We start from the raw sequence: 204889 nt of genomic DNA, 5'->3' as shown, positions 1-204889 counted from the left end.
GCTGCTTCGCATGGAACAAGCTCGTCGATCAGCCATGGCGGATCATGTCCATCGGGATGCGCCAATGGGCAAATGGGTTCTGATCATTGCACCTTAGTATAAATCGCCGGACACATCGGTTGACCGCCGGCTGGTGCTGCGCCCGCCTCACAAGCCGGTGATGCAACGCGCCGGTCGCCTGCATCCTCTCGCCCTGGGCGGCCGGCCATTGCTGGAAGAGAGTGGCTCGATCGTCCAAAGACATGTGTTCGATCGGCGAGCAGGTCATTACTCAGGATACGACCGCAACGAGCGGTCGATCACGGATGATTGTACCGAGAAGCCAGGACGGCATCCGGGAAATAATCGCGCCGGACAGGATATCCTGGAGGGCGAGGTCGTCCGAGGTCACCTGGTCTATCTGCGTGGACCAGGTCACGAAGCCTTGTTCATCGCATGTCTCGACGGTGACCCTCGTCCGGTCCCCGACCGATCGGCATGTGCCGTACAGCATCGCCCGGGCTCCCATATCCCGAACCGCTTCAGGCACGGTGTATGGCCGGTCCTTATACTGAAAGACCATCATTCGCGGCGCGAGTTTGAGCCTCGAACGCTTGCTCAGCGCGAATATGAGCTGGTCTGTCAGGCCATCGGCGAACCTGTCCTGACGTTCGCACCCAGACAAGGCGCGGAACGGCATGACCGCAAGATCGACCGTCCGGCCCTTCACTACCTCATCGACTTCATTGGCAGCTTCGGGTCGTGCGAACGCGGAAAGGATTTCGAAGGAGGGGACATAGCCGCCGGTCGGAAGGGTCACCCGCACGGCATCCCGCTTGCCGGGGCCCTGATAATGTTCGTTCAGCTTTCGCCTGAGCCGGCGGGCTTCCACGCGTACAGCCGAGTCGATCTTGGGATCGTAGGGGGAAGATCGGCCGTAGAGGGCATCCCCGATCACAAGCTCTTTGAGAGTGTCGCCGCGTCCGGATAAGGTCTCGTTGACGACATATTCCAGCAACAAATACAAGCCGTTGCTCTTCGCGAACGCGGCACTGGTGCGCAGGTCGTGGAGATGGCCCTTTATAAGGGATTTGTACTTTTCGCTCATCGCCGCCTCCAAGGTCTGGAGCCATGCGTTCACGCTAAGCGAGGGCGATCGTCTCCGACGATTTAATTGTTCCAAAAACTTCCAAATCGGGCCTGTTACCATCGTACGGCAATATCCTGCGCAACAAGCTCCGACGATACCAGTCTCTCGAGATCATCTCGCGCCTGGCGGGCCTCCGACGTCCGTTGACGCCCCTCGTAGAACGCAGCCAGATCCGAGCCGGCCCTGAGATGCCAAAGTTGTGCGCCTTGCCGCACCGCCTCCTCCCGCGCGGCGCGAAGTTCTGCCTCCGCCGCGGCCGGATTGCCCGACAGCACACTCAGCAGGGCCTTGCGGCGGCTATATTCGGGGCCGCAGAAGCCGTTATGCGTCACACGTCGCTGCTCGAACTCGGACACGCTGTCGCGAGCCTCGGTGATCCTGCCTAGCGTCATAAGACTGGTCGCCACCACGCCGACAAAGAAGGGGTCGAAGGGGCCGTAATGCGCACTCTCAAGCTGTGAGAGCCCAGCCTTCAGACGGTCCACCGCGCTCTCATGTCGGCCCGACGCGGCCGCCAGGCAGCCCTTGAGGCACAAAGCGACGCCGTAATGGCTGAACAGCGAATGGTTCTTCGCGGTGTTCATCATCTCATCGACCAGCGGCGTCACTACCGCCACCGGCTGATTCATAAGCAGCATGGTGAAACAGGACCATTGGAGTGCCTCACAGATGGGTAAAGCTTTCTTGGTCGATCGCGCCTCCGTGATGGCGGTCTCCGCGTCGGCCAGTCCCTCGGCGACGTCGCCCTGAAGGCATTTGGCGATCGACAGCAACCCGTAGACATCGGATCGCCGATCAAATCCGGTGATCGTCATGAAGAATGCCCGCATCGCCGGCGTTTCCTCGACCAGGAATTTCTGCAGATAGTCGCGCGCCGCGGCGAGATCGCCGATGTGATGTACGGTCGTGCCTCGCGCCCATGATGCTGTCGCTCCCAGATGTGCGCGATCGACCAGAAAGGCGAGGGGCACATCATCCGGATTGGCGATGTCGGTCAGCAGGGCCAGGCTTTCCAGCTCACGGGCCTGTTGATCGGCCAACGCATAATCTGGCATCCGGATATTGTAGGTCCAGCGGCCCAGGAGAAGGCGGACGCGCTCGAGCAACTGGTCGCGATCCATCGCGCTTTGCTGACGCTCGGTCCAATCCTGATAACTTGTGTCGCGCGCGCCTACCGTGAAGATCTCGGTGGCCTGGATCGCGATGTCGATTGCCGCGCCATAAGGTGACTCCCGCAGGGCGGGATCGAGCCCCTCCATCAGCGCATTCATCCGCGTACCGCATTCGGTCAGGAGCGAGAGACCGAACCAGATGGGAAGTGCACCGGCGCCGATCGCGAGCGCCACGGCGATATCGCCCTCCGGTGACGTTGCCCAGCGCAAGGCTGCGCGGATGTTATCGAGTTCGAGCACAAACGGGACATGGTTCTCGCTCGCCGGAGCAAACTCGCCCGCTCCATGCAGTGCGCGCGCGAAATATTCGGCGTGGCGCCGGTTCGCCTCTAATGTGTCGCCGGCTCGATCGAGCGCTCCGATCGCGAATGCTCGTGTCGTTTCCAGAAGCCGGAACCGCAGGCGGGAATTGCGCAGATCGGGAGTGACCAGCGACTTGCGAACCAGGCGCGCGATGATCTCCGCTACCACGGTATCCTCGCCGACGCCCGCGACGGCAGCGGCTGCCTCGATCGTGAAACCTCCGCTGAAGACCGCGAGCTGGCGGAATATACGCTGATCCTGCTGATCGAGAAGCTGGTAGCTCCAATCCAGGGCTGCGGTCAGGGTGCGGTGCCTGGGCAGGACGTTACGATGGCCGTCCGACAAGAGCCGAAGACGATCATCCAGGCGTGTCGAGAGCCCTTTAAGCCCGAATATAGGCACGAGCGCGGAAGCGAATTCGATGGCCAGCGGAACACCGCCAAGCTTGCGACAGATGAGCGATGCGGCGAGCGCATCGTCGTCGGCGAGCGTGAATTCGCCATCGACAGACCTTGCGCGCTCGCACAAGAGCTGAATCGCGGAATAATGCAGTGCCTCCCGCGCTCCCACCAACTCGTGTTCAGGCGGCACGCCAAGCGGTTCGAGCCGAAGCACTGTCTCGATTGGGATCGTCATCGGCTCCCGGCTGGTGGCCAGGATCGACACCGAGCGGGCGGATTGCAGGATGCCGTAGGCGATCGTCGCGACGGCCTCGATTACATGCTCGCAATTGTCGAAGAGGAGGAGCATCTGCTTCTCCGACAGCGCGCTAATGATCGCGGGCATGGGGTTGCTGGACCGCACCTCGAGCCCCAGCACGGTCGCGACGGCCGAGGGAACGAGCGTGGCATCCGTGAGCGCTGCAAAATCCACGATCCATACGCCGTCCTGCCACCGGCTCAATTCCTGCTCGGCCACATTCAGCGCGAGCGCGGTCTTGCCCACGCCTCCGGTCCCCACAATGGTGGTAAGCCTTTGGGTCGGGAGCTTCGACCGCAGCGAGTCGATGATATCGGACCGGCCGATGAGCCGGGTCATGAGCAATGGTAGATTGCTCGGCCGATCGCTGTCCGTTCCGGCATGGGGAGCGCTGTTGCTCTCGACAATCACGGGAGCCACGAAACGATAGCCGCGGCCCGGCACAGTCACGATATAGGGTGTTGAGACGCTGTCATCGTCGAGGGCGCGGCGCAGGGCGCTCATATGGACCGAGAGGTTTGCCTCCACGACAATGGTGTCGGGCCAGATTTTGTCGATGATGTCGGCCTTGGTGACGAGATCGCCCGCATTACTGACCAACAGGACCAGGATCTCGGCCGCCCGGCTTCCGAGCCGCACCGGTTCGTCATGTCGAAGAAGTAACCCGCTATCGGGTAACAGGCAGAACGGCCCAAATCGCATCTGGTAACTCATCGGCGCTCCCGTGTTGGGCGGATATGGCGACTCGTGCCTCTCGCACTTGGGGTGCGTTCACCCACAGGAGCTATTGAACCACGCGTACGCTCATGGTCGCCACTGATTATTGCTTCCTTGTGGCGCTCCGGCTCCAATCTGAACCTCCCTAGCCGGGGCGAAGCTGGGCGCCAGACCCCGTCCGTGAGTGGAAGTCGCTAACAGGCAGGTCACCTCGGCGCGCTTCGGCCGATCTGTTCTTGCTCCTAAACGTCACTCTGCTCGGCACCCAACTCCGAGGCTCCATCGTCCCATGGAGGGCAGACGTGACGCAGAACAGCCAATATCGCCTCGCAGGCGAGATGATAGCCAAGATCCATGCCGTGCTGGGAAAGCATGAGGGCTATCGAACGCTGCACGCGGACGGACGCTTTTACCGGGGCACCTTCCAGGCATTTCCCGCTGCCACGACCTATACACGCGCCATCCATCTGCAGGGCGACGAAATCCCGATTACAGTCCGCTTCTCCAAGGGTGGAGGCGACCCCCTGGCCCATTTCAGCGCGACCGTCGGCATGGCGACCCGCTTCTATCTCCCGGACGGTCGCGTGACCAACCTCGTCATGCTCAGCCAGAAACTCTTCATCGCCCGCTCGATCGACCAGTTCATCACGCTCGTCGATGCGGCTGCTCCCCTGTCGCCCGGCGGACCACCGAACTTCGATGGCCTGAAGGCGATCCTGCCCGACCACCCCAATGCGGCAGCCGTCCTGAAAATGCGGGCCGAGTCCCCGGCACCGGTAAGCTTCGCGCACACGGCATTCCACGCGGTCCACGCTTTCAATCTCGTCAGTGCCGAGGGCAAGGTTACGCCAGCGCGCTTCCATTGGAAGCCCGTCGCCGGGGTACGGGGACAGTCCACCGAGAACCTTGCGGCAGCTGACATTTCGATTCTGTTCGACGAGTTGGACGAACGCCTCGCAGCAGGTACGGTCGCCTTCGATCTCGTGATCGAGCTCGCTCAACCCGGCGACATCCTCGACGACGCGACCCACCTGTGGCCTGAGGGCCGAACCAGGGTCCCGATCGGTCGGCTGACGGTCGAACGCCAGACCTCGGAAGACGAGATCGGCGATCGGGTCATGAACCACGACCCCAGCATGCTGGTCGATGGCATCGAGGCGACCGGCGACCCGATCCTGCAAATTCGCCGCGGTGTCTACGAAGTCTCGGCCGCACTCCGCAGCGGAGGATGGCGGCGTGGATCCGCCATGGCGGCAGCGAATGAACCAGCCAACCCGTGACCCTCAGGAGCCCGCTATGAACGGTACATTCTCCCCCAATGAACGCACTCAGGACAACCCTGAGGTTCGCCAGCAGCCCGACGGCCCCGGCCTTCGCTACGGAAAGCGCGCCGAGGTCACCGCCGTTGCGCCGATCATTCCTGGCACGATCGACCTGTTCCAGGAACGCATCGCCCAATTCCAGGCGGAATCGCGCTATTATGAAGGGCGCATCGGCACCGTTCATGAGCTGCGTATCGTCCTCATCAACGACAACACGCAGGCACTCGTCACCGTTACATATGACGGCGACTTCAAGCCCTATCTCGAGGACATCCTTCGCGAAGGCGGGCCGTGGTTCGATGCGCTGTTTCAAGGTGTCTGGGAAGGCTACGGCAAATCCAGTGAACCCGAAACGCGAGCGCTGATCCTTGACTCGCTCGTCACGGCATCGATGTTCTACGTCAATCACTACGAGCTGTCGGTGAAAGACGTCGCTCGGTTGAAGCGCCAAAGCGCGGCGCTCACCGAACTGCTCGACTCCGTTAACTGACGATGACGGTCGCGCTCGACCTTGCGGAGATTCAGGGCACGGTTCTGCGGAACCGTCCCATGCCCTATTACGGGGCCTATCTGCTGTTCCGCGTCGATCATGCCGTTTCCGCGCGGGAGGGCGTGAAGCGCCTGTTGCCGCACGTTACCTCCGCGAAAGACTGGGATGCGCCTGCGGATCAGGCCTGGATCAACATCGTGTTCACAGCCGAGGGTTTACGCCGCATTGGCGTTCCCTCCGAAATTGTCGATGGCTTCCCGGTTCCATTCGTTCAGGGGATGGCTGCGCGACGCGTCTTCCTCGGCGACGTCGGCGATGCAGACCCCTCCAATTGGGACTGGCCGCACGGCGGCAACGGCTTCCATCTCGGTCTATTCCTCATGGGACAGAGCGAGGAGGCGCGCGCCGCAAAGCTGGCCTTGGGCCATGAAGCGATGCGCGGCCTTCCGGGCCTTCGTCTGCTCGCTCATCTCGATGTCGGGATTCCCCCGACGATGCGGGAACATTTCGGTTATGTCGATGGCCTGAGCCGTCCCTTCATAGAAGGGGAGGGTGGGGAACCGCTGCCGGGACAGGATGTCACCAAGGCGGGTGAGTTCGTCCTTGGTTACGAAAACGAGCTCGGCCATATCGCAACGGGCCCTGGGCCTGAGATTTTCTGGCGCAACGGCACCTTCCTCTCGATCCGCAAGATCCGCCAGAATGTTGCCGCCTTCCGGCGCTTCCTGCGGGAGAATGCCGAAACCCCGGACGGTGAGGAACTGGTCGCCGCCAAGATGATGGGCCGCTGGCGCAGCGGCTGTCCGCTCGCGCTATCCCCGGACAAAGACGATCCCAGCATAGTCGTGGATCCGCTCCGCCGCAACGATTTCAAATATACCCAGGACGATCCCGACGGTCGTAAGACCCCCGTCGGCTGCCACATCCGCCGGATCAATCCGCGCGACGCGCTCGACGGGACTATCTCGGATGCGCGAACGCACAGGCTTTTGCGACGGGGTGCCGCCTACGGTCCCGTGCTGCCAGAAGGCGCAATGGAGGAGGATGGCGAAGATCGCGGCATCGTGCTTGCGCTCATCAACGCCGACCCGGCCCGCCAGTTCGAGTTCGTCCAGTCGCAATGGATCAATGATGGCGATTTCGTCGGCGAGGGATCGCGTTCCGATCCCATCGTAGGGCGCAGGGATCTGGCCGACGATTACGCCTACCCTGCCAAACCTGTCCGGAAACGCCTCAAGGGCCTGCCGGACTTCACAGTGGTGCGCGGCGGTGAGCACGTTTTCGTTCCCAGCATTTCCAGCCTGCAATGGATCAGCGGCCTCTCGGGCGGGATCGGCAATTCCCCATGACCGAGGGCCACGCCTTTCGTCCTGAAGAGAGGCCCATGTTCGCGGGCTCGCCCTTCTCCCCGTCGCACCCGCTGGGACGACGGCTGGCCTATTTCGCGTTTGGGCTCTTTCTTGGTGTGACTTCGACTTTCGGGAACGCACTCACGACGGTCAACACCGGGGTTATCGCGGGTCCGCTCGGCCTCTATGCTGCGGAAGCTGCCGCGCTGCCGGCGATCTATGTCGCGATGAATGCGACCGCCAATCTGACACTCGTCAAAGCCCGCGCCCAGTTCGGCATTCCCGAAACCACTTGCGCGATGCTGGCGCTCTATGCGCTCGTCGGCGCCCTCCAGTTTTTCAATTCGAGCTTCGTCAGTGCGGCCATGCTTCGTGCGTGCAGCGGCCTTGCCGCCGGTGCGATGATCACTCTCGGCGTCTACTATCTGATGCAGGCGTTTCCGCCCAAGGCAAAGCCGCTGGGCGCCGTGATCGGCATCGGCCTGCCCCAGATCGGAACCCCGCTCGCCCGCATGGTTCCGGTGGACGTGCTCACGCAACACGGCCTCTGGGGTCTTCATGCCATCGAGGTTGCGCTGGCATTGTTCACGATCGCGGCGATCCTGCTCCTGCCGCTGCCTCCGAGCGAGAGAAGCAAGGCGTTCGTCCCCCTCGACGCGCTGACGATCCTCCTGTCCGTCACCGGCCTTTTGCTCCTGTGCCAGGTGCTGGGGCAGGGGCGCACGCTCTGGTGGACCGATACTCCTTGGTTAGGCGTAGCACTGGCGCTCGCGATCCCGCTGCTCGCGGCCGCCTTCCTGATCGAAACCCACCGCAGGAATCCCCTCGTCCATTTCGAGTGGCTCGGCACATGGGGCATATTACGCTTTGCCGCCGTCGCACTAGTTATGCGTCTGGCTCTCGCCGAGCAGACCTATGGCGCGGTCGGGCTGCTCACGTTGGGAGGCATCAACAACGACCAACTGCGGCTCCTGTTCTTCATCGTCGCGATCGCCATGTTCGCGGGCATCATCACTGCCGCGCTCACCCTCTCCCAGCGCAGACTCCCCTGGCAGGTCCTTGTCGCGGCGCTGATCATCGCGGGTGGGGCGTGGATCGACAGCGACGCGACCAACCTGACACGCCCCGACCAACTCATTCTCAGCCAGGCCATGATCGGCTTCGGCACCACGCTCTTCGTAGGTCCCGCGCTGCTCTACGGCTTCCTGCGGATGATCCAACGGGGCGGCGACCATCTGGTGAGCTTCGTCGTCACCTTCAGCATCACCCAGAATGTCGGCGGGCTGATGGGATCCGCTCTGCTCGGCACGCTTCAAAACATTTGGGCGCGCACTGCCACCAACGTCCTGGCGGCCGATATGGTGGCGGGCGACCCGCAGACCGCTGCCCGGATTTCCGGCGGGGCTTTGTCGCTGGCCGGCGCGCTCGTCGACCCCGCGCAGCGCTCGATCCAGGGCGCCGGGCTCCTCGCGCAGGCAATGGCGCGCGAAGCGGCGATCATCGCCTTCACCGATACCTTCCGGTTCGTCGCGGTGCTCGCGCTCGCCACCGCCGTCTTCATCATGGTGAACATCTGGATGTCACGCCACCGCAAGGGAGATCCCGCTTGACCGCCGCTGCCCAACCCTCGCAGCAGACCGAGGAGGCGCCTGCTTCCGGCCACTGGCAGCCCGCGCGCCGCCGTCCGCTGGCGATCTTCGTGACCTGTGTCCTTGTTGTCGTCGCCCTGCTGCTCGTCCTCGCAGCCTGGGGCCTGCCGCCCTTTTCGGCCAGAAGCGAGAGCACCGACAACGCCTATGTCCGAGGGCGGACGACCGTCATCGCGCCGCAGGTCAGCGGTTATGTGATGCAGGTCCTGGTTCGTGACTATGAGACGGTGAAGCCCGGCCAGATTCTCGTGAAGATCGATGATCGCATCTATCGCGCGCGGGTCGAGCAGGCCCGCGCCAATCTGGCCGCTGCCGAGGCCGCGCTCGCCAATTCGACGCAGGCGCGCGCCGCGCGGACTGCGGGGCTTGAAGGTCAGGTTGCCGGTGTTGCCAGCGCGCAGGCGCAACTCGTTCGCGCCCGTGCCGATATGGACCGTGCCAATGACCTCGCGCGCGATGGCTCGATTTCATTGCGCGAACGCGATCAGACCCTTGCGGCTCTCGCCCTTGCACAGGCTCAGGTCCGTCAATCCAGGGCTTCGACTGAAATCGGCCGTCAGGACATCCGCACGGTCGATGTCGGGCGCGGCGGTCTCGAGGCGCAGGTCCAGGCCGCGCGTGCGCAGCTTCACGCCGCCGAGATCGATCTCGACCATACGGTGATCCGCGCACCAGAAGGCGGGACGCTCGGCGAGGTCGCTATCCGGGTAGGGGCCTATGTGACCAATGGCACACAGCTTCTCGCGGTCGTGCCGCCCGAGCGCTGGATCATCGCGAATATGAAGGAAGCCCAGACCGGACATATCCGGCCCGGCCAGTCCGTGAGGTTTACCGTCGATGCCCTGGCGGGCGAGAAATTCGTCGGTCGTGTCGAGCGCCTTGCGCCAGCCGCAGGCTCGGAGTTCGCCGTGCTCAAGCAGGACAATGCGACCGGCAATTTCGTGAAGGTCCCGCAGCGGATCGGCGTGCGGATCGCGGTGGATCCCCGCCAGCATGATGTCGGCCGGCTGCTTCCTGGCATGTCGGTCGAGATCAGGATCGATACGGGCTCCTCGTCATGATTCGTCACTCGGCCGCAGTCGCCGGCTTCCTGATCCTCGCCGCCTGTGCCGGCCCACGGCCCGCGATTCCGCCGCGCGCTGCCGTTACCCTGCCGCAGGCATGGCGCAGCAGTGGGGAAGGCATAAACGCGTCGATCGATCAGGCTTGGTGGTCACAATTCGGCGATCCGGAGCTGACGGGCCTCGTGCGAGACGCGCTTCGCGATAATGATGACCTGGAGATAGCGGCGGCACGGGTTGAAGAAGCCCGGGCACAGCTTGCCGCCGCGCGGGGAGCGCAACTTCCAGTGCTGCAGGCTGCCATGTCGGGTGGTCGAACGCGAAGCGTCAACCCGTTCGGCATCGACGTGAAGCAATGGGCCGGGCAGGGGGAACTCCAATCCTCCTTCGATCTCGATCTGTTCGGCCGGCTGAAGAACAGCACTGCCGCCGCCCGCGCCAACCTGCTCGCGACCGGCTATAGTCACGACACGGTGCGGCTTGCTGTGGTGACGGCCGTCGCCAGCACGTACGTCCAGCTCCGGACGGCAGATGCACGTCTCGACCTGCTCAGGCGGACGCTCGATGCGCGCGGCGGCACTCTCAAGCTCATCCGCCGGCGAGCCGAGGCGGGCTACGGGTCGCAGCTTGATCTCGCCCAGGCGGAAGCGGAATATGAAGCCACCGCGCAGGCCATTCCGCCGGTCGAACTGGCGATCGCGAAACTGGAAAACGGGCTTAGCATCGTTCTCGGCCGCGCGCCGGCGCCGGTCGTGCGCGGGAAGAGCCTGGATGAGATCGCGCTGCCTACCGTGCCGGTGCAGTTGCCGGCAGCTATCCTGCGCCGACGGCCCGATCTGGCGGTGTCCGAGCAGCAGATTGTTGCTGCCGATCGGTCTCTGGATGCCGCGCGCGCCGCTTTCATGCCCAACATCAGCCTCTCCGCATCGGGCGGTTTCGTCTCCTCCTCGCTCCTGCCCAATGACCCGCTGTCCATCTATTCGCTCGGAAGCAGTATCCTCGCGCCCATCTTCAACGGGGGCCGGATCAAGGCACAGGCGGACAGCGCTGCCGCGCGGCGCGATCAGGCAGCCTTCGCCTATCGTCGGGCGGCCCTGACCGCTTTCCGTGAGGTCGAGGACGGCATGGCCTCGGTTCGGCGATTGGGTGAGCAGGCAAGCGCACTGACCCGTCAGCGCGATGCTCTCGCCCGCACCCAGAACCTGGCTTTCCGTCGCTACAAGGAGGGATATTCGCCCTATCTCGAGGAGCTCGATGCCGAACGAAGCCTGCTGTCCGCGGATCTGGCTCTGGTCCAGAATCGCAGCGATCGGCTGATTGCGGCGATCTCGCTTTTCCAGGCGCTGGGCGGCGGGTGGCAACCGGCACCGGCAAGCGAGTGACGCGTCATGGCGCGCCTCCTCATGTTCCTTCTGTTTCTGGCCCTCGTCATAACCGGCGGGATGGCGGTGAAGTCCTGTTCGAACCCGCCTCCGTCGCCTCCCACCAGGGTTGATGGATCCGCGCTGGTCGCCCTGCGCGATGGGTCCACGCTGATGGCGGAGCGTGGAACGGTCGGGCGCGAACTCGCCGATTGGCTGGCGGCCGAAGGACCGGCCGCGAGATCATTCGAACTCGGCGGGCGGGAGTTTGAGGGGCGGACGGCCACGCCGACACCCGAATCTCTCGGTCGCGTCTCGCGGCTTGTCGCCATGCTCCGCGCCAACCCCAGGGTGAAAGTCACGATCATCGGGCATACCGATCCTTCTGGCGATGCGGATGCCGACCGCGCGCTTGGACTTGACCGAGCCGAGGCCCTGGCCATCCTGTTACGAGACGGTGGTGTTTCCACGTCGCGGATCACTACACAGAGCAAAGGCTCCAGCGAGCCGATCGCGTCCAATGACAGTGCGGCAGGCCGCGCCAGGAATCAGCGCGTAACCTTGATCCTCAGCCGAAAGGACTGAGGTGGACGGATCGGGCTCCATTCTCACGGCGATGGTGGGCCTTGCCGGCGCCGCGGTCGGCGGCTTCGGCTCGTTCATGACATCCTGGCTCACGGTTCGCGCACAGATTTCACAGAAGGTCAGATCGGAAGCGCGCAGCCGGCGCGAAACAATCTATTCTGAATTCATCAAGGAAGCGACGCGCCTCTTCGGCGATGCCCTGGGTCACGAACGCGAGGATATCTCCGATCTCGTCACGCTCTACTCGCTCGTCGCCACAATGCGTCTGGTCGCCCACAACGAAGTCATCGAGCGCGCCGAGCGCGTCCTCGATGCCATCGTCAAAGCCTATCTCGGGCCAAATCATACCCTCCACGAACTGCGGCAGTTCGCGAGCGAGGGCGGGATGGATCCGCTCCGTCAGTTCAGCGAAGCTTGTCGTGCGGAACTCCAGCGCTTTGGCGATGCCTGACACGTCATGCGGTACGATAGCAGCGCATCGACCGCCAGGAGCGAGACCGCCAACACACAATTATCGCCACTGGAGTTGACGATCATCATGATCGCCGCGCACCCAAAGGAGTGGCCGCTTCCAACCGCTCGCGTTGCCCGGCTGTTATGGCAAGCGCGCTATGGGGCCAGGGTGAGGCCTCTCGCGAACGCGCGCCTGGAAGCACTTCGCCGTTATGCCGCCGGTCTCCATTCCGGCCGCTACTTTGATTCGCCGACCAACGCCGAAGCGCTCTTCATCGACGCGGGGTGGCATCCCGACGACATTTCGATAGTCCGGGCGGCCGTCCGACATTTTGGGACGACCCCGTGCCGCGCCTTTTGGTCGCTTGTTACCGATATGCCGCAGCGCGGAAGCGAGGGCGCAGATTCAGCTGCCTGGCACCCGGATTGCCACGAAAGGCGCGAGGCAAGCGCAGGCGTCCGACGAGCGTGACGACAAGGAATGACCGTGTAATCCCGGCCCGGGATCGATATTATGTCCAGGTTGCCCTCATTGCGGCGGATCTTGCGCCCAGGCGATGGATGGCCGCCGGCGCTGCTGTTGACATGCTGAACTGCCACAGAGTGGCGACGTGGCCTGCGCCGCTAACTGCTACTCACTCCCGCGCTGGCGCTCGCCGCGCTAGCGCTAAGAATCTCTGAGCCGGGGGGGCACATGGCAGGCTTCAAGAGCACGACATTTCTGATGAGTATCTGCCTCCCTGCAGTTGCCGCCAGCGCCAGTGCGGACGGCACTGGCGGCGTTTGGCGCAATCCTGAGGACAGCGTTCACGTCGAGGTCCAGCACTGCGGGACCGGCATGTGTGGGACCGTCATCTGGGCCAACGAGAAGGCGATCGCAGACGCGAAGCGAGGAGGCACGGACAATCTGATCGGGCTTCAGTTGTTCAGGGATTTTACCCGGGATCGTAAGGGAATTTGGCACGGGCGGGTGTTCGTTCCGGATATAAATAAGACGTTCTCCGGAACTATTGAGATATTGGACGAGAACACACGGCGCGGCTCAGGCTGCTTGCTCGGGCGATTTGCATGCAAATCTCAGACCTGGGTCCGGGTAAAATAGCTTTTTACCGACCTTTTCACGAGCCATCGACGCTGACGGCCTCTGAATTCGGCCGGTCATGCGGCATCGCGACGAGGAGATGAATTTTCCCATGAGTTGCCAGGTCTGCCCTGTTCGGGATCGGGCGTTATGCTCGAGTTTGGCGGACGATGAGCTGTGCGAACTCAAATATATCGCTCGTGAGCGGCTGGTCTGCCGAGAGCAGACCATCTGCTGGGCAGGCGAGGAAGGGCTGATTTGCGCCAACGTAGTGACAGGACTCTTTAAGGTCACCGCCGCCTTGGGCGATGGGCATGATCAGACCGTGGGAATCCTCTATCCGGGCGACTTTATCGGCAGCCCAACGCCTTCAACGAACAAGTTTTCGATAACGGCGCTCACGGATTCCTCGATCTGCGTTTTCCCGCGTCACCTCCTTGAAAAATTCTTGTCCGCGCACAGCCATATGGAACGGGTATTGCTCCAACGGACACAGGCATCGCTCGATGAGGCCCGCGAGAGGATCATGTTACTCGCTCATCGATCCGCTGAAGTGCGCGTGGCCACCTTCCTTGTCGACATGGCGCGGAGATCGCCGGTCAAAACCCGCGTCCCCGATCGAACCGAAAACTTGCCCAGCATCGAACTGTCGCTCTCCAGAGCCCAGATGGGCGAGATACTTGGTCTTAGCAACGAAACGGTGAGCCGGGTGCTGTCACGCCTAAGCAGGCGCGGGCTCGTTGACTTCCCTAACGGCCGGAGGGTCGCAATTCTGAATAGAAGCGCACTGTCCGAAATCGCGATACCATAGTTCGCGATCAATCGCTGCGTCGCCCTCGCGATGTAGAGGTGTCCGATCAGGTGATCGGGGAGGTGGCGTGGATGGCGTCTTGTCAGAACCGGACTGGCGCCGTTTGACGCCGATCTGCCCTCATGCGTCACACTTCACCCGAACATCGAGAACGATCTTCCTGATGCGGGCAGAGCTATCACCCGCCGCACTTGGGCATGCGATCGTCGCCGGTAATGCACACCAACGCCCGTTGCACGAGGCAGGTGGTCACACGGACACGGGAGGGAATCTCAACGAGCTATCATAGGCTCCTCGCAGGCGCCGGTTATCAGCCTCACTCACATCTCCAAGCAATCTTCCCGTCATCAAGACGCGTCAACGCGCCAGCGAGGTCCAGCTGAGCGGTCTCATCATGCGTCAGGCGAGCGAGGGTGTACACCATTCTCGAAGCGCGACCGATCGCTTGCGATGTCCCAACGAGCGGCCGGAACCGACCGATCCAAATTGATCGGGAACGTCAGGCTTCGCAATACCCTGGCGGTGCTGGCCAGCGCATTGGCGCGCAATCACGAGATGCGTCGCGCCTTCGCTGCCAACCTCACCCGGTCGCGCGGGAATTCCCGCTCCGTGACGTGAATCAGGAGCCTGCCTGATCTCGGTCAGCCAACACCATGCGCGCAGGCAATGAAATTGCTCGGACTTCCGACCACAACATGCAGCGTGTGCCCGCCGGCGCGGACAAATTCCAAGGCGCGGGCGCTACTCGCTTTTGCCGAGCATGAGGAGATTGCATGACACGCACTGTAGCCATGCGGAAAACGGACCGCGCCAACCTCAGGTCGATCGCAGTCGCGGGGCTCGCCGCGTTATCGATCTTGTTCTTCGCCTTCGGCCTTGCCTGTCCATCTTTCGCCAGCACGGCACCCAACGCATCGGCGGTTCCCGGCGGGTATGAAAGGTGGCTGGGGTCCGTGGAAGGAAAGGAGGGAACCCCATCCGGAGGCGCCATACTCTACGATCTACGATTCCGCCCCGACGGAACCGTCTCGATTGAAAAGTCGGAGGGCGTCCATCTCGTAAAGGATCGGGCCAATTGGACGGCCGGCGGCGACGGCTCTCTGCGCATTGAGGGCGGGGAGGGAGCAATCCCCGAGATCGACGGGGCGCTCTTTGCGCACCCCGACCATCGTCATCTTACAACGAAGCTCGCTCGCGGCCCCACCCTCAGCCTGCGGCCCTCGATCGGCTGGATAACCTGGCTTCATTACGCCTTCTTTTGTGTCGTCGTCATTTTCCTGGGCAACGAACTGGCGCGTCGATCGAAGATCGCGGCCTACACGCTGTTTTTGGTCTTCCCCGTGGCGCTGCTGCCACTTTGGCTCCAATCGGACTTTGATACGCTATTCCGATGGGCCAAGCTCTACTCGGCCATAATCGGTGCGGCTCTTTTCACGCTGTTCCGCTTCAACGGCCTACATCGCTATAATTGGGTCAAAATCTTGGTTGCCGCAGTATTGGCGGTCAACATCGCCGAGGCTGTCAGCCAGGATATTGCCTCGGGCGCGCTGGCGAATCTCCTCAATGCCGCAGCGGGCGTTCTCAATATCCTCACGATCCATCGTTGGTTGGGTATCCGCCGCGATGATGATGCTCCTCACGACATGCTCTGGCCAGGGATGACGGTAGGCTGGATCATCGCCTATGATCTATGGAACATCACGTTCGTTTATCTGAATTTCCCGAACACGGTGTTTTTTACGGCTGCGATCGTCATTGCCCCGACCATTGCAGCGCTTTTCGTGAAGAAGGGCACGTGGTTGCAGGCACGGGCCTACACCCTCGCGATCTACATGATGTACATCTTCAGCTTCGAGCTCCTGCTAAACAGGGGCATTGGCCTCGATCTATCGGTTCCATTCCCTCGCAGCGAAGGGATCGCGCTCGGAGCGGCCATCGTCAGCTTTGGCTGCAACCTCGGATATGCGCTGCTGCACTATCGTTGGCGCATGACCGGTCGGGCCCCCGCTCACCTGCAGATCGGTCAAAGCGAGAGCGTCATCTGACCTCGCGGTCGACCACGTTCAACATATTCTCGAAGGATGAACTCATGATCCGATCTTCGCGCTTACGTCTCGCCGGCCTTCTAATAGGCACCATGATGAGCATTTCCGCCAAGGCCCAGGTCGCTCCATCGCCCGAGGCACAGGCGGCAAACGACGCGAACAGCCCGCTGACGCCGACCATCATGCTCAGCGCCCATAACTATTACATACCGTCGCTCAATGGCGTTCCGGATCGGGATGCCGACGTCACGCTTTTCCGCGGGCTTCTGCCTCATCTGACCTTTGGAAAGCCTCAGCTGTTCCGATTTACCCTTCCCGTCTCCACGACGCCCACTTTCCCGACGGGGAGCAAGACTGGCGTGGGGGATTTGCTGCTTATGGACCTGGTGATGTTCCCTGGGAAGAAGGTCTCCTTTGGCGTGGGCCCGGTCGTCGTGGCTCCGACCGCCAGCAGCCAAAGGTTCGGCAATGGCAAATGGCAAGTCGGGGCATCAGGGGCGGTCGTCGCCCCGCAGTCCTGGGGGCTCCTCGGAGGTCTCGCAATCTATCAGCACTCGGTCGCAGGTGATAACGATCGAAGCGACGTCCGGCTGCTTACCGTTCAGCCCATCGCATTCTACAACTTGCCCAAGGGCTTCTATCTCAGGTCGAGCGGAATATGGAACTTCGACCTGAAGACGGGTAACCATTACGTGCCGGTGGGGGCCGGCGTAGGCAAAATTTGGGCCATAACCAAAAAGGTGCGGCTCAACACCTTCGCTGAGCCTCAGTATTCGGTCATTCAAAAGGGCATAGGGGCGCCAAAATGGCAGATCTATGCCGGTGTGAACGTCCAGATCGCCGCTCGATGAACGACGTGGCAAGTGCTACGGGTCTGCGGCGACTGCGGCTTTATCCCGCTCAAGCGATCTCCGGTTGAATGCCACCGCGCCGGGGCTCTTCTTTGGCTCCTTTCAGCCAGGCTCAATATAACAAGGCTGCAGTAGCGCCCCCGCGCCGTCGGCCATTGGAGCGGGTGAAATGTTGGTAAGCAAGGTAACCCACCGGCTCCACAGGTGGGTGGTGCCGATGGTCTCGAATCCAACCATCTGAGCCGCAGTGGCGATGGCGGCGAAGCCGAAGCCCGCTCGGGCGTCGGGCCTTCGGCTTGCCAACCAGATTGCCAGCAATAGTGTGACTGACTCGGCGAGTTGAAAGGACAGCCGGAAACCGCCGAAGCCGGCCCACCCTCCATGCGGAAAACTGGGTATCGTCGGAAACAGGCGTCCGATGATCGGCGGCAGGACGAGAAGCGCAGTTGCCAGCATAGCCGCGGCATGCGCTTCTATCCGACGCCGATTAGCGAAGGCGTAGACAACCATGGCGACGACGGATGGACCGGCCACCATATCGGCGATCACGGGCCGGGCGCCGTAGGCCGCATGAAAGGGGTCGGCGCTCGAGAATCCTGGCAGCACTTCGAAACATGGCACCGAAAAGGAAGCGGACGGGCCGAGTCGCATCTTGAGTCCCGACAGTCCTGGCGTCGATCTTTGGCGCCACCCGTCATGATTGTCGTCTCGTCTGGATGATCCACATCGGTCAACGCGTGATATTCGATCCTCCGGTTCTACCAAAATCCGGTAGCGGTTACGCCGGAAGTGGGGCTTCTGCCCCCCGGAAGAGGCGTGCCGTATTGACCAGCGCTCCTGCGCGTCAAATCGCCGGACGCGATTTCGCCTGATCCATCTTCGCAAGGTGTCGCTCCGATCAAGCCTTATCGGAAATCGCGCGCCTTGACCTTGATGCCCTCGGTCGTCTGGCCAGGAACGATGCCGGACCCGAGCCGGAGATCTGGATCTTATGCCGATGGCGAAACTATGCCGACCCGGCTCGGTAAATCTCGGGATTTCCGCTGATTTTGCGCCATCCGCGCGGCATAAACGTAACTCCTCTGCAACGACAGCAGTGGAGAGGCAGTATGGAACACGGCACCTGGGCGAGCGCGACCATGCAATCGGAGTTTCCCGGTTGGCCACATGGAGCGCATATCCCCCAATATGCAGAGCGGCTGAGGATAGCCGGCTTCACCACCGATCTTATCAGGCGCTCCGTTTGGACGATTGGTCATTTCTGGGCGTGGGCCCGGGATCGGGACCACACCGGCGGATCCATTGATGAGGCTACGATCACCGCGTTTTTGGCCTGGCGCCGTGAGAACGGACGCTACCGACACGGCCCCCGGCGCGCCCTCGGGCGCTTTCTGGTACTCCTGCGAGAATTGGGAGAAGCTCCTCCGGCGCCTCAGCCAGAGGATGAACCGTCCAGAGCTTTAATAGAGCGCTACCGATGCTATCTGATAAATCGTGGGTATAGTGCGGCGACCATTCGTCACCGTGCATGGTTTGCCGCTGAGGCTGCCGATGCCCTCCTGTTTGGCCGAGGCCTCACGCCTGGCAACCTGACTCCTGGGGATATCGTGCATTATGTCGAAGCCCAGGCACACCGTCGGGGCGCAGGCACTGCACAAACCATGTGCAGCTCTTTACGTTCATTCCTAGGATTTCTCAGGCAATCAGGGGCAATTTCGACTGATCTTGCCGCCGCTGTTCCGTCGGTCAAATCGTGGAAGCGAACTACCCTGCCAACATTTCTTTTGCGGGACCAACTGGAACAGGTGCTGGCTGAATGCGACCGCACCACTTCAGCCGGACGCCGTGACTATGCGATCTTGCTGATGATGGGTCGCCTGGGAATGCGCGCAACCGAGGTTGCGACGCTCGTTTTGACCGACATCGATTGGTCTGAAGGCACTATTCAGATTACGAGCAAAGGAGGGCGTCGGGCCAAGCTGCCGCTGCCGGATGACCTGGGTGCGGCCCTAGCAGACTATTTGGAGCATGGTCGGCCTCGATGCGGCTATCGAGAGGTTTTCCTGCGGGTCGAGACGCCGCACGGTCCATTTCCATCTTATAGTGCGGTCAGCTTCATCGCTCGGCGTGCCTTGGCGCGAGCCGGCATCACGGGTCTCGCCCACTGTCATGCCCATGTGTTCCGGCACACGGCAGCTACCGAACTCCTCAGGGCGGGAGCCACACTCGGTGAGATCGGACAACTTTTGCGGCACCAGGATCACGATACGACCCGGATCTATGCGAAAGTGGATTTGGCAAGCCTTCGGCGGCTTGCGCGGGCATGGCCGGGAGCCGTGCAATGAACGGCCTCGATGAAGCCTTGACGGGCTACCTCACACTGCGGCGAGGTTTCGGCTTTAAACTGACCTCGCAGGAAGCTCGGTTACGCAGCTTCACTCGCTTCCTGGCAGAACGGAACGCGACGGTGGTTACTGCAAAGCTAGCAGTCGAATGGGCCGGAGGGGGCTGCGGCTCGCCAACATGGGCATCTCGATTGTCGACTGTCCGCTCATTTTGCCGTCATCTTGCCAACCTCGATGCCCGCACGGAGATACCGCCACAGAAGGTTTTTCCCCCGCAGCGACGGCCTACGCCATACATCTTTTCCGAAGCTGAGGTCTTGGACCTTGTCGCCACTGCACGCGCATGGCCGACCCAGTATCCTTTCCAAAGCCACAGCCTCCACTGCGCGTTCGGCCTGCTGGCCGCGACGGGCATGCGCTCAGGCGAGGTTTTCAATCTCCAGCGGAATGACGTGGACTTACGCGAAGGCCTGCTGCAGGTTCGCCAGAGCAAATTCGGGAAGTCCCGCATCGTGCCGATCGACGGCACGACGGCTGAGGCCCTCGAAAGATATGCCACGCGTCGCGACAATCGTGTCGTGACATGCAGCAGCCCATTCTTCATCGTAGGCGATCGCGGCGCAGCGCTCCGTCATGATAGCGTGCATCGGGTATTCATGGGCTGGGCATACCAGACTGGTTTGCGGACGAAGAAAAAGCGGGGTGGGCCGCGCCTTCACGACCTACGTCACACCTTTGCGGTTCGGACCCTGACCGAGTGGTATCGCGCGGGCGAGGATATAGATCGGTTGCTACCCGTTCTTTCGACCTACCTGGGGCACACCCACACGCGTGACACCTACTGGTATCTCACTGCGACCCCCGAGTTGCTAGGGCACGCCGCCGCCAAGCTGGATCAGCATTGGGAGGCTCGGTTATGAACATCCTCCCTGGCCTGATCGAACGCTTCTTCAACAAGCGTTTGATCCAGCAACGCGACGTGAGCCAGCACACCGTCGCGTCCTATCGTGACGCTTTTCGGCTGTTGCTCGGCTTTGCCTATCAAGCGATCCGCAAGGCCCCGTCCCATTTGACATTGGGCGATCTAACCCCCGCCTTGATCGTCGCGTTTCTCGATGACCTCGAGCGAGAAAGGGGAATCAGCGCCGCAACCCGCAACTTGCGCCTCACCGCAATCAAAGCGTTCTTCAATTTCGTGGCATTTGAGGAACCCGCCTTTGCTAGCCAAGCCCAGCAGATTGGGGCAATTCCGAGCAAAATTGCCCGTAAACGTGAACTGCAATTCCTCGACCGTGCCGAGATCGAAGCGGTGCTGGCTGCACCTGACCGGACAACCTGGATCGGGAGGCGGGACCACCTTCTAATGTTACTCGCCGCGCAGACTGGGCTGCGACTATCAGAGTTGATAGGGCTTGAGCGTGACGTGGTATCCCTCGGCGTTGGCGCTCATGTCCGATGTCTAGGCAAAGGCCGCAAAGGCCGATCGACGCCACTGACCCGTGTCACGCGCGATGCGCTTGCTCGATGGTTGGAGGAACCATCGATGTCCCGTGAGACAAGGCTTTTCCCGAACATCCACGGCGGCCCCCTTAGCCCAGACGCAGTACAGAGGTTGCTGTCAAAGCATGTCGCTGTCGCGTCCCGAGGTTGTCCGTCCTTGATCGCAAAACGGGTGTCGCCTCACGTGTTGCGCCACAGCGCCGCAATGGCATTGCTCAGCTCGGGCGTCGATAGCGCGGTTATCTCGCTTTGGCTGGGGCATGAGTCCAGTTCATCAACCCAAGCGTATCTCCACGCCCACCTCGGGATGAAAGAAGCGGCACTCGCAAAGGTCCGTCCTCTCGGCGACCACACGCCTGGCAGGTTCAAGCCTGACGACCGCCTCCTTAGATTTCTGAATAGTCTATAGCGCTGGCCGGCGGTTTGGCTTGCCAACCGCCGGTTCATGCTCCGAGGCGGGACATCGGATTTCGCAGGCTGACTGCGCTGAACTCGATTGACGTCCCGCGACCATCTCTATATTTCGACCTTTATCGAATCATGGAGATTGAGATGAACGCCAACGCCGTCATCAAAGCCCTTGGCGCACTCGCGCAGGAACATCGCCTCGCCGCCTATCGCCTGCTCGTACAGGCGGGCGAGAAAGGTCTGCCCGCAGGCGTGATTGGCGAGAAGCTGGGCGTCGTGTCGTCGTCCATGAGCTTCCATCTCGCAGCGCTGGCCAATGCGGGTCTGGTGACCCAGCGCCGCCAAAGCCGCCTTATCATCTACACTGCCAACTATCCGGCAATGAACGGGCTGATGGCCTATCTCACCGAGAATTGCTGCGGCGGTGTGCCCTGCACGGATGACGTGCTCTGCTGCCCAAACCCTTCCACAACCACACAATCCGCACCCGAGAAGGATGTCGCATGACCGACCGTATCTTCAACGTGCTGTTCCTCTGCACTGGCAACTCTGCCCGCTCGATCATTGGCGAGGTGCTTACCAACCATTACGGCGCCGGGCGCTTTCGTGCCTACAGCGCCGGCAGCAATCCTAAGGGTGATGTCCACCCGATGGCCATCGAAACGCTCGGCGGTCTTGGCTACGACACCTCTGGCCTGAGGTCCAAAAGCTGGAACGAGTTCACCGGGCCTAACGCTCCCCAGTTCGATTTCATTTTCACGGTGTGCGACAATGCTGCCGGTGAGTCCTGCCCCGTATGGTTGGGCCATCCCATGACCGCGCACTGGGGCATCGAAGATCCAGCTGCCGTTGAGGGCGATGGGCAACGCCAGGCCTTCATCAATGCGATCTCCTATTTGCGGCGGCGCATTGAGCTATTCCTGTCGCTCAAGCTCAGCGTGCTCGATGGCATGGCCACCGAGCGCAAGCTCAAGGAAATCGGCCAGACAGAAGGCGCCAGCTTCAAAGCGGAGAACGCTCAGTGACCACCGACATCATCATCTATCATAACCCCGAATGCGGCACCTCGCGCAACGCGCTGGCCATGATCCGCAACGCCGAGATCGAGCCGCATGTGGTGGAATATCTCAAGACGCCGCCCTCGCGCCCGCTTCTCGAGAGCCTGATCGAACGCGCCGGGATGACCCCGCGCGCTCTGCTGCGCGAGAAGGGCACCCCCTTTGCCGAGCTGGGTCTGGGCAACACCGATCTCACCGATGAGCAGCTTGTCGATGCCATGATGGAGCATCCGATCCTCATCAACCGCCCGCTGGTGGTCTCGCCGCTTGGCGTGAAGCTGTGCCGTCCCTCCGAAGAGGTGCTGGACTTGATCCCCGCCGAGCAACGCGGTGCCTTCGCCAAGGAAGACGGCGAACAGGTCATCGATGCCGAGGGCAAGCGGGTCACGGCGGGCTGAATGGCCTCGGCGGTCTACATCAGGCAGGCCAAGGTGCAGGATGGCGGCGCAATCGCCGCCATCTATGCCCACCATGTCATGCATGGCACCGCGACCTTCGACACCGCCCCGCGCTCGGAAGCCGATACGCAAGCCAAAATCCTGGAATGCGTGGCGCGCGACTGGCCATTCCTCGCGGCGATCGGTGACGGCGTCGTCGTGGGCTACGCCTATGCGACGCAGTTCCGCGACCGCCCAGCTTATGTCTCGGCCTGTGAGAATTCGATCTACATCCATCCCGAACATCTGGGACAGGGTGTGGGCAAGGCACTGCTGGCGGCGCTGATCTCCTCTGCCGAGTCCAGCGGGTTTCGCCAGATGATCGCGGTGATCGGCGGCGGCGAGCCCGCCTCGGTCGCCCTCCATACCAGCCTGGGCTTCGAGCATGCCGGACGGATGCGTTCGGTGGGTCGCAAGTTCGGACGCTGGCTCGACACAGTCTATATGCAGATTGCGCTGGGGGCCGGTGACAGCGCCCCGCCGCCCAAGGAGCCGACATGACTCAGGCAAAGCGACCACGCCTGTCCTTCCTCGACAGGTATCTCACCTTGTGGATCTTCCTTGCCATGGCGCTGGGCGTCGGGCTCGGCTCGGTCTTCACAGGCCTGCCGCACCTGATCGGCAGCATGTCGGTCGGCACCACCAACATCCCGATCGCCATCGGTTTGCTGCTGATGATGTATCCGCCTCTCGCGCGCGTGCGCTATGAGGAGCTGCCGCAGGTCTTCAAGGACCGGCGCATCCTTGGCATCTCGCTGCTCCAGAACTGGATCATCGGCCCGGTGCTGATGTTCGCGCTGGCCGTGCTGTTCCTCTCGGACAAGCCGGAATATATGACCGGCCTCATCCTCATCGGTCTGGCGCGCTGCATCGCCATGGTCATCGTGTGGAACCAGCTGGCCAAGGGCGACAATCAGTATGTCGCGGCACTGGTGGCCTTCAACTCGATCTTCCAGCTGCTGTTCTTCAGCGTCTACGCCTGGTTCTTCCTCGCCTTCCTGCCGCCGCTGCTGGGGCTCAAGGGCCATGTGATCGATGTGAGCTTCGGCACCATCGCCCAGGCCGTGTTGATCTATCTGGGCGTGCCGTTCCTTGGAGGTTTCCTGACGCGCCGGGTGCTGGTCGCCGCGAAGGGCGAGGCCTGGTACGAAGGGCAGTTCCTGCCCCATATCGGCCCGGTGACGCTGGCGGCGCTGCTCTTCACCATCGTTGCCATGTTCAGCCTGAAGGGCGGCGAGATCGTGACGCTTCCGGGCGATACGCTGCGCATCGCCGTACCCCTGGCGATCTATTTCGCGGTGCAGTTCACCATCAGCTTCCTCCTCGGCAAGTGGATCGAGGCCGATTATCCGCGCACCACTGCCGTGGCCTTCACGGCTGCGGGCAACAATTTCGAGCTGGCGATCGCTGTCGCCATCGCCGCCTTCGGCCTGGCGTCGCCCGTCGCCTTTGCGGCAGTCATCGGCCCGCTGGTCGAGGTGCCCGTCCTGATCCTGCTGGTGAATGTGGCGTTCTGGTTCGGGCGCCGCTGGTTCTCCGACACCGTTCCCCTTGAGGCCTGAGTATGAGCGACTTTACCTTTACGCGCCTGCGCGACCTGCCCGATCCCGACCACCTGCCAGCCCTCAAGCCTGAATATGCCCATCTGCGCCCGGCGCTGGGGCTTGGGCCCATGGACCCGCCGCCGCGTATCCTGCTGCTCTATGGTTCGCTGCGCGAGCGTTCCTATTCCCGCCTGGTGATCGAGGAATCGGCTCGCCTGCTGCGCTATTTCGGTTGCGAGACGCGGATCTTCGATCCTTCCGATCTCCCTCTGCCCGATCAGGTAGCGGGCGACGATCATCCGGCGGTGGCGGAGCTGCGCGAACTCTCGCTCTGGTCCGAAGGGCAGGTCTGGTGCAGCCCAGAGCGGCATGGCCAGATCACCGGGGTCATGAAAGCGCAGATCGACCATCTGCCCCTCGCCATGAAGGGGATGCGTCCGACGCAGGGCCGCACGCTGGCGGTGATGCAGGTCAGCGCCGGATCGCAGTCCTTCAACTCGATCAACACGCTGCGGGTGCTGGGCCGCTGGATGCGGATGTTCACTATCCCCAACCAGTCCTCGGTGGCGAAAGCCTATGAGGAATTCGACGAGGCCGGGCGGATGAAGCCCTCGGCTTATTACGACCGGATCGTCGATGTGATCGAGGAGCTGGTGCGCTTCACCGTGCTGTTGCGCCCGCATGTTGATCAGCTCGTGGATCGCTATTCGGAGCGGGTCGAGAAGGATCGCCCGGTCGAGACCCATGTCGAGAAAGCAGATCTGGCTGGCGCCTGATGGTGTGACTTCGGTCAAATATGCGACTGTTTCCCAGTGACTGGCACGATTGCAAACCAATCGTGCCAGCCCCGGCGCATTATCGCTTGTGGATCGCCGTCACCTCGCCGGCGCTGCCCTTGATCGTGATATCGAAATCGACCTTGTCCCCCACCGCAACCGCATCGGTGACACCCGGAGCCGCCTTGAAGCCCATGGTCATGGCCGGCCATTTCGCCTCGGGGATGGCGTCATGCGAGAGCGTGATCATACTGGCGGTCTTGTCGATCGCGGTCACGATCCCGTGGCCTTTGGCTTCAATGGCTGCCGCTGCCGAGGGCTCCATCGCCATGGTGCCCGGCATGCTGCTGCTGGTGGCGGAGATAGGCTGGCTGCTGTCCTTAGATGCCGGTGCCTCCGCTTTCTTGTCGCAGGCAGCGGTCAGCGCGGCGAGGCCGAGCGCAAAGGTCAGTCGAAGGTAGGTCATGGTTTTCTCCTTGCTTTAAACGGGTTGGGTTCTGGAGTTTGCCCGCCGTTGCCGAAGCAGCAGATAGGCGGCGGGCAGGACGAACATCGACAGCAGCGGCGCTGTCAGCATGCCGCCGATCATCGGGGCGGCGATCCGGCTCATCACCTCCGACCCTGCCCCTGATCCCAGCAGGATCGGCAGCAGACCGGCCAGGATCACAGCGACCGTCATGGCTTTAGGGCGCACGCGCAGCAGCGAGCCGTCCCGCACGGCGGCCTGAACCTCGCCCTGGGCAGGATCGCCGTCGCGCTCCTCCAGCGCATTCTTCAGGTAGATCAGCATCACGACGCCGAATTCGGCCGAGACACCGGCCAGCGCGATAAAGCCGACACCGGTCGCAACCGACTGGTTGAAGCCAAGCAGATAGAGGGCCCAGATGCCGCCGGTCAGGGCAAAGGGCAGTGTTCCCATGATCAGCGCGGCCTCATCGAAGCGACCGAAGATCATATAGAGCAGCACGAAAATGATCAGCAGCGTGGCAGGCACGACCAGCTTCAGCCTGTCGGTAGCCCGCTGGAGATATTCGAACTGTCCCGAATAGGCGATGCTGACGCCGGGCGAGAGCCTGACATCCTTCGCCACCGCATGCTGCAGGTCACCGACCACCGAGGCAAGATCGCGCCCGCGCACATCGATATAGACCCAGGTGGAAGGCCGGGCGTTTTCGGTCTTGAGCATGGGAGGGCCGTCGGTGATCGCAATGTTCGCGACGGTGCCAAGCGTGATCTGCTGCCCCGAGGGCGTCAGGACCGGCAAGGCCCGCAGGCCTTCAAGGCTGTCGCGCAATTCGCGCGGATAGCGCACACTGATCGGGTAGCGGGCCAGCCCCTCGACCGTCTCGCCGATCGTCTCGCCACCCACCGCGCCGGAGACGATGGCCTGCACATCCGCGATGTTGAGACCGAAGCGGGCCGCCGCCGCACGGTCAATGTTGACATCGACATAGCGCCCGCCGGTCAGTCGTTCGGCCAGCGCCGAGCTGACGCCGGGAATGCGCTTGGCCACGGTTTCGACATCATGGGCGATGCGATCGAGCTCGGCGGGATCGGCGCCAGATACCTTGACCCCGATCGGGCTCTTGATGCCGGTGGCGAGCATGTCGATCCGGTTGCGGATCGGTGGCACCCAGACATTGGCCAAGCCGGGCAGCCTGACCGTCCGGTCCAGCTCCTCGACGAGTTTGTCAGGCGTCATGCCCGGTCGCCATTGGTCGCGCGGCTTGAACTGGATGGTGGTCTCGAACATCTCGAGTGGAGCCGGATCGGTGGCGGTTTCCGCGCGGCCGGCCTTGCCGGAGACGCTCTGCACCTCGGGCACGGTCTTGATCAGGCGGTCGGTCTGCTGAAGAAGCGCGGAGGCCTTGGCCGCCGAGAGGCCCGGCAAGGCCGAGGGCATGTAGAGCAGGTCACCCTCATCGAGATTGGGCAGGAATTCGCCGCCAAGCCGGGCGAGCGGCCATGCCGTGGTGGCGAAGATCAGCACGGCGATCAGCAGCACCTGCTTGGGGTTCTGCAAGGTCCAATCGATGGCTGGACGGTACAGGCCGGTCAGCCAGCGGTTGAGCGGATTGGCCTGTTCTGCGGGTATCTTGCCCCGGATCAGCCAGCCCATCAGGATTGGCACCAGCGTCACCGACAGGATGGCCGCCCCCGCCATGGCATAGGTCTTGGTGAAAGCCAGCGGAGCGAACAGCCGGCCTTCCTGCGCTTCCAGAGTAAAGACGGGAATGAAGGACAGGGTGATGATCAGCAGGCTGAAAAACAGCGCGGGGCCGACCTCGGCGGCGGCCTCGGTGACGACGCGCCAGCGGGTTTCGCCCGTGAGAGGCTGGTCCGGGTGGTCGTGCTCCCACCGCTCGATCTTCTTATGGGCGTTCTCGATCATGACCACGGCTGCATCGACCATGGCGCCGATCGCGATGGCGATACCGCCAAGCGACATGATGTTGGCGTTCACGCCCTGGATATGCATGACGATGAAGGCTGCGAGCACGCCCAGCGGCAGGGTGATGATCGCCACGAGGGCCGAGCGGACATGCCAGAGGAACAGGCCGCAGACCAAAGCGACGACGATGAACTCCTCGACCAGCTTGTGGGTCAGGTTCTCGACCGCGCGATCGATCAGTTGCGAGCGGTCATAGACCGGCACAAGCTCGACGCCGGCAGGCAGGCTCTTCTTCAAGGTGGCAAGCTTGTCCTTCACCGCCGCGATAGTTTCGCGCGCGTTCTTGCCCGAGCGCAGGATCACCACGCCACCCGCGACCTCGCCCTCGCCGTTCAATTCGGCAATGCCGCGCCGCATCTCCGGGCCGGTCTGGATCGTTGCCACATCGCCAAGGCGGATCGGCACGCCGCCTGATCCGGTTCTCAGCGGAATGGCGCGAAAATCATCGAGTGTCTGCAGATAGCCCGAGGCGCGGACCATATATTCGGCCTCGGCCATCTCCAGCACCGAGCCGCCCGCCTCCTGATTGGCCTGCCGGATCGCCTGCACCGCCTGGCTATGCGTCACCCCATAGGCGGCCAGCTTCACCGGATCGAGCAGCACCTGATACTGCTTGACCATGCCGCCGATGCTGGCGACCTCGGCCACGCCCGGCACGGTCTTAAGCTCATAGCGCAGGAACCAGTCCTGAAGGCTGCGCAGTTGCGACAGATCGTGGCGGCCTGATCGGTCGACCAGCGCATATTCATAGACCCAGCCCACACCGGTGGCGTCCGGCCCCAAAGCGCTGCGCGCGCCCGGCGGAAGGCGTCCCTGCACCTGATTCAGATATTCGAGCACGCGGCTGCGCGCCCAGTACAGATCGGTTCCATCCTCGAAGATCACATAGACGAAGCTGTCCCCGAAGAAGGAGTAGCCGCGCACCGTCTTGGCGCCGGGCACGGACAGCATGGTGGTGGTGAGTGGATAGGTGACCTGGTTCTCGACAATGCGGGGCGCCTGTCCGGGATAGGAGGTGCGGATCACCACCTGAACATCGGAGAGATCGGGCAGGGCATCGATGGCGGTGGAGCGTACCGCCCAGACCCCGACGCCGACCAGTGCGAGCATGCCGATGAGAACGAAGAAGCGGTTCCGGACCGACCAGCGGATGAGATGCGCGATCATTGGCCCGTCATCCCGCTCATAGCCGGCAAGGTTGAGGAGATCGGGCGCGCCTGCATGCCGGACAGGCTGGCTTCGGAATCGAGAAGGAACTGTCCCGATGCGACGACCATTTCACCTTCCGACAGGCCGGCGAGAATTTGGGTTTCGTCACCGGCTTCTCGGCCCGTCTGAACTTCCGCCGGGCGATAGCGGCCCTGATCGAGGGCCAGCATCACCAGCGTTCGTTTGCCGGTTCGGATGAGCGCCTCCGTTGGCACCAGCAAGGCCGGTTGGCGGTTGCCCTGAAGAGACACCGTCGCGAACATGCCGGGGCGAAGACGCCCGCCCCGATTGGGCAGTTCGATGCGCACGGTCAGCGTTCGGCTGTCGGCCTGGGTTTCGGGCAGGATGGCGGCGATCCGGCCCGACAGGGTCTCGCCAGGGAAGGCTGCCAGCGTGGCTTGCACCGGTTGCCCAGGCCTAAGGGGCGCCGAGATGGCTTCGGGAACGGCAGCGTTGAGCCAGACGGTGCCAAGGCCGTTGATCTCGGCAAGGGTCTGACCTGTCGCCATGGTCATGCCTGCGCGGACATTGAGAGTTTTGATCACGCCGCCGGTCGGGGTGGAGATGGTGATGGTGTTATGAGGCCGCCCGCTTCGTTCGACCTCTGCGATCATGCCCGATGGGATGCCCAGCAACATGAGGCGTTGCCGCGCGGCATCGATGAGTGCCTTGTTGCCCGTGCGACGAACAGCGAGGAATTCAGCCTGTGCGCCGCCCCATTCCGGCACCAGAAGGTCGGCCAGCGGAGCACCGGCGCCGATTACATCACCGGGCGCGCGGGTATAGACCCGCTGGACGAAACCGGCAGCCCGCGTCTGAACGACCGCGACATCGCGCTGGTTGAAATCGATCGTTCCGGTGGCGGTCAGATCGCTCGCCATCTCTCCGCGCCGGACAGCGACAGTGCGCAGCCCCAGCCTCTGGGAGGCATCCGGATCGATCCGGATGCCGGGCGCATCGTCGCCGCCCGCTTCGGCATATTTGGGGACCAGTTGCATGTCCATGAAGGGGGATTTGCCGGGCTTGTCGAAGTGCTGGTCCGGCTTCATCGGGTCGTACCAGTAAAGCGGCTTGTGGTCCGAAGCGGGGGCCTGAGCCGGGGCGGGCATGGCCGCGTCGTGGTTCGTCCAGCGTGCAAGGCCGTAGCCGCCGCTGCCTGCGATCACCGTGATGGCGAGGCCCGCATAGACGAGGCGAGGGCGCGGCGGAGAGGTGTCTTTGGTCATCGCTCGTCGCTCCGATAGGTCAGGGTCAGCCGGGCGCCATCGGCGGCGACCAGGGCTTCGCGGTCGAGGGTGGTGAGGGTTGTGTCGGCAAGGGCAGCATAGGCATCGGCGATATCGACGAGGCTCGCGCGCCCGGCAGCATAGCTTGCCGTCTGCAGCTTGACCCGCTGCTGTGCGAGCGGCTGAAGCGTGTCACGCGCGCGCATCCATTGCTCATGATGCATCAGGTGATCGGCCAGATCGGCGTCGAGATCGGCTTCGAGAGCGCGCCTCGCTGCCTCGCGTTCGGCAATGACCTTTCCGGCAGTGGCCTGAGCTGCGGCAATGCTCGCGTTCTGGCGGTGACGGGTGAAGAAGGGCAGGCTGACCGTGACGCCCGCCGAAACATAGTCGCCAAAGCGGGGATCACGGCGTTGATAGGCCAGATTGACGCCGAAGTCCGAGCGTCGGCCTGCGTCAGCCAGGCGAACATCGGCATCGGCCTGCCCTGCCTGGGCATCGATCATGCGGATGGCAGGATGGCGATCGAGACCGGCACGCAGCGCTGATGGGGTGATCTCGAAATCCGGGACTGTGCCTGCAATCTCGGGCGCCGGATCGCCGGTCCAGCGTGTCAGCATCGCGCGTGCCCTGGCCTCATTTGCAACAAGCTCGCTGCGGCGATCCGCCAGGGCGGCGATGGCCTGCTGTCCGGCAAGGGTTTGTGCCGGGCGTGTGCCTCCCGAAGCAACCGCTCCCTGAGTTGTGCCGACCACGCGTTCTAGGGCGGAGAGAAGATCGTCGAGCGCGGCTACGCGGCGCTGGGCATAGGCCAGATTGATCCACGCCAGTGCCGTGCCAACCTCGACAGAGCGGGCTTCCACGGCGGTGTCAGCTTCGGCGGCCTTGATGTCGCTGTCGGCTCGCGCCTGTTGGGCATGGCGTTTGGCGAGATTGGGAATGTCTTGGGAAACCCCGACACGCGCCATCGTGAAATCATCACGCTGGGGCTCGAACGCGAGCGGGCCCGAGATCGGAAAACTCTCGACGCTGGCGCCCAGTGTTGGATCGGGCAGCGCGCCGGCAGCACCTCGCGCCGAACGCGCGGCTTCGACGCCGAGAGTTTTGGCGTGAATGGACGGAGCCTCAGTCTCGGCCTTGCGCAGCGCGGCCTCGAAGGTGAGCGGCCCGGCGAATGCAGCCGGGGGCATTGCCGCGATGAGCGGCAAGCAAAGATACCATCGCATGGAAATCTCCTGATCGCAGGATCAGGCCGCCAGAGCGCGAACGTGGAGGTAGGGTCAGTGACGGCAGGCAAAGCCCGCCGTCACTGATGCCCCGGTCCTCAATCCGAATTTAAGCGGCCGAAGCCGTGGCCTAGCCGGCCCGGTGGCCCGAGACAGGCGATGCCGTGGCCTGTATCCGCGTCATGCAATCGGCAGCCTTGGCGCTGCTCATCTTCATCATGTCGCAGTCACAGCTCGCCATTTGCGTCGCATCGGCCACCCAGACCTGCTGGCGTGCCGGGCCTGAGGCTCGCGGGCCAAATTGCGGGATCGAGCGCCATTCATAATGGCCGGCTTGCTGATTGTGGTCGGCGGGCGCCGCGAAAGCAACGGCGGGGGCAGCGAGAGCCACGCCCAGAAGGGCGCGCAGAACAAACTTCTTCATGACTGTAATCCTTTGGCAAATCTTGATAAAAGCCGCAGGCGAACGGAACTGATCACAGCGCTACAGGCGCCTGTCATGCCGTCAGCCTTGCAGGCTGGTTCAATCAGCCAAGGAGAGTCGGAGGTTCGGGCTCAGGCGCGAGAGCGCTGCCATCCAGGATCGGCGTGATGGGCCAGAAACCCAACACGGGATTGATCTGGCGCGTCAGCAGCATGGGCGCATCATTGTGGAGCGCCATGGGCGCGATGCAGCCCATCCCGGCCATGCAAGCCAGCGTCATGCTCTTGCAGGGCTTTTGCGCGGGCTGCTGCTGGGCCATCATCGTCATGCAGTCATCGGACATGCCGGCACCACTCGATGCGGACATGGTCGTGGATGCGGAAACCGCAGGCACGATGGTCGCAAAAGCAACCCCCTGGCCAGACAGCCCGATCAGTGCTCCGATGAGGAGAAGAAGGTGAAAGACTCTTTTCACAGCGCCGCAAATAACACGCTCGATGCGGCCAAGGCAATGCTCATTCATGGTCCGACGAGACTGCAAAATAGGCCGCATAAGCAGTCCTGACGTCCGCCTATCGACGTTTCGTGGAAAGATGCCCTTGACCCTGTAGCAACTACAGGCCGTAGGAGCGGCTCCCAAGGGGCATCGGGGCTGGTCCGGTGCAGATCCTGGAGGGATGTCTTGCACGTCAAGTTTGATCAGAAACGCAGGGGACTGGCGGCAGTTCTGCTCTTGGCGGCATCCATGCCCACGCCAGCCTTCGCGCAAACTTCGGCGGATGCAGAGGGCAAGGGCGAAGAGTCCGAAGGCAAGGACATCGTCGTGCAGGCAACGCGCAGTGGGCACGGACTGCGGGACCAACCGATCCGCGTTGAGGTGATTGATCGCGAGGAGGTTGAGGAAAAGCAGCTGATGACGCCGGGCAACATCGCGATGCTCGTCAGCGAGACGCCCGGGTTGCATGTGCAGGTCACCTCTCCGGCGCTGGGCGCCTCCAATGTCCGGGTGCAGGGTTTGAAAGGCCGATACACTCAAATTCTGGCCGATGGCTTGCCGCTCTACGGCGGTCAGGCTCCCGCAATCGGCCTGCTCCAGATCCCCCCGACCGATCTGGGTCAGGTCGAGATCATCAAGGGTGCAGCCTCGGCGCTTTATGGGCCCTCCGCGTTGGGTGGTGTCATCAACCTCGTCTCGCGCCGGCCTGGACCAGAGCAGCAGGGCGAGGCTGTCATCAATGCCACCAGTCGAGGCGGTCAGGATTTCACGGCCTATCAATCAGGACCGCTGGCCGGCGCATTCTCCTACTCGCTGACGGGCGGATACAGCCGCCAGGATCGACAGGATGTGGATGGTGATGGCTGGGCCGATATTGCCGGCTATCACCGGTGGAGCCTGCGTCCCCGACTGTTCTGGAATGGCGCCGATGGGGCAAAACTGTTCATCACCGCCGGCACCATGACCGAACAGCGTGATGGCGGAACGATGCCTGGGCGAACCACACCCGACGGCGCGCCCTATGCCCAGACCCTGCATAGCCAGCGCTATGATGCAGGGCTGAATGCTCAAATCCCCGTTGAAAGTGTGGGGACGCTCTACCTTCGTGCCTCCGGGGTGACACAGGCCCATCGCCATGTTTTTGGGACCGTGACCGAAGACGATCGCCATCAGACTTTTCTGACCGAGGTCTCGCTTGGTGGCAGCGCCGGAGGAACCAGTTGGCTGGGCGGGGCCGCCTATCAAAGCGACAGCTATCGCTCGCGGACCTTTCCCGGCTTCGATTACACCTACAGCGTTCCCGCACTCTTCGGGCAGGTCGAGCAGAAGTTGCTGCCGGACCTGACGCTGGCGGGCAGCGCCCGCTGGGACGATCACAATGTCTACGGCTCACGGGTCAGCCCACGTCTGTCGATGCTGTTCAAGCCGGGGCCCTGGACCTTGCGGGCCTCGCTGGGGCAAGGGTTCTATGCGCCAACGCCCTTCGTCGAGCAGACCGAGGCCAATGGTCTGTCGCGGCTCGCGCCCTTGCAGGGCTTGCGGGCCGAAACGGCGGATACGGCCTCCATCGATCTGGGCTATGCGCAAGGTCCGTTCGAGGCCAATCTGACCCTGTTCGGGTCGAACATCGACCACGCCGTGCAGGTGAAGGACATCGCTGTTGATCGCGTGGCTCTGGTCAATGCAGATGGTTTGACCCGCACGCGCGGCGCCGAGTTGCTGCTACGCTATCGCTGGCAGGCGATCACCGTCACCGGCAGCTATGTTCACACCGATGCGAGTGAACCTGATCCAGATGGTCCTGGGCGGCGCACTGTCCCCTTGACGCCGCGCGACACCGCCGGCCTTACGGCGGCATGGGAGAAAAGCGGGCGCGGAAAGATAGGTCTGGAGGCTTATTACACTGGCCTGCAGTCACTTGATGAGAACCCCTACCGTACCCGCAGCAGCCCCTATGTCGAATTGGGTGCGATGGGTGAGCTGATCCTCGGGCGCTTCAGCTTGTTCCTCAATGCAGAGAACCTGCTCAATGTGCGCCAGAGCCATTACAATCCCATCTTGCTGCCCCAGCGCGCGCCGGATGGCGCCTGGACGGTGGATGCATGGGCGCCGCTGGAAGGCCGCACAATCAACGGCGGCGTGCGGTTTCATTGGGGGGCAAAGTGACCCTCATTCAGTTCGGCACGGGCATGGCGTATGATTTGCGTCCCGCCCCAGAGGCCAAGACCACCAAGGACCGCTGCCACGATCAGGTCTGGCCAACCCGTCCCCGTGCCGAAGACCCCCAGAGCCGCCGCCACGACGGCCAGATTGCCGATCGCGTCATTGCGCGAGCAGATCCACACGGAGCGGCGATTGGCGTCGCCTTCGCGGTGGCGCCAGAGCAACAAAGCGCAGGCCATGTTGGCGAGCAGCGCGGCGAAGCCGACCGCGCCCATCGTTCCGGCTGCAGGCAGCGCGTGGGCCATCATCATCCAGATGGTGCTACCCAGAACCCAGCACGCGAGAAGAACCAGAGATATGCCCTTGGCCAGCGCTGCCCGTGCTCGCCATTGCAGGGCCAGCCCTGCAACGCTCAGGCTGATCGCGTAATTGGCGGTGTCACCCAGAAAATCGAGCGCATCGGCGCGCAACGAGGCCGATTGCGCCGAAAGACCTGCACCGATCTCAAGGACGAACATGGCTCCGTTGATTGTCAGTGCGATCCACAACGCGCGACGCCAGGCCTTGTCCCGCGTTTTGTCTTCCGGCGCTTCGCAACCGCCGCAGCAGCCTCCGGCCATTTCCGTCACCTTGCCTTCGCCTCAGGGACTCACGATATAGTCCCTGTAGTAACTACAGGGTCAAGAGCATGGCGCTGACGATCGGCGATTTGAGCAGGGCGACGGCCACCAAGGTGGAGACGGTGCGCTATTATGAGCGCATCGGACTCTTGCCCAAACCCGCGCGGACGCAAGGCAATTACCGTGCCTATGGTCAAGCTGAATTGGGGAGACTGTCCTTCATCCGGCGGGCTCGGGACCTTGGTTTCTCGCTCGATCAGGTTCGCGCCATGCTAGGCCTTTCCGATGATCTGGCCTGCGATTGCGCCGGGATCGACCGCATCGCGAGGGAGCATCTGCAGGAGGTGGAGCGCAAGATTGCCGACCTGACGGCCCTCCGGCGCGAACTGACGGCAGTGATTCAGTCCTGTGATGGCGGAACGATTGCGGATTGCCGTATCATTGAGGCGCTTGGGCCAGTCGCAGCAGGGTAGCTGGAGACACGTTCATTTGGGCGAGACATCACATAAATTATGCCGCGCGGATGGCGCAAAATCAGCGGAAATCCCGAGATTTACCGAACCGGGTCGGCATAGTCTCGCCCTCGGCATAAGAGCCGTTATGCCGCGCGCGGCATAACGGATCGAACATGTCACGCAGTCGCTGGCCAAGCGGCCGAAAGGCGGGATTCCGCGGGTCGGGCCGCATCCCATGCTTGACGATATCGGCGCGGCTGACCTGATACACGCCTGCGGTGACCGATCGATTGCCGACGCTCGCGAGCAGCGAGGAAAGATCGTCGCGACGTTGCGCAATGACGTGGATCACGTCACCCTCTCGGTGAACCTGGCCGCGCACGCCCATCATCGAAGCACCTAGCACCACGCGCAGGTGCTTCCCGAAGACGTTCGTCCAGACGACGAGATTGGCGATCTCCGCCTCATCCTCAAGAGTGATGAACATCACGCCCTTGGCGCTCCCAGGCTTCTGGTGGACCAGCACCAGTCCGACGAGATTGATCCAGCGGCCGTCCTTCATGTTGCGAAGCGCGCAGCAGGGCACTGGGGTAAACATCAAAACGCCATGAGCTCGTTGGCACTTTCGGTTCATCAGGCATAAGGGGTGATGCGGCTCTATTTGTTGCCCGCGAATCGGCTAAACATGGCAAGATCAATGTCCTGAGCTGCAGGCGATCATCATGGGCGAGCGAAGTGAAGATTATGTCGGGAAGCTCCGGCTCGCCCTTGTCAAAGCCATTTGCGAGGCGTCAGTGCCAGAGCCGGACCCCACATCGGGCGAGCGAGGCGATACGCTGTACGTTGGAAGTGCCGAGGTATGCGATGCGCTGATCATTGTACTCGCCGAGTTTCTGGAGGGCGTACCGGGCCTCGATACACCAAAGGACATTCGCGCGATGTCCGACACCGTCGCAAAGAAAGTGCAAAGACTGATCCCGGAAATCCGGAAGATCCGAGCTCGAACCGGTGGGGCACCGCCGCCCTCGATCATCATCCGGTCGCACTGAGCACTGCTCCCGCGCTCCGCCGGGTCGAGCCTATGGTCGTCGCCCAAGCTAATTGCGATTGAGGCCCATCTCTCGGCTCTGCAGCTTCCGCTTCCACATTTGTCCGATGCCCAGGATGTCATCCGTCGAGGCGCTGGAGGCGCTGACCTCCAATGTGCTTACCTGATAGTCCCAGGGATCGCGACTTTTCAGCGCCAGATTTCCGCCGTTGCCATCACGGGCATAGCCTAGCCAATGGCCGAGGAAACCACCCTCGCCAGTCGCCGAGTCCACATATTGTTCACGCGTCTGCGGGCAGGAGAGGAGATAGACCCCGCGCGGGGCGCGCAGCGCTGCCCGCCAGCTGCTCGGCTGCAGGGATGAGGAAGAGGGGGCTGGCTGCGGGCTATGCGGGGCGCAGCGAGCGCACGGCGGCCGAGGCGTGCAGGTAGCCCTTAATGAGGTTGACGACGCCGTAAACGGTGAAGCCGATGCCTCCGAGCCCTACGAGGAGGCCCAACACGCCGCTGATCCCGGCCACGATCAGCCCGAGGATGATGGACACGATCGGGTAGAGGAACAGCGACATGATCGTGTTCGCGATGATCGCCATCATCGGCACCATGAAACCCCGGCCATCCTGCGGATAGGCAACGCCGAGGATCGTCGGCTTCTTGAAATTGTTGAAGTGGACGTAGAGGATCGCATCCTTGCCGACATCGAGCAGGTCGTAGATGTCGCGCGTGCAGCCGACATCGCGCAGCACCGTGTCGCCAATCTCGATCACCGAGACCTTGCCGGACACGCGGACATTGCCGACCGAACTGTTGGTGCGCGTGTTCACGATCATGTCGCCTTCCTTCGCGCCAACGCGCTTCAGGATACCCCTGAGCTTCTTCATGGTTTTCCCCGATTTTTCCAATGCGATTAGATGCTGCTGACCCTGATGATGGTCACCGCCCCGAACATCCGCCGGGACTCTCCGCATATTGAGCGACCGCCTGATAGCCTTTGCCGTCATTGCGATAGCGATCGTGGCAGAAGCCCGGCCCACCATTATAGAAATCAAGCCAACCCACGCGGCTCCGAGTGGTGAGGTAGGTAGGCGTGTCGACTATGTCGGTGGCAACCTTTTTCCAGCCTCCCGGTACGGGCGAGAGGATGGTGGAGCTGCCGTTGTTGTTGCCGCCGTCGCAATTGCCCTCATGCACAACCACTTCGGGATTGCCGTCGCCGTTGAGGTCCATGATCGATGAGCCACCGCCGATCTCGTTATCGCCCGGGATATCAGGGCCGTCGCCGCAGCCTTCCCAACCTTTGGCCCCGTGCCGGAAGCCCGCTGCGACGAAGATCTGCGCGATCTGCCCCGGCGTGAGATTGCCCCTGTCCCAAGGCTTGGCCCAGGTAGCGGTAGGCAACTGGCCGGGAGAAACCTTGTCGGGCGAACGGGCGAGCGCTACGGCCTCACGATATTGAATGGTCGAAAGTGGCAGATAGCGATTGTCGCTCGCCACGAAGCGGAAGTTGGTGACCTTGTCGCCGTCTGACACATCGATCACAGGCCAGACGGTACCGCTCTGCGCGCCGATCCGGGGTTGGCCGTCGACGTCCAACATATTCTGATAGAGTCTGGTCTTAGGATCGAAGAACACGATGCTGGCGTGCAGCTTGCCGTTACCGCCGGGGCAAACGTTCTGGCTTAGGACGAAGAATTCATCCTTGCCGTCATGATTGATGTCTCGCCGGCCGATTCCGACTTTCGCGATCACCTGTTTATCATCGCAATAGCGTGTCGCGCTACGCAGATCGGCGCTGAGGTCGAAGCCGGCCGCCTGGAGGATCTGCTTGCGATCCGCGACCGACATGCCGGCAGGGAAGCCGGTATCGCCTGCCGGCCTTGGGGGCATTTGCGTCAAGGCGCTGGTGGCGATACTCGCGCCCAGGACCGACAGGATGAGGGCTGAACCATAGCGCATGGTGGGGTTCCCCTTCAGCTAGCCGCGAGCGGATTGCGAATCTTGCCAAGGCCCGAGAGGCCCAGCGCGACGCTGGCGAGCAGGATGATCCAGGCGCCGAAGCCCAGGGTCAGCATCGAGATGCCGTCGCCGACGGTCGCCAGCGCGGTCAGGTTCCACAGCAGGGCGAAGGCGATGACGCCGAGGATGCCGGCCGCAAGCGACGCGGTACGCACCGACCGCCCGGTCCAGCTCAAGCCAATCAGGGCCAGCGCCAGCAGCGGCACGGCATAGACCAGCCACATGAAGCTCAGCAGGAACGCGCCCAGACGGCTTTTCTGCGAGGCTGCGACCCTGGTGCGCTCTTCCTGCAGTTCCTTGAGCGCATCGCCGGCGGATCCGCCGCTGCCGAACATGCCGATCGGCGTGCCGGGGCCCGTCGAAGCGATCACCCTCTGAAGCTGCTGTTCACGCTCGTCGAGATCCTTTGTTTGGCCTTCGGCCATCGCCCGCTCGGCTTTGGCTTCCTGAGACAATTCGGTGACGACGGGACCGAGGCCGAGCAGCGACAGGCTTTGTCCGCCACGCGCAAGACTGTTGATGGCGGGCATGATGCTGGCAATCAGCAGCAGGATCGCGACTGGAAAGGCCAGCGTTCCGGTCGCAAGCGAGCGTGCCTTTGCTACTGCGGGTGATGACGACAGTGCGGCAACGTCTATACCAGGCGCGACCGGATAGATGCCAATGGCTTCGCTGCCGCGCAGCTCGAAATCGACGGAACTGCCGGCCGTGATCGGCTTGTCGCTCCGCCACTCCGCCTGGCTGAAGCCATAGCGACTGCCATCCTCCCCGGTGATGGTGCCGGTGCCCGATGAGGGCGTGAACCCTAGAATCTTCCCCTTCACGGTGACCTCCGCATGGCGCGAGCCACATGGAAGGATCGCATCCCCGCCATGCCGCCGCATTGTTGCCTTGCGACGATCTGGAACGGTGGCGTAAGGATTGTCCTCACGAAGATCTCAAGGATTTCTCAAGAACGGGTGAGAACCCCTATGGCCTCTGCCTCGTCGACATCCAATTCCGCCTTCAGGCGTCTGTGGACGTTCGGAAAATGCACCTTCAATGAGGCGCAGTGGATCTTCACGGTTGGCGACGATGCAGTGGATCTGGAAGGCAAGCCACTGGAAATACTTCTGGAACTTCTCCACCACGCCGGGGAGGTGGTCACCAAGGAAGAACTGCTCGATGCCGTCTGGCCGGGCGTCGTCGTGGTCGAAGGTTCGTTGACCACGGCGATTTCGAAGCTTCGCAAGGCCATGGGCGCCGAAGCCGTGCTGATCGAAACCGTCCCCCGCATCGGGTATCGTCTCGCCGGGCCGGTATCATCCCGGTTGATACGTTCCGAGGCGCCGAAGGCGCTTCCGATCGAGGCGGGCGCGCCGGTCCACGATCGTCCAAACTGGCGCTTCGCCGAACGGCTCGATCTCTCCTCCGGAAGCGAAGTGTGGCGGATCGAGCATATGAAGACGCGCGAGATGCACGTCCTCAAGTTTGCGACGGACCCAAGCCGGTTGCGCGAACTGAAGCGGGAGAGCGCGATCTCGCGGCTGCTGGTGCAATCGCTCGGCGAGCGCCCCGACTTTGTTCCTGTCCTCGACTGGAACTTCGCGTCCGCGCCCTATTGGCTGGAAAGCGCCTATGGCGGCCCCGATCTCGGCCATTGGGCGACGGAGCAGGGCGGCCTTTCCACCATTCCGCTGGCGGTCAGGCTGGAACTTGTCGCCAGTGTCGCCTCCACCGTCGCGGCGGCACACAGCATCGGAATTCTTCACAAGGACATCAAGCCAGGCAACATTCTCGTTGCCGTCGATCGCAACGGGCACTGGCAGGCCAAGGTCGTCGACTTCGGAAGCGCGGTACTGTCCGACCCCGGCCGGCTCGCCGTGCTGGACATAACACAGAGCGGTTTCGAGCAGCCCGACGACACCGCGCAGGAAGCGACGGGAACGCCATTCTGGATGGCGCCCGAACTGCTCGCCGGTGCCTCTGCCAGTGTCGCCTCGGACGTCTTCGCGCTCGGCATTATGCTGTACCAGATCGTCGTCGGGGATTTCCGCAGGCCGCTCGCGCCGGGCTGGGAAGCGGAAATCGCGGATCCGTTGCTACGCGAGGATATCGCGCTGGCCGCAGCGGGTGATTCCTCGCGGCGACTGGACAGCGCGGCCGAGCTGGGCCGCCGCCTGCGTTCGCTGCCCGCACGGCGTGCGGAGCGGGATGCGCTGACAGAGACGGAAACGCGCGCGCGTCTCGCTGAAGAGCGCCTCGCACGCGTCCGCGCCCGCCGCCCCTGGGTGATCGCCGCGGCGGGAGCCCTGTCTCTCGGGGTGATCGCGACGTCCCTGTTATACGTTCGGGCCTTGCATGAACGCGATATCGCGGAGCACCAGACGGCGATTGCCGAGAAGGTCAACCGCTTCCTTGCGACGGATCTGCTCGCCCGCAGCAGCCCGTTTCGCGGAAGCTCGCCGGACGAGAGCCTCGTCGGGGCCGTCAAGCAGGCATCGCCGCTGATCGATATTCGCTTCCGGGGGGAGCCGAGCGTCGCCGCGCGGTTGCACCAGACGATCGCCAACGCGCTCGACAAGCGCAGCGACTGGCCTGGCGCACGTCCGGAATATGACAGGGCAGCCGCGCTCTGGACGCAAGCGCAAGGCGCCGCGTCGGTCGACGCCGTCGTGACCCGGCTGCAACGGGCGATGATGGAGGCGCGCTCCTATGAGGAGGGTAGCCTGCCGCGAGCCAAGGCGATGATCGCCTCGGCGGAAACGGATATCCGGCGACAGCGTCTCTCCCGTCCCGATCTTGCGGTGTGGATGGCCTCCGCCCGAGGGATGGTGGCGCTGATCGGCAACGACGCACGTGCCGCCGAAACGGAGTTTGGCAGGGCATCGCAGGCGGCCGACGCTTTGCCCGATTTCGATCCTGCCGCGCGCCTGACCTTCCGGCAGCGGCTTGCGTTCGCGAAGATCAGGCTGGGGGACGGTGCCGGCGCGGAGCGGCTGTTCCGCCAGCTCATCCGCGAATTCACCGCGATCGAGGGGCCGGACGGTCCCAACGTGCTGATGGTCGGCATGAATCTGGCGCAGGCATTGATGGTCGAGGGCAAACATGCCGCGGCCGTCGCCCAGGCAAATGCCGTCTATCCGCGGATGCTGGCGCGTCTGGGCGCGGGCCACGAGATGACGCTTCAGCTTCTCACCACGCGGGCTCAGTCCGAGGGTATCCTGGAACGCTGGAGCGAGGCCATCCGCGACGATCTTCAGGTCCATGACATCGCGGTGCGAAAGCAAGGGCCCAAATCCTTCTTCGCGGTCGCGACACTCTCGGATGCTGCCACGGCACAATGTCGTGGCGGGCAACTGACGCAAGGGCTTCAAAACGCCGAAGCGGCACACCGCCTCGCCCTCGAAGGATTTGGAAAGGCTGCCCTCACGGATGGGACCGCCTATACCCTGGCTGCCTGCCAGATCGCGGCAGGACGCTACTCGGAAGCGCTCGGGAACCTTCAAGGCATCGACCGCGCAGCAGTGGCACAGCTTGCCGCCGATCCGAATTGGGGCGCGAATGTCGACCTCGCACTGGCCCAGATCGCCCTCGCTCAGGGGCGAACCGCCGACGCGCGCAAGTACATCGACGCAGCAGGGCCTGCGTTCTCCGCCGTCAGCGCTGAACCCTATCAGGTCAGACTATGGAAGCGCCTCGACGGGAGAATTCCAAACGGATCGGTTCACACGCTGAACTAGCACAGAGTAGCGACGTAGCCTGCACCGCTAACTGCTACTCACTCCCGCGCTTGCGTTAGTTGCGCTAGCGCTAAGAATCCCCGAGCGGGGTGGCATATGGCAGGCTTCAAGAGCACGACATTTTAAAATGAGTATCTGCCTCCCTGCAGTTGCCGCCAGCGCCAGTGCGGACGGCAATGTCGACGTTAGCGCAATCCGCAGGACGGCGTTCACGTCGAGGCCCGGCACTGCGGGATCAGAATGTGTGGTACCGTCATCTGGGCCAACGAAAAGGCGATCGCCGACGCGAGACGAGGAGGCATGGACAACCTGATCGGGCTTCGATTGTTCAGTGATTTCATGCGGGATCGTAACGGGATTCGGCGCGAGCGGGTATTCGTTTCGAATGTTAAAGAGGCGCCCTCTGTAATCATAGAGATATTGGACCGAAATATACAGCGAGTCTAGGGACTTTGGTAGGAATTATTGCATATAACCATTCGAATTTTTGGTAAAAGCAAAATAGTTTTTTAATGGTTTGAGATAAACGCACTGAAGGAGTTTTACTTTGACCTGTTCCGTCCTGCATTGCGCCCAGGAAACGAATTCTAGGACGGGTTGTCGTGCCTGCCCTGTTCGGGATCGGGGCTCTGCGTGAGATTGGCGGACGACGTGCTGAGCTTACTCCGAAATACCGCTCGTGAGCGGCTGGTCTGTCGAGAGCAGACCATATGCTGGGCAGGAGAGGAAGGGCTGATGTGCGACAACGTAGGGATAGGACTTCTTAAGGTCACCGCCGGCTCGGCCGGGGGGCATCATCAGAGGTTGCGAATCCTTTATCCGGATGATTTTATCGGCAGCCCAACGCCTTCAACGAACAAGTCTTCTGAGCAACCTTTCGGTCGCCCGGTAGGGTGGCCCCATTCAAGGGTGACGGATTTGGCCCGTCGTCGAGACAACGCTCGCAAGGATCCCTGACACGGCAGGGTGAGACGAGCATAATGACCAAAAAATCATGCGACCGCCACGAAGCGAACTCAAAAGATGAGGGTGCGATAGCCGGGGTTGGCTCATCCGATTTTGCTGCAGACCTTCTTGCATCCCTTGAGCAGAATTACACCACGTTGCTAATCAAGCTTTCGGCCTACCTTCGTTCGCCCGACGCCGCTGCGGACGCGCTCCATGACACATATGTAAAACTGCGATCACAGCATCCAATCACCGATCTGCGACAGCCGAGAGCCTATCTCTATCGCATGGCGATAAACCTGGCGCTGAACAGTCGGCGCAAGGACATCCGGATGGTCCCCAAAGTGATGTCCGAATTCGAGGGCTTTCCGGACGGTGCGCCGGATCCGGAGCGATCGGCCCTTGCCATCAGGGAAATGGAGCAGATGTTTGCCGCGCTCCATGCGCTCTCGCCGAAGAGCCGCGCGATATTCCTGGCCCGTTGGCGCGACGAGAAAACCAACGAAGAGATCGCGACCACGCTCGGCATCCACAAACGCTCGGTCCAAAAGGATCTTGCCCGGACGGAACTACACCTTCGTGCGATGCTCGGGCGGCTGAAAAATGGCTGAAACTGGCTGCTTGGACATCTGCGCCGGATGCCGAGCCGAGCTTGCTGGAAACGGGCGCGAAAATTTCTTTCGAGACGGGGCGTCCCTGCGCCCTCCCATGTGTCTCTCTCTTGGGAATAGAAGGACCTCCTCTTGATGTGGGGCGCTGGCAAACGCTCGCGTCGGCATTCGGGTGGTGGTCGATGAGGCAGAGCGCTTGACTCCCACGGCGCGGACCCTGCCTCCCAAACAAGGGGGGTCGCCATGGCGACAGAGTATGTATGACTGCGACCGCAGTTGCGCTTTGCTTTCCGTCAATTCTGCCGGCGCCAGACGGAACGGCGGACGGGGATAGACCGAGGCGAGCACGCTCGGACCATCGGCCAATGCTGGCCGCATGGCAGGTCGGCCTCGCGAAAAGCTTTATGCTCGAGCATCTCTCCGAACCCCTGTATGTCCCCGAACTCGCCCGTATGTGCCGGCTTTCCCCGACCTATTTCGTCCGAGCCTTCGCCAACACGGTCGGCATGGCTCCGTATGCATGGTTTCTGGGGCAACGTATCGCCAAGGCGGAAATCCTGCTCGCCCAAACTGGCTTGCCGTTGGCCCAGATTGCCCTTGATTGCGGCTTTTCCGACCAAGCTCATTTCACCAATGCTTTCGGCAGGGCGACCGGCACCACGCCTGCGCGATGGCGAAAGGAGCGCGCCGAACCACCGGACAAGTGGAGGCAATCTGCCTGAAGATCAAAGCTGCCCAGTGCGGCGCTGCGTCAGCCAGTTGTCTGACCGCACCCGATGCAGGCTTTTAATAGTAAGTCCTTCGTCAGATATGGAGTTTTTTCTTCCGATCAGATCGCCCAGCCATGATATATTCCGACACCAAAGGGGGTGAATCATGCCGCTGGTCTTCGTTCACGGAGTCGCAAATCGTCCCAGTGCAGAGAATGCTGCGCTGAAGAAGCAACGCGACGCGCTGTTTCGTTCGCTTGTGTTTGGAAGGGACGACACCGTCGTTCTCAACCCAGACTGGGGCAGCTTTGCGGTCACCTTCGGTGAAGACCTCCCTTGGCTGCCCGGCCCTAAAGGGAATGAGGCTTTCGATGCCGGAGGCGATGGCGCAGGCGCAATCGAGCCTGCAGCTCTCGACGGCGTGCTGGATCTTGGCACCATAGCCGCAAGCGACGCCGAGCAAGCGATTGACCTCGTTGCGATGGCGGCGCTCGACGCGGCGATCGTCGAGGCGGCGATGCTGGGGGTGCCGGAGGCCGCCGCGACCGGCGAGGCAATGGCGTTCGCCGAGGCGAGTGCGGCCTATCTTGAGGCCAAGGGTCTGGTGGCAACCGACAAGCCCGCTGGCGTTGGCGTGCTCGCAACCGCCGGCAACAGTGATTTTGCCGAAGCGCTCGAGGCGGAGATCGATGCGGCGCCGGCCGGTGTTGAGGCGTTTGGGCTGGGAGACCGGATCCGGGACGCGTTTGATCACCTCGCGAGAATGGTCGGAAACGGCGCCAGCGATGCGGTGCTGAAAGCCAAGCGACGCGATCTCAGTCGTGGTGTGTCGCTCTTTCTCGGCGACATTTTCGTTTATCTGCGCGGGCGGGACGATGCGAGTGCCCAGGGAACCCGAGCGCGGATCTTCAAGCCCATCCTTACCGCCCTCGCAGAGGCTGCAAAGGCGCCGCGCGTCGCCGGTGAACCTCTTGTCGTTGTCGGGCATAGCCTGGGCGGGGTCATCCTCTACGACATGCTGACCGACCCCGCCACACGCACCGAACTCGAAACAGCGATCGGCGGGCCGATCAAGATCGATGCGCTCTTCACGGTCGGTTCGCAACCGGGCTTCTTCGCCGATCTCGGCATGTATCCCGGCGGCAGACCGGCGCCGGGCACGAAGCTGCCGATGCCGGTCGGCGTCGACAGTTGGATGAATGTGTTCGATTTCACCGATGTGTTCTCGTTCAAATGCGATCACATCTTCGAGGGGGTGCGAGATTTCGGCTACGACACCGTCACCGACCTTCTACATGCCCACAGTGCCTATTTCCTGCGACCAAGCTTCTACAAGCGGATGCGGGTGCGTCTGTCGGAACTCGGTCTCGCGTGACGCGGGTCCTCGACGAGCCTCAGGCCGGCGGCGGCGTGCGGTTGCTCGTGCTCGGCGCCGGGCATTACCCTAACGCTCAACAGGCAAAGGCCAAGGTCCCGAAGCTCGCTGATATCGGCAGCGCAGCCCAGAGCGCGATCGATTTCGCGACAAATGCGCTCACCGATTGGCATGCCTTGTTCGAGAAGCCGGTGGCGTCGGTCGACGTGCTGATCAACGACGCCGCCAACCCCGACGGCATCACCTTCGCATGCCCTGGCGTCGATGCCGTCAAGCTCGAGGCACCGACGCTCGCCAACATCATCGCTGCCCGCTCCCGGTGGCTCGAGAATGCGACCAGGGACGACATTCTCATTTTTTACTGCTGTGGACACGGCATCTGGTTGCCCTCGGTCACCCGGACCTTCCTCGCCAGCGACTTTGGGGCCGACCCTGAGAGCGTCTGGCCCAATGCGATCTCGATCGATCTGTTCATCGAGGGCATGGGCGACAAGGCGCCGCGCCAGCAATGGCTGATCTTCGATTGCTGCGCCAACCAAGCGCCGCCGGCGCTGCGCAATGCGCGTCCGGCCGCCAACGCGCTTGTCGAAGCGGTCGACGGTCTCCGTCTCACGATGATGAATGCGCATGGACCGCTGGCCCAGGCGGTGATCGCGTCATCCTCTGTCGGAGCGCGTGCATTTGGCCGAACCGGCGGGCGGTCGCGCTTCATGGACGTGTTCATCGATGCCTGCGCCGACGCCGGCTTTTCGGGACAGGGCGATGACGGTCGCTGGCAGGTCAGCGTCCAGGGGCTCGAGGCTGCCATGTCGACCTACCGCTTCCGTGTCGCGGCGCTCGAGGATCGCGCATATTATACGTTCGCGCGGCTGACGACGAGCGATGCCGAGGAGCCGCCTGTGTTGATGGTGCGCGACAACCCACCCACCTGCACGTTGCTGGTCACCAGCGAGCCTCCGATCAGGCTGCGGCAATGCGTGCTTGATATCATGCGCGGCGGCATCCGCATCGACGGCCAGCAACCAGGTCCGGCCGCGGAAGAGCGGTTCCGGCGGTTGGTCGAGGCCTATGACGAATATGAGGTCAATGCCGCCTGGCCGGCCGAACTCGGCTTTCCAGCTCAGAACAGGAAGCGGCGTGCGCTGCCCCCGCTCGCCGAGGTGAAATTGTGAGGTCGCCATGGCCAATCTGAGGATATCGACCGAAGCGGCGCTCGGCCCCTTGAGCGTGGAAGTCATCGGGCCGCGCGGTGAGCGCGTCGGCGCGCCGATCAGCCTGACATCTCTGCGGCAGGCGGCTGTGCTCGATGCGGTGTCGCCCGGCGACTATACGGTCGTCGCCACCCGCCCGTCAGGGGAACAGTTGATCTCGTCGGCAAAGGTCGGGGCCGATGGCGGCGACGCGCTCATCGTGATGGCGGGACGTTCACCTCGGGAATTCATGACCGAAGCCGCGCGACTGGGCCTCACCTATGCGCCTTCGAGCGCCGATGGCGGCGATTTCCGGCTCACGTCGATTGCATCGCCGCGCGCTGCCAACACAGCGTCGCGCTCGATGAGCGTGCTCCTCGGCAAGGAACTTGGGGTTGAGAATTTCCAACTGTCGTTGACCGAGGGGCTGAAGAGCGCCGAGAGCAGTTCGCGCTCGTCAGACCTTACGCTTCGCTGCTGGCGGTTCGATGGCCAATGGCGCCCATGTGACCCCCCACACGCCCTGCCATCCGAGGACTATCTCCAGGTCGGCATTTTCGACAATCGACCGCAGGCCATCGGTCTGATGAGCGACGATGGTTTTGGCCCGATCGTGATTGCGCCGCCGTTGGCCGGTGGGCTCGATGTGACCTTCCTCGCGGCGGGGGTCGCGATGGACGCCAATGCCGACCGCGAAGCCAATCCCTCGGCGGTGCGCGTGCCCATAGCGATGGCAGTGCCCCGCAAGCCCGGGCATGCAGACCTCCTCGTCGGACTGAATGCCGCGCTCCTGCCCAAGGCGAGCGCGCTCCTCGAAGAAGGCCGCGGCATGAATCCGGAGATGGCGCTGCTCCAACTCGCCGACAAGTTCGACGACTCCGCCGCTGCGGTGCTCGGCGCAGTGTTCCTTGCACGCTTCGCCCCGGGCCGCCTGCCGCTGCGATGGCTGCGTAACCTCAATCAGCTTCTACCCGACGTGGCTGACAGCTGGGTGCTGCTTGCTTGGGCGCGATCGGTTCAGGGCGACGGCGACCTCCGATGGGATATGACGATCGCCGAGCAGCTCCGGAAGGCGGCGGCCTGCAGGTGTACCTATTTCAGCCGCACGCGCTTTCAACTGAGCAAGCTCTCACTGCGCTATGGCCCATTTCCGCGGGCTCGCGAGGAAGAGGTGCTTACACCGCGCCGGGCCCGAACCGGCGACTATCTCGATTTTGCTGCAGATGCCGGCGGCCTTGAAGCCTTCTGGGGAACCTCGCCGACTCGGCCTGGCCATGACGTAAGTCGCGGCACGAGCCGGCCGACAGGCGTTCGCGTCGCGCTGCGGCAAGGCCGGTTCATCGGGATCGGCTGAGCGGGGTCAGCCCGGTAGCGGCGCCTGCATCCACGCCGGCTCAGCCGCCGGCTTGTCCTCATTTGAGCGCGTCAGCCATTCCGTGAACTCGAGGAAAGCGGTCTCCTCGACGGCGAAGCGATCGAGATCCATCAGCAGCGTGTGCTCGCCGTGCCAGCGACCTTCGGGGAAGCCCAGTGCTTCGGCGATCACCGAGGCTGCGCCCCAGGCCTCCTCCTCGTAAAACTGCTTATGCTCGTCGTCCCAGCCGAACTCCGCCGCATAGGAGCGCGCAAAGGTCGAGATGGCGTGGATCGCGCGGTGTACTGGGGCTGGATGGGAGCCTTGATACTGGTCGAGCACCGGCCTGTGCTCGATGTCGAGCGCAAGAAACAGGGTCGCGATCGCAACCAGCCACTGGAAGCCCTGCGCTTCAGTCTTGTCGAGCGACCAGCCCTCGCGCTTTGCCTCCTGCGTCTCGGCGATGAGGATCATGTCGATCGCGTCGGTGTCGGCGTCGAACTCAAGCATCCGCAGCAGGCGCCGATCTGGACCGTCAGCCTCGGCAGCGCGCAGCTCGTCGATCGAATCGAGGCCGAGGCGGTCCTGGACGAGATCGATATGGCCACGCGCATGGTGCCCGAGTTCATGGCAGAGGAAGAACATGATCGCGCGGCGGAATAGGTCCCACAGCGCGGAGCGGCGATCCTCGGGCCAGTCGGCCGACGGCAGCCGGCTTAGAAATTCCGGCTCGAGCATCGATGCCGGATCTCCATCACCAAGCACGATCGGCGGGCTGTCGAATGCATCTTCCAGAAAGTCCGCGCGTGATAATCCGAGCTGAAAGGCCGCCCACAAGCGGCGCAGCAAGCCGATATAGACGCCGACCGCGCGGTGTCCGTTGCGCTCGATCGCGATTGCGTTCGCGGCGGTGTTGTTAATGTAGAGCAACGACAGTCGGTCGAACCGGTCCGCGAAATCGCTTTGCCGGTGCCGGTCGCGCGTCTCGGTGTAGAGCTCTGCAACGATCTCCCAGGCCCGCTCCTCGAAGCGGCCGGCCTGGGCAGGGTCGGCAAGCCCGCCGTTAGCGACGATCGCACGGTCGCGGCTCCATCGCGTCCAGTTTCCGGTCCGCTTCGCAGGCATGGTTGCGTGCCCTAGCTTTCCGGGGGCGGCGATACCCGCGTCCAGTCGCGGTCCGGCTGTGCGAACGCATCGTTGAAGGTCGGGATCTTCCGCAGGCTTGAGGCCAGCTTTGTCGCATCGTCCTTTCCCATCGCGTCTCCCACAGTGATAGCGAAGCTGTTGCTGATCTTCGTGCGGTAGATGCGGATAGCCCGGCCGTTCAGCAGGTCGCCCGGGATCAGCCGTGCGACCTGGCTCGCAAGCGCGTCGGCCGCTGCCTTCTGATCGATAGGAACGGTGCCGACCACGGCGAACCACTGGTCCTTGCCCGCAGTGACCACCGTTTCGGCGGCGGCAACGAGGCTGCTCTGGTTCGTCGCCTGGGGGCTCGCCAGATAGCGACCGGCGTCGCGATCGCGCGCGAGCCGTTCTGCCACGGCTGCGGTGTCTCTGCTGACCGCCTGGACGGTGGCGCCGCCGACCGGCGGGAGCGCTTTGCAAAGCTCCTCGGCACCGTCGTCATGAACGCGCAGAAGGTAGCTGTAACAAACCTTCTTCAGAAACCCGACCTTCTGGATCTGCGCCGAGGTCACCACTTCCGGCGGGGTATCGGCAAGGAAGGTGTAGAGCTCCTTCCGCCGATTACCCTCGTCGATCGAGTTGTTGAGGAGGAAAACCGCGAACGCGATCGCGATGGTGCAGAAGCCAAAAACGATCTTATTGATGAGGTCCGCGACCTCGTTGACCGATTTGGGTCCGGCAAGGCGCGTTTGCGTCACCTCCGCCGGCTGGCGGCTGAGATCGGCCGGAGCTTCCTTTTCCGGCTCTGCGGCCGCCTGTTCGGTCACGCCAGCAAGGCCATGACCTGGTCGACTGTCTCGGTGACGTGCTGGTATTGACCCGCGACGACTATCTCCGTGCCGGGACCGTTGATCGGCAAGGCCTCGCGGACCCGCGTGATTGTGGCGGCGTTCAGGTGGACGACGGTGCCCGACCGCGTGGTAAGCGCGATCAGCTTGATCTCCCCGGTCAGTCGCGCGAGCAGATGATTGATGGGTTCGAGCGTGAAGATGTAGCCTCCACCATACTCGACCTTGGTCGCGTCATCGCCTTCAGAGGGTGTGGTAGGACGAATGCGGAAGATGCTCTTTGCCGCGACGAGTATCTTGGCGCCGTTCAGACCTGTTAGTTCGATCATGGTGTCCCCCTCGATACATATCTACAGCAAAGTTTGCGTTCGATCGAGGATTCTTCGGATTCCTCGTCGCCGATAGAGGTGCCTGCGAAGGACGCATGACGACGAGATCGGGCGTGTGAAGTTAAGACTTGGCGCCGGAATTGCCGAACATCACAATACCGGGGGTGTGGGCTTTGCCGCTGTCTCCGGGCGGAAGTTTGAGGGGCGGCCTTTATTCGGAATTGTCATTCAGCATTTGTCCGAAGGGTGTACAGAATCATGGTAAAATGGATCGATTTTCGCGGAAGCGACGCTTTCGAGCTATTGAACGATTTCGCAGATGGCAACGCAAGGACGCACCGGCCTTCTCGGCAGCCATTCGGAAAAGGCCCGCTGGCTCGACTGATGGACCTTAGGAGCAAATTCCAATTTACGTGATGGTGTCGTCGGGATGGGCATGCTACCCATCCGGATATGTTAGTTCAGGCCTCAGAAGCTGTTCGCCTTTCAGGCCTGACAGCCCATCAACTACGCGAGTGGTGTGGGCGTCGGGCGCTCGTCGAAGCCGACGTTCCTCCCGCCGGGCGCGGGCATCTGGCCTTATTCTCCTGGCAGACGATCCTGGCGCTACGGGTGCTGAACGAGGTGCATCTTCGCTATGCGGTCGAGGTCAGTGGTTGGCGCGAGGCGATCGCGCAACTCCAGGCACTGTTGCGCAAACGCGCCTTTCCGTCGCTCTGGGGGCATACCGCGATTTTTGCGAACGCGCGGGAGGCCTCGCTGCGCGTATCGAGCGACCCTATCCGGAATTTCTCCTGCCTGGTCGTCGAGCTTGACGCGCATCTGGAAATCCTCGCGACTCCTAACGATTTGCGGGTCGAGAGTCAGCTGCAGCTTTTCCCGGCGATGGCGGTGCGATGACTGAGTTGCAGCCTATCGCCCATGACTGGAGTCGACGCTTCGGTCTGGCGCTCGCGCCGCTCTTTGAGGCACAGGACACCACCGCGGTCCCGGGCGATCACCACGTTTTGCTCGACGGGGGATTTGGGACCTTCGCACTTTCGACTTCGTGTGATGATCTCTGGCGCACCGGTGAGACCGCCGGCTGGGCATGGTCGAGCGATATTCCCCATCACGTGACGGTGACGGACAGCAAGGTGGCCGTCGTGCGGTGGGATATGCCCGGCGACGCGCGCGTCTACGAGCGGGGCGGCGTCGAACGTAGCCTCGATCGGTTCTACACCTATCTGAACGAAGACCGCCTGCGTTCGAACCGCGGCATTGTCGAGCATCTCCTGAATTTTTTCCGCCGTGTGCGTTCGCTCGCCCATCATGCGAAGGTGCCAGATGGGCGGGCGATCGACGTGTATCTGGCGACCCTGGCCGGGCTCATCGCTCCGAATGCGATCGAACAGGACCTGTCCGTGCTCGGCTTGGCCGAAGACGTCGCCGAGCTGCGTGCGCGCATTCCGGCAAACGCGCTTGATGCCGCGAGTAGCGAGGCAGCAGCGGCCCCCGGGGCGCTCTCTAGGCTCCGCCTCCATCCGGCGCTCGCGATCCGCCACGCTGGTGGTCAGCTGTTCCAGGAGGCGCACTTCGAGTTGCTCCGGGTGTCGCCGGATTTCGATCTTTTCGGACTGGTCGATGCCCCGGAAACGCGTGTTACGCACCGCGGCGGGACCCATTTCACGCCGCCCGCGCTAGCGCGTAGCATCGTCGAACAGGTTCTTGCCCATGTTCCCGATCTCCCGACCCGCCCAGAGCTGGTTCTGTGCGATCCAGCCTGCGGATCCGGCGCGTTTCTTCATGAGGCACTGCGGGCGCTTAGGCGCGCGCGCTTCGCCGGCAAGCTGACGATTATCGGCTTGGATATCTCCCCAGCGGCGATCGCCATGGCACGCTTCGTTATCAGTCTATCGCTGCGCGACTGGACGCCGGTGGGCGGCGTCAAACTCGAGATCGTTCAGCGCGACGCGCTCGGTGAAGCGGGTTTCCCGCGTGCAGACGTCATCGTAATGAATCCACCATTCATCGGATTCGGCGCGCAGACACCCGAGCAGCGCCAGCAACTGCGTGACGCGACCGACGGTAGCGCCGCGCGCGGCGACTATAGCATGGCCTTTGTGTCGCGCGCGCTCGACGCCCTCAACGAGGGGGGCGCGCTCGGATCGCTCTTTCCCGCAAGCTTATTGTCGCTCAAAGCCGCAGAGACCTGGCGCGAAAAGCTCGCGGATCGCGGCGACATTCGCATGCTCGCGTCCATTGGTGATTTTGGTCTGTTCTCCCACGCCCTCGTTCAGGTGGCCTGCGCAGTAATCCGCAAGGGGCAGCCCGCCGAGTCCAAACCGCTGATGGCGTTGTTGACGGAAAACGACCCCGCAGCCACCGGCGAAGCGCTTCGTCAGGTCCGAAAGCTCGATGGCGCGGCCCCGTCGGCCCCGATCATAGAACCGCAGTGGAGCCTATTCCCGGTCAAGGCGAGTTCTCTCGTTGGACGCGGAACATGGCGATTGCCGACGCCAACGACGGAGCGTCTGCTCGCAGAAATGGCGGAACTGGGCCTGCCGACCGTCTCGGACCTGTTCGAAGTCTCACAAGGTATCCAGACCGGCTATAATGACGTCCTGCTGCTGACACAGGACGAGTGGCAGTCGCTGCCGCCACGGGAGCGGCGTTACTTCCGCCTGGCGACGATGACGGACTCGATCCAGAATGGGCGAATCGTCAAACCCTATCATGTATTTTTTCCACATAGCGCCGACGGGCCGCTGTTCGCGGACGAAGAGGCGGTTACGCGTGCGGTTCCGACCTATTTCAAAACCTATCTCTCGCCGTCGCGCGACCGCCTTTCGGGCCGCGCGTCGATCGTCCAATCGAACCGGAAGGACTGGTGGGGTCTGATGCGCTCACGGTCCTGGGCCTACCGAAGCGAACCGAGGATCATCAGCAAATTCTTCTCGGCAGAAGGTGGCTTCGTGCTCGATCTGGAGGCGGCCTACGTCCCGGTCATGGGCCATGTCTGGGCGCCGAAGCCGATCCTCGTTGATCCGGATGACGACGCGCTGCCCTCAGGCGACATTCTGGCCGCTTATGCCGCACTGTTCAATTCGGCACCGTTTGCTCGGTTGCTCGGCCTCTACGCTCCGCATGTCGCTGGCGGACAGTTCGACCTGAGCGCACGTCATGCCAACCCAATGCCGTTGCCCGACTTGCGCGCCCTCAGTGTCGACCTTCGGGCGGGACGCCGCGTGAGCGAGCTTGCGCACCTCGGGCGCGCGATCGACGTCACCGACCGGTCGTGGCGCGCGAGTGTCAGCCAGATCGTGGTAGAAATGTATGGCGCGCCCGGCCTCGCCGCAGCCTGACCGGCTGCCGGAGGAGCTCCGGGCAACGAAGGGTATGCTCGACCAGCGATGGATCGAGCTCAGCAAAGCCTTTGCGATGACACTGGCCTTACCGATGGATGGTCGCGCCTTGCGTGTCGAAGTTGACTATCAGTCCAGCCAGGCCTGGGCGGGGCTGATAGGGACGGAATGCGAACGGGTGACGCGGAACCGCGGCGGCACAACCCTAGTCGCACCTTTGTGCGAGATCTCCGGCGGCCTCACTTCCTGGCTTGGCTGGCAGGAGGTCTGGGAGGTCACGGTCGGTCCGAAACCCTACCGCTTTCGCAACGCCGGTCTGACGGTCTATCTGGGGAAACGGTACGAGGCGACCAAGCCGCAAATCCTACGACTGGAATGGCCAGGGATCAGCACCTGGTCGGGCGGAGAGCTTTCCTTTCAGAGTCCGGGCGCGGGCCATCCTCACTGGCAATTCGATCTGCTCGAAGCGCTGGGGGAAACGGCGACCGAAGCAAACTTCATTCCCGACGCGGAGGAGGTCGTCGAAGATTTCGACGCCGCGCCGCCTGAGCGAAGCACGACTGAATTGCTTTCAAAATTCTCTATCGAGCGCATGCATTTCGCAAGCGCGGCTCCTTGGTGGCTCTCCCCAAAACCGGGTGGATCGGCTCTTCATATGAACGCTCCGCCCGATCTCCCCTCGCTGACAAGGTGGCTTGAGCAGAGCGTCTTGTACCTCAGGCAGGAACTGCAACGCTGTGTCATAACCACTTAGGCGCGAATGTGCATCGCAGCGATACAGCCAAAGCTCGGCGCGGGAAGGCACGTCTGTGGCTGTGTCAGCTTCCGACAAGAGCGGCTGATCATCGTCATTTCTACGAATGACCGGACTTGGATCGGCTGCTGCCGGAGCAGAACGCCGCATTGTGCCGATTGCCTCCACTAGTAAGCAAGGCTCGATCGACTGCTTTGTCTCAACCTGAGGAGTAAACGTCAGAGCAGAATTACCTGTCGAGGCTCGGTGCTTTGAACCAGTGACTTCCAGTAACGCACGCATGAATCGCTCGCCCGCGGATTGAAGGTGGTCGCGTATCAAGCGCAGAATATCGACACCTACGTATCCGGTTCCAGCGCCGCCTTCAGCTCTGCGAGCCTCTCCTGGCAAAGCTCGTTGACGACGTTCCCCAGTTCCTCGACGCGTTCGGACAAGTAGGCAAATTCCTCATCCGTCATCTTGAACTGGTTGGAGTGCCGGGCCTTCACATAGGCGTCCTTCAACTTGAGGAAGCGCGCCTCCAGCTTGCGGGTATCGCGCGGCCAGACATCCACAAGGCGCTGGGAGAGTCGATCGGCATGCCCGCGCAGGAATTTGAGATTATGGCTGTACGGCGTATAAAAAGTGTAGACGAGAAGGACGCAATAATAGAGCCGTTCGGCCGCCTGTTGCAGATTGTAGGCCGCATCGGGATATTGCTTGTTTTGATAGCAGAACTGAAAGATCACACGCGACGAGACGGCTAGTTCGATCCATTGGTCATAATATTCCTTGGCCATGTCATAGGCCTGCTGGGGCGTCTTGGGCCTGGGCGTCGCCAGTTCGCTGTCGTCGGACTGATAAAGCGCAACCCCATCACGGGCGATGTCCATGAAAAAGTAGCGGCCATGGGCAAGTCCATCGTTCACCTCTTGCAGTGTGTGAACGATGAAATTGACCGGCGTGCGCAGCCGGTTGAGGATCATGGTCTCGACGTTCAGGCGATCTTCGGCCTTGTCCCAATATTTGAGCCAGTCCGTCAGCTCTTTCTGGTTTACGATGATGAGCAGGTCGAAATCCGAGCGATAGCCGCGCTCGGTGTGCGGCTCGTGGACCCAGCGGCCGGTCGCGTAGGATCCATAAAGAATGACCTTGAGGATACGACCCAGCTTGCGGGGCCCCGTCGGCTCGCCATGGGCGTCCTGGAATTCCTCGAACAAGATCTGGATGACCCGATCGAGTTCGCGTCGTTTGCCTGCCGGGAGATGGTCGAGATCGGTCTTCATTGTGTCGATGTCGCTTGATCAGGTCAGAGGAAACTGGGACGGATCATCTTCCCAGGGGTTGAAGATTGCCGCCCCGCTATGGCGCGTGTCCTTCACGTTTCGGGTCACGAGGCAGAGATCATGTTCTATCGCGGTGGCAGCGAGCAGCGTGTCGATGACCGGTGGCGCTTGTCCCGTCCTGCGTTTGACGTCGCCGGATATGCTGCCCCACCGATAAACGACTTTATCGTCGACCGAGAGGAGCCGGACGCTGAAACGATCCGCGAGCGCGTCCCGTGCCGCCATATAGCGCGAGCGATCGGGGTGGTCCGGCTCCAGGTTGTGGATGCCCTTGTCAAATTCCGCGAGCGTCAGGACGCTGAGGAAAATCCGATGCTCAGGCTGCCCGCTCGCCCACGTCTTGACGCTTGGCGCGCCATTGGGGCTCGCCAGTGCCGAGACGATGTGGGTGTCAAGCAGCCAACCCTTCACAGGGCAACATCCCGGCCCAGATCGACCTCTCGCTCAACGTTGAGGCCGTCCAGCCCCAGCCCCTCCAGGAAGGGGAGGAAGGCGGGTTTGCCTGGATCCGGGGGGAGAAGTCGATCGAGTTCGGCGACGCTAATAACGACCACCGCATCGCGGCCGCGAACGGTCACACGTTGCGGTCCCTCGCTCTGCGCACGCCTCACGACTTCGCTGAAACGCGCCTTCGCGTCCTCCAGCTTCCACGCTGCAGGCAGGCCGGATTTATCCTTGCTTCCTTTGTGAACAGCGCGTCCCACTTGACTTCTCCTGACTAGCTAGTCAGATATAGCGATGTGTAGAAGCTTCGGCAAGCGTTTTGAACACACTCAGAGAGGGAATCTCCGGCGGTTCGAAGTGAAAGCCCGTGCCAGCGTAAAGTATAGGGCAAGGCACATATCGTCGCCTGAAAAGAGTTACTTCATCGTGTTTCCGGATGCTCGACGGACGAATTTGTGCTATGGCGCATCTGAAAGGATCTCCCGATGGACGCCGCCATCGATCACCAAGATCAGGAAGACACGGGGGCACGCCCGCAGCTGTCTGCTTGGCTTTGGAAGCCTTGGTACGCAAAGCTCTGGTGGGCAACTATTCCCGTCTGGTGGGCGGGAATGGCGATATCAACGCAAGTAGATGTTTTGGCATCATTCTATCGCGGAGGGTTCGCCGGGTACCTGAATATTCTCTTTTCCCCGATGACCGCGCTCATGGTGCTCGGCGTCGGCTATATTCGCGAGCGCCTCGATAGCTTCGTCGGGCAAGGCGCCGGCGTGGCACTCTCTGATGACGAAGCAGAGGTTTTCTTCGCCGATCACAGCAGGCGTGAACTCGCGCGGACGATGGAGAGGTGGCGCGCGCAGTCCAATCCTATGGACCCGCGATCTGGCTCCCTGTGGATCGGCAACCCGATGAACCCGAACAATCCCGGGTGCATCAACCCCAATGGCAGGAAGCGTCACTAGCGCTTTTTGAAGCTGCTATCTCCGTCGCCGAGACTTCCCTTGAGGTCTGTCGAGAAGCTCCCCTTTGAAAGGACAGAGTTCTGCTCCAGCGAAGTGAGCGGCCCTGTAATGTCAAAGGTGGCGCGTCCGTCGTCCGCGTTCTGCAGATAACGATTGCGCATGCCCTCGGGCCCGAGGATGCGGTCGGAGAGCGTACGGGAGAATGTCGCCGCGGGATTATCTGATCGAGTTGCTGCTCGCTCTGCAGCGGCAATGGACTCCCGGACGTCGTAATTGACGATATCAATTGTCGATTGAGCATGTTCGGTAGTGCTGCCCATATCCTGGCTGTTGAAGCCGATACCGGCAGAAGCTTGATCGGCTCCCGTCCGGCCTTTCCGTGGGCCTGCGGAGGTGGAATTTTGCCTTCTTCCCCCCGACACTGGAGCGCCCCCGCCGGACCTGTTGCCATCAGAAAATTCGACCGAGCGTCCCACCCCGAGGTCGATGGTTGTGCCCATTGTGGTTTGATCCTGCGCTGAGCGGGATAGCGTCCTTTGCCATCCCGTCTGGGCCATGATCGCCTGCACATCGCGCTGGAGCGTGTCCGCAACCTGAGGCTTCAGCCTCCAATCGCCCTTGCGGTCCATTTCAAACCCGCCGCGAAGCCAGTTCGCGAGCATGGCCTGGCCTTCGGCACCGCCGCCCATGAAATGCTCGATAGTGTCGGGACCAGCCTGCTTGCCGGCTTCGAACCGCGTGCTGGTGTCGCTGCGCGCCGACCGGCTGAAGTCCGTGCCGCTGGAGACCAGCAGGTCGTTATGCGCGAAGCTGAAGCGGGCATGCCCGCCATTGGCTATCGCGCCAAGCTGGCTCTCGTTGATGAGGCCGGCCTTCCACATGGCGGCGGCGGTCGCAGGGGTAAGGTTGAGACCAAGATCGCCATTCTGATCCATGGCGAGCTGACGCTTCGATAATTTGATTCCGTGCTCCGCGAGCAAGCCCTGCATGCGAGTGAGACGCTCCCGGTCGACAATCGAAGTCAGACGCTCGTTGCGCGCGCGATCGGCGACACCTGCTGCACCGCCCTCGGCCATATCGACCTGATTGCCGGCCGTGCGGCTGAGCGCCTGGATGAAGCTGTTGAGCCGCGCAGCCTTACGCGTCGAGACACCGGCCGCAGCCGCGCCCTCGGCAAACCCGAAATTCTCGGACTGCCGGCGCTGCTCGCCGATCCGCGCCGAGCTGCGAGTACCGGCAGTGCCAACCTCACGCTGCGCGTCGAGTTTGCCCGAGCGCTCGGCGAAGTCATAGCCGGCAGCCTCGCGGCTGCGGCCATAGATGCTCGTTCCTTCGCGGCCGGCTTCGGCGGCCGCGCCATCTGCCGTGCCCAGCTGCGTCGCGGCGCTGTAGCGTTCAACGGCTGCCACCACCTGGGCTTCGTTCCTGCCGGTGGCGCGGGCAAGCTGGCTGACCGCGGTGCTGCGCGCTTCGCCCGAGAGTGCGTTGATGAACCCGACCCGGCGTCCGGTCTCATCGACCGAAAGCCCGAGCATTGACGCCGCTTCGCGCTGGCCCTGGTTGCTGCCGCTGCGCCAGCCTTGTTCGGTCGCGACATTGGCGCGCTCGACGCCGGTGACATTGTCGCCGGCATAGTCGCGGCGCCCCTCCATCGCACCAACCTGGACCTGCGCGGAGGTGAGGTCGTTGCGCAGCAGCTGTTCCTGATCGTAGGTGTTGGCGATCAGCTTGGCGAAGGTAGGGTCGGCCTGGGCCTCGCCGATTACGCCCGAGGCCTTCAGCTGAGCATCGGCCGGTGAATATCCGGCCCGCTCAAAGTGGCGCGTCGCTCCCTGCAACATCATGTCATAGGCTCGGCTATCGCCAAAGGCGCGCCACTGGACGAGGTTTTGGCTGAAGGCGGCGAACGCCTTTTCGCCAGCTTCGCCCTGGCCGAAATAACCAGTACCCAGACCTCTGAGTGCATCCTTCTCGGCAAACTGATGGATGGCCGTCGTGGCCGCGTTAGCCTGAACGGCGCGCGCGACTGCCGGATCGGCCAGATCGCGGCCTCCCAGCGCAGGGGCGAGGCTTCCCAGTTGGCGTGAGCCCTCGATCCCGCCTAGCGCGAAGGCGGTTCCGCCCGGCGTCCCAGGGCGCTCGCCAAGAATGTGACCGGCCTCGCCATAGGTGCGATTGGCATTGAAGCTCGAACGCTCGCCGAAGTCCCCAAAGCTCGAAGCCGCTGCCGCGCGGGAGCGGGTGCCCATCGCAGACGCCTGCGCCTCGAGCGCGGAGGACCGCCCCTCGGCGGTGCCCATCGGCGCGGCGGCCGCAGTACCCTGGCCCGCGATGCCAAGCGATCCGGAAGTGAGCGACGAGAACACATTGCCGCTGAAGCGGAAGACCGTGAAGACGAAGGCGCCAGCGAGGCCCGCCGCGGCGGTGCGGAAGCTGCCGAAGATCGCGAGCGCCTTCATGGCGGCGGAGGGCGCCAGCAGCCAGGCATTGGCTGCTAACGCGTTGGAGCGGAGTTCGGCCAGCGTCGCGGTCGCGCGTCCGAGGGTCAGCTGGTAGATGCCTGCGTCGATCACGCCCCAAAGTGCCACGAACACGAACATGCCCAGCGCGAAGCTCGCGACCCGCAGGTTGATCGGCGTCAGGATGAACAGCAGCGCGATCGGGATCATGAAGAGCATGATCCCGAACACCGTCGCGCGGATCGTCGGCATCCACTCGTTCGCGACCGACATGGTGGCGAGGCCGTTGGAGATGACCGCACGGTTCGCCATGACCCTGGCCGCGCTTGCCGGAGAGTCCTCGAACAATACGTCTCCAACGGTGTTGCCCAGAAGTATGTGGGTCAGGAAGGCCTGCGCGCTCAGCGGCCGTCCGAGCATCATCTGGCCCATCTCGCCAAGCTGTTGCCGGCAGCGCTGCATCTGCTGGGCATTGCCGGTGTCATAGCCCGTCCGCGCGCAGATCTGATTGGTGTACGTGTCGAACAGCGCGGGGTCGGACAGGCGATCCGAGATATGCGTCCAGGTATCTGTGCAGCTCACCGTTGTGCCGCCCTTGTCGGTTTCGGTATAGACGGTTGAGAAGGTGGCGGGGCCGGCCATCGCCGCGAAGGAGGCCGGCAGATCGGTCGAGGTCCGGAACAGCTGATCGTCATCGACGCCGTAAGCGGCCGATACACGCGCGACCGGATAACATTGGCGGACATAATCCTTGATCGTTGCGTCGAGGAAAACGTCCGTCATGGGGCCGCGCGGTGAGACGGCGTTGAGGAACAGGTCGAAGCTGTGGCCGCCGGCGCCGAACTCGATCTTGGCGTTGGGATCGAGCGTGTTGTCGTCGATCGTCTCGACCATCGCGCGCTCGATCATGTTGGTGGCGCCGGCAACCAGGACGAGCAGGTTCGGGACGCCGCCGACCGGCTGATAGGCGTTGCGCACCCGGTCATAGACATGGACGGTGCCGGTCGTGGCGATCAGCCCGATGAAAAGTCCCACGCCGACGAGAATTTGGAAGCCGAAGGCGACGAGCCCCATGCCGGTCCCGCGGACGCTCGCGATGATCGCGCCAAGGCCGATCCCGACGGTCGCGACGATCATCACCAGGGTCTCGTAGCGTGGATCGCCGAAGATCATCGAGACGAGGCGGAAGGCGCCGACCGTCTCGGCAAAGCCGTCATAGGTGTGGAAGCTGGTCTCGACCGCCAGCGCGGGCGAGGCGAGCATCAGGGCGGGAAGGGCAGCAAACAGCCTCAGGAGCCTGCGCATGGGCGTTCGATCCTACTGGTTGCGGGCGGCAGCGCCGGCAGCGTCGCGTGCATCGCGATCGCGCTCGCGCAGGAGGCCGGCGTAGCTGGTCGAGAGGTTGGCCTGATTGAGGGCGGCCATGTAGCTCTGGCGCATCTGTGCGCGCTGTCGCAGCACCTCGTCCCTCAAGTCGCGTAGCTGCTCGATCCCTTTGGAGAGGATCCGGGTCTGGCAGACGTTCTTGTTGTTTCCGTCGGCCGAGCCCGCGACGGTCGCGCCGCGCTCGGCATTGGTGACCGTAAAATCGATCGTCCGCGTAAGGTCGTTCAGCATCTGATAGGCGAGGGTAAGGGCCACCAGTTCGTCGGTGTCGGCGATGACGGAGTCGACGACACCCTGGCGCACGCCCCATTCGAGCATGCGATAGACCGGCAGGGTACGGACATTGGCGACGAACTGCTTTTCGTCGGCCGACAGCGCCGCCCGCGTCCGGATCTTGGTTGCGATCGACTGCATGCGCTCGCGGGCGAGGACGAGGGCGCCGCGCCCTGATCCGTCCTTGCCGCAGTCGGCGGGGGTCGGCGGGAAATTGAGCGTCCGGCGCTGGACCCGGCCGGTCAGGAAGTCCTGCGCGCTTTCCGTATCCTGAGCAGGGCATTGCGGGACCGCCGTGAACAGGGGAACGCGGTCGCCATCGTCCCAGCGCATATAGACGTCTCCCACCCGGGCCCGCATGACGCTCGCCCAGTCGCCCGCGCCGACGCGGGAGGCCGCGTGCGACAGCAGCGAGCCGGTGCGGAAGATCTCGGTCACTTCCGCCGGGCAGTTGGCGAGCGCGTCCTTGAGATCCTCGGTCGGATTGTTGTTGTTTGCCTCGATCTTCTCGCGGCTCTGCTGGTAGCTCTTGGCGAAGCCCTGCTTGACCGAGCGGTAGCCGGTCATCTCCTCGATGATCCCGGACATATTGTCGTCGCCCTTGGCGATCTGGACCATGCGATTGGCGAGGCGGCAGTCGTTCACTTGGATCGAGTTCAGGAAGTTGGTCGCCGCTTCCATCTTCGAAATGATGTTTCCCATCTTTTCGTCAAGTGTTTCAATGAGATACTGAAACGCGACTGCGGGCGCCGCCTGTAGAATGCTCTCGAGTTTTTGGACGAGATAGTCGGGATCGAGAAAGCTCATTCCGCCTAAGAACATGTCGATGCCGCCGCAGCCAGCACGCACCTTGGGCAGGCTCACCGACATCAGATAGTCGTTGTGGACATCCACGCGGCCCGACATGCCGCCCGCCGTCACATAGCCACGGGTCTGGTCCTCGAAGCTACCGGGCGAGGTATAGGTGACATTGTCGAACCAGCTTTCCGCCCAGCTCTGCGCATGGGCGGGCGCAGCGGAGAACAGCGTGGCGACAAAGAGGGCGATCAGCGCGCGGAGCGCTGCACGAGGCCTGACAGACATGGCGGACTCCGGACAATCGAGGGTGAGGGGGGAAAGGCTGAGGCCGCCATCGCTCAGCGCCTTCCGGTTCGGGTCGCCGGCAGCCCCACGATGCCGGTGAACTTGGACATGGCCCGGACGCCGACGGCGGGTCTCACCCCCGTCAGCATCTTCGCGGCCAGATAGAGGTTGCGCGCGAGATTGGGCGCATGATCGGTGCCTATCGCCACGGGTATGACGCGGCTGTCGTCCGAGACCGGCCGCACCCATGCAACGGGATGCCCGACCCACGGAAGACCGAGGCGCCCCGAGCGGATCATGGCTTCCTGTGCGCTGATCGTGCGAACCTGCCAGCCGTAGCGCACGCCGAGCGCCGTCAGCTTGGTCCAGAGATCGCCACATGGCACGCAGCCGGGCGTTGTCGTCATTTCGATGACGAGCGCTGCGCCCTGGCCTCTCAACGTTGCGGTAAAGTCATCCGGAAATTCGCGGGTCACCGGAACGCGCGAAAGCCAGGCCTGCATCGTCTTTGCGTCGCCGACCGGATGGATCGCCGCTCGCATCGCGTCCTCTCGGCTGACGGTCTGAGCAGATGCGGAGCCCATGCCGATGACCAGACCGGGGATGCCAAGGAGAATGAGGGCGCGCATCACGGTCTGCCTCCCATTGAAGCGTCGACCAGGTCGCCGCCGAGGGCACGGGGGTCGGTCGCGGACACCGGGCCATTGCCCAGCGCATCGAAGAAGCCGGCATCTTCGCCCGGCCCGGTCATGAACTGCTCGGGCCGGATGTCGCCCCGCAGCAGGCGCACCGCCTGATAGGCCATTTGCGCGAGGTTAGGGTACGCTTCGACCCCCGAGGCTATGATCATCCGCTGCTGGCTGCCGCGCCGGATCAGCATCGTCGTGGGGGTGATCTCCACCCCGAAGCGCGCGCTGAGGTCCGGCCGCTTGTCCAGATCGAGAAGCGTGACCTGCCAGCCCATCTCTTCCTGGAACCGCTGGATGATCGGCCACTGAACCCGGCAATAGCCACAGGACGAACGCGAGAACATGACGAGCGCAAAGTCGCCCGCCTGCGCACGGAGATAGGACCGGCGGATCGCATCCTTCTCCGCCGACATTTCGGATCGGGCATCGCCGACCATCGGGTTGGCGGATTTCGAGTTGAGCTCGGGATGCTGCAGCATCGCGATCTGCGTTACGCCCGCGAATGCGCGTGCCTTGCGCCGCGCGAAATCCTGGAGCCGCCAGAAATCGGCAACCGCATCGACCGTCAGTACGGTCGCCGCATAGTCGCGCTGCGCCTCGATGAGTTTGCGGATCTTCGGCGGAGTCCAAGTGGCCAGCTCAGCCATCGGCGGGATGACGGGCTTTGCCAGTTCGTCCGGTTCGGCTTTCTCTTCGGCCTTTGGCTTGGGTACCTCGTACCACCAATAGCCCTGGCGCTGCCCTTGGCTCTGGTTGCCCGTCTGAGCACTGAGCGGAGCCGAGGCCGCTACGATGCACGTCGCTGCCGCGACGATCAGCCGCCGCGCGCTCACAGGATGCGCTCCATCCGCACGAGGCTCGCGATCGGCAGCAGACCGAAATAGCGACTGTCGAACCCGCGCGGGTGGGTCGAGCCGACATAGGCCATGCCGTCGGGAATGATCCCGCTCCACGTCATATGGGCGAGCTTCAGCCCATTATGGGCTTGAGGCAGGCTCACGCCGAGCAGCTTTCCGTTACAGTAATAGTGGCCGTCCCAGCTGTTCGAGACGAGCGGCGAGGGGGTCTCGAACATGGTCAGCCGGTCGCCGGGCAGGCACAGCGCATGCTTGGTGACGGAGACCGGCTTTGGCCCGGCGATCGGGTGATGCAAGGTGAACATCACATAGTCGCCGCGGGCAATCGGTCCCGGGCTCTTGCGCACGGCGAAGGCCTCGATCGACGGGGACATGACCAGCGTCACCTGCGGCATCACCAGCGCCGCGAGCAGCGCCAGTGGCACCACCACCAGCATGGCGCGCCACAGGCGGTCCGGCCGAGCAGGCTGATCCGCCCCGGGCGCGCCGAGCGCCACCGCTGCCTTGCGCGGCAGACCGCGCAGACGCGGCCAGAGACCGGCAATCCACCTAACGAGCAACCAGAAGAGCCTGAGCATGACTGACCTCCTCTTTCCCGCCGAGGCGGGCATATTCTTCGAGCATTCCGGAAAGCGCGCTGTCGCCGAACACGACATGGGCGGCGCGGGGGCTGTCGTCGTCGCGCTCGCAATAGGCCTGGGTGGGATCGCCCGGGATCATCGCGAGCGCGGGAACCTGGGCGATACCGTGCTGGCGGAAGACGATCGGATCGACGATCAGCTGGACGTCGCGCATCACGCAGTTCGGGCCCTCGCAACCTGGATCGAGCCGGAGGATTTGCGCGGTCAGCTTCGCCATGGGCCCCATCCTCTTGAGACCGCCCGGCACGCCGCGAAAGGCCATGACCCCGTGCGCCCGCTCGAGCTGGGCCGCATAGCTGCGCAGCGTCGAGATCGGCATGGACGAGGAAACGAAGAGCACCGGCACCCAGCCTTTTCCCGCAACGGCCGGCGCGGCCTTGGCAAGCGCCTGTTCCTCGGCGGGTTCGAGCCCGAGAGCCTGGCGGAGCGCTTTGGCCTGTCGCTCGCGCTCGGCGGCAAGGCTGGCCTCGCCCTTGGCCTGTGCGGCACGGGCCCGTGCCTCCATCTCCGGCATCGACGTCCGGCCCCTCAAGGCTTCGAAGGCGCGCCGACGATCGGCGGGGTTGTCGGTGCGCGGCAGTCGCGGATCCGGCGCGCGTCCAGCGGCGTCCTTGCCGCTCTTTACCGCGCGTCCGAGCCGGTCCATGACCGTCTGGCCCTGATCGGCGGTGGATTGCCGGGCGTTGCCGGAAGGGGCATCACGCGTGGCATCCTGTGCAAGCGCGGCGGTTGCCGCACCCACAGCCAAGATGAGCGCCGCGTTACGGATTGATGGCATTGAGATACGCATTGACGCGCTCCCCCATGTCTATCTGGATGTCGGATTGGGCGCGGGCCTCGATGTCGGCGTAATATTCCGAGAGATCGATCTTGCTGAAGTCGAGCGCCTGGAACTCTTCCGGCGTGAACCCCCGGCACATCGGTTTCTTGGCCGTGCCCCAGAGATTGCCATTGAAGGCCTTGAGCTGCGGTCGGCCCTGTTCCTGGATGATCCGGCCGAGCTTCGTGTTGAAGCAGCAGTTGCCGCGGGCCTTCTGCAGGCAAATGCCGAGGAAGCTCGAGGTGCAGTAGCTGCCGATCTCATGGCACATGCCCGACGAGCGGAGCATGGCGGCTTCCATGTCCTGCTGGTCGCAGCCGGCGAACAGGAACTCCATCATGAAATTGATGGCGAGGCTGACCGCGATCGAGGTCGGATCGAGCCCCACGATCAGCGCGTGGGCGCCGGCACTCGCCGCCTCGCTTGCCGTGGCGCCCGCCTTGAACGCGACATAGGCCGCCTTCATTCCGGTGAATACGCCCTTGGCGACCGCAATCTTGGTGCCGATCGAGCCGATAGACGAGCCCATGCCGTCCTTGACGATTTTGCCCTTATCCTTGCAGCAATTGGAAAAGGTGGTCGAAAGCCCGGGAGGCCGGCAGCGCATGCCACGCCCTGAGAAGATCTCGATCTGCCCGAGGCAGTTGCCGTCAGCGTCGATGCCGCCATTGGGCTCGGTACCCGGATCATCCATCGGCGGCTCTTCGACGATCGGGTTGGTCGCAAGGTCGGCGCACTGATTGGGCGAGCAGGCGGGTGGGCCGCCGGTGCTCTTCACGACGCACGCATACTGGGCGCCGACCGGGCAGCTATATTGCCCAACAGCATCCGCCACGCAGTCGACCTGCTGGATCGGGCAGAGCCAGGCGCCGCTGGTCGTCGAGAGGCAGCTTGCCTGCTCGCCTTCGTCGGCCGCATCGCCATTGTTGTTGAGATCGGCCGCGCAGATTTGCTGCGCGCTGGCGATGCTCGGGCAGGCGACTGTCAGCCCCATGCCGAGCACCAGTCCAAGCGCGGTGCGGCGAAGACCCAGGCGCCGGTGCCACTTTGTGGTGAAGCCGATCATTGCACACTCCCCGTGCAGACCATGTCTGCACCGGCGAGCCGGACCGTCTGCATCATCACGACAGCTTCGGGAAAATCATCAAGGCAGCCGCAGGCCGAGACGACCTCTTCGCCCGGGCCTGCCGGGCATTGGTTGTTGGCGGTGCAGGCGTGGAAGAAGGTGTCGTAACCGGTGGGCACGTTCTGCTTGGCGCCGACCACGCCATCGGGTGCGGCGTCGCTGTTCGCCTTGGGCGCCCGCGTCTTGCACACCGGTTCGCACGCCGGCACCGAGCCGCGATCGGGCAGGCTGAAGGGGCGCGTGGTGCTCGCAAAGCTGCCGTCGCTCTGTCGCGACCGGTCGGCCAGCATCGTCTCGGTCGAGTGATCGATGATGTAGGTGCCGCGGCTCGTGTCGGGCCTGGCGACATCATCGACCGAGCAGCGATAGGTGCGATCCTTCAGGAAGAAGTCGCGGGTGAGGTCGGTAGGGCAGGCGGGGCCGCCGAGAATGCGCGTCTGCGGCAGGGGCCTAAGACCGGTGGCGACGCCATTGATCCAGGTCTGCACGCCGTCGACCATCTCGGTGTCGAGCTTGCATTGCGGATCGGATGCGATCGAACCGCATCCGTCGACCAACTGCTCCAGCGTCTTGCAGCTATTGTCGACGTCGACATGAACCTGCGCAAAGCCTTCGCCGCCTTCCGCAACCGCGACGCGAAGCCAGACCTCGTGATCCCCTGCGGTGAGCCAGGGCTTCAGATCGAGATTGGGAAAGGCATAGAAGGTCTTCTTGAGTTCGCATTTCGAGGGCGGCAGACCCATCGACGTCCAGGGCGAGGGCCCCGATCCGACCAACTGCCCATCGATGCGGACCTGTCCCCAGTCATCGGCAAAGAATTCGGTGAGGCGCGCGTCAACGATCCGATCGGGATCGGTAACATGCAACGTCATCCGGAAATCGATGAGCGTGCAGCTCCCGCCGGCCAGGCTGTTGTCCGCGGGCGAGCCCATCAGAAAATCGAACGAGGATCCGTTCTGAATCGTCGAATAGCCGCCCGAGGTCCGGCTGATGATATCTTCGGCTGCAGGCTTGAGCACCGTCACCCGCCGCTCGATCGTGCAGTGCCGGTATTGGAGCGATGTGCCCGTTCCGATCGCGGACCCTTTGAGCGCCTGGAACACGCCACTGCCCGTCGAGGCCGCGTAGGCGTCGGAGGCGATGGTCGCGGGATTGGAGCGATAGGCGGTCTGGGGCAGGCTGGGATTGGATGAGCAGGCGGTCGACTGCGCGCCGACATAGCGGATCGCGGGGCCATCGATCACCGCTTCCGCTACGCCGTAACGCGGATCGGCGGTCGTCAGCGCGCCGATCATGCCGCCGCCCAGATCGCGCAGGACCGAGGGCATATTACCCCAGGCGAGATTGGCGCCGCAGCTGTTGTTGATGCAGTAGCATCCCGCGAGCTTGGGCATGTCCACCGCCGTCAGCTTTAGAGCCTTCGCGGCATCGACATCCCAGCGGTAGAAGCTGCAGCCATTCCAGCTGCCGGGCTGGCAGGACACCACGCCATTGGCGCAGATCCCCGACACCGGAACCGGGAGCTTGGAGGTGCTGTCGACCGTCCCGTCGAGATCGGTATCGCGGGCGATGGTGACCGTGCCGAGATCACCCGTGCCGGAAGGCTGGACCAGCACCTCGAGCATCGTCGCCGTCTTCTGGCACGCGATATTCGGCGCAAAGGTTCGGCTGTTGTCGACGGTTGAGATCGACTGGCCCGCGAGCCCCGGCGTCACATAATTCTGCTGGAGCGCATCGCTGTCGCTTGTCTTGGCGCGAGAGGCGTCTGCCGCTGCCCGCGCTCGGTCCTCCATCGTCTGGGCCGAGGCGGACGATGCCAAAGGAAGGGCCAGCGCGACCGCTACGACAGAACAGGCGGAGAGGATACGCCGGTCCCGTCGCGGGGGCATTGCGGCCGCGCTGGCCGGGGGTGGAGCGACGCTGCCAGGGGGGCTTGGCAGCGCCGCTCCGGTCCCGCGCAGCAGCCCTCGACCGTAGGGGCCTTGGCGGACAGACCTCCGGAATGGACGGCCGTCTTGCGCGGGAACAGGGGGAAGTGCGTCTGTCATGGCACCGGTATCCCGGCGCAGCAGATCACCTTCTCGAAGAGCATGAACTGGGCATTGTCCTTGCCCGGGGCATGTTTGGCCGAGGACCAGAGCGAGCCTGGCCTCCCGATATTGACGCACTTGCCGCCCTTCACGGGCTCCATGATCTGGAGCTTGTAGCGCGACTTGGTCCAGACGGGCTGGGGGACGAAAGAGCAGCCATCGGCCGAGCTGATGGTGAGCGCGCCCAGGCGACCCATCATGAAGACACCGCGTGCGGCAAGCCCCGCCCAGGCCTCGACACTGTCGTCGAAATGGATGTCGCCGGCGATCGGATATGTCGCGCCCCAGCTCCCCATGCACCAGAAAAGCGGGTCGATGACCTTGCCGGCGGCCGCCGCCGCGCTGTCGCCCATGCAGGCGAGGCCAGCGGCGGGGTTGCCGAACAATATGCCTTCGGGTTGGATGATCGCGCCCAGCGTACCCGACTGCCAGGTTGGCAGCACCTCGGTCATCATGGCGACATCGAAGCCGTCATTTTCGAGGCATGGCAGGTCCGTGAACATGTCGAGCATCGCCCAGACCGGCGAGATGTAATAGTGCATCTGCGCGAACATCTTGCGCGTATTGGTGCCGTCCGAGATCGACGACTGGCTGCCCTGCAGCTTGCCGCCGGTCGGCATGAGATCGGCGCCGAGCGCCATCATGCACCCCGGTTCGGTCACGACATCGACCATGCGGTTCGGCGACCAGTAGGACACCTTGACCCCGAACCAGAACTGGATGCCCTTGCGGCAGGCGCAAAGCGGCTTGGACGCGGATTGCGCGTCGAGCGCCTTGTCGAGCTTGTCGAAGCTCCCCACCCGGATGCCGCCGATCGTGATCGGGAAGATGCAGGTCCAGCGCACCTTGGTGATGGGGTTGAAGACGGTGCCCGCCTCGCACTTGGAGGCGTGTGCCTGGCTTGGAAGGGCAAGCGTCATCACAAGACCGATCAGCAGTCCGACGACGAAGACAGGGAGGCGGCCGATCATCGCGCGGCTCCTTTCGATGCGGTGGTGATCGCCCGGCTCCTGGGCCCATATTCGGTCAGCACGAGGCGCGTGCCCGACTGCTCGACGATGACCGGCGCCACCGTCAGCCCGAGCCGCTGCTTGACCCGCTCCTCGAGGATGTAGATCGGCCGCCCGGTCTTTTCGGACAGGTCGATCGCATCGCCATTCTGACTGCCCAGCGCCGAGAGCAGGATGAAGTCGCTGGACCGTGCGTTGCGGAGCGCCCAGCCGAGATCGCGCGGATGCACGACGACGAGGCGCTGCGGCAGCTTCACATAGGTCAGCGGATTGAAGGTGAAGCCCTTGGGGTAGAGTGTCTTCCCGTCGGGTAGCGTGATGTCGAAGTCGAGCGTGTAGAAGGGGACGACGCTGCGGACACGGTCCGCGCTGGCGATCCCGAGCGGTGCGGCCTTGAGTGCGCTCCAGGTGTTTCGCGGGCCGAACGCCTTGCTCATGTCGCTGGGCATCGTCGCAACCTTGGCCTCGATCTCCGCCAACGCGTCCGGCTCGGCGATCGGCCAGGTCCGGCCGATTGTGCTGCGAGAGGCGATCGAGCCGGTCGGAGCGGCGAGCGCTATCGTGCCAGCCGCTGCCAAGGCACTGCCACCGGCCAGAATGGCGAGGATGGCCACGATGGGGCCGCGGCGAATCCCGCCGACAAGATCACCGCCCATGACGCTGCCTCCAATGCGCTTCAGGCGGCTCGGGAATGCCGATCAGGGCGGCGAGGAAGGCCGCGGCAGCCAGGGGCGTGAGGATCCAGATCAGCAGGCCATTCTCGGAGCCGAGCGAGGGCGACATCAGCAGGAGCCCGCTCTGGACGAGCAGCAGCAGGAAGCCGCTTACCGTGAGCCGGATCGCCGAGGGCGACGGGGTTGACGAGGTTAGCCCGTTCATCGCCGCCTCCACCGCCGCAGGCGGCTCATCAGCTTCGCGGTGCCGGCCGAAAGGCTGAGCAGCAGAAGACCGGTCGCAAGGCAGGAGCCAGCGACCAGCAGAGAGGCGCGCAGCACCATCATCGTGGGCTGCTTGAGCAGGAGCCCTGCGACGAGCACCAGCATGCCCATCATCACGGTTTCGATCATCACCAGTCGGAAGCGCCACTGGAAGGACTCCGCCTCGAAGCGCTCGGCGAGCCGTTGCTCGACGGTCACTTCGATCGCTTCATTGTCGGACCAATTGAGCGGCAGCTGATCGGGGTGAGGGGTGAAGCGCGCCATGCGATTACGCTCCCACCAGGCCGGGCGCAGCGGGCGCACCCAGGATCTCGGATGGGTCGACGCCGGCGAGGCGGCAGATCGCTTCGAGCGGCGAGAGGCCCTGGCGCATGAGTGCCTCGAAAGCCGCTACCTCATCGGGGGCCGACGTGTTGATCCAGTAGGAGAAGGGATCGACGACCAGCCGCGCGATGCCGAGGCCCAGCGGCGAGTCGATGAACACCTCGCTATAGTTGGGCTTTGAATTGCGGACCGACTTCAGCAGGTCGAGGACAAACCCCGAATAATCGAGGATCTTGTTGTCGACGGCGCGGTCATAGGTCGAGCCCTGCAGCAGGAAGCGGGTCGCGGCATTTTCGAGAATGACCTGGCCGGTACCGCCGAACAGCATGAGGTCGTTCATCGACTGCAGCACGATGCCGAATGAGCCGCGATATTTGCGGGCGCGCCGGTAGCCCTGGCCGAATGCCTCGGCGAGACGCGAGAGGTCCTGCCCGTCGGTCCTGGTCATGAACTGCGCGGCTTCGTCGCAGAGCACGAAGCGGGGCTTGTCGCGCGCCGAGAGATAGAGCTCCTGCGTGACCGCATTCACGACCACCATGACGATGACGTTGAACAGGTCCGGCATCGCTTTCAGACGCTCGAGCTCGAGCACCACAAATTCGTCGTGACGGATGTCGAGCGTCGAGGGGCCGTTGAAGTAATGGCCATAAGCGCCGCCGGAGGCGAAATCGCGCAGGTTGAAGGCGAGCTCGCGGGAAACGGGGATGAGATGGTCCACGCTGTCGAGTGCGGTCTCGACCTGGGAGGGGTAGGTGCCGAGCCATTCCCGCACGGCGTCGATCCCGTGATCGGCGCGGCCCGTGTCGATCGTCCACTGGACCGCCGACTTGAGCAGGTTCCACTCCGAGGTGGTGACGCCCTTGCGGGTCGAGGCGTTCGCCATCTCCGCGACGATCGCGACCGCCATGGTAATGGCCGACTGCTTGTCGTCGCCGTCGAGCGCGAGGCCCATGTCGAACGGATTGAGGACGAGATGCTCCTCGCCGATGTCGATGTAACGGCCAGAGCAGAGCGTGCAGAGCTTCCGGTAGCTGCCGCCGATATCGATGATGCGGATCAGCGAGCCTTGCGCATAATATTGCTGGCACAGGTTGTTGAGCAGGAAGCTCTTGCCAGCGCCGCTCTCGGCCGAGACGATGAAATTGTAATTGTTGATTCGCGGATCGAACACGTCGAGCGTGACGAGCTGGCCCTTGCGTCCGGTGTAGAGCAGCGCCGGCCGTCCGCCGCCGCGAAAGTCGGTCTGGATCGGCGCCATCAGCACCGCCGCTTTCACCGGCATGCGAAAGTCGCGCTCGAGCAGGCGCAGCGTCGTGCGATCGGGATAGAGCCCGAAGGGCAGGCTCATCACCAGAAGCGTGGGGTTGAGATAGCTTTCCTCCTGCATCGAGAAGGGCAGGGGTTCGCCCTCCCAAAGCCGCTTGGCGCGCGCGGCCAGGTCGCGGGCGTGCGCCCGGTCTCGCCCGAACACCCAGATGGTCGGGATGACGCGGACGAACTTGCTGTTACCCGCCTCGTCGAGGATCCAGCCGATCTCCTCGATCTGCTTGCCGACCTCGACCGCGAAACTGCCCGCGGCCTTTTGCGCTGACAGGATCTGTGCGCGCTTGTGGATCTCGAACTGCGAATGATCGAAGAGGATGTTGAGCGTGTAGAGGAACGGCCCGCCAATCTGATCGCTGTCCTCGGACGCGCCGCGCATGCCGCCCATGAAGCGATTGGCCCGCTCGGCCGTGATCCGGCGCGCCGGTGCCTTTGGCGTCAGGCAGCGCGCGACCTGGTTGCCGAGGAAGACCTCGGCGCCCTCGAACACGAGATCGGGGCCGGCATCGATGATCTGCTTTGCGATTGGCGGCGCGCCGACGGTGGTGCCGTCGGCAAATACGCCGGGTGCGGAATCCGCTACGCCGTTGAAGATGCGGCGGTAGAAGGCGACCATTTCCTCCGAGGGCAGGCGGCGGATGCCGAGTTTCGACAATTGCTCCTCGACCTGCCGGCGCAGATCCTCTCCCAGCGGCCGCCGCGTCTTGATCGACAGCAGCGTCCGGAAGTTGCGGACCGGGATGCCGTGCAGAGCCTTGAGGCCATGACGCCCCTTGCTCAGATAGGCGTGGGTATGGCGCGCCGAAGCCTGGATCAGCGGATCGTCGCGGGTCTTGAGATCGAGGAAGGCGTCGAGCGCGCCATCGATCAGCGGGTCCGCGAAGGTGTGAAGCTGAAGGACCGTCCCGTCGGGGAAATGGATGTTGAGCAGACCCTGCAGCGCACCCTGGACATGGGCGAACATATAGGCGGTCGGCACCAGCTCCCAGGCGTGACCCCAGGTGTCGTCGATGCACAGGAACGCTTCGCTATCCTCGTCCCAGGCAACGAGCGGGAGATGATCCGAGAAGCTGTCGCGCCGGACCGCGCTGCGCAACCGCGCATAGCTGAGCGCCCTCATGGCTGCGGCTCCGGTGTGGGCGGGACGATCGCCGGGGACGCGGGAACGGTCGCACTCTCCGGTGTCGACGCCGGCTCACCGTCAGAGGTTACCGGATCGCGTACCTGGCCAAGGATGGGTGCCTGCGACGCGCGGTCGGGCGCGGCGACGAACGCACCGCCCACAACCCAGACCGGCTTGTCGATCACCGAATAGACGTAGCGCGGCATGTAGAGGCGGTCGGGCCGCTGCCGATCGGCATAGGGCAGGATCAGCGTGCGCACCGTCCGTGCCGGCTTCAGCATCGGGGTGACGGGTGCCTCGATCAGGCCCTTGAGCTCCTGGTAGACGCTATCGCGATAACTGCCATAGGCGGTGCTCGCGCCATTGCTGCCCGGTTTACCCTTAGCCACGGCCTTCCCCTGGTCCTGACCGCGCAGCATCGCACGATCGTTGGTGACCCTGGGGTCGGACTTCGACGCGACACCGGCGACCGCGTCCCCATATGCCCGGTCCGGATGGATGCACTGTCCGTGATCGCTGTTCTTGCAGTCGAACTTCTCGGAATAGGGCGACATCATCGAACCGACCGTGGCGCATCCGCTCAGTGCGGCGAGCAGGCCCAGCGACAGGAACGTGCGATTGAAAAGCTGACGGGATGCCGGCTGCATGGCGGGACCTCCTTTGGGGTGGGGCGCGGGGAGCATCAGAATTTGCTCCCGACCGACGGCTTGATCTCGAGGGCGAGGCCCTCCTGGATGACGACCACGACATCCTTGGCGGCGCCGACTTCGACGACCGGACCAGCCTGACGGGCAAGATCGAGGTAGAAGTCCGTGAGCTTGTCCGACGACTTGGAGAGGCCGCCCGCGACGCCGGACTTGACGGCATCGCCTGCATCGAGGCTGCGGACGCTGCCCAGCGCCGAGGTCGAGAGGCTGCCGAACGATCCTTCGACGGTCTGCGAGATGCCGGCGATCGTGCCGGCGATGAACGAGCGGGCGAGCGTCGCTCCGGCACGGGTTACGACCTTGCCCGACAGGCCCTTCTTGCCATCGGCATCGACGAAGAATCCCTTGATCGCCTGATCGACGACGGCATGGCTCTCGAAGTCCACGCAGGAAATCGACACCAGCTGGATCTCGACCCGCTCCTTCGCCAGACTCCCTGTGGCGTTGCCGATGACGAAGCAGCCGGCGAGGTTGGCCTTGACCTCGTTGGGAAGCACGGCGGGCGCCTGGACCCTGGCGATGATCGGCTCGGGGTTACTGGTCGCGTCCCGGCTCGCCAGCGCGTCGATGCCGGTCAGCAGCCGTGCCTTCATGAAACCAGGTGGCAAATAGATCGTCCGCTTCCCTTTTTTTGACGAGGGCGAGCTGCCGGCACCTCCTTCCGGGGCCTGGGCGGCTGTGGCCGCGCCAATCGCGCCGACCTGACGCTGCGTGGGTGGGGCCGGGGGTGCCGGCGGTGCGGACGGAGCAACGGGCGGCGCCGGGATCTCATCGGCCGCGCTCCTCGCTTCGGGCGGGGCAGGCGGATACTTGGGCGCGTCGCCAGGAATCGCGGGCGGTAGATCACCACCGTCGCCGGACGTGGTCGGGTGGGCGCCGGTCCCCGGAACGACCTTGCCTTCCTCGATGGCGGTGACCCGGTCGCCGAGCAGGGTCTGCCCGTCGAGGATCTTCTGTAGGTCGCCGCGCAGCTTTACTTCGAGGCTGTCGCCGCGAAGTCCCGCACCCATGTCCAGATTGCTGGCCTGAGGCGCCTTGGGCGCTTCCTTCTTGCCGCTCGAACTTGCGGTGTAGAGAGCAAGGCCGAGGAGCGCGATTGTCGAGACCACGCCCAGCTGCTTGGCGCGCAGCTTCTGGTCCGAGGTCAGCTTCGACCACTGCGCCCTCAGATCGAGCAAAGCGGGGCGAGCTGCCGCGTCGATCGTGGCATCGTCCGCGTCGGCACGAGGCGCAGCGGACGGTGCGACCTGCGGGCTGTCCTCTGGTGTGATCATGACTGAACGCTCCGACGGACGACGATCAGCCGGGCGGTCTCGTTGGGCCCTACCGTCAGGCGATCGATCGTGATGGCAAAGATGTCGGCTCCGAGCGCGCTATCGAGAAAGTTGCGCTCATCGAGCGTGACGGCGGCGCTGGCGCGGACGAGATATTCGCTGACCGAAAGGCCGGCGCCCTCGACTTCAAGACGGCGTCGCTCGGTCAGCGTCGCCGTCGGGAGGTCCGCGAGGATCACGCGATCACGCGACGGCGCCACTTCGGAGAAGGAGGCGGGCACGCGGTCCTGCAGGATCGCAAGGGCGATGCCCACGGCCCGCTCTTCCTCGACCAGCGGCCCGAGCAGGGCATCGTTGGCCCGGGCGCGCTGGACGCTGCCGGGAGCCAGCGTGACCGTTTGTGCCGGAATGTCGGCGGGCTCGGCGTAGAGCGGGTAGATTGCGCCATTGCACAAGACGAAGAATTCCGAAGGCGCCGTCACATAGGTGCGCGTCTTGCCGGCTCCTCCCGGGACATTGGGATCCTCGGTTTCCAGCACGAGGAACTTGATCCAGGCGTCCGAGCCGCCGCGTTCGACGGCGAGACCCTTCTCGGCCGAGAATTTGACGTCCTCGATGTCGCCACCGACGCAGACGATATGATTGACGTCGCGATTGGACAGCCGGATCCGGCTCGTCTGGTCGGGCAGCGCCGTGATCGCCTGGGCGAGGGCGGGCGTGGCGGCGAGGACGGACGCAATGAGCGTCCCGGCGAGGCAGGCAAGCCTCGCGCGATTACCGGATATCGGCACTGAAGTTCTCCTCCTGGAGGGCGGTCAGCCAGAAGCGGCCGTTCTCGAGGGCGTAGCGGATGCGCAGATTGCCCCGGAATTTGCGGATCACCCCGCCGATCACGCGCACCTTCTCGACGGGGACGAGGATCTCGCTCCCCGTCCAGGTAACGGGCTGGTCGCCGCGGATGTAAGTTGCGATCGAGAGCGTGGGGTTGTTGCCGAGCTCATCGAGCAGACGGTTCAGGCTGTCGCGCAGGCCGTTATAGGCGCTGGGATGCGCGATGCGCAGCAGTTCCTGGAATTGCCGATCGGCCGAGTAGGCGGAATAGGTGCTGGCAAGGCCAACGATGTTGAAGGCGATCGCGCGCAGGTAGGTCTCGGACGGCTTGTTGCCCGTCACATAGAGGTCGCCGTCCGCGCCGAACGGCACGACCACGGTGCGCGTGTTCTGGTGCGAGGTGTAGATGACGGTCCCGAGCACGGCCGTGATGCCAAAGAGGCCGGCGATCGCCACCTTGAGCAGCCGGTTCTCCTCGAAGAGATTGGCTGATCCCTGCAGATAGCGGTGCAGGTGCCAGCTCGGCCGCGTATCGCCGATCATGTCGGCCTGGGGCTTGCGCCTGAAGGGATTTGCCATCGCGCTTACTCGAAGAAGCGGGTCTGGGTCGGACCCGGATAATGGCGGAAGCGGGCGAGGCCCCAGCGCCAGGCCAGATGCGGGATGAACCCGCGCGGCTTGGTCCGCTTCCAGGGGATGAAAAGGAGAAGGGCGCCAATGAGCAGCCAGCCGATGATCCCGCCCACGATGACCGCGACGAAGATCGTGGACATCACCACGATGAACTCCTGGCTGTCGAACCAGAGGATCTGGGTCGGCTTATGCAGGAACTGCGGCAGACGCTCGTCCACGCCCTTCTCCCTTGCTTCACCACGCCGCGGGGCGTGGGGTCCGAAAGGCGCCAATCGCCTTCCGTCTCGTAAGGGCGGCCGACCAGGCCGGCGCGCCCGGTCCCGATCTCAGATCACCATGCCGAAGGTCTGGAGGATCGAATCCGCCTTGATGAGGCAGACCGCCGCCACGATCGTCGGGATGCCGATCATGATGTTCGAGAAGAGCCGCGAGACGCCGAACAGGAAGGCAGCAACGCCGCCCACGAAGCCGAGCGGTCCCTTGACGCCCTGGTTCACGACGATGTCGTAGATGTCGTAACCAAGGTCGCCGGCGGCCGGCGCCTGGAAGGCGTAGGCGACACTCGTGCCGGCGATCGCGGCCAGGAGGAAAAGGACCGCCGCGTCGATCGTGCGGAACGTCCTTCCTCGAAGCAGAGTCAACATAGTCAGTCTCCTTGCAGTCGGAGCCGTCCGGATCATGCTTGCCGGTACCGATCGGTGGTCGAGTCCGGCCGACGGCTGCGCTGGACGGCCCCTGGAGGCGCGCTCCCGCCGGCATTCCGGTCCCGGGCGGCGTGGCGCGCGCGCGCAGGGTCCGCCAAAATCGCTTCGGGTAGCCCCTCAGGGGCTGGGCCGTGGCTTGTGGGCCTGGGTGTCGAGGAAGGCTTGGAGTTCGGCCTGCTGGAAGCCGGACACCAGCTTTCCATCGACGAACAGCGTCGGCGTGCCCGACACCCCCATCTTGCGGACCGTATCCGCGTCGTCGGCAACCTTCTCCGCGCCGGCCCGGCACTTGAGAAGGGCCGTGGGCTGCGCTCCGGCATAGATGGCCTTGAACGTCGCCTGTGGGTCAGGAGAGCACAGGATATGCTCGGCCTTCGCGGCCGCCTGCGGGTGAATGCCACTGACGAAATAGACGAGACGTTGGACAGGCTTCCCTTCGGCTTCCTTCGCTAGCCAGAAGCGCTCGAGCGCCTGGCAATAGGGGCAGTCGGGATCGGTGAACTCGATCACCTTCGGCGCGCCGGCCGGTCCGATCATCAGCGCCCTAGCGGGATCGATGGCACCAATGCGCTTCCTTGCGCTCGCGTCCTGGGCAAGTGCCGTCAGATTGACGCCGTTCTTGTCGTAGATCGCCGCGAAGAGGAGATGCTGGCTTTCGGGCGCGTAATAGATGACTCGTCCGCCGGCGATTGCCTGATATATTGGGCCCTTGATAGGCGCCGGACCGAAGTCCTCGAACGTCAGGTTCGTGAAGGTCTGGTGCAACTGGCGCTGGGCCTCCTCCGCTGCGGCAGTGAGCGGCTCCGTGCCGCTGTCCTGAGCGAAGGCCGGCGCTGTTGCGCAGAGCAGCGCTGCTGCAATCAGCTTAGCGCTGCGTGACATGGGTGGACTCCGATTGAGCGAGGGAGGTGTGCGCGAAAAGACGGCTGTCGAGGGTGAGCGAATTGCCGATCTTGATTGCGGTGGAAGTGACGGGCGCCACGGGGCGGGCAACCTTCTGCCGGATCGAAAAGCCGAGGTCGTCCTGGACGATGGCAAGCTCGCCGTGGCGAGCGCAGGGATAGCCTTCAGCGTCTGGACGATAGGTCTGAGCGCTGGCCGGCGTCGCACCCACGCAGAGCACCAGCGCTCCGGCAAGCATCGGCAACGAGCATGGAAAGTCCATGGCACATGTCTCCTCGTGGCGCCGCGCGGCGCTCGGGTTCGGGGTTTGGATGCGCCGGGCAGAAGGCCTGGACTTGAAATCCTGGGAGGCCGCCGATCCGGTACGCCTCGAGGCATGGCGATCGGGGATGACCGCCGCAATAGGGAGGGCACTGAAGTGCCGAATCGGTGAAACAAAGCTTCTAGAGGACGGAAGTGACCAAATGATCCCCGCAAGCGTTCAAAAGAACAGGTTTGAGCAAAAGCGGCACTATAATGCCGCTTTTGCCTCGGTTGGTCGTGTAAAAGCACCCGCTCGGCCAACCGGGCGGCTCAAACGCCAGTAGTTCTGGCAGGAGAAGGAGCGATGGCCCGAGCTCGACGCAGCTTCAAGCTCCGGCTTTCGCCGGCAGGTCTCGACGTTCTTATCGACTCGCACTGTCACTTGATTCGCGTCACCCGTTCACTGATAGCGTGGGGCACGACCTTACATGTAGCAGTCGAATACCTTAGCACATTGCCGACCAGCGAAATCATCGAGCAGATGCAAGTTCACGAGCTGGATTGTCTGGGCGGCGCCGAGGAGCACCATGTGGGGGCGTCCAACCGGCTATGGGATATTGCGACCAGCATTACCGAACGGGTGCAGGAGATATCGCAAGACGGGCGGCAGCCGCATCTCGGCACCATTTATCTGCTGGCGCTGATCCAGGTGCCGAAAGCGGGAAAATCAGACCTGATGAGCGCATTTGACCGCGCTTTGCAGTCGGGAGCACGAACACCGGCTGCCGGCGAGGTTCATGATCTTGCTGGGTAAATTGCGACAACTTGGCTGAGGTTGTGTCTTGACGATGGTGGTAAGTACACCATAACATTCGACTTACGGAATTGCCTTGGCGGGCGGTATCTCCCGTAAGGAGACGCGGACATGTCGCAATGTTTAGCGACTTCCGTTGCCGAAAGCCCAATCCTGTACGTCAAAGTGCAGTCGGGACGACAAATTGAAGAGGCACGGAAGAAAAGGCGCCTGACGCAACGCGATCTGGCGCGCGAGCTTGGTATGGGCGTTCGCTGGCTTCGCGAAATCGAAGGCGGCAATCCCCGCTCGCGCCTCGATGACCATCTCGCCTGCGCCTATCGCCTGGGTCTTTCGACGGGGCACATCCTGATCCCCCTTCTGTTCGCCGGCCAGAAGATGTGCTTTCCGCGCCAACTGGCGATGGGCGATCTCAGCGATCTTGAGCGGATGTGCATCGAGCTCATCGCTCAGCGCAACCTCGACCATCTAACCCAGGCTCTGACCCCCGCATGGCAAACCACGGCTGTTGCAGAGGCTGCAGGTCTATGATGTCCGCGATGGATCCCCCGCTCCACGAACGCGTGTACGAAGGCCTCAAGGAGGATTATCTCGCCGGCCATTTCGTGCCAGGGAGGCGTATCGATATTCAAGAGCTTGCAACCCGTCATCGCTCGAGCAAGACACCGGTGCGCGAGGCGGCGTTCATCATGGTCGGCGAGGGGCTTCTCACCCATCACGGTGACGGTGGATTTCTCGTGCCCGTCCTCAGGCCCGATCAGGTTATTCTGCTCTTAGATTTGCATAAGCGGCTTCTAATCGCGTTGTTGACGACAGTGAAAGAGTCGGTTGTTCGCCAAGCGTTGCAGCCGTTCGTCCCCCTTGGCATAGGGACATCGGCACTGGACATCGCGCGTCGAACAACAGAAATATTCTCATCGATAGCTGCAACAGCGGGGAATGACGTCGCTTCTTCCCACGTGCGCAGGTTAAATGAGCGTCTCCACTATAGTCGGATCTTGGATGCTGCAGGCCGGCTGAGCGCGGCCAGAGAGTTGGCTCTATTTTTGAATATGGAGGTCGAGAGCCTACATAAAGCAACGCGGCGACGGGTTGAGGCGTACCACGCGAGGAAAATCGATCATCAACGTCGGATCATGCAAGGCGAAAACCCGGCGCTATAAGGCCGGATTCTCAATAGCTTACTCAGTACTTCGGCGACGGAAGGCGCGCTCAACGGCGGGCCGTAAAATACTGCGCCAAGTTGTCGCGATATATCTCCACCACCATCCTATTCGGCCAAGCTAGATTTGTCCCGCCGCGACTTCTCGCGGTTGATGAACTGGAGAACTGTCATGGAGCGTGATCACGATCGCATTGTCGACAAGCTGGTCGACCTTGGCTCGGTGCTTGCCGAGACGAAGGGTGGCGCGAACAGCGGCGACGACACCTTCCTTCAGCGCCAGCCCAATGGGATCGGTCTGGAAGACGATTGAGTCGATGGCGCGCGCCGCGAGCGGCGCGCGCCATCACCAAAGGGGCGGACCCATGCGTTACCGACTGAAAGAAGGGCTCTATTATTGCATCGTAGGACAGGAAGTGATCTTTCTCGACCTACCTGAGAACCGATACTTCGCGCTGCCCTCGCGCGGTACGGCCACCTTCAGAAGACTTGTGGCCCAGAATGGCGAGGCTTTCGTCGGGGCTGAGGCAGCTTTGGCTTCACTTATCAACGCCGGGTATTTGTTAGAGGCGCTCGACAATAATCATAGGTTTGGCGCCGAAGATTTCGAGCCTCCGATGCGCGACTCCGGTGGCCGCAATCGCGCCCCCTTTAAGTTGTGGCCGCTTCTGGTCGCCGTTTCTTCCGAAGTGGTTTCCTTACTGAGGCTAAGGATTTTTCCGCTCCATTCGGTGCTCGCGCGAGCATCGATACGGAAGCGGAACAAGCAAAATGATGGTTACGGGACGGACCTTGAGCTCGATCGCTGGGTGGCGGCGTTTGGTCGTTCAGCGCTGATCCTAGGCCGAACAAACCGATGCTTAATCCGGTCTCTGGCAATGTTCTCGGTCCTCCGTGCACGCGGATTCCTCGCGGATTTGTATATTGGAGTTAGATCAGAACCTTTCTCCGCACATGCGTGGGTACAGTATAAGGGCACCGTACTGAACGACTCTTGCGGTCAGATCGATAACTACTCACCGATTCTGGTGGTGCGGTGAGCCTAGCTTTCCTAGCGAGATTGAGCTGCGACACGCAACCTGCTCGTTCCCTCGATGGAGTGCCTTCTACGACGCTCCAACGGTATCAGATCGCGGCTCATTCAATGCTTGCCGTCGACGACCCGGCAGCGCTGATCGCATTTCCAGATGGTGCCGGATTCGTCGTTGGTTCATTGTTCCACCGCCATGGGGCCCCCGAGCCCATCTCCCGCTTCGAGCCTAATGACATCGAGGCAATCGAGCGTACGCTCGGCCAGCACATATTCGATCGGTTTTGGGGCTGCTACATCGCCGTCATTCGATCGCCGCGAGGGCTCGTGGTGCTCCGAGATCCTTCCGGTGCTCTGCCCTGCTATTACACGGCATCGCGAGATGAGCTCGTATTAGCTTCCGATCCATCGATGATCTTCGCCGCGACTGGCAGAGCGGTGGAGATCGATCGACCACAGCTCGCTCGGGTGCTCGGCCTTGGCGGTTTGCCGGAGGAACGCACGGCGCTCGAAGGAGTACGGCAAGTCTTGCCGGGATCCAGCTTGAGGGTTCTTGATCGACAGATATCGGCGCAATCGCGCTGGAACCCGTGGCACTTTGTGCAACAGCAGGGAGATTGCTCGGTCGAGGAGTACACCGAAAGGCTCCACCGCTCGACGCAGCTCTGCGTTAGCGCATGGTCCAAAGTTGGCGGCCGGTCTATCCTAGGGGTTTCTGGGGGCCTCGACTCGTCGATCGTGGCATCCTGTCTCCAATCGTCTGGTAGCGACTTTGCTTGCGTAACGATGGTGACCGAAGATCCACTAGGGGACGAGCGACCATATTCACGCGCGCTCGCGTCCCATCTGGGTCATCCGCTTCTCGAGGAGAGATATAGTCTTGAAGATGTCGATCTAGACCTGTCGTCGGTCCGGCACCTCGCAGTGCCGTTTGGTCGACCAGATTCACGCGCATATGATGCGGCCATGCTGCGCGCCGCGAAGCAGGTCGGCGCACAATCAATCTTCACAGGCAACGGAGGCGACAACGTCTTTTACATGAGCCATTCGGCGCGCCCGTTGGCGGATCGCTTTCGGTGCAGCGGCTGGTCGTACGGGCTCTTAAAGACGGTTAGCGATATCTCGACGTTAACAGGTGAGAACGGCGGCAAGGTTATTCTGCACGGAATTCGTGCGATTCAGCGATCAGCCGAAGGATACGTCTGGAGGCCCGAGCTTGATTTCTTAAGCGAGGAGATCACAGAGGAGTTAGCTTTAAATCCAGCGAATCATCCTTGGCTTGAAGCCACGGGAAAATACAGGCTTCCGGGCAAAGCTGCTCACATCGCAATGCTCATTCGCATGCATCACTCGCTTGATGCATACCGCGAGCGTGACGGTATTCCGGTTTTTCATCCGCTTGCGTCGCAGCCATTATTGGAGACGTGCCTACAGATCCCTGTTTGGCTGCAATGCCACCAAGGTTTTGATAGGTCCATCGCGAGGAGCGCTTTCCGTGCGGCACTTCCGGAGATCTTGATAAACCGCAGGACTAAGGGCGGGCCACAAGGCTTCAGCTTTCAGATATTTCGGCATTTTCGAGAAGAGATCAAGGATAGGCTGATGGACGGGCTTCTCGCCAATGAGCGGATCGTTGATCGACGGGCAATCGAAGCGGCGTTTGAGGCGGAACCCCAGACACGCGCCTATACTGTAGCGAGGCTACTGACGCTGGTCGACGCAGAAGCCTGGGCACGGCATTGGCGGTCTACGCATGGCGAGTTAGTCTGACCGCGTTTGCCGTTAGTTGTCAGATTTCCATTCGCGTCCATTGCCGATTCCCTTCAGCCAATAATCGAACCATCGAAGGTTTCGCTCATAGGCTGCTAGCCTATGTGCCGGTTGCCATTTTACGTGATGCTCGTTTGGAAAGACATACAATGCCACCGGATGTTTCGCCTGCTTTAGAGCCATGTAACTTGGAAGCGCCCCTCTAAACTCATCGTCGGATTGCTGTATCAATAAGGGAGCCGCGATGCTGCGGGCGTTTCCAACGAGGGACATATGCGACCAGAAATCAGAGTCGTAATCGATCAAAGTCGGCCAGCCGCTCTCGTGGTACGCCTCGGCAGCTCCGGGCCCGACGAGCGCATCCTGATACGGATCCCAGCAACACCCACTTACAGACGCCGCCTTGAACATTGAACTGTTAATCAGCGCGAACTGAACAGTAGACGATCCATCGCTCAAACCCGTAATGCCAATTTTTCGTGGATCCGCGATGCCCCGTTGGACAAGGTCCCAAACGGCCGTTTCAATAGATGAAAGTACATTTCTGCGATCCATCAATTTAAGATCAGACTTTCCAAGCGCTATGGAGTCATCGTTTGATCCGGGGCGAAGCCTCGTAACTGGCCGCTGAACGCTCAGAACTGCGTAGCCTCTATTAGCGAAAGCCTGGATTGGAAACTCGTCTCCCACACCACCTCTCAGAAAGCCTCTCGAGATATATTGGACAACGATCAGTGGGTAGGTTCGGCCACGGACGTATCCGACCGGGTATATGAGATCGCCAAACGTCTCTATCCCAAATTCATTGCGCCAGTTGAGGCGCTCGATTCTGCCAAGTGCCAATCGATGAAATTCCGGGTTGGGATCATAAACAACTTTGGTCCGGCCGCTTTTTGGATCTAGGATGATAATGTGCCGCGGATCGGCCGAACGCTCACGAGCACACACGAGTTGTTCGTCGACCGGCTGGCAGTCGATGAGTAAATCTGATGTGACATACAGGCGCGTCGCACGCTCGGCCCCTGGTCGCCACTCAAAGATGGCCATCTCGCCGTCGCCCCAGCCATACCGTCGGATGAACCGGATACGGCTGCTATCGCTCGTCCACCAGAGACTCAATGCCCCTGAACATTCCGGAGAACTGCAAACTTGGACCGATCCGCCCGCTCGCCTTATGGCGACTCTATCTTCACTTGTGGCTTGCTGAGGGCTAGCGTCGATAACGAAAGCGATTTCGCCCGTTCCCGATGTTGCCTCGGGACGCCGCCGTCCAACCTTGGAGTTTCTTGCGAGAGAGGCCGCTTCGAGTGGTGTGGCGTCTCGAGCAGTGCCATTCGGAAGGTCGATCGCTCTCGTAACGGTGTCCGTGACCCGCTGCTGTGGCCCGTTATCAAAGAGGGGAATGAAGCGGGAATCGTAGCGAAATCCTTGCAGCGACTCTGACTGGAACGCGGCTGCGAGTGACGGATCACGTCGACGAGAAGAGTAGATCAGCTGCCGTCCATCTGACGAAAGAAGAACATCGCCAACGCCTTCTGGTTCATGTGTGAGAGCTTCGCTATGCCCACCCCGCACGGAGGCACGCCAAACCTGGCTTATGGTGCCCAACGTTTTGAGAAAATAGAGCCACTTCCCGTCGCTGGACCAGATGAGCGGCGTGGCAGCCGGATATCCGGTACTGACCGTCCGGCCACCGATGCCGTCGACGAATTGCAGCGAAATATCGCCGCCATCGTCAACCGTTCGAGGCGGCGCGGCCGAGGTTAGGTCAACGACCACAATTTGGATTTGATATCGATTGCCAGAGGGGTCCGCGGTTCTAATTTGAACCGCAGCCGATCTCCGGTCTGGAGATAGAGCTATGATATGTTCGCCCGAGCCCGGAGATGAAGGACCTAGATCAGTCAATCGGGCAAGGTCGATCGCTTTCAGACTTGGTTTTGGATTGCTCACAATGAGCGTGGAACTCGCTGCGGAGTTGGCCAAGAAGATGGAAGCAGAGAGGGCAATACACCATCCCGACCGGAGATCTGCGAGCCGCAGACGGGGGCTTCGCATCAGAAGCTCTTGCTAATCGTCGCAGCGAAGAACCGACCTATGATAGGGTAGTTGCTTGCGTCGTAATGGTAGGCTCCGACGCTTGTTGTCCGAACATATGCTGGCTTTGCGTTGAACAAATTCAAAGCCGAAATGGAGATCTTCATGTTCGACAGAACCCCGACGTGAGGTGCGATCTCATATCCAGCAACCAAGTCGAAAGACTTATAATCACCCACGCGTACGTATGGTGCAACGCGATTGTCGAGTGTGCCGCCAATATAGGAAAGAGTGCCAGTAATTGAAAGGTTCGAGTGCTGCCATTCCATTGACGATGATGCGCGCCAATGTGGGGGGCGATATAAAATACCGGCAAGTTGTACAAGCGGTTGACCCGCGCTTAGTTGCTGGTCGCTCTTCAGGTAGCTCGCAGCGGCGTGCAGGTTGAAATGATCGCGGGTGCCGGCAGAAAAGCTGTAATCGAGGGCGCTATCGACGCCGCTAATTTTCTGAATTGCGGCATTTTGTAGGTAGTTTGTCACTAGCGCTACAACGTTTGAAGTCCTTGGATCGCCCCCTCCCTGATCAAAGAGCGTCGATATGCCGGAGAGTGCGGCCAGTACCTGGTCTCGACTTGGGTTCAAGGTTACATATGCACTATAAATAGGCGAAAAGGCGAGTGAGTTTTGCGGTATTGGAGAGACTGCGCGCGAGCGGTAATCGATTCGAAAATAACTCGCATCGACTCGCAGGCCCTCTGCGAACGATGGGGTTATGGACGCCGTGGCCGTCCAATTTGTGGCGCGCTCTGGTTTAAGATCTGGATTGCCGCCGGACACGTACAGCACAGTTCCTGCAACGGGGCTGGGGGGGAAGAATGCTGTCGTGCCAATCTGCGAATAGCCATTTCGTGGGCGGATAGACTGGTATTGAGTGGGGGCCTTGAAAGATTTGCCCCAGCTAAACTTAAATGCGATGTCGCGCGAAGGTGCAAATATAGCGCCGAGCTTCGGTGTCGCCACATCACCAACGTGAGTGATGTTCTCATATCGGACCGCGGCGGTGAAGCTCAAGCGGTTTACGAGTGGCACGTCATTCAGAGGCGCTATGACCGGAAGCGATATCTCGGCGTAACCGAAGGAAGTTGTTCTTCCGTTCACGAGATACTGGGAGGGGACGACCTGTCCACCGTCGATGGAAGCGATATCGAGGATAAACTTTGATCTTCGCGCGCCGCCGCCTAATGCGAGACGTGCGCTGCCTCCCGGTAATGGAAAAAGTGCCCCTTCCGCGCTCGCCTCGATAGATTGCACTCGGTTTGTGTAAATGCCTCTCTGCGTCAGATAGGGCACTCCCCCCAGAGCTACGTTCGCCAGCTGCATAGCTCGGCTTTGACCGATGACCGAACTGAGCCTCAGGTCCCAATGGTTGGGCAGGGAAAGTTTAAGGCTTGGTGCGGCGGTCCAGGATCGGGTGTTGATACGTATGTCGGCACCCGTACCGAGGCAGCCATCCATCACGGTATAATTGACACAAAGCCTGCTGCTTCGGTCATTCAGTTGGCCGTCAAACTCAAGCGAGAGCCGATCTGTTATTCTCTGATGCCCAGCAATGACGCCGCTGTTCTGTCGTTCACCACTCTGCAGTGTATCAGTCGGATCATTGGTTTGTGAATAGGACCTCTGTTTGGCTGTAATTGGTGTTACGTGCCGGAAGTCGTAAGCAACCATGATGCCACCGTCGGACCAGCGTTTGCCGGTCACAATGTTATATTGCTGTTCGACGTCGCCGCCGTCCGTTGAACCTCCAAACCGTGCGGACACAGTCGCGCCATCATAATCTCTGCGAAGAATGACATTGGCGACGCCGCCGACGGCGTCCGATCCATAGAGAGCCGACGACCCGTCGGTGACGACTTCGACGCGATCTAATGCCGCGAGAGGGATGGCGGAGATATCTACGCCCTGGCTCATCGCATCGTATGCCACGCGATGGCCATTGAAGAGCGTGAGTGTCGCGTCGGGACCCAGTCCACGGAAGTTCAGGGTCGAGGATGAGCTGACATTTTCTGAAGTGCCCTGACCTCCGCCTGGAATGCTTGGGTTTTGCCCACCTGAGTAATTCTGTACTATAGAGCGCGCGAATGTACCCAGATCGCTTATGCCGCGTTTCTCGATGTCGCTCCGAGTGACAACGGCTACCGGCGAGACTGGCTCGCTTCCTCGGATTCTTGAACCAGTGACGAGAATCTCGGTTCCGTCGGCCGAGCGACCTTCAAGATCGGCCGACAGCTTCGCTCGCCCGCGTATAATGATGACATCGCGTCTGTAGTGGGCAACAAGGCCCGAACCTTCGATCAGCACCCGTACCGCTTCGTCGGCGCTGTAGGTCCCGCGCAGAGATGGCGCCTTATGGCCGAGCACAGCCTCGGAGGTGAAAATGATCTCCTTGCCAGATTGGCGGCTTACGGTTTTGAGGGCTTCGCCGAGGTCGCCGGCTTCGATCTTGTATTCGACCCGACGCTGTTCCTGCGCGAGCGCAGCTGCGGGTGGGGTAAGCGTGCCGACCGCCACCGCCGCCAAAAGCGCACAACGAAAACGAGACCGAGACCGCATCTGAACCATTCTTGCCCCCTTGGAAATTCCCGACAAAATGGCGGGAGTTTCAGGGAGCATCGCAACAAAACTGCAATCTACGGGGTAGGGGGTAAAAGAATCTCCGGCTATTTTTTGTAGAGGGTGATTTCATCCGATTTGGTTCGTTCGACCTCGAGGTCGAACAGCACCGCAAGGCGATCAGCAACTTGATCGGCATTGTCGACGCGAAAACGGCCGCTGACTCTCAGCGTGCCGATCCCGGGGTCTCCAAGGCGGATTGAGGTGGCAGAATCCTTGTTCGCTTCGGCAACGACGGCGGACAATGGGGTCCGCTCATATTCCCGGATCAACGGCTGTGGCGGGGTAAGTGTCGCAGGTCCGATGCCGCTCTTCAACGACATCCCTGGAAGCGACACTGGGGTGATGGCCGCGAAGCTCAGCACCTCTCCTGGCTCCAGCCTGGCAATTGCAGGAGCGCCTCGGCCATCCTTTGCCCCCTGCGGCCGCTCAACGTCGACAGCGCCTCGCAGCAGTCGAACGGTCACCCGCTTGTCCCTGCCGAGAATGACGTCGAACACCGTACCCCGCGCCGTAACGCTTCCCCCGCCGGCACGCACGATGAATGGGCGCCCTTCATGCGCAACCTGGAAGCGCGCGCGCCCCCGCTCGAGCTTCAATTCGCGCCTGTCGTTTGTGAAGTTGGTCGCCAGTTCGCTCCCTTCGTCGAGATCGACAACTGATCCGTCAGCGAGGTGAATGGCGCGGCGTCCTCCGACCACCGTATCGTAGACCTGCCGTTCGGTGGTTGAAGTGCGGTCCAGCTGCGCGACCTGCACTGGCCGATTGGCCGAACCGCGCATCTCAATGTTCGCGAACCAGCTGCCAGCACCGACAACAAGAAGGACGCTCGCTGCCAGGCCGACCCATCTCCATTTTCGTCCGACAGGCTCATTGTCATTGGCCTCGTTCTCGATCTCTGTCTTCTGTGCGGCCAGAAATCGCCCAAGCGCGAAGATTTCGCCTGCGCGGTCGTAGGCATCACGGTGCGAAGCGCCAAGCGACAGCCAATGTTCGAACTCGGGCCGATAACTGTCCGCGTCCGGGCCACGCATGCGGGCGAACCAGAGCGCTCCTTCGCGCGTCAACTGATCCATTCGAGGGAAGCCGTCCGGCTGTTCGTTGTCAGCCATTGGAATTTCCGATGTTCTTGCCGATCCGCACGATGGCCTCCGCCACATGCCACTCCACAGTTCGGATGCTGATGCTCAGTTGCTCCGCAATCTGCCTGTAGCCCAACTCTTCTACCCTATGCAGCAAATACACCTCTTTTGTCCTGGGCGGCAGGCCGTCGATAGCGACACGATAGCGCTCCCGCATCTGGTTCAGCTCCGCAGCTTCATCGGGGCCGGCAACGTTCTGAGGAATTGGGCAGGACGCAGGGTCGAGAGACTGGCTTTTGGCCCAGCTTCGCACCCGGTCCGCCAGAAGGTGCCGCACAATCCCCTGGAGATAGGCGCCTGGATTGCTCCACGCGCTGGCCGACCGCGAAGCTGCCAGCCTCGTGAAGGCCTCCTGCACCAGGTCGTCCCGATCGTCTTCGAGCCATATGCGCCTTCGCAGGAAGGACCGTAGCTTGGGTGCCTCCTCATGATACAGGGCGACGAACTGACGTTCCTCGTAAATGGCGGTTGCCGGCGCGCAGGCGCCTTCGCTTTGCTGCGCCTGATACATGGGTTCAGGCGCACCTGACGGGATTCGACGGCGCCGACGCGCATCTGCAGCTTTGAGCGATAGACAGCATGATAGGACCACCCAGAGGTGGCGGGCAAAATCGTCCAACGCCTGCGCTCAACCGCGATGGATGAGCCCATCATCATGCCTGGAAGGATAAACCTACAGCCGGGCCCCAGCCTTCTCCCGCACTGCACCGAAAATGTGCCTTGATTTCTCACATGTGACAAGTGGTCAAACGCCGGTGCTTTCACGCTGCGATGCAGTAGAGAAATCGTCACTTGGGATCGCATTGGCGTGCCGACGGGGTTGCGGCCATTTCGACCATCCGATCAAAGAAGCGATCGAGCATCTTGCTCGTCTCTTCTCTGAGCTCGACGATGATCCGGCGCCCGTCCGATGGGTCACGGTGAAGATCCACAAACCCCCGTTCCGCTAGGCGATGGACGATCCGCTGGGAATTTCGCTCGGACGCACTGGACGTGCCGGTGAGCGATGTCAGTGAGCGCGGATGGACGCTTCTGTGGGTATAGAGGTCGAGCAGCATCTCGAATGCTGGAATCGTAAAAAGCTCCTTCCCGAACTCGTCGGCACGCAGCCGCTGAAGCTGCTCTGTCATTTCGATCATGCTGCAGCGCGTGAGCATTGCCGCTACCTGCCGCCCTTCCATCATTGGTGTGAGCTCCCCTCAGCCGATTGTCCCACAGGCCGTGGCGGACTGGCTTTCGATCTCGTTCGAGTGGGCATGACGGGCTCCTTTCTCATGCGACAGGGAAACCCATGGGGGCGTCGTTCATCTTGTAAGTTCTTGCGTGTAAATCGCCCGATCCGACTTTGCTCCATTTTGGATGGTAATGGACGAAGCCACTATAGGGTGTGATCCGGCAGGCCGGATGCGCTGGATGTAAGGCTTAGCCGTAGAACCGTGTTCGCAACTCCAATTTGGAGTGTTGATAATCCATCCAGAAGTGCAGGCGCCGAAGGTGGCATGGGCCGAAGTTGTGGGGATTTTACTTCGTCATTCATTGGCTGACTGAGGGCCCGTCAATTGTCGTCTAAATGGCGCGCTTGCGTGAAGATGTCCGTTAGTCGGCGGCATAAACTTGCTGGGAGGCGGCCGTCACCAGTCGAGGGAGGGGAGTGGGCGGAACCTGGTTGGGCAATCAGCGGATCGCCCTCGCAATGCTTGCCTCCTTCGTGGTTGGGCGCTTCTCGCGCCAATAACGCGACGTGCGGGCAAAGCAGGTTTTGGAGCACTTCCATGGCCAAACTCGCCAGCAGATATAATCCGGAGCTCGAGGCGATCGGCTCGGGTATCGTCAAGCGCCTGGGAGGCGTCTGGAAGCCGGGTGGCGCCATGTGCCTTTGCCCAGCTCATCCGGATCGAAGCCCGAGCCTTTCGGTTCGCGTCGGCGACCACGCACTGGTCTTCAAATGCTTTGCTGGCTGCGACAACCGCGACGTCATCCACGAGATCCTCCGTTTCGACGAGAAAGCGCTGCAGAGCGTCGAGCAAGCGTCCGTGCCGTCCTGCGGGGTGCCGACCGACAGTTGGCGCCGCCAACAGGCCTTGCGCATCTGGGATGAGGCGAAGCCGATCACCGGTACACCCGCCGAGATCTATCTGCGGCGTCGGCGTATCGCTGTGCTTCCGCGCGTTCTGCGCTTTCATCCCAGGACACCGCTCGGCAGCGGCGACGACGTCGACTTCAGACCGGCCATGATCGCGGCGCTTCACGATGGAGGCATGCATGATGAGGGGCGCTTCATAGCGATACAGCGCACCTTCTTCGATCGGGACGATGCGCGGCGCGCCCGGGATCTCGCCGATCCACGAATGACGCTTGGCCGACCCGACCGCGCCGCCGTCATGCTTGCGGCGGCAACGTCCGTCCTGGGCCTCGCCGAGGGCGTCGAGACTGCACTCTCGGCGATGATCCTCTTCGGCATTCCCGTCTGGGCGACGCTTGGGAGCGAGCGTCTGCACCAGATCGCGCTTCCCCGTCGCGTGAGCCGGCTCGTCCTCTTCCCCGACAACGACGTCGCCGGCGAGATCGGCGTGGCCCATGCGATGGACGCCTATGCGATCGCCGGTCGGACCATCGATGTCGAATTTCCGCCACCGGGATTCAAGGACTGGAACGACGTGCTCCGGCTTGGAGGGGAGGGAGTGGGGGAGTGGTGGCGGCAAGTGGCCTGATGGTCAGGCTGTTCCCGCCAGGAGACTATCCCCATGACCCAACTTCCTATCCTCGTGCCCGCGGCGAACCTCGCCAAGTCGCCGAGCAACGTGCGCACCACCAGCGATCCCGTTGCTGACGCCCAGCTCGAGGCGAACATCGCCGTCAAGGGCGTGCATCAGAATCTGATCGGCGTGCCGGTTTCGCGCAAGAAAGGGCATTACCGCATTATCGCGGGCGGCCGCCGGCTCGATGCTGTCCACCGTCTGATCGAGAAAGGCGTCTTCGCCGCTGACTATCAGCTCGCGGTGCTGGTTCTCGGCAACGCCAAGGACGCGATCGAAACCAGTTTTGCGGAGAATTTTTTCCACCTTGCGATGAACCCGGCCGACACTTGCCGGGCTTTTCAGGACATCATCGACAGCGAAGGCAAGACGCCCGAGGACGTGGCCAAGCGCTTCGGTCTCACCGAGCGTTTCGTTCGCAGCCGGCTTCGCCTCGCTGACCTCGCCGATCCGATCTTCGAGGCGCTGCGCAACGGCGAGATCACGCTGAACGTGGCCGTGGCCTATGCCAGCAACAGCGACCGGACCCGGCAGGCGGAGGTCTTCGAACTGCTTAAGGACGGCTATTATCGGACCAACGTCAACGAGATCAAACGGCAGCTCGCCGAGGACACCTATGTCGGCAGCGATCCCAAGGCGCTGCTGGTCGGACGCGACGCTTATATCGAGGCTGGCGGCCGGGTCGATCTCGATCTCTTCTCCGACTCGGCCACCGAGCGCTGGATCGACGGTCACCTCCTCAATCGTCTTGTCGCCGACAAGCTCGCTGTCGCGTGATCCTGCTCGATGAGTCCCATGCGCTCGGCAACGCCGCGGGCACCGAGACCGAATTCGGCGTGGCAAAAGGCTCCGAGCAGGGACTGGCCGGTGTCCGCCTGCAGAACGCATTGCCGCGCGCCCGGGTGATCTATGTCTCGGCAACGGGCGCCACCAAGCCCGAAAACCTGAGCTATACGGCGCGGCTAGGCCTGTGGGGTCCGGGCACCGCGTTTCAGGACCGCGACGCATTCCTCGCCGCAATGGAGGAAGGCGGCATCGCCGCGATGGAGATCGTGGCGCGCGATACCAAGGCGATGGGCCTCTATACCGCTCGCGCCCTCAGCTTCGCCGGCGTCGAATATGACCCGCTCGAGCATAAGCTCACTCCCGACCAGATAGCGATCTACGATGCCTATGCCGATGCATGGGCCGTGATCCATGCGGGCGTCGCCGCCGCGCTTGAGGCCGCCAATATCGTCGATCCCGCATCCGGCCGCACGCTCAATGCCATGGCCAAGGGCTCGGCGCTCAGCCGGTTCGAGAGCTCCAAGCAGCGCTTCTGGTCCGCCCTCCTGATCTCGATGAAGATGCCGACCTTCTTCCAGGCCATCGAGACCGAAATCGCCGCCGGCAATGTCGCGGTGGTGCAGCTCGTCAGCACATCCGAAGCGATCCTCGATCGGCGCCTCGCCGAACTTTCGCCCGAAGAACGGGCGCATCTGGATTTGGAGCTTTCTCCCCGCGCCACGATGATCGATTACCTCAAGAGCGCCTTCCCGACCCAGCAGATGCGTGTGTTCGCGACCAGCGACGGATCCCTTCGGTCGGAGCCCATGCGCGACGAGGACGGAAACATGGTCCAGTGCGCCGAAGCCATCGCCAGGCGCGACGCTTTGATCGAGGAGCTCTGCGCGATGCCGCCGGTTCCTGCTGCCCTCGATGCGCTGATCGCTCATTTCGGCACGGCAAAGGTCGCCGAAGTGACCGGGCGCTCGCGCCGCATCGTCATCGGCAATGATGGTTGCCAGAAGCTCGAACATCGTGGGGCACGCGCCAACCTCGCCGAGACACAGGCCTTCATGGATGGGCAAAAGCCGATCCTGGTCTTCTCGGACGCGGGCGGCACCGGACGATCCTATCACGCCGACCTCGGGTGTCGGACGGCTGACAAGCGACGCATCCACTTCCTGCTGGAGCCGGGCTGGCGCGCCGATGTCGCGATCCAGGGCCTGGGGCGCACGCATCGCACCAACCAGAGCGCGCCGCCGGTGTTCCGCCCCGTGACAACGGACTGCAAGGGCGAGCGCCGCTTCATCTCGACGATCGCCCGCCGGCTCGACAGCCTCGGCGCCTTGACGCGCGGCCAGCGCCAGACCGGCGGCCAGAACATGTTCGATCCGGCGGACAATCTGGAGAGCGACTATGCGCGCGAGGCGCTGACGCAATGGTACCACCTGTTGCATGGTAAGAAGCTTGCGAGCGTCACGCTGGCCGACTTCCAGTCGATGACCGGGCTCAAGCTCATCGACGACGACGGCACGCTGCTCGACAAGCTCCCGCCGATCCAGCGTTGGCTCAATCGGATTCTGGCGCTGCGGATCGCCACGCAGAACGCGATCTTCGACGAATATATGGGTCTCATCCAGGCACGCGTCGACGCCGCGCGCGAAGCCGGAACGCTCGATGTGGGCGTGGAGACGATCCGCGCCGAACAGGTTATCGTACGATCCGAACAGACGCTTCGCACCGACCCGGTGACTGGCGCCGAGACGAAACTGCTCAGGCTCGAACTCCATCTGCGTCCTCGCGTCATGCACTGGAAGCGGCTGATGCAGATCTGGGAGGGCACGAGCGAGATCGCCTATCTCTACGACAGCCGGTCGAAGCGCGTGGCGCTCAAGGTACCGTCCTGGTCGATCACCGACGAGGAAGGCCGGATCATCTCGATGTGCCAGCTTGTGCGCCCCACCGGCGCAACCCGCATGCAGGAGATCGCGATGTGGGCGAGCCTTTGGAAGGACATCGACCGCGATCAATTTCAAAAGCTCTGGGAAACAGAGGCGAGCGAGGCCGAAGCGAAGGTCGAGATCGAGATCGTCAATGTCGCGACCGGCCTTCTGCTGCCCGTCTGGCACCGGCTTCCGCAGGACGACGTTCGCGTCTGGCGGATCGATGACGGCGAGGGTACCTCGATCCTCGGCCGGTTGATCCCGGCAGAGGCCATGGCGGACTTGCAGTCGGCGTTCGGTCTCGATGGGACGGTCGACCTTACGGCCACTGAAATGATAGCGGCCGCACAGACGGGATCCGGCATCGCCATACCCGGCCTTGGTGGCGCGATGCTGGCGACGGCGCTGGTCAACGGCACCCGTCGTCTCGAAATCCGCAACTATCGGCCTGAAGATCGCGAGCGACTGAAGGCACGCGGCGTGTTCAGCGAGGTCATTCAGTATAGGACCCGGCTATTCGTGCCACTGGACCGCTCGAACGAGGTGGTCGACGCAATTGTCGCGATGACGCGGATTTGATCCGCGCAGCCCCTTGGCGCGACAGAAATGGAGAGCGGTCCGGGGCTTTCGGAGCCCCGGGCCACCTCATCATTCGGCAGGCGCTCCCGCTTCCGACGCAACCTCGGCTGGAGCCGAGGTCTGGGCGGCACCTTTCGGTGCTCTGCTCCGCTTGGGCTTCGCGGTAGCATCGGCACTCGCCGCGGGAGCTTTTCCGACAGCGGCCTTCGGTGCTTTGGCCGGCTTCGCAGTCTTGGTGGTCTTGGTCGCTTTCGCAGCCTTGGGAGTCGTGCTCTTCGATGCCTTGGCTGCGGGCTTCGGCTCGGCGATCACTGCTTTCGTGCGAGAACGACGGGCCGGCGCGGGCTTGATCGGTGTTGCTGTAGCATCAACCGGCTTGGCCGTCTCGGTGATCGGTGTCGCCGGTACTTCCTCAGCCACCGGCGCCGGAGCGCTCTTGCGCTTGCCACCGAGGCCGAACTTCTGCGCAACCTCGCGGCGTGCCGCTGAATAGCTTGGCGCCACCAGAGGATAATCGGCCGGCAGACCGTATCGGGCGCGATAATCGGCGGGAGTCAGCCCGTGCGTCGAGAGATGTCGCTTGAGAGCCTTGTAGGGCTTGCCATCGATCAAGCTCAGGATCTGATCGGGCGATGCCAGACTTTCCTCAATCGAAACCGCCGGCTTATATTCCTGCGCCGCTGCCGGCGTTTCAGGAGCGACGGGCTCGGCCTCTGGTGCCGGCGCGGTCGAAGAAGGTTCTGCGGCCGAAACTCCCGCCGCCGGCGTCGGCGCATCGCCGAGCAGAGCCCGCCGCGTTCCCTCGACGAGGGCCGGCAACTCGCTGCTCGGTACGGTATTGTTCGCGAAATAGGCACTGAGCAACGTCACGGTCAATGACATGACGCCCGCATCTTCGGACTCGGCCATGCAATATCCTTCTTCTGGCTGGAACTTCTGGTCTTGGAGCAGGCTCACTTGCGTAAGCGTAAATGAACTCGTGCCTTCATTTCAGGTCCGAGTCAAAAAGGAGGGGAGGGGGGCTTCCAAGGATGCCGCGGCAATCGTGCCACGCGCTATTCCTTGGAGGAAATCCATGACCGATTATTCCGCACCGGGCGCGTCTGCGCGCTTGTACAGCCAGACCAACCATGACGAACGCGGTAACTTTCACTATCAGGGTGATCTCTATCGTGCCGGCGACAACCTCGCCACGCTGGCGGCCCGCATCGAAGGTCATCTGAAAGCGAAGTTTCCCGCGACGAGCTTTGCGATCAGGACTGAAAAGTTTGCCGGCGGCCGAAAGATCACCGCCGAGATCCTCGATACACCAACCGATCTCACCCCACGCGACGCGCAAAATAGCTTCTTCGTGGAGGTGCGCGACCAGATGGAACGTTTCGGCTTCACGCGGTCCAATCTGCTGCAGGACTTCCACACCTGTTCGTTCTACTGCGAAGCATGCATCAGCCAGGCCTATTGGGCGGCGCAGGCCGCCCGCTGCGGCGCGAAAAACCCGGTCCAGGCGAAGGTGACGCTCGCGGCCTTCAAGAAGCAGGTCAGGGCGGGTGACAGGCTGAAGCTGATCGACGCGCCCGCAGGACATCGTGCGCTCGGGACGACAAGGGCGATCGCGCAGGTCCGTTCTGGTGACATGATCCTTGAGGGGCGCTCCTATCTCACCTTCCCGCGCGCCTCCGCCTTCGCCTGTGACGGAAAGTTCGTCCGCATATCCATCGGTTCCGAATATGATCCTGGCGCGCATCTGCTCTATGAATGGTTGCGGCATCAGGCAGTCTGATCGATGGCATACATCCTCGCGGGCGCGCCGTGTGCAACAAGCCACCATACGATCGAAAGCGGTCACGCGCTGCGTCTCCGCGCCCCACCCACCCATTGGTGACTTCAACGGGGGTACATAACCGAGCAATCTTCAGGCCGTCAGCTCTCTCGGATGGGCAACTTTGATGTCACCAACTACGGATGAAATTATCCTGTCGATACACTGGCGGTACAATTTTCATCGTGGCATACAGCAAAGCACAATCCATCGAAGTATTAGCGACCGCGACCCCTCTGCCAAGAGACAACCGGCATGGCGACAAGCAACTCGCAGAATACTATACCTTTCCCGGGTCGTCGCCCGCTGAAGGTCTATGCCTTCGATCCGAGCTTGGGCCGCATGCTCGGCAATCATCTGACGCTCGATGTACGCTATGAGCCGTTGAAGCCGGGGCCGGTCGGGGCACGGTTCGCGGTTGTCGATTATGATGGCAACGCCAAGATGTTTTATGAGGCGGTCGATCTCGATCATCCCGCAATCCTGCTTCGCGGCGGCCTCGATCCAACGGAATCCGACCCGCGCTTTCACCAGCAGATGGTCTATGCGGTCGCCTCCGAAACGCTCGAACGCTTCGAAGTCGCCCTGGGCCGGCGCATCCGCTGGCGGCACGCCAAGAGCCGGACCGCGCCGCTCAAACTCTTTCCCCACGCGCTCAAGCAGGCGAACGCCTTTTACAGTCGCGACGCCGGCGGCATCCTGTTCGGCTATTTTCAGGCAAGCCAAGATACGCAGGGTGATGTGCTCCCGGGCCAGACGATCTTCACCTGCCTGTCGCACGATATCATCGCGCATGAGGTGACCCACGCGGTCATCGACGGCATCCGTCAATATTTCACCGAGCCGACCAACATCGATGTCGCCGCCTTCCACGAGGCATTTGCCGACCTTGCCGCGCTTTTCCGTCATTTTTCGCATCAGGAAGCGCTGATCGAGGCACTGCAGCGGACCGGCGGCAGGCTCTATGGTCCGAGCCTGCGGGCCGAGGCGTCGGACGGCACGGAGAATTCGCCGATCGGGGGGCAGTTGGCGTCGGACAACCCGCTGGTTTTCCTCGCCCGCCAATTCGGAATGGTCTCAGGCCATGGCGTCGGCCTGCGCGACGCAATCGACCAGAAGGCGGATCCCAATGACATCCGCGTACTGACCGAGCCGCATGCGCGCGGCTCGATCCTCGTTGCCGCGATGTTCGACGCCTATTTTACGACCTACATCCGGCGGACCGCGGACCTGTTCCGGATTTACCGCGCCGGATCGGGGCAGGCGAACCCGGTCGACCTGCCTATGCCGCTGGCAACGCTTCTGGCCGAACGAGCGAGCAAGACGGCCGAGATGTTTTTTCAGATCTGCGCGCGGGCGCTCGATTACTGCCCGCCCGTCGACATCACGTTCGGCGATTTCCTGCGCGCTGTCATCACCGCCGACACGGACCTCTATCCGGTCGATGCGCACCGTGTCCGCGAAGCGATCATGCAGGCGTTCCGTCGTCGCGGCATCACGCCCGATGGCGCCGGCTATTTCTCGGAAGAGGCGCTCCGCTGGCCCGACGCGCCCAGCGAGCTTCCCCCGGTCAACGGACTGGTTTTCGGCGACCCCAATGGGCTGACCGATCAGGAGAAGGCGATCAATGCGCCGATCCTGCGCAGATACGCCAAGGACAACGCCGCCCTTCTCGGCTTCGATCCGACACAGGGCCGGATCGCTGCTCCCTCCTTTCACCCGATGTTCCGCCTGGGCGAGGACGGGGTCTTGCGGATCGATATGGTCGTCGAGTTCATCCAGACGACGACTGAGTGGTTCGATCCCGCCATCCCCGAGCTGGGCAAATTCGAGATGCGCGGCGGCGTCACTGTCATGATCGCCAGCCCGCCCTTCGAAGGGGAGCAGCGCGGTGAGCCGCGCGTGCGCTACGTCATCCCGCGAAAGCGAAGCAAGGAGCGGTTCGAATGCCAGCGCTCGGCCTTCGCAGCGGGCGGCATGATGACGAGCGACCATCGCATCGACTTCGCCCTCGTTCATGGAGCCTGAAGATGGCCGGCATTGTACCTGTCGAAAACGCCGGCCCGATCATCGGAGCTGCCGGCATCCGTGTTCGCATGTACCGTGTCGGCTTCGGTGATTTCTTCCTCCTGAGCCTCAAGCAGGACGACGAGGTAGCCCACATTCTCATCGACTGCGGCGTCCACGCCAAGCCGACCAACAGCATCGACGATGCAGTCGCGCAGCTCAAGGTCGACACCAAGGGGCATCTCGCGCTGGTCATCATGACTCATCGTCACGCCGATCATATTTCTGGCTTCGCCAAATGCGCGGCGACCTTCAAGGAGTTTCAGGTCGATCAGGTCTGGATGCCCTGGTTCGAAGATCCGTCGAATGCGCAGGCTGTGAAGATCCAGGCCGGGATCACGGCGGTGGCGCAGCGCCTGCAGATGGCCTTCTCGGCGAACGCCAGCCCGGGCAACAGCTCTTTTGCGCTCATGGCGGGCAACATCCTCGGGTTCGACATCGCCGGTCAATCGTCAAACGACCTCGCGCTCTCGGTTCTGCATAAGGGTTTCGCCAACACACCCTCCAAAGTCGCCTATCTCAAGGCGGGCGACGACGCGCCTTTGCCTGACGTCCTGACGAAGATGCAGCTCAGCGCGGAGATCCTCGGGCCACCGACCGATCCGAAGCTGGTCAGCCAGATGGACGGCAAGAACCACCAATATCTCGACCAGCTCGATGCCAGCACGGGAAAGACCGACAGCTCGCCCTTGTTTGGTGGTCAATTCAATTCCGATGGCGGCGCATTCGGGGACGAAATACTGGGCCAGAATGGCCTGTTGAATGTGACGCGAAAAATTGCGCAGGCGCAGCCGGACGTCATCCGTGCAATCGCCCAGCAGGCCGACAACACGATCAACAATCAGAGCATCGTGGTGCTCTTCGAATTCAACGGCAAGAAATTGCTGTTTGCCGGCGACGCCCAGTGGGGCAACTGGCAAAATCTGCTGTTCGGCGGCGCGTTCGGGGCGCCAGGGCATACGGCATTGACCGAAGAGGCCAAGGCGATCCTGAAATCGATCGATTTCTATAAGGTCGGCCACCACGGCAGCACGAACGCAACCCCGGTCGACGCGCTCGATGCGATGCGGGATGGGATCGTGGCGATGTGTTCGACCGCGGTCGGCGCCTATGGGAGCGAGAAGAACAAGAGCGAGGTGCCGCGCGTCCCGCTGATGGACGCTCTCAAGGCGAAGACCGGCGGCAAGCTCGCGCGCAGTGACCAGGCGCCGGTGCCGGGGGCCGACACATTCCCCGACCCCCTCGACCCAGCCTTCGATATGCCGACCCACGAACTCTTCATCGACTATCACCTCTGATGATCGACGAAGCCCCTCCCTCTGGCGCACCCGCTCGACTGGCGGTCCCGGTCAACGAGCCGGACACGCATCCCGGGCCGCCCGACGACGGGATCGGCCTCGCGCTGTCCGGCGGCGGCTTCCGGGCGATGCTCTTCCATCTCGGCACGCTCTGGCGGCTCTATGATGCCGATGCGCTTGCGGGCATTGCGCGCATATCGAGCGTGTCCGGCGGCTCGATTACATCAGCCGTGCTCGCGCTCGCCTGGTCCAGGCTCTCTTTCAATGCGACCGATCCGCGCGACTTCGTCGAACATGTCGTTAAGCCGATACGTGCTTTCGCGGACCGCACCGTCGATGTCGGCGCGGTGCTTCGCGGGATCGTCCTGCCAGGTTCGATCGCAGACAAAGTCGCTGGCGCCTACCGCAAGCATCTGTTTGGAACGGCAACGCTGCAGCATTTTCCCGATAGTCCGCGCTTTGTGATCAACGCGTCCAACCTCCAGACGGCGGCCCTTTGGCGCTTCTCCAAGCCCTATATGGGCGACTGGCGAACCGGCCTGATCGACAGGCCCGATCTGCAGGTGGCCATCGCGGTCGCGGCCTCCTCGGCGTTCCCGCCGATCCTCTCGCCCATGCACCTCAAGGTCGATCCGACCAAGTTCCGACCGGACACGTCAGCGACGCTGCAGCATCCGCCTTTTACCGAGGAGGTGATCCTGAGCGATGGCGGCGTCTATGATAATCTCGGACTCGAGACGATCTGGAAGCGCTATCGGACGGTGCTGGTGAGCGACGCAGGCATGAAGATTGCGCCCGATGGCAAACCCCATACGGACTGGGTCCGCGGCGCGATGCGCGTGGCCGACATCGTGGACAGTCAGGTAAGGTCGCTTCGCAACCGCCAGTTGATGGCTAGTTTCGCCGAGCCGCCAACATCCCCAAATTTTCGTAAGGGCGCCTATTGGAGCGCGCGATCGGACCTGACCGTTTATCCCGCACCAGAAAAGCTCGCGTGCCCTTTCGCCAGGACCAGCCAGCTCGCGATCACGCCGACCCGGCTCGCGAAAATCGACGCCGCGACCCAGGAGCGCCTGATCAATTGGGGTTACGCCTCGTGCGACGCGGCGATCCGCAGCTATCTCGATCCAGCCCTGCCTCCGCCCTCTGGCTTCCCATATCCGATCGGTGTCTGACACGTCGCTGCGATGACTGCTCTGCGCGACGATATCCACGGCGAGACTGGGCGCTGCAATTTCCTCGGCCGCCCCGTACGGCCGTAACGCTGCCGATGGCTGTGCGCGTCTCGCGATAGCTCCCGTTCGCGGCATCGCCCGCTTCCGCAGAATGTCCCAGCCCTCCCTCTCGTGATCGGGCCCACAGGGCCCGCCCAGCGCCGTCTCGAACGTGGCCGCCCGTGCCCCGCGCGTAAGCGCCGTTTTGACCCCACCTTGCGCAGATTTTTGGGTGTTGCAGTTGTGTATGGATGGATGACGCAACGCCAACGAGCACACTGGACACGGATGCTGGAGCGGCTCTGAAGCCGGTCCGGCGTCTTGAAGTTTTGAAGGGGACGACCGGCCGGCGCCGGACCTGGACGCTGGAAGAGAAGCTGGCGCTGGTTGCGGAGATGGAGCGCAGTGGCAACATTGCCGCGTTTTCGCGGGAGCGCGATGTCAGCACGTCGCTCCTCTACACATGGCGGCGCGAATTGCGTTATGCGGTTGAGGCCCGCCAGTTGCCGCCGCACCCGGATCCCATGTTCGTACCGGTTCTGGAAAAGGCGCCGGCACCAGCGTGTACGTCAGCCGATGGGATGGTAGAGATCGAGATTGCCGGCGCCCTCGTCCGGATCGGGCAGGCCGTGCGAACTGATCTGGCCGTGGCTGTCATACATGCGCTGCGGGGTGCCAAGGCTGAAGACCGCCCATGATCGGGATTGGGCCTGGCGCGCGCGTGATGGTGGCAACGCGTCCGGTAGACTTCCGCAAGGGACCCGACGCTTTGGCCGCGCTGGTGGGCGCTAAATATGGCGGCGATCCTTTTTCTGGTGTGATCTACGTGTTCCGGGCCAAGCGGTCAGACCGTGTCAAACTGGTCTGGTGGGACGGCACCGGGCTGTGCCTGATGGCCAAGAAGCTGGAGTCCGGCGGCTTCAAGTGGCCGGCGATCCAGGACGGCGTGATGCGGCTGACTTCCGCACAATTGGGGGCTTTGCTCGAAGGTCTGGATTGGCGCCGGGTGCACGGTGGACGCAAGCCCATCGCCCCGCAGATTGCCGGTTGACGCAGGGTTCTTCCGCTGATTCACTGCCTGCATGTTGGTGGAAGCAGATCTGCCCGAAGACATCGAAGCACTCCGCGCGTTCGCGCTCGAGCAGTCCCGCAAGCTGACCGACGTGATGGTCGCCAAGGTCGAGGCCGATGCGGAGATCGAGCGGCTCCAGTCGATCATCGACGCGTTCATGCGCCACCGGTTCGGGCGCAAGTCTGAGCAGCTCGATCCCGACCAACTCGAGTTCGGCCTCGAAGATGTCGAGACCGCACTCGGCCAGGCGCGCGCCGCGCGCGAGGCGGCTATCGTCAAGGCTGGAGGCGCGCGGCCGCGCAAGGCCAACCGCGGTGCGTTACCCGCACATCTCGAGCGGATCGAACAGGTTGTCGATGTTGAAGCGAAGGCCTGTCCTTGCTGTGGTGGTGCGCTCCACCAGATCGGCGAGGACGTGGCCGAGCGTCTCGATGTCGTGCCGGCCAGCTTCCGCGTACTGGTCACACGGCGCCCGCGCTATGGTTGCCGCTCCTGCGAGGGCGCAGTCGTGCAAGCACCGGCGCCAGCGCGGATCGTTGAGGGTGGCATTCCCACCGAAGCGCTGATCGCGCATGTGCTGGTCACCAAGTATGCCGATCATGTCCCGCTTTACCGGCAGGCCCAGATCTACGCGCGGCAAGGCGTCCAGCTCGACCGCTCGACCTTGGCTGATTGGGTTGGCCGGGCGGCGTGGTATCTGCGACCCTTGCGAGATCGCATTCTCGAAGAGCTGCGACGATCCCAGCGTCTGTTTGCCGACGAGACCACCGCCCCCGTACTTGATCCCGGACGCGGACGAACGAAGACAGGGCAGCTCTGGGCCTATGCCTGCGACGACCGGCCATGGGGCGGCGATGATCCACCACTGGTGGCTTACGTCTACGCGCCTGACCGCAAGAGCGAGCGCGCCCAGTCGCACCTGGGGAGCTATTCCGGCATCCTGCAGGTCGATGGCTACAGCGGTTATCCCGCGCTGGCCAAGCGTGGCCAGCAGCTCAGCCTGGCGTTCTGCTGGTCGCACGTTCGGCGCAAATTCTACGAACTGGCCGAGAACTCCACGGTCGCGGCAGAGGTGCTGCGCCGCATCGCCATGCTCTATGCCATCGAAGACCAGGTTCGCGGCACGTCGGCAGAACAGCGCCGCGCCATGCGCGCCGAACAGGCCCGCGCCATCGTCGATGACCTGCACCTCTATCTCGAGGCGAGGCTCCGCCAGATTAGCGCCAAGAGCAAGCTCGCCGACGCTATCCGCTACGCCTTGACCCGTTGGACTGGGCTGTCGCTATTCCTCGACGATGGCCGCGTCGAGCTGGATTCCAACACCGTAGAGCGATCAATCCGGCCCTTAGCCCTCAATCGCAAAAACGCGCTCTTCGCTGGCTCGGATGACGGCGGCGACAACTGGGCGGTGATCGCCACGCTCATAGAGAATTGCAAGATCTCGGGCGTGAACCCCCACACTTGGTTGGCAGAGACCCTCGCCAAACTCGCCAACGGACATCCAGCCAACGCCGTCGGAGAGCTCATGCCCTGGACCGCCGTGGCCTGAGCACATCGCTTACCCCCGCGCTGCCGCGCCAGCATCATCGGAAAGCGCTGGCCTCGGCCAGAGGGCGCTGATTGCATCTGCCAGCGTGTCATCGCGCCGGTGGAGGGAAGGGGGTGGGGATGGGGTGGCCGGTTCGAAAGGGACCGGGCCTTTCCATCAAGGAGATCCTCCATGGCAACGCTTGCCCAGCAGATTGGCGCGCCTCGAGTTTCCGGCGCGTACAAGGTCGATATCTCCCGCGGTCGCAACATCGGACGCGTCTCGTCCGAATGGTTTTCGCGCCCCGATGACGAGAAGTTCCTGTCGCTCGACGAGCTTTACGACAGCGTCCGCCGCCGCGCCGATCGCGCTCGCACCCGCATCGTCGAAAGCCGCGACGTGCGTGTCGAGGCGACCATGGACAATGCCGAGCGTCTCAGCCTGATCGTTCCCGGAGAGGCGGAGCCGATCGCGCCGACCAACTGGTCCTTCGGTCAGCTCTCCAGCCTTGTCGGCGCGCCCGCCTCCTATCTTCGCAATCTCCCCGCCGCGCTTGCCGGGATCAATCTCCAGCACGGCCTGCTCAGCCACCGCGGCGAACAGGTGAAGCTGCTCAAGACCCATGAGGGCCGCGCCGAACTGCGCGCCGTCACCGGCCCCGACTATGGCCGCATCTGGGACCACGAACTGGTCGCGGCCGTAATGAAGATCGCCGGTAATGGCGTTTCGGACACGCGCTGGAAGGTGCCTGGTGTGCTCGACTGGGGCTCCATGCGGTACAACCCCTATGTCGACGTCACCCGCGAGACGACCACACTCTATGCGTCGGATCGCGATGTCTTCCTGTTTCTGGTCGACGACACGCATCCGATCGAAGCCGGCAAATTGCCCAATGGTGAGCCCGATCTCTTCTTCAGAGGCTTTTACTGTTGGAACTCAGAAGTCGGCTCCAAGGCATTGGGAATTGCGACGTTTTACCTCCGTGCCGTGTGTATGAATCGCAACCTGTGGGGTGTTGAAAATTTCGAGGAGATCTCGATCCGGCATTCCAAGTTCGCGGCCAACCGCTTCGCCCATGAAGCAGCACCGGCCCTCGAAACCTTCGCCGACAGCTCGGCCATGAGCTTCATCGAAGGCATCAAGACAGCACGCGGTCGCATCGTCGCGCGCACCGATGAAGACCGCGAGACCTTCCTGCGCAAGAACGGCTTCTCGAAGCCCGACACTGCCAAGATCATCCAGTCGGTGATCGCTGAGGAGGGGCATCCGCCCGCGAGCCTGTTCGACTTCGTGCAGGGTATCACCGCGCATGCCCGCGCGAAGTCCAATCAGGACACCCGGCTCGAGATCGAAAGCAAGGCGCGCAAGCTGTTCGCCAAAGCCAACTAAGGCCCACCTCTGGAAGGACACTCCGTTCCGCTCCTCCGCGTCGCGCGTGTTCGCCGTCACGCCGGACATCGTCCGGATCCCCAATCCCAACAACCGCCAGGCGGCTTCGACCCAGGTCGGAGCCGCCCTTTTCGTTTCGAAAGGATCAGATCATGCACGCATCCGCCCAGACCGAACTGCATAGCTTCACCGTCGACGTCGAATTTTCGAGCGGCGGCGAACCTTATGCGACCGAGACCTACAAGGTCGAAGCCAGTGACTGGTATCGCGCCCAGCGTGACGCGCTCGAGATGTCGGTCTCCAGTCCCTACGACAACGTCCGCATCCCCGATCTCACGCGTCGGGTGGTCGCTCGTTAACTGGGCCGGTTTCTCCCGCCGGCTTCCTGGCCACGGGAGAAGCCCACTCTCGAGCAGCGTATCCCGACGTCATCACAGCGCAACAGCGCCCTGGGCCGCCTGAGGCGCAAAATCGGCGAGGGGAGGGGCGCGACGAGAGTGCCGGTTCCGAACCGGCGCAACGGAGATTATCGTTATGCCCGACCATGATGCCCGCGCGCTCCTTAGAGAGGCGCTCGACTTCTTCAACGATCGCCCACGTTTCAGCCTGCGGCGAGATCGCAGCCGCAATAGCTACGAACTGGCGTCACGGATCGACGCCCTTCTTGCACGCGACAAGCCTGCCCTGGCCGTCGTTGCCGCCGCCCGCGAGCGCTGGGAAGCGGCCAATCTCTTGCGCGTGGACGCGAACGCGCTGGCTGTCGAACATGATGAGGAGGGCTATTGGGTGCGTGCCTGGGTGCGCGTGAACTCTGCCAGCATCGGCGATACTCCCGCGTCACAAGCCGAACGATACGCCAAGGCGATCGCGGCGTTGCCCGAGACGACCCGCGACGTACTGTTGGGCCACCAGCGCGACCGGCAGGATCTAAGCGCGATCGCTTCACGCTTGGGCATCAACACCCGCGACGTCGAGCAGCATCTCGCCGATGCGATACTGGCGATTGGTCGCGCGCTCGATGGGGCGTGACCTCGCCTTAGCCTTTCCCGTCACCAACATTCCCGAGGAGCATCAGTCATGATGAGCGTCCTTCCAACGCCCGGGTCGTCCAAACGCGCGAGGCTGGCCTCTTACGATCACGCTTATGCGGTGGCCGTACAAAGGAAGCGCGAGACCGGACGGCCGCAATTCGTGCTGCGTACCGGTGACTCGTTTCAACCTTTCCGAGTCTCCACCAGTGCCCCGCAGCGCCACCAATCCGTGATGACCCTCATCCTCTAAGGCGGCGCGTCGACGGGCGGGCCCATTGGGAGAACTAAGATGGACACGCCGATGCATCCTGCGCTTGCCGCATTGAACGACGATCAGCGGTACGCGGCCCTTTACGGTGTCCCGGTGGTGGCCGCCTGGGGCATGGGCGTCGACAGCACGGCGATGATCGTCGAATGGGTTACGCGTGGCCTGCCACTGTCAGTCGTTCTGACCGCCGACACGGGCGTCGAGCGGGAAGAAACCTACGCCTACCTGCCGATCTTCCAGCGCTGGATGGACCGTCATCACATCGAACACCATGTCGTTCGCTATGTGCCCAAGCGTTTCAAGCACTGGCCGCCATATTTTACGCTGCTCGAGAATTGTCTCACCAACGCGACTCTGCCGTCGATCAGTTTCGGGCGCCATTCCTGCTCGGCCAAATGGAAAATTCAGCCGCAGGATCAGTGGGTCGCCGGTTGGTCTCCGGCCCAGCAAAGATGGGCTTGCGGCGGCAAGGTTGTGAAGCTGATCGGCTATGATAGCTCACCCGCCGACAGTCGTCGCTACGCCCATCGTGAGGGGCATGTCAGCGATCTCTATGACTATCACTATCCCTTGCGCGAATGGGGCTGGGACCGCGATGCCTGTACCGCTCGCATCCGCGCGGAGGGTCTGCCTGTTCCGATCAAGTCCGCATGCTGGCTCTGTCTTGCTCAGAAGACCAGCGAGCTGATGACGCTTCCGCGCTGGTGTCTGCGGCTGATCGTGCTGGTCGAGGCCCGGGCGGCGCCGCGCCTGGTCACTGTCGAGGGTCTGTGGCGCACGTCGACGCGCGAGCGGCCCGGGTCGATGACCAGGTTCATCCGCGATCGAGCCCTCCTGCCGGCAGTGGAAATCGATGCCATTATCGCCGGGGCGCCGGTTGATCTTATCGATTTTCAGCGCGCCGCCTCGACTGTTCCATTGAGCGAAAGGCCGACCGCTCGCGACTGGATCGACCGCTTCAATGCAGAGGTCGACCGGCTCGCGGCTTGACCGTTGCTGCCTACGCCCCCTGGCAATCTTATGGCTCCACCAGCAGACGTTCGGCAGCAAACAGACGCGATCGAGGATCAACCCTTCAGGTGTTGCTCGACGGCATCCACGCTATTGCCGACCGCCTTCACCGCCTCGGCAAGCTGGTCCCTGCTGACCCCGAATTTCTCGGTCCAGTAGCGCACCTCATACTCTTCGCCGAGTGCGATCCGCGACCGGTCCCGTGGGCCGCGCAACGTCTTGTCGTCCGCCATCGAAACTCTCCTGGTAACTATCTGTCCTGGCTCGAATAACGTCAGGCCGGGAAGCGGGTTTCCTGTGCTTGGTTATCACCCGTCTCCACGCGGCCAATCGAGTCGCTCGCGCGTCGGAACGAGTCCCTGCGCCGGGTATTTCCTCGACATGGCTTTGGAGCGATCAGCATGGCGCGGGTGAGCGCAGCACGGAAGCCGCGTGCTGCGCCGCGATTGCGCACCGCTGGGCCGCCGCCATTCCAGCCCGTGCAGCTCGCGACGCTGGTCGACAGCGTGCCGACCGGCAACCGCTGGATCCATGAGATGAAGTATGACGGCTATCGCGTGCTGCTTGCAATCGGCGGCGGCGAGGCCGTCGCCTATACGCGTTCGGGGCTCGACTGGTCCGAGAAGTTCGCCGGGCTCGCCGCCGACGCCGCGAAGCTCAAGGTTAGCTCGGCGCTGATCGACGGCGAGGCCGTGGTTCTCGATGGTGACGGCCGGTCTAGCTTTCAGGCGCTACAGAACGCGCTCAAAGGCGCGCCGGCGTCGATCGATTTCTTCGCGTTCGACCTGCTCGAACTCGATGGCGAGGACCTGACCCAGCTACCGCTCACCGAGCGCAAGGCGCGGCTTGCGAGAATCCTGCCAAAAGGCGCAAAGTCGCGGCTGCGTTATTCCGATCATATCGCCGGCAACGGCGAGAAACTCCTCAACCAGTTCTGCGCCGCGGGGCTGGAAGGCGTGATCTCCAAGAAGGCAGACGGTCGCTATGTCGGTTCGCGGTCGGGCGGGTGGCTCAAGACCAAATGCATCAAGCGCCAGGAATTCGTGGTGATTGGCTGGACGCCGTCGGACAAGTCACGCCTGTTCCGCTCGCTGATCCTCGGCGTCCATGAAGATGGCGTTCTGCGCTATGCCGGCAAGGTCGGTACCGGGTTCGACACCCAAGAGATCATCGACCTGATGGCGGTAATGGCGCCGCTTGAACAGAAGGAACCCACCGTCAAGGCGCCACGGGCTGAGGTGCGTGAGGCCCACTGGCTCCGCCCCAAGCTCGTCGCCGAAATCGCCTACACCGAGATGACCAGCGAGGGGACGCTGCGACATCCTTCCTATCTCGGCCTGCGTGAAGACAAGAAGCCGGAGGCGGTGGTGGTCGAGAGCGAGGCGCCGGTCGAACAGGTGACTGCGCCGGCATCTTCGGTGGCGATTTCCAATCGGGACCGGGTGATCTTCCCCGAGGGCAAGATCACCAAGGGGCAGCTCGCGGACTATTATGCGCAGGTCGCGCCAGTCATGCTGCCCTGGGTGGGATCGCGGCCGATCAGCCTGGTGCGTTGCCCGCAAGGCCGGGCCAAGAAATGCTTCTTCCAGAAGCATGACGCGGGGAGTTTCGGCGACGCGGTTCACCATGTAGCGATCCGGGAGAAGGACGGGCACGACGAGCCCTATCTCTACGTCGACACCGCCGACGGCCTGCTGACCTGCGTGCAGATGGGCACGATCGAGTTCCACGGTTGGGGATCCCGGATCGAGGATGTCGAAAAGGCCGATCGGCTCGTGTTCGATCTCGATCCCGATGTCGGGCTCGATTTCGAGAATGTGCGCACCGCCGCCTTCCACTTCCGCGAAATCCTGAAATCGATCGGACTTGAGACCTTTCCGATGCTGACCGGCGGGAAGGGCGTGCATGTCATCGCCCCGCTCGTCCCCGATGCGGAATGGCCCGAGGTCAAGGATTTCGCGCATCGGCTCGCGCAAGCGGTGGCGCAGAGTGATCCCGAGCATTTCACGGCTGCGCTGCCCAAGGCGCAGCGCGAGGGCCGCATCTTCGTCGATTATCTGCGTAACCAGCGCGGAGCGACCGCGGTCATGCCCTTCAGCGCGCGCGCCCGCGAAGGCGCGCCGGTCGCGGTGCCGATCACCTGGAAGGAGATGGAGACGATCGACAAGCCGTCGCATTGGTCGATCCTCGACGGCGCCGAACTTGTGAAGCGCGCCGGCTCGAAGGCGCTTCTGGGGTGGGGGCGCGCCGACCAGGTGCTGCCCGACCTGTGAGCGTGGCCCCGTGAAAATCGCGACCTACAACGTCAACGGCGTCAACGGGCGGCTTCCCGTGCTGCTGCGCTGGCTTGAGGAAGCCGAGCCTGATGTGGTCGTGTTGCAAGAGCTGAAGGCGCCGCAGGAGCGCTTCCCCGAAGGCGCGGTTCGCGAACTTGGCTACGACGCCATCTGGCACGGCCAGAAATCCTGGAACGGTGTCGCGATGCTGAGTCGGGTGGGCGAAATCCATGAGACGAGACGCGGACTGCCAGACGATCCTGATCCGGTTCAGAGCCGCTATATCGAGGCGGCCATCAACGGCATCCTGATCGGCGGGCTTTACCTGCCGAACGGCAATCCGCGTCCCGGCCCCAAATTCGACTACAAGCTGCGATGGTTCGACAGGCTGATCGACCATGCGGCGGGGCTGCTCGGAACTGGGCTGCCCGTGATGCTCGCCGGCGACTTCAATGTCATGCCGACCGATCTCGACGTTTATAAGCCCGAGCGCTGGCTCGATGACGCGCTGTTCGCGCCAGAGGTGAAGGCGGCCTATTTCCGGCTGCTCGATCAGGGCTGGACCGACGCGCTCCGTACGCGCCATCCCGGCGAGGTCATCTACACGTTCTGGGACTATTTCCGAAACGCCTATGTCCGCAACGCGGGCCTAAGGATCGACCATCTGCTGCTCAGCCCCGCGCTCGTCGACCGGCTCGCCGACGCCCAGGTCGATGCGCACGTGCGCGGCTGGGACAAGACCAGTGACCACGCGCCGGTTTGGATCGAGCTGGCAGACAAGCCGAAGCGGAAACGAGCGAAGAAGGACACCGCCTGATGGACATTGAGAGCTTCATGCTCGCCGAAAATGGCTGGGTACCCAACAATGACCGGTTGCCGGTCGTCGTGTATCACGCTGCGCTGAAAGGGGAGGGTGGGGATCTGGCGGAGAGAATCGAGGCTCTGTTCGCCGATCACGGCTGGCCGCCTGACTGGCGTGACGGCGTGTTTGATTACCACCATTATCACTCGACGGCCCATGAGGCGCTTGGGGTGTTTTCGGGAAAGGCGACGCTGGAGCTCGGTGGTCCTGACGGGCGAAGGATCGAGGTGTCGACCGGGGACGCGTTGCTGCTCCCGGTGGGGACCGGACATCGCCGGATCTCGGCGAGCGACGACTTCCAGGTGGTTGGCGCCTATCCGCAGGGGATGCACTGGGACATCTGCCGCGAGGCGCCCGACGAAGCGGTACGAGCACGTATGGCGGCCCTTCCCGATCCACGGCACGACCCGGTGACGGGCGAGACGGGAATCCGGACGGGCGCTTGAGTTCATTGGTTGCGCGGATTCATGCGCCCGTCTTTCGCAACCAAGCGATGTCGGTAGTCGGGATATTCTAACCTATCGGCGCGGCGCGCTGTTTTGTGAGTCCATCAAACCATCCCGCGTAAGGCGTTGTGCGCGCCATATGCCGGTTGAGATCCGGCGCACCATCGTCCCACCAGACCGGCCCACGCTCGCCGAGCGCCCGCTTCGCCTCGTCGACGGCCTGGTGCGCCTCATCCTCCGCGACTTTGTTCTCGTTTCGCCTGGCAGTTCCGACTGCGCGGCGCGCGGCCATCAGCTGCGAAACCAGCTCTGCCCGCTTCTCTGGTGGCAGTGATGGATCAGACATCCGCCAGAGGCGCCCACGCACGACGAAATAGCGGCCGTCTGGCGTCACCGGATGGTCACCTGGCTTGCGAGGACCGTCAGGCACCGCGGTCAAGCTCGGCCGCGCGAGCGAGCGCAGCGTCGCGCACTGCGCACCAACGGTCGCGTTCGACCCGGGCGTTGGCGAGCGCGCGATGCGCGGGTCGCCCATCCGGGGCCCGGACATCGGCAAGCGCGACGAGATTGGCGACTTCTTGGCGCAGTTTCTCGGGCGGCGTTCTCGGGGCAAGGATGCGTTCCACTACTTCCCGTCGCGCTTCGTCGCTGTCGCGCAGCCGAAGCGTGTGGCGCGGATAACCGGCGGCACGCAGGAGAGCGCTCAGCCATTTGCCATCCCAGCTCGGGGCGCTGGCGAGGAGATCGTGGGCGGTAAGCTGCTCGACCATCACACGCGCTACCTCGGCATGCGGTGTGCCCTGTGCGAGTTCGTCACGCGCGATGCCGTGGATCGTGGCGGCTCGCTCGTCCCAGTCGGTCCAGGCAGGGGCCGGGCGGATCAGATATTGCGCACTGGCGCCGTCCTCGAAGACCCAGCCAACCTCGATCGGATAACTTAGTTTGGCGAGCGAAGAGGCTTCGAAGTCGAGGAAAACCAGCATTTCACCTCAATCGCTGAAAAGGGCGGTGATTACCGCAGCTGGCTGTCCTTGCTGCCGCGGCGGTTGATCGCGCTGAAGGTCACATGCGTACGATCGCGCTCGCTTTGACATCTAACGCAGGTTCGTACGCCCGGAAGCGCCGCCCGCCGGCTTTCCGGGATGTCGTCGCCACATGCTTCGCATTCTTCGAGGCTCTCGCCGCTCGGCATGCGGGCACGCGCCGCATCCAGCGCATCCTTGATGCTGTCTTCGATCTGTTCCTGGACGGCGCCATCAGGCGCCCAGCCATTGGCCATGCGTCGCCTCTTTTGTCGCTGCGGAACTACACTCCCAATATGGGAACTGAGGAGGCAAAATTCCATGCCCCTACGCGCGGGAGCGCCGATGTTCTTAGGCCTCGCCGTGCCAACCTCGACATGTTGGCTGATCCGATCGCGCCAGACTGTCTGCGACTTTGCTTGACGAACGAAAGACGGTGCCCCCAATTTTCGCACTATACGTATCATCGACGAGCTTGCCGCCACGCGCTGCTATTATGGCCGATCGCTGCCGACACTACCCGATATTCTTCTGATTGATATCCCGTCACGCTTCGGCGGCAGGGGCCTCGCACTTGGCCGATACTATCCGGTGATCCTCGAGACGCTTGCCGAACAGGTCGAGTTTGAGGCGTTTCTTTGTGCCGAGCGCCCCAAACTGGCGCCGCCGGCACTGCTCGATCGCCGCCCATCGTCCCTCTATCTGACCGAAATTGTCTTCGCTCGTTATGAACCGCAGGCTCCGGGCTGGCCCTGGCTGCTCCTGTGCTGCTGGCCTCCATCCTATACGGCCATGTTCAGTCGCCGGGCGAAGAGTTTGCGCGCGGGGCCTACACCGTCGACGCGTTCGTCAATTCAGAAGAGGCAGATGCCGCAGAGAGTCTTCTGCTGGAAACGCTCGCCCCCCACCAATCACGCCGGGTGGAATCCTGTCCTTGGGCATTAGGCCGAGCTTAGCCGGCAGCTGTTCGCCATCCGGACTTCGACAGCAACAGACGCCCTTAGGACTTTGCCGCCAAGCGGACCGGCGCCGCTTCGTAAGGTGGGACCTCAAACGGCGGGCTCAGCGGCCGCTCAGTGCCGATAGCCAAGCAACGCCGTGATCGGCGCAGCCATATCGACACGCTTCTTCATCAGATCGGAGAGCCAGACCAGATGCGCTGCGGCATCCGCCAGCGGGAGCCCACAAACCTCGTCGAAAAGCTCGCGCTGATAGGCGAGCTCACGGTCGAGGATATCACGCAGACGGACCCGCGCTGGACTATCATCCTCTTCTATTCCAGCATTGGCCTCACGCGCAGCATCCAGAAACGCTTCGGCCAGCTCCTGCGCCTCATAATAGCCGCCATCGAGCCCCTCGCTCGCGGCAAGGCTGGCGAGCCTGCGTCGCACCAGCGGCAGGTCGGGATCCGCTGCCGCGTCGTCGAGGGGAAGGTTATAATCGTAGCTGGCGAGATAATCTCGGATCATGGTTTTCCTCCGTCAGTGACGGAGAACATAGAAAGAACGAGGGCGCAACTGAAATCGCCGGTGTGGCATTCGGGATTGGCTTGGTGCTGACGACAGTTTCTCACGCGGGGCTGCTTCCTATTTTGAGCGACCCTGCGCGGCCCGGCGCTCACACAAGCCCTGTGGATGCCAGTCGTGTATCAACGTCGTGGGCGCTTGGCTGGCATCGTGCAGGATGAGGGCGAAGCCTTTCCGCGGCTCCTTTCCCGTGGCCATCAGCAGCATCGGCGGCCCGCCCCTGATAACGAGGTTGTTCCCGGGACCGTGGCCAAGCTGAACCCCCTCCGGAGTCTCGAGACAGGTGTCGCCGGTGACCGCGTAAAACGCCTCCGGCCCTGAATGGACGTGAAGCGGGGCTGTCATGCCCGGCGTGAAGATCGAACGCAGATACTCGGCGGCGTAGCTCTGTGCGGGCTCGACCGGGAGCGGCCCTACCGTGGATGCGTGTCCGCCGCCTTTTGCCCGCCATGACCGGCGTTCGATGGTGAAGAGCCAAATCTCGCCGAAGGCCTTTACGACAGAGCTGGACGGCGTCGCCGCGCGCTCGGCCGCATCCTGCGACGGGAAACGATCTAGATGCCAGTAGAGCGGGCCCACCGGCAGTGAGGCGAGAGCCTGGCGTGTCAGCAGACAGGCCGGGCCAACCGCTTCCTCGGTTCCACACGGACGGGTGGTGGCCTGAGCCCATGCAGACTGGGTCAGCAACGACGCGCCAAGAAACGCGAGACCGGACAGCAAAATTCTCATGTCGCCCCCCTGCTGATGAACGTCCGTCGAGAATATCACGCCAGTATCTCTATCGCGATAGGAGATATCTTCTTCCGGCGCCGATTGCCGGAGACGATCCAGGCAATATAAGGTGCAATTTCAGCGGGTCTAAAGGATCCTTTCTTCCCCGGCGTCCTCGCTTTCACTTGTCCGCATGTGGAGGGGCAACGCATTCTCGGAAAGGCGCCGACAGCGGCTGTAGCAGACTGGCGGCGCCTCGTGATTCGGATCAGCCGTTCAGACGATCCTTTACCGCCTTGGCAGCTGTGAAACCGAGCTTCTTCGACGCCGCGATCGTGATCGCGTCGCCCGTTGCAGGATTACGACCTTGGCGCTCAGGCTGGTCCTTCACCTTGAACTTGCCGAACCCAGCCAAGGAAACCTCTTCGCCTTTCGCCGCGCTATCCGCGATCACGGCGAAGACGGCGTCGACAAGCTTCTTGGCCTCGGCCTTCGCGATCCCGTGGTTCGCTGCAATGGCGTCGGCGATGTCACTGTTATTCATCGATCAAACTCTCTTATCATCTATTGAGCGCGTGTGAGCGGAAGCGCTCCAACAGAGCTGCGACCCTGCTCGCGCTTGTCCACTCTAACCGTGTCGGACCGAAGGCGAAACGGCCGATGGCGGCGTATTTCATAGCAATCGGCGCCAGCTCGTGAAGACCGAGCGCGAGCGCCATAGCGAGGCCCAGCCTTTTGTCGGCAGACCGGATGGAAGCTCGGCGGAAGGCAGTTTCTCAAAAGCTCCGGTCCTAGTTAACTTCCGTGGTTCAACCTTTCGAACAGGCGACATGAAGGACGCTCAAGCGGCGAAATGCCCGATCAGTCGATCAGTGAACATCAGCCTCAGTGCCGTTGCGGTCGCTATTGGGCTGGACGTGGCCGAGCCATAACGGAAGCTTGCTGTTCCTGAAGTCCCAATCGCCGAGCGGCGCGAACCAGTCGGGCACAGCCTCGCCATTGAGCTGGATCACCTGGTCGCCGTCCAAAGTCTGCGTCGCATAATAGCGGCTGAAGATCCGGCTCGCCCAGCCGATCCCATCAAAGCCCTGATCGGATTCCTCCTCAGGACGCGAAACATACTCTACGCCTCCAATGGCATCCCCGTCCATCAGCGCAACAGGAGCGCCAACAGGCCAATCCCCAAACAGCATCAGGATTTGGGCCAGCCGGCGATCCCTCGGATCAATCAGCTCCGTATCACCACTATAGAGGCGCGCACCGACGATGATGAACTCCGCCATCCCCTCCGGGTTCAGAGTTCGCGGCTTCGTCCGGTCCGCGTCGAGCACCAGCTTCAAAGGTGGCTTTGTCATGATCAGGGTCTCGCCGAGCTTCCCGAACTCATTGGCCTTTACGGCCTCCTGCATGTCGATGCGCAGCCCGCCATCTTCGCGCCGGAAGCGCCCGGGCGACACAATCGTCCAGATATTCCAGAGCGACCAGAAGATCGCGAGCTTCAGCGGCGTGCCCACCATGTCGGCGTAGGACTGGAGCGATCCGAGATAGGCCGCCGACATCGTGAAGTTCTGCTCAAGCGGCTCCTCGCCTCGCATATTCTTGACCTCGATCAGCCATTGCTCGCCATCTCCGAGCACCACGCGAAAGTCCGGCGCCCGCGCTTTGGTGGCACTATGCACACGCCCGATATCCTCGCACTTGAACATCCGATAGCGCCCGAGTGTCAGCACCGTGGCTTCAAAAAGCCGCTCGGTGCGCGAGCCATGCACCAGAGGCGCGTCGGTCAAAGCCGTCTCGAGCCTCGGTCTTGCGTCCGCCATGAAGCGGTCAATCAGCGTCGGATCGTTGAGAGCGATCCGATGTTGCTGCGCGAAAGCGGCAAGAGACGCAAACAGGTCGAACGGCTTTGGTTGGCGGGGCGCCGCGGTCTCCTCGCTCATGGCGCGTTCCCGCCCGGCGGCTCAACATCGGGTGGGTTCATATACTGCCGAAAACCAGTCAGGTCCTCGTCGCTGGGGTTTTCCGCCTCTGGGAAATGCCGGATCGTCTCCGCAATATCACGGCGGGAGACATAGCTGATGATCGCGCCGCCGTTGCTCATTTCATAGTCCATCGAGCCGGTGTAGCGATTGGGTAGGGCAAGGCCCGGCGCGAATGCGATGGGCTTCTTGTTCCCTTTCTTGCTGACCTCATGCTTCGCCAGAGCCACCCTGATGAATTCCAGCGTGGTAAAGCCCATTTCGGTGCGTCGCAGATCGATGCGCATCTGTTCCACAAGTTCGGGTCGCTCCTCGGCGTCACGCAGCTGCTGGGCACGAAGCTCCCGATCATAGTGGCGATAACCCAGTTCCCGCTCGAGGTGCGTCGCCTTTTGATCGAAGCCGCCATTGTCGGCCAGCTTCAGGACCTCTTCGCAACGCTGCCGCCAGGTCCGCAACAGCTCATAGGCGGCGAAAATCCACATCGGCGAAAGTGCCTGCACCATGGCGAGGTTCGAGCGGGGCTGACCCTCCGCGGCCATGTCCTCGAGCACCTTCTGCTCAAGACCGTTGAGCAGATTGTCGACATGGCAAAGCTGGCTCGCCTGCATGACCAAAAACGGATTGTCCGCAAATCCGGCCAGCGACTTCAGCGCCTCGAAGAGATCGCTCCGGCCAATCTCGGAGATGCTGCGATAGCGCGGCTTTTCGTCATCGGGCTCGCACATCTCCGGCACGGGGTCACGCCTGTCCATAGGGCGGTTGGATCACCGCGAGCGGAAGTGGATCGACAAGGCCCCAGAAGCGCGTCGTCGCACGGATGTAGCGCGCCAAGTCGCCTTGCCTGATGCGGACATGCTCGCTCGCAATCGCCGTCCCGGGAAGGAGATCGTGATAGTCACCGGCGTCCTCGTCCCAGAGGTCGGGCGCCAGTTCGCGCAGCCGCTCGCAGGACCTACCCTCACCATGCCGCACGACGTTGGCAGCGACGAACATCTCCGTCAGGTCCTCGCGCAGGCCACCCAACGCCAGATCAATCCCGGTCTCTTCGGCGCAACCGCGAAGCAACGCTTCGAACCCGCTGAACCCGCTCATGTCGGCAAGCCCTGCATCCTGTATCGCCCGGGCCCAGCGGCTCAGCTGACGCTCGAACAGACCCGCGAGGGTCAGGGTGAACGCCTTCGCCGCCTCATTGGCGGTGTAATTGTCCACTTGGGCTGCGGCCCGATCGAGGAACAGGTCGAGGCTGCTTGTCTCGCCGATCTCCAGCACCGGATGGGTTCGCAGGTTCTCCATGGCCGGCTCGATTACACGCTCGAAGAAGCGCCCAAGATTGGCCCGAAAGACCCTCGGTAACTGGTCTACGGTCGACGTCATCAAAACCCCCGGCGCAACTCTCGGCGCGCTTTGCGGAAGGTGAAGGAATCTCACGCGGTTGCAAGTCAACAATTCCTCGCCGAGGCACCAGTCATACGATATTGTCGAGCGCCGCCAGTCCAACAGGGGGGGGTACGCGTGGCACAAACAAAAGCCGATGCTCACCGAAAATCTGCGAGGAAGGCCTATAACGAGAGAAGCGATCTCGAGAAGCTACAGTCGCAATGGACTAAGCTGTCGGGTCTGCATGGACGCGACGAACCCTCTGCTGCAATCGTTCGCTGCGCCACTGCCGCCGAGATCGCTGCCAACTATGCGGTTCGTACCGAATGGAGCAAGAAGACCCAGTTCGATGCAGCCATCATCGACCAGTTCCTGCGCTGGGCCAATGGTCTGCCGCTGAAGGTCGAACGCCTCTTCGTGCCCGTCTTCTTCGCAACACCGACGACAAGCCCGACGGCAAAAGCTCTCATCAGCTCGGCGACCAAGATCAACAAGGTGCGCAACGCCGTCGTCCACCAAGGGTCATTCAGCAACAGGGACGAGGCCGAGGCGATCATCGCTGAGGCAAAGATGTTCATCAATATGATCGTCGGTTTGTCGATCGACGGCTTCGATATCGAGACAAGGGCTTCGCCCGCCTCGGATGGGGACCCTGCCAAGGCAGCATCCCAATGACCGCCGGACGCCCCAAGCGCCACCATTATGTGCCGCAATTCTATCTTCGGCGCTTCGCGTGCGCGGACGATGCGAACAAAGTTCGCGTCGTCGAACGGCATGGTGACGTCCTAGCCATCGACCGCAAATCCATAGACCGCATCGGCTATGAGGACGCCCTGCATGACTATGTCGAGAACGGCGTCGCCGGTTCGATCGAAGGCCCGATCAACCACGTGATCGAGACCCCATTCTCCAAAGGACCGACATGGAAAAAGATCGTTGAAGGTCAATCCGCCGCCCTCTCCGACGCAGACAAGGTTCCGATCTATGGGTTCGCCCGCCACCTCCAGCGCCGGAACCTCGAAACGCTGCGCTTCATCGAGGCTGAATCCACCCGGTTCACAGGCGGTCATCTCGACGCTGATCTCGACGAGGACGAGCGGGAGATGCACGCATGGATCGCCGCATCGGCTGATCACGCGCACGCCCTTTTCCGCGAAGGAGCAATGGACACGACGATCCCTGCCGATGCTGACACCATCAAGGTGATGGTCTGCCACTCTCCGGTTCCGTTCCGAACCTCGACGAACCCGACGCTGATGATCTCTGCCCCTGGTCGGCAATCTGTCTTCGGCGCCGTGTTCAATGACCTGCGAACCTGGTGGCTTACGCTCGACCGGACCTGCGGAGCCTTCATTATCGCGGGCGGACCGCCCGGCCTTAGCCACTCCACCATGCCCCCAGATGCAGCGCGTATGATCAATCGGCAATATCTGGTTCAGCACGCCAACAGCATGACCGTCCGCTACCTCCTCGCTGACGATCCCTATCTGGACGATGACCTTCGCTGGGCGGGTTATGGTTTCGATCGGACTACAACTCATGGCGCCCGCTGGCAGAAGCGCGGTGGTGGCGAGTAGCCTCACCGCAACGGGAACGCTGCAGCACCATGATCTCCCCCAATGCCATTCCCGCCATCGTCAGCTCAGGACTTTGTCGCCACGTGGAATGGTGCCGATCCTGCTGGTCCGCTCCAGGTTCCAGCCGGCCGTCCTGTGCTGTTTGGTCGCGCTGGTGCGCGGGTGTTTGTAGATATTCTTGTAACCGACCGAGATAATCCCACGGTTCGCCGCCAGCGTGGCGGTCGGCACCGTGCCGGTGAAGTCGGCGCCGTGATGGGTCACAACCAGATAGTCGAACGTCTTGCCCATGGGCCAGCTGCCGAGCGCGTCGTACCCGGCATCCCCGACAAGCAGCGCGGTCAGCTGGGAGGCGAGCGTCAGAGCCAACGACAGGCCATTGTCGTTCAAGCGCGCCGGGCCGGTGCATTGTAGAAGCGTCGCGCCGCCGACCGTTAGAACCGCAGCACCGCTATAGCCAATGAGAAGGCTCTTCGCGTGAAGCTGAGTGGCGATCTTGCTCGCGCCTGGTCCCATCACCTGCACCGGTGTGAGCCATTGGACCGATTGCAGTGCCTTGCACCGGTAATAGCCGTGCAGATGATCCCAGTCCCAATGGGACAGGATCACGGGCGCCGTGCCGGTAATCGCAGGGGCTCTCGCGGGCGCCGTGTGTGCGTTGTAGGAGATAGGCCAGCCGGCGTCGAAATGTCCCAGAACCTTGCCCTTCGCATCAAGAAAACTGATGAAGCTGGCCTGGCCGACGTCGCGGACCTGCACATCCTTGACGGCGGCCAGGGCCTGCAAAATATTCCGCGCTTTCGCGAGCTGACCGGCCGCACCGCTCGGGAACTGACAGAGTTGCGCGACCTTCGTTGCCTTCTGCAACAGAGGGGCAACCGATGCGCCGACAGGCTGCGGCGCTTTTGGTTCCTCATCGCGGCCGAATAGCAGACGCGCATCTTCCAGCACGCCGCGGCTATGTTGAACATAGCCATCGGGCGTGAGTTGGGCATGGAAGGCGATCGTCTCACCGTCCCAGAAGCGCGGCCTGATCTTTAGTTCCACCCAGTCGCCCTCCTGGGGTACGAAGCCGAACTTCTTCTTAAAGCGCCGTTCCGTCGTGACCGCGCGCACCGATGCAAAGGGCTCCACTACGTCCGGTGACGCAATCGAGCGCTCCAGATCGTCGTCGGACACCTCCACATCGATGCCATCGAACTCGAAAGACGTTCGGCCATAGGGGCGGGGGCCGACCCTTTCCGCGCGGGTGACAAAGGCGATCAAAGCACGTCTTGGGAACTCGGGCTTTGCGGTCACATCTTTCATCATGGGAGCAGATCACCTTACGTTCTGTTTGGACCGAAGCCCATACTGCCCGACCATCGCAATTCAGGCCTCGCGAAAGGAATCGCGCTAACGTGCGATGTAGGTCGTGGAGCCGGTAGACCCGCCCTCGCGCCGGCGCCGCCCTCGCAGAATCTTCGCGTTACTGAGACTCGCTCGGAAGCACTCAGCTCTGTGAAGGCAAGGCTACGCAAGGCTCCAGCTTACGGACCGTGATAATAAGAGATCAGCGGCGGGTTTTCGGGATCGTCCTCGGTCATCAAACGGTCGGTGAACTCGAGCGCGCTATCCTCCGGCGGCTCAACCAGAAGCTGATCGACGATGATTACCTGATGGTCGGAGAGATCGCTCTCGGCGACCTCATAGAGGTAGCGGTAGAACGCCTGAACGAGCTCGGGGTTGATGTCGGGCGTGATGTTCTTGAGGGGCGTGTCGATCATGAGCAGCGTCGGTACGGGCAGATCATGCTCGGCCGCCGTGCGGTGAAGAGCCAGCGCGAAACATATCGTTAGCAGCGTCTTCTTGCCGCCACTTCCAGCAGTATAGAAGCTGTAGGCCGCCGCTTCGTCTCCACCGGGCCATATTTCCGGGATCATCGTGCGCCGATTGATGTGGACCTCATCCGTGCTGCTCACACCTGGAACGTGCGTTGCAACCAATGCCTCGAGGAAATTTTCTTCGAGCGCCGCGAAATTTGCGTCTGCCTTGCTCAACCGCCGCTGCTCCGCGATGATCTCCCGCTCAAGGCGCTCCAGATCCGCGGACAGTGCGTCGGCATCCTCGACCATCTTCGTCACAGCGTCCGGCATGGCGCTTACGCGATCCAGAAAGCGTGCGCGCTCGTCGAGCTCCGCCAGCTCGCGCTGTGCGTCACGGGTCCGTGCCAGGCGATCCGATTCATATGTTGCAAGCAGATCGGCCACCCGCCGGTCGAGCAGGTTCTTGTCCGCGAGCACCGCCGCAATGCGCACTTCCTGCCGTTTCTTCGCGATCCCGTGCCGCCGAAGCGACGCCTCGATATCCGCCAGCCGCGCATCGAGATCGCTGTTGATCGTTGCGGGCGTAATCGCGCTCTCATCGGGCAGAAGCGGTTGCAGGCACAAATAGCAGTCGTCGCCGTGCGATCGGTGCGTGCTGATCGGCTGGCCGCATTGCGGACAATTCTCGAAGGCGCTCCCTGCCAGTACCGCGCGGGCACGGTCGGCTCTGGCCACCTTGAACTTCATCGACAGCAATTCCGAGCGTAGCTCGCGCTGCTCGTTGAGGCGGAAATTGAGATCTTCCAGCGTCTCTCGCTCACGCTCCAACAGATCGGACAAGTGCCGGAGTTCCACGCGCTGATCGTCGACGAAATGCGTGTCGCTTAAATAGGCCGCATTGTCGTCGCTCAAGAGGCGCCGCAGTTCGTCAGCGCGCCCGCGCACCTTCTGGAGCTCGGTCGCGATTTGTCCCACCGATGCAAAATCAAACTCGCGTAGAAACTCCCGGATCCGCTCAGCTGCATCCCGCTTCGCGCGCTGTTCGGTTCGCGTTTGGTCATACTGGATTTGCAACGTGCTCAGCACTTCGCTGTAATAGCCGGTGAAGAAGTTCAGGCTGTCTTTGCTCTTCTCCGCCAGCACGGGTGTGTTCAGCCGGAAGAAGGAGGAATCTAATTCTTCCTGCTCAAGGTAGCAGAATTTGAAGAGATCGCGGAAGCTCAGCCGCACCATGGGCGAGTCCTCATCCCCGGTGCGCTTGCGCACCCGGATGATCGGATACCCGAGAAGTCGGAAGAGCAGGTCGCTCAAGTTGACCACATCGGTCCCGAAGACGACCGGACCGTCACCCTTCGCGCGGACCTGCAAGCTGACAGGACCTTCCTCCGGGTCCATCCAAGAGACCCTGACGAATCCTTCTCCCCGACTCCGCTCGATCAACACCTCGAGGTCGCGCACTTGCAGTGTCAACGCGGCCGCCAGGAACTCCCGTTGGATAGCGGTCGTCATCTCGAGGTTCCCGCCAAGGCAAAAATCGATCAGTCGAACGACCGTGGATTTTCCAAGGCTGAGGGTGCCATGAATGAAGGTGATATTCCGCGAGAAGGTCAACACCTCCTCGCTCTGGCGGCACAACAGCTTCAGCGTTTGAAGACGGATTTTCATTGGTCGATCGTCTCGCCCATGCGTAGGGATGCCACTTCCGGGAAATTCGCGTAGATGAAGTCCATCAGCGATGTGGCGGTCAGGTTCAGGTGCCGCTTGAGTAGTACGGCGCGCTGGCGGATTCCGGCATATTCCGGCTCGTCTTTCAGAGCTTCGGCGGCGGAGCGGCCACGCTCCGTTTGGCCGATAATGACCGTGCGCCCCGCGGTGTGAACATGGATCAGGCCCCGGCCTGCCAATATATTGAGGAAACGCCTGTAGCGGTGATCCCAAGGACCATATTTGAAGCGCACCATTCGGGCCTCGATCGAGTTGCGTTCGAAATCCTCGACCTTCACCTGCGATGCGTCACTGCCGCGCACGCGAATCGCCCGTTCCAGAAAAGCAGGGTAGCGCAGCAGGAAATCGAGCTTGGCCAGTTTGGTCAGCCCCTCGACCTTCTGATCCCCTGCCTTACCCGCAAAAGCGTCGATGAGGACTAGCAGGCGGCCCAGATGAAGGGAGTCATCGCCCTCGAGGTGATTGACGATTTCGGGGAGCGTGCTCATGCGTCTGGTGCCGCTGGAGACAGGTCGCGATCAGCGCTCCACCAGACCTTGCACTCCTCGGAAAGTAAACCGGCGGTGCCGACAAGATGCTCCGAACGGCACCCAAACAGGCTCTCGCGCTCGCCTATGGCCGTCTCACGAGTTCGGCCTCGCAGGTCGGCAAGCATCGCTTTGCCATAGGCGCTCACCCCGGTCGATGTCTCGGCCTCAGCCTCACGCGCAGCCCGGATAGCGAAATACTCGAAATGGGCGAGCCGCCGGTTGGCTTCGGCCAATCCAAACTTCTCCTTCCACCCCAGGAACGTCCGCTCGAGGGAAGCGACATCGTCTTTCATCTGCTCCACATCGGCATAGCCGATGCCACCAGCCGCCATTTTCAATTCCATTCGGCCGAGACCGGGCGGGATGCTTTCGCGCGCGATAAACTCCCGGATGCTGAGCAATTCGCGATCATCTGCCGCCGCTGGCGTCGTGAGCTTCGCCATCAACTCTCGGTCCAGGCGCTTCTTCTTCGTACGGAGCGCTTCCACATGCTCCGCAAAATCTTCGACGACCGCGTGCGATTCGAGGACATAGCCATCCAGCGCAAGCGAGCTGACGTTCCAGATGTGCGCTCGGATACCGTCGGCCATGCGATAGAGCTCAAACACTGACTGATTTCCCAGCGTCTCGATTTCGCCAAGCGCCCGCACGAGGTCCTGCTCTGGCTGATCGATACCGGTCTTGCGCTGCTCGAGGCGTACCTTCGCAAGGGCAGCGATGACATGCTCCTGCGCAATCGCGGTGCTCTCGGCGAACTCGGCAAGGCACTTGCGCACCTTGTGACGCGCGCTAAGCCCGTCGAGACTAGGGTTCTCGCGGCAGCAATTCAGAACCGTCCCGACATCATCCCCGCCGTCACTGTCGTGAAACACGAAGTTGGTGGCGAGGACAAACCGTTCGAACTGCCCTGGGTAGCGCGCGTCGCGGACGCAAAAGCGTTTCAAGGCCCCGGATACGGATTTGTCAGAAAGACGAAATTGCGGCTGATCTAGCTCGCGTGTCTTGACCTGAATGCCAGTGAAACGCCCATTAGCGCCCTCGACAAGAACATCCTCCAGATGCTCGCAATAGACACTACGGACCGCAGAGCCGGGTAGGAGCATCTGAAGCGCCTTTAGCGCTGCGTAGTTGATCTGATAGCGGAAGCGTCGCTGAACTTCATCTCCCGGATCGCGGGGCAGGTCACTCATTTTACTTCTCGCCCTCCCTACTTGGAAGACGCCGCCCTGGTCTCTTCCCTTGTCGCTCTCCGCTATGGGTATCACCTTTGCATCTCGGATCAAGTTCATGGTGAGACTGATCCGTAGCTGGGTAGTGCTCGGTCGGATGCGAGCCGAGATCCGGGGGAGCTCGCAAAGCGACAACGGCTCATAGGCGGCGGTGCAGATTGGGCGGCTGCCCGCAAGCGGGCACCGGGCTCTATCTCCGCTTCGCTCCGACCAAGCCCCTTCGGGTCTTGGCCGCTGCCGCGGTGACGATCCCTTCCGCAGGCGCTTGGGGCAGGGGAGGTGTTCCTCCAATGGCCGTCGGGTGAAAGGCACGACCACCGCAATGCAGGCTCCGCCCAAGGAATCGCGCTCACGCGCGATGCGGATCGTGGAGCCAGCTGACATGTCATCGCCCCCTCCGCCGCCCTCGCAGAATCCGCGCGTTGCAGAACCGGTTTCGGACACAACGAGTTGCGTCGGGGCAAAGCTACGCTAGGCAAAAAGGGGCCGGCGACGTTTGTCTGTTTGTCAGAGAAGCGTCGGCCCCTTTTTGCCAAGCTTCGCTAAGCCCCTCCCGTGCCTGTTGTGTCCAAGAGCCCGGTCCTGCGCCTTCGGACCTGCGAAGGCGGCTCCGGGTGCGATGACATGTCGGCCGGCCCACGCTCCCTCTTCCATTCAAACAGAACCGTCCGCTCGCGCGGCCGGTGCGTCATTTGTGCCTGTGGGGCCGCTGACGCGGCCGTTCGATGCTCAGGCTCACCAGGTACGATGAAATTCTGTCAAGAAATCAATGTGATGGAAGAAATAGAGGGGAGGGGGTAGGGTTCAGATGTGGCCGGGAAAGAGAAGCGGACCACAGGACAGAGAAAGGATGAAGTCATGAAGATCGGTAACTTCAAGTTCGACGAACGCGCCAGTGATATCATTGGCAAGATCGCCACGCGCGAGATGCGTTTTCCTTACCTCATCATGCGCCGCGTCGAGGATCGGCAGAGCGACAGCGCCCCCGTCTACGAGATTTACGAGACGAACCGGGCGGGCGACGAAATCCAGATTGGCGTCGTCTGGGAACGCAAGATGCGTGCGAATGACGAGGTGTTCCTGTCCGGCATGATCGACGATCCGAGCTTCCGCGAGCCGCTGCCCATCGCCCTGTTCGGAGACGAGACCAACGGCTTTGACGTCCAGTGGCGGCGCGAACGTGAGCGCGAAGCGCAGGGCGGCGGCTTCGGCGGACGCGGCAACGGCGCGCGCGCGGGTGGCGGCTTCGGGGGACGAACGGGCGGCGGCTTCTCCGGCGGCAGCACCGCAGGACCGGACGGCGGTTATACCGGCGGCGGACGCAGCCTTGACGATGAGGTGCCTTTCTAAGGCGACCCGAGGCGGGCCGGGGGAGCGCTGGAACGCTTCCCCGGTCCTGAACCGTCATCCCGTCACAAGGAGTGCATCCCATGAGCAAGCCAACGGCCTTGCACAGCGTTAGCAGCTTTGCCGACCTGCCGGAACTCTATGCCGAACTCACCGCCACGCCGGATTTCGTGACATCCTTCGGCGACCCGATCCCACTTTCCATCATGGAACCGGGCGACGAACCCGCCGAGCATGCCATGCCCGATCCCATCGCCGCGCAGGCCGAGTGCGGCGGCATCGTCGCAGCCATTTTCGACCTTCTGGGCGATACGCGGCTCGACACGCTTGCGCCCGAACTCGCTTGGGGCTTCGTGAACAGCTTTCACTTTGTCGCGAACCGGCTGGAAGGTCGGGAGGATCGGCTTGCCGACACCTTGCGCGACATGGCCCGCCGTCTGGAGCCGGGCGAGGTGTTCACCAAGGAGCTTGAGGACACCCAGCTTGAATGCCAGTCGGTCGCCGAACAGCGCGCCGCCATGGAAGCGATGCGCGACTATGCGGCCGCGATGTATCGCACCTATGCCGGTCGCCCATGGTCGCCCGCCAAGGGGTCGCGCGCGTCCCATGTCACCACCGCCAGCCAGATTTCGGCGCTCGACTTTCTGCGCGCACGATCCGAACGGCGGCGCGACCGATACGACCCGCAAGGCCCCGTGGTCGTCGTGTCCGGCCCTTCCGACTGGCACGACTGGCGGATTATCTGGGGACGCCTCGACCAGATCAGGGCGCGCATTCCAAACATGGTGCTTGTCACCACAGGGCAGCGCCTTGGGGTGGATGCAGCCGCCGCCGCATGGGCAGCGCAACGGGGTGTCGTCTGCATCGCGTTCGGCCTCTATGGGCGCGGCAACGGCAAAGCCTTTCGGCGCAATCGCAACATCGCAGAGCTAATGCCGGTCGAAGCGCTTTTGTGCGAAGGGTCGGGCATCCAGTCGAGCCTCTACGACCTGTTCAACCCGGAGAAGGGGCACCGTGTCCCGACCCATGTTTTCATGCGGGCGGATCAGGAACCCGCCGTGCCGATCAAAAAGAAGCGCCGCGTCATAGCGGCCTGATCGGATCAACAGCCCAATAGGGACCGGCGCGGGACACCGCAGCCGGTCCCTTGTCGTGCCTTTGGCACGAGCGGGGGAAACCCGAACGGTTTCCCCCGCGTCGCTCCTTTTGCCGGGCGTGCCGCCCGCCAACGTCGCTCCCCTTTCCGCTAAGGATGCACGGTCTTGGAGGCATCATCCGCGCCAGCGGGGGCAGCAGTCGTGCGCTTGCGGGGCGATCCCGACGAGGGTTCCGCCTGGACGCCTTGTGCCGACAGACCCTTGAGCGCGGCGATCGCAGCGCCACCGCCAACCCGGATTGCCTGACCCAGCACATCGCGAAACTCACGCTCGCTCAAGCGTTCGACCGGCAATTCCGTGACCAGCTTTCCATAATGCGCGCGCAATCCGCGCCGTACCGTCTCGGCCTCTCGCGCGAGGCTTTCCTGATCGGCCTCGATCTTCGCGAGCCGCTCACGTTCCGTCATCTTGGGCATTGTTTGAACTCCTTTGCGAAAGGAGGTCTGCCCGCCATCGCCGACTATCCACCAAGGACCAACGCCATGCAATGCTTTCCCCATGACCGGAGCGGATTTGACCCGGACCGATTCCCGGCTGGGGAGAGCCGCCCCGATCCGAGTCGGACGGGCGCAGCGGGCAAGCGCGCTGCGGAGAAGGGACGCACGCCGGAGGCGATTGTAATGCACCCCACGCACCTGTGCTGCTCATAAACGGCGTAATTTCAACAGCTTATGAAGGTCGTTCATCCGCTGCCAGGACACATTTTGCTCCACATCGGCATGTTCGGCAAGGCAAAAAGCACGCGCAATATCGATCCGCTCGGGCCCCGAACGGCCTTCACCGTCCGGGGCGTCGTGTCCCGATCTGGGTTCTATAGACTGTCTTTGGAATCCGGGCGAGGGCGCATAGCGCGAGGCATAGTTGGGTTTTGAAGGCAGATCATCGCTTTGCTTGGCATCGGCCATCGGGTCTGTTATCAAAAGAGTGCGCTGCAATAGGGCAGTGCCGGGACTGGTAATCCCGTCGGAAATGACACTTCGGTGAGAGCTTCTCGCCGGGGTGCCTGTGCATATGTCCAGGCCGCTTGCGGCTAAAAGCGCAGGCGCATGTTCCGACGTGTTACCAGCCCCGGCTCCCGCGCCGTAGCGCGCGGGAGTAATGGGCCTCTCCGCATAGCCCAACTTCCGGAAACCGCACAATGCGGAACAGGAGGCGCTGATGGAAAGGGCTGCCATATCGCAGGCGAACGAGCGAGCAACAATCAAGGCCAGAGTGAAGCATCTTTCGCAGCAGGATCAGATCGCGGTTGAGCGCGCGACCCGCATCTTGCGCGCCTATTTTGTGGATCGCTGTTCCAGCACCCCAAAGCGGGGAACCTTGCTCGGGATCATGCTGGCCGAACCAACGACCGGCATTCAACGCGCCAGCGTGGCCCCGGGGGACCGATCTCATCTGGAATTTTGGGTATTCGTCGACCATCCCAGATACAAGGGTCTGGACAAATACTGGGGCCGAGCGCGTGCCATGCTGGCATCTGAGCTTCCCATGGCAACGACCAGTCTTTCGGTCTTCACGCCGGACGAAATGGAGCGGGCGAGGTTGGACGGCAATCGCCACCTGATCGATAAATTCGATGCCGGAATCATGCTCTACGGCGCCGATCTGGCCGAAAGCGATGTGCCTTCGGATCGGACTAACGATGTTGTTCGGTCGATGCTCCGTATGGCGCTGGCGCTCCTTGACCGCAACGGCCTTGCAGGGGCGGCCTGTGACGTCTCCAGCGCGCTCGAAAAACTGGGTGAAGTGTTCCCATCACTGTCCGAAGCGGAATCGGCCGACCTGCTCGAATCTTGGATGGCAACGGCAGCCGATTTTAACCACCAAAGAAATAGCTATTAGAGCTAGAGCTGTGCTATTCTGGCTAAACCGTTGTTCATCCAAGCTTTAGGGGGGGATCCCGGTTGGGACGATCCGGAAAGTCAACTTCAGGATCGTAGGCACAAATAGCGGACGTTGTCGCAAGCGATCCGGCGGGTCAGCTAGGCGCAAAATCGAGTGGTCGACAGATTTATGTAACTGCCAAAAGCGACCGCCTCCAAATCAGCTTGCCATTTATATGGTAGCAGGCGTTTAGCCGCGAAGATATGTTGATCATCTCGCCCTTCTTGCCGATAAGGCTTCGGTGGCAACGGGGTTAGCATGCGCGGGGGTGCCGAGAAGGGTATTCCGGGCAGCAGGCGGGATGTTGGGAAGGTGAAATCGGGCAAGGTGTCCAAGCCGAACCGTCAATCAAGCTCGCTTGAGGTAATTGTCAATCGGTTTGCAGCCGAGCTGAATCCAAGTGATTTGCTGCGAGCGATCGAAAAGCTTGACAGTGCAGACGCATACCGGGTTCCCGCGCTTATCCTTCGGTCAGGCATCGTCCAGACGATGCGCGACGACGTCAGGTCGAGGAAGCGAGACATAGCGTTGGCTGAGCTGGCCATCGGTCTGCGTGACCGGCATGGCGACGAAGTCGGCGCCGCAGCCAAAAATGCCGGCCGGCTCGTCACCACCATTGAGCGCGGATACCTCGCCTTGTCCGACGAGCTGGACGCGATGCTCGCCGACGCGCCGCCGGAGGAGTGGCTATGGGCCATCCTAGAACGCGCTGCCGAGTTGGTCGACTGGTCACTGGGCGAAATCGACCGGCGCGCGGCAGCAACGCCAATAATCGACGGCTCTGTGTTCGCGCTCCCCGACGGCGACGGTGGCGACTATAGGGCGGACGAGTTGATCGCGATGGTCGATGCGACGACATCGATGTGCGTGCGTACGCTGGCGGCACGTCATGGCTGGTACGATGGGGACGGAGCAATTGTCCTCCCCCGTCGGCCTAACCCCATGTCCCCCCACGTCAACGCGGACAAGCTTACGAAGCTAGGCGAAATGTGGGAGATGTGGCGGCGGATGGAGACTAGCGCCCGTTTCCTCGGCTGCGTCCTGCATGAGAACGAGGACAGCGGCCAAACCGTCCGCAGCATGACGCCGACCCGCGAGGCGATGAGTTGGAGAATGATCGCGCAAATCGCGCACGAGCAGCTTTCACTCGAGATCGGGTCGGTCTTCGACCAGCTGATCCACACGGAAAATGCACATCTTGACGCCGTTGGGATAGACGGTTCAGCGTCGTTGATGCCGGCGGCGTACGTGTCAGCGACTGAGGTCTGTGCCTACAACGCACTTGAGATGCTGCTGGCAGTCGAACCGCGCGAGGACACGAGCCAGTATCTCGGTCTCACGCTTGTCGAATGGATCCGAGGCTATTCCATCATCGAGCGTCTCGCGATGGTCGCTGGCCGAACAGGTGGCGGCGCCTCCCGACTCCTGGTCCACTTCGACGAAGCCGATCTCATAGGTCGGTTGGTCAAGCTCGGCCTGTCGGCCGAGAAGGCGAAGAGGTTCGTGTCAAATATAACGTTCGGGCGTGCATCGGGCGACGCCGTCGACGACCCGATCGTCAGGATCGCCGACGGGCAGTTGCTTCTGATGGGGCCATTAGCTGTAAACAGCGACGTCGCTCGCGTCATCCTTTCAAAGTTCGCGCGGAGACGGATCCAGATCGATGCAAAAGGGAAGCGCTTCGAGCGGCGCTTTCGAGAACACCTCACAGACTGGGGGCTGGCGCCCGTATTTGGTACGGTCACGGACGGGCCCGAGACGTATGAGATCGATGCCGCGATACGTTTGGATCGCCGCGTGTTCCTGTTTGAGTGCAAGACGAGGACCACATGCGGCGTCGATCCCGCAAGCGTGTGGCGGTTGGGAGAGTGGATGTCGCAAACCGCTGCTCAAGCGCGCCGCATCGCCGACGGCATGCGACGAAGACCTGACGCGCTCGCGGATTTGCTCAGTCAGAACTGCAACGGCTTCGAAGTGATACCCTGCGTCGTCAGCGCCATGCCGCTTCAGGCCGCCGGACAAGTCGATGGTACCTATTTCACCGACCAGATGGCGTTGGCCATGTTCTTCGCGGTCGGTGAAGTAGGTGTGTACTCCCGGCACCGCATCCCCGGCCTACCGCCGATCCGCCAGACGGTCTTCGCGAACAAACTGTGGTCGGGGCGATCGCCGACATCCGAAGACCTACTGCGATTCCTCGACAAACCGCCATCCGTCTCGTTGATCGGGTCCCACATGCGCGAAGTCGAAGTCGCCGAAAAAATCCCGAATCTTGGCGAGTTTCGCACTGTCGAACTCGAAGTACTGCCGGCCGATGCCTCCCGTAGTGTAGAGGCATTGGGTGGCGACGGTTCGAATATGCGGGCCACTACGCTCAACGCTTCCGACTTTCTCGAACGATTTGCAGAAAAGTTCAAGTCCTGACCTTGCCCCGGTCTGTCACGGCAATATCATGCGAAGTTTTGACAGCACATTGGCCGGGACAGGTTGCGCAAGAATGGGTCGCGGGCGAGAGGTTCGGCAATCACGTCACTTGCAATTTCCGTCGATATTGTGGCAGTTTGTTGAAAAGGGGGGTGCAATTGACTGATAGGCGATTCGTGGGCCAATGCCCGACAGCACGCAACGTGGGAAGCGCCGCGTGACGATACGTTTCCCCGTCTTCGAGTCTATCAGCGTCACTGGATTCTCGCTGTATCCGGGAAAGGATGGCCATGGCGGCCTGGATGTCCATTTCCAGCCGGATGAGAATCTTGTCCTAGGTGTGAATGGCCTCGGCAAGAGTACGCTCCTTATCCTCCTCAAGCAGATGATTGCCGGTCCCACCCGTCTCCGGCCCCCGGGCTTCATCGGCAAGGGCCAAGGTGAGGTGCTCAGCGGAGATCCGAGCATGTTCGCCGTGCGCGCAACCGGTTCGACACAGGATGCCAAGGCAAAGCTCCGTGTCCGGTTCGGCGACGCCACGGCAATCATAGAGCGCCGGCTGCGCGATCTCGCCATTGTGTCGTTCGCGGTAAGCGAAGGCGAGGGGGAGGAAACGCAGAAGGACATCGCGACCTACCAGTCTACGACAGCGGCGCTCGCCGGCGTCGATACCTTCCCCAACCTGCTGCGCATACTCGAACGGTCGGTGTTCTTCCTTGAGAACCGTGAACGGCTCATCTGGGACTGGAAGGCGCAATATGAACTCTTCCGCGCCACAATGATGAACGCCGATGACGCCAGACAGCTTCTCGAACTCGAACGCGAGATAATCAGTTCGGACAGCGCCGCACGCAACCTGCGCGCAGCACTCTATCGGCTCGAGCGCCGGTACCAGAAGGACGTTAAGGCATTCGCGAAGGCCGACGACGTCCATGCCGCGCTGAACGCGATCCAGATCCGGATCGATGCCGCCGAGGCCCGCGAAGCTTCACTCGTCGAGGAGTTCGACACCGCGTCGGAGCACGCCGCCGACGCCAAGGCACTCGTCTGGACCGAGGACAGCAAGGCCGATTCAGAGGCTTCGCGCTACGACCATCTCAAATACCTTGCCGTGCGGCACGCACTCGGCAACGTGTCGAACGATATCAGCTACGTCCTTCTCGGCCTGATGCGCGACGGACATTGCGAGGTATGCGGTGGTGACGGCTTGACCGAACTTGCGGCTGAACTGTCCGCTAGGCAACTCGAGCACCGCTGTATGATGTGTGGGTCGCCCCGGAATGACGAAAACGTCGTCACGACCAGCGCCGCGCTTGCGCAACAGGCCGAGATGGCATTCGAGGAGCTCGAGCGCCAACGCGAGGTCGCCGCCGAGGCGAGATTGAGGTTCGACGAGGCGAGCAAGCGCGTCGACGCCATCAAAAGTTCGCTCGAAGAGGTGCGCCGCGACGTTGACGGGTTCAAGCGACATCGGCGGGTGCTCCGAGCCCAGCTGCCCGCCGAGGACAGGACGGCGCTCGCTCGCGTTGAATCTGAGATTGACCGCCTGCGGCTCGGCGCGGAAGGCTTTGAGCAGGACCGCGAGATCGCCGAGCGGCAGGTCGACGAACTGCTCGACCAGTTGCGCAACGCTGTTGTCGGATTCCGGGAGCGCATCCAGGAGATATTCAACCGCAGAGCGAAAGACTTTTTCATCGAGCGGGTGCGACTTGTCTACGCCCCACGTGCCGAGAAGATCGCCCAACACCGCGACGCGCTGAAGTTCCAGTTCCCGGCGTTCGAGGTCGACCTCACGAGCGGCGTCAGCGGAAGCGCATTCGTGCGACGCACATACGAACAGGCGTCGCTTTCCCAGCGTGAGTATCTCGACATCGCATTCCGTATGGCGTTCATGGAAGCGCTCGGCGCGGAGAACTGCTCGATCGTCATCGATGGCCCAGAGGGCTCGGTCGACGTCGTTTTCGCCGACCGCGCTGGGGTAATGCTGTCGCACTACGCCGCAGCCGATGGCGGTCCCAGGAACCGCCAAATCATCGTCGCGTGCAACATCGTCGACGGCGGGTTCATCCCGCACTACTTCCTCGACCATCCTACAAGGCCGGACAGGGACGCCCGCACTGTCAACCTTCTCGACATCGCGCATCCGACCGCCGCCCTCGAGGCGCTGCGGCCCGACTACGAAGCGAAGGTGAACGCAGTTCTCTATCGGGTTGCGCCATGACCGAAACGCACGACCTCGACCGCACTGCCGAGACGCGGGCGCAGGTCCGTGTACTGCGGATGCTGTCGGCACTTTCCGCGGCCGGCGTTGAGGAGGTCGGCGTCCAAGACTTCCACGCCTTCGCCTTCTTCACAGAGGTCTTGGCACCCGTCTGGGGTCTCGATTCTCCCACCGGCGACATACTTAAGGAAGAAGGCGGCCCCCACTATCCGATGCTACAGTCCGCCCTCGGCCGCCTCGTTGGGCTGGGCCTGGTCCGGGTAGCGAGGCTCACCGGCGACGATTGCGGCGGACGCTGGCGACTCGACGTCGCGTTCGCCATCCGCGCGCAGGCTGCGGCACCGGTCATTGCTCTGCTCGACGGCATGCCCGATGAGGATCCGACAGTGGCCAAGTTTCTCGAGCAGCTGGCCTTCAGCTTCGCCGACATCCCACCGGATCGACGTGACGATGCTGCCCTCGTCGATGCGCTGTGGTCGGCTGCCGGCTACGACGAGAACCGCCTGATCAAGTTCGCCGACGGCCGCGATGGTCGCACCGCACGAAACTATTCGGCGGACGCCGCACGGCGCTTCCAGCGGTTTGCGCCCAATGACGTCAACCTGAGTCCCGCCGAACAGACTTCGCTCTACATGAGCCTAATGCGTCGGAGGGCCAGTGCCTGAAACATATGTAGGCGGGGTGCCAGAGGCTGAGATCCAGGCGCTATTCGACGACGAAGGCATGCCGTTCGAAGCCGGCGCCGATCGGATTGGACGCTTCCTTCGTAAGCTCGCCGCGCTGGTCCTCTCACGCATCCAACGCGGGGACGCAGGTCCGTTCGCCATGTTCTTGCTCGGCGAGCAGGTGAGGCAGCGCGTCGGCAGCTGCGGCTGCACCTCGAAGCCAAAGCCGCTCTTCAGCAACGGCAACGATCCCATCGGCGCGCGGGTCTGGATGATGAACGCCCGGCTCGCCGAGACGCACGAGCTCGACATCGATTTCATCGACGATGGCGACACCTTTGCGGCGGTTATCACGGCTGGGCTTGGCGACCTGCCTGCGGTCACGCTCGACCTGCGAACACCAGGTGAGCCGCGTCTGTCGCTGTTTCCCGATGGCTGCAACCAACCAGGCGTCAAATACGAGATCGAGATCACGGATCGGCCGATCAACCCGGAGCGCATGAAGGCGGCACTCGACACATTCTACGCCGAAAATTTGAGGACGCCGATGATAGCGAAGGCGGGCCACGCGACATCCCCGTGGCGGAAGGCATCGAAGGGCGTTCCGAGCGAAAGGCCGGAGGAAATCATCGAAGGCAGGCTGCTTCCGCAGCTCAAGCGCCTATTCCCACGGCATGACAGCCGGTCCCAGGCCGTGAACGAGGACGGCATCGTCGATATCTCGGTCTACATGCCTGAGCCGACGCGCTCAGGACTGCCGGGCCGCCGTTGCGACTATGTGCTCGAGCTGAAGGCACTGGCCGACCGCACTTCGAACGACAATCCGTCGAGTACCGACCATGCTGAGCAAATCGAGAAGGGCTACATCCAGGCGCTGGCCTATAGCCGTGCAGAGAAGAGCCTCCATGCCGCACTGTGTCTATTCGACATGCGAGCCGCCGATTTCACCGACGCCGCCTGCTTCGCCGACGTGCAGGATCGGGCGGTCACCGAACGTATCGATCTTTGGCGATGGAAGCTGCTTAGGTCCTCCGAGGAAGGTCGGCATGTGCGCTACCGGTCGCAGGCGGCCGTGGAATGACCGTCCATCTCCCGATCATCAGGCGCATTCAAGTCAGCGACTACGGCTTATACCCGGGCAAAAAGGGCGAGGGCATCGACTGGACGGTCAAGAAGGGTGTCGGCGTGATCGCTGGCGTCAACGGTCTAGGGAAGACGACCCTGCTTAACATCCTCTTCCGCTCGCTGGCGGGGCCAAAGGACTGGCGCATCGATGAGGGCCCACTCGGTAACCTTGATCGGACGCTTAGGAAAATGCGCGACACCAGCTACTTCCGGTCGCGCGTGCTCGACGGTGCTGTAGCGGCAACCGCACGAGTCGAGCTTTCGATCGGCGGCACCAGGATCGTCGTCGTCCGGCAGCTACGCGACCTGAAGATCGTCGAGCTTTCAGTTGATGGCAAACAGGTTCGCGCAACCGAGGAGGAATACACGACGGCGATCCTTTCAGCGTCAGGGCTTGCCAGCGAGTTCGATTTCCACCTCGTGCTGCGATTGCTGATCTTCTATCTGGAGGATCGTCGACCGCTTCTCTGGGACCGCTCAGCGCAGGACGAGGTTTTGCGGGCGCTAGTCTACCCGGCGGAAACTGCCGCGCGCGTTGCCGAGTTGGCCAACAGAATCCAAAGCATGGATTCTCAGTATCGCAACCAACGCGTGTATTTGAACAGGCAGATCGCTGCTCTTGAGGAGGCCGAGACCGCGTCGGCGGCCGAAGCCGCGGCCGTGTCCCAATACAACAGTACGAGGACCCGCGCTCGCGCGGCTCGCGAGCGGGTCGAATCAATTGCGGAGAACCTAGCCCTGGCCGATGCCGAACGTGTGAAGGTCCGGTCATCCGTCGAACGGGCCAAGCTGCGGCACGAGGAAATCCGACGTGCCCACCACGACCTGCGGCAGCGCTTCTTCTCTAGCCTCTATCCCAAGATTGGCGAGGTTGGCCGCTACGTCCTGGTGACGCTCGAGGCGGGTGCCGGATGCCTTGTCTGCGGCAACGTCGATGCCAGCGCATCCGCCCGGCTCGAGCGGTGCGTCGCAGACGGGACCTGTCCGCTGTGCGATGCGCCGCCCGCCAAGCACGACGTCAGGCCAGCGAAGTCCACTTCTGCCGAGGCCCGCCGCTTGGCAGAGCTCGAAGAAGAACGCGCCGAGGCCGATGACGAACGCCAGAAGCTGGAAACCTCGCTGCAGGCCGCACGCGACCGGTATTACGAACTATACGAGGAACAATTGACCGCAGACGCCGAGCGGATCGACATCGAGCGGGAACTCGAACTTCTCGGACAGTCGCTTCCGCCACCGGATGAGGAGATCGAGGCATTGCGGAAGATTGTCGACGACCTGCGCCGCAAGCAAAACGCGCTGGCCCGCCAGCGCGAGCTGGAGGAGGTGACGCTTCGCGAGCAGTTGGCTATCGGCAAGAAGGCCGTCATGGCCGTGGCGGAGAAAATCAAATCGCAGTTCAAGTGGAACGCGGCCGCATTCCTAGCCGAAGAGTGCGAAATCACTGTAGTGCAGGACGATCGCAAGTTCGGTGACGAAACCGGCACGTTCAAGATGCCGCGCTTCACCGTCAAACTGACCTCGGGTGTGTTCAAGTCGCAGCCTCAGCCGCGCCGCGCCAGCGCCGAAGTGTCGGAATCCCAGAAGGAGTTCATCGATCTCGCCTTCAGGCTCGCGATTATGCAAGCCACGATGGGCCGGCGCCCATCGATGATGGTGATCGAGACACCTGAGGCCAGCCTCGATTCCATCTTCATCGCGCGCGCGGGCCGACTGCTGGCGCGGTTCGCGGCTAGCGGCGGTGCGATCGGCAACAGGCTTATCGCCAGCTCGAACCTCAACAAGGAGGACATGATACCGGCCCTGTTCGGGCTAGCCTCGGAAGAGGAATACGCCGAGTGGTGGGCAGACCGCCGCCACAAGGCGCAGCCGCCCGGCAGCAGCGACGCCGTGCCGCTAGACGAGCGCCAAGACCGCATCCTAAATCTCCTCGAGGTCGCGGCGGAGAACCGTGCGGTCATCGAGAACAGACAGGGTTACCTGCTACGCTACCGGCGGGCGCTCGATCCCGAATGGAGCCATCCGCCCAGCGCAAGAGGCGGGAGAACTAGACGGAGGGCCGCCGGTTGAGTGACGCCCCGAACGAGGCAGACTACTGGGCACGGGCATGGCTGATGACGCTGCTTGACGGCGCGGCGCGCGCCGGCCTGACGCCGCTCTCCCAAGCAACGATCCACGACCTCGCGTTTCTCGCGAATGTGCTCGCACCGACATATGGTCTTACGGTCGAGACCGGCCTCGTGACGCGGTGGAAGCGCGGGCCGTATTCACCCGAATTGCAATGGGACCTCGACCGCCTGTCGCTCATGGGGTTGGCCGATATCGTCTCGGTCGGCCCCGTTAGTGACCGAGGCAAATGGTTCGTCGCCCATTACGGCCTAGGTCCGCTCGCGCGGTCGTTTCTCGACCGGTCGTTGGCGGTTGGCAGCCTTGCACGCGTCCACCGTTTTCACTGCGAACTGCTCACAGCCTTCGCATCGCTGGCGCCAACACTGCGTGGAGCGGTGGTGGATCAGGACGCGACCTACGCGAACACAGTCGACGGCGATCTGGGTGAGAGCGAGACGGTCATCGACTTCGCCGAGTGGAGGAATCGGAACTACACCCAGCGCGCCAGCGCAACACTCGAGACCCATCTCGGCGGCATCACGGTGGACCCACGCCGGCGCATGCATGTCTATCTGCGCTATCTCGCACGCCGCGCTGCGAAGGTCCGCGCGTCGTGACCGACGACACAGACGACGGCGGCCTCGGTGGCAATTTTGACGAGGCCCTGTTCGCCGAGGTGAGCCGCACGCAGATCGCAGACGTGCCGACGGAGGACAGCCTTGATCCAGCCTGCATGATCCGCGCTGTCGCCCGCTACCTATCCTTGCGGCTCGGTGGCGATGACGCTGCGACGAACTGTGCGTTTGTGCATTCGCCTTACCTGATATCCGACGTGCCGCTGGTCAACGGCGCGACGAAGATGCGGCACCACCACCTGACCAGATCGAGGAAGCACAACCCATTCGGTCGCGTTCACCTTGTTTCCCCGGGCCTCAACGAAGCCGCGTCGGAGGAAGTCGACTGCGACGATCCAGAGACACTTCACGCCTGGCTCGACGCCCGTGGCATGCTCGACAGGCCGACAGTCTGGATCGAGACCGCCAGCAGGCGCATGGTATGGTATCCTAACGGCATGGCTGGCGAGGACGCGGCGCTCACGCTGGAGCTGCCGATGCCGATGCCGAGCGACATTGACGAGGCCGCAATCGACGAGGCGCTGCGCATTTTCCACGAGAAGGTCGCCATGATTCCTCGGAGCGACCCCAAATTCTGGCACGACCCGGGCCTACATGTGCCATGCCAGGACACCGAGAAGTTGATGCAGAAGGCGCTGTCCATCGCGCTGGACGTGCACTTTCATGACGATCTTGTCATTCGCGAATACAAGCTGGCCGGCTCGGTCGTCGATTTCGTCATTCATCAGGTCGGCACCGGCGAACCGAAGCCGGCGTGCGCGCTCGAGCTGAAAATCCTCCGCGAAAAACACCACCACGCCGACGCCGCGAAGGCTAGCCCCTGTGCGAAGCGGACGAACGCGCTCTCGGTCACCAACGGGATCGAGCAGGCGGCCATCGCGAGGGACGAGCTCGGCACGCGCTTCGCTTACCTCGCGGCCTTCGACATGCGTGCGACCGACGACGACGCAGTGATGACCGGTGCGGCTGCGAAGGCCGCCCGCCTGTCGGTCATCACACGCCGATACTTTATGTTCAACGCCAAGAAGTCCTATCGGAAGGCGACGGTCGCCAGCCAGCTGGCTAAGGGTGGAGCGCAGAAGTCGAACCCACGTCGACCCTAGGCGGACTTCAAAACCAGCAGATCTTCGGAAAGGAGATGCTCGCCACCTTGCTGAGCGCTCGCGCGCATCGGCCTAAGGACTTGAAGGCGGTCTGTGGTCAGGCCGAGCCCCTCGCCAATCTCAGCTAGGACCCGAGCCACAGGCACGACCACGTCGGCATAACGGCTGTCGCCGACTACCATCGCGATGCGCCCGTCGGGCGTCAGCCGCTGCGCGCACTCTCGCATCACGACTTCAAGATCCGCGAAGTAGCTGCCGATCATGCCTGGGATTTGTCGGCTCCACAGGCGATCGGCCACTTCGTCCAGCGCGGTCACGACGCCTGCGAGCGTCGGCGAAGGCGAAGCCGGCATCGACGCTTCCCGCTTGATCTGGACATGCGAGCGTAGCGTGCTGCGACGCAAGGAGACGTTGTCCTCCCCAGACGACAGGTAGCCTAGGACCCACAGCTCGAGGTTGTAGATATCGGTATAGTCAAACGAGTTCGGATACGGCGGCGAGAACAGCACCAGATCGTAAGTGCCGTTTAGTTCAGTGAGGCGACTGCGAGCATCGCCGCGCAAGAGGGTATAGCCAGGATGCGCCCGGCGGGTGAGCCTGCTGACGTCGAACAGTGCATTGTCGTAAGCGGCCTCGAACGCGACATCGACCGCCCGCGCCGTCCGGCGGTTGCGCTGCCAGCCCCCGCGATACCGCCTGCCCTTGCCGTTTATCACCACGTTGCTCAGGTGGATAAGGGTCGATCCCAGGATCACCGTAAACAGTCGGCGCTGCCGCTCGTTGGCAAGCTCGGCGATCGCTCCACGATACTGGGCGATTCGCTTCATTACATCGATGTCGAAGATCCAGCGACCACCAGCACCGGGTTCGTAGAGCGTCGGTGGTGCGTTCGCATATATGGCCGCCAAGTCGATCTCAATCGCGTCGACGGTCCTGCCAATGGTCAACCGGTCAGCCGCAACGGCACGCGGATCGAACGACGTCAACTTTGCCTCGATCAGGTCGGCCAGAAACGGGTTTAACTCGATCGTCGTCGGCGCGATGCCCATGAACTGGCAGGTTAGCGCGGTCGTGCCAGACCCCCCGAAGCAGTCGAGGCATGTCGATGGAGGGTGTGGCAAATGTGCGATCACGTCGCGGACGAACAGCGGCGAGAACGCTTCCTTCACTCGGAACCAGCGCTGGAAGGCGGCGTCCCCCGCCCCCTGGTTGGTCGACGTAGGTAGGTCCGGCTTCAGCTGGCTAAGGAACGTTGAGAGGTCGAGCTCGGCCGGCCCACTCAGTCTCATAAGCATACGGCGGCCTCCATATGCTCGCTTATATACGCATAGACAGGTAAAACAATACGCATATAAACTCGCGTTCGATGTACGACGATTCTATCCGCGTGGGCCGGCATCTGAAGTCGGCGGTGAAGGTTGCCGGCCAGTCGCAGAAGGCCGTCGCCAAGGCATTCGGCGTCTCGCAGCCGTGGATATCGCGGATCTTCAACGGCCATTTCGGGGACCGAACCGACCTCGTGATGAGGCTGTGCGAGGAATACGGGGTGGAACCCTATGCGCATAATGATTCGACCGAGTTTGACGATCTGGCCAACAGACTGCGAGAACTGTGGGACGGAACGCCGGCCGGAGCGAAGCGTCTGCGCGCGCTGCTCAACGCCGTGATCGAGATCAACCGCTGCAATGGGGACGCGGAAGGCGACCAAGCGCGACCGCCGACCAACGTCAGAGCCACAAGCCGCCCCAAGGCTTAATCGCCGCCCACCACTCGGTCGGCGTCAGTATACGTAGCGGCAACGTCGGCAGTAGGTGCCTGCGCGACACGATCGTGCGAACGTCGGCGGTAACGAACGCGTCGCACCCCAGGCCGATCGCGTTGCCCAGCAACTTCCGGTCGGCGCGGTCCGGCAGGAGCGCGAGCAGGGTAGAATCCGCCACGCGGCGGCCGAGGTCGCTACCGCGCGCGCTCTCGTCGGTGCCACGCTCGAGCATCTCGAGTGCGTAGGATGCCAGATCCTGGCGCACTTGCTCGTGGAGCGTGCGGTTGATCTCGTCGAGCGTAGTCTCCGCGACCCGCAACGTCCAGCTGGCTCTGGCGCCCACGGCAAATATGTGCGCCAGCGCCTCAATATCGCGTCGCCGGGCGATTGGTAGGTTAGGATCCTGCGGCTCCATTTCGAAGATCACGGGCGCGTGCTTGACGATCAGGTTGACGATGTTGGTGTCGAGAAATATCCGCTCCGGGATATCCTCTAACGGATGGCGCTCGCAGTCAGCATGGTGGTCCGCCGCGCTGCGATACATTAGCCACTTACCCCTGGTCTTGTCCCATTCCTCAAGAACCAAACCCGCCTCCTTAACATCCGTGCCTGCGCTGGCGCCAAGCAATGCGGAGGTTGCGTCCGGCCCGCCGCAGCGTGGACGCCACTATGTTCGCACGATACTCCAGTCAACTAGGCGCTGTCGGCGAAGTAATTCGCTCCCTGCAATCCGTCTGTTTTCAAACACCATGCAAGACCAAAATTGGAACCAATTTGTCCTTGCATGGTCGCCTGAACGATAGCATTTCGGTCTTATCCATTCACAGGGGCGAGCGGCGCGAACGAGTGATCGCCTGAAGACCTTCGAAATCCCCCATTCCAGTCATCGGCCGCGAAGGACGGCATCGTCCTAGGCTCCGTCATTCCGTTCACGGCAAGGCACCGTCTGACAAGCAGCTTTCCACCGCCTCTCGAGAGTAGTGTCTGCACAAGTATTGCCAGCTCCGGTCGGAGCAATAGCAACGCTGTTTCGCCTTTGATGAAACTCAGGCTCGGGTGGAAGAAAGCCCGCACCTTCGGGTAATCAACTCTCCAATTTTCTCCGCAGTCGTCAGCAACGCCGCATCGGCCAAATGGGCATAGCGGGCCGTCATCTGTATCCGGCTATGGCCGAGCAGCCGTGACGTTAGAAACAGAGTCTCCCCCGACATGACGGCATGGCTGGCAAAGCTGTGTCGCAGGTCATGGATACGCAGGGTCGGCGGCAGGCCCACTTGCTTGCGGATCTGCAGCCACACTTTGCGGACCGCTTCATAGCCCTGCCTATCGGCGAGCGCGAAGACCAAGGAAGGGGGTGTGCGGGCGCTTTTTGACAGGCTGGCGCGGCGTGCCTTGAAGAAGTGGCGGACGGCACGACCGAGGGGAACGTCGCGAGGGCCTGTCTTGCTGTCCCTGAGGCGGAGGCGGTCCGGCAGGACGTCCCGCCATTCGAGATTGATCGCTTCGCTGACACGGCAGCCGGTCAGCGTCAGGAAATGGAGCAAGGCCGAGGCTTGACAGCCTTCGGTCATGCGCGCTGCGAGGAGCGTGCCCAATCGGCCCATTTGGTCTTCGCTCAGGAAGGTCCCGACGACATTGCGGCGGTTCATTCTGATTCCCGTCACCGGATTGCGCCAGCCATCAGGCATATAGCCCCATGCCTTGGCGCGTCCGAGGATATGGCCGAGAATGCCGAGCGCGCGATTGGCCGCGCCAGGGCTGGTGGCGGTGTACCCCTCGAACCAGCGCACGATATCTTGCCGCGTGATGGCATCGAGTCGCTTGCCCGCAAAGGCGGGAAGCAACTGGCGGCGGACATAGCCGCGATAGGTGTGCAGCCCTCGCGGCTTGTAGAAGGCCCCGCAACGGGTTTCATGTTCCGCCTGGAATATCTCGAACAAGGGAGACGCAGACGGGGCGGGGGGCGGTGCGACATCCGCAGCGATCAGGGCTGCAGCGATCTGGCGTGCAGCCTTTACGGGGGTCTCGGGGAAGGTGCCCAAAGAATGGCGCACGGCCCTTCCGTTCTTGCGCGTGCGCATGATCCAGCTTCGCGCGCCGCAGGGCTGCACACGCAAGGAAAGCCCCGGTTGGCGAGTGTCGCGCAGGGCATATTCGCGGGTTTCAACCCTGGCTTGCGCGCAAATGGTGTCCGTCAGTGGGAGGCACAGGTTAGCCATGATGCGCGTCCTTTGTCGGAGCGCCTGGCTTGCGCTGCTTGCTCTTTCGCGGGGATCGATGGCCGTTTGCCGTTGCCGCAGCTTGACCGCGTAAGGCGCGGTCGATGAGGCCTGACACACGCGTCGCCGATTGCATCAGTGCATCGCTGGCAAGGTGAGCATAGCCAAGAGTACTATCCAGATCGTGATGGCCGAGCAGTTGGCCCACAAGCCGCAGGTCTATGCCATTCGACACCGCGACCGACGCGAAATGATGCCGCAGATCGTGGACGCGCAGCCGCCCCAGATCGGCCTCCTCCCGGATGATGGACCACGCCCGGTCAATGACCTTGATCGGGCCATCGCAGACCGGCGACGGGAACACAAAGGCACTCGTTGCTTTCGCTTTGCGGGCATCGAGGATGGCCCGTGCGGGCGTGTTGAGCCAGATCGTGCGCGGTCCCGTTTTGGAATTATCCAACACCGCGCGCGGGCCCGCAATGCTGTCCCACGCCAGGCCCAATATCTCACTTCGCCGCGCCCCGGTCAGGAGCAGCAGGCGCACGGCATCGCAGGCGTCGGGCATCCGCTCTTGCAATCGGTCGAGCACGGCCCACAGACGCTTAACGACCGCTGCGGGCAGCAACTGGCCCCGATGCCCACGCTGCTTCTTGCGCAAGCCCCGGCAGGGGTTGGAGCCGGGGTCACGCAAGCCATGATCTTCTGCATAGAGCATCAGGCCCGACAAGGTGGATAGCGACATGCGGGCAGCGGTGGACTTGGCAGCGACATCGAGATGCCAACGGGTGACTTCTTCTGCGGTGATGTCCCGAACCTTCCGCTGCCCCAGCAGAGGGAGGATATGCACCGCCGCGACGGCCCGCATATTGCGCAGCGTTCCGGGCTTCCAACGGCCATTCTCCCCCGAGGCAAGATAGCGCAGCATCACGTCGGCCAGCCGCGCCTCGGCTCCGAACAACGGCGCGGAAGGAACTGGAGACGAAGGCCCGGGGGAGGGCGCGGAAGCAGCGGCAACCATCCGGCGGGCGACTTCCAGCGGGATCAACGTGGCATCGCCCAGTGTTTGCCGCTTGGTCCCGGCAAGCAGCATCCATGAGCGCGCGCCGGAAGCGCGAAGGCGCAGGGCGAGACCCGAAACAACGGCATCTCGCAACAGCCGCTCGTTCCTCGCGGGGAGGTCAGTGGTGGCAACATCGATGGCGGCAAGGTCGATCAGTTCAGCACGGCGCATGGCCCTTTGCTCCACAAAAGCGCGGCCCGTTTCGGGGGCCGTTGAGAGCGCGTCCAGGGTCACACCCAGGACACGCGGGTTTTTATGAGCAGAGCGGTGGCGGACGGCTCGACCGCCCCTTCCGGGGGGGCATCGCCGATCCTTTGGGGCGTCTAATGTTCCCTTCAAGATCAGCGGGTTGTCCGCCTTTGCGAGCGTTTATCTGGCGCATTCGCAAGCTCATGCGGGAGGCCAGACGCACGCCCCGAAGGGCGAAGTTGTAATGCACCCCACGCACGGGTGCTGCGGGCGCGAATCGCCCGGATTTCCGCCGCTTTCCGCCGGCACAGGGCGGCAGTCGGTCGGGCACTGATCGGCTGCCGCTGGCAGCCACCCCCCGCGGCATTGCCCGCTAAGTGTTTGATCGGCCTTGGCACTATGCGGCTGCCACCGGCAGTTCTGATAAATTGTTGAGATCGCGGCGTAATTCGACTATAAGGACGACGCTTCACCACGTTGCTGGCGTGCCGGACAAGGAGTCCGCCGCTTGGCACGCATCACAATCCGCATAGACGACGACCTCTATGCGCGCCTTACCGTACAGGCGCGCAATGCCGGTCTCGGCGCCGCGACCTACTGTCGCGACATCCTCGAGCGCTTCGAAGGCACCGATCCGTCGGGCTATCATGCCCGCTTCGACGAGCTCCACGCGACCGCCATCCAGGCCTTCGCGATTCTCGCGACGTCGGTAGGTGAGCGTTCGCCCGACATCCTTCAGAAGGGGTTGGGCGAAGCCCGCCGCCTCCTCCGTGAAAGGGGGCTGCTCGATCCCGAGCAGGACCGGCCATGAGCATCTTCCGCCACGACACGCTGGGCTCGTGGACGAGGGGCGGCCAGGCCATCGTTCATAACGTCCGCATGACCACTCAGGTCTTCTACCAGACCTTCCTTGCAGCGCTTGTGATTTGGATCGGTGGCACCGTCTGGTACGCCCTCGAAAAGTCCTCCGAGTACGAACGCTTCGTGATGCTCAAGGTCACGCAGGCCTATTTCATGGGCGACACGCTTCCCGGCAATGCGACCCCGATCCTGTTCAAGACGCCAGCCGGCAAGCAATACTGGACCACACCCAAAGGGCTCGTCAGTTCGGGCGTTGCGCACAAGACGCTCGCCGCCTTCGAGACCTACCTTCTCCACGGTGCGCTGCTCGCCGGCCTGTTCGCCCTCGGCATGCTCGGGTGGGCCTGGTTCTATTTTACCCGCACGGGGAGGGGGCTCGGTTCCAACCAGTTTCTGCGCGGCGCGCGCTTCGGGACGGTGCGGCAGGTCCGCCGCGCGCTGTGGCGCTACGCCAAGGGCAGCTTCGATATCGGCGGGGTGAATGTCCCCGACGCGTTCGAGCCGGAGCACATTCTCATCTGCGGGGCCCCCGGTACCGGCAAGACCAACATTATCGTCAAGATGCTCGACGGCATCCGGAAGCGGAAGCGCCGCGCGATCGTCTACGACACTGCCGGAACCTTCGTGGAGAAGTTCTACCGACCGGGGATCGATGTGCTGCTCAATCCCCTCGACGCCCGGGCAGACTGCTGGTCGCCTTGGGTCGATGTGCCCCGCGATTATCACTACGATCAGATCGCCGAGTCGACGATCCCCGACAAGGCTGGTGACCCCTTCTGGGCGAAGGCTGCGCGAGGCACGTTGGTCGCCGTGATGCGGAAGCTGGCGCGGCAGGAGCGCACCCTCGTTTCGATCCTGCTCGACACGCTGCTCCGCTCCAAACTGAAGGACCTCGCCGCCTTTGCCGCGGGCACCGATGCGGCGGCCTTCATCTCGACCGAGGGTGAGCGCACCAGCGCCGGCATCCAGGCGGAGCTCGCCTCGGTGATGCGTAGCTTCTCCTATCTCGACGACACCGCTGATGGCTTCTCAATCCGCGACTGGGTCGCCAACGAGAAGGATGACAGCTGGCTCTTCATCACCGTCAAGGCGGACCAACTGCCCTCGTTGCGCCCCCTGATCACGGTGTGGCTCGATATCGCGATCAGCGCGATCATGAGCATGACGCCCGATCGCAACCGGCGCCTCTATTGCGTAATCGACGAGCTTCCCACACTCCAGCGTCTGCCCTCGCTTGGCGACTTCCTTGCCCGCGCACGGAAATATGGTGGCTGCGGCATCCTCGGTTTCCAGAGCTACCCGCAGCTTGAGGCCACCTACGGCATCCAGGATGCCGCCGCGATTACCGGCTACTGCTCAACCTGGGTGGCGCTGCGCGCCAACGATACTCCCACCGCAAAGCATGTCAGCGAGAACCTTGGCCAGGTCGAACAGGTCGAGGCCAATGAGGGCATGTCCTATGGCGTGAACGACATGCGCGACGGTGTGAACCTCTCGCGCATGCAGGTGACCCGCCCGTTGGTCATGCACACCGAGGTCACCAATCTGCCCAACCTCATGGGCTATCTCAGGTTCGGGCGCAGCCTGCCGGTGGTCCGATTCGAGGACAGCTACAACAAAGTGGCATCCGTCGCCGAGGCTTTCGAGGAGCGCCAAACCGCTCCGGTGCGGATGGCTGTGCCGGAACCCGCAGTGTCCCCCGCGCCGGCTTCGTCGCCACCACCGGCCGCGCCGAAGGCGCCTTCCGCGAAGCGGCGTCGCGCGACCCAACCTGATCCCGGTGCTGAGCTACCGCTTGTTGCGCCCGAAGAAGCGATGGATCCGGAAATCCCACCAGCGAAAAACGAGCCCGCTCCGGCGCCACCGCACGCTGCTGAGAAAGGGGAAGCGACCGACCCTCCGCCTCCACTCGAGCTGTTCGGCAAGCCGGTCGGCTTCCGCCTCAGCCAACACGGCCGCCATGACGGCGCCCGCAATGCAGCGAGGCCGGCATGATCAACCCGATCCGGCTCAAGGGCAAACCCGCCAACATCGCACGCTATTATACGGTCGGCGATTATTACACCAAAGGCACCGAGGAGCAGTCTCAATGGGGCGGGAAGATCGCCGCCGAGCTCGGCCTGGAGGGCGAGGTTGATCCCGGCACCTTCAAGGAATTGCTCGCCGGTAAGGTCGGCCACCAGCAGCTTGGCCGTCGGCGCAAGGACGGCCAGATTCAGCATCATCCCGGATGGGATTTCGCCGTCAACGCGCCGAAATCGGTGTCGATCATGGCTCTGGTGGCGAACGACGACCGGATCGTCGACGCCCACGAAAAGGCCGTCACGGCGGCGCTCTCCTATCTGGAAGAACATGCGCTCATGCGCCATCGCGTGGATGGCGAAGTCACCGAGCGGACGACTGGGCGTCTGATCTGGGCGCGCTTCACCGAGCATGCCTCCCGCGAACTCGATCCGCACCTTCACACCCATGTCGTCGTCATGAATATCACCGATGAGCGGGATGGCGCGAGGAAGGTCAGCCTCGACACCCGGGCCATGTTCGCCGAGCAGATGACGGCTGGGCAGGTCTATCGGAATGAGCTTGCCCACCTCCTGCGAGAACGGGGCTACGACGTCGAGTTCGATCCGCGCCGGGGCCTGTTCGAGATCCGGGGCGTGCCCAAGGGCCTGATCGCCGATATGTCCCAGAGGGCCGAGCAGATCGATGCCCATGCGAAAGAGCATGGTCTGGACGGGCAGGCGGGGCGTCAGAAATCCTTCTACGCCACCCGCGGACCTAAGCAGAAAGTGTCGCTCGAAGGGCTACACGAGCGGTGGGAAGGGTGCCTGGGACAACATGCCGAAGCGGTGCGGCAGATCCGCGCCGACGCCGAGAAGGTCGGTGAGCGCCAGGTGGACGTGGAGGCTCCGACTGCAGCCCGGGCAATGCTGTTCGGTATACGGCAATCGGAAGGCAAGGAGGCGGTCAACAATCTCGGTCGGCTGCTGCAGACAGCGCTTGCCTCTCATGTCGGCGAGGTTCGCCTGTCGGATGTGCGTCCCGTTGTTGAGGAGCACCAGGCCCGCGAGAAACTGCTCGCCACGCACGAGCGGACGGGCGACGAGGTTCACACGCGGGGACGAACAACCCGCAAGACCGCTCGCCTTGAAATCGCGCTATCGGATCAGCTGGCGCTTGCGCTGAACGATGCCGGGCCGTTGGCGTCTGTCGAGGCGTTGCGCGACGCCGGGATCGCCCGCGATCTCAAACCCGAACAGCGGACAGCGCTCCTCCATCTTGGTACATCCGACCACCGGATTGTCGCGGTGCATGGCGTTGCTGGCTCGGGCAAGTCGACGATCATCGGCGCATTGCGTGAGGCGGTGGGGGATGGGGCGACGCTCATCGCCCTTGCTCCCACTTCCTCAGCCGCCAGCGAACTGGGACAAAAGGCCAATATCGAGTCGCGTACGGTGGCGAGCCTGCTCGCCACCGGGGGGGCGAAGCTCGACGACAGCCATGTCCTGGTTATCGACGAGGCAGGCCAACTCGGCAACCGGCAAGCGATGCGGCTACTCGAGATCAGCCGTGCCACCGGAGCGCGTCTGATCCTGCTCGGCGACACCCGGCAGACGGGCGCGATCGAGCAGGGCAAACCCTTCTGGTTGATGATGCGGCTCGGCATGCCAAAGGCCGAACTCAAGGATCCTGTCCGCCAGGAGAACGATGGGATCATGCAGGCGGTCCGGCTCGCCCGCCTCCAGAACTACGTCGGATCGCTCAAGGCGCTGGAGTCAGTCACAAGCGGCGCGAACAGCGAGGACCTTGCCAAGGCGCTGGTCGCCGACTGGACGAGGTTGAGCCCCGAGCAGCGCGCGAAGACCAACATCCTTGTCCTCGAGAACGCGACCCGTCTGATCGTCAACACCAGGATTCGCGAAGCGCTGAAGACGGAGGGCGGGCTGGCTGCCGAGGAAGCTCGGCTATCGATCCTGTCGCCGTCGGGCATGACGGACCAGGAGAAGCATTTCGCGCGCTTCTACTCCCGAGGCCAGGTTGTCGTGTTCTCCCGGGACAACGTTGGTCTCGGCGTCGCCCGGGATGCCGAATACAAGGTGATCGGGATCGGGCGAGACGCGCGCGGTCGCCAGACGGTCAATCTGCTCGACGAGCATGGCAGGACCATCCAGTGGGATCCTCGGCTTGGCCGCGCCTCTCAGATCAACGTGTTCAAGGAGGAGCAGCGGGAACTCGCCGCTGGGGACCGTATTCAGTGGCGCTTGGTCAGCAAGGAGCTTGGCCTGAGGAACGCCGAACGCGGCACGGTCGAACGGCTCGACGGGCCGGTCGCAACGATCCGATGGGATCGCGGTGGGCGAAGCCAGGAGATCGACCTCTCTCAGCACAAAACCTGGGACCACGGCTACGGCGAAACTGTCTACTCCGCCCAATCCAAAACGTACGATCGCGTCTATGTCCTGGCGCCCGTCAACTCGCCACTCGTGACGGGCCAAAATTATTACACCGCGATCACGCGGGCTCGCTTTGGGGCGCGGCTCTGGACGGAGGATCGGGAGCGACTGGTTGATCGGCTCAGGACCCGATCCGGCGAGAAGACGTCTTCGCTTCAGGGATTGGGGCGGATCGACCGGGACAGCGTCAAGGGGCGAACAGCCCAACATGGAGAGCGTTGGGACCGGCTGCGCGAGGAGCAACGCGCTCAGCGGGAGGCGCGAAAAGATCGGTTGCGGGCCGAACGGGCGGAGCGGTCAGCACCTCCCAGAGACAGCTTTGCGGCCTATTTTGCCGATCGGGCGCAGGCTGCCGCAAGATCGCTGGATCAGTGGCTTTCCAGCCTCCTTGAACGCGCCCGAGGCGGCGTCGATCGAGTGGGAGACGGCCGAGACGGTCATCAAGCACAGGCTCAATCGACGCTCCGGCCAGAACGAGCCCCCTCACTGGGGGACGAGCATGGAGGCGGTCATGATCGCTGACCGCGTGCCCTTCGCGTTGCTGGCTCTGTTGGGAATCATCGCCCTGTCCTTCCAACCGGCCAGCGCGGCGGTAAGATCGCCGCCCGAGCATGAGGCTCGTCTTGCTGCATGTATTCGCGATGCCGCCGGCGGCCGCGCTTGGCTGGAAAAGACGCTGTGGGGTCTGCGCGATCAGGAGGGTGGCTGGATCGGTGCCGAGGTGCCTAATGACAATGGCAGTCATGACCTTGGGCCCCTGCAGGTCAACAGCTCTTGGGTGCCGAAGCTTGCCACACTGGTGGCAAAGCGGCCGGCCGACGTCCGCGCATGGCTGATCGGGGACCCCTGCTTCAATGTGCAGGCAGCACGCTGGATTTTCCTGTCCGGCCTGCACGCGACCGGAGATTATTGGAAAGCGATCGGCGTCTACCACAGTCCGACAGCTTCCCGGCAGCGGCGCTATGCTGAGAGTTTCATCGGGCACCTAAGGCGCCGTTACGGCCCCTTATGGATCACTCAGCGTGTCAGCGAGCCGCATTTAGACGGGCGGCGCTGAAGCGATGAGGCGCAAGCGAAAAACGAGCGCGCCGGATGGGGTGCCGGCGGCTGATCGCGCCAATCCGCCCGACAACTCCGCAGATGAGGTCGCTCCTCACAGGCAGGGTGGCGATATGGCGTCAGCTGAGCCGAGATCTGTCATCCAACCTGAACGGGGTTACGTCTCGGCCAACCAAACGGCAGAGACCCATCCGATTGCCGCGCCCGCGGTCGAAAGCGCTATCGCTCTGATTGCGGAGCGGCAGAAGGCCGGACCAAATGCGGCGACGCCGCCGGAAGCGAGCACCTTTGTTGCAAGCAGATCCCAATTTTCCGGTGATCTGGTTGAGGAGGCCAAGCGGTATTTCTCATCAAGGCAAGGCGAGCCGGTGAGCGATGATCTGGCTAGGAACTACCTTGGCAGCTTGGTTGATTTCGTGATGTTGTTCAGAAAATAAGCCTCATCAAAATAATAAATATCATCAACAGAGGTACGGCTGCTCATACCCCAAGTGGGATATGTTTCGAACTTTAGTAACCCAAAGTGAGATCCATTTCGAACTGCAATAACCCCAGGCGGGACGCATATCGAACTTTTGCGTAACACTTCCGAAATGGGGAGGGGGTGGTTAGAGTTGAGGTGTTAGGAGTAAGAATATGGCTCAACCCAGAAATAAGTCCGCTGCTCGCAGCCGAGGGACGCCGGCTTCCGTGACGTACCAGGCACGGGCCGTCATGTACGCTCGCGTATCGACGGCGGAGCAAGAGAAGGAAGGATTCTCGATCCCCGCCCAGCAGAAACTCATGCGGGAATATGCGTCGCAAAATGGAATCGGAATCGCAGCCGATTTTGTTGACGTAGAAACAGCCAAGCGGTCTGGCCGACCGGGCTTCGAGGAAATGCTCCGCTACATGAAGAAGCATGCAAGCGTGAGAACGATCCTCGTTGAGAAGACTGATAGGCTATACCGTAATCTCAAGGATTGGGTGACGGTTGATGGGTTGGACCTGGAGGTTCACTTCGTAAAAGAGAACGTGGTGTTGTCGCGAGATTCCCGGTCCTCCGAGAAATTCATGCACGGCATCAAGGTTCTGATGGCGAAGAACTATATCGACAATCTGTCAGAGGAAACCCGAAAGGGTATGCTCGAGAAGGCTGAGCAGGGGATCTGGCCTTCATTCGCGCCGCTTGGCTACACGAATATTGTGGGCGCTCACGGTAAGCGGGTTATCGCCATCGATCCGGAGACCGGTCCTCTCATCACGCGTCTGTTCGAGTGGTTCGAAAGCGGGGAATATTCCCTCAAGGAGCTCACCCGAAAGGCTCGGGACGCTGGGCTGCGCTACCGCAGGACAGGCAAGCCGATCGGGTCGAGTTCCGTCCACAGGATATTGCGGAGTCGGATTTACACAGGATCCTTCGAATGGCTTGGCAAATTGTATGAGGGTTCACACACGCCGCTGACAACCTTCGCGACCTGGATGAACGTGCAGGAAATCCTCGACGGAAGGAGCATTTCCAACGTTCACGGGAACCGCCACGAGTTTGCTTACACCGGTTTGATGACCTGCGGCCATTGCGGGTGTGCAATGACGGCGGAAATTAAAAAGGGCAGGTACATCTACTATCACTGCTCGAAGTTCAAAGGGCGGTGCCCGGAGCCCTACGTTCGAGAAGAGGCGCTGGACGTCATGTTTGCCGCTCAACTCAGGAAGCTGCGACTGGACGATGACGTTTTTCGGATGATTGGCCAGGCGATTCGCGAAAGCCGGGCAAACGAGATTCGGGAACGCGACGAACGGGTGGCAAAGATCCGAGCGGAAGCCGATCGCCTTCAACACCGGCTCGACACCCTCTACCTCGACAAAATCGAGGGGCGGGTGACAAGCGAGTTTCACGATCGCGTCGCGGCAACATGGAGAGAAGAGCGAGACAGGTGTGTCCGCGACCTCGAGAGCCTCTCTTTCGCGGAAGATGACGTGATCGATGACGGTGTCGCGCTCGTCGACTTCGCCCGGACGGCTCATCACCGATTTGAGACGCTGCCTCTTTCCAGCAAGCGCAGAGCCCTGAATCTCGTGCTATCGAACTGCTCATTTGCAGATGGAGAGCTCACCACAATCTTCCGTAAGTCATTCGACTTACTGGAGAAAATCAGCTCTCCCGGTGGAAGCGGTATGCCCCCTGAAGGGGGGTCTCCACCCGGAAATGAAAAAATGGCTCCCTGAGTAGGATTCGAACCTACGGCCGCTCGATTAACAGTCGAGAGCTCTACCGCTGAGCTATCAGGGAACAGGCCCGGCGTGACCCGGGGTATGTGGCCTTCTGTGCAAGGACAGAAGGAAATGGCTCCCTGAGTAGGATTCGAACCTACGGCCGCTCGATTAACAGTCGAGAGCTCTACCGCTGAGCTATCAGGGAACAGGCCCGGTTGCCCAGGCCAGGTGCGCGCTAATAGCACTCATTTCGGCCATGGCAAGCCGGCGCGGGGCAAATTTTTCCACAGCGCGGAGTGCCAACCTGCCGCCGCGGCAGGGCGTGCGGAGATTTGGCCTGGGGTGGAGCGAGAATGGCTGTCTTCGAGAACCGGACCGCAGCGTACTTTCATGTACCCGAGGAGCGGAAGCGCAGAAGGCGGCCGTTGGCAGCCCGCCCCAGGCCAAATCTTCGCACGCCCTCAGCTCATGAATTGTTCGGCGAATATCCGCTCGTCCAGGCTGCGGCCGCGGTCGAACAGCAAGGTCAGCTGGTGATCGCGCCAGGCGCGCACGCGCACTTCGCTCACTTCGCGCACTTCCTTCTGGTCGGCCACGACCAGCACCGGGCGCTTGACCGATTCGAGCACGCGGAACACCATTTCGGCCGTGTCGGGCAGGATCGCGCCGCGCCAGCGCCGCGGGCGGAACGGGCTGATCGGGGTAAGCGCCAGGATATTGGCGCCGAGCGGCAGGATCGGGCCATTGGCCGAAAGGTTGTAGGCGGTCGATCCTGCGGGCGTTGCCACCAGCACGCCATCGCACGAAAGCTCGGGGATGCGCACCTTGCCGTTGACGGTCACTTCCAGCTTGGCGGTCTGGCGGGTTTCGCGCAGCAGCGAAACTTCGTTGATGGCATAGCAGCTTTGCGTTTCGCCATCGCTGGTCACCGCGTCCATGCGCAGCGGGCTGATCGCCACGGGGCGGGCGCGGGCCACGCGCTCTTCCAGCGCGCGGCTGCTTTTCTGGCGGTTCATCAGGAAACCCACGGTGCCCAGGTTCAGGCCATAGGCCGGGACCACGCGATCGGCATCGAGCATCTGGTGCAGGACTTGCAGCATATAGCCATCGCCGCCCAGCACGACCACGGCTTCCGCCTCGTCGAACGGCACCCAGGCGTGGGCCTTGGCCAGCGCGGCGGCGGCCTCTTGCGCGCGGTCGGTGGGCGAAGCAAGCAGGGCGAGCCGTTCGTAGCTGGCGCCGCTTGGCGATCCGATCGTTGCCGTCATCATGCATCCCCTGCCGCAAGGACCTGCGGCGAACTGGGGGCGTGATATGGGGCGACCCATTATGGCGCAATGCGAAAATGTCTGAGGTATGTCGCAGGGCAGACAACGCCCGATGCGCTCTGCTAGGGCGGGGCGACAATGACCACGCCCGGCCGCCCCGATCAGCCCATTGTGCCCGACGGGCGCGTTCCGACCGACCCTGCGCGTGAGGCAAATGGCGGGCGCGACGGGCTGACCGGCCTGCCCGATGCCGGTGCGGCGCGCGCCTGGCTCGATCAGGCGGGCCGGGGCGGGTTCGTCCAGGCCATGCTGATCGGCCTCAATCGCTTTCAGGCGGTGAACCTGGCCTTTGGCCATCGCGGCGGGGATCGCGTGCTGGCCGAAGTGGCGCGGCGCATTGCCCATTTCGCCGCGCAGGACATGGCGATCTGCAACAGCGCGCGGGGCGGCATCCTGGTGGCGCGGGTTTCCGGCGGGGAGTTCCTGGTTGCCAGTGCCCGGCCGGTAAGCCGCGAGCGCTGGCAATTGCTGGCCCAAGGCCTGGCGCGCAGCGTGGCGCGGCCGCTTTCGCTCGGCGGCGAGGTGGTGCGCCTCTTGCCGCGCATTGCCCTGCTGCGCGGCCAATCGGGCGAGGGCGGCGGCGCGCTGCTCGACCGGCTGGACCAGGCGCTGGTGCAATTGCTGCGCGGCGGGGCGCGGCGGCTGTTGTGGGCCGATGGCGGCCATCCGGCACGCGGGCGCAGCGCAGCGCGGCTTGAAGCAGACCTGATCGGCGCGCTGCACCGCGGCGAGATCGCCGTGCTCTATCAGCCGCAGTTCCGCGTGGTCGATGGCGCGCTCGCCGGGGCCGAAGCGCTGGCGCGGTGGGAGCATCCGGGCATGGGCCGGATCGGCGCGGAAACCCTGTTTGCGGTGGCCGAACGGGCCGACCAGATGGCGCCGCTATCGCAAGCGATCGCCAGCACGGCTCTTGCCGGCGCGCGCGATTGGCCAGCGGGCATGCGCCTGTCGCTCAACATCACGGCCGAGGATTTTGCCTTGCCCGATTTTGCCGGCGGGTTGCTGGCGCGGGCCGAGGCTGCGGGCTTTGCCCCCGACCGGCTGACCGTGGAAATCACCGAGCAGACCCTGATTGCCGATTTCGAGGCATGCGCGGACGCATTGCGCACCCTGGCCGCGCGCGGGGTGGCCGTGGCGCTCGACGATTTCGGTACCGGCTTTTCCAACTTCCGCACGTTGAAAGCCTTGCCGCTCGACACGCTCAAGCTCGATCGCTCGCTGGTGCGCGACGTGGCGCGCGATGGGCGCGACCGCGCGATCCTGGCGGCCATCGTGGCCATGGCCCGCGCCCTCTCACTCTCGGTGGTGGCGGAGGGGGTTGAAAACGAAGCGCAACTCGCCGTGCTGGCGGAAGAAGGCGTGGACTTGTTCCAGGGCTTCCTGCGTGCCGGGCCGATGGATGGTGCCGCCATGGCGCGGATGGCGGCCGGGAGCCCGGCCTGACCGCTCCGGCGATCAGGCGGCTTTCTTGCCGGCGCGCCGCGCGATGGTGGACAGGCCCTTGGTCAGCTGCACCAGCCCGTTGAGGCGCCCTTGCGGATCGCCCCAGGCGCGCTGGATCACCAGCTTGTTGTCGGGGCGCAGCTTGGCAGTGCCTTTCAGCCGCTCGACATAGGCGACCAGGCCCATGGGATCGGGGAAATCGTCGTTGTGGAACGACACGAGCACGCCCTTGGGCCCCACGTCGATCTTGGCAATGCGGGCCTCGATCGCCTGGCGCTTGACCTCGATCAGCTGCAAGAGGTTCTGCGTGGGTTGCGGCAGCGGGCCGAAGCGGTCGATCATCTCGGCCGCCAGCGCTTCCACCGCATCGGCGCCTTCGGCATCGTTCATGCGGCGATAGAGCGCCATGCGCACGGCCAGATCGGGCACATAGTCTTCGGGGATCATGATCGGCGCATCGAGCGTGATCTGTGGAGACAATGCGTCGCGCTCGCGCGCCATGCCGATCTCGCCGGCCTTGGCCGCCATGATCGCGTCTTCCAGCATGGACTGGTAAAGCTCGAAGCCCACTTCCTTGATATGGCCCGATTGTTCGTCGCCCAGCAGATTGCCCGCGCCGCGCAGATCCAGGTCATGGCTGGCCAGCTGGAACCCGGCGCCCAGCGAATCGAGATCGCCCAGCACCTTGAGGCGCTTTTCCGCCACTTCCGAAAGGGCCTGGTTTTCCGGATAGGTGAGATAGGCATAGGCGCGCAGCTTGCCCCGGCCGACGCGGCCACGCAGCTGGTAAAGCTGGGCCAGGCCAAAGCGATCGGCGCGGTGGAGCACGATGGTGTTGGCACTGGGAATGTCGATCCCGCTTTCCACGATCGTGGTGGACAGCAGCACTTCATAGCGCTTTTCATAGAAGGCGCTCATGCGGTCTTCCACTTCGGTCGGGCTCATCTGCCCATGCGCCGTCACGAAGCGGATTTCCGGCACGTTGAGGCGCAGCCAGTCTTCCACTTCGGCCATGTCGGCAATGCGCGGCACGACGATGAAGCTCTGCCCGCCGCGCTGGTGCTCGCGCATCAAGGCCTCGCGCATGGTGACATCGTCCCACGGCATCACATAAGTGCGCACGGCGAGGCGATCGACCGGCGGGGTCTGGATCGTGGACAGTTCGCGCAGGCCCGACATGGCCATCTGCAAGGTGCGCGGGATCGGCGTGGCGGTGAGCGTGAGGACGTGGACGTCGGTCTTGAGCTCCTTGAGCTTTTCCTTGTGCGTCACGCCAAAGCGCTGCTCCTCGTCGACGATGACCAGGCCCAGCCGCTTGAATTCCACCGATTTGGAAAGCAGCGCGTGGGTGCCCACGACAATGTCCACCGTGCCATCGGCGAGGCCAGCCCGCGTCTGCGTGGCTTCCTTGGCCGGCACCAGGCGCGACAGGCGCCCGATCTGGAGGGGGAAGCCCGAGAACCGCTCCACGAAATTGCTGTAGTGCTGGCGCGCGAGCAGGGTGGTGGGGGCAATCACCGCCACCTGGTGCCCGGCCATCGCCGAAACGAACGCCGCGCGCAGGGCCACTTCGGTCTTGCCGAAACCGACGTCGCCACAGACCAGCCGGTCCATCGGCTTGCCTTCGGCCATGTCGCCCAGCACGTCGTCGATGGCGCGTTCCTGGTCCTCGGTCTCGTCCCAGGGGAAGCGATCGACAAAGGGGCCATAGCTCGCCGGATCGACCGCAAGGACATCGGCCTGGCGCAGCGCGCGCAACGCGGCGGTGGCCATCAGCTGCCCGGCCATTTCCAGGATGCGCTCGCGCATGCGCGCCTTGCGCCGCTGCCAGCCTTCGCCGCCCAGCTTGTCGAGCGCGACGTTTTCGCTCTCGGCGCCATAGCGCGAAAGCACGTCGAGGTTTTCGACCGGAATGTAGAGCTTGTCGCCCCCGGCATACGTCAGTTGCACGCAATCGTGCGGGCTTTGGCCCACGGTGATCGCTTCGAGGCCCTCGTAACGGCCGATGCCATGGTCCATGTGGACCACCAGATCGCCAGGGGTGAGCGCAGACAGCTCGGCCAGGAACGCGTCGGCGTCCTTGCGCTTCTTCTTGCGGCGCACCAGGCGGTCACCCAGGATGTCCTGCTCGGTCAGCAGTTCCAGGGTGTCGTTGGCAAAGCCCTGTTCCAGCGGCAGGACCACGGCGACCGGGCGGCCGCTGGCAGCCAGGCCCAGCGCTTCCTGCCAGGTATCGGCCAGGGCCGGTGCCTGCTTGCCCGCCTCGGCCAGCAGCGAGGCGAGGCGCGAACGCGAGCCGGTGGTATAGGCCGCGACGATCGGCTTGAGACCGCGCGTGCCCAGCGCCGCCAGATGCTTGGCCGCGGCTTCATAGATATTGACGCCTTGCGCGCGGTCGGGCGTGAAATCGCGCGAGCTGGAAAAGCCGAAGTCGATGACACTGGCGCTTTCCGGCTCGGCAAAGATCGAGGCGCGATGCACTGGCCACCCGGCCAAGGCGCGATCGAGCTCTTCGCGCGTGAGATAAAGCGCGTCGGGCTTGAGCGGGCGATAGGTGCCCGATTGGCGGGCCGAGGCTTCGGTGCGCGCGGCATAGTAATCGGCGATGTCATCGAGCCGGCTCTCGGCGGCCTTGGCGGCGGCGCTGTCGAGCACCACCAGGTCGCCCTCGGCCAAGTGATCGAACAGCGTGACCATCCGCTCTTCGAACAGCGGCAGCCAGTGTTCCATGCCGGCCAGGCGCCGGCCTTCGCTGACCGCCTGATAAAGCGCGTCGCCGGTGGCGTTGGCCCCGAAGATCTCGCGATAGCGGCTGCGGAAGCGCTTGATCGAGGTTTCGTCGAGCAGCGCCTCGCTGGCGGGCAGCAGCAGGTGGGTTTCCACCGGCTGGACCGAACGTTGCGTGGCCGGATCGAACAGGCGCAGCGTTTCCAGCTCGTCGCCGAAGAAATCGAGCCGCAGCCCGTGATCGAGCCCGGTGGGAAAGATATCGAAGACCGAGCCGCGCACGGCATATTCGCCTGCGTCCACCACGGTGTCGGTGCGCGAATAGCCCTGGCGCTGGAGCAGCGCGATCAGGCTTTCGCGGCCGATTTCCACGCCGGGGGTGAGCAGCCGGGTGGATTCGCGGATGCGAAACGGGGTGAGCGTGCGTTGCAGCACGGCGTTGATCGTGGTGACCAGCAGTTGCGGCCGCCCGTCGCGCTTGTGCTGCAGCTTTTGCAGGGCCGCCAGCCGCCGCGCGCTGATCGACAGGGCGGGAGAGGCGCGGTCGAACGGCAGGCAGTCCCACGCGGGGAAATCGATCACGTCCAGTTCGGGCGCAAAGAACGCCGCGCTTTCCACCAGGGCACGCAGGGCGGTGTCATCGGGCGTGATGAACACGCAGCGGCCCTGCGTCTTCGCCGCCGCAGCGGCACGGGCGAGGTCCGCCATGACCAGCGGCTGCGCGCCGCGCGCCACGCTGGCAAGCGTCAGCGGGCTGCGGGCGGAAAGAATGCGGGAAAGGTCGGGCATGGCTGGGTTCTTTTGGCGGACGTTGCGTGCGCGCCCTTCGACAGGCTCAGGGCGAACGGAGATTGTTTTGTTGTTCCTGGACGGACTCAAGCGGTGGTGCCGGGGGCTTCGACAAGCTCAGCCCGAACGGGGAAACACGAAACATTGCAACAATGTTCCGTCCGCCCTGAGCCTGTCGAAGGGCGGCAGGCGCCACGTCAGCGTGGAATCTCCACGTAGTCCAGTTGGCGCATGCGGTCCATCAGCGGGCCGGCATATTCCTCCGGCACCGACAGCGTGCCCAGGGCCCAGCCCAGGATGTCGACGTCTTCCTCGTCCAACAGGGTTTCGAACCAGACGGCTTCGGCTTCACCCCATTCACCGTGGAAACGGTCGAAATAGCAGCCGATCATGTAGTCGGCCTCACGCGTGCCGCGATGCCAGGCGCGGAATTTCATGCGCCGCAGGCGTGCTTCGTCCAGTTTGCCAAAGTCCGGGCCGGATTCAGGAGTCGCAGTCGTTTCGGTCATAAGGGCTGCGGGTAAGCCAGCTTGCCCCATGGCGCAACGGCCCCATGGTGATTATGGGAGCCCCATGCGCCCCGATTTGCTCAATCCCCTGTTTGCCGAGGCCACCAGCCTGAAAGGCGTGGGCGCCGGCCTTGCCCGCCCGCTCGACAAGCTGGGGCTGACGCGGGTGCGCGACTTTCTCTATCACCTGCCCGATCGCTTCGTGCAGCGGCGCGCGGTGCAGGCGCTGGATGAAGCGGCGCTGGGCGAGCAGATCATCGTGGCCCTGACCGTGCGCGAGCACCGCCAGCCGGCCGGGCGCGGCCCGTTCCGCGTGATTGCCGAAGACAGCGTGGGCAACCACGTGTCGATCACCTATTTCGGCCGGGCATCCTACACCGGCAAAAAGGCGCTGCCGGTGGGCGAGAAGCGCTGGGTGGCCGGGCGGCTCGACCAGTTCGGCCAGACCTGGCAGATCGTCCACCCCGATCATGTGAGCGAGGACAGCGCAGGCCTGCAAGGCCAGATGACCGAGGCGGTCTATCCCTTGTCCGAAGGCCTGACCCAGGGCCGCATCGCCACGCTGGTGCACCAGGCGCTCGCCCAGGCGCCGCGCCTGCCCGAATGGATCGAGCCAGGCCTCTTGGCGCGCGAGGAATGGCCCGCCTGGCACGAGGCGCTGGCCCGGACGCACCAGGCACCCGACAAGCGCGCCAAGGATCGCCTGGCCTATGACGAACTGTTTGCCAATGCGCTGGCGCTGATGCTGGTGCGCGCGGCGAACCGCACGCGAGTGGGCCAGCCGCTGCATGGCGACGGACGTCTGCGTGCCAAGCTCAACCTGCCCTTTGCGCTGACCGGTGCGCAAACCCGCGCCATTGCCGAGATCGAGGGCGACATGGCGCAAGGCTCCCCCATGTTGCGCCTGCTCCAGGGCGACGTGGGTTCGGGCAAGACCGCCGTGGCGCTCCATGCCATGCTGGTGGCCGTGGAGGCAGGCGGGCAGGCGGCCTTGCTGGCACCCACCGAAATCCTGGCGCGCCAGCATGCCGATACCCTGGCCAAAATGGCGCGCGGCACCGGGGTGAACATCGCACTGCTGACTGGGCGCGACAAGGGCCGCGCACGCGAGGCGCTGTTGATGAACCTGCTGGATGGCGAAATCGACATTCTGGTGGGCACGCATGCGATCTTCCAGGACAGCGTGGGCTATCGCAACCTGGCGCTGGTGGTGATCGACGAGCAGCACCGCTTTGGCGTGGGGCAGCGCCTGATGCTGACCAAGAAAGCGCGCGCCACGCCGCACTGCCTGGCGATGACCGCCACGCCGATTCCGCGCACGCTGACCCTGGCGCAATATGGCGAGATGGAAGTCTCGCGGCTCGACGAAATGCCACCCGGCCGCCAGGCGATCGACACGCGCGTGGTGGCGCAGGAGCGCTTGCCCGACGTGATCGACGGGATCGGCCGGCACATCGCCGCCGGGCACCAGGCCTATTGGGTGTGCCCGATGGTGCGCGAGGCGGAGAACGAGGACCTGGCCGCCGCAGAAGCGCGCCACGCCATGCTGGCCGAACGCTTTGGCGAGCGTGTGGTGATGGTCCACGGCCAGATGCGGCCCGAAGCCAAGGACGCGGCGATGGAGCGCTTCGCCAGCGGGCAGGCGAGCCTGTTGGTGGCGACCACGGTGATCGAAGTGGGCGTGGACGTGCCCAACGCCACCTTGATGGTGATCGAGCAGGCCGAGCGCTTTGGCCTGGCGCAGTTGCACCAGTTGCGCGGGCGCGTGGGGCGGGGCAGCCAGAAGTCCACCTGCCTGCTGCTGCGCGGCGACATGGTGAGCAAAGTGGGCCGCGAACGGCTGGCCCTGATGCGCGAGACGCAGGACGGGTTCCTGCTGGCCGAGGAAGACTTGCGCCTGCGCGGCGGCGGCGAATTGCTCGGCACGCGCCAATCGGGGGATACGCCGTTTCGTGTCGCCGATTTCGAACAGATCGCCAACCTGCTGGCGATTGCCCACGATGACGCGCGGCTGTTGATGGAGCGCGATGGCGGGCTGGATTCCCCGCGCGGGCAGGCGGCGCGCGTGCTGCTCTACTTGTTCGAGCGCGATTGGGGCGTCCAACTGCTGCGCGGCGGTTGACGCTGCCACACCGTTGATTTCGCAACGTTCCTGACACTTGCTTGCTGTTGCCACCGGGCAACACCTGGCGGTGTTTGCCCTGCCACATCTGCCGCCTTGCGCGACATGGCTTGACACCTGGCGCATACGAATCCTATTTATCGTATAAATAAGACTTCACTGTTTTCCGGGAGGGGCTTTTCATGCATCTCGATTTCCGTCGCGTTCTTTGTGCAACCAGTGTCCTGGCGCTGGCCATGGGCTCTCACGCTGCTTTCGCGCAAGCCGCCGACAATGCCGCCGCGCCGCAATCGGCTGCTGATGAAGCCCCGTCGGACCAGGCGATCGTCGTCACCGGGCTGCGCGCTTCGCTGCGCGATGCGCTCAATGCCAAGCGCGCCACCACGGTGGTGGCCGAAACCATCAGTTCCAAGGACATCGGCGTTCTGCCCGATGTGACCATCGCGGATTCGCTGGGTCGCCTGCCGGGCGTGACCGCCACGCGCGATCGCGGCAATGCCAGCCAGGCCGCGGTGCGCGGCCTTGGTCCGCGCCTGGTGCTGGGCCTGATCAACGGGCGCGAAGTGGCTTCGTCGGAACCCGACCGCAACGTGCGCTGGGAAATCTACCCGTCCGAAATCGTCTCGGGCGTGACGGTCTACAAAGCACAGAGCGCCGACTTCATCGCCGGGGGCGTGGCCGCCACGATCGACATCCAGACGATCAAGCCGCTCGATTACCATGGGCCCGCCTTCACCGTGCGCGGCGGCGCGATCTATAACGATGGCGGCAAGGACATTCCGGGCTATTCGGGCCTCGGCGCCCGCGGCAGCGCGCAATATGTCGGCAAGCTGACCGACAACCTCGGCCTGGTGATCGGTGGCACCTACCAGCGCCAGAAGAACGGCTTCGAAAGCTTCCAGGGCTGGGGCTACAACACCGTCGACACCGGCAGCCCGCCGACCGACGCCAGCGGCAACAAGATCAACACCCCCTGGGGCGCGCAGGCCGAAGTCAAGGGCCTGACCGAAACCCGCTGGAGCACCACGGCTGCCTTGCAGTGGAAGCCGGGTTCCTATTGGGACATCACGCTCGACGGCCTCTATTCCAACATCAAGATCGACGAGAACCAGGCGCAGCAGTGGTATGGCCGTTCCAACGGCTGGGGCGACTGGGGCGGCAACTTCGGCCAGGCCGGCGATATCTACCAGCAGGGGAACTACACGCTCGCCGGCAACACGGTGACGGGCGCCACGCTCAACAACTATTCCTCGGTCACCAACGTTTTCGGCAAGTATACCGAGGACAAGACCCTGTTCGTCTCGGGCCTCAACGCCAAGTACGATGATGGCACCTGGTCGGTGAAGACCGACGTTTCCTATTCCAGCGCCAAGCGCAACAACCTCTATCGCTCGGTGGCGACGGAATTCTATCCCTCCACTACCACCTTTGCCACTGGCGCGGGCCAGGTGCCGTCGGTCTCGATCAGCGGGGCCAACGTGGGCGATACCAGCGCGCAGACGGTGCAGAGCTATTACCCCGGCATCTATGACGGGCCGCAGCGCCTGCACGATGACCTGGGCGCCGGGCAGATCGACATCCGCCGCGCGGTCAACAGCGGCTGGCTTTCGGGCATTGGCGTGGGCCTGCGCTATTCCAACCGCGTCAAGAGCCTGGCCTATGGCAGCGGCAGCATCGCCACCGTGGGTGGCGGCAGCGTGACGCTCAACGCGTCGGACCTGACCGCCTTCAACACGAGCAATTTCACCGTGCCGACGATGGTGTGGGGCGATTTCGACACCATCGCCAGTCAGGCGGTGGTCTATACCCCCGGCGCCGACGATCCCACCAAGGGCTGGCGCGTGCGCGAAGACGACATGGAAGGCTATGTGATGGCTGACCTCGGCGGCAATGGCTTTTCGGGTAACGTCGGCGTGCGTTTCGTCGACGTGGTGACGCACAGCACGGGCACGTCTGCCTCCACCAGCTGGGACGGCACGGCCAACGTGACCGTGCTTTCGCCGGTGAACGCGCAGAACCACTATTTCCGCGCGCTGCCCAGCATCAACCTGAACTTCGAGCTGACCGACATGCTCAAGCTGCGCGTGGCCGCAGCGCGGGTGATCTCGCGTCCGCCGCTCGATGAACTGCGTGCCAACCAGAACCTGTCGGTCTATCCGCCGCAGCTGACCGGTTCGGCCGGCAATCCCAACTTGCGCCCATTCATGGCCACGCAGGGTGACCTGTCGGTGGAATGGTATTTCCACAAGGATGCGCTGCTGGCGGTTGCGGGCTATTACAAGGATGTCGATACCAACATCGGCTATGCCCAGACCACGCAGACGATCAACGGTGCCGACTACCTGATCACCGGCCCGGCCAACGGCAAGGGCGGCTATATCGCCGGTATCGAAACCACGTTGCAGACGCCGTTCTACTTCATCCCCGGCCTCGACAAGTTCGGCATCTATGCCAACGCCGCCTTCGTGAAGTCTGACCTCAAGGAACTTTCGCCCAGCACCAATCCGTTCCCGGCGGTGGGCCTGGCCGATTTCACCGGCGAGGTTGACCTGTGGTATTCCGACCATGGCATCGACGCGCGCCTGGCGCTCAAGCATCACAGCCCGTTCACGGTGATCTATGGCTGGGACGCCTCCAAGCTCACCCGCCTGGAAAGCGAAACCACGCTGGGGGCCAGCATCGGCTATACCATCACCAAGAACATCTCGGTGCGCGTGCAGGCCAACAACCTGACCAACCAGGTGGCGCGGTTCTATTGGAACAACGACGCCAACCAGATCGCGCGCTATGAAAAGTATGGCCGCAGCTATCTGGCCGACATCACGGTTCGTTATTGATCTTTGCCGGATCACGGGGCCGGCCCGATCCTCTCCCCGGGTCGGCTCCAAACTGCAAGGGGCGCTGCAGCGATGCGGCGCCCTTTTTCTTTGGCGGTGGCGCGGGGCTATGCAACAAGGGCGCATGACCCGCCGCATCGTGCGCCTCTTGCTCGGCCTGCTCTATTTCGCGGCCGGCGTGCTTCATCTGGCCATTCCCGCGCCGTTCCTGAAAATCACGCCAGCGTGGGTGCCGCACGCGCCGCTGGTGATCGCGCTGACCGGCCTTGCCGAACTGGCCGGCAGCGTGGCGTTGGTCCAGGGGTTCAGCCCGGCCTTGCGCCGCGCGGCGGGATGGGGGCTGGCTGCTTATGCGCTGTGCGTGTGGCCGGCCAATATCAACCACATGATCATGGACCTGGCGCGGCCCGATCATGGCCTGGGCCTTGGCTATCACATCCCGCGCATGCTGGCGCAGCCGGTGCTGATCTGGGCGGCGCTGTGGGCGGGCGGGGTGCTTGGGCGCCGCCGTTCGTTTGAAAACGGGCGGTCATGAAAAAGCCCCCTCCTCTTTGCAAGGAGGGGGTTGGGGGTGGTGCGAGGCCTGGCGCGACCGTTCGAAAAAGCGGGACCCCGGATCAAGTCCGGGGTGACGATCAAGGCTTGGCTTGCGGCTTGTACGTCTTGCCCAACCAGTCGAACGCCGGCAGCGCCTCGTGGCGCTTGATGTCGAACATCGCGGCGTTTTCCCAGCTCGATCCGGTGCCCCAGCGCGTCTTGCACTGGGTGGAAACCCAGTCCGGCGCCCAATAGACCACGCCGTTGCCGCCATTGTTGACCACAGTCTGGGTCAGGTCTTCCAGGTACTTGAGCTGGCCCTTGGGGCTGACCGGATAGCCGGGAATGGCGCTGTCCGATCCCAACAGGTTGGTGGTGTCATCGGCATGGTCGTCGGAAAAGGCATAGGCGGTTTCCACCACCCAGACTTGCGCGCCATAGCGGCGGTGGGCGGCGTCGATCACTTTGCCCAGGCCCGAAAGATTGTATTTCGACCACTTGGAATAATAGCTGATGCCGATCACGTCGTAGTCCAGCACGCCCGCCGCCGTGGCATCGTCGAACCACGGGATCACGTTTTCGGGCTGGGCGATATGCAGCATGACCTGGATCGGCTTGCCATGGGCCTTGGCCGCCTCGCGCACCGCAGCGATCCCGGCATTGAGCATGCGGGCGTTGCGCGTCCAGTCGATCGGCTGGTCCTTGACCCCGCCCTGCACGGAAGCGTTGGTTTCGTTGCCCACCTGCACCATTTCGGGCAGCTGGCCGGCTGCTGCAAGCTTGTCGAGGATATCGCGGGTGTAGTCGTGCAGCGCCTTGACGTGGTCGTCGGTGGAAAGGCCGGCCCAGGCCGCCGGCGCAGGCTGCTTGTCGCCATCGGCCCAGTCATCGGAATAGTGGAAATCGAGCAGCACGTTGAGGCCCGCCGCATGGGCGCGGGTGATCGTTTTGAGCACATCGGCATAAGTGCTGTACTGCGTCCACTTGGGGTCGTTCCACAGGCGCACGCGCATCACGTTGCCGCCATGCTGCTTGAGCACGACGAAAGGATCGGCGGGCTTGCCGTGGTCGAGGAACTTCGCCCCGCAAGCCTCCATCTCGTTGGTGAAGGAAAGATCGGCACCCAGGTAGAGCGTCGGATCGGGCGCGGCCATGGCGGAAGAGGCCATGAGCAGGGCGGGCGCGAAAGCCGCGCGGCGCAGAAGGTTCATGAACGGCGTGTCCTTGGCGTCAGGCATGGAAATAGAGGTCGAGGTTGGCGGGCTTGAGGCCCGGCGCGCTGGCGGTGAGGCGGGCGCCACCCACGGCGCCGGCATTCTGCACCAGCACTTGCGCCAGGCCGTTGAACGCGCGGCGGGCGTTGCCCTTATCGGGCTCGGTGGAGGTGGGATTGCCATTGCCCAGGCCAATGATCCGCGCTGCGCCGGAAAGGGCAAAGGTGAGGGCGGTATCGGCGGTCGGCACCAGATGGCCGGCGGCGTCGATCATTTCGACCCGCACGGCGGCCACGTCATTGCCATCGGCGGCCAGGCGCGTGCGCTCGGTTACCAGGCGCAGCGCAGCGGGCTTGCCAGCGGTGAGGCGGGTATCGCGCGCGGCCAGCTTGCCAGCATTGTATCCGCGCGCTTCCAGAGTGCCGGGGGCGTAAGGCACTTGCCAGGCCAGGTGGCCGTTTTCGGGCATGGCCTTGCGGCCCAGTGACTTGCCATTGAGCAGCAGTTCCACTTGCGCGCAATTGCCGTGGACCCACACCTCGATCCGCTGGCCTTCGCGCCCCGCCCAGTTCCAGTGCGGCAGCAGGTGGACCAGCGGCTCGCTGCGCCGCCACCAGGCGCGGTAGTAATAATAGTTGTCCTTGGGCAGCCCGCACAAGTCCATCGCTCCGAAATAGCTGGAAACGCTGGGCATCTGCGGGAAGGGGGTGGGCTCGCCGCGATAGTCGAACCCGGTCCAGATAAAGCCGCCGGCAATGCCCGGCTCGGCCGCGACGACCTGCCACCATTCTTCCGCCGTGCTGGCCCACCAGGGATGCTCGGTATCATAGGCGCGCACCACGTGGGCGGCGGCATCGTTGGCATAGGCGCCGCGCGTGGCGACGGTGCTGGCGGTTTCGGTGCCGATCACCGGCTTGCCGGGGTGGCGCTGGCGCCAGGCCGGGATCTTGTCGGTGCGATAGTTGAAGCCGACCACGTCCACGGCATCGGCGGCGCCGCCGTCCCAGCCCTTGTCCATCGCCTGGGTGGTCAGCCGCGTGGGATCGAGCTGCTTGCACCGCGCGACGAGCTGGGCCGAAATGCGCCGGCCGCGCTCGCTGCCCTGGTGGCCTTCCTCGTTGCCCACCGACCACAGGATGATCGACGGGTGGTTGCGCGAGGACAGGATCATGCGGTCGAGTTCGTCGAGCGCTTCGGGGTTGGTGGTGTTGAGCCGGGTTTCGGCCACCATCATCATGCCGGTGGCGTCGCAGATGTCGAGCAGCGCCTGCGATGGCGGGTTGTGCGCGCTGCGCCAGGCATTGGCGCCCATGCCCAGGGTCTGCGCCACGCGCCAGGCATGCAGGGCATCGGGAATCGCCGTGCCCACGCCGGCATGGTCCTGGTGGTTGCACACGCCCAAGAGCTTCACCGGCTGGCCGTTGACGGCAAAGCCGCGCGTGCCGTCGAACGCCAGGGTGCGGATGCCGAAGCGCGTGGTCGTGCGGTCCACTTCCCGGCCATCGACCAGGACGCTGGTTTCCAGGGTGTAGAGCTTGGGGGTTTGCGGTGACCACAGTTGCGGGGCGGCCAGCGCCAGATCGGCATTCACCGTGGCTTGCGCGCCCGCAGCCAGCGTGGTGGCGGCTTGCGGGGCGATTTCGCCCACCAGCGCGCCATCGGGGGCGAAGACGCGGTGGCGCAATTGCGCGCTGCCAGCCACTTCGGCCGCGTTGGCCAGGGTGGTGGCGATGGCCACGCGGGCGCCGCTGCCGTCCACCGTGCTGCGCACGCAGGTGCCCCACTGCGGCACATGGAGCGGCGCGGCGCTCACCAGATCGACATGGCGATAGATCCCGGCGCCTTCATAGAACCAGCCTTCGCCCAGCGAGGCATCGACGCGCAGGGTCAACTGGTTGGGGCCGCCCTCGTAATCGAGGAAATCGGCGATGTTGACGCGGAACGGGGCATGGCCCGAAGCGCTGCCGCCGGCTTCGTAGCCGTTCACGAAGACCTTGCAATCGCGGAACACGCCGTCGAATTCCAGCCATACCGCGCGGCCCTTATCCGCCGCGCCCACCGGCAGCTTGCGGCGATACCAGCCCACGCTGTTTTGCGGAAAATCGCGGCCGATGGCGCGAAAGCCGTGGCCGGCGGCCATGTCTTCCTGCTCCTTGGCCACCGGCTGCGCAGGCAGGGCATAAGGCAGTTCCACCGCCCAATCGTGCGGCACGCGCACCATGGCCCAGGCGCTGTCATCGAAATCGGGCTGGACGGCGGGCGACACGTCGAAGCCGGGCTTGGCATAGGTGCGCTGGAAGCGGCCAAAGCCGAAATCCTTGGCCATGTCAGCCGCGTGGCCCAGGGCAAAGCGCCAGCCATCGGCCAGCCGCTCCTGCCGGCGGGGCGAGGGTAGCGCCTTGTCCGTCATGCGGGCGCCCGCAGCGGCTGCGGCGTTGGCCAGGGTGGGCGCGGCGCTGCCAGCCAGACCGGCAAGGCCCAGGGCAAGTGCAGTGCGGCGATCGGTTGTGGGATGCATGGTCATCGTTCAGAACTCGAAATCGGGGCCGGTGGTAACCGTGCCCAGCAAAAGGGCATCGGCCACGAGCGCCAGCGGGCTGGCATCGGCACTGCTGGCGCGGCGGTCGATCAGATCGGCAAAGCGGCGATAGATGCGGGGATATTCGTCGTTCGACGCGTCCAGGCGCAGCGCGCCGTCGATTTCCAGGCGATGGCCGCCCTGACGGAGCACCAGTTCGCCGTCGGCGGTGTGAACCACGATGTCCCACTGCTGGTCGCCAGGGTGCAGGATGGACAGGTCGGCGATGATCGGGGCGCCCGTGCTGCAGCGCATCTGCACCTGGGCATCGGTGGGTGACTGCCGGTTGGCCGGCATTTCCAGCTGGGCGCCTTCGACGCAGATGCCCGAGGGCAGGATTTCGGTGAGAATCGAAAAGGCGTTGATCGCCGGATCGAACACGCCGAACCCGCCCTTGGCCAGCAGCCAATCCTGCCCCGGATGCCATTGCCGCACGTCTTCGCGCCAGGTGATGTGCACGGCGGTGATGCTGCGGTTGGCCAGCCAGGCCCGCGCGGCTTCCACCGCTTCGCTCTCGCGCGAATGCCACGCGGCATAAAGCGTGACCCCGGCGCGGGTGGCCAGTTGCGCCAGCGCTTCGGCCTGGGTGGGGGCGGCGGCCGGGGGCTTTTCGAGCAGCACATCGAGCCCGGCGGCGATCGCCTCGCGCGCCAGGGACACGCGCACCGCCGGCGGCGTGCACAGGGCCACGGCATCGAGCGAACCGGCTTCACCTGCCAGCATTTCAGCCAGGCCGGCATAGCCGCGCACGCCGTCAAGACGGTGCACCGGATCGGCCACAGCAACCAGTTCGAACCGGGAATTTCCAGCGATGGCAGGAAGATGCTGGTCGCAGGCGATCTTGCCCAGGCCCACCAGGCCGAGGCGGATCGAAGGTTGGGACATTCCAGGCTCCTCAAACAAGCACGCCATCGCGCTCTTTACATTTATCATATATATATGGTTAGAGAGGTCAATGGGCGGGGATGGCGACGCAAAATGGCGTTCTGGCCCGGAAGAAGGCAAAGGAAGGAATGGCAGCGGTGGCCAACGATAGCACGAAAAACCAGAGCGGCCCGGGCGGTAGCGGCTTGCGTTCGCGGGCCTGGTTCAACAATCCCGAATCGGCCGACATGACCGCGCTCTATCTCGAACGCTATCTCAACTATGGCCTGACGATCGAGGAACTGCAGTCCGATCGCCCGATCATCGGCATTGCCCAGACCGGCAGCGACCTTTCCCCGTGCAACCGCCACCATCTGGTGCTGGCCAGCCGCGTGCGCGACGGCATTCGCGAGGCGGGCGGCATTCCCATCGAATTCCCGCTCCATCCCATCCAGGAAACCGGCAAGCGGCCCACCGCCGGGCTCGATCGCAACCTCGCCTACCTGGGCCTGGTGGAAGTGCTGTTCGGCTATCCGCTCGACGGCGTGGTGCTGACCATCGGTTGCGACAAGACCACCCCGGCCGCGCTGATGGCGGCGGCCACGGTCAACATTCCCGCGATCGCGCTGTCAGTGGGCCCGATGCTCAACGGCTGGCACGATGGCAAGCGCACTGGCAGCGGCACGATCGTGTGGAAAGCGCGCGAGATGCTCTCCAAGGGCGAGATCGACTTCAAGGGCTTCATCGAACTGGTCGCCAGCTCTGCGCCGTCCACCGGCTATTGCAACACCATGGGCACGGCCACCACGATGAATTCGCTGGCCGAAGCGCTGGGCATGAGCCTGCCCGGTTCGGCCGCGATCCCGGCGCCGCACCGCGACCGGCAGGAATGCGCCTATTATACCGGCAAGCAGATCGTGGAAATGGTTGTCGCCGATCGCAAGCCTTCCGACATTCTCACCAAGTCCGCGTTCCTCAACGCCATTCGCGTCAATTCGGCGATCGGCGGATCGACCAATGCGCCGATCCACCTCAATGCCATTGCCCGCCACGTGGGCGTGGACCTGACGCTCGACGACTGGGAAAGCCATGGCGCCGACATTCCGCTGATCGTCAATCTCCAGCCCTCGGGCGAATATCTGGGCGAGGACTATTTCCGCGCTGGCGGGGTCCCGGCGGTGATGGGCGAACTCGCTCGCGCCGGCCTGCTCGATGGTGCGGCCTTGACCGCCAATGGCAAGACCGTGGCCGAGAATGTCGCCCACGTGACAATCGCCGACGAAGAGGTGATCCGCCCGCTCGACCGCCCGCTCAAGCCGGCAGCCGGCCTTACCGTGCTGGGCGGCAACCTGTTCGACGCCGCCGTGATGAAGAAGAGCGTGATCAGCGACCAGTTCCGCGCGCGCTACCTGTCGAACCCCGATGACCCCGAGGCGTTCGAAGGCAAGGTCTTCGTGTTCGACGGGCCGGAAGACTATCACGCGCGGATCGACGATCCGGCGCTCGGCATCGACGAGCGTTCGATCCTGGTGATCCGCGGGGCAGGGCCGATCGGCTATCCCGGCGGGGCCGAGGTCGTCAACATGCGCCCGCCCGCCGCGCTGATCCGCGCCGGGGTCGATGCGCTGCCGTGCCTGGGCGATGGGCGCCAGTCGGGCACCTCGGGCAGCCCCTCGATCCTCAACGCCAGCCCGGAAGCGGCGGTGGGCGGTGGCCTGGCGCTGCTGCGCGATGGCGACCGCATTCGCGTGGATCTCAACACCCGCACGGTCGATCTGCTGGTGTCGGACGCCGAAATGGCGGAGCGCCGCGCGGCCTTGGCGGCCGAGCCGTTCCGCTTCCCCGAAGACCAGACGCCGTGGCAGGCGCTGAGCCGCAAGATCACCGGCCAGTTCGCCGATGGCGCAGTGATCGAGGATGCCGTCCGGTTTCAACGGGTGGCGCAAGTCTATGGGGTGCCCCGTGACAGCCACTGATACCACGATCGATATCGCCGCCGCGCAGGTGATCCAGGTCGCGCGGCCGGGTGCGATGCACGGGCGTGACTTGCTGGGCGAAGGCGTGCTGTGGTCGGCCCGCCAGCATGCGCTGTTGTGGGTCGATATCATCGGCCAGCGCATCAACCGGCTCGACCTGGCCAGCGGGCTGGTGGCCGAATGGCCCGTGCCCGACATGATCGGCTGGGTGCTGGAGCGCGAAGGCGGCCCCGGCTTCATCGCCGGCTTGCGCAGCGGCTTTGCCACGATCACGCTCGATCCGTTTTCCTGCGTGCCGATCGGCGCGCCCGAACCCGATCTGCCGCGCAACCGCATGAACGATGCCATGGTCTGCCCACAGGGCAGGATCTGGGCCGGCACGATGAACATGGACGGCGAAACGCCGACCGGCAATTTCTACCGCCTCGATCATGACTTGTCGTGGACCAAGGTGGACAGCGGCTATCGCATCGCCAATGGCCCGGTGCTTTCGGCCGATGCATGCTGGCTGTACCACACCGACAGCGCGCTGGGCCGCGTCTATCGCTTTGCCTATGCTGCCGATGGCTCGCTGGGCCCGCGCGAGACGTTCCTGGAATTTCCCGAGAGCTGGGGTTCGCCCGATGGCATGACCATCGACAGCGACGGGGGGCTGTGGATCGCGCATTGGGGCGCTGGCTGCATCAGCCGCTTTGCCGCCGATGGCACGCGCACCCACCGCGTGGCGCTGCCCGCCAGCCAGATCACCAACCTGGCATTTGCGGGTGACAATCTCGATCGCCTGTTCGTGACATCGGCCGCCGATGGCGTGGACGAGCCGGCCGGCGGCGCGCTGTTCGAAGTGGTGGGCACCGGCTTTCGCGGGTGCCCCACGCCGCGGTTCGGCGGCTGACTTCGTGTCGGGATCAGCCGTTTCAGGCCAGGGCTTCCTCGTTGCGGCGAATGGCATCGAGTGCGTCCTCGATGATCACGCGCATGCGGGTTTGCGCGGTGGCGTCGTCGCGCGCCAGGATGGCGTCCATCACCGCTTCGTGCGCATCGAGATCGGCACTACGCCCCACGATGCGGTTGGTATAGCGGATCGAGGTTTTCAGCGCGGTCGACACCACGTCGCGAAACTGCCCGAAGAACGGATTGCCCGAGGCCTTGAGAATGGCCACGTGAAAGGCAACGTCGGCTTCCAGCACGTCGTCATGGCCGGCGTCGGCCGCCTGCATGCGGGCAAAGCCGGCGCGGATCAGGGACAGGCCATCCTCGCTCGCCTCGCGCGCGGCCATCGCGGCGGCGGCCGGTTCGATCGCCACGCGCAACTGGCCGAAATGGCGCAAGAGGTCGATCGAGAAGCGCCGCTCCAGCATCCAGCGCAGCACGTCGGGATCGAACAGGTTCCACTGGCTGTCGGGCTGGATGATCGTGCCCTGGCGGGGCCGGGCGCTGACCAGGCCCTTGGCCGTCAGCATCTTGACCGCCTCGCGCGTGACCGAGCGGCTGACCCCGTGGGTTTCGGAAAGTTCCGCCTCGGTGGGAAACGATCGACCGTTGAAGGCGCCGCCCACGATCAGCAGGCCCAGCCGGTCGAGCAGGCCATAAGTGAGATTGCGGCCGAGCGCGTCGCGCGCTTCGAGCGGTTGAAATGCCACGGTGATCCCTTCGCTGTGGGGTGCTCTTTTAATCATATAAATAGACGCGAGGGCCGATTGGCAAGGCCAAATGCCCCGCGCGCGCAAAGAGAGGGCGGGAAATGAGCCTATCGACACTCGATGCCTTGGTGGTGGTGGCCTATGCCGTCTTCATCTTTGCGCTGGCCCAGTGGGTCAGCCGTGAAAAAGCCGGGCACCAGACCGACACCACCGACTATTTCCTGGCGTCCAAGTCTCTGCCGTGGTGGGCGATCGGCGCGTCGCTGATTGCGGCCAACATTTCGGCCGAGCAGATCGTGGGCATGGCGGGGTCGGGCTATGCCATTGGCCTGGCCATCGCGTCCTATGAATGGATGGCGGCGGCCACGCTTTTGCTGGTGGCCAAGTATTTCCTGCCGATCTTCCTGGCCAACGGCATCTACACGATGCCGCAGTTCCTGGAGCAGCGCTTTGGCCCCACGATCCGCACGGTCATGGCGGTGTTCTGGTTGGTGCTCTACGTCTTCGTCAACCTGACGTCGATCGTCTGGCTGGGCTCGATCGCGGTGATGCAGGTGGCCGGCGTCAACCAGGACCTGGCGCTGGCCGGGCTGGGCGTGTTCGCGCTGCTTTATCAGCTGCGCGGCGGGCTCAAGGCCGTGGCACTGACCGATATCGTCCAGGTTACGCTGCTGGTACTGGGCGGGCTGGTGATCGCCTGGCTCACGCTGGGCCAGATCGGGCAGCTCTATGGCGACGGGCCGGGCATCGTCTCGGGCTTCAAGGCGCTGGTGGCGCAGGCGCCTGATCACTTCCACATGATCCTGTCGGCCGACGATCCGCATTACAAGGACTTGCCGGGCCTGTCGGTGATCATCGGCGGCATGTGGATTGCCAACCTGTCGTACTGGGGCTGCAACCAGTACATCATCCAGCGCGCGCTGGCGGCCAAGAGCCTGCCCGAGGCGCAGCGCGGCATGGTCTTTGCCGGTTTCCTCAAGCTGATCATGCCGATCATCATCGTGCTGCCCGGCATTGCCGCCGTGCTGCTCGCGCCCAATCTGGCCAAGCCGGACCAGGCCTATCCCGCGATGATGCGCCTGCTGCCGCCGGGGCTGCTCGGCCTGGTCTTTGCAGCGCTCGTGGCCGCGATCATCGCGTCCACGGCCAGCAAGATCAATTCAATCGCCACGATCTTCACGCTCGATATCTATGCCCGCTTTGCCAAGGGGGAACAGAGCGAGAAGAAGCTGGTGACCGTGGGCCGCATCGCCGCCGCCGTGGCCGTGGTGATCGCCATTCTTACCGCGCGGCCACTCCTGGGCGGGCTCGACCAGGCGTTCCAGTATATCCAGGAGTTTTCGGGCTTCGTGACGCCGGGGATCACGGTGATCTTCCTGCTCGGCCTGTTCTGGCCGCGCGCGACCGAGGCCGGCGCGCTGACCGGGGCGGTCGCTTCGGTGCTGCTCAGCCTGGTGTTCCGCTTTGGCGGGATTGCCGCGCTCGAAGCGGTGCCGTTCATGAACCGCATGGCGATCATCTTCGTGATTTCGCTGCTGCTGGCCATGGGGGTATCGCTCGCGCGCCCGCAGGTGCAACAAGGCGCCGGTATCCGCAAGGAAGCCACCCTGTTCCGCACCAGCACCGGCTTTAACCTGGCGGCGCTGGCGATCCTGGCGATTCTCGTCGCTCTCTATGCCTTTTGGTGGTGATTTGACCGTGAACGACCGTTTCCTTGCTATCGACTGGGGCACCACCAATCGCCGCGTCTATCTGCTCGACCCGGCGGGCCCGGAAGGTGTCCAGGTGCTGGACACCTTTCGCGACGATCGCGGTGTGCTGACCGTTGGCGCGGGCGCCTTTGCCGACGAAGTGGCCGCGATCCGCGCGCGGCTGGGTGACCTGCCGGTGATTGCAGCCGGCATGGTCGGCTCCCAGCGCGGCTGGGCCCTAGTGCCTTATCTGTCGTGCCCCTCTGGCGCAGCCGAAATTGCCGGCGCCTTGTACGAAGTGGCGCCCCGCACGTGGATCGTGCCGGGCCTGTCGGACCCGCGCGGCGACGTGATGCGCGGCGAGGAAATGCAACTGCTCGGCGCGGTCCACGCAGGCCTTGCCCCGCCCGATGCGTTGTTGTGCCAGCCCGGGACCCATTGCAAGTGGGCGCGCATGGAAGGCGGTGCCGTCGCCAGCTTTGCCACCAGCATGACGGGTGAGATGTTCGCCCTGCTCAAGCAGCACAGCCTGCTGGCCGAATTCCTCACCGGCCCGGTGGCCGATGGCCCGGCCTTCCGCGCCGGGGTGGCGGCCAGCGGCGATGGCGCGCTGCTTACCGCGCTGTTCGGCGTGCGCGCCAGTGCGCTGCTTGGCCTGCGCGCGGTGGAAGACAGTGCCGCCCATGCTTCGGGCCTGCTGATCGGCAGCGATGTACGCGGCGCCGGCGTGGGGCCCGATAGCGACGTTTACCTGTTGGCCGATCCGATGCTCGGCGCGCTTTATACGGCGGCCATTGCGCAATGCGGCGGCCGCGCCCACCTCGTTGATAGCCATGCCGCGTTCGTTGCCGGCATCGCCCAGATCTGGAGCCTTGTTCGTGACCGTTGACCATACCGCTGCCGATCGCGCTGCCGCCGATAGCTTTGCCCGCGCCATGCGCCATTGCCCGCTGGTGGCGATCTTGCGCGGGGTTCGCCCCGACGAGATCGAGGCCATGGCCGATGCCTTGGTCCAGGCTGGCTTTTCGATGATCGAAGTGCCGCACAATTCTCCCGATCCGCTGGTGTCGATCGCCAAGATCGCCCATCGCTATGGCGAGGATGTGCTGGTGGGTGCGGGCACTGTGCTGACCGTGGCCGAGGTTGAAGCCGTGCACGCTGCTGGCGGCACCCTGGTGGTTTCGCCCAACGTCAACCCGGCGGTGATCGCGCGCAGCGTGGAACTGGGCATGGTTTCGCTGCCTGGCTATGCCACGCCCACCGAAGCCTTTGCCGCACTGGAAGCGGGCGCCCACGGCCTCAAGCTGTTTCCCGCCGAAGCGGCCAGCCCAGCCGTGCTCAAGGCGCAACTGGCAGTGATCCCGCGCCATGTGCCGGTGCTCGCCGTGGGCGGCGTGACCCCGGAAAACCTGTCTGACTGGATGGCGGCTGGCGCGGCCGGCGGCGGCCTGGGTTCGGCGCTCTACAAGGCCGGTCGCAGCGTGGAAGACGTGGCCAAGGCGGCCAAGGCCTTTGTGGCCGAAGTGCACCGCCTGATCGATTGAGACCTCGCAGCGCATAAATTTCTTCGTCACCCCGGGCTTGACCCGGGGTCCCGCTTTCTTCCGGCCTCGCACTTTGGGTCAAGAAAAGCGGGACCCCGGATCAAGTCCGGGGTGACGTGTTCAGGAAACGCAGACGCAAAAAAACGGCAGCGCGGGGATTATCCGCGCTGCCGGCAAGGTGGACTTCATGCGTCGAAGTCAGAACTTGTAGCCGACCGTGGCAAAGACCTGGCGCGGCGGGATATATTCCACGCTGGTGGTGCCAGAGCCATAAGGATCGGCGAACTTGTTGCTCACCCCGGCCTTGTCGGTGATGTTGGTGCCGGTCACCGAGAAGGTGAAAGGCGAAGCATCCGGCTTGTACTGGATCATCACGTTGCCGATGGTATAGGCCGGCACGGTATCGAACTGCGGCACGTTGAAGATGCGCGAGTTGAACTTGCCGCGATAGACCACTTCGCCGCGCAGCATGAGTTCGCCCGGGCCCACCGGGGCGGTATACGTGGCGGCAAAGCTGCCCTGCACGCCCGGCAGCTTGGGGATCTTCTTGCCGTTGGTGTTGGTGGAAGCGGCCATGACGGCGGAAATCACCCGCGAGTCATAGTACCAGCCCGCGGGATAGCCCAGCGCCGCATACGTGGTGGCGCGGATGTCCTGTGCGGTCTGCTTGTCGATCGTGTAGTAATCGCCGTGGAACTTGCCTTCGGCCAGGGCCAGGTTTCCGTCGAAGCGCAATTGCTTGTTCGGCGCCCAGGTGGTTTCGAATTCCACGCCATAGGTTTCCGCGCGCGGGATGTTGGCGGTGCCGCCGGCAAAGGGCACCGGATCTTCGGCGGTGAACTGGAAATCCTTGTACCAGTAGTAATAGCCCGCGACGTTGAGGCGCAGCGTCTTGTCGAAGAATTCGTTCTTCGAACCCACTTCGGCCGCCCAGACGGTTTCCTTGCGGTACGTGCTCTTCACAAAGATGGAATCGCCGCTGAACGTCACGCCGCTGGGCTTGTAGCCCTTGGAGCCGGTGACATAGAGCATGTTGGTGGGCGTCACCTGGTATTGCACGCTGACCTTGCCGGTCACCGCGTCGCTGGTGGCGGTGCGCGGTGGCACGGTGGCGAAATACTGCACCGGCTGGGCGGAAATCTTGTCCCAGCTATAACGCGCGCCGCCGATCAGATCGAGCTTGTCGGTGGCGTGGATCACTGCCTGGCCATAGCCGGCCCACGAGGTGTGCTGATAGGGGCTGTCGGTCTGGAACGACACCGCCTCGCCCGTGGCGGGATCGGTAGAAAAGCCGCCGGTGGTGTATTCCAGGATGTTCTGCAGGGCGTGCTGGCGCAGATAGAAGCCGCCGACCACCCATTCGACCGACTTGTTGGGCGTGGACGAGGCCGAGACTTCCTGCGTCCAGGTGCTGCTCATGTCCTGCCACTTGACGATGTTGTCGTGATAGTTGGCATAGACGAAGCGGTCGTTGTCGCCGCTCTGGTTCTTGTTGAGGTACTGGTAGGCGGTCACCGACTTGAGCACGACCTTGTCATCGATCGTCTGCGCGATCGACAGGTAGGCCATGCGCGTCTTGGTGACGTACTTGCCGCCATAATCCTGGTTCACCACGCGCGGGTCGGAACTGGGATCGGCGATGTAGGTGGTGCTGCCGGCGGCCGGATCGGTGCTGCACAGCAGGCACTTTTGCAGCGCGGCGTTGTGGCTGGCGTCGAACGACTGCGCCGAAAGCGTCACGGTGGTGTCGGGCGAGGGCTGCCACAGCAGCGAGACATGGCCGCCGATGTTGTTGGCATCGTCCAGCGGATACTTGGCATAACCGGGCACGCCCACGGCATAGCCATAGCCATCGTGGCGCAGGTATTGCACCGTGCCGCGCAGGGCGAGCGTCTCGGCAATCGGCACGTTGAGCGTGCCCATGGCGCGCACATAGTTGTAGTTGCCATAGGAAAGCTGGGCTTCGCCGGTATACTGGCCCAGCACCGGCTTGCGCGTGATCACGTTGATGGCGCCGCCGGTGGACGTCTGGCCGAACACCGTGCCCTGCGGCCCGCGCAGCACTTCCACGTGATCCACATCGAGCAGATCCTGGTTCAGCGCCACGACGTGGGCGATATAGACCCCGTCGATGTGGAAAGCGACGCCGGGCTGCGAATTGGGATTCTGCGCGGTTTCATAGCCCACGCCGCGAATGGCGATGACGCGTTCGTTGCCCTCGCTCTTGGTCACGGTCAGGCCGGGGACGAAGCCGTTGAGATCGGCCAGTTCGGTGGCGTTGCGCTGGCGCAGCGCCTCGTCGGAAACGGCGCTGATCGCAATCGGTGCCGATTGCAGGTTCACTTCGCGCTTTTCGCCGTTGACCACGATGGTGCCGATGGGGCTGCCATCGGCGTCAAGTTCGGGTGCGGCCACGGGGGCCGGTTCGGGCGCGGCTTCGGCGGCGCGGGCAGAGGTGGCGGCAAGCGCCAGTAGCGATGCAGTGGCAGTGAGCAGGACGGATGACGGGCGCATGGGTTTCCCCCCTCGAAAAATGCTTTTCATCGCTTTCAGGCAGCCCCTCGGCTGTGTTTTCTCCCTGAACCTGGCCTTGATCGTGGCAGGCATGTTTGTGGCGCCAGCATCGGTGGACATGCGGTCCGCGGTCTTGCGCGGCAACGCACGAATAGTTGACCGATCGGCATTGCAGCAAGCGCCATGTTGCGATGCGGTGCGCCGCGGATGCCGGAATCTTGCCCGCTGGTTTGTCGGTGCTGTCCAAATCTCTTGCGCGCAGGGACAAGACGTGGCGCACTGCATCATGCCACGTCCGGCCCAGGCAAACGCCCGCCAAGACGCAAAGGAACATAGCCTTGTCCGTGATCACGCCTTCCGCCCCCGTGCTATCCCCGGTGACCAGCCGTGCCGCCTGGCGCGGCGACGAGCTCGCCCGCGGCCAGGACTGGGTCTACGAACTTTCGCCCGCGCAGATTGCCGAGCTGGAAGCGCTGGGCACGCGCTTCATGGCCGAAAATCCCGATCTGCGCACGGTGCAGGCGCAGGACTATCCGCTGGTGGAAACGGCCCAGGCTTGCGAGGAATGGCGCCAGGAAGTGGATTTCGGGCGCGGCTTCGTGCTGGTGCGGGGCCTGCGGGCAGAGCTCTATTCCGATGCCCTGTCGTGCGCGATCTATTACGTCCTTGGCTTGCACATGGGCGATCCCATCCGCCAGAACGAGATGGGCGACCTGATCGACCACGTCTATGCCACGTCGGACAAGACGATGGACGATCCCACCGCGCTGTCGTCCAAGGTGCGCGACAAGCTGGTCTACCATTCGGACAGTTCCGATATCGTCGCGCTGATGTGCCTGCGCGGCGCGCGCGAAGGGGGGCTTTCGTGCCTGGTTTCGGGCGCGGAAATCTATAACGAGATCCTGCGTCGGCGGCCCGACCTGGCGCCTTTGCTGTTCGAACCATTCCACTGGGACTGGCGCCGCCAGGACCATGAGGCGCCGGCCGATACCTATACTTCGCCGATCGTCAGCCTGGAGCAGGGCGTGTTCAGCATGTATGCCGGCTCGCTCTATATCCTGACGGCCCAGGAATATCCCGGCGTTCCGCAGTTGACCGAAGACCAGATCGAGGTGCTGCGCCTGTTCGACGAGATCACCTATGAAGAAGGCATGGCGATCGAGATGGATTTCCGCCCCGGCGATATCCAGTGGCTGTCGAACTATGCCGCGCTCCACGCCCGCACCACGTTCTGGGACTGGCCCGAACCGCAACGCAAGCGCCACTTGCTGCGCCTGTGGCTGTCGAGCAAGGGCACGCGCCCGGTGGTCGAAGGCTTTGGCAAGAATGGCGTGGTCCAGCACCGCGCGGCCCCGCGCGACGGCGCGGCCGAGCATCCCGACGCGCATTTCGACGTGCGCGGCATGTCGGTGCCCCGCCTGATCGCCTGACGCACACGCGCCGCACAAATCAGCCCGGTGGAGCGATCCGCCGGGCTTTTTCGTGGGTCGCTGACGAGGGGAGGCGGAGTAGAAGTTGGTTTCGCAGAAGGGTAATCTCTGTCAGTCTCCAGCTATGGATAACTTGCAGCGCGCCACAGTGGCCGTTTTGATCACGGGGGAAGACCTCGTGCCAGCACAAGTCGCCGTAGCCCTTGATGGGACCGTCAGCTTTGGCGTGGTCAAAGGCGAAGTGTTCACCGGCAGGCACGGCAAAGAGATCGAAGCAAAGATCGGGATGTGTCGATTTGGTGGTGAATGGCACGCAGAGCCCGACATTGACCGACAAATTCGTGAGGTGCTGTCCACTCTGACGGACGACAAAGATAGGTGGGGCGCGATCACGGCACGCTATTTTTGTCATCTGAGTGTTGGTGGTTATTTTCACGACTGGACGGGGGGCCTGACACTGGCGTCCGAAACCTTGAAAATGCTGGCTGACCGCAATCTTGCGATAGATTTTGATTTCTACGCCCCGGCTTCTTCGCGATGATGTTTGTTGCCGACTCCGCTTAATGCCCCCGCCGCCAGCGCCACTGGCAGGCATGCTGCGCCCAGCAGCCATAGCGCCCCGGCATAGCTACCGGTCCACTGTGCGAGCACACCGGCAAGGCCAGGCCCAAGGGCGGCAAGGCCGGCCAAGGTCCAGCACAAAGCCAGGCCCGCCGTGCCGATTTCGGGGCCGAACCAGTCCATCAGCAGCACCGTCACCGCCATGGCGACGAGCGCCGAACCGACTCCGAAGAGGGGGACGAAGCCCCAGTTGACCATGGGCGCACCGCCTTGTGCCAGGGCGCCCATGCCCAGCGCGGTGGCGACCATGGCGAGGGTGAGCAGCGTGACCGCCCGCACATGGCGCAGGGCAAATCCGGCAAGGCCGGTGCCGAGTGCGCCGAGCAGCCCTTGCACGGCCAGAACGCGCGCCACGGCGCCGTCGCTCCAGCCAAGCGCGGGGGTAAGATGCGCGGGCGCAACGCTCAGCGCGGTCATGATCACCGCCTGGCTCAGGACCATGGCCAGGGCCAGCACGGCAAAGCGCGCGTTCAGCAGCGGGCGCCACCAGCCAGCCGTGCGCGGCGCATCGGGGCTATGAGACTCTGGCGGATCGCGCAGGACCACGAATAGCAGCGCGGCAAGTGTTAGCGCGATGGCGCAAGTGCCGCGCCAATAGCCGATGCCGCCGTCAATCAGCGCCTGCCCCACGGCCGGCCCGGCAGCATTGCCCAGCGCGCCGGTCATCAGGTAAAGCCCCAGCACGCGCTCAGTGCGCGGGCCTGACCAGCCCGCGATCATCGTATAGGCGGGCGTGTTGGCCAAAAGCGAAAAGCCCGCGCCCACCAGCGCCATCGCCGGCAGCAGGAGGGCAAGGCCACTGGCAAGGCCCGCCAGCGCCAGCCCGGCGGCCATGACCAGCGCGCCGCCGGTCATCGTCAGCCGCCCGCCGATGCGCGCCATCAGCCACACCGGCAGCGTGGCCCCCACGCTGGCACCGACGATCACCATGGTGAAGGCCGCGCCCAGCGCCGCCGGGCCAAGCTGAAGCGCCTGGCCGCTGGCAAACAGCGCCAACCCCATGCCGGCAAAGACAATGCCCTGGCCGGCAAACAGCGCCAGCGACACGGCCGCCGCCACCGCGCCTTCACGCCAGGTGAACGCGCGCGCGGCCTGGTTCATTCGGGCTTTTCGCCCAGGATCTGGACACGATAGCCCGAGCGCACTTGCGGGAAATAGTCCCAGATCGCCGAATGCTGCGCGCAGCGATTGTCCCAGAACGCGATGGAATGCTGCTGCCAGCGGAAGCGGCACTGGAACATCGGGTGCTGCACGTGTTCGTAGAGATAGCTCAGGATCGCGCGGCTCTCGATGGCGGGAATGCCCTCGATATGGGTGGTGAAGCCACGGTTCACATAGATGCACTTCTTGCCGGTAACGGGATGGGTGCGGATCACCGGGTGGCTGTGGCGCGGCAGCTTCATGCCTTCGGGCGTGATCCCGCCAAAGCCGACCACGGCATCGTGCACGGCGGTCAAGCCTTCGAGATAGGCCTTCATCCGGTCCGACAGCGCATCATAGGCGGCATACATGTTGGAAAACACGGTGTCGCCGCCCACTGGGGGGATGGTGTGGAGATAGAGGATCGAGCCCATCGGCGGCGCTTCGTCGCAGCTCATGTCCGAATGCCAGTCCTCGCCGGCCACGAACGTGCTGTTCTCGTCGGCGTGGATGATCGTCACTTCGGGGTGGCCGGGCACCTGCCAGGGCTTGGTGCTGGGCGCAATGTGCACGCCGCCGAAATATTGCGCCAGGCGGATATGGTCTTCGTGGGCAAGCGGCTGGTCGCGGAAGAACAGCACCAGGCGATCGGCCATCGCGGCTTGCAATTCGGCCACTTGCGCTTCGCTCAGCGGCTTGGTCAGGTCCAGGCCGGAAACCTCGCCACCGATCGCGGGGGTCAGTTGGGATACCGAAATCGTTTCATAGGTCATCGCAAGATTTGCCTTCTTCAAAGAAGCGGCCAGGCCATGCGCAGCGGCAGGCCCGAGCGGGAAACCACGGCCTGCGCAGCATCCTGCGCCTGGGCCAGCAAGAGATCTTCATCGATGGTGGTGCAGCGCCCGGCCTCGATCACGCGTTTGCCGTCCACCCACACGCTGTGCACGCCGCGCCCATCGGCCGACCACACCAGTTGCTGCGCGGGATTGTGCAGCGGCACCCATTCGGGCCGGCGCGCATCGTGCAGCACCAGGTCTGCCCGCGCGCCCACGCTCAGCGTGCCGATCTGGCCTTCCAGCCCCATGGCGCGCGCACCGTTCACGGTGAGCATTTCCAGCGCGCTTTCGGCCGGGAACAGCGCAGTATCGCCGCGCGAATCCTTCCACAATCCGGCCATCAGCCGCGCGGAAGGCATCAGGTCGTGGCGGTCGCCGCCATCGGTGCCCAGCGCGATATTCACGCCCGCTGCGGCCATTTCGGGAAACAGCCCGCGCGTGGTGGCCTGATAGCCGCCCTTGAGCGAGGCTTCGGGGCAGTGCACCACATGGGTGCCGCTCTGTGCCAGCAGCGCCACTTCGCTTGCGTCCACATGCACCATGTGCACCAGCGATAAATGGTCACCCAGCACGCCCAGGTCTGCCAGCCATTGCACCGGCCGCTTGCCGGTGTTGGCCAGGTACCACTCCGGGTCACCCACGGCGGGTGCCATGTGCGCCGCAATACGCAGGCTGCGCTCGCGCGCGATGGCGGTGGCGGCCTGCCACAGTTCTGCGGTGTTGGTCATGTGCCCCACCAGCAGCGGCCAGGCGGCAATCAGCCGCCCATCGTCGGGCCAGGCGGCCAGGTCCGTCTCGAACGCATCGAGCGCCGCGCGGGTGAGCGCGGCCTGGTCGTCTCCGGGGGCAAAGGCGCGGTCCATGCACCAGCGCCCGATGCGGCCGCGGATGCCGGTGCCCTCCAGCGCCTGCGCCACAGCGTCGAACGCGATCAGCGTGCCTGCCTCCAGGAACGTGGTGGTGCCGGTCTTGAGCATGGCCAGCACCGCCAGCCGCGCGGCAATCGCCTGCTCTTCCGGCGTATGACCCTGATAGAGCGGGATCACCCACTGGTTCAGCCCTTCGTCGAACGGCAGCGCCTCGGGCAGGAAATTGCGCAGCAGCGTTTCGGTCAGGTGCACATGGGCGTTGACGAAGCCGGGCGTGGCCACGAACCCGTGCGCGTCGATCACCTCGCGCGGGGCCACCTTGGCGGCCACCTCCGCGCTTGGCCCCACGGCCACGATCCGTCCCTCCGCCATGGCCACGGCGCCATCGCGGATCACGCGGCGCTGCGCGTCCATCGTCACCAGCATGGCGCCAGTGACCAGGGTATTTACCGGCTGCATCTCAGCCAAAGCGGAAGGCCGAAATGTCGGCCATCATCACGTTGTCGGTGAAATCGCGCTTGCCCGGCGCATCGGCAGCGGCACCTGCCGCCACCATCAGCGGGATGAGATGCTCTTCGCGCGGATGGCTCTGCCGCCCGGCCGGCGCACTGGCCCATTGCGACAGCGCCTGCCAGCGCGCCTGCGGTTCGCCTTCGATCGCCTGGGTCAGCCAGGCATCGAACGTGGCCGAAGGCTGCGTGGCGGCGGGCGAGAAGAACGCGCGCATGTTGTGGAAGCTCATCCCCGAACCGACGATCAGCACGCCTTCATCGCGCAGGGCGCCCAGCGCCCGGCCGCAGCGCAAGTGTTCTTCAGGATCGAGATCGCGCTTGAGCGAGAGCGGCACCACCGGAATATCGGCCTCGGGCGTGACGAGCAGGAAGGGAATGAACACGCCATGGTCGAACCCGCGGCGTTCGTCCGTGCGTGCGGGCAGCCCTTCGGCCTTGATCAATTCCACGATCCGCTCGGCCAGTGCCGGTGCGCCGGGCGCGGGGAATTGCAGTTCGTAAGTGTGCGGCGGGAAGCCGTAGTAGTCATAGATCATGGCGGGCGCCGAGGCGGTGGAGGCGGTGAAGGCGTCTTCCTCCCAATGCCCGGAAATGACCACGATGCCCTTGGGCCTTTCCGGCAGGCTGGCGATCAGGCCCTTCAGGTAAGCGGCAGTCTTGTCCCAGGCATCGGCCGGGCCGCCCATCGCGCGCCAATCCATGAAAAAGCACGGGCCACCGCCATGGGGAATGAACAGGCTGGGCATCCGGGTTGCGGAATCGGGCATGACGTCGCTTGGCTCCTTGGGCATCGGCATTATCGCATCATCGTCACCCCGGCTTGATCCGGGGTGACGGATGCAAAGCCGCAACGATCGGTTCTCGATGATCAAACCATCGCCCACCGCCTAGAAGCGCAGGCCTCTGCTGTCTTGACGGCACGCGCAAGCAATTTTGCATGGCGCGCGCGGAGCATGGCCAAGTGCCTGGAAAACCGCGTTCCGCATGGGGGCCAAGTTGATGGCTGGCGCCCTCGTTCTTGCTGGCGGGCCTGCGCGCTTGGCAAGCGCGCGGGGGTGGGGTTTGATGCGCTTGCCATCCATAGTTCAGGGACTCGTTGCGCCACATGCCCGCCAGCCACGCCCGTCAGGCCACCCAGGTTGCCATCGCCGCCACCATTGCCAACACGCTGTGCATGACGGCGGCGATTTCCGCCACGATCGGCGTGTTCCTGGTGCCGATCGCCCAGGATTTCGGCTGGCCGCGCGCCGGGGTTTCCGGCGTGCTCGGGCTGATCTCGGTGATCAGCGCGATCAGTTATCCCCTGATCGGCAGGGCGATGGACCGCTTTGGCGCGCGCTGGCTCTTGCTGGTGGGCAATCTGGGCCTGGCGGCAGGTATCCTGCTGGTTTCACGCGCCAGCGGCACGATGCTGGACTTCTACTGGCGCTTTGCCGTGGTGGGCCTGTTCGGCACGATGGCGGCCACGGGCATGGTCAGCAAGGTGGTGTCCAACTGGTTCGATGCGCGGCGCGGGCTCATGCTGGGCGTGACGGCAGGCGTGGGCAATGGCGTGGGCGCCACGATCATGCCGATCGTGGCCGGACTGGTGCTGACCAGCCATGGCTGGCGCGCGGGCTATGCCACGATCGGGGTAATCGTGGCGCTGGCCGCGCCGTTCATTGCGCTGTGGCTGCGCGATGCGCCCCCGGCAGTGCAAGGCGCGCCGGCGGCGCCGCTGGCCAGCGGCATGAGCCTGGGCCAGGCCATGCGCACCAGCGCGTTCTGGCTGATGCTGCTGGCCGTGGCGGCCGGCGCTGGCGGGATGACCGCGATGTTCACCCACGTGGTGCCGATCCTGACCGGCCATGGCGTTGGCCTGGCACAGGCAACCGGCGTGGTGGCGGTGTTCGCCCTGGTCACGGCCGGATGGCAGGTGGTGACCGGCGGGTTGCTCGATCGCTTTCGCACCCCGCGCCTGCTGCTGCCGATGTATGCCAGCGCAATGATCGGGATGGTCGTGCTGCAATTCTACACAGGCAGCCTGGCAATCATCCTGGCTGGCGCGCTGCTCGGCATAGGCATGGGCGCGGAATATGCCGCGCTTTCCTATTTCGTGTCGCGCTATTTCGGGCTGCGCCATTTCGGCACGATCGTGGGCGCGTTCTATGCCGTGGTGGCGTTCATCCAGGGCGTGGCGCCGATGCTGATGGACATGAGCTTTGACCGCACCGGCTCTTATGCCGGGGCAACGCTCACCATCGTCGGCGCCCTGGCGGCCGGCATGGTGTTGCTCGCCCTGCTGCCGCACCCCGATCGCTTTGCCCAAGGGCAGGGGCGCCGGGCCGATGACGTGACGCCGGGCGATCTGGTGCTGGCCTGATGACCGTCGTCGTTTTCGGATCGATCAACCGCGATCTGGTGATGCGCGTGCCGCGCCTGCCGCTGGCGGGGGAAACCGTCGCGGCTACCAGCTATGACCTGTTGCCCGGTGGCAAGGGCGCCAATCAGGCCGTCGCCGCGGCGCGCCAGGGCGTGCCCACGGTGATGCTGGGCGCGGTGGGCCAGGATGCCCACGGCGATGCCATGCTGGCTGCACTGGCGCAGGCGGGCGTGGGCACTGGCGCCATCGCGCGTCTGCCCGGCCCAACGGGCCTGGCGCATGTGTTCGTTTCCGATGAAGGCGAAAACCAGATCGTGATCGTGGGCGGCGCCAATGCGGCGCTGCCCGCGCCCGATGTCTTTCCCGCCGGCGCAGCGATCGCCGTGGCCCAGGCCGAAGTGCCCACCGCGGCCGTCGCGCGCTTCCTGGCCCGGGCGCGCGAAACCGGCGCACGCACGCTTTACAACGCAGCGCCTGCGCTGGCCGATGGGCGGGCGATCCTGCCGCTGGCCGATATCGTGGTGGTCAACGAAACCGAACTGGCGTTTTTCCTGGGCGAAGCCGTGCCAGAAGGCGATACCGCCCTTGCCGCTGCGGCGCGCCGCCTGATGGCGCGCGAGGGCCAATGGGTCATCGTCACGCTGGGCGGGGCTGGTGTTATTGCTGAAGGGCCGGGCGGCACGATCCGCCTGCCCGCACGCGCCGTGCCGGTGGTGGACACGACCGGTGCGGGCGACACCTTCTGCGGTGTACTTGCCGCGCGGCTGGCGCAAGGTGAGAGCATGGCCCAATCGCTCGCCGTGGCGGTGTTCGCCGCCGGCCTTTCCGTCCAGCGCCTGGGCGCTGCTGCCTCCATGCCCACGCGGGCCGAGGTGGATGCGGGGCTGGCCTTGCTGGACCACTGACGCTGTGCTTGGCGGCGGGGGGCTTCGACAAGCGCAGCCGAACGGAATTCAACGAAAATTCCCCCACCTCCGTTCGCCCTGAGCCTGTTGAAGGGCGCCTGCACTGCGCATGCCAAATCGAAATACAAAAAGCGCCGGAAAGCCCAAGGCTCTCCGGCGCTTCCTTGCGACCCTCTACAGGGCTTACTTCGGATCCTTGACCACGCCCTTGGCGGGGAACATGTCGCGGTCGATGCGGGCGTGCACGCCCAGGGTGCCGTCCACCACTTGCGTCACGCCGAAATCGGCGGCCACGCTCATCAGCGAATAGGCATCGTTGCGCGAAAGGCCGACTTGCTCGCCCAGCAGGTGGAGCATGTCGAGCGAGGCGTTCTTCATCGCCGCGTCCAGATCGTCACCAAAGCCGTGGACGATCCAGTGCTTGGGCGTTTCCAGCAGGGGCGAGGGGAAATCGAAGTCCTTGCGCAGGATGATCTGGAACAGGCAGTTGAGCGAGCTTTCGATCGCCGTACCGGAAATCTCGCCATCGCCCTGGCTCACGTGCGGATCGCCGATCGAGAACAGCCCTCCCTTGACCTGGCACTTGTAATACATCGTGGCCCCCGCGCCGATGCGCCAGTTGTCGATGTTGCCGCCGTGCAGGCCGGGGGGAATGGTGCTGACCGGCTCGTTCACCGCCGGGGCCACGCCGGCCGTGCCCAGGTGCGGGCGGGCCGGGATGGTCACGCCGGGGAGCGCGGGCTGGCGATCGCACACCGGGCAATTGGTAATCGTGCCGGGCACCAGGTACTTGCCCGGAAAGTCATAGGCATAAAGCGCGCTTGCGGTCTGCGTGGTAGGATCGAGCTGGTAGATCGTCACCCGCTCTTTCTCGTCGAATTCCTGATAGAGGTGGCCCCAGTTGGCCGCCAGGTTCGAGCCATAGTTGTTGCGCGGTACCATCTGGAGATAGCGCACTTCCAGCATGTCGCCCGGCTCGGCCCCTTCCACGAAGATCGGCCCGGTCATGATATGAACGCCGGGCGCGCGCGTGGTGGGGTCGATCTCCTTGAAGATGCGCTCCACCCCTTCGTCGAACATCAGCTCGGGCGCGTCGCCCGCGTGGTGGGTCACGGCTTCGGCATGAACCAGGTCGCCACTGCGAATCGTGAGCGCCGGTTTGATGTCGGGCGAAAAATAGCCCCAGTGCACGGTCTCGGGCGTGGCTTTGAGATAGTGCAGGGCGCCGGGCGCCGTATCCGCCTGCCGATGGCCGTGGTTGCAGACCAAACTCATGCGTGTGCCTCGTTTCGATGGGTATCAGGACGGCATCGTTTTCGGGCCAATGCTGCGCTGCGGTCTTGTTTGCGCGCGCCCTATGACTTGGCCTGATGACGTGGCCAGATGACTGGGCCCGCCGAACGCCCGGGTCAACAATCGGTGCGCGCAGGTCCAAGCCGCGCAAGGCCTACCCGCGCCACAAGGCGGCATCGTTCAATTGGCCCATGAAAGGCGCGCCGATGCCCAATACCTTGATCTTTGTCGACATGCCCAGCGACGATCCCGCCGCGGCAGGGCGATTCTATGCCGAAGTGTTCGGCTGGCAGAACGATGAGAAGCCTGCCGGCGTCTATCACCGCATGGTGCCGGGCGGACAGTTCAAGAATCCCGATGGCAGCGACAGCGCGATCGGCAACCTGCACCTGGGCATTTTCGATGCTGCCAATGCCCGCCCGCATCCGCAGGCCGAAGGGGTGGAACCGCGCGCCCTTGCCACGCAGGGCCGCAAGCCCCGTATCTGGATCCTGATCAGCGACGATGACAGCGCCGATCGCATCCTGGCGGCGGCCGAAGCGCGCGGCGCCACGATCCTGTGGCGCAACCACTATTGGTCCACCTTCAATGGGTATAACCATGCGTTCCAGGATCCCTGGGGCAACGAAATCCTGCTTTGGGGCAAGGCCGGTCCCGATCCGCAAGTGCCGGCCGATTTCACCCGCGAATAAGCGCCGAAATCCATATTGCAGCGCAGCACGAGTTGCCGCACAGTTTCAACAATTCGTGCTGCCCTGCTCAAGACCCACGCCAGGCACTGCCGTTATGGTGCCGACAGACCCCGCCAAGACCCGAATTGTTCAGGAGTTTGCGCCCGTGACCCTCGTTACCGACAGCTTCATCCACTCGCTTGGGAGTTCTGCCACGGACCTCGCCGAGGCGGAGACCCTGCCGCCCGAGTGCTATACCAGCGCCGAATTCTATGAGTTCGAGAAAGAGGCGCTCTACAACCACGAATGGCTCTGCGTGGGCCGCGCCGATTGGGTGGCCAAGCCGGGTGACTATTTCTCCACCCGCGTGATCGGCGAACCCATCCTGGTATCGCGCACCCTGGATGGTGAAATCCGTGCCATGTCCGCGGTGTGCCAGCACCGCGCCATGCTGGTGGCCGAAGGGCATGGCAATGCGCGCGGCTTCCTGTGCCCCTATCACCACTGGAGCTACAACCTCGATGGCAAGCTCGTTGCCGCACCGGCGATGAGCAAGACCTGCAATTTCGACAAGGCGCAATACAGCCTGCCCACCTTCAAGGTGGAACTGTGGAACGGCTTCATCTTCATCAACTTCGATGCCGATGCCGCCCCGTTGACCCCGCGCCTGACCGCCGTGGCCGATGCCATTGCCGGCTATGACCTGGCCGGGGCCGAAGGGCCGCGCCCCGATCCGGCGCCCACGCTGCCGTGGAACTGGAAGGTCATGTTCGAAAACAACAACGATGGCTATCACGCCAGCCGCCTGCACCACGGGCCGCTGCACGATTTCGTGCCATCGGGCCTGGCGGTGTTCCCCGAAAGCGATCCGGCCGATGGCGGGTTCCTGCGCTTCAACGGCACCTTGCATGCCGATGCGAGCTTCAACGCCACGCAAAAGGCGGTCTTGCCGGTGTTCCCCGGCCTTTCCGACGAAGCGCGCATGCGCATGACCTTTGCCAATATTCCGCCCACGCTCAGCCTGGTGATGATGAGCGACATGGTGATCTACCTGATCCTGCGGCCCAACGGCCCGGAATCGCTGGAGATGGACACCGGCTTCCTGTTCGCGCCCGGCGCGATGGCCGATCCCGCTTTCGATCACAAGCTGGACATGAATATCCGCGCTTCGGGCCACATCATCGCGCAGGATCTGCACGTGGATGAACTGGTGCAGCAGGGCCTGCGCTCGCGCTTTGCCCCGCGTGGCCGCTATTCCTGGCAGGAAGGCGCGCAGGGCCAGTTCAACAAGTGGTTGGTGCACCGCTATCGTGCCACGCACGAACGGCTGTCGGGCTCGTCGCCATCGCATGGCGAGCTGGTTCGCACCTGACCCGAAGCGGGGCAACCTTGTTTGCGGCGCAGCATTGCGTGTCATCACAGATGGCGTAAGGTGGTTGCCAGGCCGGTAATCATAAGCCGCGCCGCCAACAGGGTCGATCACCGCGTTTCGCGTTGCGTTTCGCGTTTCAGGGGGCAAGCCGTTGCGCTTTACCACCAATGCCTATCCGCGCGAGCAGCGCCAGGATGCCTGGCGTTTTGCGCTGCAACGCGTGAGCCTCGAAGTTCTGGCCAGCGCCGAGGAGCTCTATGGCGAGCTGGTGAGCTTCACCAGCGGCCAGGGCATCCAGTTCGTGCGCGTGACGGGCAATGGCCAGCGCCTGGCGATCGACATGGCGCAGGACGCGCCCAGCTTCTGGCTGGTACTGCTGCTCGAAGGGCGGCTGGCGGCAGTGCAGGGCACCACCGCGATCGAGCTGTCCGAAGGCGACATTCTCTATGGCGGCGGCTCTGCCCGCACGCAGATCGACCTCAATGGCGAGCACCGCTTCCTGCTGGTCAAAGTGCCCCATGCGCTGCCCGCGCTGCGCTCGCGCTCCGCATTGCCTTCGCAGATCAGCAACCTGATTGCCGACGAGGCGATCGGCCGCATGCTTTCCGCGCTGTTGCGCTCGGTGGCCGATACCATCGTCGATGTTTCTGACGACCAGATCCGCCCGGTGGAACTGGCGCTGCCCGAATTCATTGCCGCCACGCTGCTCGACAAGGCGCCGGTCAAGGAACTGGGCGGCGCGGCGGGCGCGCGTGCCGCGATCCTGGAGCGGGTGTTCCAGTCGATCGAGATGCGCCTGTCCGATCCCAACCTGTCGATCCACCAGATCGCCGCCGAACACCGCATTTCGCCCCGCTATCTGCAAAAACTGTTCGAAAGCGCGGGCGAAAGCTTCAGCCAGTTCGTGAAGTTCCGCCGGCTGGAACGCTGCCGGCTCGACCTTGGCAGCCCCTTGCACGCGCAGCGCTCGATTTCCGAAATCCTCTATCAATGGGGTTTCAACGACAGCGCCAGCTTCAGCCGCGCGTTCCGCGAACGCTATGGCATGAGCCCGCGCGAATACCGCAAGGTCGGCGCGCTGCCCGAAGAAACCGCGGAAGCGCCCCGGCGCGGCCGGCCCAGCGTGCTCAAGGATGCCAAGCCCGAAGAGCGCGAGGAAGCCCCGTCCACCACGCCGCTCGATCCCTTGGTGGAGGCCGATGGGCTGGTGGAAGACGTGCAGGTGGATGCTGCCCCCGGCGTGCGCCACCATGTGCTGCCGGTGCGGCCCGATACGATCCACTGGGGCTATTTCAGCAAGCACCTGAAGCCCGCGCTGGAAGTCTGCTCGGGCGATTACGTGACCGTGGAAACGCTCACCCACCACGCCAACGACGATGCCGAGCGGATGATCCATGGCGATCCAGCGGCCGAGGCGATCTATCGCTGGACGGCCGAGGGCAAAGTGGTGGACCGGCGCGGCGCCGGGCCGCTCGATGCCTCGGTCGTCGGGCGCGGGCCGGGCGAAGGGTTTGGCGTGCACATCTGCACCGGCCCCATCGCCATTTCCGGGGCCGAACCGGGCGACGTGGTGCAAGTGCGCATCCTTGACATTGACCCGCGCCCCAGCCGCAACCCGCGCTTTGTGGGCCGCGCGTTCGGCAGCAACGTGGCGGCCTATTGGGGATTTCACTATGCCGAACTGATCACGGAGCCGAAGCCGCGCGAAGTGATCACCATTTACGAGATCGAAAAGGGCGCCGGCCTGCCGCTGGCCCATGCGGTCTACAACTATCGCTGGACCCCGCAGACCGATCCATCGGGGGTGATCCACCCGATGTACGATTACCCCGGCGTGCCGGTTGACCCGGAAACCATCGAGAAGAATTTCAACGTCCTGCGCGATATCGAGATTCCGGTGCGGCCGCATTTCGGCGTGGTGGCGATGGCGCCGGCCCATGCCGATCTGGTGGATTCGGTGCCACCGGCCAATTTCGGCGGCAATATCGACAATTGGCGGCTGGGGCCGGGCGCCAGTGTGTTCCTGCCGGTGGCGGTGCCGGGCGGCCTGCTCTCGCTGGGCGATCCCCATGCCAGCCAGGGCGATGGCGAACTATGCGGCACGGCCATCGAATGCTCGATGACGGCGGTGATCCAGGTGATCCTGCACAAGGCCAAGGGCGCGCCAGCGCATGTGCGCGAGCTGGATTATCCGATGATCGAGACGCCCACCGAATATGTGATCCTGGGTTTTTCCAATCCCGATTACCTGCGCGATCTGGGTGCCAAGGCGCAGAGCGAAGTCTACAAGCGCTCGTCCATCGATGCGGCGATGCGCGACGCGTTCCGCAAGGCGCGCCGTTTCCTCATGACCATCCGCGACCTGACCGAGGACGAGGCGATCTCGCTGCTTTCGGTCGGCGTGGATTTCGGAATCAGCCAGGTTGCCAACGGCAACTGGGGCGTGCACGCCGTGATCCGCAAGGCTCTTTTCACCAGCTGAGGCCTTGGTAATGCGGGGGCGCCGCCCTATTGGGCGGCTTCGGCCTCGGTCGCCGCGATCGCCAGGGTGTAGCCCTGCCAGCGATCGAATTGCACGGCCAGCGCGCCCAGTTCGTGTTCGGCATAGTGCAGCGCGTCTTCGCCCAGCAGAAGCACCAGCGGCGGTTCGGGTTCGTCGAGCGCGGCCAGGATCGCCTGGGCGGCCAGGGCAGGGCAGCCGGGTTCCGACCCATGCTTTTCCTGCAGGATCTTGCGCGCCATGTGCGCGGTGCCGGCATAGTCGGCAATGGTGGGTTCCGCGCCGGGCAGCCGCTCTGCCGAAAAGGCCGTGCGCAGCCCACCGGGCGCCACGTTCGTCACCTTGATGCCGAGCGGCGCCACTTCCTGGGCCAGGGTGCGCCCCAGGCATTCCAGCGCAAACTTGGTGGCGCCATAGATCGCCGTGCCGTGCCAGACGGCGAGGCCCGACACCGAGGTGATGTTGACGATATGCCCGGCGCGGCGCGCGCGCATGGCCGGCAAGGCCGCCTTGATCACGGCCATCGGGCCGAACAGGTTCACGTCGAACAGCGCGCGCGCATCATCAAGTGCGGTTTCCTCCACCGCGCCGGTAAAGCCGCGCCCGGCGTTGTTGACCACATAGTCGAGCGGCCCGACGAGCCCTTGCGCGGTGCGCACCACCACCTGCACGGCGGCTTCGTCGGTCACGTCCAGCTTCATCACATGGGCGCGGCCGGGGGCGAGCGCTGCGAACATCTCTGCATCGGCCTGGGCGCGCACCGTGCCGACGACGGCATCGCCGCGTGCCAGGGCCGCTTGGGCGAGGGCCAGCCCCAGGCCCGAACCGACGCCAGTGATGAACCAGTTTGCCATGCGCATGCGTTCCTTATCCAGTACACCCTCAGGCTAGGCGGGCCGCGGCAGCCCGTCTTGGCGTGGCGCGCATGGATTTGTGCACAATGGATGCAGCGCTCGCTCTGCACAAACCTTGGTGCGCGTGGTGACAAGAAGCGTTGGCCAAGGCGCCCTAGCTTGCCTGCGATCCCAACCCAAGCCACACCTGTTCTCAACACTGCCAGATCACGGACCCGCCATGACCGACCCCGTTACGCCCGATACCTTACCCACGGTTGCGCATTTCGGCCTTCCTTCCGACAGCGGCGGGCGCGACATCGGCATCTTCATGCCCATGGCCAATGGCGGCTGGATCATTTCCAAGAATTCGCCCCGGCTCGATGGCTCGTATGAATACAACCTCAAGGTGGCGAAGCTGGCCGACGAACTGGGGCTGGACTTCATCATGGCCATGGCCAAGTTCAAGGGATACGGCGGGGAAATCCAGCACTGGGAATCCTCGCTCGACAGCCCCTTGATGATGGCCGGCCTGGCCCAGGCGACTTCCCGCGTGAAAGTGTGGGCGACGATCCACACCCTGCTGCAGAACCCTGCGGTGGCCGCCAAGATGATCGCCACGCTCGATCAGATCAGCCATGGTCGCGCCGGGCTCAACGTGGTGACGGGCGCCTATCGCGGCGAATTCGCGCAGATGGGGGCTTGGCCCGAAGGCGTGGACCATGACGAGCGCTATGTCCTGGCGACGGAGTGGATCGAGGCGATCAAGCGCCTGTGGACCGAGGACCGCGTCTCGTCGCAGGGCAAGTATTTCACGCTGGACGATTGCACATCGTGGCCCAAGCCGCAGCAGCGCCCGTTCCTGGTCTGCGCCGGCACGTCGAAAGCCGGCGTGCGCTTTACCGCCGAGCACATGGACGCGCTGTTCCTGGCGGGCAACAACCTGGAAGAACTGATTGCCAACACGCACAAGGCCAAGGCCGGCGCGCTGGAACTGGGCCACGCCATTCGCACCTATTCGATGATGATCCTGGTAATCGGCGAAACGGACGCGGAAGCCGAGGCGATGGTGCAGAGCTATCGCGACGGGCTGGACGAGGAAACGCTGTGGGGCATGATGCGCGCCTATGGCATGCTGGACGGCGAGATCGGCAAGGAGAACGATTTCACCCGCAAGGCGCGATCGGCACTGATGGCGCCGCACGTGGCCGGCTCGCCCGAAACCGTGCTGGCGCAATTGACCGAGATCTTTGAAAAGACCGCGCTCGACGGGCTGATGGTGATCTTCCCCGATTACCTTTCCATGCTGCCGGTGTTTGCCGAAAAGATCCTGCCGGTGCTGCGCGCGCGCTTTCCCGGCAAGATCAAGGAGGCGGCCCATGTCTGAGCCTAAGTCTGAAGGCGCGGCGCACACCGTGATCGATCCGGCCACCGCCTTGCCCCACGTGGCCAAGCCGGGGCCGATGATTGCGCCTGAACGCACTGCGCTGGTGGTGGTGGACGTGCAGGTGGACTTTGCCGCGCCCCACGGCGTGGTCGCCGGCTATGGCGCGGACATGACAGAGTCCGACAAGGCCGTGGACCGCATCGAGGAACTGATCGCCGCCGCGCGCGCCGCCGGGGTGACCGTGGCGTTCATGCGGGTGATGACGCGGCCGCAAAGCGACAGCCAGGCGCTGAAGACCTGGATGGTGCGGCGCGGTTCCCCGGGCGGCGAGGCGATCTGCCGCATCGGCAGCGGGGGTGAGGACTATTGGCGCGTGGCCCCCCAGCCGGGCGACATCGAGATTGACAAGCTGGCCTATTCCAGCTTCCACGGCACCGACCTCGACATGCAATTGCGCGCCCGCAACATCGACACGCTGGTGATGACCGGGCTGACCACCGATTGCTGCGTCGATTCCACCACCCGCGATGCGTTTCATCACAACTACCACACGTTCGTGGTGTCCGACGCCTGCGCCGCGGCCGAGCAGGACCTGCATGTCCATTCCCTCAAGGCACTGATGCAGCACTGTTCGCTGCTCACCACCAGCGCCGCCGTGGTGGAGGCGTGGAGCGCATGGGGGACCGCATGAGCGCATCTGCCCCGATTGCCGCCGATTTCGTGATCCGCAATGCGTGGATCGTCACCATGGACGCCAGCCGCCAGATCTGGCGCGATGGCGCGCTGGCCGTGGCGGGGGACCGCATCGTGGCGGTTGGCCCCACGGCCGATGTGATGGCGCAGGTTGCCGCGCGGCAGGTGATCGACGGCAGCCGTTTCGTGCTGACGCCGGGCCTGGTCAATTGCCACGTGCACATCACCGGCGAGCCGATCACGCGCGGCTATGTGCCCGATGACACGGATTGGCGCACCAATGTGTTCGATTGGCTGATCCCCACCTACCTGGCGCAGACCCCGGCCGAGGAGCAGCTTGCCGCCACGCTGTGCAGCGTCGAAATGCTCAAGAACGGGGTGACCACGTTCGTGGAAGCGGGCACGATCCTCGATCTGCCGGCCGTGATGGAAGCGGTGGACGCGGTGGGCATTCGCGGCCGGCTGGGCCAGTGGATCCAGGACCGTGCCTTTGCCCCTGGCGACGACCAGGCCGCGCTTACGCGCGAAGCGATCGCCAAGCTGGAAGCGCAGTTCGATCGCTGGCCGGTTTCGGCTGGCGGGCGCCTGGCCGCCTGGGGCTGCCTGGTGGGCCACAATACCGCAACGGACGATCTGTGGCGCGCGGCGACCGCGCTGGTGCGGGACAAGGGGCTGGGTATCACCGCGCACATGAGCGCAGACCCGGCCGATCCGGAATACTATCTGGCCACCACCGCCAAGCGGGCCCTGCTGCATCTGGCAGACCTGGGCGTGCTGGGCGATCACCTGTCGCTTACCCACATGATCCATCTTGATGACGCCGAAGTGGCCGCCGTGGCGCAAAGCGGCATGCGCGTCACGCATTGCCCGCTCACCGCGATGAAGGGCGGCTATGGCGTTACCAGCCAAGGCAAGTTTCCGGAAATGCACGCGGCCGGCGTGCCGATCCAGCTGGGCACTGATGGCAACAACAACGGCAACATCGCCGATCTGATGCGCGCGATGTACCTGCTCGCCGGCCTGTTCAAGGATGCGCGGCGCGATGGCAACCTGTTCCCGGCGCACGAAGTGCTGGAATGCGCCACGCTCAACGGCGCGGCCGCTGCCGGCCTTGCCGGCACGGTGGGCGCGCTGGTGCCGGGAATGAAGGCCGATTTCGTGGCACACGATCGCAATCGCCCCGAATGGACGCCGCTGCTCAACGTGATCAACCAGTTGGTCTGGTCGGCCGATGGGCGCGGCGTGCACAGCGTGTGGGTGGATGGACAGCGCCTGGTGGACAATTATCGGATGACGACCGTGGATGAAGAGGCACTCTATGCCCAGGTGGAACAGGTTGCCCCAACCCTTATCGCGCGGGCGGGCATGACGATCCCTTGCGTCTGGCCGGTGACTTGACCATGTCGGGGCACAGATCCCAGCCGGGCAAGGGCACCAAGCCGATGCGCATCGTCATTCTGGGCGCGTTTTCCGCGCTCTATTTCCTGTTGATGGCCTCCACGTTCAATTCGCTGGGCCAGGTCCTGCCGATGATCGTGGCCGATCTCCATTTCACCTGGGCCCAGGCGGGGATGGGCTTTACCGTGCTGGGCATCGCCTGCGGGGCAGCCTCGATGCTGCCCGCCGCGGTGATCCGGCGCCATGGCGTGGCGGTGACGCTGCTGATCGGCATGGCACAACTGATCGCCGGGTTTGCCGCGCTGGCCTGGATGCAGGGCGTGGCGATGTATTTGCTCGCCACGCTGCTGCTGGGGCTGGGCTTCTGTTTTTGCGGGTCGATTGCCGCTGTCGATGCCATCGGCAATGCCTTTGACGGCAAGCGATCGACCGCGATCGGCCTCTATTTCACGGCCGGCAACGTCGGCGCCGTGGCCGGGCCGCTGACATTCTTTGCGATCCATTCGGCCACCGGCAGTTGGCGGCTCTATTGGCTGTGCTGCGCCGCTGGCGCGCTGGTGCTGGGCCTGTTCGCGGCGGCGGTGTGCAGGAGTTACGAACGCCGCGTGGGCGTGGTGCATGGCCCGGCAGACGAAGCCGCGCCACCGCCACAGGGCTGGACCGCCCGGGCCGCGCTGGCCTCATGGCAGTTCTGGATCGTGGTTCTGGCCTATACCGCGTGCCTGTTGATCAACACCACGGTGCACAGCTTTGCCTATCAGCACATGCTGGAACATGCCGTGGCGCCCGGCGTCGCCACGGGCTTCATTTCCGCGGCGGCCTTCGTGGCGGCGGTGGCGGCGGCGCTTGCCGGCTTTGCCGGGCAGCGGGTGGATGCGCGCGCGCTGACGGTGGTCGCACTGGTGGGATCGGCCTTTTCCTCGCTGGCGCTGATCCTGCCGCTTGGCTCCATGGCACTGGGCTTTTTTGCGGTCACGTTCGGCATCGGCATCGGTGTTTCCACCGTGGGTACGGCCTTGCTGCTGCGCGGCTGGTTCGGTGGGCGCGCGGCGCTGGAACTCTATTCGATCATGACCGTGGTTTCCACCTCGGCCGCGATCGGCCCCAGCATCGGCGGGCACCTGCACGATACCATGGGCAGCTTCGTGCCCAACTTTGCCGGCCAGGCGGTCATCGGCCTGGCCGTGGCTGTGGTGGTGGCCCTGGCCCGGCGTCCAGTGACGCGCGCCGAGAGCAAGGAAGAAGCTGTGCTGGCCTGATCAGGCCCCGTGCTCGATGATCGTTTCCATCGCCACATAGGTCGATGTGCTGGCCACATTGGGCAGGCTGGAAATCCGCTCGCCCAGCACCCGGCGATAGGCCAGGATATCGGCCGTGCGGATTTTCAGCAGGTAGTCGAAATTGCTGGCGATCATGTGGCATTCCTCCACTTCCTCCACCTGGAGGACGGCGCGGCGGAATGCATCGAGCGCCTTTTCGCGCGTGTCCGACAGCTTGACCTGGGTGAACGCGATATGCGCCAGGCCGAGTTTTTGCGGATCGACCACGGCGCGAAAGCCGCGGATCACGCCATCGGCGATCAGGCGCTTGAGCCGCGCCTGGCACGGCGTCTTGCTCAATCCCACGCGGCGGGCCAATTCGTTGATGCTCAGCCGCCCGTCGACACGCAGTTCTTCGACGATCTTGAGGTCGATCCGGTCCAGCGCCGCCTGGTCCATCGTCAGGGCCGGGTGGAACCGCGCACGACAAGGCGCACCGGCACGCGCCGCGCCGTGGCTGCCTCGCCCGAGATCATCGCGAGCAGGCGATCGACCAGCAACGACCCGGCCACTTCGAAATCGGATTCCACCGTGGTCAGCGGCGGGGTGGACCAGGCGCCGGCGCGCACGCCGTCAAAGCCGACCACGCCGATCTGGTCGGGCACCACCAGCCCGCGCGCACCGAATTCCTTGAGCGCACCCAGCGCGATCTCGTCGCTGACGCCGAAGATCGCGTCGAACGGGCGGCCACTGTCGATCAGCGCCACGGCGGCGCGGCGGCCCTGTTCCTCGCGCGGCAGGCCGCGCTCGATGCGCTGGAGCACGGGTTCAAGTCCCGCGCTTTCCATCGCGGCGGCATAGCCGTCATAGCGTTCCTTGAATTGCCGCTGGGGCGAGGTTTCCGATCCCAGGCACACGATGTTGCGATAGCCGCGCACCAGCATGTGCCGTGTGGCGAGCGTGGCGCCGGCGTGGTTGTCGCTGCGCACCCAGGGGAAATCATCCTGCGTCGCGCCCCAGCACACCCAGTGGCTGCCTTGGGGCAGGCTGCCGAAATAGTCCCAGGCGGCGGTGTTCTCGCTGGTGCCGATCACGATCATGCCGTCGGCCTTGCGGCGTTCCTGGTAATGGCCCCAGAAGTTCTCCGGGCTGTCCTGGAATGCCACCAGGACTTCAAAGCCGCGCGCCGAGGCGGCGGCGCAGGTGCTGCCGAGCAGGGCATAATAGAACGGGTTCAGGTCCTTGCGATCCTGCCCCGGCCGGCAGACCATGACCACGGCAAGCGTGCCGGTCTTGCCCCGGCGCAGGCGCGCGGCGTTCTCGTCTACTTGGTAGTTCAGCTTGCGTGCGGCTTCCATCACGCGCTGGCGCGTGGGTGCGCTGATCGACGGGTCGCCGGCCAGGGCGCGGCTGACGGTGGACTGGCTCACCCCCGCTGCCTCGGCAACGTCGAAACTGGTTACGCGGGAAAGGCGCTTTTCGGCCATGGATCAGGGTCTCTTTCGCGCAGAAGCCGTCAGCGGAAGCTGTCCTTGGCCGCGCGCAGGGCGGCAAAGGTGGCCACGGCATCGCCGCCGCCCCAGCGGGATTGCAGCGCCGGATCATCGGCGCGCAGGAAAGGGTTGGTTGCCAGTTCGCGCACCAGCGGGCTGGGCACGGTCGGCAGATCCTGGGCGCGGCGCGCCGTCACTTCGCCGGCATAGGCAGCCAGCGCGGCGTTGTCCGGATCGGCATGCAGGGCAAAGCGCGCGTTGCTGGCGGTATATTCGTGCGCACAATAGACCAGCGTTTCGGGCGGCAGCGCTTTCAGCCGGGAAAGGCTGGTCCAGAACTGTACGGGCGTGCCTTCGAACATGCGGCCGCAGCCCAGCGCAAACAGGGCATCGCCCACAAAGGCGGCGCCGGCATCGGGCAGATGATAGGCCACGTGGCCCAGCGTGTGGCCGCCCACGGCCAGAACCTGTGCCACATGCTCGCCCAGGGGCACGGTGTCGCCTTGATCGACGGTGCGATCGACGCCGGCAATCTTGGCTGCGTCGCCAGCAGGCGCGGTAATCGTGCACCCGGTGGCGTCCTTGATCGCCGCGTTGCCGCCGGCATGATCGGCATGCCAGTGCGTGTTCCAGATCTGGGTGATGCGCCAGCCGCGCGCGGCGGCCTCGTCCAGATAGCGTGTCGCATCGGGCGTATCGATGCACACGGTTTCGCCGCTGGCGCCATCATGCACGAGATAGCCATAGTTGTCCGCCAGGCAGGGAAACTGGTGTATCTCGATCATTGCCCTCGCTCCTGGCCCACGCTCAGCGCCCCTCATAGCGCAAATGCTGCAAAGCAAAAGACGGCAAACGGCAGTTAACCGCCTTGCCTGCGCTGGCAACGCGGCAGATCAGGCGATTCGCGCCAGCCGGGCCACGTGGGCAAAGGCATCGCGCGCGCCGGCCACCGCGCTTGCTTCCTGCGCTGCATCCAGCGGTATGGCATCGAGCGCATCGGTAAACGCGCGCCACTGTGCTGCCGGCCCTCCGGCGGCAGGCGCCAGGTGCCGCGCGCCAAACGTGTCGGACAGGCCGATCCGCGCCACCAGCTTGCGCAGCACCGCCGCGCCCAGGTTCGATCCTTCAGCTACATAGAGCCAGCCCAGCGCAGGCGGCATGCCGGAAATGGCGGGCAGCGGGTCAGGCGCAGGCAGGGCAAGGCCAAGGTCGCCCATGTCCCGCTCGACCAGCGCCAGGCGCGCGCGTGCGGCAAGGCCTGGCAACAAGGCCTGCAACGCCGGATCGGCATGAAGCGGCGCAACCGCCCGATGGAACGCCAGCTGCATCGCCAGGAACTGCGCATAGCCTTCGCGGCTGGCAAAGCTTTCCCGTGCCATCAACGCTGCATCGAGCGCCGCATGCACGTCGCGCGTCGCTTCCCGCAGTCGCAGCGCGCGCGCGGGAATCGGCTGGTGCGTCGGCAAATGCGGGGCAGGGGTGACGCTCATCCCCGCGCTTTAGGCAGGTTATGGCGCCGCTGCCAAGGTTACAGTACCAACAGCGCCTGTGTCGCGGCATTCTCGGCTGCAAAATCGCTGAACGACTGCAGGACAATGTCTGTCACGGCAAGGGCGGCGTTGGGTGCCAGCGTGGCCAGCAGGATGGGAGCGTCCGCGCCGTTGGCGTCGGCATCGAAATAGAGATTGCCGCTTCCCCGGTCGTAGATCAGCACGTCGTTGCTATCGAGCGCGGCGGTGCCGACGCGGAAGGCATCGGCCGTCAACATGCCGGACAGTGAGGGATTGAGCAGCACGATCTTGTCGGTGCCAGAGACGAAATCGATGATCCGGTCGATGCCTGCTTCTGGAAACGGGCTGATCACGAACCTGTCGCTGCCCGCGCCGCCAGTCAGCGTATCGTTGCCCGATCCGCCGATCAGCTGGTCGGCGCCATTGCCGCCCAGCAAGGTGTCGTTGCCATCGCGGCCCAGCAGCACGTCGTTGCCGTCCCCGCCCGACAGGGTGTTGGCCGCTGCATTGCCGCCCATGACATTGTTGAGGGCATTGCCGGTAAGCGAGGTGGCTGCTTCACCGGTAAGCGCGCCCACTTCGATATTGGCGGCAAGGGTGATCGTGGCCGAGGAAAACACCCGATCGGTGCCGCCACTGGCCAGTTCGATCGCGCTGTCGCCGCTGCCATCGAAAATGAACGTGTCGTTGCCTGCCCCGCCGGTCATGACGTCGCTGCCGGTGCCGCCATCCAGCCGGTCGTTGCCGATGCCGCCATCCAGGCTGTCATTGCCTGCGCCGCCCAGCAGGGTATCGTTGCCCTCGCCGCCGTTCAGCGTGTCTAACCCGCGCCCGCCGTCCAGCGTGTCATCGCCACCCATGCCGTTCAGCACGTTGTTGGCGCCGTTTCCGGTCAGCACGTTGGCCAGGCTGTTGCCGGTGCCGTCGATCGCGGCCGTACCGGTGAGGGTGAGATTGTCGCTATCGGCCAGTGCGAAGCTGACGGAAGCCTGCACCGTGCCAGAGCCCGATACCGTATCGCCGGCATTGTCGACGATGAACGTGTTGAAGCCGCTGCCGCCGATCATGGTGTCGGCACCGGTGCCGCCGTCGAGCTTGTCGTCACCGTCGCCGCCCATCAGGCGATCACTTCCATCGCCGCCGTTCAACACGTCGGTGCCGATGCCACCGTCCAGCGTATCGTTATCCGCACCACCGTCGAGGCTATCGTCACCGTCGCCACCGACAAGGCTATCATCGCCATTGCCGCCCAGCAGCTTGTCCGCGGCTGCGCCACCATCGAGCGTATCGGCGCCGTCGCCGCCCACTAGGGTGTCGGCATTGGCGCCGCCCAGCAGCGTGTCGCTGCCCGTGCCGCCGTCCAGATAGTCGTTGCCATTGCCGCCTTCCAGCCGGTCATTGCCGGCAAGGCCCCGCAGCAGGTCGTCCCCGCTGGCTCCCGTCACGATGTTGTCCAGCCCGTTGCCGGTGAGGCGCAGCGTCCCGGCGCCGATTTCGGCGGCCAGGTTTTCCAGCGTTGCGCCCAGCGTGTAGTCGATCGTCGTGAGGACCGTGTCGATGCCTTGGTCCGCCAGTTCCACCACCGTGTCGTTCGCGGTGTTGACGTGATAGGTGTCGTTGCCCAGGCCGC

Annotated in this window: 181 protein-coding genes, 2 tRNA genes and 1 pseudogene (1 of these 184 cut by a window edge); 96 read left to right on the top strand and 88 right to left on the bottom strand. The window is 63.5% G+C overall.

Features of this window, described 5'->3' with window-relative positions; translation table 11 throughout:
• Positions 1-271: 271 nt before the first annotated feature.
• Entirely contained in the window at positions 272-1087 is an 816-nt protein-coding gene (locus FHT19_RS20105) for a hypothetical protein (protein WP_169476514.1), read from the bottom strand.
• A 95-nt stretch (positions 1088-1182) separates the two neighbouring features.
• On the bottom strand, positions 1183-4017 hold the full coding sequence (locus FHT19_RS20100; RefSeq protein ID WP_169476513.1) for a winged helix-turn-helix domain-containing protein: 2835 nt from the start codon (positions 4015-4017) through the stop codon (positions 1183-1185).
• Positions 4018-4322: 305 nt separating this feature from the next.
• Between FHT19_RS20100 and FHT19_RS20095 the strand changes: the two genes are divergently transcribed.
• The 12 genes from FHT19_RS20095 to FHT19_RS20040 all read left to right on the top strand — a co-directional run bounded on the left by FHT19_RS20095 (position 4323) and on the right by FHT19_RS20040 (position 17078).
• Positions 4323-5300, top strand: coding sequence for a catalase (locus FHT19_RS20095; RefSeq protein WP_169476512.1), 978 nt, complete (start codon positions 4323-4325; stop codon positions 5298-5300).
• A gap of 16 nt (positions 5301-5316) precedes the next feature.
• Positions 5317-5832: a hypothetical protein gene (locus tag FHT19_RS20090; RefSeq protein ID WP_169476511.1), complete on the top strand. Its 516-nt coding sequence runs from the start codon at positions 5317-5319 to the stop codon at positions 5830-5832.
• A gap of 2 nt (positions 5833-5834) precedes the next feature.
• Complete coding sequence (locus FHT19_RS20085) at positions 5835-7181, top strand: peroxidase (RefSeq protein ID WP_169476510.1); 1347 nt, start codon at positions 5835-5837, stop codon at positions 7179-7181.
• Positions 7178-8791, top strand: coding sequence for an MFS transporter (locus tag FHT19_RS20080; RefSeq protein ID WP_169476509.1), 1614 nt, complete (start codon positions 7178-7180; stop codon positions 8789-8791). The genes FHT19_RS20085 and FHT19_RS20080 overlap by 4 nt, the downstream gene beginning before the upstream one ends.
• The gene (locus FHT19_RS20075; protein WP_169476508.1) at positions 8788-9891 is read left to right on the top strand and encodes an HlyD family secretion protein; all 1104 of its coding nucleotides are present in this window, start codon (positions 8788-8790) and stop codon (positions 9889-9891) included. Before FHT19_RS20080 ends, FHT19_RS20075 begins: the two co-directional genes overlap by 4 nt.
• A complete protein-coding gene (locus FHT19_RS20070; protein ID WP_169476507.1) occupies positions 9888-11273 on the top strand; it encodes an efflux transporter outer membrane subunit in 1386 nt (461 codons plus the stop codon). Before FHT19_RS20075 ends, FHT19_RS20070 begins: the two co-directional genes overlap by 4 nt.
• Before the next feature lie 21 nt (positions 11274-11294).
• Entirely contained in the window at positions 11295-11837 is a 543-nt protein-coding gene (locus FHT19_RS20065) for an OmpA family protein (protein WP_248290569.1), read from the top strand.
• A 1-nt stretch (position 11838) separates the two neighbouring features.
• Positions 11839-12288 carry a hypothetical protein gene (locus FHT19_RS20060; protein ID WP_211184957.1) on the top strand — a complete coding sequence of 150 codons (450 nt, stop codon included), beginning with the start codon at positions 11839-11841 and terminating at the stop codon, positions 12286-12288.
• A gap of 696 nt (positions 12289-12984) precedes the next feature.
• On the top strand, positions 12985-13392 hold the full coding sequence (locus FHT19_RS20055; RefSeq protein WP_169476505.1) for a DUF2147 domain-containing protein: 408 nt from the start codon (positions 12985-12987) through the stop codon (positions 13390-13392).
• A 79-nt stretch (positions 13393-13471) separates the two neighbouring features.
• Positions 13472-14182: a Crp/Fnr family transcriptional regulator gene (locus FHT19_RS20050; RefSeq protein ID WP_246866370.1), complete on the top strand. Its 711-nt coding sequence runs from the start codon at positions 13472-13474 to the stop codon at positions 14180-14182.
• Positions 14183-14955: 773 nt separating this feature from the next.
• Positions 14956-16227 (top strand): DUF5692 family protein, encoded by a 1272-nt coding sequence (locus FHT19_RS20045; protein ID WP_169476504.1) that lies wholly within the window; start codon positions 14956-14958, stop codon positions 16225-16227.
• Positions 16228-16319: 92 nt separating this feature from the next.
• Positions 16320-17078, top strand: coding sequence for a hypothetical protein (locus FHT19_RS20040; protein WP_211184958.1), 759 nt, complete (start codon positions 16320-16322; stop codon positions 17076-17078).
• A gap of 102 nt (positions 17079-17180) precedes the next feature.
• Here the strand turns inward: FHT19_RS20040 and FHT19_RS20035 are convergent, their stop codons facing one another.
• Positions 17181-17627 (bottom strand): hypothetical protein, encoded by a 447-nt coding sequence (locus FHT19_RS20035; protein ID WP_169476503.1) that lies wholly within the window; start codon positions 17625-17627, stop codon positions 17181-17183.
• A 560-nt stretch (positions 17628-18187) separates the two neighbouring features.
• On the opposite strand from FHT19_RS20035, the gene FHT19_RS20030 reads away from it, so the two are divergent.
• From FHT19_RS20030 to arsH, 9 genes are all read left to right on the top strand, one after another.
• Positions 18188-19423 carry a site-specific integrase gene (locus FHT19_RS20030; RefSeq protein ID WP_169476502.1) on the top strand — a complete coding sequence of 412 codons (1236 nt, stop codon included), beginning with the start codon at positions 18188-18190 and terminating at the stop codon, positions 19421-19423.
• Entirely contained in the window at positions 19420-20343 is a 924-nt protein-coding gene (locus tag FHT19_RS20025) for a tyrosine-type recombinase/integrase (RefSeq protein WP_169476501.1), read from the top strand. The genes FHT19_RS20030 and FHT19_RS20025 overlap by 4 nt, the downstream gene beginning before the upstream one ends.
• On the top strand, positions 20340-21332 hold the full coding sequence (locus FHT19_RS20020; protein WP_169476500.1) for a tyrosine-type recombinase/integrase: 993 nt from the start codon (positions 20340-20342) through the stop codon (positions 21330-21332). Before FHT19_RS20025 ends, FHT19_RS20020 begins: the two co-directional genes overlap by 4 nt.
• A 143-nt stretch (positions 21333-21475) precedes the next feature.
• Entirely contained in the window at positions 21476-21838 is a 363-nt protein-coding gene (locus FHT19_RS20015) for a helix-turn-helix transcriptional regulator (RefSeq protein ID WP_211184959.1), read from the top strand.
• A complete protein-coding gene (locus FHT19_RS20010) occupies positions 21835-22356 on the top strand; it encodes an arsenate reductase ArsC (RefSeq protein WP_169476498.1) in 522 nt (173 codons plus the stop codon). The genes FHT19_RS20015 and FHT19_RS20010 overlap by 4 nt, the downstream gene beginning before the upstream one ends.
• Positions 22353-22787, top strand: coding sequence for an arsenate reductase (glutaredoxin) (arsC, locus tag FHT19_RS20005; protein WP_169476497.1), 435 nt, complete (start codon positions 22353-22355; stop codon positions 22785-22787). The genes FHT19_RS20010 and arsC overlap by 4 nt, the downstream gene beginning before the upstream one ends.
• Complete coding sequence (locus FHT19_RS20000) at positions 22788-23327, top strand: GNAT family N-acetyltransferase (protein ID WP_169476496.1); 540 nt, start codon at positions 22788-22790, stop codon at positions 23325-23327. It abuts the gene before it with no gap.
• Positions 23324-24388, top strand: a complete 1065-nt coding sequence (gene arsB, locus FHT19_RS19995) for an ACR3 family arsenite efflux transporter (protein ID WP_169476495.1) — start codon at positions 23324-23326, stop codon at positions 24386-24388. Before FHT19_RS20000 ends, arsB begins: the two co-directional genes overlap by 4 nt.
• A 2-nt stretch (positions 24389-24390) precedes the next feature.
• The gene (gene arsH / locus FHT19_RS19990; RefSeq protein WP_169476494.1) at positions 24391-25146 is read left to right on the top strand and encodes an arsenical resistance protein ArsH; all 756 of its coding nucleotides are present in this window, start codon (positions 24391-24393) and stop codon (positions 25144-25146) included.
• 79 nt (positions 25147-25225) lie between these two features.
• Here the strand turns inward: arsH and FHT19_RS19985 are convergent, their stop codons facing one another.
• The 6 genes from FHT19_RS19985 to FHT19_RS19960 form a co-directional block, all read right to left on the bottom strand.
• On the bottom strand, positions 25226-25612 hold the full coding sequence (locus FHT19_RS19985) for a copper-binding protein (RefSeq protein WP_169476493.1): 387 nt from the start codon (positions 25610-25612) through the stop codon (positions 25226-25228).
• Between the two features lie 15 nt (positions 25613-25627).
• Positions 25628-28765 carry an efflux RND transporter permease subunit gene (locus tag FHT19_RS19980; RefSeq protein WP_169476492.1) on the bottom strand — a complete coding sequence of 1046 codons (3138 nt, stop codon included), beginning with the start codon at positions 28763-28765 and terminating at the stop codon, positions 25628-25630.
• On the bottom strand, positions 28762-30033 hold the full coding sequence (locus tag FHT19_RS19975; protein ID WP_169476491.1) for an efflux RND transporter periplasmic adaptor subunit: 1272 nt from the start codon (positions 30031-30033) through the stop codon (positions 28762-28764). The genes FHT19_RS19980 and FHT19_RS19975 overlap by 4 nt, the downstream gene beginning before the upstream one ends.
• Complete coding sequence (locus tag FHT19_RS19970; RefSeq protein ID WP_169476490.1) at positions 30030-31259, bottom strand: TolC family protein; 1230 nt, start codon at positions 31257-31259, stop codon at positions 30030-30032. The genes FHT19_RS19975 and FHT19_RS19970 overlap by 4 nt, the downstream gene beginning before the upstream one ends.
• Positions 31260-31389: 130 nt before the next feature.
• Complete coding sequence (locus tag FHT19_RS19965) at positions 31390-31683, bottom strand: hypothetical protein (RefSeq protein WP_168558119.1); 294 nt, start codon at positions 31681-31683, stop codon at positions 31390-31392.
• 103 nt (positions 31684-31786) lie between these two features.
• The gene (locus tag FHT19_RS19960; protein ID WP_210425827.1) at positions 31787-32206 is read right to left on the bottom strand and encodes a hypothetical protein; all 420 of its coding nucleotides are present in this window, start codon (positions 32204-32206) and stop codon (positions 31787-31789) included.
• A 159-nt stretch (positions 32207-32365) separates the two neighbouring features.
• Between FHT19_RS19960 and FHT19_RS19955 the strand changes: the two genes are divergently transcribed.
• Positions 32366-34345 carry a TonB-dependent receptor gene (locus FHT19_RS19955; protein WP_246866369.1) on the top strand — a complete coding sequence of 660 codons (1980 nt, stop codon included), beginning with the start codon at positions 32366-32368 and terminating at the stop codon, positions 34343-34345.
• Here FHT19_RS19955 and FHT19_RS19950 read toward each other — a convergent pair.
• Positions 34327-34962 (bottom strand): cation transporter, encoded by a 636-nt coding sequence (locus FHT19_RS19950; RefSeq protein WP_168558123.1) that lies wholly within the window; start codon positions 34960-34962, stop codon positions 34327-34329. The two genes, FHT19_RS19955 and FHT19_RS19950, sit on opposite strands and share 19 nt — an antisense overlap.
• Positions 34963-35030: 68 nt before the next feature.
• On the opposite strand from FHT19_RS19950, the gene FHT19_RS19945 reads away from it, so the two are divergent.
• On the top strand, positions 35031-35435 hold the full coding sequence (locus FHT19_RS19945; protein ID WP_168558118.1) for a helix-turn-helix domain-containing protein: 405 nt from the start codon (positions 35031-35033) through the stop codon (positions 35433-35435).
• A 61-nt stretch (positions 35436-35496) separates the two neighbouring features.
• On the opposite strand, the gene FHT19_RS19940 is transcribed toward FHT19_RS19945, so the two are convergent.
• Complete coding sequence (locus FHT19_RS19940; protein WP_348982489.1) at positions 35497-36015, bottom strand: hypothetical protein; 519 nt, start codon at positions 36013-36015, stop codon at positions 35497-35499.
• A 124-nt stretch (positions 36016-36139) separates the two neighbouring features.
• Between FHT19_RS19940 and FHT19_RS19935 the strand changes: the two genes are divergently transcribed.
• Positions 36140-36466, top strand: coding sequence for a hypothetical protein (locus FHT19_RS19935; protein ID WP_168558117.1), 327 nt, complete (start codon positions 36140-36142; stop codon positions 36464-36466).
• Between the two features lie 385 nt (positions 36467-36851).
• Here FHT19_RS19935 and FHT19_RS19930 read toward each other — a convergent pair whose 3' ends face one another.
• Genes FHT19_RS19930 through FHT19_RS19920 form a run of 3 tightly spaced genes read right to left on the bottom strand, consistent with a single transcriptional unit; the run spans position 36852 to position 39305 of the window.
• Positions 36852-37346, bottom strand: a complete 495-nt coding sequence (locus FHT19_RS19930; protein ID WP_168558116.1) for a hypothetical protein — start codon at positions 37344-37346, stop codon at positions 36852-36854.
• A 52-nt stretch (positions 37347-37398) separates the two neighbouring features.
• Positions 37399-38421, bottom strand: a complete 1023-nt coding sequence (locus FHT19_RS19925) for a hypothetical protein (protein ID WP_168558115.1) — start codon at positions 38419-38421, stop codon at positions 37399-37401.
• Between the two features lie 14 nt (positions 38422-38435).
• Positions 38436-39305: a hypothetical protein gene (locus tag FHT19_RS19920; RefSeq protein ID WP_169476489.1), complete on the bottom strand. Its 870-nt coding sequence runs from the start codon at positions 39303-39305 to the stop codon at positions 38436-38438.
• 147 nt (positions 39306-39452) lie between these two features.
• Between FHT19_RS19920 and FHT19_RS19915 the strand changes: the two genes are divergently transcribed.
• From FHT19_RS19915 to FHT19_RS19890, 6 genes are all read left to right on the top strand, one after another.
• A complete protein-coding gene (locus tag FHT19_RS19915; RefSeq protein ID WP_169476488.1) occupies positions 39453-42203 on the top strand; it encodes a winged helix-turn-helix domain-containing protein in 2751 nt (916 codons plus the stop codon).
• Positions 42204-43183: 980 nt separating this feature from the next.
• Complete coding sequence (locus FHT19_RS19910) at positions 43184-43762, top strand: RNA polymerase sigma factor (RefSeq protein ID WP_169476487.1); 579 nt, start codon at positions 43184-43186, stop codon at positions 43760-43762.
• A 365-nt stretch (positions 43763-44127) separates the two neighbouring features.
• Entirely contained in the window at positions 44128-44484 is a 357-nt protein-coding gene (locus tag FHT19_RS19905; protein ID WP_169476486.1) for an AraC family transcriptional regulator, read from the top strand.
• Positions 44485-44638: 154 nt separating this feature from the next.
• On the top strand, positions 44639-45847 hold the full coding sequence (locus FHT19_RS19900; protein WP_169476485.1) for a hypothetical protein: 1209 nt from the start codon (positions 44639-44641) through the stop codon (positions 45845-45847).
• Entirely contained in the window at positions 45844-47019 is a 1176-nt protein-coding gene (locus tag FHT19_RS19895; protein ID WP_169476484.1) for a caspase family protein, read from the top strand. The genes FHT19_RS19900 and FHT19_RS19895 overlap by 4 nt, the downstream gene beginning before the upstream one ends.
• A 7-nt stretch (positions 47020-47026) precedes the next feature.
• Complete coding sequence (locus tag FHT19_RS19890) at positions 47027-48391, top strand: hypothetical protein (protein ID WP_169476483.1); 1365 nt, start codon at positions 47027-47029, stop codon at positions 48389-48391.
• A 6-nt stretch (positions 48392-48397) separates the two neighbouring features.
• Here FHT19_RS19890 and FHT19_RS19885 read toward each other — a convergent pair whose 3' ends face one another.
• Genes FHT19_RS19885 through FHT19_RS19875 form a run of 3 tightly spaced genes read right to left on the bottom strand, consistent with a single transcriptional unit; the run spans position 48398 to position 50693 of the window.
• Positions 48398-49516 (bottom strand): hypothetical protein, encoded by a 1119-nt coding sequence (locus FHT19_RS19885; protein WP_169476482.1) that lies wholly within the window; start codon positions 49514-49516, stop codon positions 48398-48400.
• An 11-nt stretch (positions 49517-49527) separates the two neighbouring features.
• The gene (locus FHT19_RS19880) at positions 49528-50343 is read right to left on the bottom strand and encodes a hypothetical protein (RefSeq protein WP_169476481.1); all 816 of its coding nucleotides are present in this window, start codon (positions 50341-50343) and stop codon (positions 49528-49530) included.
• Positions 50340-50693: a hypothetical protein gene (locus FHT19_RS19875; protein ID WP_168558113.1), complete on the bottom strand. Its 354-nt coding sequence runs from the start codon at positions 50691-50693 to the stop codon at positions 50340-50342. Before FHT19_RS19875 ends, FHT19_RS19880 begins: the two co-directional genes overlap by 4 nt.
• 453 nt (positions 50694-51146) lie before the next feature.
• On the opposite strand from FHT19_RS19875, the gene FHT19_RS19870 reads away from it, so the two are divergent.
• The 3 genes from FHT19_RS19870 to FHT19_RS19860 are packed head-to-tail and all read left to right on the top strand — an operon-like array spanning position 51147 to position 54791.
• Complete coding sequence (locus tag FHT19_RS19870) at positions 51147-51593, top strand: hypothetical protein (protein ID WP_168558112.1); 447 nt, start codon at positions 51147-51149, stop codon at positions 51591-51593.
• Positions 51590-54037, top strand: a complete 2448-nt coding sequence (locus tag FHT19_RS19865; protein WP_168558111.1) for an N-6 DNA methylase — start codon at positions 51590-51592, stop codon at positions 54035-54037. Before FHT19_RS19870 ends, FHT19_RS19865 begins: the two co-directional genes overlap by 4 nt.
• Complete coding sequence (locus tag FHT19_RS19860) at positions 54009-54791, top strand: hypothetical protein (RefSeq protein WP_168558110.1); 783 nt, start codon at positions 54009-54011, stop codon at positions 54789-54791. Before FHT19_RS19865 ends, FHT19_RS19860 begins: the two co-directional genes overlap by 29 nt.
• A gap of 338 nt (positions 54792-55129) precedes the next feature.
• On the opposite strand, the gene FHT19_RS19855 is transcribed toward FHT19_RS19860, so the two are convergent.
• The 3 genes from FHT19_RS19855 to FHT19_RS19845 are packed head-to-tail and all read right to left on the bottom strand — an operon-like array spanning position 55130 to position 56820.
• Entirely contained in the window at positions 55130-56056 is a 927-nt protein-coding gene (locus FHT19_RS19855; RefSeq protein WP_168558109.1) for a HEPN domain-containing protein, read from the bottom strand.
• A gap of 18 nt (positions 56057-56074) precedes the next feature.
• Positions 56075-56527, bottom strand: coding sequence for a type II toxin-antitoxin system VapC family toxin (locus FHT19_RS19850; protein ID WP_168558108.1), 453 nt, complete (start codon positions 56525-56527; stop codon positions 56075-56077).
• On the bottom strand, positions 56524-56820 hold the full coding sequence (locus FHT19_RS19845) for a type II toxin-antitoxin system Phd/YefM family antitoxin (protein WP_168558107.1): 297 nt from the start codon (positions 56818-56820) through the stop codon (positions 56524-56526). Before FHT19_RS19845 ends, FHT19_RS19850 begins: the two co-directional genes overlap by 4 nt.
• Before the next feature lie 225 nt (positions 56821-57045).
• On the opposite strand from FHT19_RS19845, the gene FHT19_RS19840 reads away from it, so the two are divergent.
• Positions 57046-57522, top strand: coding sequence for a hypothetical protein (locus FHT19_RS19840; RefSeq protein ID WP_168558106.1), 477 nt, complete (start codon positions 57046-57048; stop codon positions 57520-57522).
• Here FHT19_RS19840 and FHT19_RS19835 read toward each other — a convergent pair.
• From FHT19_RS19835 to FHT19_RS19735, 21 genes are all read right to left on the bottom strand, one after another.
• A complete protein-coding gene (locus tag FHT19_RS19835) occupies positions 57519-61286 on the bottom strand; it encodes a conjugal transfer protein TraG N-terminal domain-containing protein (protein WP_169476480.1) in 3768 nt (1255 codons plus the stop codon). The genes FHT19_RS19840 and FHT19_RS19835 overlap by 4 nt on opposite strands.
• 12 nt (positions 61287-61298) lie before the next feature.
• Positions 61299-62723 carry a conjugal transfer protein TraH gene (locus tag FHT19_RS19830; protein WP_169476479.1) on the bottom strand — a complete coding sequence of 475 codons (1425 nt, stop codon included), beginning with the start codon at positions 62721-62723 and terminating at the stop codon, positions 61299-61301.
• Between the two features lie 53 nt (positions 62724-62776).
• Positions 62777-63352 (bottom strand): hypothetical protein, encoded by a 576-nt coding sequence (locus FHT19_RS19825; protein ID WP_169476478.1) that lies wholly within the window; start codon positions 63350-63352, stop codon positions 62777-62779.
• Positions 63352-64206, bottom strand: coding sequence for a conjugal transfer protein TraF (locus FHT19_RS19820; RefSeq protein WP_248290575.1), 855 nt, complete (start codon positions 64204-64206; stop codon positions 63352-63354). Before FHT19_RS19820 ends, FHT19_RS19825 begins: the two co-directional genes overlap by 1 nt.
• Before the next feature lie 35 nt (positions 64207-64241).
• Positions 64242-64847, bottom strand: a complete 606-nt coding sequence (locus tag FHT19_RS19815; protein WP_169476476.1) for a S26 family signal peptidase — start codon at positions 64845-64847, stop codon at positions 64242-64244.
• On the bottom strand, positions 64819-65700 hold the full coding sequence (locus tag FHT19_RS19810) for a type-F conjugative transfer system pilin assembly protein TrbC (RefSeq protein WP_169476475.1): 882 nt from the start codon (positions 65698-65700) through the stop codon (positions 64819-64821). The genes FHT19_RS19815 and FHT19_RS19810 overlap by 29 nt, the downstream gene beginning before the upstream one ends.
• Positions 65672-66724, bottom strand: a complete 1053-nt coding sequence (traN, locus tag FHT19_RS19805) for a conjugal transfer protein TraN (RefSeq protein ID WP_248290574.1) — start codon at positions 66722-66724, stop codon at positions 65672-65674. The genes FHT19_RS19810 and traN overlap by 29 nt, the downstream gene beginning before the upstream one ends.
• Positions 66725-66792: 68 nt before the next feature.
• Positions 66793-68649, bottom strand: a complete 1857-nt coding sequence (locus tag FHT19_RS19800) for a hypothetical protein (RefSeq protein ID WP_169476541.1) — start codon at positions 68647-68649, stop codon at positions 66793-66795.
• A gap of 251 nt (positions 68650-68900) precedes the next feature.
• Positions 68901-69917 (bottom strand): TraU family protein, encoded by a 1017-nt coding sequence (locus FHT19_RS19795; RefSeq protein ID WP_169476473.1) that lies wholly within the window; start codon positions 69915-69917, stop codon positions 68901-68903.
• Positions 69914-70612 carry a conjugal transfer protein TraW gene (locus tag FHT19_RS19790; protein WP_169476472.1) on the bottom strand — a complete coding sequence of 233 codons (699 nt, stop codon included), beginning with the start codon at positions 70610-70612 and terminating at the stop codon, positions 69914-69916. The genes FHT19_RS19795 and FHT19_RS19790 overlap by 4 nt, the downstream gene beginning before the upstream one ends.
• Positions 70602-70835, bottom strand: coding sequence for a hypothetical protein (locus FHT19_RS19785; protein WP_017500144.1), 234 nt, complete (start codon positions 70833-70835; stop codon positions 70602-70604). Before FHT19_RS19785 ends, FHT19_RS19790 begins: the two co-directional genes overlap by 11 nt.
• On the bottom strand, positions 70832-71158 hold the full coding sequence (locus FHT19_RS19780) for a hypothetical protein (RefSeq protein ID WP_169476471.1): 327 nt from the start codon (positions 71156-71158) through the stop codon (positions 70832-70834). The genes FHT19_RS19785 and FHT19_RS19780 overlap by 4 nt, the downstream gene beginning before the upstream one ends.
• Positions 71159-71162: 4 nt before the next feature.
• Positions 71163-73661, bottom strand: coding sequence for a TraC family protein (locus tag FHT19_RS19775; protein WP_169476470.1), 2499 nt, complete (start codon positions 73659-73661; stop codon positions 71163-71165).
• Positions 73658-74311, bottom strand: coding sequence for a TraV family lipoprotein (locus FHT19_RS19770; protein ID WP_169476469.1), 654 nt, complete (start codon positions 74309-74311; stop codon positions 73658-73660). Before FHT19_RS19770 ends, FHT19_RS19775 begins: the two co-directional genes overlap by 4 nt.
• Positions 74312-74346: 35 nt before the next feature.
• The gene (locus tag FHT19_RS19765; protein ID WP_169476468.1) at positions 74347-75645 is read right to left on the bottom strand and encodes a TraB/VirB10 family protein; all 1299 of its coding nucleotides are present in this window, start codon (positions 75643-75645) and stop codon (positions 74347-74349) included.
• Positions 75642-76385: a type-F conjugative transfer system secretin TraK gene (locus FHT19_RS19760; RefSeq protein ID WP_169476540.1), complete on the bottom strand. Its 744-nt coding sequence runs from the start codon at positions 76383-76385 to the stop codon at positions 75642-75644. The genes FHT19_RS19765 and FHT19_RS19760 overlap by 4 nt, the downstream gene beginning before the upstream one ends.
• A gap of 34 nt (positions 76386-76419) precedes the next feature.
• The gene (locus tag FHT19_RS19755; RefSeq protein WP_211184960.1) at positions 76420-77019 is read right to left on the bottom strand and encodes a TraE/TraK family type IV conjugative transfer system protein; all 600 of its coding nucleotides are present in this window, start codon (positions 77017-77019) and stop codon (positions 76420-76422) included.
• A 41-nt stretch (positions 77020-77060) separates the two neighbouring features.
• Positions 77061-77327 (bottom strand): type IV conjugative transfer system protein TraL, encoded by a 267-nt coding sequence (locus FHT19_RS19750; protein ID WP_017500137.1) that lies wholly within the window; start codon positions 77325-77327, stop codon positions 77061-77063.
• A gap of 108 nt (positions 77328-77435) precedes the next feature.
• Entirely contained in the window at positions 77436-77753 is a 318-nt protein-coding gene (locus FHT19_RS19745) for a hypothetical protein (protein ID WP_017500136.1), read from the bottom strand.
• A gap of 177 nt (positions 77754-77930) precedes the next feature.
• The gene (locus tag FHT19_RS19740) at positions 77931-78695 is read right to left on the bottom strand and encodes a DsbC family protein (protein WP_169476466.1); all 765 of its coding nucleotides are present in this window, start codon (positions 78693-78695) and stop codon (positions 77931-77933) included.
• Complete coding sequence (locus FHT19_RS19735; protein WP_169476465.1) at positions 78679-78978, bottom strand: hypothetical protein; 300 nt, start codon at positions 78976-78978, stop codon at positions 78679-78681. The genes FHT19_RS19740 and FHT19_RS19735 overlap by 17 nt, the downstream gene beginning before the upstream one ends.
• Before the next feature lie 345 nt (positions 78979-79323).
• Here FHT19_RS19735 and FHT19_RS19730 point away from each other — a divergent pair, with 345 nt between their 5' ends.
• From FHT19_RS19730 to FHT19_RS19705, 6 genes are all read left to right on the top strand, one after another.
• Positions 79324-79773 (top strand): hypothetical protein, encoded by a 450-nt coding sequence (locus tag FHT19_RS19730; RefSeq protein WP_169476464.1) that lies wholly within the window; start codon positions 79324-79326, stop codon positions 79771-79773.
• A 111-nt stretch (positions 79774-79884) separates the two neighbouring features.
• The gene (locus FHT19_RS19725) at positions 79885-80304 is read left to right on the top strand and encodes a helix-turn-helix domain-containing protein (protein ID WP_211184962.1); all 420 of its coding nucleotides are present in this window, start codon (positions 79885-79887) and stop codon (positions 80302-80304) included.
• Complete coding sequence (locus FHT19_RS19720; RefSeq protein WP_169476463.1) at positions 80301-80936, top strand: GntR family transcriptional regulator; 636 nt, start codon at positions 80301-80303, stop codon at positions 80934-80936. The genes FHT19_RS19725 and FHT19_RS19720 overlap by 4 nt, the downstream gene beginning before the upstream one ends.
• Positions 80937-81089: 153 nt before the next feature.
• Positions 81090-81248 carry a benenodin family lasso peptide gene (locus FHT19_RS19715; protein ID WP_169476462.1) on the top strand — a complete coding sequence of 53 codons (159 nt, stop codon included), beginning with the start codon at positions 81090-81092 and terminating at the stop codon, positions 81246-81248.
• 52 nt (positions 81249-81300) lie between these two features.
• Positions 81301-81975 (top strand): lasso peptide biosynthesis B2 protein, encoded by a 675-nt coding sequence (locus FHT19_RS19710; RefSeq protein WP_169476461.1) that lies wholly within the window; start codon positions 81301-81303, stop codon positions 81973-81975.
• A gap of 104 nt (positions 81976-82079) precedes the next feature.
• Positions 82080-83735 (top strand): asparagine synthetase B family protein, encoded by a 1656-nt coding sequence (locus FHT19_RS19705; RefSeq protein ID WP_169476460.1) that lies wholly within the window; start codon positions 82080-82082, stop codon positions 83733-83735.
• A 12-nt stretch (positions 83736-83747) separates the two neighbouring features.
• Here the strand turns inward: FHT19_RS19705 and FHT19_RS19700 are convergent, their stop codons facing one another.
• The 5 genes from FHT19_RS19700 to FHT19_RS19680 form a co-directional block, all read right to left on the bottom strand.
• Positions 83748-85721: an Atxe2 family lasso peptide isopeptidase gene (locus FHT19_RS19700; RefSeq protein ID WP_169476459.1), complete on the bottom strand. Its 1974-nt coding sequence runs from the start codon at positions 85719-85721 to the stop codon at positions 83748-83750.
• A gap of 71 nt (positions 85722-85792) precedes the next feature.
• On the bottom strand, positions 85793-88396 hold the full coding sequence (locus tag FHT19_RS19695) for a TonB-dependent receptor (RefSeq protein ID WP_169476458.1): 2604 nt from the start codon (positions 88394-88396) through the stop codon (positions 85793-85795).
• A gap of 98 nt (positions 88397-88494) precedes the next feature.
• Positions 88495-89559, bottom strand: a complete 1065-nt coding sequence (locus FHT19_RS19690) for a FecR domain-containing protein (protein ID WP_169476457.1) — start codon at positions 89557-89559, stop codon at positions 88495-88497.
• Positions 89552-90100, bottom strand: coding sequence for an RNA polymerase sigma factor (locus tag FHT19_RS19685; protein WP_169476456.1), 549 nt, complete (start codon positions 90098-90100; stop codon positions 89552-89554). Before FHT19_RS19685 ends, FHT19_RS19690 begins: the two co-directional genes overlap by 8 nt.
• A gap of 277 nt (positions 90101-90377) precedes the next feature.
• A complete protein-coding gene (locus FHT19_RS19680) occupies positions 90378-90728 on the bottom strand; it encodes a hypothetical protein (protein WP_248290568.1) in 351 nt (116 codons plus the stop codon).
• A 633-nt stretch (positions 90729-91361) separates the two neighbouring features.
• On the opposite strand from FHT19_RS19680, the gene FHT19_RS19675 reads away from it, so the two are divergent.
• The 3 genes and pseudogenes from FHT19_RS19675 to FHT19_RS19665 form a co-directional block, all read left to right on the top strand.
• Positions 91362-92300 (top strand): toprim domain-containing protein, encoded by a 939-nt coding sequence (locus FHT19_RS19675; protein WP_169476454.1) that lies wholly within the window; start codon positions 91362-91364, stop codon positions 92298-92300.
• A 33-nt stretch (positions 92301-92333) separates the two neighbouring features.
• Positions 92334-93122: a ParB N-terminal domain-containing protein gene (locus tag FHT19_RS19670; RefSeq protein ID WP_348981804.1), complete on the top strand. Its 789-nt coding sequence runs from the start codon at positions 92334-92336 to the stop codon at positions 93120-93122.
• Positions 93119-95632, top strand: a pseudogene (locus FHT19_RS19665) (strawberry notch C-terminal domain-containing protein); the annotation flags it as partial. The gene FHT19_RS19670 and the pseudogene FHT19_RS19665, both read left to right, overlap by 4 nt.
• A gap of 69 nt (positions 95633-95701) precedes the next feature.
• Here FHT19_RS19665 and FHT19_RS19660 read toward each other — a convergent pair.
• Complete coding sequence (locus FHT19_RS19660; RefSeq protein ID WP_169476453.1) at positions 95702-96541, bottom strand: MucR family transcriptional regulator; 840 nt, start codon at positions 96539-96541, stop codon at positions 95702-95704.
• Positions 96542-96707: 166 nt separating this feature from the next.
• Between FHT19_RS19660 and FHT19_RS19655 the strand changes: the two genes are divergently transcribed.
• The 11 genes from FHT19_RS19655 to FHT19_RS19605 all read left to right on the top strand — a co-directional run bounded on the left by FHT19_RS19655 (position 96708) and on the right by FHT19_RS19605 (position 108308).
• On the top strand, positions 96708-97412 hold the full coding sequence (locus tag FHT19_RS19655; RefSeq protein WP_169476452.1) for a hypothetical protein: 705 nt from the start codon (positions 96708-96710) through the stop codon (positions 97410-97412).
• A gap of 294 nt (positions 97413-97706) precedes the next feature.
• The gene (locus FHT19_RS19650) at positions 97707-99479 is read left to right on the top strand and encodes a peptidase M4 (protein ID WP_169476451.1); all 1773 of its coding nucleotides are present in this window, start codon (positions 97707-97709) and stop codon (positions 99477-99479) included.
• Positions 99480-99481: 2 nt separating this feature from the next.
• Positions 99482-100816 (top strand): hypothetical protein, encoded by a 1335-nt coding sequence (locus FHT19_RS19645; RefSeq protein ID WP_211184963.1) that lies wholly within the window; start codon positions 99482-99484, stop codon positions 100814-100816.
• Complete coding sequence (locus tag FHT19_RS19640; RefSeq protein WP_169476450.1) at positions 100816-101991, top strand: patatin-like phospholipase family protein; 1176 nt, start codon at positions 100816-100818, stop codon at positions 101989-101991. Before FHT19_RS19645 ends, FHT19_RS19640 begins: the two co-directional genes overlap by 1 nt.
• A 290-nt stretch (positions 101992-102281) precedes the next feature.
• Positions 102282-102728: a transposase gene (locus FHT19_RS19635; protein ID WP_169476449.1), complete on the top strand. Its 447-nt coding sequence runs from the start codon at positions 102282-102284 to the stop codon at positions 102726-102728.
• The gene (gene tnpB, locus FHT19_RS19630) at positions 102725-103081 is read left to right on the top strand and encodes an IS66 family insertion sequence element accessory protein TnpB (protein ID WP_168558150.1); all 357 of its coding nucleotides are present in this window, start codon (positions 102725-102727) and stop codon (positions 103079-103081) included. The genes FHT19_RS19635 and tnpB overlap by 4 nt, the downstream gene beginning before the upstream one ends.
• A gap of 115 nt (positions 103082-103196) precedes the next feature.
• Positions 103197-104651 carry an IS66 family transposase gene (locus FHT19_RS19625; protein WP_246866376.1) on the top strand — a complete coding sequence of 485 codons (1455 nt, stop codon included), beginning with the start codon at positions 103197-103199 and terminating at the stop codon, positions 104649-104651.
• Positions 104652-104822: 171 nt separating this feature from the next.
• Positions 104823-106019, top strand: a complete 1197-nt coding sequence (locus FHT19_RS19620) for a DUF932 domain-containing protein (protein ID WP_169476448.1) — start codon at positions 104823-104825, stop codon at positions 106017-106019.
• A 152-nt stretch (positions 106020-106171) separates the two neighbouring features.
• Positions 106172-106378, top strand: coding sequence for a hypothetical protein (locus FHT19_RS19615; protein WP_169476447.1), 207 nt, complete (start codon positions 106172-106174; stop codon positions 106376-106378).
• 175 nt (positions 106379-106553) lie between these two features.
• Positions 106554-107048, top strand: a complete 495-nt coding sequence (locus FHT19_RS19610) for a sigma factor-like helix-turn-helix DNA-binding protein (RefSeq protein ID WP_169476446.1) — start codon at positions 106554-106556, stop codon at positions 107046-107048.
• A gap of 303 nt (positions 107049-107351) precedes the next feature.
• Positions 107352-108308, top strand: coding sequence for a hypothetical protein (locus tag FHT19_RS19605; protein ID WP_169476537.1), 957 nt, complete (start codon positions 107352-107354; stop codon positions 108306-108308).
• A gap of 77 nt (positions 108309-108385) precedes the next feature.
• On the opposite strand, the gene FHT19_RS19600 is transcribed toward FHT19_RS19605, so the two are convergent.
• Positions 108386-108562 (bottom strand): DUF3606 domain-containing protein, encoded by a 177-nt coding sequence (locus FHT19_RS19600; RefSeq protein WP_169476445.1) that lies wholly within the window; start codon positions 108560-108562, stop codon positions 108386-108388.
• A 168-nt stretch (positions 108563-108730) separates the two neighbouring features.
• Here FHT19_RS19600 and ligD point away from each other — a divergent pair, with 168 nt between their 5' ends.
• From ligD to FHT19_RS19585, 3 genes are read left to right on the top strand one after another with little or no spacing between them, the layout of a single operon-like run.
• Positions 108731-110602, top strand: a complete 1872-nt coding sequence (gene ligD, locus FHT19_RS19595) for a DNA ligase D (RefSeq protein ID WP_169476444.1) — start codon at positions 108731-108733, stop codon at positions 110600-110602.
• 10 nt (positions 110603-110612) lie between these two features.
• On the top strand, positions 110613-111422 hold the full coding sequence (gene xth / locus FHT19_RS19590; RefSeq protein WP_169476443.1) for an exodeoxyribonuclease III: 810 nt from the start codon (positions 110613-110615) through the stop codon (positions 111420-111422).
• Positions 111422-111913, top strand: coding sequence for a cupin domain-containing protein (locus tag FHT19_RS19585; protein WP_169476442.1), 492 nt, complete (start codon positions 111422-111424; stop codon positions 111911-111913). Before xth ends, FHT19_RS19585 begins: the two co-directional genes overlap by 1 nt.
• A gap of 67 nt (positions 111914-111980) precedes the next feature.
• On the opposite strand, the gene FHT19_RS19580 is transcribed toward FHT19_RS19585, so the two are convergent.
• From FHT19_RS19580 to FHT19_RS19540, 9 genes are all read right to left on the bottom strand, one after another.
• Positions 111981-112307 (bottom strand): hypothetical protein, encoded by a 327-nt coding sequence (locus FHT19_RS19580; RefSeq protein ID WP_248290566.1) that lies wholly within the window; start codon positions 112305-112307, stop codon positions 111981-111983.
• Between the two features lie 28 nt (positions 112308-112335).
• Positions 112336-112896 (bottom strand): transcriptional regulator, encoded by a 561-nt coding sequence (locus FHT19_RS19575; protein WP_169476441.1) that lies wholly within the window; start codon positions 112894-112896, stop codon positions 112336-112338.
• Between the two features lie 29 nt (positions 112897-112925).
• Positions 112926-113192, bottom strand: coding sequence for a DksA/TraR family C4-type zinc finger protein (locus FHT19_RS19570; RefSeq protein ID WP_169476440.1), 267 nt, complete (start codon positions 113190-113192; stop codon positions 112926-112928).
• 816 nt (positions 113193-114008) lie between these two features.
• Positions 114009-114404, bottom strand: a complete 396-nt coding sequence (locus tag FHT19_RS19565; protein WP_169476439.1) for a hypothetical protein — start codon at positions 114402-114404, stop codon at positions 114009-114011.
• 117 nt (positions 114405-114521) lie between these two features.
• Positions 114522-115190 carry a hypothetical protein gene (locus tag FHT19_RS19560; protein ID WP_169476438.1) on the bottom strand — a complete coding sequence of 223 codons (669 nt, stop codon included), beginning with the start codon at positions 115188-115190 and terminating at the stop codon, positions 114522-114524.
• A 250-nt stretch (positions 115191-115440) separates the two neighbouring features.
• A complete protein-coding gene (locus FHT19_RS19555; RefSeq protein ID WP_169476437.1) occupies positions 115441-115716 on the bottom strand; it encodes an HU family DNA-binding protein in 276 nt (91 codons plus the stop codon).
• Positions 115717-116041: 325 nt separating this feature from the next.
• The gene (locus FHT19_RS19550) at positions 116042-117112 is read right to left on the bottom strand and encodes a hypothetical protein (protein ID WP_169476436.1); all 1071 of its coding nucleotides are present in this window, start codon (positions 117110-117112) and stop codon (positions 116042-116044) included.
• Complete coding sequence (locus FHT19_RS19545) at positions 117109-117906, bottom strand: hypothetical protein (RefSeq protein ID WP_248290565.1); 798 nt, start codon at positions 117904-117906, stop codon at positions 117109-117111. Before FHT19_RS19545 ends, FHT19_RS19550 begins: the two co-directional genes overlap by 4 nt.
• On the bottom strand, positions 117893-118528 hold the full coding sequence (locus FHT19_RS19540; RefSeq protein ID WP_169476435.1) for a hypothetical protein: 636 nt from the start codon (positions 118526-118528) through the stop codon (positions 117893-117895). The genes FHT19_RS19545 and FHT19_RS19540 overlap by 14 nt, the downstream gene beginning before the upstream one ends.
• Positions 118529-118666: 138 nt before the next feature.
• Here FHT19_RS19540 and FHT19_RS19535 point away from each other — a divergent pair, with 138 nt between their 5' ends.
• Together FHT19_RS19535 and FHT19_RS19530 are read left to right on the top strand one after the other, a co-directional pair.
• Positions 118667-119206, top strand: a complete 540-nt coding sequence (locus FHT19_RS19535) for a hypothetical protein (RefSeq protein ID WP_248290564.1) — start codon at positions 118667-118669, stop codon at positions 119204-119206.
• Positions 119203-120108, top strand: coding sequence for a DUF4238 domain-containing protein (locus tag FHT19_RS19530; RefSeq protein ID WP_169476434.1), 906 nt, complete (start codon positions 119203-119205; stop codon positions 120106-120108). Before FHT19_RS19535 ends, FHT19_RS19530 begins: the two co-directional genes overlap by 4 nt.
• Before the next feature lie 60 nt (positions 120109-120168).
• On the opposite strand, the gene FHT19_RS19525 is transcribed toward FHT19_RS19530, so the two are convergent.
• From FHT19_RS19525 to FHT19_RS19510, 4 genes are all read right to left on the bottom strand, one after another.
• Positions 120169-121419, bottom strand: coding sequence for a metallo-hydrolase/oxidoreductase (locus FHT19_RS19525; RefSeq protein ID WP_169476433.1), 1251 nt, complete (start codon positions 121417-121419; stop codon positions 120169-120171).
• 218 nt (positions 121420-121637) lie between these two features.
• A complete protein-coding gene (locus FHT19_RS19520) occupies positions 121638-123578 on the bottom strand; it encodes a hypothetical protein (protein WP_169476432.1) in 1941 nt (646 codons plus the stop codon).
• Positions 123575-124126 carry a hypothetical protein gene (locus FHT19_RS19515; protein ID WP_169476431.1) on the bottom strand — a complete coding sequence of 184 codons (552 nt, stop codon included), beginning with the start codon at positions 124124-124126 and terminating at the stop codon, positions 123575-123577. The genes FHT19_RS19520 and FHT19_RS19515 overlap by 4 nt, the downstream gene beginning before the upstream one ends.
• Positions 124123-125358: a dsDNA nuclease domain-containing protein gene (locus FHT19_RS19510; protein WP_169476430.1), complete on the bottom strand. Its 1236-nt coding sequence runs from the start codon at positions 125356-125358 to the stop codon at positions 124123-124125. The genes FHT19_RS19515 and FHT19_RS19510 overlap by 4 nt, the downstream gene beginning before the upstream one ends.
• 897 nt (positions 125359-126255) lie before the next feature.
• Between FHT19_RS19510 and FHT19_RS19505 the strand changes: the two genes are divergently transcribed.
• Together FHT19_RS19505 and FHT19_RS19500 are read left to right on the top strand one after the other, a co-directional pair.
• A complete protein-coding gene (locus FHT19_RS19505) occupies positions 126256-126747 on the top strand; it encodes a DUF736 domain-containing protein (RefSeq protein ID WP_169476429.1) in 492 nt (163 codons plus the stop codon).
• A gap of 80 nt (positions 126748-126827) precedes the next feature.
• A complete protein-coding gene (locus FHT19_RS19500; RefSeq protein ID WP_169476428.1) occupies positions 126828-127841 on the top strand; it encodes a DUF2493 domain-containing protein in 1014 nt (337 codons plus the stop codon).
• 149 nt (positions 127842-127990) lie between these two features.
• On the opposite strand, the gene FHT19_RS19495 is transcribed toward FHT19_RS19500, so the two are convergent.
• Both FHT19_RS19495 and FHT19_RS19490 read right to left on the bottom strand, forming a co-directional pair.
• On the bottom strand, positions 127991-128317 hold the full coding sequence (locus tag FHT19_RS19495; protein ID WP_169476427.1) for a hypothetical protein: 327 nt from the start codon (positions 128315-128317) through the stop codon (positions 127991-127993).
• A gap of 228 nt (positions 128318-128545) precedes the next feature.
• Complete coding sequence (locus FHT19_RS19490) at positions 128546-128806, bottom strand: hypothetical protein (protein WP_169476426.1); 261 nt, start codon at positions 128804-128806, stop codon at positions 128546-128548.
• Between the two features lie 253 nt (positions 128807-129059).
• On the opposite strand from FHT19_RS19490, the gene FHT19_RS19485 reads away from it, so the two are divergent.
• The 8 genes from FHT19_RS19485 (at position 129060) to FHT19_RS19450 (ending at position 140061) form a co-directional block, all read left to right on the top strand.
• On the top strand, positions 129060-129740 hold the full coding sequence (locus FHT19_RS19485; RefSeq protein ID WP_169476425.1) for a hypothetical protein: 681 nt from the start codon (positions 129060-129062) through the stop codon (positions 129738-129740).
• A gap of 300 nt (positions 129741-130040) precedes the next feature.
• The gene (locus tag FHT19_RS19480) at positions 130041-132206 is read left to right on the top strand and encodes a hypothetical protein (RefSeq protein ID WP_169476424.1); all 2166 of its coding nucleotides are present in this window, start codon (positions 130041-130043) and stop codon (positions 132204-132206) included.
• Between the two features lie 184 nt (positions 132207-132390).
• Positions 132391-134427: a hypothetical protein gene (locus FHT19_RS19475; RefSeq protein ID WP_169476423.1), complete on the top strand. Its 2037-nt coding sequence runs from the start codon at positions 132391-132393 to the stop codon at positions 134425-134427.
• The gene (locus FHT19_RS19470; protein WP_169476422.1) at positions 134424-135092 is read left to right on the top strand and encodes a hypothetical protein; all 669 of its coding nucleotides are present in this window, start codon (positions 134424-134426) and stop codon (positions 135090-135092) included. Before FHT19_RS19475 ends, FHT19_RS19470 begins: the two co-directional genes overlap by 4 nt.
• On the top strand, positions 135085-136173 hold the full coding sequence (locus FHT19_RS19465) for a hypothetical protein (RefSeq protein WP_169476421.1): 1089 nt from the start codon (positions 135085-135087) through the stop codon (positions 136171-136173). Before FHT19_RS19470 ends, FHT19_RS19465 begins: the two co-directional genes overlap by 8 nt.
• Positions 136170-138284 (top strand): hypothetical protein, encoded by a 2115-nt coding sequence (locus FHT19_RS19460; RefSeq protein WP_169476420.1) that lies wholly within the window; start codon positions 136170-136172, stop codon positions 138282-138284. The genes FHT19_RS19465 and FHT19_RS19460 overlap by 4 nt, the downstream gene beginning before the upstream one ends.
• A gap of 44 nt (positions 138285-138328) precedes the next feature.
• A complete protein-coding gene (locus FHT19_RS19455; RefSeq protein WP_169476419.1) occupies positions 138329-138940 on the top strand; it encodes a hypothetical protein in 612 nt (203 codons plus the stop codon).
• Positions 138937-140061, top strand: a complete 1125-nt coding sequence (locus tag FHT19_RS19450; protein WP_169476418.1) for a hypothetical protein — start codon at positions 138937-138939, stop codon at positions 140059-140061. Before FHT19_RS19455 ends, FHT19_RS19450 begins: the two co-directional genes overlap by 4 nt.
• On the opposite strand, the gene FHT19_RS19445 is transcribed toward FHT19_RS19450, so the two are convergent.
• Entirely contained in the window at positions 140058-141356 is a 1299-nt protein-coding gene (locus FHT19_RS19445; protein WP_211184964.1) for a hypothetical protein, read from the bottom strand. The two genes, FHT19_RS19450 and FHT19_RS19445, sit on opposite strands and share 4 nt — an antisense overlap.
• Positions 141357-141427: 71 nt before the next feature.
• Here FHT19_RS19445 and FHT19_RS19440 point away from each other — a divergent pair, with 71 nt between their 5' ends.
• The gene (locus FHT19_RS19440) at positions 141428-141817 is read left to right on the top strand and encodes a helix-turn-helix transcriptional regulator (protein WP_169476417.1); all 390 of its coding nucleotides are present in this window, start codon (positions 141428-141430) and stop codon (positions 141815-141817) included.
• On the opposite strand, the gene FHT19_RS19435 is transcribed toward FHT19_RS19440, so the two are convergent.
• From FHT19_RS19435 to FHT19_RS19425, 3 genes are all read right to left on the bottom strand, one after another.
• Complete coding sequence (locus tag FHT19_RS19435) at positions 141789-142409, bottom strand: hypothetical protein (protein ID WP_169476416.1); 621 nt, start codon at positions 142407-142409, stop codon at positions 141789-141791. The genes FHT19_RS19440 and FHT19_RS19435 overlap by 29 nt on opposite strands.
• Before the next feature lie 460 nt (positions 142410-142869).
• Entirely contained in the window at positions 142870-144042 is a 1173-nt protein-coding gene (locus FHT19_RS19430; protein ID WP_169476415.1) for a site-specific integrase, read from the bottom strand.
• Positions 144035-145273, bottom strand: coding sequence for a site-specific integrase (locus FHT19_RS19425; protein ID WP_169476414.1), 1239 nt, complete (start codon positions 145271-145273; stop codon positions 144035-144037). The genes FHT19_RS19430 and FHT19_RS19425 overlap by 8 nt, the downstream gene beginning before the upstream one ends.
• Before the next feature lie 526 nt (positions 145274-145799).
• Between FHT19_RS19425 and FHT19_RS19420 the strand changes: the two genes are divergently transcribed.
• The 6 genes from FHT19_RS19420 to FHT19_RS19395 all read left to right on the top strand — a co-directional run bounded on the left by FHT19_RS19420 (position 145800) and on the right by FHT19_RS19395 (position 153873).
• Positions 145800-146102 carry a hypothetical protein gene (locus tag FHT19_RS19420; protein WP_169476413.1) on the top strand — a complete coding sequence of 101 codons (303 nt, stop codon included), beginning with the start codon at positions 145800-145802 and terminating at the stop codon, positions 146100-146102.
• Complete coding sequence (locus tag FHT19_RS19415) at positions 146099-148147, top strand: type IV secretion system DNA-binding domain-containing protein (protein ID WP_169476412.1); 2049 nt, start codon at positions 146099-146101, stop codon at positions 148145-148147. The genes FHT19_RS19420 and FHT19_RS19415 overlap by 4 nt, the downstream gene beginning before the upstream one ends.
• Complete coding sequence (gene mobF / locus FHT19_RS19410; RefSeq protein ID WP_169476411.1) at positions 148144-151128, top strand: MobF family relaxase; 2985 nt, start codon at positions 148144-148146, stop codon at positions 151126-151128. Before FHT19_RS19415 ends, mobF begins: the two co-directional genes overlap by 4 nt.
• Positions 151118-151663, top strand: a complete 546-nt coding sequence (locus tag FHT19_RS19405; RefSeq protein WP_248290563.1) for a lytic transglycosylase domain-containing protein — start codon at positions 151118-151120, stop codon at positions 151661-151663. The genes mobF and FHT19_RS19405 overlap by 11 nt, the downstream gene beginning before the upstream one ends.
• Before the next feature lie 4 nt (positions 151664-151667).
• Entirely contained in the window at positions 151668-152102 is a 435-nt protein-coding gene (locus FHT19_RS19400) for a hypothetical protein (protein ID WP_168557589.1), read from the top strand.
• A gap of 277 nt (positions 152103-152379) precedes the next feature.
• Complete coding sequence (locus FHT19_RS19395; protein WP_169476409.1) at positions 152380-153873, top strand: recombinase family protein; 1494 nt, start codon at positions 152380-152382, stop codon at positions 153871-153873.
• On the opposite strand, the gene FHT19_RS19390 is transcribed toward FHT19_RS19395, so the two are convergent.
• The 3 genes from FHT19_RS19390 to FHT19_RS19380 form a co-directional block, all read right to left on the bottom strand.
• Positions 153863-153937: transfer RNA gene (locus tag FHT19_RS19390), tRNA-Asn, on the bottom strand. The two genes, FHT19_RS19395 and FHT19_RS19390, sit on opposite strands and share 11 nt — an antisense overlap.
• Positions 153938-153991: 54 nt before the next feature.
• Positions 153992-154066 (bottom strand) — tRNA-Asn (locus FHT19_RS19385).
• Between the two features lie 256 nt (positions 154067-154322).
• Positions 154323-155132 (bottom strand): NAD kinase, encoded by an 810-nt coding sequence (locus tag FHT19_RS19380; RefSeq protein ID WP_246866300.1) that lies wholly within the window; start codon positions 155130-155132, stop codon positions 154323-154325.
• Between the two features lie 135 nt (positions 155133-155267).
• Here FHT19_RS19380 and FHT19_RS19375 point away from each other — a divergent pair, with 135 nt between their 5' ends.
• On the top strand, positions 155268-156632 hold the full coding sequence (locus FHT19_RS19375; RefSeq protein WP_169476408.1) for a bifunctional diguanylate cyclase/phosphodiesterase: 1365 nt from the start codon (positions 155268-155270) through the stop codon (positions 156630-156632).
• 12 nt (positions 156633-156644) lie between these two features.
• Here FHT19_RS19375 and mfd read toward each other — a convergent pair whose 3' ends face one another.
• Positions 156645-160148, bottom strand: a complete 3504-nt coding sequence (mfd, locus tag FHT19_RS19370) for a transcription-repair coupling factor (RefSeq protein WP_169476407.1) — start codon at positions 160146-160148, stop codon at positions 156645-156647.
• Positions 160149-160345: 197 nt separating this feature from the next.
• Positions 160346-160657, bottom strand: coding sequence for a succinate dehydrogenase assembly factor 2 (locus tag FHT19_RS19365; RefSeq protein WP_168557593.1), 312 nt, complete (start codon positions 160655-160657; stop codon positions 160346-160348).
• A 64-nt stretch (positions 160658-160721) separates the two neighbouring features.
• Between FHT19_RS19365 and recG the strand changes: the two genes are divergently transcribed.
• The 3 genes from recG (at position 160722) to FHT19_RS19350 (ending at position 166151) form a co-directional block, all read left to right on the top strand.
• Positions 160722-162779: an ATP-dependent DNA helicase RecG gene (recG, locus tag FHT19_RS19360; protein ID WP_169476406.1), complete on the top strand. Its 2058-nt coding sequence runs from the start codon at positions 160722-160724 to the stop codon at positions 162777-162779.
• 236 nt (positions 162780-163015) lie between these two features.
• Positions 163016-165616 (top strand): TonB-dependent receptor, encoded by a 2601-nt coding sequence (locus tag FHT19_RS19355; protein WP_211184965.1) that lies wholly within the window; start codon positions 163016-163018, stop codon positions 165614-165616.
• Between the two features lie 124 nt (positions 165617-165740).
• Complete coding sequence (locus FHT19_RS19350; RefSeq protein WP_168557596.1) at positions 165741-166151, top strand: hypothetical protein; 411 nt, start codon at positions 165741-165743, stop codon at positions 166149-166151.
• A gap of 100 nt (positions 166152-166251) precedes the next feature.
• On the opposite strand, the gene FHT19_RS19345 is transcribed toward FHT19_RS19350, so the two are convergent.
• From FHT19_RS19345 to FHT19_RS19335, 3 genes are read right to left on the bottom strand one after another with little or no spacing between them, the layout of a single operon-like run.
• Positions 166252-167364 (bottom strand): glycosyl hydrolase 53 family protein, encoded by a 1113-nt coding sequence (locus tag FHT19_RS19345; RefSeq protein ID WP_169476404.1) that lies wholly within the window; start codon positions 167362-167364, stop codon positions 166252-166254.
• Positions 167365-167383: 19 nt separating this feature from the next.
• Positions 167384-169885 carry a beta-galactosidase GalA gene (galA, locus tag FHT19_RS19340; RefSeq protein ID WP_169476403.1) on the bottom strand — a complete coding sequence of 834 codons (2502 nt, stop codon included), beginning with the start codon at positions 169883-169885 and terminating at the stop codon, positions 167384-167386.
• Positions 169886-169894: 9 nt separating this feature from the next.
• Positions 169895-170830 (bottom strand): Gfo/Idh/MocA family oxidoreductase, encoded by a 936-nt coding sequence (locus FHT19_RS19335; RefSeq protein WP_169476402.1) that lies wholly within the window; start codon positions 170828-170830, stop codon positions 169895-169897.
• A 137-nt stretch (positions 170831-170967) separates the two neighbouring features.
• On the opposite strand from FHT19_RS19335, the gene FHT19_RS19330 reads away from it, so the two are divergent.
• Positions 170968-172785, top strand: coding sequence for an IlvD/Edd family dehydratase (locus tag FHT19_RS19330; RefSeq protein ID WP_348981805.1), 1818 nt, complete (start codon positions 170968-170970; stop codon positions 172783-172785).
• Positions 172772-173677: an SMP-30/gluconolactonase/LRE family protein gene (locus tag FHT19_RS19325; protein ID WP_248290562.1), complete on the top strand. Its 906-nt coding sequence runs from the start codon at positions 172772-172774 to the stop codon at positions 173675-173677. The genes FHT19_RS19330 and FHT19_RS19325 overlap by 14 nt, the downstream gene beginning before the upstream one ends.
• Before the next feature lie 22 nt (positions 173678-173699).
• Here FHT19_RS19325 and FHT19_RS19320 read toward each other — a convergent pair whose 3' ends face one another.
• A complete protein-coding gene (locus FHT19_RS19320) occupies positions 173700-174461 on the bottom strand; it encodes an FCD domain-containing protein (protein WP_210425779.1) in 762 nt (253 codons plus the stop codon).
• Between the two features lie 65 nt (positions 174462-174526).
• On the opposite strand from FHT19_RS19320, the gene FHT19_RS19315 reads away from it, so the two are divergent.
• Genes FHT19_RS19315 through FHT19_RS19305 form a run of 3 tightly spaced genes read left to right on the top strand, consistent with a single transcriptional unit; the run spans position 174527 to position 177660 of the window.
• The gene (locus FHT19_RS19315; protein WP_168557602.1) at positions 174527-176116 is read left to right on the top strand and encodes a sodium/sugar symporter; all 1590 of its coding nucleotides are present in this window, start codon (positions 174527-174529) and stop codon (positions 176114-176116) included.
• Complete coding sequence (locus FHT19_RS19310) at positions 176100-177005, top strand: 2-dehydro-3-deoxygalactonokinase (protein WP_169476400.1); 906 nt, start codon at positions 176100-176102, stop codon at positions 177003-177005. Before FHT19_RS19315 ends, FHT19_RS19310 begins: the two co-directional genes overlap by 17 nt.
• A gap of 46 nt (positions 177006-177051) precedes the next feature.
• Positions 177052-177660, top strand: coding sequence for a 2-dehydro-3-deoxy-6-phosphogalactonate aldolase (locus FHT19_RS19305; RefSeq protein ID WP_169476531.1), 609 nt, complete (start codon positions 177052-177054; stop codon positions 177658-177660).
• Positions 177661-177858: 198 nt separating this feature from the next.
• Here FHT19_RS19305 and FHT19_RS19300 read toward each other — a convergent pair whose 3' ends face one another.
• Positions 177859-180174: a TonB-dependent receptor gene (locus tag FHT19_RS19300; protein ID WP_169476399.1), complete on the bottom strand. Its 2316-nt coding sequence runs from the start codon at positions 180172-180174 to the stop codon at positions 177859-177861.
• Positions 180175-180512: 338 nt separating this feature from the next.
• Between FHT19_RS19300 and FHT19_RS19295 the strand changes: the two genes are divergently transcribed.
• Positions 180513-181604 carry a TauD/TfdA family dioxygenase gene (locus FHT19_RS19295; RefSeq protein WP_168557605.1) on the top strand — a complete coding sequence of 364 codons (1092 nt, stop codon included), beginning with the start codon at positions 180513-180515 and terminating at the stop codon, positions 181602-181604.
• Between the two features lie 124 nt (positions 181605-181728).
• Positions 181729-182145, top strand: coding sequence for a DUF4279 domain-containing protein (locus FHT19_RS19290; RefSeq protein ID WP_169476397.1), 417 nt, complete (start codon positions 181729-181731; stop codon positions 182143-182145).
• On the opposite strand, the gene FHT19_RS19285 is transcribed toward FHT19_RS19290, so the two are convergent.
• Genes FHT19_RS19285 through FHT19_RS19270 form a run of 4 tightly spaced genes read right to left on the bottom strand, consistent with a single transcriptional unit; the run spans position 182121 to position 186349 of the window.
• Positions 182121-183326 carry an MFS transporter gene (locus FHT19_RS19285; protein ID WP_169476396.1) on the bottom strand — a complete coding sequence of 402 codons (1206 nt, stop codon included), beginning with the start codon at positions 183324-183326 and terminating at the stop codon, positions 182121-182123. The two genes, FHT19_RS19290 and FHT19_RS19285, sit on opposite strands and share 25 nt — an antisense overlap.
• Positions 183323-184138: a TauD/TfdA family dioxygenase gene (locus FHT19_RS19280; RefSeq protein ID WP_169476395.1), complete on the bottom strand. Its 816-nt coding sequence runs from the start codon at positions 184136-184138 to the stop codon at positions 183323-183325. The genes FHT19_RS19285 and FHT19_RS19280 overlap by 4 nt, the downstream gene beginning before the upstream one ends.
• A 17-nt stretch (positions 184139-184155) precedes the next feature.
• Complete coding sequence (locus tag FHT19_RS19275; protein ID WP_169476394.1) at positions 184156-185529, bottom strand: amidohydrolase family protein; 1374 nt, start codon at positions 185527-185529, stop codon at positions 184156-184158.
• A gap of 1 nt (position 185530) precedes the next feature.
• Entirely contained in the window at positions 185531-186349 is an 819-nt protein-coding gene (locus FHT19_RS19270; RefSeq protein ID WP_248290561.1) for a class III extradiol ring-cleavage dioxygenase, read from the bottom strand.
• A gap of 338 nt (positions 186350-186687) precedes the next feature.
• Between FHT19_RS19270 and FHT19_RS19265 the strand changes: the two genes are divergently transcribed.
• Together FHT19_RS19265 and FHT19_RS19260 are read left to right on the top strand one after the other, a co-directional pair.
• Positions 186688-187944: an MFS transporter gene (locus tag FHT19_RS19265; RefSeq protein WP_169476393.1), complete on the top strand. Its 1257-nt coding sequence runs from the start codon at positions 186688-186690 to the stop codon at positions 187942-187944.
• Positions 187944-188849: a ribokinase gene (locus FHT19_RS19260; RefSeq protein ID WP_248290560.1), complete on the top strand. Its 906-nt coding sequence runs from the start codon at positions 187944-187946 to the stop codon at positions 188847-188849. The genes FHT19_RS19265 and FHT19_RS19260 overlap by 1 nt, the downstream gene beginning before the upstream one ends.
• Positions 188850-189032: 183 nt before the next feature.
• On the opposite strand, the gene FHT19_RS19255 is transcribed toward FHT19_RS19260, so the two are convergent.
• Entirely contained in the window at positions 189033-190124 is a 1092-nt protein-coding gene (locus FHT19_RS19255) for an acetamidase/formamidase family protein (RefSeq protein ID WP_169476392.1), read from the bottom strand.
• 224 nt (positions 190125-190348) lie between these two features.
• Here FHT19_RS19255 and FHT19_RS19250 point away from each other — a divergent pair, with 224 nt between their 5' ends.
• The 3 genes from FHT19_RS19250 (at position 190349) to FHT19_RS19240 (ending at position 194667) form a co-directional block, all read left to right on the top strand.
• Entirely contained in the window at positions 190349-190834 is a 486-nt protein-coding gene (locus tag FHT19_RS19250) for a VOC family protein (protein WP_169476391.1), read from the top strand.
• Between the two features lie 145 nt (positions 190835-190979).
• A complete protein-coding gene (locus FHT19_RS19245; RefSeq protein ID WP_248290559.1) occupies positions 190980-192185 on the top strand; it encodes an SRPBCC family protein in 1206 nt (401 codons plus the stop codon).
• 151 nt (positions 192186-192336) lie between these two features.
• Positions 192337-194667 (top strand): acetamidase/formamidase family protein, encoded by a 2331-nt coding sequence (locus tag FHT19_RS19240; RefSeq protein WP_169476389.1) that lies wholly within the window; start codon positions 192337-192339, stop codon positions 194665-194667.
• A 26-nt stretch (positions 194668-194693) separates the two neighbouring features.
• Here the strand turns inward: FHT19_RS19240 and FHT19_RS19235 are convergent, their stop codons facing one another.
• Positions 194694-195539, bottom strand: coding sequence for an oxidoreductase (locus tag FHT19_RS19235; RefSeq protein ID WP_169476388.1), 846 nt, complete (start codon positions 195537-195539; stop codon positions 194694-194696).
• Between the two features lie 220 nt (positions 195540-195759).
• On the opposite strand from FHT19_RS19235, the gene FHT19_RS19230 reads away from it, so the two are divergent.
• Genes FHT19_RS19230 through FHT19_RS19215 form a run of 4 tightly spaced genes read left to right on the top strand, consistent with a single transcriptional unit; the run spans position 195760 to position 200255 of the window.
• Positions 195760-196905 carry an LLM class flavin-dependent oxidoreductase gene (locus tag FHT19_RS19230; RefSeq protein WP_169476387.1) on the top strand — a complete coding sequence of 382 codons (1146 nt, stop codon included), beginning with the start codon at positions 195760-195762 and terminating at the stop codon, positions 196903-196905.
• A complete protein-coding gene (locus FHT19_RS19225) occupies positions 196898-197596 on the top strand; it encodes an isochorismatase family cysteine hydrolase (protein WP_169476386.1) in 699 nt (232 codons plus the stop codon). The genes FHT19_RS19230 and FHT19_RS19225 overlap by 8 nt, the downstream gene beginning before the upstream one ends.
• Positions 197593-198996, top strand: coding sequence for an amidohydrolase family protein (locus FHT19_RS19220; protein WP_169476385.1), 1404 nt, complete (start codon positions 197593-197595; stop codon positions 198994-198996). The genes FHT19_RS19225 and FHT19_RS19220 overlap by 4 nt, the downstream gene beginning before the upstream one ends.
• A gap of 2 nt (positions 198997-198998) precedes the next feature.
• Positions 198999-200255, top strand: coding sequence for an MFS transporter (locus FHT19_RS19215; protein WP_169476384.1), 1257 nt, complete (start codon positions 198999-199001; stop codon positions 200253-200255).
• Here FHT19_RS19215 and FHT19_RS19210 read toward each other — a convergent pair whose 3' ends face one another.
• The 5 genes from FHT19_RS19210 to FHT19_RS19190 all read right to left on the bottom strand — a co-directional run.
• On the bottom strand, positions 200256-200714 hold the full coding sequence (locus FHT19_RS19210) for an Lrp/AsnC ligand binding domain-containing protein (protein WP_168557618.1): 459 nt from the start codon (positions 200712-200714) through the stop codon (positions 200256-200258). It abuts the gene before it with no gap.
• Between the two features lie 2 nt (positions 200715-200716).
• Complete coding sequence (locus tag FHT19_RS19205) at positions 200717-201742, bottom strand: LacI family DNA-binding transcriptional regulator (RefSeq protein WP_168557619.1); 1026 nt, start codon at positions 201740-201742, stop codon at positions 200717-200719.
• Between the two features lie 29 nt (positions 201743-201771).
• Positions 201772-202533, bottom strand: a complete 762-nt coding sequence (gloB, locus tag FHT19_RS19200) for a hydroxyacylglutathione hydrolase (protein WP_169476383.1) — start codon at positions 202531-202533, stop codon at positions 201772-201774.
• Positions 202534-202641: 108 nt separating this feature from the next.
• The gene (locus FHT19_RS19195; protein ID WP_169476382.1) at positions 202642-203238 is read right to left on the bottom strand and encodes a biliverdin-producing heme oxygenase; all 597 of its coding nucleotides are present in this window, start codon (positions 203236-203238) and stop codon (positions 202642-202644) included.
• Positions 203239-203276: 38 nt separating this feature from the next.
• Positions 203277-204889, bottom strand: the final stretch of a protein-coding gene (locus FHT19_RS19190; RefSeq protein ID WP_169476381.1) for a calcium-binding protein. It continues 2560 nt past the right edge of the window; only the last 1613 of its 4173 coding nucleotides appear in the window; its start codon lies beyond the right edge, outside the window — the gene reads right to left on this strand; its stop codon occupies positions 203277-203279.

The sequence above is a fragment of the Novosphingobium sp. SG919 genome (genome assembly GCF_012932495.1).
GTDB lineage: Bacteria > Pseudomonadota > Alphaproteobacteria > Sphingomonadales > Sphingomonadaceae > Novosphingobium > Novosphingobium rhizosphaerae.
Note: the sequence above shows the minus strand (reverse complement) of the source record. Positions and strands in the feature narration are given on the sequence as shown.

Excerpts from the sequence above, each read along its gene's own strand:
- FHT19_RS19290 (WP_169476397.1), top strand. The coding sequence starts at position 181,729 with ATGGATAACTTGCAGCGCGCCACAGTGGCCGTTTTGATCACGGGGGAA.
- FHT19_RS19690 (WP_169476457.1), bottom strand. The coding sequence starts at position 89,559 with ATGGCTGACAACGAACAGCCGGACGGCTTCCCTCGAATGGATCAGTTG.
- FHT19_RS19490 (WP_169476426.1), bottom strand. The coding sequence starts at position 128,806 with ATGGCCGATGCCAAGCAAAGCGATGATCTGCCTTCAAAACCCAACTAT.
- FHT19_RS19270 (WP_248290561.1), bottom strand. The coding sequence starts at position 186,349 with ATGCCCGATTCCGCAACCCGGATGCCCAGCCTGTTCATTCCCCATGGC.
- FHT19_RS19515 (WP_169476431.1), bottom strand. The coding sequence starts at position 124,126 with ATGAGCACGCTCCCCGAAATCGTCAATCACCTCGAGGGCGATGACTCC.
- FHT19_RS19555 (WP_169476437.1), bottom strand. The coding sequence starts at position 115,716 with ATGAATAACAGTGACATCGCCGACGCCATTGCAGCGAACCACGGGATC.
- FHT19_RS19505 (WP_169476429.1), top strand. The coding sequence starts at position 126,256 with ATGAAGATCGGTAACTTCAAGTTCGACGAACGCGCCAGTGATATCATT.
- FHT19_RS19260 (WP_248290560.1), top strand. The coding sequence starts at position 187,944 with ATGACCGTCGTCGTTTTCGGATCGATCAACCGCGATCTGGTGATGCGC.
- recG (WP_169476406.1), top strand. The coding sequence starts at position 160,722 with ATGCGCCCCGATTTGCTCAATCCCCTGTTTGCCGAGGCCACCAGCCTG.
- FHT19_RS19725 (WP_211184962.1), top strand. The coding sequence starts at position 79,885 with ATGTCGCAATGTTTAGCGACTTCCGTTGCCGAAAGCCCAATCCTGTAC.
- FHT19_RS19940 (WP_348982489.1), bottom strand. The coding sequence starts at position 36,015 with ATGTTTACCCCAGTGCCCTGCTGCGCGCTTCGCAACATGAAGGACGGC.
- FHT19_RS19965 (WP_168558119.1), bottom strand. The coding sequence starts at position 31,683 with ATGAAGAAGTTTGTTCTGCGCGCCCTTCTGGGCGTGGCTCTCGCTGCC.
- FHT19_RS19645 (WP_211184963.1), top strand. The coding sequence starts at position 99,482 with ATGGCCGGCATTGTACCTGTCGAAAACGCCGGCCCGATCATCGGAGCT.
- FHT19_RS19445 (WP_211184964.1), bottom strand. The coding sequence starts at position 141,356 with ATGCTTATGAGACTGAGTGGGCCGGCCGAGCTCGACCTCTCAACGTTC.
- FHT19_RS19835 (WP_169476480.1), bottom strand. The coding sequence starts at position 61,286 with ATGCGCAGGCTCCTGAGGCTGTTTGCTGCCCTTCCCGCCCTGATGCTC.
- FHT19_RS19335 (WP_169476402.1), bottom strand. The coding sequence starts at position 170,830 with ATGTCCCAACCTTCGATCCGCCTCGGCCTGGTGGGCCTGGGCAAGATC.
- FHT19_RS20025 (WP_169476501.1), top strand. The coding sequence starts at position 19,420 with ATGAACGGCCTCGATGAAGCCTTGACGGGCTACCTCACACTGCGGCGA.
- FHT19_RS19705 (WP_169476460.1), top strand. The coding sequence starts at position 82,080 with ATGCTTGCCGTCGACGACCCGGCAGCGCTGATCGCATTTCCAGATGGT.
- FHT19_RS19315 (WP_168557602.1), top strand. The coding sequence starts at position 174,527 with ATGAGCCTATCGACACTCGATGCCTTGGTGGTGGTGGCCTATGCCGTC.
- FHT19_RS19345 (WP_169476404.1), bottom strand. The coding sequence starts at position 167,364 with ATGAACCTTCTGCGCCGCGCGGCTTTCGCGCCCGCCCTGCTCATGGCC.
- FHT19_RS19195 (WP_169476382.1), bottom strand. The coding sequence starts at position 203,238 with ATGAGCGTCACCCCTGCCCCGCATTTGCCGACGCACCAGCCGATTCCC.
- arsH (WP_169476494.1), top strand. The coding sequence starts at position 24,391 with ATGAGCGACTTTACCTTTACGCGCCTGCGCGACCTGCCCGATCCCGAC.
- FHT19_RS19775 (WP_169476470.1), bottom strand. The coding sequence starts at position 73,661 with ATGAGGGCGCTCAGCTATGCGCGGTTGCGCAGCGCGGTCCGGCGCGAC.
- FHT19_RS20010 (WP_169476498.1), top strand. The coding sequence starts at position 21,835 with ATGACCGACCGTATCTTCAACGTGCTGTTCCTCTGCACTGGCAACTCT.
- FHT19_RS19525 (WP_169476433.1), bottom strand. The coding sequence starts at position 121,419 with ATGATGAAAGATGTGACCGCAAAGCCCGAGTTCCCAAGACGTGCTTTG.
- FHT19_RS19925 (WP_168558115.1), bottom strand. The coding sequence starts at position 38,421 with ATGCGCTATGGTTCAGCCCTCATCCTGTCGGTCCTGGGCGCGAGTATC.
- FHT19_RS19610 (WP_169476446.1), top strand. The coding sequence starts at position 106,554 with ATGCCCGACCATGATGCCCGCGCGCTCCTTAGAGAGGCGCTCGACTTC.
- FHT19_RS19600 (WP_169476445.1), bottom strand. The coding sequence starts at position 108,562 with ATGGCGGACGACAAGACGTTGCGCGGCCCACGGGACCGGTCGCGGATC.
- FHT19_RS20065 (WP_248290569.1), top strand. The coding sequence starts at position 11,295 with ATGTTCCTTCTGTTTCTGGCCCTCGTCATAACCGGCGGGATGGCGGTG.
- FHT19_RS19735 (WP_169476465.1), bottom strand. The coding sequence starts at position 78,978 with ATGGACTTTCCATGCTCGTTGCCGATGCTTGCCGGAGCGCTGGTGCTC.
- FHT19_RS19585 (WP_169476442.1), top strand. The coding sequence starts at position 111,422 with ATGGACATTGAGAGCTTCATGCTCGCCGAAAATGGCTGGGTACCCAAC.
- FHT19_RS19870 (WP_168558112.1), top strand. The coding sequence starts at position 51,147 with ATGTTAGTTCAGGCCTCAGAAGCTGTTCGCCTTTCAGGCCTGACAGCC.
- FHT19_RS19910 (WP_169476487.1), top strand. The coding sequence starts at position 43,184 with ATGACCAAAAAATCATGCGACCGCCACGAAGCGAACTCAAAAGATGAG.
- FHT19_RS19205 (WP_168557619.1), bottom strand. The coding sequence starts at position 201,742 with ATGGCCGAAAAGCGCCTTTCCCGCGTAACCAGTTTCGACGTTGCCGAG.
- FHT19_RS19915 (WP_169476488.1), top strand. The coding sequence starts at position 39,453 with ATGGCCTCTGCCTCGTCGACATCCAATTCCGCCTTCAGGCGTCTGTGG.
- FHT19_RS19810 (WP_169476475.1), bottom strand. The coding sequence starts at position 65,700 with ATGCGTATCTCAATGCCATCAATCCGTAACGCGGCGCTCATCTTGGCT.
- FHT19_RS19715 (WP_169476462.1), top strand. The coding sequence starts at position 81,090 with ATGAACTGGAGAACTGTCATGGAGCGTGATCACGATCGCATTGTCGAC.
- FHT19_RS20040 (WP_211184958.1), top strand. The coding sequence starts at position 16,320 with ATGATGAGCATTTCCGCCAAGGCCCAGGTCGCTCCATCGCCCGAGGCA.
- FHT19_RS19460 (WP_169476420.1), top strand. The coding sequence starts at position 136,170 with ATGACCGTCCATCTCCCGATCATCAGGCGCATTCAAGTCAGCGACTAC.
- FHT19_RS19900 (WP_169476485.1), top strand. The coding sequence starts at position 44,639 with ATGCCGCTGGTCTTCGTTCACGGAGTCGCAAATCGTCCCAGTGCAGAG.
- FHT19_RS19765 (WP_169476468.1), bottom strand. The coding sequence starts at position 75,645 with ATGATCACACCAGAGGACAGCCCGCAGGTCGCACCGTCCGCTGCGCCT.
- FHT19_RS19675 (WP_169476454.1), top strand. The coding sequence starts at position 91,362 with ATGGCCAAACTCGCCAGCAGATATAATCCGGAGCTCGAGGCGATCGGC.
- FHT19_RS19730 (WP_169476464.1), top strand. The coding sequence starts at position 79,324 with ATGGCCCGAGCTCGACGCAGCTTCAAGCTCCGGCTTTCGCCGGCAGGT.
- FHT19_RS19620 (WP_169476448.1), top strand. The coding sequence starts at position 104,823 with ATGGCAACGCTTGCCCAGCAGATTGGCGCGCCTCGAGTTTCCGGCGCG.
- FHT19_RS19440 (WP_169476417.1), top strand. The coding sequence starts at position 141,428 with ATGTACGACGATTCTATCCGCGTGGGCCGGCATCTGAAGTCGGCGGTG.
- FHT19_RS20080 (WP_169476509.1), top strand. The coding sequence starts at position 7,178 with ATGACCGAGGGCCACGCCTTTCGTCCTGAAGAGAGGCCCATGTTCGCG.
- FHT19_RS19795 (WP_169476473.1), bottom strand. The coding sequence starts at position 69,917 with ATGATCGGCCGCCTCCCTGTCTTCGTCGTCGGACTGCTGATCGGTCTT.
- FHT19_RS19860 (WP_168558110.1), top strand. The coding sequence starts at position 54,009 with ATGGCGCGCCCGGCCTCGCCGCAGCCTGACCGGCTGCCGGAGGAGCTC.
- FHT19_RS19415 (WP_169476412.1), top strand. The coding sequence starts at position 146,099 with ATGAGCATCTTCCGCCACGACACGCTGGGCTCGTGGACGAGGGGCGGC.
- FHT19_RS19745 (WP_017500136.1), bottom strand. The coding sequence starts at position 77,753 with ATGTTGACTCTGCTTCGAGGAAGGACGTTCCGCACGATCGACGCGGCG.
- FHT19_RS19405 (WP_248290563.1), top strand. The coding sequence starts at position 151,118 with ATGATCGCTGACCGCGTGCCCTTCGCGTTGCTGGCTCTGTTGGGAATC.
- FHT19_RS19210 (WP_168557618.1), bottom strand. The coding sequence starts at position 200,714 with ATGGACCAGGCGGCGCTGGACCGGATCGACCTCAAGATCGTCGAAGAA.
- galA (WP_169476403.1), bottom strand. The coding sequence starts at position 169,885 with ATGCATCCCACAACCGATCGCCGCACTGCACTTGCCCTGGGCCTTGCC.
- FHT19_RS19650 (WP_169476451.1), top strand. The coding sequence starts at position 97,707 with ATGGCGACAAGCAACTCGCAGAATACTATACCTTTCCCGGGTCGTCGC.
- FHT19_RS19475 (WP_169476423.1), top strand. The coding sequence starts at position 132,391 with ATGCCCGACAGCACGCAACGTGGGAAGCGCCGCGTGACGATACGTTTC.
- FHT19_RS19400 (WP_168557589.1), top strand. The coding sequence starts at position 151,668 with ATGAGGCGCAAGCGAAAAACGAGCGCGCCGGATGGGGTGCCGGCGGCT.
- FHT19_RS19890 (WP_169476483.1), top strand. The coding sequence starts at position 47,027 with ATGGCCAATCTGAGGATATCGACCGAAGCGGCGCTCGGCCCCTTGAGC.
- FHT19_RS20070 (WP_169476507.1), top strand. The coding sequence starts at position 9,888 with ATGATTCGTCACTCGGCCGCAGTCGCCGGCTTCCTGATCCTCGCCGCC.
- FHT19_RS19305 (WP_169476531.1), top strand. The coding sequence starts at position 177,052 with ATGCGCCATTGCCCGCTGGTGGCGATCTTGCGCGGGGTTCGCCCCGAC.
- FHT19_RS19855 (WP_168558109.1), bottom strand. The coding sequence starts at position 56,056 with ATGAAGACCGATCTCGACCATCTCCCGGCAGGCAAACGACGCGAACTC.
- FHT19_RS19570 (WP_169476440.1), bottom strand. The coding sequence starts at position 113,192 with ATGGCCAATGGCTGGGCGCCTGATGGCGCCGTCCAGGAACAGATCGAA.
- FHT19_RS19625 (WP_246866376.1), top strand. The coding sequence starts at position 103,197 with ATGGTCGCCAAGGTCGAGGCCGATGCGGAGATCGAGCGGCTCCAGTCG.
- FHT19_RS19500 (WP_169476428.1), top strand. The coding sequence starts at position 126,828 with ATGAGCAAGCCAACGGCCTTGCACAGCGTTAGCAGCTTTGCCGACCTG.
- FHT19_RS19960 (WP_210425827.1), bottom strand. The coding sequence starts at position 32,206 with ATGAATGAGCATTGCCTTGGCCGCATCGAGCGTGTTATTTGCGGCGCT.
- FHT19_RS19840 (WP_168558106.1), top strand. The coding sequence starts at position 57,046 with ATGGACGCCGCCATCGATCACCAAGATCAGGAAGACACGGGGGCACGC.
- FHT19_RS19380 (WP_246866300.1), bottom strand. The coding sequence starts at position 155,132 with ATGATGACGGCAACGATCGGATCGCCAAGCGGCGCCAGCTACGAACGG.
- FHT19_RS19935 (WP_168558117.1), top strand. The coding sequence starts at position 36,140 with ATGGGCGAGCGAAGTGAAGATTATGTCGGGAAGCTCCGGCTCGCCCTT.
- FHT19_RS19215 (WP_169476384.1), top strand. The coding sequence starts at position 198,999 with ATGTCGGGGCACAGATCCCAGCCGGGCAAGGGCACCAAGCCGATGCGC.
- FHT19_RS19530 (WP_169476434.1), top strand. The coding sequence starts at position 119,203 with ATGACCGCCGGACGCCCCAAGCGCCACCATTATGTGCCGCAATTCTAT.
- FHT19_RS19560 (WP_169476438.1), bottom strand. The coding sequence starts at position 115,190 with ATGAGAATTTTGCTGTCCGGTCTCGCGTTTCTTGGCGCGTCGTTGCTG.
- FHT19_RS20045 (WP_169476504.1), top strand. The coding sequence starts at position 14,956 with ATGACACGCACTGTAGCCATGCGGAAAACGGACCGCGCCAACCTCAGG.
- FHT19_RS19945 (WP_168558118.1), top strand. The coding sequence starts at position 35,031 with ATGGCGCTGACGATCGGCGATTTGAGCAGGGCGACGGCCACCAAGGTG.
- FHT19_RS19980 (WP_169476492.1), bottom strand. The coding sequence starts at position 28,765 with ATGATCGCGCATCTCATCCGCTGGTCGGTCCGGAACCGCTTCTTCGTT.
- FHT19_RS19540 (WP_169476435.1), bottom strand. The coding sequence starts at position 118,528 with ATGACGTCGACCGTAGACCAGTTACCGAGGGTCTTTCGGGCCAATCTT.
- FHT19_RS19985 (WP_169476493.1), bottom strand. The coding sequence starts at position 25,612 with ATGACCTACCTTCGACTGACCTTTGCGCTCGGCCTCGCCGCGCTGACC.
- FHT19_RS19230 (WP_169476387.1), top strand. The coding sequence starts at position 195,760 with ATGACCGACCCCGTTACGCCCGATACCTTACCCACGGTTGCGCATTTC.
- FHT19_RS19310 (WP_169476400.1), top strand. The coding sequence starts at position 176,100 with ATGCCTTTTGGTGGTGATTTGACCGTGAACGACCGTTTCCTTGCTATC.
- FHT19_RS19605 (WP_169476537.1), top strand. The coding sequence starts at position 107,352 with ATGCATCCTGCGCTTGCCGCATTGAACGACGATCAGCGGTACGCGGCC.
- FHT19_RS19780 (WP_169476471.1), bottom strand. The coding sequence starts at position 71,158 with ATGGCGCGCTTCACCCCTCACCCCGATCAGCTGCCGCTCAATTGGTCC.
- FHT19_RS19885 (WP_169476482.1), bottom strand. The coding sequence starts at position 49,516 with ATGCCTGCGAAGCGGACCGGAAACTGGACGCGATGGAGCCGCGACCGT.
- FHT19_RS19300 (WP_169476399.1), bottom strand. The coding sequence starts at position 180,174 with ATGCGCCCGTCATCCGTCCTGCTCACTGCCACTGCATCGCTACTGGCG.
- FHT19_RS19640 (WP_169476450.1), top strand. The coding sequence starts at position 100,816 with ATGATCGACGAAGCCCCTCCCTCTGGCGCACCCGCTCGACTGGCGGTC.
- FHT19_RS19430 (WP_169476415.1), bottom strand. The coding sequence starts at position 144,042 with ATGGCTAACCTGTGCCTCCCACTGACGGACACCATTTGCGCGCAAGCC.
- FHT19_RS20050 (WP_246866370.1), top strand. The coding sequence starts at position 13,472 with ATGAATTTTCCCATGAGTTGCCAGGTCTGCCCTGTTCGGGATCGGGCG.
- FHT19_RS19740 (WP_169476466.1), bottom strand. The coding sequence starts at position 78,695 with ATGTCACGCAGCGCTAAGCTGATTGCAGCAGCGCTGCTCTGCGCAACA.
- FHT19_RS19235 (WP_169476388.1), bottom strand. The coding sequence starts at position 195,539 with ATGGCAAACTGGTTCATCACTGGCGTCGGTTCGGGCCTGGGGCTGGCC.
- FHT19_RS19865 (WP_168558111.1), top strand. The coding sequence starts at position 51,590 with ATGACTGAGTTGCAGCCTATCGCCCATGACTGGAGTCGACGCTTCGGT.
- FHT19_RS19875 (WP_168558113.1), bottom strand. The coding sequence starts at position 50,693 with ATGATCGAACTAACAGGTCTGAACGGCGCCAAGATACTCGTCGCGGCA.
- FHT19_RS19755 (WP_211184960.1), bottom strand. The coding sequence starts at position 77,019 with ATGATCGGCGATACGCGGCCGAGCTGGCACCTGCACCGCTATCTGCAG.
- mfd (WP_169476407.1), bottom strand. The coding sequence starts at position 160,148 with ATGCCCGACCTTTCCCGCATTCTTTCCGCCCGCAGCCCGCTGACGCTT.
- FHT19_RS19485 (WP_169476425.1), top strand. The coding sequence starts at position 129,060 with ATGGAAAGGGCTGCCATATCGCAGGCGAACGAGCGAGCAACAATCAAG.
- ligD (WP_169476444.1), top strand. The coding sequence starts at position 108,731 with ATGGCGCGGGTGAGCGCAGCACGGAAGCCGCGTGCTGCGCCGCGATTG.
- FHT19_RS19365 (WP_168557593.1), bottom strand. The coding sequence starts at position 160,657 with ATGACCGAAACGACTGCGACTCCTGAATCCGGCCCGGACTTTGGCAAA.
- FHT19_RS19520 (WP_169476432.1), bottom strand. The coding sequence starts at position 123,578 with ATGAAAATCCGTCTTCAAACGCTGAAGCTGTTGTGCCGCCAGAGCGAG.
- FHT19_RS19375 (WP_169476408.1), top strand. The coding sequence starts at position 155,268 with ATGACCACGCCCGGCCGCCCCGATCAGCCCATTGTGCCCGACGGGCGC.
- FHT19_RS19250 (WP_169476391.1), top strand. The coding sequence starts at position 190,349 with ATGCCCAATACCTTGATCTTTGTCGACATGCCCAGCGACGATCCCGCC.
- FHT19_RS19395 (WP_169476409.1), top strand. The coding sequence starts at position 152,380 with ATGTACGCTCGCGTATCGACGGCGGAGCAAGAGAAGGAAGGATTCTCG.
- FHT19_RS19695 (WP_169476458.1), bottom strand. The coding sequence starts at position 88,396 with ATGGTTCAGATGCGGTCTCGGTCTCGTTTTCGTTGTGCGCTTTTGGCG.
- FHT19_RS19545 (WP_248290565.1), bottom strand. The coding sequence starts at position 117,906 with ATGGACAGGCGTGACCCCGTGCCGGAGATGTGCGAGCCCGATGACGAA.
- FHT19_RS19280 (WP_169476395.1), bottom strand. The coding sequence starts at position 184,138 with ATGACCTATGAAACGATTTCGGTATCCCAACTGACCCCCGCGATCGGT.
- FHT19_RS20090 (WP_169476511.1), top strand. The coding sequence starts at position 5,317 with ATGAACGGTACATTCTCCCCCAATGAACGCACTCAGGACAACCCTGAG.
- FHT19_RS20105 (WP_169476514.1), bottom strand. The coding sequence starts at position 1,087 with ATGAGCGAAAAGTACAAATCCCTTATAAAGGGCCATCTCCACGACCTG.
- FHT19_RS19510 (WP_169476430.1), bottom strand. The coding sequence starts at position 125,358 with ATGAGTGACCTGCCCCGCGATCCGGGAGATGAAGTTCAGCGACGCTTC.
- FHT19_RS19770 (WP_169476469.1), bottom strand. The coding sequence starts at position 74,311 with ATGCAGCCGGCATCCCGTCAGCTTTTCAATCGCACGTTCCTGTCGCTG.
- FHT19_RS19785 (WP_017500144.1), bottom strand. The coding sequence starts at position 70,835 with ATGAACGGGCTAACCTCGTCAACCCCGTCGCCCTCGGCGATCCGGCTC.
- FHT19_RS19930 (WP_168558116.1), bottom strand. The coding sequence starts at position 37,346 with ATGAAGAAGCTCAGGGGTATCCTGAAGCGCGTTGGCGCGAAGGAAGGC.
- arsB (WP_169476495.1), top strand. The coding sequence starts at position 23,324 with ATGACTCAGGCAAAGCGACCACGCCTGTCCTTCCTCGACAGGTATCTC.
- FHT19_RS20055 (WP_169476505.1), top strand. The coding sequence starts at position 12,985 with ATGGCAGGCTTCAAGAGCACGACATTTCTGATGAGTATCTGCCTCCCT.
- FHT19_RS19495 (WP_169476427.1), bottom strand. The coding sequence starts at position 128,317 with ATGCCCAAGATGACGGAACGTGAGCGGCTCGCGAAGATCGAGGCCGAT.
- FHT19_RS19480 (WP_169476424.1), top strand. The coding sequence starts at position 130,041 with ATGCGCGGGGGTGCCGAGAAGGGTATTCCGGGCAGCAGGCGGGATGTT.
- FHT19_RS19470 (WP_169476422.1), top strand. The coding sequence starts at position 134,424 with ATGACCGAAACGCACGACCTCGACCGCACTGCCGAGACGCGGGCGCAG.
- FHT19_RS19825 (WP_169476478.1), bottom strand. The coding sequence starts at position 63,352 with ATGCGCGCCCTCATTCTCCTTGGCATCCCCGGTCTGGTCATCGGCATG.
- FHT19_RS19660 (WP_169476453.1), bottom strand. The coding sequence starts at position 96,541 with ATGGCCGAGTCCGAAGATGCGGGCGTCATGTCATTGACCGTGACGTTG.
- FHT19_RS19355 (WP_211184965.1), top strand. The coding sequence starts at position 163,016 with ATGGGCTCTCACGCTGCTTTCGCGCAAGCCGCCGACAATGCCGCCGCG.
- FHT19_RS20085 (WP_169476510.1), top strand. The coding sequence starts at position 5,835 with ATGACGGTCGCGCTCGACCTTGCGGAGATTCAGGGCACGGTTCTGCGG.
- FHT19_RS19255 (WP_169476392.1), bottom strand. The coding sequence starts at position 190,124 with ATGAGTTTGGTCTGCAACCACGGCCATCGGCAGGCGGATACGGCGCCC.
- FHT19_RS19685 (WP_169476456.1), bottom strand. The coding sequence starts at position 90,100 with ATGTATCAGGCGCAGCAAAGCGAAGGCGCCTGCGCGCCGGCAACCGCC.
- FHT19_RS19970 (WP_169476490.1), bottom strand. The coding sequence starts at position 31,259 with ATGCGATGGTATCTTTGCTTGCCGCTCATCGCGGCAATGCCCCCGGCT.
- FHT19_RS19225 (WP_169476386.1), top strand. The coding sequence starts at position 196,898 with ATGTCTGAGCCTAAGTCTGAAGGCGCGGCGCACACCGTGATCGATCCG.
- FHT19_RS19425 (WP_169476414.1), bottom strand. The coding sequence starts at position 145,273 with ATGCGCCGTGCTGAACTGATCGACCTTGCCGCCATCGATGTTGCCACC.
- FHT19_RS20100 (WP_169476513.1), bottom strand. The coding sequence starts at position 4,017 with ATGAGTTACCAGATGCGATTTGGGCCGTTCTGCCTGTTACCCGATAGC.
- FHT19_RS19275 (WP_169476394.1), bottom strand. The coding sequence starts at position 185,529 with ATGCAGCCGGTAAATACCCTGGTCACTGGCGCCATGCTGGTGACGATG.
- FHT19_RS19615 (WP_169476447.1), top strand. The coding sequence starts at position 106,172 with ATGCACGCATCCGCCCAGACCGAACTGCATAGCTTCACCGTCGACGTC.
- traN (WP_248290574.1), bottom strand. The coding sequence starts at position 66,724 with ATGGGGCTGACAGTCGCCTGCCCGAGCATCGCCAGCGCGCAGCAAATC.
- FHT19_RS19285 (WP_169476396.1), bottom strand. The coding sequence starts at position 183,326 with ATGAACCAGGCCGCGCGCGCGTTCACCTGGCGTGAAGGCGCGGTGGCG.
- FHT19_RS19265 (WP_169476393.1), top strand. The coding sequence starts at position 186,688 with ATGCCCGCCAGCCACGCCCGTCAGGCCACCCAGGTTGCCATCGCCGCC.
- FHT19_RS19680 (WP_248290568.1), bottom strand. The coding sequence starts at position 90,728 with ATGATCGAAATGACAGAGCAGCTTCAGCGGCTGCGTGCCGACGAGTTC.
- FHT19_RS19950 (WP_168558123.1), bottom strand. The coding sequence starts at position 34,962 with ATGGCCGGAGGCTGCTGCGGCGGTTGCGAAGCGCCGGAAGACAAAACG.
- FHT19_RS19575 (WP_169476441.1), bottom strand. The coding sequence starts at position 112,896 with ATGCTGGTTTTCCTCGACTTCGAAGCCTCTTCGCTCGCCAAACTAAGT.
- FHT19_RS19565 (WP_169476439.1), bottom strand. The coding sequence starts at position 114,404 with ATGATCCGAGATTATCTCGCCAGCTACGATTATAACCTTCCCCTCGAC.
- FHT19_RS19455 (WP_169476419.1), top strand. The coding sequence starts at position 138,329 with ATGACGCTGCTTGACGGCGCGGCGCGCGCCGGCCTGACGCCGCTCTCC.
- FHT19_RS19710 (WP_169476461.1), top strand. The coding sequence starts at position 81,301 with ATGCGTTACCGACTGAAAGAAGGGCTCTATTATTGCATCGTAGGACAG.
- FHT19_RS20020 (WP_169476500.1), top strand. The coding sequence starts at position 20,340 with ATGAACATCCTCCCTGGCCTGATCGAACGCTTCTTCAACAAGCGTTTG.
- FHT19_RS19655 (WP_169476452.1), top strand. The coding sequence starts at position 96,708 with ATGACCGATTATTCCGCACCGGGCGCGTCTGCGCGCTTGTACAGCCAG.
- FHT19_RS19905 (WP_169476486.1), top strand. The coding sequence starts at position 44,128 with ATGCTGGCCGCATGGCAGGTCGGCCTCGCGAAAAGCTTTATGCTCGAG.
- gloB (WP_169476383.1), bottom strand. The coding sequence starts at position 202,533 with ATGATCGAGATACACCAGTTTCCCTGCCTGGCGGACAACTATGGCTAT.
- FHT19_RS20000 (WP_169476496.1), top strand. The coding sequence starts at position 22,788 with ATGGCCTCGGCGGTCTACATCAGGCAGGCCAAGGTGCAGGATGGCGGC.
- FHT19_RS19830 (WP_169476479.1), bottom strand. The coding sequence starts at position 62,723 with ATGTCTGTCAGGCCTCGTGCAGCGCTCCGCGCGCTGATCGCCCTCTTT.
- FHT19_RS19550 (WP_169476436.1), bottom strand. The coding sequence starts at position 117,112 with ATGAGCGAGGAGACCGCGGCGCCCCGCCAACCAAAGCCGTTCGACCTG.
- FHT19_RS19975 (WP_169476491.1), bottom strand. The coding sequence starts at position 30,033 with ATGACCAAAGACACCTCTCCGCCGCGCCCTCGCCTCGTCTATGCGGGC.
- FHT19_RS19350 (WP_168557596.1), top strand. The coding sequence starts at position 165,741 with ATGACCCGCCGCATCGTGCGCCTCTTGCTCGGCCTGCTCTATTTCGCG.
- FHT19_RS19320 (WP_210425779.1), bottom strand. The coding sequence starts at position 174,461 with ATGATTAAAAGAGCACCCCACAGCGAAGGGATCACCGTGGCATTTCAA.
- FHT19_RS19635 (WP_169476449.1), top strand. The coding sequence starts at position 102,282 with ATGGATGACGCAACGCCAACGAGCACACTGGACACGGATGCTGGAGCG.
- FHT19_RS19815 (WP_169476476.1), bottom strand. The coding sequence starts at position 64,847 with ATGCTCAGGCTCTTCTGGTTGCTCGTTAGGTGGATTGCCGGTCTCTGG.
- FHT19_RS19790 (WP_169476472.1), bottom strand. The coding sequence starts at position 70,612 with ATGGGCGGTGATCTTGTCGGCGGGATTCGCCGCGGCCCCATCGTGGCC.
- FHT19_RS19220 (WP_169476385.1), top strand. The coding sequence starts at position 197,593 with ATGAGCGCATCTGCCCCGATTGCCGCCGATTTCGTGATCCGCAATGCG.
- mobF (WP_169476411.1), top strand. The coding sequence starts at position 148,144 with ATGATCAACCCGATCCGGCTCAAGGGCAAACCCGCCAACATCGCACGC.
- FHT19_RS20030 (WP_169476502.1), top strand. The coding sequence starts at position 18,188 with ATGGAACACGGCACCTGGGCGAGCGCGACCATGCAATCGGAGTTTCCC.
- FHT19_RS20015 (WP_211184959.1), top strand. The coding sequence starts at position 21,476 with ATGAACGCCAACGCCGTCATCAAAGCCCTTGGCGCACTCGCGCAGGAA.
- tnpB (WP_168558150.1), top strand. The coding sequence starts at position 102,725 with ATGATCGGGATTGGGCCTGGCGCGCGCGTGATGGTGGCAACGCGTCCG.
- FHT19_RS19720 (WP_169476463.1), top strand. The coding sequence starts at position 80,301 with ATGATGTCCGCGATGGATCCCCCGCTCCACGAACGCGTGTACGAAGGC.
- FHT19_RS19800 (WP_169476541.1), bottom strand. The coding sequence starts at position 68,649 with ATGGAGGACCGAGCGCGGGCAGCGGCAGACGCCTCTCGCGCCAAGACA.
- FHT19_RS19670 (WP_348981804.1), top strand. The coding sequence starts at position 92,334 with ATGACCCAACTTCCTATCCTCGTGCCCGCGGCGAACCTCGCCAAGTCG.